Source organism: Bacteroides sp. MSK.20.82, assembly GCF_019052485.1.
Lineage (GTDB): Bacteria > Bacteroidota > Bacteroidia > Bacteroidales > Bacteroidaceae > Bacteroides > Bacteroides thetaiotaomicron.
This window is the reverse complement of record NZ_JAHQUN010000005.1, coordinates 1-230,686: the sequence shown is the minus strand read 5'-3', so window position 1 is coordinate 230,686 and position 230,686 is coordinate 1. Positions and strand designations below refer to the sequence as shown.

Genomic DNA, 230,686 nt, shown 5'->3' with positions numbered 1-230,686 from the left:
GATAGTCCACATCTGAGTGATAGAACCTTCTACTGCATGATATAATGCGCGGGCCTTATTGTGACCATTTACGATAATCATCACTTCTTTAGCAGAAAGCACAGTGCCTACACCAACAGTCAGAGCTGTCTTCGGAACTTTGTTAATATCGTTGTCAAAGAAACGGGAGTTCGCAATGATTGTATCCGTAGTCAGCGTTTTCTGACGGGTACGGGAAGTCAGTGAAGAACCCGGTTCGTTGAATGCGATGTGTCCGTCTGGACCAATGCCACCCATGAAAAGGTCGATGCCACCATAAGACTTAATCTTTTCCTCGTAGCGTGCACATTCTGCATCCAGGTCGGGAGCATTACCGTTCAGGATATTCGTATTTTCCTTTTTGATATCGATATGGCTGAAGAAGTTATTCCACATAAAAGAGTAATAGCTTTCCGGATGTTCTTTCGGCAAGCCTACATATTCATCCATATTAAATGTTACGACGTTCTGGAAAGAAACGATTCCTTTCTTATTTAAATCGATCAAAGCTTTATACATACCCAGAGGTGAAGATCCCGTAGGACAGCCCAATACAAAAGGTTTTTCCGGAGTTGGGTTGGCAGCTTTTATTTTTGCGGCAACGTAATGTGCAGCCCACTGAGATACGGACTGATAGTCCGGCTGAATAATAAGTCTCATAAGTCGATTGTTTTATAGGTTAGTAAATAATTGTTCATTCTTTATTTAGCGGTCTTTTTTCAAGCGGTCCGCCATCGCACGTGCCAGGTTCTCACACTGGGTATAAGTAATATCCTGCATCGCCTGTTTCATCTCTACCGGATCGCCTACCAGTTCGAACTTACTCTTTTCCGCAAATTCAGCCATACGCTTCACAGCAGCTCCTGCCCAGGTGAAGGAACCGAAGTATCCCAAATAACGTCCTTTGAGTTCGCGAACCAGAATCTTAGACAATAACGATTCCACTTCCGGGAATATCTGATTACTGTATGTCGGAGAACCGACAATCAATCCTTTATAACGGAAAATATCTGCAAGGATATAAGAAGGATGACTCTTCGTCACATTGTGCATCACAATATTCCTGATTCCCTGTGCTGAGAGTTCCGCAGCAATAGCTTCCGCCATCTGTTCCGTATTTCCATACATACTGCCATATACGATAACCACACCTTCGTCCGCATCATAACGGCTCAGACGGTCGTAGATACCGATCACCCTGGAAATATTCTCTGTCCATACCGGTCCGTGTGTAGAGCAAATGGTAGTGATAGGCAGTCCTCCCAATTTTTGCAGGGCTTTCTGTACCGGACTACCGTATTTGCCAACGATATTGGAGTAGTAACGCACCATTTCACCCCAGTACTTATCTACATTGATACGGGTATCCAGAAATCCTCCGTCTACAGTGCCAAAGCATCCGAATCCGTCACCGGAGAAAAGGATTCCGTCCGTTTCATCAAATGTCATCATCGTTTCGGGCCAGTGCACCATCGGAGTCATATAGAAACGAAGCATATGCTTGCCTAATGCAAGGAAGTCTCCGTCTTTCACCAGATATTGCTCGCCGGTAACACCGTAGAATCCTTCAATCATACCGAAGGTTTGCTTATTGCCGACAATAATAATATCCGGATAGTGTTGTTTAATCAATCGGATGGAGCCCGAATGATCCGGCTCCATGTGATTTATAATCAAATAGTTAATAGGACGTTCGCCGATTACTTGCTTGATCTTGCGCAAGTAGACTTCAAAATAACAGATATCTACAGTATCCACCAACGCCACCATTTCATCATCAATCAAATAAGAGTTATACGAAACTCCATAGGGCAACGGCCATAACGCCTCAAAACGGTGTTTATTACGGTCATTTACCCCCACATAGTGGACATTTCCTTTAATTCTTGTTTTCTGTTCCATTCTTCAACTTTAATTAATTTCTGCTCACCAGCTATGATCCTCTGAGGACAGAGATTTATTCTGTGGTGAAGTTATCTTCCGCAAAAATAACTCTTTTTTCTGAATCCCTGTACTTCTTACCTTGATAAGCTCCCCTTTCTTTCATTCTTTTTTGCAAACGAGTTACAAATTCATAATTCTTCAGTCCCCAGTCCGGAGCAATCAGTAGTTCCTTGGGAGACTGCGAAACAAAACGTTCCAGTACCAGATCCGGACGGAGATGCTCTACATAGTCAATCACCAGGTCAATATATTCGTCCACTTCCGTAAACAGATGAAAACCTTCCGGATTCTCTTCGTATTCATGCGCCATGCGAGTACCACGAATCAACTGTAACTGATGAATTTTGAGTGTGGACAAAGGAAGCGCGGAAAGGATTCCTGCCTGCTCTACCATTGTATCATGTGTCTCTCTCGGAAGACCGAGGATGACGTGCCCGCCCGTCAGTATGCCACAGGCGGCGGTACGCTGAACAGCCTCTACCGTATCCGCATACGTATGTCCGCGATTGATACGCCGCAATGTCTCATCACTGGCACTCTCAATGCCATATTCCACCATCAGGAATGTATGGCGGTTCAGTTCTTCCAGATACTGAAGCAGTTCTTCCGGCATACAATCCGGACGCGTACCGATCACCAATCCTACTACTCCGTCTACCTGCAACGCCTCTTCATATTTACGTTTCAGTCCTTCCAGTTCTGCATAAGTATTGGTATATGCCTGGAAGTACGCCAGATATTTCATCTCCGGATATTTATGGGCAAAGAAACATTTCCCCTCCTCCAGTTGGGTAGCAATCGACTTTTCCGTCCGGCAATAGTCCGGGTTGAAAGTCTGGTTATTGCAATACGTACAACCGCCCCATCCCTTCGTCCCATCCCGATTGGGACAAGTAAAACCGGCATTTAATGATATTTTCTGCACTTTGTAAGGAAAATGTTTTCGCAGAAAGGTTGGGAAATCATTATATTGTATTTGATAAGACATATCTATTTAATTCATTTGTTATTTGTGTGGCAAACATAAGAAAAAACAGCGAGTTACGGAAAGATGCCCCAAAATATCTTCAATATATTAAAAAAAACATAAAGTGCATAAGATAAATTAATATTTATTGCGAAAGCAGAAACTATTTAGTTAGTTTTGTGTGATTTTAAGCATTGACGGGAGGATACTTGTGAAAGTCTTGTGCAATTATTCCCCAATTATGATTTCATCTCACCATACCCCATGCGACTCTCGTCAATAAACTATCCTCTTTATGTTCTAAAAACAGAATATAAAGAGGATTTTTAGCATAAGCAGGCAGACAAGACAGCGAAAGGGAGGAAAAAATAGGCAAACTTTCGTATTATCCGTTCAATGTAGCGTCCGGGCTTCTTGTTTTCCATTCTTTTACTTATTTTTGTTCTAACAAAAAACACCGATATTATGAAACGCGCCTGGCTCCTTCTTATTTCTCTTTTTAACTTTTGCATATTAGTGGCCCAGCCTACCTATCAGATCAAGCATTATTCCGTCAATGACGGAATGTCACAAGGAATAGTACAGACAATCATACAAGACAAAAAAGGATTCCTATGGTTCGGCACCTGGAACGGGCTGAATAAATTCGACGGATATACATTCAAAAACTATAAGACATCTTACAAAGACGGCTATATTCTGAATACCAACCGGATCAGTCAGATAGCGGAAACGAAATATGGGGATATCTGGTGCCAAGCCTATGACGGACGGGTGTATATGTTCGACAATCAGACAGAGAAGTTCATCGACATTTTAGGTTCAGTAGCAGAAACGATGATAACGAATAATTATGCCGACCATATTTATACCCTTTCCAAAGGAATCTCATGGATCACCTTTCAAAACGAATGTGCCGCCATCCGCATAGATGACCAACTTTGCAAACAGGGGAAAGGAATCACTCTGTACAGTTCCTTCAAACAAAACTTGAAGGGAGACAAGATATATACCGTTTTCGAAGATTCCGAAGGAGATGAATGGATACTGACCAACAAAGGAATCTCGATCATAGGAAAGAAGCAGGTAGACAGCGATTTCCCGTTCCAATACATTAAAGAAGCGGATGGAATTATTTATCTGGTTTCCCAATCGGACAAATTGGCCTCTTACAACTTTAAGACCAGACAATTCAAATTCATAGAGATTCCTTATCATGTTTCGATGATTAACGAAGTCAAGAAGTTTGACTCCAATACACTTTTGCTGGCTACAGACAACGGACTGATTATTTATAAGATAAAAGAAAAAGAATTCCAGTTAATTGATATACGCACATCAACGCAACCTTCCAGCGTCGTACAGTCAGTTTATCAAGACCATTACAAGGAACTATGGATATTCCCCCAAACGACAGGAGTGATCCGTTATAATCCATCCACCGAGGAAATGCAGCATTTGTTCACACCGGCCGACGAAGTGATCAGATATGAACGGAAAAATAAGAATGTGATCTTTGAAGACCGGCAACACACGTTATGGGTTCTCCCCCCGGAAGGGAATCTGTCTTATTATGACCGTGAAAACAAAGAACTGAAACCCATGCTGAAGGACAGCAACAATCCGAAGTCTGTTTTCAGTCCGCTCGTCCGCTTTTACACACTGGACAATCAGGGCAACTGCTGGCTGACCAGTACACGTGGCATTTACAAATTGTCCTTCTTTCCACATACCTATAATCTGGTGCATATTGACAATGGATTCGAGACCCGCGCTTTTTTATGCGACAATGAAAAGAGGCTGTGGGTTTCTTCGAAGGCACAGATGATCAGAGTGTACCAACCGGACGGACAGTTGGAAGGCTATCTGACGCCACAAGGAAAAATAAGCAAAGATAAACAGAGTTTTACAAGCGTATATTGCTTTCTTGAAGACCATGAAGGCAATATCTGGATAGGAACAAAGGAAAACGGCATTTATCTGTTAAAGAAAAAGTCGCCGGATTCCTATTCCGTACAACAATTCACTCATCAACCGAATATGCCATACAGCTTGAGTGGCAACAGTGTATATTCCATTTTTCAAGATAGCCATAAACGTATCTGGATAGGCTGCTATGGCGGAGGAATCAATTTGCTAACCTACAATAAGGACGGTAAGACAGAATTTATACACAGCGATAATGAGTTGAAGAATTACCCGACCGGCTACGCTTCGAAAGTCCGCCACATATCCGAAGCGCCGGGCGGTGTGCTGTTAATAGGAACCACCAACGGATTACTGACTTTCTCCAATCAATTTGAGAGACCGGAAGAAATCAAGTTTTATCGTAATTGTTGCGAGTCAGGAATAAGTACCAGCCTGAGCGGAAATGATGTGATGCATACATACACCGACAAGCAAAAACGAACCTATATAGCCAGCTTTACGGGAGGCATCAGCCAAATCGTATCCAAGAACCTGCTCAGCAACAAGATTGAGTTCAAGACATATACAACGGATGACGGACTGGCTTCGGACTTGGTACAAGCCATGCAGGAAGATCAACAAGGCAACTTATGGATTCTTTCGGAAAATGCCATTTCTAAATTCGACGCTCAAAGAAAGACTTTCGAGAATTACGGGCTTAACTCTCTGCACCAGGAATTTAGCTTCTCAGAAGCGGCACCGGTGATCAACGCTCGAAATCAAATCGTATTCGGTACAGACAAGGGATTCATTGAGATTTCTTCCAAAGAGATGCAGAAAAGTTCCTATGTCCCTCCCATTGTCTTTACCGGTTTGAAAGTGCAGGGACAATCTTCTGTCATCGCCATTGACGATCTGGAAGAATTACGCCTCACCCCCTCTCAGCGTAATGTTACTTTCCAGTTTGCGGCACTCGATTATGTCGATTCCAAAGAAATCCGTTACGCATACCGACTGAAAGGACTGGAAGAAGAGTGGCACGACGGGGACAAGAACCGTTCTGCCAGCTACATCAACTTGCCGAACGGCAAATATAAACTGCAAATCAAATCCACCAACAGCGACGGCGTATGGATGGACAATATTCGCACTTTATCCATCAACGTACTGCCCACTTTCTGGGAGACGGGCTGGGCATGGCTGCTCTACGTTATTCTCTTCGTTCTCTTTACGGGCAGTATCGTATATGTACTTTTTTATATTTATCGGTTGCGCCACCAAGTGGATATCGAGCAACAACTATCCAATATCAAGCTCCGTTTCTTTACTGACATATCTCATGAACTCCGGACACCGCTGACTCTGATCAGCAGCCCGGTCAATGAAGTTCTGGAAAATGAAGACTTATCCGCCACAGCCCGTGAGCACTTGACTGTGGTACAAAAGAATGCCGAACGTATGCTACGTCTCATGAATCAGATTCTGGACTTCCGTAAGATACAGAATCAGAAGATGAAAGTACTGGTGGAGAAGACAGACCTGATTCCACTTCTTGAAAAAGTAATGATCAACTTCCGCTTGATTGCAGAAGAAAAGAAGATTAATTTCCGGTTGGCAAGCGAACTTAAATCAATATATGCATGGATAGACCGCGATAAGTTTGAAAAGATATTCTTTAATCTGATATCCAACGCATTCAAATATACACCGGCTGAGAAGGCGATTACAATAGAAGTGACAAAACAGACAGATAAAGTGACAATCTCTGTGGTGGATGAAGGCATCGGAATTGAACCGACTAAACTGCGTACTTTGTTCCAGCGCTTCGAAACACTGGCACAGCAGAATATGCTCCAACCGTCTTCCGGCATCGGCCTGTCATTGGTAAAAGAAATGGTCGACATGCATCACGGTACAATCAAAGTAACGAGCGAACCAGAAGCAGGAAGCCGTTTCATGGTAACTCTGCCTCTTCAAAAAGAAGTCTTCGAACAAGACAGTCAGGTGGAATTTATTCTGAATGACAGTCAAAGTCCGACTACTCATCCGGACAGCAGCCTCCAGACTGAAAAAAGAGCAGAAGCGGAAGACAAAGAAGATATGGAGAATAATACGGCTCCGGATACGCTTACTATATTGGTGGTTGAGGACAATGAGGAACTGAAAGCTTTCTTAAAAAACATCTTATCAGAGAATTATACTGTTATCACCGCTTCGAACGGAAAAGAAGGATTGCAACACGCAGTTGATAATATCCCCGATCTTATCATCAGTGACGTAATGATGCCGGTTATGGACGGTCTGGAGATGATTCGGCAAATCAAAGAAAACAATAACATCTGCCACATTCCCATTATTGTATTATCGGCAAAAGCCTCTTTGGATGACAGGATTGCCGGACTGGAGCAAGGTATAGATGACTATATCACAAAACCTTTCAGCGCCACATATCTGAAAACACGTATCGCTTCACTGCTCCGCCAACGCAAATCCTTGCAGGAAATCTATATGGCCAAACTGACGGAAGGAAAAGAAATAGCTGTCGCAGAAGCTCTTACCCCATCGCAACCGCAGATTACTCCCTACGACGAGCAATTCATGCAAAAGGTAATGGAGTTCATAGAAGAACAGATGGATAATGCCGAACTGACCATCGACGAATTTGCAGAGCATCTGATGCTCAGCCGCACCATCTTCTATCGGAAACTGAAGTCCATCATCGGACTGACTCCTGTAGACTTCATACGTGAAGTACGCATCAAACGTGCAGCACAGCTAATAGACAGCGGGGAATATAATTTCTCACAGGTAGCCTATATGACCGGTTTCAATGACCCGAAGTATTTCAGTAAATGCTTCAAGAAGGTAGTAGGTATCACGCCTTCCGAATATAAAGAGAAGAATAAATAAAAAAAGAAGCCGACCGTACGCATTCATTAATCACCATAACCGGCTATTTTCTTTCGTAGCACCTAGGTCAGACAATTGTAGCACCCAGGTCAGATAACTGAAGCACCTAGGTAATACATTCGTCTCACCTAGGTGCTACGAAAGAAAAACGACTAAAGACATAAAAGATTTTGGCTAGCAGGATACTTATTTATCCCTATGTTCCAATAAGTTAGCAACAGTTCCGTATCTGTTAATTCCGCTGATTTCCGGAAAGCAGCATTTTTCCGGAATCCTTTTTATATTCTTTCCCGTTAATAATAATGCCTGTAGCATTTTTTATCTGTATGCCCGGAGCCTCAGGATCCTCCACTTTGATATTCTCCATATTCACCTGAGAAGCCTGATTGATTACAATACCTTTCTTGGCATTAGTTACAGTCATGTTTTTGATAAAGATATTCTTAAGAGGCATTTCCGGCAGCCCGTTGAAATATACTGCCCGTTCCGCACCTCTGCAAAGAACATTTGAAATATAAATGTTCCTGAAAACAGGAGTTTCCTCATTCACATCCGGTATCGGAGTTTCCGGAAAGTCATTGACAGCATAATACAAATCCATCGTCAGAGCATCATTGGAAATATCAATCATGTTAATATTATCTATGAAAATGTTCTCCACTACGCCACCACGTCCGCGGGTACTCTTAAACCGCAAACCGACATCTGTGCCCACGAAAGAACAGCCCGATACGTATACATTCCGGACACCACCGGACATTTCACTGCCGATTACAAATCCGCCATGCCCATGCAAAACCGTATTATTCTTAATAATCACATTCTCACAAGGTTCTCCCCGCCTGCGTCCATCCTCATCTTTACCCGATTTCAGACAGATAGCATCATCCCCCGCATCAAAAAAACAATTAGTGACCAGTACGTTTTTACACGACTCCACATCCAGCGCATCGCCATTTTGCGAATACCAGGGATTGAACACCTTCACATCGTTCAAAGTCAAAGATTCGCAGGACAAAGGATGGATACACCAGCCCGGTGAGTTCTTGAAAGTCACCCCTTCCAGCAGAATCCGTTTGCTCTTTACTATACTCAGCATGACAGGGCGCAACCAGCTTTTCATGTAAGTCCACTCTTCATCGGTTATTTCTTTCTGCCCGTTATTTTGTCCGGTCATAAGTACAGAAGCTTTCAAAGCACCCGCATCAGGATACCATACTTTTCCGTTCTCATCCACTTTACCACCCGAACTCACCAGATTTTTCCATTGCCGTTCCGTCATCTTGTCTTTCTTGACCGGACGCCATCTATCTCCTGCCCCATCGAAAACACCATTGCCGGTGATGGCTATATTTTCAGCATTCATTGCCGAAATCGGCGATTGGCAGCGCTTAGTTTCCAGCCCTTCGAAAGAAGTGTCGATAATGGGATATAGAGATGTATCGCTGCTAAATACAATGAGAGCATTCTTCTCGACATATAGATTAACGTTACTCAAAAGTACGACGGGCCCCGTCAACCATAATCCTTCGGGTATGATAACTTTCCCCCCTCCTTTGGAACTTACCGCCTTGATTGCATTGTTTATCGCCTCTGTGTTCAAGGTCACACCATCGCTGAGTGCGCCGAAATCACGGATATTAACCTCATAATCGGGAAAGGAAGGTTGGCTCACTTCAGGCATTGAAAACGGAAGATTCCTGTATACGTCTCCCTGTTCTTTTGTTCCACTTTCCGGATTTGAATAAACCTGATATGATATAAATATCATAACACCTGTCAGCACAACTCTCAAATCCTTTTTCAAAATTCCATTCATCTCTTTTTAATTTATTTTATCGGGTTCCTATTGATAACTACTTACAGAAATATCCATATCTTCATTGATATGTTTTTCCCATTTCACAAGCAAAAGTAATGGAAGTCTACTCCCCCTAAGTTCAATTATTGACAGATTAGGAGTAAAAAATAGTCATTTACCTGTTCGTCTATTAAAATTGTACTCAAACAAAGTATATCTCCGGAAAATAATTCATAAAAAAGCCATAGTAGAAAAGTATTATAAAATTCTTCCTTACTATGGCCCTTAATCTAATCCTGAAAACAGTTTTAATCTATGGTCAGAGTTTCATCATCTTGCCAATCTATAGTTCCGGCAGCACCATTTTGGTCTGTCCAGCCTTTGGTCTGTCCGAGCCAGGAGTTATTGTCCAAAATATCTTTTGACAGACCCATTATATAATAATTAGATCGCCATCCGATCTTAATCCATTCATTGCTGTTGTTCTTATCAGGTTGCACATTGGGCTCCCCGTACTGGAAATTAGACTCCCAAAAATCAGCCACTTCTTTAAGTTGCTTCTGGAAATCGGCAGATTCAGGGTCTGCAAATATATTCTTACGCAGTTCCGACAACACATCTTTACTGCCTGGAGTATATCCATCTTTTACATCCACATATTTAGCTGTACGATATCTTTCGGTCAACGGAGTTACTCCCAGGAATGAACAGGTATTAGTGGTACTCAACTGCATAGCTTCTCCCCGTCCTCCATCATAAAGCATCCAACGCCAAATATCCCAATATCTTTTGCCTTCATATGCCAGTTCGACCTGACGTTCACGCAAACAGGCAGCCAACGCCGATGCCCGGTCAAACACATAAGTATCCAAACCGTAATTATTAGTGGAAGGAATCCCAACCCGCGCACGCAATTTCCCGATTGCCTGTTTACATAAATCAATCTGATTGGTTGCCGCATAACACTCGGCAAGATTCAATTGCAATTCCGCATAACGGAAATCATAGATATGCACTCCCGAAGCTTCGTAGTTGTTGGCAGAAGCAGTATTGAGTCCACTCATCTTACGTACGAATACCGGACTGGTTATATTTACTCCTTCACTATAGGCAAAGCCGCTGGTAGTTGACTCCGAAGTTCGCCAACGATAAGCCCAGACCGTATCATTGGTGACATCTTTATGTCCCCACTTCAAACCATTAAAGGCAAATGTCTGGTAGAAACGCGGATCACGGTTTTCCATAAAGCGCAAACTACCTTCGGTAACCTGATGAGCGGCATCGGGAAGTGTACCGTCAGCCATAGGGAATACATCGATCAACTCAATAGGAGCACCTTTTCCACCGCTTCCTCCTTGAGAACTCAAACGGATATTCTTCTCCCAGCGATTATTCTTGTAACCTAATGACGAGTTGCTTTCCTTAGCCAATAGTCGGACAACTAATGTTTCTCTGTTAGAATGTTCATTATCGTCATCCGCCAATATTTTACTCCAGCTTGCAGCATCCGTCACACCGTCCAATCCACTGGCAGTAATACCGGAAATAGCGTTCTGAGTAGCTTCCAGGGCTTTTTGCCAACGAAGGTTGCCCGGATCATTCCAATTCTTATTAAAGATGGGGCTGGCATAGAATAATAACACACGGCTCTTGTATGCCAATGCTCCGCCACGTGTGAGACGTCCGTAATCGTTTGTTCCCCATTCATCCGGCAGCAAAGCGGCCGCATCGGTCAAGTCTTTCACAATCTGTTCCACACATTGGGTCACAGAGGATCTTGGCAGTCCTGCATCGGTCACCTCAGCATTCAGCACTGTTGTCACAATAGGTACGCAACCATACATACGAACCAAATCAAACAACTGCATGGCACGTAGAAAGAGGGCCTGCCCTTTTGCCTTATCTTTGGTATCCTGCGAAACCGAGGAAGCATCAATGTCACGAAGCAGGATATTGCAGTTACGTATACGCGTATAAGCATTGTTTGTAACACTTGAACCTAGTGCCTTGCCGAAATAACCGGCAAACAAGGGGTCGTAACTTTTACCGCTGGATGCATCTGTCTGTGTTTTTATATCATCAATGGTCGAATATTGCGTACTCGGGTCAATCCGGCTGGTAGACGTGATTCCCCACATCTCATCCGTGAATTCGTTAAAATCCTGCGCATAAGAAGTATACAATCCCAAATACTGAGACGTCGGAGATGTATAGTTTTCAAAACTAGTCTGATATAATCCGGCCAGATACCAGGTGATTTTCGTTTCAGAATTAAAATCATCATAAGCTCCGTAATTATTCATATCCAAAAATGAATCACTGCAACCGGACATAAACATACCGAGGGCTAAAGTTCCTGTATATAAAAAGTTTTTCTTTTTCATCGTTGACACAATTATTAAAATGTAACATTAACACCTAATGACCAAGTTCTTAAAGTAGGATAATCTGTAGAAGAAGCATCATACATATTACGGTAATGGTTAGGGTACGGATTGTACAAATCCCACAAATTATTACCGGTCAGATTCAGACGGACAGCCGACATTTTCAACGGAGCAATCCACTTTTTAGGAAGTGTATAGCTGACAGACAGATTACGTATGTAACAACGGAAGGTACTAATCATCCAGAAATCAGAGTTGGCGATAGCCGAACTGGAAATCAGAGATTCTGTTCCCAAGTTAGGGTATTTACCATTCGGATTGTACATTTCGTCAAACATATCTCCCCAGAAAGAATCCGGCGCCCATATCATTGTACTCTTATTACCACCCATAGAAGCACGGTCTATAAAGCGTACTCCACCCCATGAAGTAGCGATATTGGCACTGATAGCAAGTCCTTTCCAGCTGGCACCCAGTCTTGTCGATACATTATAAGTCTTATTCTTTTCACATAACTTTCCATAATCCTGTTCCAATACAATCTGTCCGTTGGGACCTTGTTGAACTCCATTGACCATTTCGCCCCCTAAATCCTGGTAAGCCAGCATACCCGGACGCAAATCGTCTTTACTTGTCTTATCCAGATATTTAGTTTGTCCGCCTTCGGGAGTATATGATTCCAGATAAGACCAATACCTGTTAATATCATCCTGCGTACGCAAAATTCCGTCACCATTCGAGGTTCCTTTCCATACCTTGAATCCCCATACCGGCAGATAAGTAGACATTCCTTCCTCCCAGCTTGAGCTGGACGGATATTTGTTATAGCGCAAACCCGGCACCCACTCTTTCACTCTACTACCGTTCAGACCGAAATCCATACCGATATTATAGTTCACCTGTCCTACCTTGTCACGCCATGTCAAAGACAACTCGCCGCCATATGTATCAACACGGCCAAAATTTTCTTCAGCATACGAACCACCGGCATACACGGGAATTCCCGGTTGGCTAGCCATAAACTGATTCAAGATGTTATCATTGATATCATAGTAGAAATCGAATACCGCACTTAAACGACCATCAAAAAAACGAGTATCAAAACCAAGATTAAACTTGTCGGAAACATCCCATTTCACATTACGGTTCGGAGATGACTGCGGGATCAGACTGGTACCTGGTTTTCCGCTTTCGGCACCGAACTGCATTCCTTTCAAGTCCATCTTGTACTGTTCTTTCCATTTCCACATTTTGATGTTGTCACGTCCCGTACGTCCCCAGGATGCACGTACCTTCAAAAATTCAAACCAAGGAAGCGAGCGTTTGAACCATGATTCTTCAGACGTGATCCATCCTGCAGAGATACCGGGAAAGAATCCCCAGTAATTCTCCGGAGCAAACTTAGTCGAAGCGTCCGAACGGAAAATAAACTGCAGCATATAGCGGTCAGCATAAGAATATGCCACACGTCCCAAGTAAGAAAGCGAGCCCGATTCACCTTTAAGCGTCACTGTATTGTCGGAAGCCAGAGCTGACTTGCCGTCCGGCCCGACGATGGAGGGACCACCGACTCCCAGATAAGTATCAGAAATGTCATGAGCCAGATCGGCATATTCAATATCACGAGAATCATAGAATGATTCATAACGCTCGATGGAAGCCATAGCCGAAATGCTATGTTGGCCAAACGTACGGTCATAGTTTACGTAAAAGTTCATCTGACGTCTTTCCGCCTGTTTATCTTTAAATGATAATGTACTGTTTTTATCAAAGATAGCCGTTTTAAAGGAACTGCTCGGGATGGTATAAACCAAATGCTGATCGGCAGGCATTCTGCCGCCTACATACGCCAGTTCATAAGGGAAACTAGCCTGCTCGGTTGCTTCACTTGAGTGCGAAGACGAATAAGTGGCACGGAGCGACAAACCTTTCACAAAAGGAACTTCGTAGGTCAATGAGATATCAGCATTCCAGCTGTTGCTTCTGTTCTTACTGAACGAACCACTATTATTCAACGCAAAATAATTCCAGGAAGTGACATAATCTCTATTAAAACTCGGACTACTATATGTATTCTCTATAGGTCCCAACCAATATTCCTGATCTTGCCCGTTCTCATCCGGTAAAGTCACACTCCAAGGCATATGGTTGGGCATATGATGCAAAGCACTATAGTCTGATTTTTCCGTACTTCCACTCATCCCGTACAGTTTAAAGCGAGCCCCTTTTGTATAGATCTGATCGGATTTACCCTCATTACCGGCAACCGTGGCTGATAATTTAATATCATTCGTCAAACGCACATCAACACCGGCACGGTAAGTATAACGCTTATAGCTTTGATCACCCAAATTAGCTCCCTGGTCAAAATAAGTAGCTCCGGCATAATATGTAGCACGTTCACTTCCACCGGTAACATTCAGTGTATGTGTCTGTTGGAAAGCCGATTTCCAACCGGCTTTATCCAGCCAATCATAATTCAGGTTATCCATCTCAGCCAATTCCATATCACTATACAACACGTCGAGGTCATCATAACCACTCGCTTTATTGGAACCTATCGCCAAAGCATTATAGAAACGTCCATAAGCAGAACCTTTCAGCACCTTGGAATGACTAACGGCATCATTCACGGCAAATTTACCTGAATAGGAAATAACAGGTACTCCTTTTTTCCCTCTTTTGGTCTTTACAAGAATTGCACCATTGGCAGCACGAGAACCGTAAATCGCTGCGCTGGCATCACGTAACACAGTTATACTTTCTACTTCTGAAGGGTCCAGCATATTAAACTGCTCCATACTCGGCTGTCCATTCGTTCCTAACTGAATGACATCATCAATAATAATCAAAGGGGTGGAATTACCGCCATCCTTGGATATTCCGGTGAAAGTCCGGTTCTGACGGATATAAACCTCATTGGCATTCGTACCCGGACGGCTGGAGCCTAACTGTACATTCAAGCCATTCACCATTCCCTGCAAGGCTTCCGAAAGATTGGATACCGGAAGATCTTCCAGTTCTTCAGCAGAAATAGTCGATACGGAACCGGTAATGTTTTTCTGTTTCATACTACCGTAACCTACTACGACTACTTCATCAAGTTTCTGGTTATCTTCCTGAAGAATGACTTTCAAAGTATCGCCTTTCGGCAGGATTACTTGTTTCAGATATCCGATATAAGATATTACCACCTTTTTCCCATCCGGCACATTCAGCGAAAAGTGACCGTCAATATCAGTAATAGTACCTGTCGTAGCATCCTGTAACCGTATAGTAGCTCCGATAATCGGCTGGCCACTTTCGTCCACTATCTGTCCTGTAACCTTTCGGGTCTGTGCATTGGCTGACAGCGCAAATGCTACGAAACACAATAGCACGCCTACCTTTTTAATGAATGAAGATCTCTTGAACTTCATAAATACAATGTGTTTATTCATATTATATATATTATTTAATGCGCGGTTCATCGTCTCCATTTTGAAGCACCTACGCTGGAACAACCTGTGAATAACTCGTTCAATTTAAAATTGTTAGTCCCCGGAGCAGTGAACAGAGTGGCAGTTGACATTTTAGAATCACTCAGTCCGAGGCTTCCTTTGCTTGAGGTACGATCATTAGCCTGAAAACTATTAACCGAACTGAAAGGATATACGCCGGTATAATCATCCTGTCCTCCGGACCCCAGTTCATTAAATTTCGGAAGTTTTCCGTCTATTTTCATGGAACCGCCAAATACACAATTTTCAATCTTGACAGCAATACTCGGATCTACCCGGAATAAGAAGGAGTTTTCCATCGGCGCATAACAGAATGTAGTATTTGTAATCGAAATACTCTTTCCGCTGCTACTATTCCGCAAATCTGCAATACCGCAAATATTAGTGATAGTACACTCATCAAAAGAGACATCATTGATGTAATTTCCATTTTTGCCATCAGTCGAAACTATACCCTGATTACCGATTGCGTTAATGGTACATTCTTTGAAAGCAATAGCTCCTACATTTCCTGTAGCCTTTTTTGAACGGACAATAGAACGGAAATTCTCAATATAGCAATTAGTGAAATCAATCGTGTTAATCAGAAAAACATCGGACTCCGGACAAATCACTTGTTTACCACTCAAACTGTTATCAGCAACCTCACTTAATGATTTGGAAGCCCTAAGATTGATGCGTTTAAAAGTAACCTTGTCTACAACTCCGCCTTCTACTATACGGAAAGCGTTATCAAAACTAAATGTCGGATAATCTTCCAACGTTTGCGGAGTAACAAAATGAACTGAATGTGCAAACTCAATAACAGTTTCTCCACTATTCAACACGTACGTCTTACCTGCCGGAAGCACAAAGGTTGTACCTTCTGCCAGAGAGTTCCAGTCAAGTTTATTAAAATAATCAGGATCAAATGCTTCGTTACGCAAATCTATCCGGTTTGCCGTCCCATAATCTTCATCCAGATTTTCGGTTACAGTTGTCTTTACTTCTATGCGTGCCTGATAAGTATCCGAACTCTGTTCATCACCCGAATAAAAACTAACACGATAAGAAGTCTCCGGAGTTAAATCATCTATAATTTTGGAGCCGGCCAGATATTCTTCGGAAGAAACGTTATAAACCTTTATATCTTGAGAATTAACAGTCTCCAGCCCCATCGGAACAGCAGTCAGAGCTGTAATCACAACAGTATCATTAGGCGTCCACGAAATAAGAGCCTGTGTATCTATAGTACGAGCTTCTCCTAACTCTATCGACAAAGGGCGGTAAAGAACACCCGTCACCTCTGTTTCCCAATAACCGGACAGCCTTCCGTTACCTTCACATTTCACCTTAAACTTGTAGTTTTCTTCCCAGTCTAAATCTATCACACAGGAAGAACGGTCACCCGGCACGGTCTCCGTCTTATAAAGTTCTTCCCCTTTATCCACCACCTTATACACCTCGACGATATATTCGGTCGCTCCTTCTACGCTTTTCCAACTAAGATATGCCTTGTTTTGCACTATCTCCATAGCAGTAACCGGTCGTAACAATACTTTTGAGCCGGCATCATCATCGTCCGAACAGCTTGTCATTAGTCCTGAAAAACAACTTAACAGGCACCCTACTGTCATTAATTTCAATAAATTCATAGCATTCTATTTTAATATTAACACTGATTTCACTTCTTAAAGTTGTAGGAAATACTTTCACCTACCAGACTATTAAGATATACTTCCAAAGCTGTATAACCAACCTCTGTTGTCCTGTTACGGTCTTCCGGATTAGCAGGGTCCAAACCAACCTTTTTCTCCCAGGCATCATCCATGCCATCCTGATCCGCATCCGTAATGGTTCCGCTGGTTTTATACGTCAGTCCATCCAGACCTTCAGCCTCATCCGGGCTATTTATTATGCCCGGGATAGCACCACTATTGGCGTCTCCGGCTCCTGTATAAGTACAAAGTCCGCTCTTCACTTCTTTTACAATACGCGCATCTACTTTATCACGGGGAAATGCGCCGGCACCACTTTTATCAGCCAACACAGATTGATAAGCTTTCTCCGCAGATTCATATTGGTCAGATAAAGTGTATGATTCCCAGTCGAACCAATATTGTTCATAATTCTCTTTCCCTGAAGGAATAATGAAAGAAGAAGCTTTCATCTCATCGATAGAATAAGGATAATTACCATCCGTATATACACCTTCCCAATTGTCGGAAGTCAGTTGAGAATTACCCTCCATTACATTACCATGAAAGTACCACTTTGAAACGGCACGCAAAGGTGCCTTATTGGGTTCACGGGCGCTTGATTGCCGGAAGAATTTCAGTTCTTTTACCCGGGCTGTCGTAGCGGGCCCCGGTTTATAATAATTATTCACAAAGTTACATGACCATCCATGATGTTCCGGATCCTGAGACTCGTCCATACCTCCATAAGTAGCCATTTGGCTACCCCAATTATAATTCACATTATTAATATATTCCATATAAACAACGATATCCTGTCCAGGATCCTTCCCCCGTGCGCCATTCATCAATGGTGTCCGGCTATTACAATGAGCAAACAGATTATGGTGATAAGTAGATGAAGTTCCTCCCCACGCACCACCATAAGCACGTGCACCTTTTTTATTGACCGAATAATAAAGCCCCTCGCTGGAAATGCACCATTGCACTGTAGAAAAATGAGTATCAATAAAATCGGTATTCTCTTCACTAGCCCAGCTGAAGGAACAGTGGTCAATTATAAAGTTATTCGCATTTTCCACCCGCAGACAAGCAGCATTATGTTCCTTTCCACTCGCATCTTTTTCACCGACACGAAAACGCATATGCCGAATAATAAAGTTCTCCGAACCACCAAAATTTATTTCATTCTTTATGATACAAACACCATCACCGGGAGCTGTTTGTCCAGCCAGCGTGAAGTTCTTAGCTTTGCAACGGATTTCCGACTTTAATTCTATTTTGCCCGAAACTGCAAAAACAACAGTAGTTGCTTCGTTTTGTGAGCATTGCTGCAATGCCCATCTAAAAGAGCCCTCTCCGTCATCGTTGGTATTGGTCACTATAACGACTTTTCCTCCACGACCTCCCGTAGCATTTTTACCGAAGCCTTCAGCTGTAGGGAAAGCCTTTAATACCTCCGGTCCTTTCGCATAGGGACCTAACTCCATATTAGTAAACCCTTTGACATCGGTACACGCCCCTAAAAATAAAAGACAAGCACAAAAAGGATATTGTACCAGGTAACGTCTGAAAAAGACTGGAGTTACCACAAACGTCATTCTAATAAGCACAGGAAAGCGTTGATACCAGGATTTCCATTTCTTAATAAATGCACAATTTTTCATTCATTTCAATTTAAAGTTAATACATATTACTATCTAATCAATACTTATATTACATGCAAATCAATCGTTGAAAACATGGGGAAAATTGAAACAGGAATTATCTTGTGTTTATTCATTAATATTCCTGATTTATAGTTCTTATTTTTTGTTTCATATGTGCAAAAGAAGTTATATAAAACATAAAGCGAGGGGACTTTTTGAGCGTTTAGGTGCACTATTTTATCACTAAAATATCAGATACGAGATTTTGGGATTAAAATACCAAAAATTCCATATTTTACTTTACATAGTAATTTCGACTAGTCATTTTCAGTATTTGCTTGGATTAGAATAAAAGTGTCCATCAGGCGACTAGCATTCATTACTCTAAATGCTAGCCGCCTGATGGACACTCAAATTTTAGCTGATAACGAACGAAAATGAATCATCCGTTGATCAAATAGCTATTTCTTATAGTCCTAAACGTTCTTTTAATAACCTGTAACCCGAAAGGCTTACCCGAAGTTTAACCCCATTTTTCAATAATAGCTGGTACGTTTCCTTCCCAAACAATTCTACACGGGAGATTTGAGTGACATTGACAATCGTTGAGCGATGGACACGAACAAAGGTATCGGAAGGCAAATGAGTCTCAAAATACTTCATCGTCTGTTCCTTCAGATATTCCCCCGAAGGAGTAATCAGCATAACGTAGTCTCCGCATGCTTGTATGTAGATTAATTCATCCGTTTTAATCAAATGAATTTTCGAACCGTCTTTCACTGTGATACGGTCGATCTGCTCTATCTGCGGTTCTTCCGGCAGGCTAACCGGTTGATGCATTATCAATTCTTTTTCCAGTTCCTGATTCAGTGCATCTTCTTTAGCGACAATCAAACGATACCAAAGAAGAATGGCAACCCAGGTCGGAATGCCAAACAACAAACGAAAAGGGATGGTAGATGCAAAAGTGATATAGGGTATACCGGCTATCCTTGTTACAATATCGTAAACCATAAAGCTGCCGGCTATCCAGATCAGTATTCCTGCCACCAGAGTAATGACTTCCGTCTGAAAGATAGAGACTACTCCGACAACAAACCAGACCAAATAACCTAATGCCATCAACCAACCGATTGTCGCTATTCCGTCTATGACAGCAGGCACATAGTCCGCACCTGTGTATACACTCATTATCATTACCTGAGCTACCACCAGAACCAACGCTACCACCAGTACCGGCACCCAACGATAAGGATAATCTATAATCGGATGTGTTTTCATACGTTAGTCTTTAACTTCCAGTCCGCCAAAAGAAAGCCTTCCCCGAATGACTAATACACTTTCCTTGTTAATATTCCCGTTTTGCCAGCGTTTGTCATCACAACCGCCAAAGAAAGCATTGCACTTAAATACTACTTTCCAGTCAGAAGGGACATATATTTCGATGCCTCCCCAACTGCAATCCAAATCGATGTATGTTTCTCCCGGTGCGATATGAGTATGGCGCAGGTCAATCGTTGTTCCTCCACAAGAGGTACGGACGACTGCTCCTTTAAAAAGTTCATCAAGCACAACATGACGTGCAGCTCCAAAAGTGTTATCAGAACGCAGAAAGCCATCTTCCGATTCACTTTGCTGCTGATTGTTGGCAAAGTTCATGCCCGCATGACCATAATGTCCATGTTTCATCCATTCTCTATGGTCACGAAACATACGCTGTTTATCATTCCATGGTCCTCTGTGTCCGGATTTAAAAAGAAATAAAACTCCGGCTATGATCAAAGCTAAGGGCCAGACCATTGCCTGAGAATTCTCAGGCAGCCATGAAAGACCTCCTAGCAAAAAATAAACACCTACCAATACAAGGATAATTCCACCAACAAAATGACGGCGTATCATCGAATAAATTCCCATTATAATAAAAAGAGAATACCATGATACTATTATACTAAATAATTCAGCAGTAATCCAACCCATATTGCGGGCGAACAACAAAATCCCTGAAAGGATAAATAATGAAGCTACCAAAAGTTTTCCTGAAAAACCTGTAAGAGATGAGAATTTAGATTTCTGTTCCATCGTTTCTATGATTAATGATTGATGGTTCAAAGATACATCATTTCTTTGTGCCCTTACAGGCTTTTCAGATGATTTCCGGTCAGTAAACCGATGAATACCGGATAAAAATCGGTGAATGGAACAGAGTAAAGCGCAATAAATTATGCTCTAATTGAATCTAATAACAAAAAATACAATGTGAAAAACAAATATTGCACACCGACGTCTTTTCTTCCCTATACATTTGCAACCATATAATTAACACAATACGTGAGTACAACCAATATTTTAAAGAACTAATGCCATGAATAAAACTTTTTTAGGAGCTTTTCTTGCATCTGTCTTCATATCATTCACAGCCTGTTCGGAAGAAAATCTCGAACAGGACACAAATCCTCCAACAGAACAGCCGGGAGATTCTACTGATCCGGATGATTCGGGAGAGGATCAGCTGCCGGAGTATCCGACTCCCGACCGTTCGACAGTCGCAGCTTTTCCCGGTGCCGAAGGAGCCGGAAAACTAACTAGCGGTGGAGCCGGAGGAACAGTATATACAGTAACTTCTCTCAAAGATGACGGTTCAGAAGGTACTCTCCGTTGGGCGATAGAGAAGTCGGGCAAAAGGACGATTGTGTTCGCTGTTGGTGGAGTCATCCCTTTAAGCAAACAGCTGCAAATAAAGAATGATGATATAACCATCGCAGGTCAAACAGCTCCCCACCCCGGTATTTGCCTGAAAAATTACACTTTACGTGTCAACGCAAACAATGTCATTATCCGATTTATCCGTTCACGCATGGGGGATGAATGTAAGACGGAAGATGATTCGATGAATGGGTATCAAGATTCTTATCCCGGCAAAAGGAATATTATTATCGACCATTGCTCAATGAGCTGGAGTACGGACGAATGTGCTTCATTTTATGGAAATACCGACTTTACCATGCAATGGTGTATCATCAGCGAGAGTCTGACAAATTCTCTTCATAACAAAGGAGGACATGGATATGGCGGAATATGGGGAGGAAGCCCTGCAACCTTCCACCATAATCTGCTGGCACACCATAGCAACCGCACGCCCCGCCTCTGCGGAAGTCGCTACTCTAACAGAGAAGATATGGAGAAAGCCGATTTATGCAATAATGTAATCTATAATTGGACTGGTGAAGGAGCCTATGCAGGAGAGGGAGGTTCTTATAATATCATGAATAACTACTATAAGCCGGGCCCTGTTAATGCCATAGCGAAAGTACATTGCCGTATTTTCACCGCTTATCTAGATGATGGCAAGAATCAACAGGCAAAAGGAGTATATGGAAAATTTTATATAAACGGGAATTATTTCGAAACACATGAGAAGTTATCTAATTCACAAAAGACAGAATTGGCCAATGCAAATGCAGATAATACCTCCTCAACCGCTTTTTGCGTAAAAAACAACGAAGTTTCAACAAAAGATTTGCTTGTATCTTTACGTTTTCCTATCTTAGATGATTATTCGTTCGTTCAGTCTGCACAAGATGCCTATCAGTCTGTATTACTATACGCTGGTGCTTCCAATCTGCGTGACAAGATTGATAAACGTATTGTAAAAGAAACCCAGGAAGGCACTTTCACATACACAGGCTCAAACGGAGGAACGAACGGACTGATCGATACACAAGCTGATGTGGAAGGATGGAGTGAATACGCATCCACTACCACCGCACAGCAGGATAGTGACAAAGACGGGATACCGGACGAATGGGAAACAGCCAACGGACTGAATCCCAACGACAGTAGTGACGGAAACAAATATAACTTAAGCAAGGAATATACCAACCTTGAAGTCTATCTGAATAGTTTGGTAAATTCCTTATACCCAACCAATAACTAAGTAGCTATGAACAAAAAAATCCTGATAGGGCTATGTGCCTTATTTATGCTCCCTTCTATCCAAGGGAATACAAATACTGACAATTCGTACAAAGAGAATATTACTCCCGACCGTTCAAAAGTTCCAGCCTTCCCGGGTGCCGACGGTGCAGGGAAATATACAACAGGAGGTGCCGGTGGAACAGTATACACTGTAACTTCACTGGCAGATGACGGTTCGGAAGGAACTTTCCGCTGGGCTATCAACAAAAAAGGCCCCCGTACAATCGTTTTCGCAGTCAGCGGCATCATTGAATTGCAGAAGCCTTTAAAACTCAGCAATGGAGATGTGACAATCGCAGGTCAAACAGCTCCCGGAGATGGCATCTGTCTGAAGAACTACACCTTTTCCATTCAAGCAGACAATGTGATTGTCCGCTTTATCCGTTCACGTATGGGAGCGGACATCAAGCAAAAAGGTGACGATGCAATGAACGGTACCAAAGGAAACAGTAACATAATCATAGACCATTGCTCTCTGAGCTGGTGTACGGATGAATGTGCCACTTTCTATGATAACAGTCAATTCACCCTTCAGTGGTGTATCATCAGCGAAAGCCTCGCCAACTCTATTCATGAGAAAGGAGCACATGGCTATGGTGGCATCTGGGGTGGACAAAAAGCATCCTTCCATCATAATCTGCTGGCACATCACACCAATCGTACTCCACGACTCTGCGGCAGCCGTTATACCGGCAAACCGGAAGAAGAAAAGGTGGAATTATTCAATAATGTAATCTACAATTATGGTAGTGACGGGGCTTATGCCGGTGAAGGCGGTTCGTACAACTTTCTCAATAATTACTATAAGCCGGGGCCCTATAGTGCTACCAAAGGTTCATACCGACGCCTGTTCACCGCTTATGCAGACGACGGCAAAAATCAAAATGAGGCAGGGGTACATGGAATCTTCCACTTCAAAGGAAACTTTATGGACGCCACCTGTCCCAGCCTGACTGACAAGCAGAAAGAAGCTCTTTATAAAGTCAATATGGATAATACATTTGGTCTGATCGTCAAGAACGACTTCGCACCGGAAAAGAATTTATTATCCAAAAAAGCATTTGATATAGCAGAGCATACTTCATTGCAACCGGCAAAGAAAGCCTATAAAGATGTACTGCAATTTGCCGGAGCTTCTCACCGCCGCGATGCCGTAGACCAACGAATCGTAGAAGAAACCCGCAAAGGGAATTACACTTATGAAGGGTCTCATGGAAGCACCAACGGAATGGTTGACCAACCGATAGATGTAGGAGGCTGGCCCGAATATAAATCCGAACCGACCCCAACCGACTCCGACGGAGATGGCATACCGGACGAATGGGAGAAAAAGTACAATCTGAATCCGAATGATCCAAGCGACGGCGCACAATATGGTTTGAGTAAAGAATACACCAATCTGGAGGTATATCTGAACGAGCTAGTGAATCATCTGTATCCTGCGGATTCTAAAAAATAAAACTAAAAGCCCGAATAAACAGTTATAAAAGATTAAGACGAGAGTACATTTCCCCATAAATCCTCGTCTTTATCCATTTTATGCCGGAAAAACAAAAAATACTATCGTAAAAACAAATATTACACATCCCACAAGCCCCAAAAACATAATTTTGCACCAGTGAGAACTCTAAGAGTGGACACACTCGAATATTAATAATCTAATATAAAAGAACAAAAGATGCCTAAAGGAATGAAAAACATGCGCACTTTGCTGCTAATGATTTTCGCAGCATTATCGCTCAGCGTATCAGCGCAGACTATTACCTTAAATGGTAATGTGAAAGACACAACCGGAGAACCGATTATCGGTGCTTCCATTGTAGAAAAAGGGAATACTACCAATGGTACAATTACTGACCTGGATGGAAATTTCTCTCTAAAAGTTCCTGCCAACGCCACTGTAGTTATTTCATATATTGGTATGAAAACGCAGGAAATCGCAATCAAAGGAAAAAGCAAGATTGATGTTACACTATCAGATGATGCAAAAGCGTTGGATGAAGTTGTAGTTATCGGTTATGGTACTGCCAAGCGTAAAGACATAACAGGATCAGTAGCATCCGTTAATTCAGAAACTTTAGCAGCCATTCCTGTAGCGTCTGCGACTGAAGCATTGCAAGGAAAAATGGCAGGTGTACAAATTACAACTACAGAGGGCTCTCCTGACGCACAAATGAGTATTCGCGTACGTGGAGGTGGTTCAATCACACAAAGTAACGAACCTCTCTTTATTGTAGACGGATTTCCAGTGGAAAGTATCTCAGATATTCCACCTACAGATATTGAATCAATCGATGTATTGAAAGACGCTTCTTCAACTGCTATCTACGGTGCACGTGGTGCTAATGGTGTAATTATTGTTACTACCAAGAGTGGTAAAGAAGGCAAAGTTAGTGTTAGCTACAATGCTTATTATGCGTGGAAAAAAGTGGCAAAAACATTAGATGTACTTTCCGCAAGCGATTATACCAAATGGCAGTATGAACTGGCTCAACTTACAAATAAGAATGATGATTATATCAAGTATTTTGGTAATTATCAAGACCTTGACATGTATGACAACGTAGCTACCAATGACTGGCAGGATTTAACTTTCGGACGTACCGGACATTCATTTAATCACAATCTAAGCATCAATGGTGGTAGCGATAAGTTCAAATATTCGTTCAGCTACTCTCATATTGATGATAAAGCTATCATGCAAATGTCTGACTATGCACGTGATAACCTCAATTTAAAATTGAATCACAAGCCTCTGAAGAACGTTTCTTTAGATTTTTCAGCACGCTTTTCCAAAACCAAAATCAATGGTGGAGGTTCCAATGATGCCAACAGTTCATTGAACACGGACAAACGCCTGAAATATTCTTTGTTGTATACTCCATATCCTGTACCTGGTATCTCTGATGCACTCAATGCAGACGAAGAAGATGCCAATTCTCTATTGATTAATCCGTTAATCTCCCTAAGAGATAATGACACCCGCAAAGAACGTATCAACTATAACCTTGCCGGCTCTATCACTTGGGAAATAATCAAAGATTTAAAACTAAAAGCAGAAGTTGGTTATGACGATTATCGAAATAATGCAGACCGCTATTATGGTGTGACTACTTACTATGTAAGAAATAACGTAGACGATGAAGATAAGAGTAAACCTGCTATTTCTTTTACTCGTGGTACAAGAACTGCCTTCCGCAGTACAAACACCTTAAGTTATGACTTCAAGAAGTTCTTTAAGAATAACAAAAACCATTTAAACCTATTGGCTGGTCAAGAATATATTGTTACCAGAGAGAGAGAATTAAGAAACGTTGTACATGGCTTCCCGACTGAATATACGGCAGACGACTGCATCAACTATTCCACAAAAGGAAACCCATATGAAGTGACCAATTATGGTTATCCGGATGATGTGTTGTTCTCATTCTTCGGACGTGCAAACTATGACTTTGACAGCAAATACTTGTTTAGCGCCACTTTCCGTGCCGATGGTTCTTCGAAGTTTGCCAAAGGTAACCAATGGGGATTCTTCCCTTCTGCCGCTGTCGCATGGCGTATATCTTCTGAATCATTCATGGAGAATACCAAAAATTGGTTGGATGACCTGAAGCTCCGCTTTAGCTATGGTACAGCCGGAAACAATAATATTCCTTCGGGACAGATCTCTCAATTATATGAGTTAAATAAAACTCCATGGATCAATGGTGTCAATTCCTACATTGCTCCAAGCAAATATATGGCAAACAGCGATCTCACCTGGGAAACAACCATTACAAGAAATGTCGGTTTGGATTTCACTACTTTAGGAGGCAGATTAAGCGGAACAATTGAAGGCTACTGGAATAATACAAAAGACCTGTTAATTATGTTCCCGACATCCGGAACTGGTTATAACTACCAATACCGTAACATGGGCGAGACTGAAAACAAAGGTCTTGAAGCCAGCGTCAACTGGGTAGCCGTTGATAAAAAGAATTTTGGTCTGAGCATTGGAGCCAATATCAGTTTTAATAAAAATAAGATCAAATCTCTCGGTTCTTTACAGAAGCTTACTAACGAACAAGCACAATCTTATTGGGCTTCTACAGAAATAGGTCAGGATTTCTTGCCGGAAGTAGGTGGTTCTGTTGGAAAAATGTATGGTTATGTAAGTGCCGGACGTTATGAAGTTTCCGATTTTGAGAGTTATGATGCAACAACCGATACCTGGACTCTGAAGAAAGACGTCAACAAATCTTCTGCCGTAGGAACTGCGCGCCCAGGTATGATGAAACTAAAAGATTTGGATAACAGTGGAGATGCGAATGGTGAAAAGGATAAAACGATCATTGGCGATGCCAATCCCCTGCATACAGGTGGATTCAACATCAATGCCCGCCTATATGGTTTCGACCTGGCAGCCAACTTTACATGGAGCTATGGTAACGACATCTATAACGCTAATAAGATCGAAACAACTTCTACTTCCAAGTACTTATACAGAAACATGACTTCTGAAATGTCCGCTGCAAAACGTTGGACTAATATTGACGGAAACGGCAATTTGGTAACAGACATGAACCAATTGGCGCAAATGAACGAGAACACCACGATGTGGTCACCTTATATGAGCAAATTCGTATTCTCGGATTGGGCTGTTGAAGACGGTTCATACCTTCGTCTGAGCACTTTGACATTGGGATATACTCTGCCTGCTCATCTAACCAAGAAAGTTGGAATCAATAACCTTCGTTTCTATGTAACGGGATACAATCTGTTCTGTATCACGGGATATAGCGGTTACGATCCGGAAGTTTCTACTTGCCGCAGAAATGGCAGCCAACTGACTCCGGGTGTAGACTATTCAGCATATCCTAAGAGCCGTCAGTTTGTAATCGGTTTGAACCTTAATTTTTAATCAGTAAAACTAGTAAGTAATGAAAAAAATATTATATACAGCATTAGCAGCATCACTATTTGCTTTTTCTTCTTGTGATGACATATTAGATACTTCCAAAAAGTCATCTATGGAAAAGACAGAAGTTTTTTCTAACGAGGCTTTGGTCAATGATGTAGTGATGGGACTGCACCAGTCATTCGGTGAAACAAACTCTTATCGTGGACGTTATATTGCCTACTTCGGAGTCAACAGCGACTGTGAAATCTGGAATAATACGGGGAAGAAAGGAGCTTTCACTGATAAAGAAGGAGCCTTGGTAACATACAATGCCACTACCGATAATCAATACATGAATACGGACAACAACGTTTGGGCCAAACTTTATGAAGCCATAGAACGTGCAAACAGCGCTATAACCGGTATGGACGAGTACAGCGATATGAGTAACGCCAATATGCGCCAGTTTTACGGTGAACTATTGACCTTAAGAGCTTTTATCTATTTCGATCTGATTAAAGCGTTCGGTGATGTCCCTGCCCGTTTTGAGCCCAACACCACAGAAACAATCGACTTGCCTAAGACCGACCGTATGGTTATCATGAGAAGACTGTTGAACGACTTACTTATAGCACAAGACTACGTAGGCTGGCCTAACGAAAACAGCTTTACTAAATCAACAGAACGAGTAAGCCAAACCTTCACCAAAGGATTACGTGCGAGAATTGCATTATTTGCGGCAGGTTACTCACAACATCCGGATGGGATCCGTTACAATACAGAAGATGCAACAGAAAGACAGGAACTATATACAATTGCAAAAAATGAATGTCTGGACATCATCAGCAAAGGCTATAACACATTAGGCACATTTGAAGCTAACTTTAAAGCACTATGTGCTGAAGGAACAATTGCAGGAGCAGAATCTATTTTCGAGATTCCATTTTCGGCATCCCGTGGACGTGTCATCTACACTTGGGGAGTGAAACACGAAAAGAAAGACCAATGGACAAAACTAGCCAAAGGAGGCATAAACGGCCCTATTCCGACTTTGTTTTATGATTATGATGTAGAAGATGTTCGTCGTGATATCACTTGTGTACCTTTTAAATGGACAAGTGACAACGATGGAGACATTGCCTGGAAAGCACCCAATAAATGCTGGGGTGGATGGAGTTTTGGTAAAGTTCGTTTCGAGTGGATGAACCGTGTAGTTGACTCTTCAAATGATGATGGCATGAACTGGCAAGTAATGCGTATGGCTGATATTTATTTAATGGCAGCAGAAGCTATCAATGAACTGGAAGGTCCTAAAGGATCGTCTGATGCAGGAAAATATTTGAAAGCAATTCTCGACCGTTCATACCCGGCCGAAAAAGCAAGTGCTATATTAACGAAGGCAAAAGCCAGTCAGAATGCATTCTTTAACGTAATTGTAGACGAGCGTAAATTTGAATTTGCAGGAGAAGCAATACGCAAAGTCGACCTGATCCGTTGGAATCTTCTAGGAAGTAAAATGAATGAAGCCAAAGAGAAAATGACACGATTATATAACCGTGAAGGTGAATACGCTGATCTTCCTTTGAAAATCTATTATAATGAGGGCTTGGATGGAACAGATGCAACTTCCTACAAAATGTATGGATTAAACCATGGAGATACAGATGAAATAGGACAAACATTAGGCTACTCTAAAAGTAAGGAATGGATTGTACCGAAAGAATCTGCAGACCAGGCTGCTGCTTTGCTGCTTATTGACCAATTGTATGATAACAATCCCGATACCAAGCAATTCTGGCCTATCTGGAAAGTATTTATAGACGGAAGTAACGGTGTGCTAACAAACGATTATGACTATTAATGATGAATGAATTATGAAAAAGAATTATATATATACAGTATTATTTAGCCTGGTTCTGTCTGCCTTTACAGTAAGCTGTTCAGAACCGGATGACGAAGTCACGACGGGAATATTTGACCGATTATTCTCACCGACAAATGTAGAAGCTGTTATCCAGAAAAAGACAAATGTAAAGTTTAAATGGACAGCAGTGACAAATGCCACATCATATACGATCGAGCTTTATGAAAATCAAGATATGACTTTCGAAGGTACTCCGAAAACATATGAAGGGATTACGGACAACACATATACTGTAGAAGGACTATTGGGTGAAACTCAATATACAGCAAGAATCAGAGCCTTGAGTGAAGAGATCAATGAATCAAAATGGTCGGCTGTTTCCTTCATGACAGAAGCAGAGAATATCTTCAATTCTGTGAAAGACGAAAATATAGAAGCACATGCAGTAACGCTTACATGGGATGCTATTGATGCAACGGCAACCAAAATCGTGCTGAGTGCAGATGGAAAAGCAGACATAACATATACTCTGAAAAGTACAGATATAGCCAACAAAAAGGCTTATATAGACGGACTGGAAGAAAGCACATCGTATACAGCCAAGTTATACAATGTAGATAAGCTCCGTGGTACCGTTACATTTAAAACAGCCATTGACTTTCAGGGAAAGACTCCTGTATATGAAGGTGATGATCTTGCTACCGTACTCGAAGGAGCAGCAGATGGTGCAAACATCGTTCTTGTATCCGGTTCGTTTGTTTTGGGAGATTATGCACTAAACAAATCTGTTATCATCAGCGGTTATGACAAGGCAAACATGCCTACCATCTATGGCCGCTTACAACCTGAAGCCGGCGCTTCTTCCATAGAAATCAACAATGTAATTTTCCGTGGTGACACTCCGGGAGCAGAAGAGTTGGTTTCAAACTTCATAGAGTTGCAAGGTGGAGCTAATATTTCAACTTTAACAGTCAGCGGTTGCGAAATCAGAAACTATAAGAATCAGATTCTTTACTGTAATGTAACGGCAACTTTAGGAACAGCCTTGTTTGAGAACTGCTGGGCAGATAATATTACAGGTTCCGGTGGTGACGGCTTCGACCTTCGAGCCAATACGACATTAGGAACATTAACTATCCAAAACTCAACCTTTAGTAATGGTATACGTACCTTCCTACGTTGTAATATGACATCAGCTACTGTAAGTGTAACCAATTGCACTTTCTACAAAGTATGCTCTTATGATGGAGGCAGCAATAATAATGGATTGTTCTTAATGGATAAGGTTTCTACTTCTACAGGCAAATTAACTGTTGAGAAATGTGTATTCTCCCAAATCGGTGTCGGAACATTAGGATACTGGGCAAAGAAGGGAAAGATGAAAGCTCAGGCTAGCTATTCTAAGAATTACTACCATAACAGTGCAAACCTATGGGATGCAACCAATGGACTTTATACAGACCCGTCAGCATGTAATGCTACAGAAATAGACCCTAAATTCACAAATCCTGAAAGTGGAGATTTCACTGTTGGAGCTGAAGATATCAAAGATTCCAAAGCTGGCGACCCTAGATGGATTAAAGAATAAATCTGATAATTAATAAACCCTAAGTGTCTGTTTCAGACACTGTATATAAAAAAATAGCGATGTCCGGATTCGAATATCGCTATCTTTTTATATTCTTCCAAAGAAGTGCATGATTCACTCCCGTCTTGTACATCATTCATCCAATTCTTATACATCTTTTCCTTAAATCTTCTACATCCTTGGAGTGACTCTAGTACATCATCATAACAACTCTTGTACTTCTTTCTATTTACTCTAATACAAATTTATAAAAAAGCCTGCCTGTCAGGCTAACAATGAAAGAATCAGCCACCTACTAAATAAAGTTGAAATCCAGGTATTCAGTTCTTTCAGTTATCTCTGCAAAATCCCTGTCAGAAGGAGATACAGCTGAAAGCAGTAGTCCCCGAAAAGAGATTTCAGCATTCAGCTCTTTCAGTTTCAAAAACAGAGCCTGCATTTGTTCCAATCAGAAGTTCTATTTACTAAAAGTCAAAGGTCTGTTTTACTTAAACAGAGGCTCTATTCATTCATCATATTGCCAACACTGTCTCTATCATTCCCACCTTATTTGTCAGCAAACTTTAGCTCGGAGGTCAGCAAGCCTAAGCCTACACGTCAGCAAGCCTGAGTCGACGGGTCAGCAAGCCTTTGCCCGTACGTCAGTCAGCCTTTGCCTACATATCAACCAGCCTTTGTTCAGAATTTAAGATATACATAGCTTATCGACTATAAAAGCAGAAACTCAAACTATAAACCTGAAAGAACTGAAACCACGCCCCCCCGCTCAGAGCACGTCTACGCAAGGGTACGAAATGGTGCCTTCAGCCGCTATCACCTTCTATCAAGGCTTTTCCGAAGAAAGCTGAAACGGCTGAACGCTATTTATTCAATGAAACTTCTAAGGAGATAAAACAGCAAGAAGCTCCAATTACCGACCGACTTTCTCCCGATACTCTGTCGGAGTCATACCGACCTGCGCCTTAAAACATTTACTGAAATAACGCGGGTCATTGATACCGACCATATAAGAAATCTGAGTCATATTAAACTCTCCCGTTTCAATCAATTGTGCGGCACGCTTGATACGCATTTCCTTTATGAACTCGATAGGGGCCAGTCCCGTAAGCGTTTTTAGTTTCTTGAAGAACACCGAACGACTGACAGCCAGTTCACGAACCAAATCATCCACTACCAATTCCCCGTTATCCATATTCTGCTCCATCAAATCAACCAGTTTATCCATAAATTTACGATCGTTAGGAGACATTTCCGGCATCGCAGGCTCTTCCGCTGCACTACTTACGGGTTCAGCAGATGCATGACCTGCTAAAGTCTCCCCTTGAGCAACCGGAATTTCAGACACCGTCACATGCGTCAGACTATCACGATAGAAATTTTGCAGTTTCTTACGCTGCATCAGCAGGTTCTCCACACGGGCCTGAAGATAAGTCGCACTAAAAGGCTTGGTAATATAATCATCCGCCCCATATTCCAGTCCTTCCAATTTACTTTCTATCGTCGTCTTGGCAGTAAGCAGGATAATAGGAATATGACTGGTCGTCATATCCGCACGAAGTTCACGCGTCATTTCGATACCGTCTTTCTCCGGCATCATGACGTCGCTGATAATAATATCCGGCAGATACTTCAAAGCCTTGCTCCATCCCTCCATACCGTCGGAAGCCTCTACCACCCGATAAGTTGAAGCGAAAATACTGCGCAGGAAGGAACGCAATTCCTGATTATCCTCTACCAGCAACATAAGCTCTTTCGAACTGCTTTCCTCAGCCTCTTCTTTGACAGCAGATACTTCCAGGTCCGGCGCATCTGCGATGGCAGCTTCTGTCTGAAGCGAAGAATTAGCGATATCCACAATACGTTCCATACTCAGCGGAGCAACCGAATCTTCGAGAATAAATTCCACTGAACTATTATAATGCTCTTTGCCCTTCAGAAAGTCCACTTTAAAACAACTTCCCTCACCGAGCCGGCTGTCAACGGAAATCGTAGCCTTGTGCATCTCTACCAGTTCCTTCACCAAAGAAAGACCGATGCCGGAGCTTGCCTGATTGAAAATATTCTTGTCCACCAAGTTCTCAAAGCGCACAAAGAGAGACTTCCGTTTATTTTCGGCAATACCAATCCCCTGATCCTGTACGCCGACAGACACCGTGCCCTCATCTTCACGGATAAAGACGGTGATCATTTTCCCATTAGGAGTATATTTAAACGCATTGGACAGAAGGTTAAACACAATCTTTTCAAACTTATCGGCATCCACCCAAAGATTCAAAGCCTCTTTCTCTGTCTGGAAAAGGAAATCGATGTTGTGTTCTTCCGCCACCGACTCAAAATTATCCATAATCTTGCGGACAAAGGCAACGACATTCAACTGTTGTACCTGCATCTTCATCTTCTTGTTCTGAATCTTACGAAAGTCCAGAATCTGATTGACCAGACGAAGCATACGGTTGGTATTCCGTTCGACCACTACCAACTGTTCCCGTGCATCAGCCGGCAGTTTATCGTTCTTCAGAACTTGTTCCACCGGACCTGCAATCAATGTCAGAGGAGTACGGAGTTCATGGGATATATTCGTAAAGAAGCGCAGCTTGATATCAGAAATCTGTTGTTCTACAGACACCTCATGCTTCAACCGATAAATGGTAAACAGGATATAAACCGCAACAAAAATAATCAGCAGCACAAAGCAGACATACAGCACATACGCCAAAGGCGTCTCCCAGAAAGAAGGGAGAATCGTGATGTTCAAAATGCGCTCATTGTCCACCCACACCCCGTCACTATTGGTAGAACGGACACGGAATATATAATCTCCCTTCGGCAGGTTAGTATAGGTCACGCTTCTTTGCCGGTCAGCAAAAGTCCACTGCTTCTCGAAACCATCGAGAATGTATGCGTACTGTATATTCTGCGGATTCGTATAATCGAGTGCAGCGTACTGAACGGAAAAAATATTCTCATCATGAGAAAGCACTAGTTCCTGTGTATCATCCAAATCGACTTTCAATATGGACTTCTCTCCCGGAATTACATCTTCATTCGCTACCATCAACTTAGAAAAAACTACAGGAGGCACATAGCTACTCTTCCGGATAGAATCCGGAGTGAACATGAATAATCCGTTGCTGGTTCCAAACAACATATCTCCGCCGGATGTGAGCGTAGAAGCCGCTTCACTGAAACGGACACGGAAACTGATACTACGTTCATCGTAATTCTCAAAACGCTCGCCGGAAGGAACAAACTTACAGATTCCATTTTCCGTACTGATCCAGAGATTCTGTTTATGGTCTTCACGGATGGAAAGCAGGACGTCCGAAGAAAGTCCGTCGAGCACCGAGTAGGATTTAAATTCACCGTGACCGTCTTCGCTGATGGAAATCAGTTTGTTCAGTCCCCCTCCGAAAGTAGCCAGATAGAGTTCCTTCTGCTGGGTAGCGATAATCCAATGCACGTCATTATTACTTAGACTCTTCGTATCGTTCGGGACACGCGAGAAGTGGTGGAACTGTATATCTTCCGGCTTTTTGAAATTCTCATCAAAGGCAACGGCGCCTGTGGTAGTACCTACCCAAAGGCGTCCGTTATTATCCGAAGTGATAAAACGTGCTTTGTAACAGACATCAATCGGATATCCTTTCAGATTATTCCGGTGGTTGATAAAGACGGTCTCTCCATGTTCTCCCTGGGAAATATAGTTGATACCGCCTGCAAAAGTAGCCGCCCAGATACGACCATGATGATCTTCATAAACACAATATACATTGTTGTCACTCAGACTGTACATATCGTTGGAGTCGTGCTGATAACGGGTCAGTTTATAAGACATACTTGTGGGAGAAATCTGTTCGGCACGCACCAGACCGTTTCCTTTGGTAGCAATCCAGATAATCCCTTTTGAATCCTGCATAATGAAATAGGCTGTACCCTCCATAGGTGTACCTGTCATCGAAATGGTTCCATTACCTGTCAGATGCCCTATGAATTTCCGGTTCGAGTCGTACAGGCGGATCATTCCGTCCTTCAGTCCGACCCACAAATTCCCCTGTTTATCTTCGCATACCGACCGCACTTCGTTGCTCAAAGATTCATATTCATGCGGAACGGGAGTCAGCATTGAAAACGGTACGTTGCGGAATGTTACTTTCTCCAGTCCTTTGGAGTGGGTACAAAGCCACAAATTCCCCTGTTTATCAGAAAAAGCGGCATGTATCTTGTTAGAAAAGCGCCAGTTGTTACTGCCCAAATCATCATAAAAAGGAACGAGACAGTTCCGGTCACGATCAAAATAGGAGAATCCGCCGCCATAAGGATGTACCCATATATGCCCGTGGATATCTTCATGGATATGGAAAGCGGGACGTGAACGATCGGCGTTACTGTATTCCACCCGCATCTGTTCACGCTTTACCACACCGGTGGCAGGATTAAAATGAACGACGACTCCCGGCTCTTCCTGTTCGAACCAGACCTCTGACGTGCGGTCTACATAAGCCGAAAGAATCGGTTGAGCGGACAATTCCTTGCAGGTCACGGGAGAATAATGCGTATGTTTGTTTGTCTTCAGGTTGCAAAGAAAGAACCCGTCCGAATCTGTTGTCACTACAGTGTTGTCATTGGCCACGGTGTGTATGGAAGTAATGCGGGCTTTCGTCGGAAGTTCGAGCAGACGAAACTCTCCGCCCTGTTTCTGATAACACCAGATTCTCCCCCTGTCAGAAGCAAAGCAGATATCGTCTTCACATTCCCGGACCGCATAAAATGCCTGATTCATGCCGTCTTGTTTCCCTTTCGTCTCCACAAAGAAGTTCACGGGTTGCTGCTCACCGGGGCGTATCATTCCCAAACCGTTATCAGTCAGCAGCCAGTGATTGCCGGCTTTGTCCTGATAGACCTGATAAAAGTGATCGGCAGGAAACAGACCGGACTTCGTTGAATAAATATCTGATTTCGTTGTATAATTCTTCTGAGGAAGCGTGACTACACGGATAGCTCCATCATGCTCTGTTAGCAGCCAGACCGTACCATCGGGCAATACCTGAATAGCGTGAATGTTATATGTACTACCTTCTTCACCTGCTGCCGGAACCTGTTCGAACGTCTCCGTTTTCGGGTCAAAACGGTGGACACGGTTGTCATAAGTCAATAACCACAGAAAGCCGTACCGGTCTTCATACATCCGGTCGGCACGGTTATTGGTCAGACTGATGTAATTGCCCTGACGTGCTTTATAAGTTTTAAAGTTATAGCCATCAAAACGATTGATTCCATCCCATGTGGCAAACCAGAGGTTGTCTTTGTGATCCTGCAACATGCTCATCACCGTGTTTTGAGACAACCCATCCTCGGTAGAATAATGGGTGAAAAAACTGTGTTGTTGTGCCTGCACTACAGGTGCGGTCAGGCACAAAAGAATTAGATATAAGATTCTTTTTATCATTATTACACACATATTGAATGGTGTAAAGATAATGATTTAGCTGAACTTACATCTATATTCGGTGTTTATTTAACAGAATCGTTCTTTAGCGGATTCCAGCCGTCTTCACCAGCCAAAACCGTTTCCATCTCGTAGCCTTTCAGATTCTTCAGTTGACGAGAGAAAGCTGCGCGGGCTTTCGGATTGGCTCCCTCGCCATGACTATCGTATTCGGCATAAAATACGGTTTTCTCCGCTTCTTTCTTTCCCCAGTTGTGCCAGCCTTCCGGAAGGATATGTTTCCCCAGTTCACAACGGATAAATACAGCCTGTGCATACGGACGCCACGGACGAGACAGATATACTTTGGCAACATCCGGATCAGCAGTCAACCGGCAATCATAAAAGACATATCCATACTTTTTGCCTTGATCTGTAGAGGGTGCCGTCACATAACCATCACGTTTGCTATGAATATGACAACGATTGAATACAGCTACAGACCATCCGAAGATAAAGTCAACCGTTCCTTCGATATAGCAATCCTCGTAATATTGACGGCTGTGCTTGCCATACGTATAAAGGGTATCCTGATAACCGAGAAAACGACAATTCTTAAAGAACGCACGGTCGGCAGATACAAAACAGGCAACAGCCTGTCCTACCGGTCCTGCCGAGTTTTCAAAAGTGATGTTCTCCGCATAGAAATCGGGAGCATAAATGTAGCAACTCGACGATCCCGAAGTTCCCATATTCTCACCAAACACATTTTTCTTATTGGCAAAGTCATCATTTGTCAGTACCACACCATCCTCTCCTATCAGAGAGATATTTATTTTGGATTCCGGAATAATAATCTTCTCTTTATAAGTGCCTTTACGGACCAAGATAGTAGTACGCACATTCTTGCGAAAATCGGGTACTGCATTTATCGCTTCCTGCACTGTGAAGAAATCACCTGTTCCGTCTTGTGCCACTACGTAATCATAATAACGGACATATTTTGCCAGTTCCGGTATTTCCTTTGCGATAGCATCTACAGTCAGCCCAGCGATAGTCCGTGCTCCGTACACATTCAAATGAGTATTATCCTCCCGGCCTTTCGGAAAAGCCGGAACTTTCTCAGGTTCGACAAACATAAACAACTTCTTCGATTCTGCGGGGCCCAGTCCCTGCACCAGATCATGGGTAATTTTGTTCATATCGATAAACGCCACTCCCATCTCTTTTGCCACATTACGCGGAGAATCAAGGTAGGCACCGTGCGTATCGTACAAGACGTTTCCTTCTTTCGGCAGTTCCTGTTCACCCGGAGCACGACGGGCATCTGTGGCAATCGAGGCATCTTCCGGCTGTACAAAATTACGACGAACAATGGAGTTGAACAACACAGGAATCCCTCCTTTAGCACGAGTTTCATTGACGAAACGACGGAGATTGTCATCAAAGGTCGTTCCCGGATCAGTATGGCGTGTAGAATCAGCCTTTTCATCATTGTGTCCGAACTGGATAAAGACATAATCTCCCTTCTTTACCTGGGAAATCACTTTTGCCCATCGGCCTTCAGATATGAAACTTTTGGAACTGCGGCCATTGGCGGCATGATTATCAACACGTATATCTTCTGAAAAAAATCCGGGGAGCACCATACACCAGCCGCGTTCGGGATTTCCACCGTACAGATTTTTGTTAGCCATCGTAGAGTCACCTATCGTGAAGATGGTCAATACGGGCTTATCCGCACGAAAGGCGGAGAAAAGGATAAATACTATAAACAGCAATAGCAGTCTGTTTTTCATAATCTTATTTTGTTGGTTCAAAATTAAAGTTCCCTTATGACTTCTATTTAACGTGAATTCGATATAAATTTGAGTAACTCAATTCTCCTCCTTCCAAAAGGAGGGGAAACCATGCGGATTACTCTTATATCGAACTGATGTTATTTATAAGGATACCAATTACTGCATTCCTTAAATATATTCTGCGGAGTATATTGCACCGCTTCTTTATCAGTCAGTTGTTTAGCCCATTTCACACGTCCGGAAGCATCCGCACCTTCACCCGTGTTTTTAAATTCAGCGTAACGGGCAGTCTTTTCGTTTTCCGGATTCTTCCAGTTGTGCCAGCCTTCCGAACGGATATGTCCGCCAAACTCGCAATTAATAAAAGCCGTAGCAGCATAAGGTCTCCAAGGACGTCCCAGATAGACTTTCTTGATACCGGGAGCGGCTGTCAGCTTACAGTTCTTGAAAACATAACCAAACTCCACCTCCTTCGGAGTAGAAGCCGCGGTAATATATGAATCGCGTTTGCTATGCAATTCGCAATATTCAAACAAAGCTGTAGAAGGGCCGAAGATGAAGTCTGTAGTTCCTTCAATATAGCAGTTAGTAAATAACAGGCGGCTACCCTCCGATCCTGTATAAATAGTATCCTGATTTCCCAGAAAACGACAGCCGACAAACATCAGCCTGTCTCCTTCGGTATGGAGCGCAACTGCCTGCCCCAAAGGAGCGGCATTGTTCTCAATGGTCAGATTCTTAAAAGTAATGTCACTTCCTTCTACCTTTACAGTATAAGTGCGGAAAGTGCCCATTTTATTGATATTGGCATGATCATCATACGTGATGATCGTCTTTTCGGCATCTTCACCTACCAGCTGCACGTTCTTCACCCATGAAGGAATCACCAGTTTTTCTTTGTATATACCATTCTTTATAAATATAGTCACCGTATAATCCATAAAAGCACGTACCGCTTCCACGGCTTCCTGAATATCCCGATATTTTCCCGTTCCGTCTCGTGACACGACTATTGTGTCTTGCTTTTGCTGTTGTGCACAGGCCAAAGTTCCTCCTGAACAAAGCAGAAGAAACAACGCCATTCCTTTCAAAATACTCCTTTTCATCGATAGAATTTACTTTTGCAAACGTTCGTATTCCAGACTTGCCATAATAAATGGTCCTACTGCTTTCGGGTCGTTATTACGGATTGTTTCATTTATATAATAGTCATAATCGCCGGAACGATAAACCTTCCCTCCCAGCCCTGCTACCGCACAGGCTTTCGTTATAGTCACCACTCCATCTTTATCCACTTCAATGAAATTTTTCAGAAAACCTTCATAACCAGCCTTTGCTACATCCAGATAAGACGGATCGATATATCCCATACGTACTGCCTTAAACAGGCTGTATATGAACATTGCCGAACAGGATGATTCCAGATAATTACCCTTGTCACCGCTTCTGTCCATCACCTGATACCATCCACCGGTCTCCGGGTCTTGCAGTTTCTTTACCTGAACTGCTACATTATCCAAGATTGCAAGCAACGAATCTCTTCCGGCCTCATGCTTCGGAATAAAATCAAGCACATCTACCAACGCCATCGCATACCAGCCTAATGCACGTCCCCAACAATGTTTTGACTGTCCTGTCACCGGATCGGCCCAGCGCTCCGTGCGACTTACATCACACGCATGACGATAAAGACCATTCTTCGGATCATACGTATGACGGGCACAGGTAATAAACTGATTTATGACGTCTGCATAATCCTGCGGGCGATTATTACGGAAAGCATATTCTGCATAAAAAGGAGCTCCCATATAAAGTCCGTCCAGCCACATCTGATGCGGATATATCTTTTTATGCCAGAATCCTCCGTCTTCATTACGAGGTTGTCCGGCAAACTGGCTATAGAGCAAGTCTAATGCCTTCTTATACTTTTCATCCTTGGTCTGCTCATAGATACGAAACAGGATTTTTCCGGAATTGATACGGTCCAGACTGTAATCGGTCAATTTGTATGCAGTAATACTTCCATCCTCATGCACCATCGTATCTGCATAAGCAATTGCATAATCTCGTATTTTCTTGTCGCCATAAGTATCGTATACATCAAGCATCGCCCCCAATTCCAGTCCGTGGCAATAGTCCCATTTCAGTCTGGGCTGAAAATCAAGCTGCCAGGATTCCGGGCAACGGATCATCTCCGATTCAGTCATCCGCACCGACCAAGGCAGTTTTTCATCCACCTGCTGCGCCGACAGTGAAATGGTGCTTGACATTATTATTACTAATATCAAAAATTTATAAAAAGAGCTTCGTCTCATGGTTTATTGTTTTAAGGATTATACATGCTATTTTTTCATGCTACGAAAGTAGTGTATTTCCTCCAAACAGAGTGGGATTTTTTAGTTAAGAAGGTGTATTTTTTGTTTTTCGTGCACGGAAACGACTAATTTTGTGCACGTAAACGTCAAAAATGTCCATTTTTGATGCATTAACTGATAAATTAAGAGTTTCGTTTTGGAATAAAGCGGAAAAGGTCGTACTTTTGGCACGGTTTACAACTAATACCCTCTGGGGAAACACAGTAATTTATCATTAAAAACAGAGAAAAAATAGAACAGAATGGAAGAAGTATTCAAGTACATTATCGGTCTGGGAGCGGCAGTAATGATGCCGATCATTTTCACAATTTTAGGAGTATGTATCGGTATTAAACTCCCCAAAGCGCTCAAAAGCGGTTTGTTGGTGGGAGTCGGTTTCGTCGGCTTATCTGTAGTCACAGCCTTGTTGACCAGTAGTCTTGGTCCGGCATTAAGTAAAATGGTAGAAATCTACGGATTGGAACTCGGTATTTTCGACATGGGATGGCCTTCGGCAGCAGCAGTTGCCTATAATACCTCGGTCGGCGCTTTCATTATCCCTGTTTGTCTGGGAGTAAACCTGTTAATGCTGCTGACCAAAACAACCCGTACTGTTAATATTGACCTTTGGAACTACTGGCACTTCGCATTTATCGGGGCTATCGTATACTTCGCCTCCGATAGTATTTTCTGGGGATTTTTCGCCGCTATCATTTGCTACATTATAACATTGGTAATGGCAGACATGACTGCTCCTGCTTTTCAGAAGTTCTATGATAAGATGGACGGTATCTCTATCCCGCAGCCTTTCTGCCAGAGCTTCGTTCCGTTCGCGATTGTAATCAACAAGCTTTTAGATAAAATTCCGGGATTCGACAAACTGAATATCGACTCTGAAGGAATGAAGAAGAAATTCGGTCTGATGGGTGAACCGTTATTCCTGGGTATCGTGATTGGTTGCGGTATCGGAGCTTTGGGCTGTGCCAGCTGGAAAGAAGTACTGGACGGCATTCCGGGTATCCTTGGATTGGGTATCAAAATGGGAGCGGTTATGGAGTTGATTCCACGTATCACCAGCCTTTTCATTGAAGGTTTGAAACCTATCTCTGATGCAACCCGCGAATTGATCGCTAAAAAATATAAGAGTAATACAGGCCTGAGCATCGGTATGAGCCCTGCACTTGTCATCGGCCACCCGACAACGCTGGTTGTATCCCTGCTTTTGATCCCGGTTACTATCTTCCTTGCAGTGATCCTTCCGGGTAACCGTTTCTTACCGCTGGCTTCTCTGGCCGGTATGTTCTACCTATTCCCGATGATTCTGCCCATCACCAAAGGTAATGTGGTGAAATCATTCATCATCGGACTGGTAGCATTGATCGTAGGTCTGTACTTCGTAACAGAACTGGCAGGATTCTTCACGATGGCTGCCAAAGACGTATATGCCGCTACGGGTGACCCGACAGTAAATATCCCCGCCGGCTTCGAAGGCGGAGCGCTCGACTTTGCATCCAGCCTCTTCTGCTGGGGTATCTTCCACCTGACTTACAGTCTGAAGATTATCGGTCCTGCCATCCTCGTAGCCCTTGCACTGGGAATGGCAGTCTACAACCGTATCCGCATGAAAAGAAATGATGCGAAAAACGCAGCTAACGATTAAATATAAGTATAATCCAAATAAAGATTCGAAAGATGAAAAAATTAGCAATTGCAATGATGATGGGTATCGCAGCTATGTCTGCTTCTGCCCAGGTAAATTACAAGATGCAGGTGGCTTGCAATCCGCAAGACGTGAAAACGTATAATACAAACCGCCTGCGTAGTAGCTTCCTGATGGAAAAAGTAATGGTTCCTGATCAAATCAACGTAACTTATTCCATGTACGACCGCCTCATCTTCGGTGGTGCCGTACCTGCAACAAAAGAGCTGGTACTTGAAACTATCGATCCGTTGAAAGCTAAGTATTTCCTCGAACGTCGCGAACTGGGTGTTATCAACATTGGCGGCGAAGGTATCGTAACTGTTGACGGCAAGGAATATACGCTGAACTTCAAAGATGCATTGTATGTAGGCAGAGGCAAGCAGAAAGTTACTTTCAAGAGCAAAGATGCCAGCAAACCTGCAAAATTCTATATCAACTCCGCTACTGCCCACAAGGAGTACAAAACTCAGTTGATCACCATCGACGGACGCAAAGGTTCTCTGAAAGCAAATTCTTTCGCGGCAGGAAAGATGGAAGAAAGCAACGACCGCGTTATCAACCAGCTGATTGTTAACAACGTACTTGAAGAAGGTCCTTGCCAACTGCAAATGGGATTGACAGAACTGAAACCGGGTAGTGTATGGAACACCATGCCGGCACATACTCACAGTCGCCGTGTGGAAGCATATTTCTACTTCAACGTGCCGGAAGGCAACTCCATCTGCCACTTCATGGGCGAACCTCAGGAAGAACGCATCGTATGGATGCAGAACGAACAAGCTATCATGTCACCGGAATGGTCTATCCACGCAGCTGCCGGAACCAGCAACTATATGTTCATCTGGGGTATGGCTGGTGAAAATCTTGACTATGGCGACATGGATAAGATTAAATATACAGAAATGCGCTAATCTTTGCGCAGCTCTTTAGCACATATCAAGTGATCCGAAAAACTTCATTCTTTCCTCGAAACGGGGAGAGAATGAAGTTTTCCGGATTTGTCATATTCTTCCCCCAAAGAGACCAAATTGTTACGATAATACATTACTATGTACAAATAATATGTATAATGCAACGAATTATACATGATTTTGACCAATTATTACAAAAAAAATCCAGCTGAAATACCGACCTTTGTCAGCAAATCAAAATCTATTTAAATCCATTATCATGAATGCATTTCAAAAAACAGGCGAAAAAATGACAAACTACAGATGGACGATCTGTGCGATGCTATTTTTTGCTACTACAGTTAACTATCTCGACCGCCAGGTACTATCGCTCACCTGGGATGAATTTATCAAACCGGAATTTCACTGGGATGAATCACACTACGGTACTATCACTTCCGTATTCTCTATTGTTTACGCAATATGTATGCTCTTTGCCGGTCGCTTTGTGGACTGGATGGGAACGAAGAAAGGATTCCTCTGGGCTATCGGCGTATGGTCTGCCGGTGCCTGTCTGCACGCAGTCTGTGGTATTGTAACAGAAGCGCAGGTAGGACTGCACAGTGCTGCCGAACTTGCCGGAGCCACCGGAGACGTGGTGGTAACCATCGCTACTGTCAGTATGTACTGCTTCCTGGCTGCACGCTGTATACTTGCTCTCGGAGAAGCCGGTAACTTCCCCGCCGCTATTAAAGTAACTGCCGAGTACTTCCCGAAGAAAGACCGTGCTTATGCTACTTCCATCTTCAACGCCGGTGCTTCTATCGGTGCCTTGATCGCTCCGCTCACCATTCCTATCCTTGCCAAAGCTTTCGGTTGGGAAATGGCGTTTATCGTTATTGGTGGACTTGGTTTTATCTGGATGGGCTTCTGGGTATTTATGTATGATGCTCCTTCAAAGAGCAAGCACGTAAACAAAGCCGAACTTGAATATATCGAACAAGACCAGAATGAGGCCGGTGCAGGTCCGAAAACAGAGGAGAAAGACGAGAAAAAGATGAGATTCTGGCAATGTTTCAGCTACAAACAAACTTGGGCATTTGTCTTCGGTAAATTTACCACTGACGGTGTATGGTGGTTCTTCCTGTTCTGGACCCCGTCTTACCTGAACTCCCAATTCGGTATCAAAACTTCCGATCCTCTGGGAATGGGACTTATCTTCACGCTTTACGCAATCACGATGTTATCCATCTACGGTGGCAAGCTTCCTACTATCTTCATCAACAAGACCGGCATGAACCCTTATGCGGCACGTATGAAAGCAATGTTGATTTTCGCATTCTTCCCGTTAGTGGTATTGCTGGCACAGCCATTGGGAACATTCTCTCCGTGGTTCCCCGTGATCCTGATCGGTATCGGCGGAGCTGCCCACCAGTCGTGGTCGGCCAATATCTTCTCTACAGTAGGTGATATGTTCCCCCGAACAGCAATTGCAAGTATCACCGGTATCGGTGGTATGGCCGGTGGTATCGGTTCAATGATTCTTCAGAAAGTGGCAGGTAACTTATTTGTATATGCTTCCGGAACGACAATGGTTGACGGCAAAGAAGTGGAAATGACAAAAGAACTGCTGGAACAAGGAGCACAGTTTGTACACCCTGCGATGACATTCATGGGATTCGAAGGAAAACCGGCCGGTTACTTTGTAATCTTCTGTGTATGCGCAGTGGCTTACCTGATCGGTTGGGTTATTATGAAAGCACTGGTTCCTAAATATAAGCCTATCGTATTGGATTAATCCGATATAATTATATAGAATAAAAAACAGGAGGGCACTCAGCATGAGTTTGTCCTCCTGTTTTTTTAACCAATTATTTATTCAAAAAGTTCCAAAAACAAAAAAGCCTCTTCTCACGAAGAAGGCTTTTTAGGTTTACTTATTCTTCATAGCCATCCTGTACTATTTTACAAAATATCTTGCACATTCAAACAATGAAGGATAGTAAACGTTAAGATGAAAAAAAGGGAAGTCTCACGACTTCCACAATTCTTCTAACCTTAAATCTAAATCTCTATGAAAAAAACGTATTGCAAAGATAGGGGTTTGTTCAACAAATAGGTGTTAATGAATTGCATAAAGAGAGAATAAAAACTAACGTCTGCAAAAATTATGCAATATTCCGGAGGCTCTCTATTAATTTTAATAAACTTTTATAGAGTGGATTACGCTCCAACAGCGTCGGCACACCTGTCAGCAGCATCTGTTTTCTTGCACGTGTCAAGGCAACGTTCAGTTTCCGGTCAATCAGAATTCCGTCTTCTTCTGTCAGATTGGAAAGGAATTTCAACTGATACGGATAGTTCACACAGAATGAATAAATAATCACATCGCGTTCACTTCCCTGAAAACGTTCTACAGTGTCAATTAATATCTGATTCAGTTCGGGAATGCCGAGAGCTTCTATTTCCTTCTTGACCAAAGCTATCTGACTACGATATGGAGTAATGATCCCCAATGTGCGGGAGGCATCAAATGCTTCCGAGTGTTCTTTATAGACAGTTGCGGCCAGACGGGCAGCAATCTTTGCTTCCGAATGGTTTGTTTTAGCAGAAGAACCCATCGGTTCGGGCTGCGAAGGATAGAAAGACAGCCGGTTGATATTTCCGGAATCTTCCAGTTGATGCGGCAGTCCGACAGGCAGCAGCCGACCTTCATAGAAAGCTTGATTAGCGAACAGAGCCACTTCGGGGTGCATACGTCCCTGACGGCAGAGCATATCGTAAGTACGATGGGCATCGGTATGCTGACGGGCTGTGCGATACAGTCTTTCAAACAGAGAATCTTTCAAATTCTTCAGTCCGACAGCAGACAGGGCTTCATCGTATACTTCCGATTGTTCCGTATTCTGCAAGACGACAGCCGGAAGTTGCTTATGATCGCCTATCAGGATAAATTTGCCAACGCCCTCTTTTCCGTTTTCTCCTTTGGCACAAAGTATACCCAACAACTGAGGTTCCAGTATCTGAGTAGCCTCATCTACAATAGCCACATCGAAATGCTTCAATCGGAAAAGTTCCGGTTTGCCGGAGATAGACGCTACTGTACCGACTAATATACGACAGCGGTTAATACGTTCGCAAACCTCTGTACGACGCATACAGGTAGCAAGTTCATTCTCTATCAAATGATCCCGATAGTTCTCGTCACATGAAAGCTCGCTTCCCACACGAATAAAATCTACTTCCGGACGAATGGAAGAAAGTGCTTTACAGATTTCATCTACGGCACGGTTAGTGTACGAGAGCAATAAAATTTGGGCTCCTTCCTCTTTATAAAAGGTTTCGACCATCTTCTTCAGTGCACAAGACGTTTTACCGGTTCCCGGAGGCCCTACCAGCAGAAAATAGTCCTTTGCTGCTTTCGCTTTCAAAGCAATACGAGTAAAGTCATCGGCAGCTTCGGCTATCTGCTTATCCAATGCCACATCAAATTGCGGCTCCCGTTGAAAGAGCAGCAAATCACGACGCTCTTTTGTAGCAGACATAAAAGCATAAAGTCCCTGGTACATGCTACGGAAAGTAGTATCCATCGCATCGTGCTCAATAGCATAGAGGCTATCAGACGGAAGTACGGAGGAATTCTGCTGGGTAGCACGCAGACGGATGCAGATTTCATTCTCGTTCAGATAGTCGATATTGCCTTTGAATACCATCTTGTTGGTGACGTTATCCGTATCCGCATTCCGTTCGTAAAGCACGATGGCATCGCCCTGACGGAAGTTAGGAAGGGTGTGCTGCGCATCATCCGCCACCGTTCTCTGAAGTTCTCCGGACGGTACCAGCAACAGGTGGGATTTATGTTCGTCGGCTGCGTGATTCTCTTTAATTCTTAAATCATAGATGATCTCCCCCGATTCGCATTTCTCCGCCAAAGTGGAAAGCCATAAAGAAGCGGCTCCCGTACGTCCCTCATAATCCACATCACCGGACTTGGACGTATAAAGTTCCTTCGTTATAAAATTATAGAGTGCATAGAAGTAGCTTTTCTCTAAAGTGGAGAGAGATTTCAACTTCTCATGGAAATTATCGATAGAAGGGCGCAGATACGTCTCCCAAAAACGTCCCGACAATCCCCGCTCGTTTAGTACCGAGGCTTTTATTTCTTCCAGTTTTTGTGCCGTATATTCCAGGCTGTTCCGCAACTGGATGCCATATTCATCCGCTACAATCCGGTTGCGCAGATCGATCACACGGCGGACCATTGCCCATGAAGGACGGGAAGGATAAAGCAACGGATAGCGTGTATAGAGCAGATAAGCCTTTACCTTCCGGTGATCCATCCCCATCGAATATTGCAGAACTGCCTGATAAAGCAGCATCTGCACCTTATTATTCTCTTTCGGTTCCACTTTTCCGCGAATCGCATATTCGTCAGCCTTTCCCGATTTCATTTCGATGAAAGAAGACATATCGCGCTGCATATAGTCGAGCCGCCCTTGCAGGCCGAGCGCTTCACATATATAAGAAGGTTCGAGCACGGCATCCGTCTTGTCCAGTTCGTAGCCGGCGGCATGAAAAGTATCATTCACCGTCTCACGGATATGATCAAAATGGAGTTTGCAGTCATCAAAGAACTGACGTTCCTTCTCCCGATCACGCAGGTCGGCACAAGCAGCCAGTTCAATCGGATAACGCCGGAAAGCTTTCTGCATACATTTCAGATAATCCACCTCCCCTTCCGCATGTATCCACTCATCGAGGAAAAGGTTGGCTATATTTCCTAAAAGCAACGGGCGTGCATTCTCTATCGGCTGAAGACGGGAAAGGAAATAGTTTGCCGGATGATGTCCATAATCACGGTAACATTCTGCCAATGAACTGATATCAAGCAGATAATCCGGTTCAAGGACAATGAACGAAGGGGTCAGAATTCCTGCTTCGTCAACAGCGACATCCAGCAAGTTGAGTTGTGCATGGCGCCAAAGCAACTGACAGGTTTCCGCAAATTCTTCATTGATCTGAGGAATATTGTAACGGACACGCAACGGTTCGTCAGCTATTTCATCCAAAGGAGTCACATACAGATACTGCTCGTCGGAATACTGGAAACAGACGCGCATCCGCTGCACCTGCTTGTGTGCTGGAGGAGCTACGATATAAGTTGCATCCGTCCGGGGAAGCAAACGATACAGTTCCTGTGGAATATCTTCCTCAAAAAGTTTACGGATGAAGAAAGCCAGCGTTTTCGCATCCCGCAGAAGGTGTTCGCGGGTAGGTTCCTGTTGTCGGTTCAGAATGGCATTGGAGGTCAGTCGGAAGGTATGCAGTCTGTTTTGCTCCGCTACAGAAAGCCCCACTTTGGCCGCTACAAAACTAATTCGTGCGGAAAGATCGGTCATCTGCAGACTACCGTTGTGCATATGTAGGCGGCAAAGCCTTTCCAGCAAGTCGCGCATCTGTTTGTAGCCAATAGTCAGCTGCAAATGATCCGCCTTACAAACGGCTAAAAGGATTTCATAAGATTCTCTTCCTTCATTTTCCATACGACAAAAGGGATATGATAAAAATTACGTGTGTGTGTCAAAAGTCAGCCTCAATTGAGTTACTATCGACTTTTGACACACACTTGGGGAAACGAATGATAAATAATTGGCTTATCAGACTTTTGCCACGCCTTCTTCTTCCTCTTCTTCTTCCAACTCAGGAACTTCCTTCTTATCCTTTATCATCAGAATACTCATTTCATAGAGCAGATAAAGCGGAATAGCCACAACACTCAGTGTGAACGGGTCGCCCGTCGGAGTGATGATAGCGGCAGCTATTACGATAATGACAACTGCATGACGGCGATATTTGCGCAGGAAAGACTTATTGACGACTCCCAGCAAAGACAACAACCAAGTCACCAGCGGAAGTTCAAAAGCCAGTCCCATACAGAGAATCAGCATCATAAAGTTATCGATATACGAATTGAGCGACAGAATGTTCTCGACTTCCGAACTCAGCTGATAGGTAGAGAGGAAACGGAGTGTCAGCGGATATACCATAAAGTATCCCATAAGCACCCCGATAAAGAACATACCGGTTCCTATGGTCAAGGCTTTCCTGACTCCTTTCCGCTCATTCGGATAAAGGGCCGGATTGATAAAACGCCAGACCTCAAAGAAAATATAGGGCATAGCCGTCACTACCGACATCCAGAAAGCTGTCGACATATGTATAAAGAAAGGAGCTGCCAAATTGATATTGACAAGCTTCACCTTAAACTCCTGCGTAAAAAATTCATCAGTCAAATCGAATTTCTGACCGATAAAGCGTAGTAAGTCGTAAAATACAAAATCATTATGGCAAGGCGCCAGTATTACATGGTCGAACAAATAAGGCATCGCTACGAAATAGCCGATTGCCAATACAAACCAGACTCCGATAACACGAAAAAGTACCCGACGCAACTCATCCAAATGATCCCAGAAGGTCATTTCTGCCATTGCTTATTATTTCTTAGCTGAATCTGCCGGTGCGTCGATTTCGTCTTTTGCCTTATTGATTTCTTCTTTTGCCTCGTTCACACCATCTTTAAAGCTCTTTACTCCTTTACCTAAGCCACGCATCAGTTCGGGTATCTTCTTACCACCGAAAAGGAGAAGAATAACAAGAGCAATAATGATCCATTCAGAGCCACTAGGCAAAAAGCCTAATAATAATAAGTTTGTCATATGTTTATTAATTATAGAGGTTTATTAGTTGGTGCAAATATAAAGAAAAACGGCAGACTATAAAAGAAAAACAGGAAACTATAAACGGGAAACGGGAAATAATTTAAGTATACCCGTTATCATTTACCGCCCATTTATCCATCGTTAACCTTTATAGTCTTCCATTCACTATTCTACTACATATAATTCTGTTTTTACCGCCTGCGCTTTAGTCCTGATAGTAGACTCGCTTCACACGGTTCGAGATGCTGGTCAGCACTTCGTAAGGGATCGTCCCCAACTTATCCGAAAGTGTGGTTATCGGCAGGTCGTCACCGAAGATGACAGCTTTGTCCCCTTCCCTGCAATCGATATCCGTCACGTCAATCATACAGACATCCATACAGATATTTCCTACATAGGGAGCTTTCTTGCCATTCACCAGACAGTAAGCATTGCCACGTCCCAGATGGCGGTTCAAGCCATCGGCATACCCGATAGGAATTGCCGCAATGCGGGAAGGACGCGTCAGATGTCCCATCCGGCTATAGCCTACCGTATCTTCTCCGGGCACGTCCCGAATCTGAAGAATCGTAGTCTTAAGCGTACTTACATTATTGATAATCGAATTGTCGATTGGGCTTACCCCATAGAGTCCTATCCCCAGACGCACCATATCAAACTGCGCACCGGGAAAACGTTCGATACCGGCTGTATTGCAGATATGACGCAGAATCTTGTGTGAGAAAGCTTCCTGCAATTCCTGCGAACCTTTCTCGAACAGTTCAATCTGCTGACGGGTGAAGAAGTCGAATTGCGCCGAATCACTTCCCACAAAATGAGAAAATACCGATCGGGGAATAACCGCATTCTGACTTTTCAGACGACGGATCAACAACGGAATTTCATCGACGGAAAAACCAAGACGGTGCATACCCGTATCCAGTTTGACATGAATCGGGAAGTTGGTGATTCCTTCTTTCTCGGCCGCCTTAATCAGTGCGTCGAGCAAATGGAAGTTGTACACTTCCGGTTCGAGTTTATAATCGAACATCGTTTTGAACGATGTCAGTTCGGGGTCCATGATGATAATGGAGGAGGTGATGCCTGCTTTACGCAGTTCGGAGCCTTCGTCGGCAACGGCTACAGCAAGGTAATCTACATGATGCTCCTGCAATGTTTTGGCAATCTCGTATGATCCGGCTCCGTAGGCAGCAGCCTTCACCATACAGATCATTTTCGTCTCCGGATGGCGGAGCATGGAGCGATAGTGATTCAGATTGGCAACCATCGCACCCAAGTTCACTTCCAGAATCGTTTCATGCACTTTCAGTTCCAGCTCTTCCGATACCAGATCAAAGTTGAATACGCGGGAACCTTTTATCAGAATGACTTCCGAATGAAGGGTTTTAAAAATGCCCGATCTTAGCAAGGCGTCTGTATCGGGGAAGAAGTATCGTTCCGGCGTACCTTCGAAGCGAGCGGCACACGAAGAAATCTCCGCTCCTACACCGATCAGCTTGTTGATGCCCCGGCTCTTTATCAGTTGTGCTACCCGACGGTAAAGCGTAGCCGTACTCTGCCCTGTCTCCAAAATATCCGATAAGATAAGTGTCCGTTTCAGTCCTTTCTTTTCCGAACGGCGTACCAGGAAATCCAGTGCTATATCCAGAGAAGCCAAGTCCGAATTGTAGCTATCGTTGATGAGTATACAATTATTCTTGCCTTCTTTTACTTCCAGGCGCATGGCGATCGGTTCGAGCCGTGCCATCCGTTCGGTAATCTGATCGGCAGGAGTCATCAGATAAAGACAGGCTGCCAGGCAGTTCAACGCATTTTCGATGGAAGCATCGTCTATAAAAGGAATACAGAAGATATTATCCATATCCAGATAGCGGTAAGCAATCACAGTATGGTCTTCTTTCTTTGTCACCTTGCTGATATAAAGAGGGCGCTCGATATCCTTGCAGCTCCATGCAATCTCACGGGCTGTCAGCATCGACTTTGCCACACAATTACTGATCAGCTCGTTATCTCCATTATAGATCACCACATCGCAATCTTTAAAGAGTGTCAGCTTCTCCATACATTTCTCCTGCAATGAGAAGAAATTCTCCTGATGGGCACCGCCTATATTAGTCAGAATACCGATAGTCGGTTTAATCATGCGCTTCAAGGCCCCCATCTCCCCCATTTCGGAGATACCGGCTTCGAAAATGCCCAATTCGGCTTCTTCATTCAGTTGCCAGACGGACAAGGGAACGCCGATCTGAGAATTATAACTGCGGGGCGAACGGACAATGCAGCGGTCCGGACTCAATAATTGATGCAACCACTCTTTCACAATGGTCTTTCCATTACTGCCCGTGATACCGATTACCGGAATCTTGAAATTCTCCCGATGAGCCTCGGCCAGCTTCTGCAAAGCCTTCAAAGGATTCGCCACGATCAAGAAATTGGAGAAATCGAGAATGGAGAGTCGAGAGTTGGGAGTAGGCTGCGCACCATCCTGCTGCATAGCATTCTCCATTTTCCATTCTCCATTCTCCATTCTCTTAAAGTCTTCTTCCGTAACCACGAAGTTGCGCACTCCCCGATCATATAATTCGGAGATATAGCGTGCACCATTATTACGTTTGGTGGGCAAAGCAAAGAAAAGGGTTTCTTCCGGAAAGCTCAAAGAGCGGCTATCTGTAAGTAGCCAATCAATCGTCGCTTCATGCTCTCCGACACGGCGTGCACCGATATATTCGGCTATGGATTCAATCGTATATGACATAGTTCTGTTTCTTTTTGAAAGTCTAAGTACGGGTATTTTCCGTTAAGTCGTTCGATTTTTAACACTATTTGTCCTAAAAAGCGTTGATACGCTTCCGACTCCGGATGAAAAGGCTTGTGTGACAAGTCTTTAGTAATATCTTCTATGGCAGTGATCACCTGCTTCGTTTCGGCAGAAAAGAAGGCCTCCGAAAAGCGTTCCCACAAATAACGGACAGCCAACGGAGACGGATGGAGCATGTCATCGGCATAATAACGATAATCACGCAGTTCATCCAAAACGATCTCATAAGAAGGAAAGTAGAACACATGATCCGGGAAGAGCTGTTGCAGGCGGTCGATGGCAAGCAATAAGGTCGATTTACTCAACTGGTTGGCATGCATCCCGTCACGTATATGCCGGATAGGGCTGACCGTGAACAAGACCTTCAAGTGAGAATTGCGCGCCACCATACTGGTTATCAACGAAGTATATTCGTTCACAATCTCATCTACCGAAAGAATCCGGCGGTTGAAGCAGCTCTCCGGCAGTTTATGACAATTGGAGACTACCTGCCTTGTTTCTTTCTGTTCATATACATAGGCAGTGCCGAAAGTCAGCATCAGCCAGTCAAGTTCGTGGACCGAACGGTGGGCCTGCGACAAGCGAGTGTTTATCTTTTCAAGTACTTCCTCCGGCGATGACGCAGAGAACAAACCATGATGCATCGGACTATGCCAGCACTCCTTATATAGGAATAAGTCTTTCTCCTGATACACCTTCCCCTTCAATATCTCCACCAAAGCCGTAGAGACCGACAGCGGATTATAGAGAATCCCGAAAGGATTCATGTCAACGCGAAATTTATTTTCTGCCAGCAACCTGCCCATGTTCTCTGCAAAACAAGACCCCATCAAGAGAATCCATTCCGCATGACTGACAGGCGGCAAGCCCGCCGGTAGTTCTACCTTTGTTTGAAAATCCATATATTCTCCTTCTTTCGATTGTTTCTCTCTTGCAAAAGTACGACAAAGATACGATATTCCGCTTTATTTTAATCGCAAATCTATTCAAGGCTTGACAAATGGCTTTTTATGTTGTATATTTGTAGACCGAAAACAGAAAATCAATGAATAACGGATATAAAAGAATAGAAAACATGGATAAAATACAGTATCATATTACAACAAATACAGCTTATTCCTTCTCATTTTACTAAGGAATAAGACGATTGATATAGCCCAAAGGCTGCAAGCTCTATGAAGTTTGCAGCCTTTTTTGTTGCATTAATTCAATCTTTTTCCTACAAAATCTCATTTTAGAGTTTCTAATAAACGGAAGACACGTCTATAATAAACGATCATCAAATTTATTAATAACGATACGAACGTTTCTGCAAGTTCATGTTCTCTTTTTTCATGCAACTTTTATTTCCCTAATAGAGATGTCATTTGATTAGTAATATTAATCCACATTTCACATAATAAAAAGAAAGTTACAGTTCTTCCGGGAACCCGACGGCACATACTTCAATATACCAACGACCGAATGCCATTCCACCCTCGTACTTCGCTTTAACAATAAGAATTTAGGTAAAAAGAAAGGGCTTCCGCTTTCTTTTTCGTATTTTTGCACCAAATTTTCTCGAATCATGAAGAATGAACCGATATATAACTTGCTAAACTCAATCAACAGCCCCGATGATCTGCGCCGTCTGGAAGTAGACCAACTGCCGGAAGTATGCGATGAATTAAGGCAAGACATTATTAAAGAACTCTCCTGCAATCCGGGGCACTTCGCTGCCAGCCTCGGAACAGTGGAACTGACCGTAGCCCTGCACTACGTCTACAATACACCTTATGACCGTATTGTATGGGACGTGGGACATCAGGCGTACGGCCACAAAATCCTCACAGGACGGCGTGAAGCATTCTCCACCAACCGGAAACTGGGAGGTATTCGCCCCTTCCCTTCTCCCGAAGAGAGCGAATACGATACATTTACCTGCGGACACGCTTCCAATTCGATCTCCGCAGCCCTCGGCATGGCTGTCGCCGCCGCCAAGAAGGGAGACGACCAACGTCATGTGATAGCCATCATCGGAGACGGTTCGATGAGCGGAGGACTGGCTTTTGAAGGATTGAACAATTCTTCTACCACCCCGAACAACCTGCTTATTATCCTGAATGATAACGACATGGCTATCGACCGCAGTGTCGGCGGTATGAAACAATACCTGTTCAACCTGACAACCTCGAACCGCTACAACCAACTGCGTTTCAAGGCTTCCCGCCTGTTGTTCAAGCTCGGCATCCTGAACGATGAACGTCGCAAGGCACTGATCCGCTTCGGCAACAGTCTGAAGTCAATGGCCGCCCAGCAACAGAATATATTCGAAGGAATGAACATCCGCTACTTCGGTCCTATCGATGGCCATGACATAAAGAACCTTTCGAGGGTATTGCGTGACATTAAAGACCTCAAAGGTCCCAAAATACTGCATCTCCACACGATCAAAGGAAAAGGCTTCGCCCCTGCCGAGAAACACGCCACCGAATGGCACGCTCCCGGCAAGTTCGATCCCGTCACCGGAGAGCGTTTCGTAGCCAATACGGAAGGAATGCCTCCCCTGTTCCAAGACGTTTTCGGAAATACACTGGTGGAACTGGCGGAAGCCAATCCAAGGATCGTAGGTGTAACTCCCGCCATGCCTTCCGGCTGTTCGATGAACATCCTCATGTCCAAAATGCCCAAGCGGGCTTTCGACGTAGGTATTGCCGAAGGCCACGCCGTCACCTTCTCCGGAGGAATGGCAAAGGATGGCTTGCAGCCTTTCTGCAACATCTATTCATCGTTCATGCAACGGGCTTATGACAATATTATCCATGATGTGGCTATTCAGAATCTTCCCGTAGTTCTCTGTCTCGACCGTGCCGGACTGGTAGGCGAAGACGGTCCGACACATCACGGTGCGTTCGACATGGCTTATCTGCGTCCGATACCTAATCTGACCATCGCCTCCCCTATGAATGAGCATGAGCTGCGACGACTGATGTACACGGCACAACTGCCGGATAAAGGTCCGTTCGTACTCCGCTATCCGCGTGGCCGTGGCGTATTGGTGGACTGGAAATGCCCGCTTGAAGAAATTCCTGTAGGCAAAGGACGGAAATTGAAGGACGGAAAAGATATAGCTGTCATCAGCATAGGACCTATCGGAAATAAAGCAAGGAGTGCCATCGCCCGTGCCGAGTCCGAATCGGGAAGAAGCATCGCCCACTATGATCTGAGATTCCTCAAACCGCTGGACGAAGAACTGCTGCACGAAGTGGGCCGCACATTCCGCCACATCGTCACCATAGAAGACGGAACGATTCAGGGAGGAATGGGAAGTGCCGTACTTGAATTCATGGCCGACCATGAATATACCCCGACAGTCAAACGCATCGGAATTCCGGATAAATTCGTGCAACACGGCACGGTAGCCGAGTTATATCAGCTCTGCGGAATGGATGAAGACAGCCTGACAAAAGAATTGCTGAAGCAATGTGAACTTCTGCCCGACATGAGCAAAATAAAAGAATTAACTAACTGAAGATGAAGATAATTATCGCAGGTGCCGGAAACGTAGGCACCCACCTGGCTAAATTATTGTCCCGGGAAAAACAGGACATTATCCTGATGGACGATGACGAAGAAAAACTAAGTGCCCTCAGCGCCAACTTCGATTTGTTGACTGTCACGGCTTCTCCTTCTTCCATCTCGGGACTGAAAGAGGTAGGCGTGAAAGAAGCGGACTTGTTCATCGCAGTCACCCCCGACGAAAGCAGGAATATGACTGCCTGTATGCTAGCCACCAATCTGGGTGCCAAAAAGACTGTCGCCCGCATCGACAACTACGAATATCTTCTGCCCAAAAACAAGGAATTCTTCCGGAAACTGGGTGTAGACTCATTGATCTATCCGGAAATGCTTGCTGCCAAAGAAATCGTATCTTCCATGCGTATGAGCTGGGTACGTCAATGGTGGGAATTCTGCGGAGGCGCCTTGATACTGATCGGTACCAAGATGCGCGAAAAAGCGGAAATACTGAATATTCCCCTCCATCAACTGGGTGCACCGGACATCCCTTACCACGTGGTAGCCATCAAACGCGGAACGGAAACCATCATTCCGCGCGGAGACGATGTTATCAAACTGCACGATATTGTTTATTTCACCACTACACGCAAATATATTCCTTATATCCGGAAAATAGCCGGCAAGGAGGATTATGCCGATGTACGCAACGTCATGATCATGGGCGGAAGCCGTATCGCCGTCCGTACCGCTCAGTACGTGCCGGATTATATGCAGGTAAAAATTGTAGATAACGACATCAACCGTTGCAACCGGCTGACTGAATTATTGGACGACAAAACCATGATCATCAACGGCGATGGTCGTGATATGGACCTGCTCATCGAAGAAGGTTTAAAGAATACCGAAGCATTTGTCGCCTTGACGGACAATTCGGAAACGAACATCCTCGCCTGTCTCGCCGCCAAACGTATGGGAGTGGAAAAGACGGTGGCGGAAGTAGAGAATATCGACTATATCGGCATGGCGGAAAGTCTTGATATCGGCACGGTCATCAATAAGAAAATGATTGCCGCCAGCCACATTTATCAGATGATGCTGGATGCCGATGTATCCAATGTCAAATGCCTGACGTTTGCCAACGCCGATGTGGCTGAATTTACCGTACCCGCCGGAGCAAAGATTACTAAAAATTTAATCAAGGATCTGGGATTGCCCAAAGGAACAACCATCGGAGGTATGATTCGCAATGGCGAAGGAGTGCTCGTAACCGGAGATACGCTGATTCGTCCCGGAGACCATGTCGTTGTATTCTGCCTGAGTATGATGATCAAGAAGATTGAGAAGTTCTTTAATTAAGTAATAGGTATTAGGTAATAAGTAATAAGTATTAGGTAATAGGTAATAACCGTAGCTGCTTGTACTTGACATTATATCTGATACTTGGCGCATAATACTTAATACTTAATACCTATTACTTATTACTTAATACCTATTACTTAATACCTATTACTTAAAAAATGATTAATTCGAGGATGATATATCGCATCATGGGGTTTCTGTTACTGATAGAAACGGCTATGTTAATGTGTTGCGGTGGTGTTTCACTATTTTACAAGGAAGATGATTTAAACAGTTTTCTGCTTTCATCAGCTATCACGGCCTTTGTAGGTGTGATTATGCTTGCTATTGGAAGAGGGGCCGAAAAGTCACTCAACCGCCGCGATGGATATGTGATTGTCAGTGTAGCCTGGATTGCTTTCTCCTTTTTTGGAATGTTGCCCTATTATATAGGCGGGTATATTCCAAGTGTCACCGATGCCTTCTTCGAGACAATGTCCGGCTTCAGCAGTACCGGTGCCACCATCATGAATAATATAGAATCGATGCCTCACGGAATCCTTTTCTGGCGGGCAATGACTCAGTGGATCGGCGGTCTGGGAATTGTATTCTTTACGATTGCCGTTCTTCCGATTTTCGGTATGGGAGGTATTCAGGTATTTGCCGCCGAAGCCAGCGGGCCGACTCATGACAAAGTACATCCCCGTATTGGTGTTACCGCCAAATGGATCTGGGGCATCTATGCCGGTATGACGGGGACATTGATTATATTACTGGTATTCGGGGGCATGGGACTTTTCGACAGTATCTGCCACGCTTTCACCACGACCAGTACAGGTGGGTTCTCCACCAAGCAGACAAGTATCGAATATTACCACTCGCCTTACATAGACTATGTAATATCTGTTTTCATGTTCCTCTCGGGAGTCAACTTCACGCTATTATTGCTGATGTTCAATGGGAAAATAAAGAAGTTTATCCATGATGCCGAGCTGAAGTTTTATTTTATGTCTGTTGCCTTTTTCACGGTTTTCATAGCAGTCTGGCTTTATCAGACCAGTTCGATGGGAGCAGAAGAAGCATTCCGGAAATCTCTGTTCCAAGTAATCTCCTTACAGACTTCAACCGGTTTTGCCACTGCCGACTATATGCTCTGGCCTTCCATTCTCTGGGGCTGTCTTCTTATCGTAATGATAATGGGTGCTTGCGCAGGCAGTACGACAGGTGGTATCAAATGTATCCGCATGGTTATCCTCTTCAAAGTTGCCAAAAATGAATTTAAACATATTCTGCATCCCAATGCAGTATTGCCCGTACGGGTGAATAAACAGGTGATCTCCCCCTCTATCCAGTCTACCGTACTGGCATTTACATTTTTGTATGCAATCATCGCCATTATCAGCATTCTTGTCATGATGGGCTTCGGAGTGGGATTTCTCGAATCTATCGGAACGGTCATATCAAGTATAGGAAACATGGGACCGGGACTCGGCACGTGTGGCCCTGCCTTCTCGTGGAGTGAATTGCCTGATACAGCCAAATGGTTGCTCTCCTTTTTGATGCTTCTCGGACGTCTGGAGTTGTTTACGGTATTGCTGCTGTTCAGTTCCGATTTCTGGAAAAGAAATTAAATCAAATATCATACATAAAAAAGGTGCCGACTATTAGCCGGCACCACCATACACCAATTCAAACCTTTCTTATCTAAAGAAATATTATATTTTTCTCAGAACAATCTTTCTTACTACTGGCTTGTTGATTTCGTAGATCTTGGAAATCAGAACATCCATCTCTTGTTCACGTGCGTCGCGAATTTCTTTAAACATCATCTTTGAATAAAGATCCCGACGTCCTTTCAACCACATGTTCTTCTCTACATTTTCATCCATCACTTCAATAGCCTTTCTGTCATTAGCAAACAATAAGCCTTTTTGTTGAAAGAAACCAAACTGGCACCACGCATATTCTCTAAATGTTCTTTCAAGTTCCCAACGATACTCATTGAGGTGCATGATAGTTAATGCCTGCTGGTATTGTGGAGTTTTAGATTCTGCAGCTAAATTTATACCCTTTGCCAAATCTGCAGCATCCCAGGTTCCTATTTCCTGATCGTCAATCAACAGTTTATATTGCCCCTTCAAACCGGTAACTTTCAGCAATTCAGTATTCATCTCTTCCATAAAAGGAACTTCTTTTATAACTTCTGCCTGACTCTTCTTAGAACCCCAGCCTCGTGCAATAGTATCCAAAGGATATGGTAACGCCTCTGCCAGATAATCAAAACTAATATCTTTACCTATTTTCTTAATATTTGAGATGGTACAACCTTCTGCCTTCACTGCTTGCTTCTTATTTGCATTGATTTCCATGTTGGCCACATCTTTACCAGCAAAACCTTGTGCTTTCAAGAAAAGATAAGCCATCACCATATGACCGTCATTGTCCGGATGGATACGATCGTTACCACAAAGAGTAAAACTAGGATCTTTTTGTTGAAGTTCCTGATTTATAGCTACCATAGGCGCATTCCAATCTGTAAATTCCCAACCATTTCTTGCAGCAGATTCTCTTTGATATTCTATAATTCTCTTAATAGTCTCATTTTTTTTCTTAAAGACCGTATTATCCTTTATTTGCGCAGTTTCATCATAAGGAGAAGTTCCCGTCATTACGATACGAGTATGTGGCAATTCCTTGAAACGTTTTTCCATCTGCTGGAAGTTCTTGATGCTTTCCTGATACTTCTGCTCACCAAATTCTTTCGCATTATCACCATTATATTCATAATAACCGGAATCATTCATACCGAAAGTCACCATCAATACAGTAGGATTTTTGCTAAAAATGTCACCATCCAAACGTTTATTCATATCATACGCTGTATCACCACCAATACCTCCATTGAATACACGAATAGGCATATTCGGGAAGCGGGTCATGTAATACAACCAGATAAATGAATGGTAACGACCACCATCCGTAATACTATTTCCTAAAAACACAGCTCTGTCACCTTCCTTAAAAGGTTTCACGGTCTGAGCAAACGCAGTAGTATATGCCATGCAAACTGCTGCAACTAATACTAAAAACTTTTTCATGTTATCAATCTATATTTTACAAATACTGTTAATCTACTATGAGGGATAATTTAATAGTATAAACTAAAAATTTTATCACCATCTACTTTCTTTTTATTTTAAATTCTTCATTTTAAAATAAGAAAACTCTGCCGGTACATCCTTATCTCCATAATGTAGTAATCCCGGACGCTGCACTCTATCCCAACGAATCAAGGATTTACCCTTGAAAGGGGTATTCTGCACAGATTGCCATGTTTTTCCATCCAGACTTTTATAAAAGTGGAATATACACCCCTGTTCAACTTCCAATTTCAAATATATCTCTTTACTTGCAAAAGCTGAATCATAAAGTACTGACTCAATATCGTCTTTCACCACTTTCAAAATAAGTTTATCTCCTTCAATTCCCCAAGCAATCAGGTTTTTATCATCGCCATACAAGGTCAATCCTTTCAGTCCTTTGCCTGTGTTCATTACTTTCGTCTCACAGCTATACTGTGGAGATTGAGGACGTAAACATAATGCTGTACCATATTTATTGTTATTCTTTGGAGTACCGGATAAAAATAACTTTCCTTTCTTTAGCACAGCGTGTATATCTGAATAAGGATAATTCCACGTCCAATCAACTTTCAATTGATTCCCCTTAAAATTATCTTCAAAATCCGAAAGAGGCTCTTGCTTTGTACCGACAAAAGGTATAGGCTGTTCAGCTATAGCCAAATTCCCAGTCTTGAAACGCACCCAATGATTATCCGTCATTTCCATTTCTTGCAAAATCGGTTGACGCCCGATAAAGAAACCATCTCCCTTCAAATAAGCGTGACACATATAAAACATACGACCATCAGATGTTCTCACCACAGTACCATGACCACATGATTTATAATCTCCTTCTCCGCCATGAAGAATGGGGTTTCCAAAATATTTTTCATAAGGTCCACCATAATTCCTTGCACGTGCTACATACACATCATAGTCACTAGAAGGACCACAACATCCATGGGCAGCGTATACTATATAATAGTAGTCGCCTTCTTTAAAATGGTACTGTCCTTCCATACCGATTCCCTTTTCATCTACTAAAAGAGTAAAAGGTTCACCATCCAAATGCAAACCATCAGCGGACAGTTTACATCCTAACAATTCTATCGGACGCGTATCCAAACCATAAGCTTTCCAACTGATATACAACTGCCCGTTATCATCATAAATAAATGCATCGATAGCTTCCTTTCCATACTCTACAATCGGACCATGATCGGTAAATTCATGTAAAGGAGAATCAGACGTAGCTACTCCGATATATGATATCCCGGTACTTTTTTGGCGGGCAGTATAATAACAGTAAACTTTATTATTATGATAAAACAATTCTGGTGCCCAAAATGAATTAGAAGTCCAGGACGGTTGCTTGGTAAAAACATGCCCTACCTGTTTCCAGTTTACCAGATCCTTCGAGGTAAACATTGGATAAAAAGGCGCCCATTCCGAAGAGGTACCCGTAGCATAATATGTATCTTCAATCCGAATGACGGAAGGATCGGGTACATCTCCCCGAATAACAGGATTTGTGAAGTAGTTTTGTTCTTGTGCCACCATTTGCAATGCAAAACAAATACCAAACAAAAAGAGTCCTATCTTTTTCATTGCATTTTATTTCTTAAAAGGATCATACACAGCAACTGCTACACGTGAATCTGCACAACCATAATATAAGTACCATTTCTGATTATGGAATACTAAACCTTCTATAAATACTGTTCCCGCGGGATATTGTCCGCTCTTCTCAAAATCTGATTCCGGAATATAGAATGGTTTATCCAATCGGTCAATCAATTTAGTCGGATCTTTAGCATCGAATAATGCTTGCCCGGCACAATAAGAATTAGCAGTATACAATGTATCACCCTCTGCACCTGACTTATTCTTACCATTATAAAGTAATAAAATACCTTTATCAGTCATGATTGCAGGTGGACCACACTCTGTCAAGTCACTATCAAATTTACCTTTACGAGGAGTAATTACTTTCAGAAAGTCTCCTTTTTCATCAAGCATCGGTTCCCAATTAATCAAATCCGTGGAAGTAGCTACGTTCACAAACTTTTCTCCCCAATACATCCAATATTTTCCATCAATTTTAGCAATCACTTGTTTGCCATCTACCAATTTTGTGACAATAGAAGCAGATTTGGAAAATTCATCAAAAAAACGTCCGCCATATGCTTTTGCAAAAGCCGGACCATATTTTTCCCATATCTGAAGATCACGAGAAGTAGCTACGGCAAGACGGGTCTGCTTACGATTCCATTGTGTATAAAGCATTACATAAAGGCCATCATCTGTCACAGCAACTCGCGGATCTTCACATCCCCCTGGCCATTCCAATTCTTTCTGGTTATCATCTGCCGGATAAAATACAGGAACAGTCATCCGGTTAAAATGCAAACCATCATCAGAATAAGCATACCCTAAGCGAGAAGTGCGTGAACCAATTCCTACCGCCGAATTATCTTCTGCCCGGTAAAGCACAACCACTTTACCATCATAAATTGTAGCAGCCGGATTAAAAGTATCACTAGATTCCCATGCTACCGAATCCTGCCTCATTGGGCAATAAAAAACAGTAGTGGTATCAGGAGAGACAATTGGGTTAATACCTTCCGGACGTTGAAAATCCGCCCATGCCCAATCGGGGAATTCGGATGTTTGCTTCTTCTCTCCACAGGAAGTAATCACTGCTGCAACCATCAGTAAATAAGCTATATGTTGAAATTTTCTTTTCATGATTGTTCTTTATAATAATTCATTAATTAAGGAAAAGATGGTGGAACGACCTTTGCTCCCCACTTCATGTCCGGTTTACCCGAAGTACGGTATTCGATAGTAGCTCCGCTGTTGAGCTGGTCCCAGTCTATCCATGTACTTTCATATGATTTTCCGTTTAGTTTCATGGATTTGATATAGATGTCCTTTTCTGAACCTCCCTTTATCACAATATCACCTTTTTTCAAATGTACCTTGACAGATGAAAAGATTGGAGTATTTACCGTAAATCCCCCCACACCCGGGATTTCCGGATAAAGCCCGATACAAGCAAACACATACCAAGCACCCATTGTGCCCAAATCGTCATTTCCCGGGAGACCGTCTATCTTACTTGAATATTGCTCATTCAACACACGATTAATGATTTCCTGTGTTTTGTATGGACGACCAATCCAATTATATATCCAAGGTATGTGGAAACTCGGCTCATTACCGGAAGCAAACCATGCATCGTTATATCCGGCATCCAAGCGCGTAAAGAATTCATCCAACCGTTTCTCGGCTTTTTCCTTACCACCTATTATTTCTACCAGACCGGCAATATCATAAGGCACCATCCAAAAATAATTCTTATAAGTAGATTCACGAAAGTCTTCACCAAGAGATTTCCACGATCCGTCCGGATTACGTGATTGTAGCCAACCTGTGTCCGAATTATACAAATTCTTCCATGAACGGGCAAAATGAAAATAACGCCAACTGGCAAATTCATCTCCCACTGCATGCAATGCAAACTGTCCGATAGCAAAATCTGCTGAGGTATACTCCAATTGAATAGATGCATTATAATAACCCTTATCCAAATATTGCTTCAATCCCGGGCGAGTCTCCACATCTTGCGACTTAGAACCCGGTTCCTCCGCTCCTTTTCTCATAATCTTAAAGATAGGTTTCGGATCATAATTACGAGCTCCGAAAGCATAGGCATTAGCAATCAGAATAGGAGTCGGATCTCCCTGCATTACCCCTGTTTCAATATTAGCCATCACCCAACGAGGAAAAGAGCCACCGGACTGTTCTGCAAACAATTGATGGGAAACAACAATATCGGAAGCTACCTCCGGATCAAGCATGGATAATAATTGAATTTGTGTACGATACGTATCCCAATTACTAAAAGAAGTATAGTGTTTAGAACGTGACTTATGCACTCTGAAATCCGCTCCCATATATTCCCCATTCACATCGCTACAAACATTCGGGTGAATGAAAGAACGATATAAATGTGTATAGAATTGGGTCGTACGATCGGGATTGGTGCCCTCCACTTCAATCATACCCAAATAATGATTCCATTTTGCCTCCGCCTGATTCTGTATCTTTTGGAAATCCCATTCTGCATTTTCGGCTTTCAAATTTTCACGTGCATTTTCTACTGAAACATAAGAAACTCCAATCTTATATTGAATATTCTTCTTTTTGTTTACATCAAAAGTAAAGTATACACCAGAATACTCACCTTCTGCAAAAGTTGTATTTGGCATCAATTCTTCTCTCTTCCATGTACCGGTTTCAAAAGCATCAGTATCAAACTCTGCTACAAAATAGACTTTATACGGAGTACGGAGCCCACAGAAATTTCCTCCTTCTGCATAACCTTCACACTTATTCGGGGCAGTAATAACAATTGCAGCTTGTTCAATAGGAGTTGCAGAAATACCTCCACCAATGATTATTGTACCATACTGTTGATCTGCCGGATATTCATAACTAGCCATCCCCGTTCGCTCGGTCACTGTCAGTTTTGCCTTGATATCCTCTTGCACCATAGCCTCATAATAACCGGCATGTCCTTTTTCTTCAGATACATTTATACGATAGTTGAGGATGTTATCAGGTGACATTTTCAGTTTTCCCTTCACAGGGAAAGTGGGAAAATTTCCCATATGTTCACAACCACCACCACTCAACTGATTGATAACGAATCCCGACCTTTTGGAAAAATAAGATGGAGTAAATTGTACCATCCCATAAGGATAAGTTGCTCCCGGATAAAGATATCCGGAAGTCAGTCCGGTACCTTTTGTTCCAATCAACGTATTGACTTGATGGACATAGTCACCAGCCACAGCTTGTGTTGTAACCATTCCTTCTAAAACAAGAGAGAATAATAAAATAAATAAGAATTTATGTTTCATTCCGGATGTTCTTTTAGTAGAGTCTATTTCGAATAAGAAACAGGAATACCACTAATAGTACCCTGTTTCGCTATTCGGATAAAATCGATCGTATTATTGAACTTTATTCTTTGATTCTTTATTCTTTAGACAAAGAGAAAGGCGCAGCATACTTCGAAGTACATCTTTCTTTATTAGGCTGGCTTCCCATTTCAAATTTCAAGACTCCTCCTTCTGCTATATCATCATAATGGATATAGTTTTTATCTAAAAGTCTGCCATTCAAAGTAGCTGATTGTATATATAAATTTTCTTTACTATTTTCTGGTGCTTCAATCACAAACTTATTGCCATTTTCCATAGTTATGGTAGCCTTCTTAAATAATGGGCTGCCAATCACATATTCATCTGTACCCGGGCAAACAGCATATATACCCAATGAGCTCAGAATATACCATGAAGACATACCGCCTTGGTCTTCATCACCCGGATATCCTTTTTCTGTTGAATTATATAATCTCTCAACAATCTGACGTACCCAATATTGAGTTTTCCACGGCTGACCTGCATAGCAATACAAATAAGGCATGTGTTGAATCGGTTGATTTCCGTGTGCATATTGTCCCATATTAGCCAACTCCATTTCTTTCATTTCATGAATAACTCCACCATAAGTGCCCGGTTTAATTATGTTAGGAATAGTAAATACAGAATCTATTTTAGTAGTAAACTTTTCATCACTTCCAAACAAGTCAATCAAGCCTTGTACATCATGGAACACTGACCATGTATAATGCCATGCATTTCCTTCACAGAAAGGCCCCCCCCATTCCAGTGGATCGAATGGTTCCTGCCATTTACCATCAACACCCTTTCCACGCATAAATCCGATAGACTTATCAAAGACATTTTTATAGTTGTACATCTGACGGGCAAATACTTCTTGGTAATGTTTATTTCCAACCATTTTAGCAAGTTGATATCCGCAGAAATCATCATATGCATATTCCATAGTTTGTGCACTAGAACCCATTGATTCAGGATAAGGAACATATCCTAACTGGAAATATTCTTTCCAGAATCCACGTCCGTTAGCACCACCCCAAGGACCTTTATTCATTGCTTCATGCGCATAAGCCTTCAGTGCTTTTTCAGGATCAAAATCACGAATTCCTTTTGCCCATGCATCTGCCAGCAATGAAATAGAATGATTTCCTAACATTCCTCCTGTTTCACCCGGGGAAGACCATGAAGGCAACCAGCCGCATTGTTCCTGGGCTGCCAAAAGAGCATTCATATAACGTCCCTGCATTGTTGGATGCAAAATATTTGTCAAAGGGAATTGAGAACGGAATGTATCCCAAAATCCATTATCAGTATACATGTAACCATCATAAATTTTACCATTATATGGGCTATAATAATATGGTTCACCATTTTCTTTGCGTTCATAAAATTTGCGAGAGAATAAATTAGCACGGAAAAGACAAGAGTAGAAAGTCTTCATCTGTTCGTCCGTACATCCTTCAACTACAATTCTATTCAATACTTCATTCCAAGTCTTCTGACCGCGTGCTTTCGTTACTTCCAGATTCTTATCTTTACCGAGTTCTTTATTTAAAGTTATCAGAGCCTGCTCTGCACTTATGTATGAGGAAGCTGCTTTAGCCTGAACCTTCGAGCCTTTTTTAAATTTAATAAATGCACCATATCCTTTACCTGCTCCATCTAATTTCTGTGGAAACACTTCATCCTTTTGGTTTTCCCATACGCCGTAATCTTCGAAAGGTTTATCAAATTGAACAACAAAATAATTACGGAATGATTTTGAATCGTTCACAAAACGTTGATTATTTACCCAACCGGAGATTTGTCTCTTAGCCGGATCAATTTTGATTTCACTCATATCCGTATATCCGTCAAGTACCAAATAAGCATCTCCCGTAGTAGGATAGGAAAAACGTAAATGTACACCACGGGTAGTCGGAGCCATTTCAGTAGTAATGCCATTATCGAATGTTACTTTATAATAATGAGGTTTAGCTATCTCATTATCGTGACTAAACTTGGTAGCACGAGCATCTTGATTTACAACCAGCTCCCCTACCATCGGCATGAAAGAATATACAGCATAATCACTCACCCAAGGACTACATTGATGTGATTGGCTAAAAGCACGAATCTTATCAACAGCATACATATACTTAAATCCATCCCCATTTTTACCTGTTTGCGCAGACCACATATGCATACCATAAGGCATACCTGTAGTAGGATAAGTATTACCGTAGCTCAAACCAAAATTAGAATCGGTACCTTGTAGCGTATTCACATACTGTACCAGATCTTTTAGCTGAGCATTCATCACAGTCGAATACAAAAAGAAGATAATTAAATAAACTAGTTTCTTCATGGTTTATTATTGAATATATTAATTAAATAAAGACTTACTATTTATTGACATAAGTAATACCTTTCCAATCATCAGTACGGAAAGGAGACATTGGCAGATCCGCACCGTTATACATATTGCATATCGGATAATCAGCCCATGCATAACGTACTGCAACCGGGAGGGTAACTTCAGATGAGGAAACAACAACTGTATTTCCTTCGATCACAGCATCTGCCCAATGAAATTTATGGTCTACACCAGCAATGGTAAATCCTTTCGGCATTTCGCCATTCGCCGTCTTCAGACCACCATCAATATGATCAAAGAAGATACGAATTTTATTTCCTTCAATCTTATAAGATTTATATATCGGACCGGAATAAGGAATCTTCTCGCCATAAGTCTGCGCCCGGGCCGCTAATGCCAAGCGTCTACCCACTTCTTGCTTGTTCTTCGGATGAATATCAAACTCCTCACCTATATCAATTGCCACAGCCATACCTGTATTTTGCAAATGTAAAGTCCGAGTTTGAGCTTCTCTCAATTCCGCCCAAGTAGATTCAACAGGAGCTGTTTGTTTCGCTGTAAAACTAGCTAACTGCACCATATAGAAAGGGAAATCATATCCCCAGCGATTTCTCCAATCAGTAATCATCAACGGCATTAAATCACGATACTGAAAAGCCTCTCCCGCATTTGATTCTCCCTGATACCAAATGGCTCCTTTGATAGCATAGGGAATCAGTGGATTAAGCATAGCATTAAATAAGAAAGTAGGAGAATTCGGATTCCATGACATATCAACAGGCATTGGTGCAACCTCTCTCATATCTAAAGAAACCTGATATTTCCAATTACCAGCCAACTGGATAGCTTCTGTATCGGAAAGATGAAGTGAAATACTTTCAGGACTTCCATTGATACCACCAGTACCACCAGTATCCATTACACGTACAGCAATCACCGCTTTTCCCTTCTTCACAAGTTCTTTCGGAATCTTATAGCTTCTAGGTGCCATCCATCCTTCTGTATGTCCTATCTGTATACCATTGAAATAAGTAAAATCATTATCATCAATAACACCTAAATTCAAGATCAAATCTTTTCCTGCCCAACCAGCAGGAATATCAATTGTTTTCCTAAACCAAACAAGCCCACTAAATCCTGGTAAATCTTGTTCTTGCATCAAACCTGGAACTTTCATAGATTTCCATGCCGCATCGTTAAAATCAGGAGCTGCCCATATAGCCTCCCCATTAACACACCCCTTGTCAATTCTTTCAACTTCAGCTTTCCAAGTCTCAACATCTTCTTCAAACTTTTTCTTGCGTCCTTCCTGAGATGCAGGCAAACCGACCAATGCTTCGAGTCTTTTCTTCATACTCGGTATAGTGGATAGTGCCTCATTACTGGTCCATGTTTCTATAATTGTTCCTCCCCAAGATGTATCAATCAATCCTATTGGCACATTACGGTATTTATTCAAATCACGTCCAAAGAAGTAACCTGCTGCAGAAAAGTCCGCTACACTCTTTGATGTACACACTTGCCAACCATTCTCTTTTACTGTAATATTCTCAACAGGTGTAGGACTCATCGCATTTTCTACCAATAAGAAACGAATATTAGGATAATTATTTGCCTCTTCTTTCTCCTGTTCATAGTTCTTCACCTTACCCCAACCTTCTACCTGCATTTCCATGTTGGATTGTCCGGAACATATCCAAACTTCACCAATCATTACATTAGAAAGCTTCACCTTTTTACCATCAGAAATTGTAATATTATAAGGGCCACCCGCTACTGGGGTAGCAACTTTCGTACTCCACTTCCCTTGTGCATCAGCCTGAATAGTATATTTTTTCTGATCCCATGAGGTCGTAATTTCTACTTTCTTATTAGGCTTAGACTCGCCCCATATAGGGGCTTGCGTTTGTTGCTGTAACACCATATTATCCGAAAATATCGGAAGCAATTTCACTTGTGCAGAGAGTGTAGCACTCCCTAATAGAAAGAATAGAGAGATTACAAAATTCTTATTCATATTAACTACTTTTTTATAGTATACAATTTTTCAATTTACTTTATGACGAACAAATATACAATAACCACTAAACTAACTTCTTAAAAAAGTAAAAGAGAATAATGTTTTTATAGCAAACATTATTCTCTTGTTATCTAAACCCTACTTATTTACTAGAAGCCCAACTGAACTCCAAAGTTTATAACACGCTGATTCATATAAGCATCACCAGCTGTATTGGTCTTAATTTCAGGGTCTTGCTGATATTTATCATAACCGGTAAAAGTCAGTAAGTTATAAGCATTTACATAAAAACGGACATTGTCTAAGAACTTAGGTAATGCTGTCTTGGGAAGTTGATAGCCCAAGTCAACAGTCTTCAAACGAATATACCATGCATTAATCAGCCAAAAATCCGAATTATAAGCAGAAGCACTATTTATTGTACCATCTTGCATTGTCAAACGTGGGAACTCAATACTTTCTCCATTTTCATAACGTTCCTGTGTCCAACGCTTTTGGTGAAGTGGCTGGAACTGACTCTTACCAGACTCAATCCCTGTTCCATTGATAGCAAAACTATAATCAAACGATCCTTGGAATAAAACACTGATACTAAACCCTTTCCAACTTCCTCCAATCGTCCATCCTAATGTTGTAGTAGGCAAGTTCGGTTTGCCAATAGCACGTTTATCAAAATCATTGATAGTACCATCACCATTCAAATCTGCATACTTTAAGTCACCTGCCTGCACAGCAATATCAGGTTTAGCCGGAGCGTCCGCAGCACCAGAATTAATCTTTTCAATATCTTCCGGTGTATAATAGCCAATCCAATGATAGCCAAAAGGCTGCCCAATCTGTCTACCCGTTTCTCTCAACCATTCATATTTCTGTTGAGCCTCAGCTTTATAATCGACTCGATTTTTAGCATAACCAAATACAAAATTGGTATTAAAATTGAAGTTACCAAAACGGTCTTGATAACCAATCTGTCCATCAAAACCTTTATTGGTAGTTTCTGCTACATTTTCAGGAGACAAGCCGATACCTAATATGTCCGGAATATCATTTCTGGTAACTAGCTGATCATAACGTTTATCTATAAACCAGTCGAAAGTCAAGGAGAATTTATCAAACAAATTCATATCTACACCAACATTAAACTTTCTCGCTTTCTCCCACGTTACATTTAAATTTCCTAAATCACCTTCTTTGATGCCACTAACACCAAAGTTGTTACCTTCACCAAACGTATAAGAATCACCTGTTTTATATACTTGCCGATACAGATAACGATCGCCGCTTGCTACATCTGACCCTACAAGACCATAGGAAGTTCTAAACTTCAATAACTGCACATTCCTTCCCAACCAATCTACATTCTTGAAAAAGTCTTCTTGAGAGATAGCATAACCTATAGCCAATGCTGGAAAGAATCCGAAATTGTTATCTTTACCAAAACGATCGGTCCCATTATATGCCATGTTCAAATCTACCAAATATTTATTTTTATATTTATAGCCTAGCTGCATCGTATAACCTTCGAAATTATTGGGAACAGCTGCATCCTTTTCATTTGTTGTACTCTGACGATTGTACAAAAACATAACATTTACATCATGTGCATTATTGAAAACATGAGCATATTTCAAAGATGCTTTGATATTCAAATCTTTGATAGCTTTATCTGTACTGTTATATACAAAATACTGCTCATAATCATAGACTCCATTCGGATTGATATTATACAAACCTGTTGCAGAATCGTAATGATAAGTCGGATATCGTGTACGCATCACTGCACGATAATTTTCATCACTACTGGAATATGCCAATTGAAAATCAGCTGCAAGCCCTGGCGTTAAGAAGTCCATCTTCCATGTTGCACCATACAAAATATTATTATCATTACGTCTAGTACGTTTATATCCTTCATTTGCCAACCGTGCGTTCAATGTCGGTTTTCTATCTTGCGTATCATATAAATAAGCAAATGAACCATCCGGATTCAAAAGTGGAGCCGAATAAGGGTGCATTTTAGAGAAATCATAAAGCTCACCTGTTACATTCATATTGTACGGTTCATTGATATCCATGAAGCGTGAAGAAACGTCCAAACGCATATTGAAGTTATCAGTCACATCAAAATCAAGATTAGTGCGATAATTGAAACGACGATAGGAATAATTAGGATTCACACCATCACCAGAATTACCCCCAAAGTCTTTTACCAAGCCATTCTGAGTAAAATATCCCGCAGAAACAAAATATCTCAATTTCTTAGAACCACCTGAGACATCAACATTTATGTTCTCCTGAAATGCCATTTTCTTAAAAATCTCATCATACCAATTGACATCAGGATGCCCATAAGGATCAGTATGATCTCTGAAAGCGATCATATCGTCTTCAGTATACGGGAAATCAGACAAAGTACCATCATTCGTATGTGCTTCCTTTACTAATTGTAAAGATTCGTAAGCGTTCAGAAATTTAGGCGTACGAACTGGGGTTTGCATACCAGTTTCCAAACGTACATTAATTTTCGGTTTACCTTGCTCCCCACGACGAGTCTTTACTACTAATACACCATTAGCACCTTTGATACCATAGATGGCCGTAGTAGAAGCATCCTTCAATATTGATATACTTTCAATTTCGTTGACATTAATTTGAGACAACTGTTCATAAGTATACTGCATGTCATCCACCATAATCAACGGTTTATTACCATCATTATTCAATGAACTGACACCGCGGATAAAGAAGTCTGAAGCATCTTTACCTGGTTGACCAGACTGTTGCTGACTAAAAAAACCCGGCAGCTTTCCTGTCAAAGCATTCTGTACACTACTAGTTGGAACATTACGAATCTCACGTGCCTGTATTCCACTAACTGCACCTGTCAACGTTATACGCTTAGCCTTACCATAACCAACGACAACGACTTCATCCAAATTTGTTTGATCAGGAGCCAATTCTACATTCAGCATTTGCTGACTATTTACTTTAATGCTTTGTTTCTTAAAACCGATATAAGAAAACTCCAATACAGCACCTTTGTTTACATTTAATTGGAAATTACCGTCAATATCGGTAATTGTACCCACTGTTGTACCTTGTATTTTTACATTTACCCCCGGCAACAACTCACCGTCGGCTGAAGAGACAATTCCCTTCAAAACGAACGATTGACCGAACGCCGAGATAAAAAGGCTTATACATACTAATATTAATAATAGTCTTTTCATAATATTACCACTTCGGATTTTGAATCATGTTATCATTCTTAACTACCTCATTATATGGGATCGGATATAAATAGCGTTTCACATCAAACGTCGTACTTAGGACATCCACTTCATTGAAACTCGTAGTATTTCCTTTTACCCTAATCTCCAAACCTTCCAAAGGATTCTTAAATATCTCTTCAGCAATTCTCCATCTGCGAATATCCCAATATCGTTGTTCTTCAAATGCCATTTCAATACGCCGTTCGTTTTGAATCACTTCACGCATCTCTGCCTGTGTCATATTTTTCTTAAGCCCATAAGGAGATTCATCATTACCTGATTCAATACCAGCACGTGCCCGTAATGCAATGATAGCATCGTACACATCCTGAGAAGGAGAAGAAAGGTACTCATTCATTGCCTCTGCATAATTCAACAACATCTCTGCATAACGAAACATAACCCAAAGATGTATTTTATTCCCATATTGAGACTCTTCACCAAATTTACCCATAAACTTACACATATAATAGCCCGTCTTAGAATATTCAGCAGAGTTAGATGGATTATTAACTCCTCCGATTGAAATATCAAGCGTATTATTCAACCAAGATGACCCATGATGCAGTATTGTATAATCCAAACGTGGATCACGGTTTTCATATGGATTACTCTGATTAAGAGTATATTTACTACCTTGTCCAGCAAACATGCCGTCCTTCATAGGGAAAGCGTCTACCAAATTTTGAGTTGGAAGCGTACGTCCTTTACCTAAATTGTCACCAGAAAATCCTAAAGGCCCATTATTGCTTTCTATAGACTTATCTTCCCCCCCCGGACGATAAAAAATGACTTCAGGATTATTAGTTTTATTATAAAAACCTAAAAAGACGTCACGAAAATCCCGATTATCGCCATCAGATGTAGACTGTGTTAAACCATATGCCCCATTACCATTCGGACCGTACTCATCAATAAATGTCTTGGCAGCTTTAGCCGCATCATTCCAACGCTCTCTATCATAAGAAGCATAGCCTATCAATTCATTACCAATCTCAATAGGACGTTCATTAAATAAAGGACTCGCTGCATATAATAGTACTCGAGACTTTAAAGCTAGACAAGCCTCACGAGTAGGAGTATGTGCATATTGTTCAAAATCAGGCATTGGATTGGTACGCAAATCATCTTTAATATCATCTAATTCATCACAAATATACTGTACACATTGCTCAAAAGTATTTCTTGGGATCTCCATATCATCACCCAATATATGTACATCATCACCCATCAAAGGAACACCACCATAGCGTTTCACTAATTCGAAATAGAAATAAGCCCTCAAGAAACGCGCTTCTGCTTTCATTGTAACATTCAATGGTTTGGTTTCTCCCTTTGCGTTCTTATAAGTCAGCATAAAAGGGACAACATCAATATGATTAATCAGAATGTTTGCCTTACGGATTCCTGAATAATACTCTTTCCATCGCATATCCGATTCAACACGTGTACTCGCAGTATACCGTCCCATTGCCAACTTATAAACATCCGGGTCAGAAACATTTATAGATATAGCATCATCAGACGCAGCATCTAAATAATCACTTCCTACACGATTGTGCCCGTTTTGCAACGTGGCATAAATATTATTCATAAACTTTACCGCATTCGTACCAAGAGAATCGGTTTTTGAAAATACAAAATCAATTGATACCAGTTCAACTGGCTCTGGTTCATACCCATCGGTACAGGATACAGCTGTAAACAACAATCCAACTCCGATTAGCGTCAAATATTTATTTCGTATCATAGATATCATAGTATATTAGAATTTAACATTAATACCTGTGCTGATGCAACGTTGTAGCGGATAGTTACCGAAGCTAACTTCGGGATCAACGAGTTCATTAGCAGCTTTTGTGAATAAGTTTTGTCCACTTACGAAAACTTTCACACGTGCTCCACCCAAATAATTACGACAGAATGAATCAGGTAAGTTATATCCTAAACTAACATTTTTCAACCGAATATAATTACCGGAACGTAACCAAAAAGAAGAGCCCCAGCCATTGCCTTGATTATACTTATTACCACCAGCACTCAACCTCGGGAAAGTTGCAGTAGCAGCAGTTTCTGGAGTCCATCGATCCAGCATATTCTCATATGCCTGTCCATAAACTTGTCCTTGAGTTTGAAAACCTTCCAATAAATTCCAATCACTCATTAAAACATCTTTATTGTACACTCCTTGCCAAAACATTGAGAATTCTAATCCACGCCATTCGAAACCTAAATCAATACCAAAATAAGAGAGTGGTTTATCGCCACCAATCATTACCTTATCAAAGTCATTGATAACTCCATCGTTATTCTGATCTTTGTACTTGATATCACCAGGCTGAATATTGTTAAATCCTTCAATTACAGGACTCTTTGTAATTTCGTCTTGAGAAGTGAAAAAACCTTCTGCTACCAAACCGAAGATTGCCCCTTTGGGTTTACCTGTAGTACGCAGATATTCATAAGGCACTTTTTGTTCATCTTTATATAACACTTTACTTTGCTCACAACTCCAGTTAGCAGATGCATAATAATTAAAATCGCCAACGTGATCTTGATAGGTAATTGAGAATTCGCCTCCATACCAACGTTCTTTAGCAATATTTTCATCTGGATAATTCTGGCCAATTAGTTCGATACTTTTTCCACGAGCCTGCAACAAGTCATAATATTTATCATTAAAATAATCAGCAGTTACCTGTAATTTGTTGTTAAACAAAGCTATATCTACACCAATATTCAGTTTATTGCCTTTTTCCCACGTTTGATATAAATTTGCCAGTTTATCTTTTTCTGTAAAACTTCCTGAACTTTGTCCTAAATTAGTCCCCAACCGATAATCATCACCTCCTGAGGAATAAGTCTGATAATACGTATAATACCCAGCATTATTCATACCATTACCTGTCTTACCATACACACCGCGTATCTTTAGTTGATTCAGCCACTCACAGTTTTCCATAAAATTCTCTTTGCTGATATCCCATCCTAAACCGAAAGCGTAAAAGGTTCCCCACCTTCTGCCTGGAGCATAACGATTGTAATAACTTTCACTTAATGCTACCTGTGCAAAATATCGCTCCGCATAATCATAAGAGACATCACCTATAATATTTGATGGATATTCAGGAAGATCCCAGTTAGTAAGAGTATTTCGCGTATCTCCTAGAACACTGGCCTTAAATTTGTGCTTACCAAATTGACGTTCATAATCAACAGCAAGCTGACCATACATCTGCCGATAGGTAGACACAGAACTAAATGAATTTGATTGCGTTTTCTTTTCTCCATACCGAGTATAAACGTCATTGCCATCCTTATCAATAGTATAATCAAAAACTTCGGAAGTTTTTGTTCGTTTCGTAGTCGAACGATTCTGAGAAGTTACACTACCTACCATACGAACAGACAAGCCTTTAACTAACTTACCAAAATCATAGCGCAAATTAATAGCTCCCAATACATCCCGAGCCCCATCTGTTATATAACCAGAGTTAATAGTCTGCGATAACAAATTATTATTGAACGACTGACTACCTCCCCATGATCCATCTGGATTTGTCACAGGATATGCATTACTTGGAGTAGAATAAATTGAACTGAGAATATCATCATACCCATTTCCAGTCCCTCCTGGTTGGGTACCTTCTTCTATACGTCCCATCAAAGTAACTTTTGCTGTCAAATCATCAGTAATATTGATGTTCACTTTAGAAGAAATCATATAACGATCAAATGTCATATTTGTATCGTGAGCATCTCCACCTGGATTTTTAAATAATCCATTTTCACCTACATAGCCTACACTAATAAAATATTGTGCGTACTTGTTACCGCCTGTAGCATTCAAATTATAAGACTGAGTAGTCGAATTTTTGTTCATCAGTTCATCACACCAGTTCACACTTGGATGTGTATACGGACTGGAATGATCACGAAACTTAATAAAGTCATCATAAGAATAAAAGGGATTTTTACCATCATTCAGCAACGCCTCATTCAATAAATAAGCATATTGAGAAGTAGACAGCGGATTTAGTTTTTTCACTGAACTCTGCACACCAAACCGTCCAGTAAATGATAACTGAAATCCCTGTTTGATAGGATCTTTAGTAGTAATTACTAATGCACCACGGGAACTGCGCATCCCCAAAAACATAGATGACAAAGCATCCTTCTGAATTGATACCGATTCAATAGCATCAGGATCGATAGAATATAATTCTCTTTGCACACCATCCACTACCACCACCGGTGCATTGTGGCGTGATAGAACATTAAATTCCGTATTATCACTATATGCCTCTTTACCCAATGTAGGGCTATTAAAGTTAAAGATGGTTCCAGAAGAACTGGATTCAATTTGACTCTTACGTGCACCACGAGTACGTACAATATCTAGTCCTGGTAAACGCCCTTGTAATGAAGGAAGAATAGTAGTTCCCATCAATGAACTAACCTGATCTGTATAAACCGTAGCAGCTGAACCTAAATAGCTTGCTTTATCTTTCGTATCATAAGGTCCATTTATTACATCTGGAAATTTCACGAACTCTTCTGTCAACGTTACTTTAAAAATACGTTCCTGATTTCTTAGCTTGTTCACCTTAATTTCCTTATGTAAAAAACCTGGATGAGAAAAACGAAGCATATCGCCCTTCTTATACTGAAATTCAAAAGTACCATCATCACCTGTCACAGTCTTAAAATCAGTATTCTTCATCGTGATTACAACACCCGAGACAGGATTGCCATATTGATCGATTACCTTACCTGTAATATTAGCCGTTCCTCCTGCTTCTTGAGCCACCGCATTCAAATGTCCCAAGCCAAGTAGTAGCCACATTACAAAACATGTGAAACAGTACCGACTATTTCTTTTATTCAAAATATTACGCATATAATCTTTTTTTAAGGTTAAACTCTATTCACATTGAAATTCGAATACGAAAGGCTCTTTTATTCCTTCTTCTACCTCTTCTCCTTCATTATCTCTACTGTCATCTGACTGGGAAATAGATACTGTTCCATCTTCATTTGTGAAAATATACTCTATACGAGAAATTGTTTCACCGTCCGGAATGTTAAAAAATCCACCAGGCCAAAGAGTTACATTATATCTTGGCAATTTCGTTTCTCTTTTCATTAGTGTTTTCGCACTCTTTTCATTGACTGTATATATCTTTCCTTCTATCGTATAAGCAGTAGCTTCTATATACACATTCTCAGCTTTTATCAATTCATTGGTATTAATATCCCCTTGAAAAGTGAATGTTACATAATCATCTTGTAAAGCAGACAAAGGTTCAATTTGATAATAGTGCGTAGAACAAAAATCAATCACAGTACCTGATCCTTCTACCACTTCAAAGCAATCATCAGCATCCTTAACAGAATAATGAGCCTCGTCTCCTCCAATCCCATCACTAGAGTGATTGATAAAAAAACTTGGTCGGAATTTTAAGTTGCTTTTTCCTGAATTACACTTAATTGTTACTGTATAATGTATTGTTCCATTTACACTAGGATAGTTATCCGATTTAAATGCAATCCATTCCATATCGTTCAAGACATTGCCTCGTACACCATATTTTTTTTTCAATGCCGCTGACCAACTCATACCTTTATAATTTGCAGGCTGTTCAGTATCTGGAATTACTGTCATTTTGTGATCCACTTCCGTTTCATACCTATCTTCTCTGTATGTCACAGTTGCATTCTGACGTACATTCCAACTTCTTGGAGCCAAGAATCCAACAATAAACGTTTCATTGCTTGCATCACCATCGATGTTTATTTCTCCACTAAACGTAAAAGTTGCAATTTCACCAGCCTTAATATAGGCAACCATCTCTCCGGCCTCGTTCTCTTGTTTAACATTTACCTCCTTAATCAAAAAGGAACATCCAAAGACTATTAAGGAAAGTACCAACAAAAAAAAGATTTTTATTCTATGTTTTTTAAAATAATATTTCATAAGCTTTTCTTTTTAAATCATTCTTCTATTTTTTCAAAAGAATAAACATAAGAGTTGCTCGAGCATCCCGGACTAATTGTAAGGGTTATATGGCGTTTCCCTTGTACAATCGGGTAAGTGATTTCAGTTATAGCTTCTCTTTCAGCACCTTCCTCCTGAAAAGTTAAGAAAAAAGGATATGTCAAATTATCAATTCTCCATGTACCATTTTTCTTTACTAAAAAAGGGAGATAGTTTTCAATATTATATGTATTATCTTTATTCATAATCAGACGAAACTGACTAAAGTCCATCACTTCAGATATATCCGTTCCATTGCGTACAACAGTTTTTAATTGCCACTTCCCATCTAACTGCTTTGGTACTTCCATATAAGAATCAGGAGCTATTTCATCTTTAAATGTATTGCAAGCACTCACAGTACCTAATAAGACGAAAAGTAAAACCGTAGTTTGTATTTTAAATCTCATATTTCTTATTTTTAATATAACAATCATTCCTATTCATAATAAGGATTCTGCAACAAATCCGGTGATTTCACAGTCTCTTTATAAGGTATTGGATAAAAATACATCGCTTTACGGAAGGTATGCTGACGAGTATCAATGATTCTTCCTGTCTTCCGCTCACCATTTCTTGTGATTTCAAAACCATGCATCATCCTATTATCTGTATCTTCAGCAATCATCCAACGACGTACATCAAAGAAACGATGTCCTTCAAACGCTAAATCCAACCGACGTTCCAACCGGATAGCTTCTGTCATATCAGCCTGGCTCATATTATTTTTAATTCCATATGTTCCATCCTCGCCAGGCTCTATGCCAGCACACTCACGTATCTTTCTCAATACAATATATGGGCTAATTTCTTGATCTCCTAGTACATCTTTATGATCAGGTCCATAATATTCATTAGCAGCTTCTGCATAATTCAGCAAAATTTCAGTATAACGCATCAATGGTCGTGCTTGCGAACCTCCATAAAGCATTTGATTTGCCATTGAACCGAATTTCAAGAATTTATGTGTATAATACCCTGTCGGAGTCCCTCGATAGATAGCGTCCTGTTGTGTTCCCACAGATATATTAATTTCAGTATCCTGCATATTACTCTTCATTATGCATCCATCATAAGTAACAGTGAACATGAAACGAGGGTCACGTTTGTTAGCAGGATTCGTAGGGTCATAATCTGGACTATCCTTAGTCGGTGTGCCATCTGCCATTGGGAAAAGTTCAGCCAAATCATGATAAACATACCCTCCAATACCATTTCCTCCTGTACTAGGAGGAGCAAACCATCGGTTTGTATCTATACTAGCTCCTGCCTTCTTTTCAAAGATTGTACCGCAATAAACCTCCGTTCCCACTTTTCCATAATAATCAGCAGGTAACAACTGTGCATAATATCCCCATCCCGGATAAGCCTCATTATTCTCATCTTCATTACGAATGTACAAATCATACTGCTTCATCTTTATCACATCAAGGGCAGCATCTACAGCAATTTTCCAACGCTCCTTATCATAAGTAGGATACCCTAACAATTCTTTTGGAAAATCAGCAGGCGCAAAATCACTACCGTTGAATAATTTGCTAGCAGCATACAAACGTACACGTGAAATTAAGGCTTTACAAGCTCCTCGGGTTACACGTCCAAATTTGTTTCCACTTCTTTCAACTGGCAATGTTTCTGCAGCTTTATTAGCTTCATCCACAATATACTCAACGCAATCCGCATAAGAGTTACGCTCCTTGATTGCTTCTTCTACAGTTTCATAAACATCATCACCAATTAAAGCCACACCACCATAATGTCTTAATAGCATTGCATAATACCAAGCACGCAAAAAGCGTGCTTCTGCTTTATACTCTTCCTTTGCCACTTCAGCCATTCGGGATCCATCTGCATATTTAAAAAACACATTTACTCGACGAATATTTCGATATGCAATTCTCCAAACATCGTCCTCAGAAATAGTAACAGGATTGACTGTTCCAGTAGCGAACATTACATCTGTCGTAAGCCCGGTACTAGCTTTATACGCAGCTTCATCACAACTAGTCTGCAATCCTCCATGATCATTATACTGATCTTTATACCGATTATGTTGGATATCAAAACCAATATCCACATAAATCTGGTTTAAGAAATCTGCCGTATAAGTACTATCAGCGAATACGGTTGCCTGATCTAAGTCCGTGGTTTCTGTCTCACCCAGAAAATCATCTGAGCAAGACGAAAAAAGCCACGCACCTACAATAGATAGGAATAAATAAAATAAGCTTTTCATATACATAGAAATAGCGGTTAATAAATTTAATTGATAAACTCTAAAAACGGTAATATTCATTATTATTAGTTCTTTTTAATATGTGTACTATTTTATTGTTATTTATCTAATGACGATTTAAAAATGATATACCACTAAAACAATTACATGTTTTTTATTAATAAATTTACTTGTATGCAGGAAAGCTCAGAACATATTAAAAAAGAAAGTCATTTCTCCCTTTTATGAAGAAATGACTTTCTAAATCAATTTACCAAGATGAATCCGTCAGTAGCTATCAATCATCTTCATCATATATGCTTTCCCAATTGAAAATACGATAAAAATAAGGACGACAAAAGTCAGCACTACCCGGAAAATCAAAATTATCTCCAGCAGTATCAGCATCAGTATTAGTAGAAAATACTAATTCACCTTCTCGTGCAAGTTCTAGATGCAAATTTACTCTAAGCAAATTTTTATAATACTGATTACCTATCTTATCCACAGAATAAGGGACATTAAACAAAATTTTTTGATCTGTAAAAGGTCCATAAGGCGTCTCACCACGATATAGATAAACAGAATGACCATAAGATACAGCTTGTCCTATCATATAGTAGTAATCTCCTTTTTTAAAGATCTGTGGCATACTACATACATAATTATTTTCCATTATAGTAGAGCGAGTTCTCTCCTCTTTCGTCGGATACATCTTTTGCCACATAAAGTTACCACTTAAATCACGTATGTAATACTCCCACTCAGAAGTTAAATCATGAGTAGTGGTGCGAGCAACTAATGGTCTGTTATTCTCTGTTACATAAAGATAAATATGTCCATCTTCATCTTTCCATATAGTAGAACCATAGCCAACATCATCTGTATTGAATTCTTCGTTTTTACTAATTCTTTTAAGATAAGTACTATTACCCGGCTGTCCTTCCAAACTGTAAACAGCTAGACAGGTACCAGTTCGAGTCATTTTACCTTCATGATTATCTATTTCCCCCCACAACATTTGAAGTTCTTTAACTCCATTATTATCAAATATCGTAGCACCACCTATCTGATAGAAATGCTCTTCATCTGTTTCTTCCATAATAGTCTCATCTGGAGCTATGTGTGTATACGCCTGATAATAACCTTCTCCATCAGGATCATTAGTTTGTATATAATCAACTAACCATCTTAAATCATCATCCGTTTCTCCAAGACTACCACCAACAGTCGTTTGGATCATAATACTATTATGTGGGAAATTACAATTACCTCTTGCTCTTGTTTCAGCATCTACAACTCCAAAATAGCTATCATTAAAAGCCCATAGAACATTTCCATCAGACAATGATGTAGATTGCACACCAATTCCACCATTCCATCCTAATGTGCGAGTAAATAGCTTATCATACTTTTTGTCTTTATAAACAAAAACCTCACCACTATGCTGACCTACATTAGGAATTAGCTGTAATTCCCATGCCGAATCTATATTTGGAGGAGTAGTCGTTACATCACTATCCACTATTTCTTCATATGCAGTTTGCGCTGCGTCATAATCGTTGCATGCAACTAACGCCACTGCAACGAAAGTTACATATAGAAGACTATATATATTTCTTGTTTTCATAAGATTTATCATTTATTATCAGCCACTCAATTATTTTCGTTAGCAATAGCCACTGGAGACATCACCTCTTTCATTTCATACCAATCATTCGAGTTATAATTATAACGATAATTCAACGTAAACTCTTTCTTCTCTGGATTATAATATGATGGGGTATCCTCAATATTTAACACTGTAATTCCACTATTTACATTATACCATTTATCTAATGTCACTTTTTGACATTGGATATATTCTCCAGTTGGCAATCCATTACTCCCGATAACAGGAACATCAATCATCTCCTCAGGATGGACCGTAACAACAATCCCTTGTTTACGGAGTTCTTTTCTATCCGATGTAAGTGTAGATCCCGTTAAAATACGAATACCATATTCCGTAACTGGAGCAACTAACTTAGTGGCATTTATTGGTTTATAATCTGGAGCATTATTCTTTTTGTCCAAAGGTTCCCAAGTATCTTTAGCTACTCTCAATCTTGTTCCATTCATAGTATAATAGCTTTTCTCCTTAGTCGTTGCATAATCATTTTTCATAAGTATCTGCATCAATACATTCCTCCTTGCAGAAGAAATCATATAGTCAGAAACAGAAGCTATTCTTAAAGGAAGAAAGTAATTATCTTCAGGTTCCAGCCCATCAATATTTACTTTAATTGGAAATAAAGAATAAGATGAATTTGCATTTGGATATAAATTTATACTCCAATCATCTACTTTATAATGAGTATCTGGTAACTCCAGGACATAGTTTTTGTAATTATCCCCATATCTCTTTTGATTATAGTCCGATAATACAGTTTCATTCCTTTCCAGTTCTACCATCACTTCTTTTTCAATTGGAGTTGTACCACTTGCATAAACAGAAAGGTATCCTATTTCCTCCCCGCCGAAAGCAAATTCTCGTTGGAAAATATTATCTTCTCCACTAACAATATAAATTTCCTTACGATACTGTTCATCCTGATAAAACTCTTGCTCGCAGGATGTGAGAACAGCAGTAGCTGTCACACCTACCATAAGCATCAATTTATTTGTAAAATTTCTATATTTCATAGTTTATACATTTAAAATTTTATTTATCCCAACCAGGATTCTGATCAAGAACAGAAACCTTTCTAATCTCATCCAAATGTAAAGGTAACCATACCATCTTAGGTTTGAAATCACGTTCAATTATTGATTTATACTGAATGACAGTGGGCTGATAGAATCCTTCCCATTCAGCCTGTTCTACATTTAACCCCATTAAAGGTTCCCTTTCTAAATCTTCAACAATTCCCCAGCGTCTAATATCATAATAACGTTGTCCTTCCCAAAATAACTCAATCAAACGTTCACGTTGAACAACTTTATTAAAAGCTTCCACTGTAATCAAATCATCCGCTGTTAATCCCGGAATACCAGCACGATAACGTATCTGATTAAAATAATATTTGATAGCTTCTGTATCACGAGTATAAGTCTGACCATCAATTTCATATGCTTGAGTTAAATTATTCAAGGCTTCTGCATAAGCAAGCAATATTTCTGCATATCGAATAATCGGAAATGACTTATCTTTTTGACGCGCCCCACTACCACTCATAGCATCTTGTGGATTGATATATTTTCGAGAAGTATATCCAGTTATATTATAAACATTATTATTAGAATGATTTTTACCAGAATTAGCTCCATTCCAATAATCAATATTAACATTTTTCTTAGCACTTTCAGTAGTAGATCCCATCGCCCACCAAGCATGTGAGTAACCAATATTCACATAGAAACGTGGTTCACGATTAGTATATGCCAAATATGTTCCTTGGCTGATTTTATAACCTTCAGATAAAACTTTGCCTTCTGTCGTCACACAAGTCTTATCATAAGGACGGGATATATACGGATATGCACTACTAGAATTTTTAATATCACGCCCATCTGCCATATAAAATTGGTCTACTATATGCTGAGGTACACATAAACAAGAAGATCCTCCAAAATTCAATGGGAATACGTAACCCATATGGCTACCAACCTGCGCTGTAGAACTACACCATATGAACTCCGGATTTTGATTAATAGCAAGCTCTCCATTAAACATTTCGGCATAAGAGCGATACGGATCTACGACTTTTTTATCTCCCATCCCTACACCATTTGGAAATTCTGCAGTAGGAACCTCTTGCGGTAGAGTGACTACATATGTACCATAATTCCCTGATTCAGGATGTTCAGCATCAGTAGAAGCAGCAACAGTATATAATTGATATCGTCCTAAATCAATAACCTTCTTCGCAGCCGCAGCAGCAAGTGCCCACTTACGTTCATCATATGATTGAGAAACATAATGATCTCCATCTGTACAACGGGTAAAATCACCAAAAAATCTACGGGCTGCCTCTCCACCGTTATATAATGGGCTAGCAGCTTGTAATCTCACACGAGCAGCTAAAGCTAAGGCAGCTCCTTCTGTAGGAATATATTGATCCATCGAAGTGGTAGCATCAGGTAAGTTTTTAGCAGCTTCATCAAATTCTGAACAAATATAATCCACACATTCGTCATACGTATTACGCGTTCTTGCATAATACTCCGCTTCCTCATTATTACTAACAATTTCATCACCTAACAAAATCATTGGACCATTCTGTTGCAAAATTAAATAATATGCATAAGCTCTTAAGAAACGGCATTTTGCACGAAATTCCATTCTTTCAAAACTATTCATATCACGAACACCATCAATATGTGGCAATATAGTATTCACCTTACGAATCACCTTATAACATTTAGGCCAAATATTGAAATCCCATGTCCAACCGCCCATTGAACTAGAAGTAATCTCATTATTCATTAACTTCGTTCCAGAGAATTGTATAACAACCATACCATTCCAATCACCACAGCTCACAGCCTCGTCTGAACCTGTAACTCCAGGAGTGTTCCCATATTCCCAAATTTTATCGACAACAGGAAGCAGAGCGGCAGCCCCATTAAAATAACGTTCAATATTACGCTTATTTGCATAAATAGAATCTTCTTGAAAGGTATCCTCAAAATAATCATCTATATTCAAATAATTACAAGAAGCAAAAAAGCCGGATACCAATAACAGAACCGATAATATAAAATATTTTTTCATGAACTAATTTCTATTAAGTTTATACATCGTATTAGAAATTCAAATATAGCTGCAATGAATAACGTGCAGGTAAAGGATAAGCCTGTCCACAAGATGTCGCTTGTTCTGGATCGAATATATTTACAGAATCCCATACTGCCAAATTTTCACACATCAACTGAATATTCATGGAATTAATGCCCAAAATACGTTGTAATGCAGGAACTTTTAGATTATATGCCAAGCTCAATTCCTGTAAACGCAAGTAACGGGCATCACCCATCCAAAATGTAGAAGGTTTCGTATTATTCTCATTTTTTCCATAATACAAACGTGGAAAACGAGCATTTGGATTCTCTGTAGCCTGATTTCCTGAATATTCAGCAGAAATCCAACGATTCTCCGGATTATAAGCAATTGTCATTATATTTCCTTTATCCTTCTGATTAAATGGCATGTATCCATCGAAGTTTCTACCATCCGAACCGCCATATAAGAACTTATTACGTCCTGTCCCTTTGAACAAGACATTTAGTGTCCAACTTTTATAACGAAACTCAGCACCAATACCATACATCAACTGTGGTACCCCTGAATAAGCAAATAAAGGAACTTTATCATCATCAGTAATTTTACCATCACCATTTATATCTCGATATTTAATATCACCAGGACGTACCGTACCAAATTGTGTAGGACTCATTTCTACATCTTGTTGATCTTTAAACAATCCCATAGCAACAAATCCACGTTGTACATTATTGGCATAACCATTATTTTCCAAATATGTATAAGGCTTCTTTGTATCTTCCCAATTTAATATCTTATTCTTACTCAAAGTAAAATTACTACGTAATATCACATGTGCATCCTTTCCTATCTGTTGATAGAATTCCATATTTCCATCAGCACCCCAGCTTTTCATACGACCTATATTACCATAAGGCATTTGAATCAAACCTACATAATCAGGAATTTGTTTACGTTCCTGAAAAATACCATCTCGTGTATCCTTAAAATAATCTAAAGTCAAAGTAAATTTATCTTTAAACAAATGCAGATCCATACCAACATCAAATTTCTTTGCTTTTTCCCACATCAAATTATTGGCACCAACTTGTTCTTCTGTTAAGCTACCAGTCCCTCCCCAAGGATTTGAAGCATTTTCTTCTTTTATTAGGGTCAGATAAGGAAAACGTCTAGAACTGATGCGGTCATTACCAACAACACCATAAGAAACGCGAAGCTTGAGAAAATTCAACCAACTTACATTTTCACGTATAAATTCATATGAAGATGGTACCCATGCGAAAGCTCCTGCCGGAAAGAATCCATATTGTTTACCTGGTTCAAAGTTTTCAGATCCATTCAAACCAAAGTTCAAATCCCAAAAATATGTATCTTTAAAACCATATGTAAAACGGCCCGAAAGACTTTGATAACGCTTTGGTATAGCATTCATACTTTTATCTGCACCAGTTTCAGATGTATCTTCTATATAATAAAACAGTAAACCACCTAAACGATGATCGCCAAAGGTACGGTCATAATTAACATTTGCCTCTAAATATAGCTTCCTCCAAACCCAAGCAGCACTGCTATATGTAACGGTTTTCTCATCAGCTATTTTCTCAAAACTCAAGGTTCCATTAGGGTTACGCTCCTTCAAAGCTTCATTTAGTTCTGGCATTTTATAGCGTGCTTCTCCAAATAAACTTTGTGTATCCCATGATCCCTGTACTTTAGCTGATAGCCCTTTAGTAATCATCGACAAATCCTGTGTAATACCTAAAGTAACTAAATTCCTGGTATTCTGTTCTCTAGCATTACCTGTATAATTCAATAGAACATACGGAGATATTTCATCCTTAGTTCCTGCAGCAGGATAATATCCGTTTGAATAGCGTAATGGATAGCTTATTGGAGTAGTCTTTGCCTGTGAACTCCATAGCCAATCTGTCAAACTGACTCCTCTAGAATATTCCCCCATGCTCGGGCGAGTATTCACCGACATATAGCCAGTTGTTCCAATATAGACTTTAGTTGTTTTAGTCAAATCTATATCCAAATTCAAACGATAATTATAAGTATCATAGCCTACACCTTTATTGTATTTACTATCTTTGGATGGATTATAAGCCGCAGATTCTTTCGACATTCCTAAACTTGCAAAATAACGGGCAACACTGCTACCACCTTGAGCACTTACATAATAAGTTTGCTGGAAAGAATTGGGATTTAAAATAACATCTTGCCAGTCAATGTTTGGGTACAGATCCGGATCTAAGCCATATTTTATAATATCCATTTCTGTCTTGTTATAAATAGGAGATAATCCGGTTGCAACAGAAGCTTCATTTGCCATTTCAGCATATTGAGTGGCATTAACATATTCAGGTAAACGTTTTAAATGTGAGATTGTCATATTAGCACGACCACTGATCTTCAATTTGGACTCCAAACCACGCTTCGTCGTTACCAATACTACACCATTTGCACCTCGACTACCATACACCGCTGTAGCCGCAGCATCTTTCAAAACAGAAAAACTTTCAACATCGGCAGCATCTATCTGACTCAAACTACCTTCCAAACCATCAATCAACACTAATGCACCACTATTAGCACCAAACGTACCAATTCCGCGCACCCAAAACTCGGAAATATTTTTGCCCGGTTCACCACTAGATTGAACTCCAATCACACCTGCAACACGACCTGCTAGTGTATTAACTATATTTGTAGCAGGAACCTCTAGTTGCGCTGGATCCATCGTTGTAATTGCACCAGCAACACTGACCTTTCGCTGCGTACCCATACCTACTACAACTACTTCATCAATATTCTCCGTAGCCGGTTTTAAGGTAACTTTAACATTGTCAATTTTATTCGTCAAACGTTGCTCATAGTTTTCATATCCCAAAAAAGACACAACCACTATATCATATATATTTACCTTTAACCGAAATTTACCATCAATATTAGTTGTTATTCCCACACCTGGTTTATCTTTAACATATACATTTGCTCCCGGAACTGGTTCATTAAATTCATCGAAGACTGTACCAGTCAACATAAAGCTTTGCTCTTTCTGTGCATGTACTTGTGCTACAAACGCAAGAAGCAAAGCAAAAATTACAAATATTCGATTCATATTATATTAAATATAAAGTTTCACTAATTATTTATTCGACAGCTAATCGACGAATAGCACGATTCTCTGAGTCGCCGATATACATTACATCGTCGTTATCAATACAAATTCCCAATGGCTTTTTGAATTGAGCATCTTCTGCACTACCATTTACATAACCTGAATTTTGGGGTTTTCCTGCTAATGTAGATACATAACCTGTACTCATTGTTATCTTACGAATACAGTGATTTTCGGTATCAGTCAAAATTATATTACCTTCTGAATCGACACACATCTGTCCAGGTTTATTAAACATAGCTTGTCCTATTGGTCCATCCAAATATCCACTTTTACCTTCTTGACCAGCCCAACATGCACATTCTTTAGTACGTAAATCATATTTATAAATACAATGCTTATCATTATTTGAGAAATAAAAAACATTCTCATCTTGAGGATCGAAAACAAGTCCATAAGCACTACCATCCTTGGTTCCAACCAAATCCCCATTCGTTAGATTCTCTCCTCTAGCATTCTCTACATCAATCCGTACCAGATTTCCACCTAACATTCTTGAATACATTTTTCCATCTGGTCCCATTGTAAAATTACACTTGGCTGCCCATACTCCAAATCCTTCAATATTTGGAAAATTTGGATCATCCCATGAAATAGAACTTATAGCTGTAGTTGGTGCATAATCCGTCTTAGGGTCAAAATAATAAACTTCATGACTATCTCTATTAGCCCAGAATTGATAGACAATATCATCCTTACTGTTATACCCCAAAACAGGAGAGTTAAACAACGCATTAATATCTGACTTTAGAGATATTAATTTATCAGCCTCCTCATTTAACATAAATGCAGCAAACTTTCCATCATTATCTACTAAAAAGAAAACATTTTTATCCTGATCTACACAAATACACCTATCAATATTTGCTCTAAATTGTGCTTCAGATAGTGGTATAGTTCCTGTTGGATTCACCTGTGCCGATGTACTTCCTCCCACTAACGTAGTCACAGTAGTCTGGATATAATAATCAAATGTCTGCTTGTACTCCTCTATTTGTTCATGTACTTGTACTTTAACCACACATTCTGGGTCCTCTATTGTAGATGCACGTTTAGGAGCCAATACCAACATTCTATCATCCTTCACAGAAATGACAGAAGCCTCTTTATCATTGAAAAAGACCTTCACATTTTCCTTACTATCCCCAAAATTCGATCCATTAAGAATAACTTGAGTTGCAAGTTTTCCTTCGGGCGGATAAAAATCAGTCAACACAATCGGCTTATTCGGATCATAGCCCGAAGTTGACTCTTCATCATCTTTACAAGACGAAAAGCAGCAGCCTACAGCCAAGCAGACAAGCCACTGCCATTTAAAACATTTTTGTAATAAGTTTCTCATAGAAAATACCGTTTTTAAGAATTTATATAATAATAATGATCATAATTTTACTTTCGTTATTTTATGTTTCTTTCTCATACTTTTTGCTACTATTAATAGTAAGACGACTAGAATAATACTAACCACTAAGTAATATTCATTTATTTTTTTATATTCTATAACATATAAGAAGAAAAAACGAAAACTATTTCCTGTATTTATCAATGGTCTCTTGTATACCTACAGGAAAACCAAAAAAGTTAGAAGAAATCTTATACATTGAAGGGCAATTATCGTTTTCTAGAGATAAGTCGTTCCATTCTTTCCACAAATCATCAAATGCAGTAATATATTTATCCATCTCTATCCGGTTAAAAGACTTTTTTGTTGTATCTGCCACATAACCGCATAGCATAATCTGCCACGAAACAGCAAAAAGCTCATATTTAATGCGTCCATACGAACAGGAAATACGAATAAAATGATTCAATTCTTCTGAGGGAAAATGTAGTTTTTGAGATATCAGTTCTATTTCCTTCCAAATACGAACAGCTTCTTCCTTTTCTTTCAGATAAGCATTTACTTGATTTCTTTCAATCATACGATCAAAATAACTCTTTTGATATACATCTCCCGTTATGGTGTCATCACGTGTCCAATTAACATAAGTATCTCCCATAGTACTATATTGCCCTTTTATCACTCCATCTTCTGATAATAGGCAAAGTCGACGGAACATCTCCCATTCTGACTCGGGAAGCCCTTTTGCTTTTACAAAATCATATAGTATTTCTTTTTCTGTTTTCAAAGGATTACTAGCCCAATGTGAGATGACATAAGCATTTAATTCGATCCAAAACTCATTCTTGATATAAGGACCTCCCCAGCCACCGCCACGTGACCAAGTCCAAACACCCTTAAATAAGGGATTATCTTTCACTTGGTTTAAACAATACGGCTTCTTTATACCAGGTTTCTTAAATTCTTCAAAACCATCAATTACTCCTTTAGCGATATAATTGGGATGTGCTCCCTTTCCTTCATACTCACGTTGACATTGCACTTCAACTACTTGTTGATGTTTACCAATACCTATACAAGGATTAAAAGGAACACCATATTGTCCTGATTCTTCCAACCAATATTTATCCATTATATTATAATTCATATCAGGATCAGTAATTGTTGATCTCCAAAAATCCGTCATGGTATGCTTGATAGAGAAATAAAGATTTGGATGTGGTTCTATACTGTCTGTAACGGACAAATAATATTTAGGGATCGAATGCAATTGCCCCATATCCCATGTACGATAAAACAACTTCTTATTACGTCTTTCACAAACCTCTTCCCGTAACAAATTAATTAACGTAATATGATCATACATACCATTTTGTACTGGATGATTGCCTACATAATAAGGAGCATCGTGCAGGTAAGTTTCTCCAGTACGAATCACTAATCCATCCAATTGTGGAAACGTTTCAAACATTTCCTTCATCAATTCACGAATACAAAGCTGAGTGTAAGGTTTCGATATATCAAGTTTTCCTTGTTCGTTAGTAAGTTCTGTTCTATGTTTTTCTACCAGCAAAGAAGGAAGTACTAACATATCAAGCATACAGTATACTTGAAGGTCTTCCTTTTTTGCTGCATCATATTTTTTATGTATTATTTCTGCTTTTTCTGCCACCCAACGTCCGGCTTCAGTCGTATCCGGGAATAAAGAAGGATCAAAACTCTTCCAATCAATTCCAAACTGTGCAGCCTCAAACAAGAAAAAAACTTTTGCTCCATATTCATTTTTTTTCAAAAAAGAAGGATCGAGAAACTTCGATTCCGTCATAGCCTCACCCGGATTATGGTGTACCATATCCATTACAACATATTTCTGTCGTACACAACTAGTTAACAATAGATTAACAGCACAACATAATAAAAAAACAAAATAAATATATCGCCTCATGTGTCGTTTTATAGTATGATTTTTCTTCTAGTTAGCAAATGCATTTTCCAATTTAGGAGCTTTTTTACCTGTAATAGCTTTATATATATGCTCCGCCAATATAAGCGAACCGCTCTTATTCAAATGTACATTATCCCATACATAGCAAGTTGAATCAACTTTATGTTCTAATGGGCTATACAGATCTACCAATTTCAGATGAAACTTCCTAGCTACTTTCTTTTGTATCGGATAAATTTCATCTTTTATTATTTCATTACGGATCCCATATAAATTATTACTTGCCGGAATACAACGACATATAATAATTTTTGGTTTAGATCCACACTTCTGAAAAGTGCTGATCATATACTCTAAATCAGTTTCAAATTCATCCTTATATTTCCAGTTCTCCGGCTTGGAATCATTTGTACCAAGTTTAATAATTACAACGTTCGGTTGAAATTTCTGTGCATTGATAAATGCATCGGTACTCATATAAGGATGATCACCTTTTCGCAATAAAGTATGGCCCCACTTTCCAAAATTGCCAACTTCATATTGATTTCCAAGCATACGAGCCAAAGGAGTCGGATAATTGTCAGCCCCTTCAGTTATACTATTGCCAATGCATGCTATTTTAATTTTATCCTGCGCTACACCGCAAACAGGTATAAGCATCAGAAATGCGAAAACTAATATTCGAACTATTTTCGTCATATGATTTTGTATTCTAGTCATTATTTTTCTGTTTTTAACTGAAAACAAAACCTTTTTACCTTTAAAAAACAGTCTACCTATCTTGACCTACGGTATTTTACAAGCTCCCTCCGGCTGTAGTAAGAGCAATGAGGAGCAAATTTTAACCGGAGGATAAACTTGAAAACCAATCAAACACCAATCCTAACCTTTTACCTAAATTAAACCCATAAAAAACAATGTTTATATTAAGAACGAGTAAGCAAGCAAATACCACTAAAAAGAAATAAAAAAATATCTATAAATTTTAATTCATACGATAAAAGGACTTGATCTTCAAAGCCTATTTTGTTAAGAATCACTTTACTTACGCTCAATATTGAGTAAATATTCTAGAAACAAATCGCATAACCTCTGGTAATTCCATCCGCCAATAAGTCCACGAATGACTGCCGTCTTTCATACGAAATTCATGACCAACCTGATGCTGTAACAACGTGTTATGTAAAAGACAGTTCGTTACCGATAAGAAATCATCATCACCACAACTGATATACCAACGAATCCATTTGATACGGTCTAGCTTTTCTTTCGGAGATTTCTCCAAGATAGTTTGTATATCCATTTGCCCGAGAACTTCCGCTTTTTTTTCTTCTGACACCTTCGATAAATCTGATTGACTCTTCATCTGATCGAATGTCCATGCCCCTCCAACAGCACTTAACGGAGCAGCAGCAACAAACATCTCCGGATAATGAAGAGCATAAAACAACGCTCCACCACCTCCCATAGACAAACCGGAGATAGCACGATAACGACTTTCAGCACGCACTCTATACGTTTTCTCGATATGCGGAATCAATTCTTGAAAAAAGAAGTCCTCATAATTATATGTTCCATCCAACAAGTTAAAATAACCTTTATGAACCGTGTCAGCATCTGGCATAACAATAATCATCGGAGCTGATTTACCCTCAGCAATCGCTTTATCTGCAATATACTGAACCTGCCCAAATTGCACCCATCCCGTATAATTATCTCCTAGTCCATGAAGCAAATACAATACCGGATAACTACCATCTCCTTCGTCATAGCCTGCTGGCAAATAAATGGAGTAACTACGTTCCATTCCCAGAATCTTACTTTTTACGGTACGTGTCTCATACACTTTCCCTTGCTGGGCAAAAGCCGTAGCAACCAGACATATCGCTAAAAGCGCTGATAATAAATGTTTTTTCATACGTATCTATTATTTCATGTAAATATAATATTTAAAATTACCTGCTTTTAATTGAATCATTTTCTTTTCTATGCGAATATTCTTCCCATCCATCATACAGGACACAGCCTCATCGGGAATACAGAGTGTAGCAGTAACCCCAACTGGAATATCCACTTGAAGATTCATAATATTATCTGTCAATTCCCAGTCAACAGCAATCACACCATATGGAGTATCTTTTGTCATCTTAGCCCAAGTCACACCTTTCGGTATTTGAGGATCAATAAATACATGTTGATAACCGGGTACCGATTCATCTATTCTAAGTCCCCCTATTGCTTGATAAAACCAGGTTCCGATTCCGTTATAGCAATTATGCACCCTACTCCGTTCACCACTCCAATACTCCCAAGTCGCTGTAGCACCATTATCTATCATATACAGATAACTTGGATAATCACGTTTCTTCAACATTTGATATAAAAAGTCAACTTCCCTGTTACGAATAGCCCACTCTGTCAAAATTGGGACACCTACCAACCCTACAGCAATATGACCTTTGTGCTGCTTTTCAGTATCAGTCATCATCTTTCTTTTCACATCATCGTACAAAGAATCCGGTACAGCTCCTACAAGCATTGGATAACACATATCCAACTGTGAACCTGTAGAATAGATACCTTTACCCGGATGATAAAACTTTTGATGAATCAACTCATTTAGATTCTTCCTGCGCATAGCAAACTTCTCTGCCTCCTCTTTTTCCCCAAGCATCAGAGCTATTTTTTCCATTGTCCCCAAACATTCACTGATAAAACAATTATTTACCAGATCAACAGAAGATTGTGCTCCTGCATCTACTCCTATCGGTGCAAGCCAGTCACCAAGAAACCAATCCCGATATTGAGTATCAGGCCAGCGTTTCAGCAATCCATCCACCGTATATTTATCCACATATGAGAACCATTCTTTCATTTTCGGATAATAGTTCTTTATTAATCTCGGATCATTGTAATTCACATACGTTCGCCATGGCGCCTGTACAATAAATCCACACCAATACGGACCACCGCCACCTGCACCGGGATTAGGACCTACATGGGCCAGACTTCCCCCTTCGCGCATTGAATCTCCCCATGTTTGTATCCAGTTTGTGAAAGTCGGTGCTACGTCATACATTGTTTGCAAACTCATTGTAGACGAATTTCCATCGCCACCATAGCCTGCCCGCTCCAAATGCGGACAGTCGACCATATATCCGCTAAATGTCAGACACTTCATAGTATATTGAATCATATTATGAATGGCGTTCAAGTCAGCATCCGAACATTCGAAAGTCGCAGTCTGCCGATAATCGCCATAAATCTGGAGAGATTTTATCCATTCAGTTTTCGGTCTTGCCGGAAGGTTGGAGATACGGACATAACGATAAGCATGATGATTGAATTTATTCCTAAAATATTCTCCCCTCCGTCCACCTGCAATATAGACATCACTTTCACCTTGTTTGTCAAATTCTCCTTCTTTAGTCAGGTTATCGCTATATTCCATCGTGACCTCATGTCCCGCAGATAACATCGGCATCTTCATTTCAAACCATCCGGTCTGTATTCTTCCCATATCTACCAACCAGGTATCTTCACTAAGTTTCCTGATAGAAACAGGTTGCAACGTTTGATGTATCTTGTTAGCTTCACACATTTGAGGTGAAACAATGTGTCTTGGTACATTTACTTCCACCACAGGATACCATTTCATTTTATCTAGAGAATAAGTTGAAAAATCTGTCGGCACTATTCTCCCATCCACCCTTTCACCACCAAATTGTAAAGCACACCAATTACCTGTATCCGAATAGCCACTTTCTCGTCCCCTCCAAGAAGTGTCAGTTGCAGTCAATACTTCCCATTTTCCATTTCTCAGCATATTCAGTTCCGCTTTTACCAACGGACCGTCATAAGCAGCACCAAAAGTAGTTTTCTTATACCACCCTTGTCCAAGCCATATCAGCAGGTCATTCTCTCCTTCTTTCAAATAAGAAGATACGTCATAAGTGACCATTAACGAACGTTTATTCAGTTGAGAGACTGCAGGGGTAAGAACATTCTCCGTAACCTTCTTTCCATTGACATATACTTCATGATATCCCAGCGAATTCACATACAGAAAAGTCGTTGCCAGTTCACCTATTTGCACTTTTTTACGAAGTAAAGGAGCACAAACCTTACCTCCTTCCGGTGATGAACCGATATAGACACCGTGTATCTGTTCCTTATTCAAAAGACCAACAGAAAAACGCGCCACCGGACTCCATTGGGAAACATGCCTTTTCCGATCCCAGGCACGTACCCTCCAGTAGCATAAAGAACGCGAAGCCAAAGGTAAGCCTTGATAAGGCACCATCACAGAAACATCAGACTTCAACTTTCCCGATTTCCATAAGTCAGCCTTCCCCCCAATTAATAGAAGACTATCTGACGCTACCTGAATTTCGTAAAAAGCTTGTCCATCCACCACCCCATCTCCTTTCAACTTCCAACTCAAATGGGGAGTAACGTTGTCAATCCCTAAAGGATCAACCATATTCTCACATTTTAACTCCACTAAAGAAAAAGAGACCTTGTTTTCTTTCCCATGTACAATCTTTGGCAAACACCAAAGACAACACATTATTCCTATGCCTAGTAACAGTTTTTTATTCTTCATAAATAAGTTTCTGCGAATATTACAGCTATGAATCATCACCCCAACACTCTTACAATGGATAATGCATTACTCAACCTATCTTTGTCAACTTGACTTTATGAGTAGTCGGCTTATTCATTTTATAAATTGTATCAACGATGGTCTTCATATATCTACTCCATACTTCGCGTATCTCTGGATACATCGCTTTGGTATACCACTCATAACTCATCCTCAGAAAACCATCTTTAGGTAAATACTCCCTAAGTTTATTTATAGCCTTCTCGTTATCAGCAAACAGCAGACCTTCCTTTTTCAAGAACGAATATTCTGTCCACAAATATTCTCTGAAACGTTTTTCTACTTCAAAACGTTCTTCATTCAGATACATGATTTTCATGGCTTGCTGGTATTGGGGTGTATTGGGATAATCGGCCAGATTGATACCATCTTCCAACTGTCCAGATGAAACATTATCGATAAACAATCCATCTATTGTCAGCCGATAATGTCCTTTTTCTAAATTAGTCACCTGCAAACGCTCTTGATTAAATTCCTTCATAAACGGTATTAAATCCATAGCATCACGTTGTGACCTTTTATTTCCCCAACCATGTCTTGGAATAGAATCCAAAGGATAAGGAAGTGAATTTGCCAAATAATCAAAACTTAAACCACCAGCTTCTTTCTTTAGTTTGGAGACCTTACAATTCCTATGACTTAATAGATTCCTGTTATTTGCATCAATTGAAATATCCGAAACTTCGACTCCAGCCAGTCCCTGCGCCTTTAAAAATAAATAAGCCATCACCATCTGTCCATCATTATCAGGATGGATTCTATCTACTCTACAAAAAGTGAATGTCGAATCTTTCTTTTGCTCTTCCAGACTTATTTGTACCATCGGCTGATTAAAATCCACAAATCCCCATCCATTTTTCTTAGCCGCCTTACGCTGGGCATCAATTATCTTTAAAATAGCATCATTTTTATGAAGAAAAAGTAAACTGTTCAATTTCGTAGTTTCATCATAAGGTGATCCACCTATCAGCACTTTGGTGATTTTATTCTCTGCCAGCAAGCGCTTCTCTATTTCCCGAAAACTTTCCAAAGATTTTTCAATCCGTTGCTCCGACAACTCCTTAGCATTCTCTTTCCAGAAAATATCATACCCTGTGTCATTCATACCAAAAGTCAGAGTTACATAAGTCGGTTTCCTGTCAAAAACATCGTAGTCCAACCGATCTTTAATATCCCATGCACTCTCACCGCCAATTCCGGCATTCATTATTGTAATCGGTTTATTTGGAAAACGAGTCATATAATATAACCACACAAACGAATGATAATGTCCACCATGGGTTATACTATTTCCAACAAAGACTACCCGTTCTCCTTTTTTAAAGGGTGGAATTGATTGTGCGTACAAGCTATTAGAATAAACACAGATTAGAAATAGCAGGAAAAAGACCTTTACGTTTATTTTACTATTCATTTGATTATACACTTTATTACAAATTTAATTATTTATCTTTCAAAACATTCTCTTTTCCAACTTTGAATAAAAAAGAATCTTATTAAAAAAGACGATTCAAGTTTGCTTAACCACTAAAATAAATGTTTAATTTTTCAAGTAACTCCCACTAAGAAAAAAACAGTTTTTTATTGTCACTTGTCACTTTTTAAAGATAAACGACTATCAATCAAGCAAGTAATGGTGATAATAGCAGGTGATAATAAGGGTGATAATAGAATTTTATAAGTTTCTATTGTCACCCCTATCCCACTACAAATCAAGTATGCTCACTTATTTATTCAACCCTAAATCCTTATTTTCTTCATTCTGTTCATACACAGGACTATTTATCATGGTACAAATAAAACAAATGTCGGTAACATTAATATATGAAGAAGGCAAGACTAATAAACTTTGTCAGTAACATTTCCTTGTTTCACGTACGTGAAGCGTTCGGTCTACGTACGTGAGCTTATGGGCTCACGTATGTGAAGCGATAGGACCACGTATGTGAAACGAACTGTTGTTAGTTCCAAAAGATATTAAGCAAGTACACATAATAGATTAATAAACTGTTCATTGTCTATTAAATCAAGCAGGTTATTCAAGAAAGAAAGTTCACTTTCTACTCCTCCTGAATATATCAGGCACAATATAGAGGGAAATTAAAAAAAACACCAGAAGACAGGACAGGTAATGTCTTCTGGTGTTCAAATTAAAAAGGTGACCCTTAGTTTTCTACGTATATCATATATCCAACTTCTTTTGTTCAGCCTTACCATATTGTTTTAGCAAAACACTGACTCCTCCTTTCAGCATTTCCGGTTCCGCCTCAACAGAAATAGTCCGTTCTTCACCCGGCATCAAAGTTATATAATTATCAGACATGATAACAGGAAGGATTCTTTCTTGTGTAGCCGTATTCACCAATCTTATCCGGTTAGCACAAGCAACAGTTTTCGAATGATTCTTTACCGACAATTTCATCTTCCCTTCGGATAACATTGACTTATCAACTAATTTGCACGACAGTTCTGCTTCCGGCAATGTATTCAAAGCTGTATAGTCAAGATCTGTCACGCCGTTTCTCCAATAGAAATTATCTGAAATCAAATTACCATTTGCGTCAGTCAGTTCTAACCGGATGAAATGGAGCGGAGTCAGTTCCTCAACATTCTTTTGTTTCTTACCATATATTTCAAATTCATACAGTGAATATCCAAAGTCTGTGGCACGGCTAACTCCTGCCATTTTCACATAGCGTGCAGTAACCGGAGAAAGTTTTATCTCATCTGTACTGCCTTGTCCATCTTTGTTTGTATAGACTGTTTTCCATTTCCTCGCATCATTCGACACTTGGATCTCGTACTCTTTGGCACGTGCCGTTTCCCATTTCAACACAACATGCTCTATTTTTTCTTTCTTACCCAAGTCAACATAAATCCATTGAGAGTCACTCGCATCACTTTCCCAACGACTGCCTGCCCCTCCGTCAGCTACTAAAGAAGCCGATCTGGATGGTGATGATGAAGAAGCTATCACATTCTTGCCAAAAGCCAAATTGTACGGATTGAAGTTTAACGTGAACGCTTCTGCAATGTTACTTGCCGGTACATCCATCTGTTTTGTACGTCCATATGCCGCAACCTCTTTTCCGTTCAGGTTGTAGATGGTCGCTTTGGCATAAGCACCTTTCAAGTCTTTGGTAGTAGTATTTACAGCTTTTATACTGTTATTAGATGAGTTCCACTGAAGATGAAGATGTTCGCAAGCCTTCTTTGCTCCCCAATAAGCTCCGGTAGGATCATAATAATAATCGTACGTCTGCCACACGAATGATGGATATGCCGGGTGACTCATCCAGATCAAAAGCCCTGCCGCATCATTCCACATCTTATCATTCCATGCTTCATACATCCCTTTCATTACTTCAATATTCAGCAACTGAGCTTTCTCACAGAACTCTTCCAGACTCGAAGATTCTCCGAATTGCGTATTCACTGATTTCTTATAATTGATAGGATTGGCATTGTACGCTTCTTTGCCGAAGAAGTGCTTATTCCAAACGTTATCATCATCATCTTTCAATTGTTCATCAGTAGGCAGAGGCCACCATGACTCCTGAGGAATAAACAATTTCACACTTTCAAATGTCGGGAAAGTAGCCGTTCCTATTTCAGTACGCATACCATAACCATGATCTATACCATACGGATAAGCAGGTTTATTGAATGCCAGATTACTGCCCGAAGTCTCAAAATGGTGCTTAGGGGGCTGATTTCCCCACCATCCGCTTCCGGATAAACCATCTTGATTGGAACAAGATTTATACATTCGATCGTTTTTATCTTCCTGAGCTATCATTTCACGCAAATAATTATCCAAATCGGGTGCCGGATGTGTTTCATTAGCACCACACCAGATAGCTATAGAAGGATGATTCCTTAAACGTCTCACTTTATCAAGAGCATTTGCTTTGAATGCTTCCGGCTCAGCTACATCATTATAAGCGACATACAGCCAAAAATCATTCCACACCATGATTCCATACTTATCGCAATAATCATAGAATTCATCATCAGTCACACAACCTGTCCACAAACGGATCATGTTGTAGTTCATATCTTTATGCAACTTGATTTTCGTTTCGTACTCTTTGCCATGACAACGAAGCAAATACTCGCTCATACCCCAGTTTCCACCTTTCAGATAAATCTTCTGCCCATTGATAAAGAATGTAAGGACCGGGTAATTCACTACGTTGTTGATCATCTTATACTCATACTTCTTGATACCAAAAGTAATATCCTTTTCATCCGATATTTTTCCATCTACCGAACAAGTCAGTTTACAGGTATAAAGATTCGGTTCTCCATAGCCGTTAGGCCACCAAAGTTTCGGGTTACGAATGACTAATGCAGCAAAATCGCTCTTATCCACCGACAACTGTACTGTTTCTTTTCCTTCCACCCGAATGTTCTTGGAGAAAGTAATATTTCCCGGCTGAATAACACCGGAAACTTCCACTTCTTTCGGAGCAGAAGAAACGTTCTTGATTCCTGTAGAGAAAGATAGTTCTGCTTGTTGCAAAGTCGGCAATTCCGAGCGAATCCACGGATCTTCCATCACAGCATCACCTGTAATAGCCAGATAAGCATTTCCTGTAATTCCGGCAAGACGTCCCGGCACATACGGCATCCAATCCCAACCGGCACCTGCCAGATAGCTGGGACTACAAGCAACACCATACGGATCTTTTCCTTTACGAGTCTTTTTCTGATCAGGATCAGTAATCAGAACCGCAACCGCATTCTTTCCTGATCTCTTAATCAGATGTGTCACATCAAATTTAGAACGCAACATATGTCCGCTCACATCTTTAGTGGATGTCTTCGTTCCCGATATTTTTTCTCCATTAAAATAGAAATCTGCGAAACGGTTGGTATTATCAAAATGAAGCCAAACACGCTTACCTGCTGAATAAGATGCCGGAAGTTCAAACTCCGTACGATACCAGAAAGGACGGTTATAAAACGTCTCATCTACTTTATATATATTATCAGCGTAATTAGGATCGGGAACGATTCCAGCTTCAACATATGCTGTAAAAACAGCTCCGGGAACTACGCCTTTTACATAGTCCGGCATTTTAAAACCGGGGGTAGAGATTTGTTCTCCCCCTATATTATTCAAATCTGCCTGCGGTTTGACTTCCCATACTATCTTAGGATTGGAACTGTTCAGTGACATGGTAGAAGTCTGAGCATGCCCTATTCCATTCAGTACAAACAAACTTGATGCTAGTAAAAGAAGTCTAAACTTATTCATCATAATATTCAGTTATTTAAATGTTAGATAAAACACCCCATTCTGTATTGGGCTTATCGCCCATAAATAATTCCAATGTTCCTCCTGCTGCGATTTCAGCAAAGTCAAGGTAACATTTATTGTACTCCTTGCCATTCAGCAAAGCTTTTTGTATATATAGATTATTTGTGTTGTTGTTGTGAGCAATAATTGTAAATACTTTCCCTTGATGATATTTTGAGTCCAGATTAAATTCTACCTTGTCAAAAACAGGACTGGTTATTTCCATGCGGGTGTTACCGGGACAGGAAGGATGAATGCCGGAAGCAGCCAATATATACCAGGCCGACATCTGTCCTACATCTTCATTGCCCACAATCCCTTCTACTTTGTTCGCATAAGCATTTTTACAAATATATCGTGTCCACTTCTGTGTATACCAAGGTACATCCAACTGATTAAAAAGGAAAGGAACAAAATGTACCGGTTCATTAGCATGATTATAATAATCATTCCATAACATATCAGAAGGAGTGTGGTCAAATAAATTAGTCAGATTAGCTATAACCTCTTCCTTGCCTCCCATCAGTTCAACCATTCCCGGAACATCGTGCGGCACAAACCAGCCTTGCTGATACGCATTCGACTCAATGCAACCATACCATTCTTCGGTCAGTGCATTCTCCGGCCATGCTTTCCATGATCCATCTGCATTTCGGGGACGGAACCAGCCTTTTTCCGCATCAAACATGTTACGATAGGCTTTCCCTTTTTCATAAAAGCGCTTTGCATCTTCTTCTTTCCCCAACGCCTTTGCCAATTGAGCCACGCACCAGTCTGCATAGGCATATTCCAGCGTATATGAAATACTCAACGGTTCAGGAGTATATCCCAACGAATCATTCCCAAACTTAGCTGACGTGTTGACTGCATATTGATATGCTTTTTCTACATCATACGTGCGAATTCCTTTCATATAAGCATCTGCCAGCACCGACAGTGCAGGATTACCTATCATACAGCCAGAATAAGAATTCAGAAGTTCCCAACGTTCATAATATTCCCGTCTGCTCTGATCTGCCATCGTTATCAGCGAATTCAACGCATCACTCACCAAACGCGGATTAATCATCGCCTGTAAAGGGAACTGGCTACGGAAAACATCCCAACCACTAAATATAGTACGCTTGGTAAATGTACCGTCCTGTTCATGTACCTTTTTATCTCCGCCAATATATCGCCCATCAACATCTGTATAGATTCGAGGGTCAATCATCGTATGATATAATGATGTATAAAAAACAGTTTTTTCGTCATCAGTTCCACCGGATATCCGTATACGGCTAAGTTCTTTATTCCACAAATCACTCGCTTCCTGTTTTACTTGAGCAAAGTTTTTAGAAGCAATCTCCTGTTTAAAGTTATTAGCTGCTCCTTCCATATCGACAAAGGAAATGCCTACTTTCATCTCAACCTGTTCTCCCTCTTTTGTGGGAAATTCTGTGAAGAAGCCAAGGTGCTTTCCTTCCAGTTCTTTCTTATCTTTAATGACCGGAGCTTGTGATATACGTGTCAGATAGGGAATACTTACCACTTCATCACGCTTCCGAACCCATTCATCGGGAATATCCGCACTCCAAAAGCCATAATTACTCAATGGTTTACTAAATTGTGCATAATAATAAACTGTGTAATCGGAATTTCCCTCACCATTTCCCCATCCACCACCATCAGGTGTACACTTCATCCAGCCTTGAATGGTATAATCATCCAATACTTTCACATATTGCGAAGTAGAAGTCCCCCCCACTCTACGTGCCAGGTCTATCTGAATACGAGATTGTTCATTCGAAGGAAAAGTAAATTGCAATATTCCACAATGAGGTGTCGCACTGCTCTCTACTTTAATCTTATAATCAGTCAGTTCTACCGAATAATATCCCGCTTTAGCTGTTTCGGTAGCTTTATCATAAGAAGAACGATACCCTTTTATACTACCATCTTCTTTACCCGCTATTTTTTGCAGTTCGCCCGTTGTAGGCATCACCAGGAAATTTCCTAAATCCCCAAACCAGCCCACTCCACTCATCTGAGTAAAGGCAAAGCCTTCAATGGTTTTGTGTTCATCACTATAACCGGAACTATTATCACCTCCGGTTATAGTATTGGGACTTACTTGTACCATACCGTAAGGAGTAGTAGCGCCAGGAAATGTCTTACCTAATCCATGATAAACACCGGCAGCTCCTACACTGGTACTAGCTCCTATAAAAGGATTTACATAATCAGTCGGAATTAAATCTTCTGTTACTACTCCTGCTGAAGAACAAGCAGTCAGCCACAAAAAAGAGCAAGCTATTAAAATATTAGCGCTAGCTTTATACATAAAAATATTACAGTTTACTATTATTAGAATATGTTCAATTCAAGTTCAAAGCAAATGTCTTTAGACCGAAACGAGGCATAGAAATACTAATTTCAGATTTTCCGGTACGTGTTTTTATTGTCTTTCTATCTATAACTCTACCATTCAGATCTACTTCTTCTATACTAGACAGCGGCATATCAAAAGTAATATTATGCTGCTTCCTGTCACCTTCCGCATTAAACAATCGCAAGATTATTTTTCCATCTTTTATATTGGCTGCACTCACCTGATAACCGGTATTTTTTAAGTCTACCAGTGACCTTGACTCCAATTTTGCAAATGAATGATAGGAACATAACAATGGTTCATTCCAACAATCGCTCTTCGTGGCTATAGCAGCCTTGTCCCATTTGCCACGATGAGGAACAATAGCATATTTCATTTTCAACGGTCCCGTGATCTTATAGTCAGGTCCCCAAAGCCCATTACCAGAATATTGGGCAGTCAGTCCTAACGGATAATCTTTTCCGTGTGAATAGGAAGTAGTATGGTCTGCGAATAAAGCCAATGCATAATCTCCTTCCTGTTCTGCCAAATCAACCCAATGAAGAATAATGTTATGCTTAATCTGATCCCAACTATTGAAAAAAGTATCATCTAACTTACTTTCACAAACATCAAACGGCGCATTTTTATAAATACGAGGAGAATGAAGATTTACAGGGAAAAGTACACTTAACTTAAATCTGTCATCACAATAAGCTCTGCGATTATCCCGCCAACTATTTTCTTTATATTCTCCAATACCTACATTTTTCTTCCAATTAATAGTAAGGTCAAAATCGATACGCTTCTCCCCTTGAGCAATGCTTATAATCTGTACAAAAGGATGTGAAGCTATTTTCCCTTCCAGTTTTACCTTTGTCTCTTGTATATTACTTCGCAAAACCGTCAGCTTAGCCGGAGCTTCTGTAGAAGAGCGAAACTTGCCTTCGTCATAAAAATAGCCTCTCAATTCACCTATAGAATATTCACCCGATTGTTTGGCAAATTCTTTGTTTTCTTCTTTTTTTGCTACAAGGCTTTTAATAATTCCTCCCTTCGACAAGTCAAAAACAATTTTATACATATCATTTTCAACCACATATTCTCCTTCATTTATAATCTTTTCGCTTCCTGAAACCGTTCTTTTACCTGTCTTTACTTGTTTAATACGATATGTGGAGTAACCAAAGGGAGGAACATCTGCTTCAAACAACAATCTTATTTTTCCACCTTCTTTTCCTATTGAATAATCAACTTTTTTATTTCTATAATCATTGACTTCCAAATCAAAGTCTGCATATTCCTGAGGGAGTTCAACAGTTACCAGTTCTTTTCTTTTTGTTCCCAATGTATTATAAACACGTACAAATCCCTGGGCTTTTTCAGTATTAATAGTATCGTTATCAAAACTGAATATAGAAGCAGCTGTAATTTTATCAGCCACAGTATTTGTCTCATCTGTCCATCGCTTTATTTGATCCGCCCAGGTTCCAAATTTATTTAGGCCATTGTAAGGTACGATCCAAGAATCATGATGTTGCGCAAGCATCAAAGTACGCCATGCTTCATCCAAATCTTCCTGAACACAAGTGTACCCATTGGCAAGATGAGCAATAACAGACATCTTCTCTGCTATTATTATTTTATTCTCAGAAGTACGTACTTCTTGAGCAATTCTCTGCAACACTTGGCTTCCCCACATTAAGTTTACACGCATATCTTCCTGCGAGAAATGCCAGTCATCATTCGTTTTACCAATGGAAATATTTTCAAAATAATCTTTCCACGTCACATAAACTGAATTACTTTTTGTATTCTTTCCACTTCCTAACCATGGACCATTTTTCCATCCGGCATCTTGGAAACACATTCCCACAGGATGTTCAATCCCTGCATCACGACAAGCATTCAGATAAGATTCTTCATTACACCAAGCAGTTGTCTGCCAAGTAGAATTCTCTTCCAATTTCTCGCAAGCATAGCGAGGAACAGTAAGAATGGGAGTTCCATCCGGGCCTACCCAATTGACCAATTCGCCGCCATAAGCGTTAGTGTATCCTCCCCAACAAGTATTCGGGCATTTGAGTACGGCATACTTAAAACCAAATAACTTCAATATCTGAGGCAAACAACTTGTGAAACAGGGTTCTTCCACAGAATAAGTGGTAAAAGTCACTCCCGGAAAATGTTTATTTATCTTAGCAATACCATATTGAAACTGACGTATAATGCTTTCGCCCGATATATTATAACAATAAGGCTGAGCATAAGTAGGATTTGTAAACTCTACCTGCTTAGTTACTACTACGTTTTTTAATTGTCGATAGGCTCCGGGAGTCTGTATTTGCACCGTATCCCATGTTTCAGGCTCTATTTCCAGACAAATTCGCCAATCCGGATGCTTGGATAACTGGTCGACAATAAACTGAGTTTTCCACTTCACCGGATAATGCCCGTATATCCCTCCATGATATCCATCAACAAAATAAGCTTGTTGCGAATGAGCATGCGTACATATAAAGACGACTAGTAATATGATGTTATTAAGTCTATTCATGGTATTTTTAAGCCTTTTTATTTTCGCTATTCTCTATCCGACTCATAAATTCAGATAGTTTTTGCTTAGCAAGTTCTTTATCATCTTTAGGGAACGACCAATCCACAAGAGCAACAACACTCTGATACTCAATAAATTCCTCGCGCATTTCCCCATTATTCTTCACATTCAGAAGGAAGACTTCCTTTTCTTCTGAAGTCAATTCACCTGCAAAATATTTATTTAAATTAGTTCCCATTATTCGTTCCTTTTTACAAAAGAACGATTATCCCAGTAAATACCCCTAAAAAAATATCAATAAAATTATTAAAACTCATGCTGCAAGGCAAATATTTAGTTTTACCCTTAACTTTTTGAGTGCTATCCCCATCTGACATTCTACAGTATTTACTGAAATACCCAAACGTTCTGAGATTTCTCTATATTTTAACCCTTCGACACGACTTAATAAAAATATGTCACGACATTTTCGAGGCAGACTATTGATTGCGTTACGAACGAGCATTTCCGTTTCATTTCCTTCCGAGATATCAGACACATCAAACCTATTTAAAGATTGTAATTTCAAGGACATTTCTATTTCGAAAGAGGTTTGGACTGATTCAATATATTTCTGTTCAAACATTTTATGTTTCAAATGATCCAAGCATCTATTCTTTATTAATCTGAAAAGATACGCGTTCATATTTTCAATGCGATCCATAGAATCACGTTTCGCCCATAAGTCGGTAAACACATCTTGTGTTATGTTTTCTGCATCCTCTTCCAGTATTACAAATTCTTTTGCAAACCGAACCAGTTTTGAATAATAAGTAAGATACAATTCTGAAAAATCCATAGCTGTGTTTCTTTAGATTAGTATTCAGTTATCAAAAATCTTGTGATGCAAATATAGAGATGAAAAAAGCCTACTCCTTATTGGAAGTAGGCTATAAAGTAGACGTTTTTGAACATCTTTTCTAGATAATACATTAGTATTCAACGCATTAACAAACAACCATTTTAAGGTTTTGGTAAACCAAATAGAATCATTTTTGGGACAAAGAACCAAGCTTTTTCACCTCTTCTTCGAAGATATTTCCATCCAATAAAGACATTCTCTTCACTTTACTCTTATAATTATAGATCGTTTGTACCGAGTAATGCAAAAAAACAGCAATTTGCGAAACATCTGTAATCCCCATTCGCATCAAAGCAAAAATACGCAATTCTGTATTCAACTGGTCTTTATCCAGTTTATAATAATCTTCCGGTTTCAACAATGAATTAAACTCTTCGACAAAATTAGGATACAATTTTAAGAACGCCTTATCAAAATTGGTATATAATCCTTCCAATTCTTTTTCGAAAGGACGAGAAGAAGATTTGTATAAATCATCAACTTGTCCGGTTTTTATTTTTCGATTTACATTTTTCCTATATTCATCCAGTTTATTAATGTAAACGGCACACTGGTTCATGAAATAGCCTACATATCTTTCTTTTATTAAATTAGCCTCATCCAAATTCTTGTTCAATGCAACTAACTCTTCATTCATAACATTGAGATTCTTCTTTGCACGGGAAACAATCTTAGTCTGTTTATAAGTAAAATACAAAGTGATAGCAAGAGCCACAACAAACAAACTAGTGAGCAAAATATAAAAACGAAGATTCTGCTTTTGCTTTTCCAGCCTATATAAATAAGTATTTTCTATAATAGGATGAATACGAGCTATTACCGTATTCTTAAAACGGGAATTATAGAAGATAGCATCACTCAGTGCTACTTTAATATAATTATAAGATCTATCGATATCTCCTTTATGGTATAAATTCACGGCTAAAGTCAACAAAGCCTCATTTTCTTTCACTGCCAGTTTTATATCGGTCATAGCAGCTAATATAAGATACTTTTCTTCCAATTCATGCTCTCCGACCAGCCGATATGCTCTTGATAGCCCCATAGACATCATTGCAAACCCATGAGTTCCTGGTTTTTCCTTTTGATAAATTTTAGTCAGTATCTTAAGTGCTTCTTTTGTATTGCCCTGATCCTGAAGCTTTATAGCTCTTTCTTTCGAATATTCTTCCGATGCATCATACAAGATACTCATAACTGTATCTCGATACGCTTCTTTTTCAACCAAATATTCACTGGCAAACCGAGCATCATCTGTATATTTAATCAAATTTTCATAATACCGAATACGATTCCAACAATACAAAGCCTGTAAATGACTAGGTAAATCCGAACAATTGATTGATTTGAAAATATCATTAGCTTGAATAAACAACCCCGATAAGGAATAAACAAAAGCCAGTTGCAGCCTTCCTTCCAGCAAATAGGTTTTATTATCCAGTTTCTTAGCGATCTCAATATTCTCATTAATGTACTGTTCCGCAGAATCGCAGACAAACGTTTCGTATTGATGGAGAATCTCGGAATTCAGACGATACATATCGTCCAAGGTCTTTTGTTCCTTCTTTTTTGCTTTCAGCTCTTTGATAGTAGCTTCCTTCTTTTCTGTATACACAAGACGCTCAGAAATCACTTTATCTAAAACTTTCAATAGAGAATCATTCTCGTTATTTGCATAAAGATTCAACAAAGACCCCAGTAGGATTGTTATAAAGCAAAGTGTGTGTTTCATATCAATGTGTTATATACAATTTGCAAAAAAATGAATTTTCTTTGGGTAATTCGTCAAAAAGAACGTAAATCGTTCTTTTTATTACATCTTTTAACCAAATAAGAACGGATATATACCATAAAAGAAGAAGATTCTCCAGAGTAGCACTGAAATAAAAACGGACTTGAAATAAAGCAAGTTAAAAAATACTTTTTTGTAACCCCGACTTTGCAAAAAACATGAATATTAATCCTATATTTGCAGCCGTTAAAAGAGAAAGATGAAACAAAGCTTAAAATACGGACTATTTCTGGTACTTGCTTTGCTGATCCATGTTGTTTCCAATGAAGCAATGGAAGATAACTGCAGAGTATCCCCCCCGACATATCGCCAGGAGAAGTGCTACGTATCTCAGGATCATCCTGTTCATAATGCTCTTGAACGTCTTCATTATTTCTATTCTACCCAGTCTTGTGATATGAGTCATGCGGATGTTGCACACATCCCTACAGATAAAAGCGTGCAATTGCTGATTACTTATTTCCGTGAATACAAAAGCCAGCAAAACACGTCTCAGACTCATTCACTCCATATTCCCAAGTACTTTTACGATCCTATTACATATTATATATATGGTTTAAGGAAGATCGTCATTTAGACGGTACAATCCATTATCTTATTCGTCAATTCATTACAGTTGGTTTCATCCGGGTGTGGAGAAACTAATTGTTTATTTCTATATAATATTCAATCTAAACAGCTATTGAAATTATGAATTTTACATTTTTAGTTGTTGTTTTACTGACAGCGCTCGCTTTTGTCGGTGTAGTAATAGCCCTTTCACGAGCTATTTCACCACGTTCGTACAATGTACAAAAGTTTGAAGCTTATGAATGTGGTATACCAACGCGTGGTAAATCATGGATGCAGTTCCGTGTAGGTTACTACCTGTTTGCCATCCTGTTCCTGATGTTCGACGTGGAAACAGCTTTTCTGTTCCCTTGGGCAGTAGTAATGCATGACATGGGACCTCAGGGGCTCGTTAGTATTCTCTTCTTCTTTATTATTTTGGTTCTGGGCCTTGCTTATGCCTGGAGGAAAGGAGCTTTGGAATGGAAATAACCAAAAAACCGAAAATAAAATCAATTCCGTATGATGAGTTCATCGACAATGAGTCATTGGAAAAGTTGGTCAAGGAACTTAATGCCGGAGGAGCGAACGTTTTTCTTGGGGTTCTGGACGACCTTGTCAACTGGGGACGCAGCAATTCACTGTGGCCGCTTACTTTCGCAACCAGCTGTTGCGGCATCGAATTCATGGCACTGGGTGCCGCGCGTTATGATATGGCCCGCTTCGGGTTCGAAGTAGCACGTGCCAGTCCGCGCCAAGCTGATATGATCATGGTCTGCGGAACAATCACCAACAAGATGGCACCGGTACTGAAACGTTTGTACGATCAGATGCCCGATCCGAAATATGTAGTTGCCGTAGGCGGATGTGCTGTCAGCGGAGGGCCTTTCAAGAAGTCTTATCATGTGCTGAATGGAGTAGATAAGATTCTTCCGGTCGATGTATATATCCCCGGATGTCCGCCCCGCCCGGAAGCTTTCTATTACGGCATGATGCAACTACAACGCAAAGTGAAAATAGAGAAATTCTTTGGTGGAACGAACAGAAAAGAGAAGAAACCGGAATTTATGAAATGAAGAATGAGGAACGAAGAATTATGCAAGAAATACAATTTATAGTCCCTGCAGCGTTACACGACGAAATGCTGCGCTTGCGAAATGAAAAACAGATGGACTTCCTTGAAAGCCTCACTGGTATGGACTGGGGAGTAGCAGACGAAAAAGACGCACCGGAGAAACTCCGTGGTTTAGGCGTTGTCTACCATCTGGAATCGACTGTTACGGGAGAACGGATAGCACTGAAAACAGCCGTTACCGACCGTGAACGACCGGAAATTCCGTCAGTCAGCGATATATGGAAAATAGCCGACTTCTACGAACGTGAAGTGTTCGACTACTATGGCATTGTTTTCGTAGGGCATCCCGATATGCGCCGCCTTTACTTACGTAATGACTGGGTAGGATACCCCATGCGTAAAGATAATGATCCGGAGAAAGATAATCCGCTTTGTATGACTAACGAAGAGACGTTCGATACAACACAGGAAATAGAACTTAATCCGGACGGAACGATTAAAAACAGAGAAATGAAACTCTTTGGAGAAGAAGAGTATGTAGTCAACATTGGCCCGCAACACCCTGCAACTCACGGTGTAATGCGCTTCCGCGTTTCTCTTGAAGGTGAAATTATTCGTAAGATCGATGCTAACTGCGGTTATATCCATCGGGGTATCGAGAAAATGAACGAGAGTCTTACATATCCGCAGACATTGGCATTGACTGACCGCCTCGACTATCTGGGCGCACATCAGAACCGTCACGCTTTGTGTATGTGCATCGAGAAAGCGATGGGCATCGAAGTGAGTGACCGTGTCAAATACATTCGTACAATTATGGATGAGCTGCAACGTATCGACTCTCACTTACTGTTCTACTCCGCCCTCGCCATGGACCTTGGAGCACTGACTGCTTTCTTCTACGGATTCCGTGACCGTGAAAAAATTCTCGATATTTTTGAAGAGACTTGCGGCGGACGTCTGATCATGAACTACAATACCATCGGCGGTGTACAGGCCGACCTTCATCCTAACTTCGTCAAGCGGGTAAAAGAATTTATCCCTTATATGAGAGGTATCATTCACGAATACCACGACATATTTACCGGCAACATTATCGCTCAGAGCCGTATGAAGGGCGTCGGAGTGTTAAGCCGTGAAGATGCAATCTCATTCGGTTGCACCGGGGGTACAGGCCGTGCTTCGGGCTGGGCTTGCGATGTACGTAAGCGGATACCGTACGGTGTATATGACAAGGTAGACTTCCAGGAAATTGTTTATACGGAAGGAGACTGTTTCGCCCGTTATCTGGTACGTATGGACGAAATCATGGAGAGTCTGAAGATTATAGAGCAGTTGATAGACAACATTCCCGAAGGCCCGTATCAGGAAAAGATGAAACCGATCATCCGCGTTCCCGAAGGCAGTTATTATGCCGCCGTAGAAGGAAGCCGCGGAGAATTCGGAGTCTTTCTCGAAAGTCAGGGTGACAAGATGCCTTATCGCCTGCACTATCGTGCTACGGGATTGCCACTTGTTGCTGCAATCGACACGATTTGCCGCGGAGCGAAAATTGCCGACTTGATTGCCATCGGAGGAACACTGGACTATGTAGTTCCGGACATCGACCGATAAACAAGAGATAAACAAGTATTAAGTATAAGGTATTAAGTATTAACCGACTATACAATACGCTATATGCCGCATGGAATTAATACTTAATACTTAAAACCTAATAATTAAAAAATATATGTTCGACTTTAGTATAGTAACAAACTGGATACATGAGCTGCTGCTCTCCGTTATGCCGGAGGGATGGGCCATCTTTATAGAGTGCGTAGCTGTCGGCGTGTGCATCGTTGCGCTATATGCTATTCTGGCTATCGTACTGATTTACATGGAACGTAAAGTCTGTGGTTTCTTCCAGTGCCGCCTCGGTCCGAACCGTGTCGGTAAATGGGGTTCTATTCAAGTGGTATGCGACGTACTCAAGATGCTGACCAAGGAGATTTTCACTCCAAAGGATGCCGACCGCTTCCTCTACAATCTGGCTCCATTCATGGTAATTATTGCCTCGTTCCTCACTTTCGCTTGTATTCCTTTTAATAAAGGAGCGGAAATTCTGAATTTTAATGTGGGCGTATTCTTCCTGCTGGCAGCTTCCAGCATCGGTGTGGTAGGTATTCTGCTTGCCGGTTGGGGTAGTAACAACAAGTTTTCGCTGATCGGTGCCATGCGAAGCGGCGCACAGATCATCAGTTATGAGTTGTCAGTGGGTATGAGCATCATGACGATGGTCGTACTGATGGGCACCATGCAGTTCTCCGAAATCGTAGAAGGACAGGCTGACGGATGGTTTATCTTCAAAGGACATATTCCTGCCGTTATCGCTTTCATCATCTATCTCATTGCCGGAAATGCAGAATGTAACCGTGGCCCGTTCGACCTTCCCGAAGCGGAAAGTGAATTGACGGCCGGATATCATACGGAATATTCCGGTATGCACTTCGGTTTCTTTTATCTGGCGGAATATCTGAATCTGTTTATCGTAGCCAGCGTGGCCGCTACCATCTTTTTGGGAGGCTGGATGCCATTGCATATCGTCGGCTTGGACGGATTCAACGCTGTTATGGACTATATTCCCGGCTTCATCTGGTTCTTTGCCAAGGCATTCTTCGTTGTATTCCTTTTAATGTGGATCAAATGGACTTTCCCACGCCTGCGTATCGACCAGATTCTGAATCTGGAATGGAAATATCTGGTTCCTATTTCTATGGTAAACCTATTATTAATGGCATGTTGTGTTGCCTTTGGCTTCCACTTCTAAAATAAGAATTATGGAATATAAAGATCAAAAATATACGTACTTGGGAGGACTGATACATGGTATCAGCACTCTGGCAACGGGTATGAAAACCAGTATCAAGGTATACTTCCGCAAAAAAGTAACCGAACAGTATCCTGAAAACCGGAAAGAGCTGAAAATGTTCGACCGGTTCCGTGGTACACTGGCAATGCCCCACAATGAGAATAACGAACACCGCTGTGTAGCCTGCGGATTGTGTCAGATAGCTTGTCCGAACGATACAATCACCGTAACCAGCGAAACGATCGAGACTGAAGACGGCAAGAAGAAGAAAATCCTGGCAAAATATGAATATGACCTCGGAGCTTGTATGTTCTGCCAACTGTGTGTCAACGCTTGTCCGCATGATGCCATCACGTTCGACCAGAACTTCGAACATGCCGTCTTTGACCGGACGAAGCTTGTCCTGCAACTGAATCATACCGGTAGTAAAGTAATTGAAAAGAAAAAAGAAGTTTAGATATGGGATCAACACTTGAAACAGTAGTATTCTACTTTTTGGCAGCATTTATTATTGCAATGTCCATCATGACGGTGACTACCCAACGTATTGTCCGCTCAGCCACCTATCTGCTCTTCGTGCTCTTCGGCACGGCTGGCATCTATTTCCTGCTGGGTTACACCTTTCTGGGGTCTGTCCAGATTATGGTTTATGCCGGTGGTATCGTCGTCCTTTATGTATTCTCCATCCTGCTGACCAGTGGAGAAGGTGACCGCGCCGAGAAACTGAAACGAAGCAGGTTTCTGGCAGGACTCTTTACGATGGTTGCCGGTTTAGCGATTATCTTGTTTATCACCCTGAAGCATAACTTCCTGCAAACGACCAACCTGGTTCCGCTGGAAATAAACATCCACACCATTGGTAATGCTTTATTAAGCAGTGACAAATATGGTTATATATTGCCTTTCGAAGCAATCAGTATTTTATTGCTGGCTTGTATCATCGGTGGTATCATGATCGCCCGAAAAAGATAAATAAGTAAGTATTAACTATTAAGTATCAGGTATTAGGCTGCGCAATGAACCGCAAGGAATTAATACTTATTACTTAAAACCTAATAATTTCAGATATGATACACATGGAATATTATCTGGTAGTTTCTACCATCATGATGTTTGCAGGAATCTATGGGTTCTTTACCCGCCGTAATACGCTGGCTATCCTGATTTCTGTAGAGTTAATGCTGAACGCCACGGACATCAACTTCGCCGTGTTCAACCGTTTTCTCTTTCCGGGAGGCATGGAAGGCTATTTCTTTGCACTCTTTTCCATCGCCATTTCGGCTGCGGAAACGGCTATAGCTATCGCCATCATGATTAACATTTACCGCAACCTCCGAAGCATTCAAGTCCGCAATCTGGACGATCTGAAGTGGTAGTGCCAAAGCGGCACGACCCAATTTCCATTCGGATGGATATCGTGATAAATATGAACAATAATAAAACAAGTAATTAAAATAAACTGTATGGAACTAACAATTCTAATACTCCTTCTTCCCTTCCTCTCCTTCCTCATTCTGGGAATCGGAGGAAAATGGATGTCTCATCGGACAGCGGGTGCTATCGGTACGCTGATACTGGGAGCAGTAGCAGTACTATCGTACGTTACGGCTTTCCAATATTTCTCCGCCCCTCGTTTGGAAGACGGAACATTTGCCACATTGATACCTTATAATTTTACGTGGCTTCCTTTCACCGAGACTTTACGATTTGATCTGGGCATTCTGCTAGATCCTATATCCGTGATGATGCTGATTGTCATTTCTACCGTGTCACTGATGGTGCATATCTACTCCTTCGGCTACATGAAAGGTGAGACGGGCTTTCAACGTTATTACGCTTTCCTGTCCCTGTTTACGATGTCTATGCTGGGACTGGTTGTTGCCACAAACATTTTCCAGATGTATCTTTTCTGGGAACTGGTGGGTGTCAGTTCTTATCTGCTGATCGGTTTTTACTATACAAAGCCTGCTGCCATTGCCGCTTCCAAGAAAGCGTTCATTGTCACCCGCTTTGCAGACTTAGGCTTCCTTATCGGTATTCTGATTTACGGATACTACGGTGGCACATTCGGCTTCACACCGGATACGGTATCATTGATCAGTGGCGGCGCTTCCATGCTTCCATTGGCTTTGGGACTGATGTTTATCGGTGGCGCCGGAAAGAGTGCCATGTTCCCGTTGCATATCTGGCTGCCCGATGCCATGGAAGGTCCTACTCCTGTCAGTGCCTTGATCCATGCGGCTACGATGGTAGTTGCCGGCGTTTATCTGGTAGCGCGTATGTTCCCGCTTTTCATTGCTTATGCACCGGACACCTTACATATGATTGCCTGGGTAGGTGCTTTCACCGCCTTTTATGCAGCAAGCGTGGCTTGCGTACAATCGGATATCAAACGTGTGCTGGCCTTCTCGACCATTTCACAGATTGGTTTTATGATGGTAGCACTGGGCGTTTGTACTTCTATGGACCCGCACCACGGAGGACTGGGATATATGGCTTCCATGTTCCACCTCTTCACACACGCCATGTTTAAGGCATTACTCTTCTTGGGTGCCGGCAGCATTATCCATGCAGTACATTCCAACGAAATGTCAGCCATGGGAGGACTACGCAAATACATGCCTATTACTCACTGGACATTCCTGATTGCCTGTCTCGCCATTGCCGGTATTCCTCCGTTCTCCGGTTTCTTCTCAAAAGATGAGATTTTGGCTGCCTGCTTCCAATATAGCCCTGCAATGGGTTGGGTGATGACAGTAATCGCCGCAATGACCGCCTTCTATATGTTCCGCCTCTACTACGGCATCTTCTGGGGGGCCGAGCCGCCCCGGGCAAGCTCCCATTCGGATCATAGCACACCGCACGGAAACTTGGAAGCGGCACCTTGTCGCCCGCATGAGAGTCCGTTGGCTATGACTTTTCCGTTGATATTTCTGGCGGTTGTTACCTGCCTTGCAGGATTCATTCCTTTCGGACATTTTATCAGTTCGAATGGAGAGTCTTACTCTATTCACCTCGATCTGTCGGTAGCTGTCACAAGCGTTGTAATTGCGATTATTTCTATCGGGATTGCCACATGGATGTATAAGAATGCCAAACAGCCTGTTGCCAATGCACTTGCCAAACGGTTCAATGGATTGTGGACAGCTGCTTATCATCGTTTTTATATTGATGATATATACCAGTTTATTACGCATAAGATCATCTTCCGTTGCATTTCGACTCCTATCGCATGGTTCGACCGTCATGTAGTGGATGGATTCTTTAATTTCCTGGCATGGGCTACGAATACGACAAGCGACGAGATACGTGGTTTTCAAAGCGGTCAGGTACAGCAATACGCATACGTGTTCCTTTGCGGAGCGCTGGCGCTTATCCTGCTGTTAGTTCTATAGCAAGTATTAACTATCAGGTATTAGATATTAAGCTGCGCAACAAGTCGCTGCGAATTAATACTTAAAACTTAATAATTCAATTATGAATTTTTTATCAATCTTCGTACTCATCCCCTTACTGATGCTTGCCGGACTTTGGGCAGCACGGGGAATCAAAGCGATTCGGGGGGTTATGGTTACCGGCGCATCGGCACTTCTGATTGCCTCCGTCGTACTTACCTTTATGTATTTGGGAGAACGCAGTGCCGGCAACACGGCAGAAATGCTATTCCGTGCGGATACACTCTGGTATGCACCGCTTCACATCTCCTACTCGGTAGGCGTTGACGGTATTTCGGTAGCCATGTTGTTATTGTCTGCCGTTATTGTATTCACAGGTACTTTCGCCTCCTGGCGTCTGCAGCCTCTGACAAAAGAATATTTCCTTTGGTTCACACTGTTGTCTATGGGAGTCTTCGGATTCTTTATATCCATCGACTTATTCACCATGTTCATGTTCTACGAAATCGCGCTGATTCCTATGTACCTGCTGATCGGTGTATGGGGTTCGGGACGTAAAGAATATGCAGCCATGAAGCTGACCCTTATGCTGATGGGCGGTTCCGCTTTCCTGCTGATCGGTATTCTCGGAATCTATTTCGGTTCGGGAGCTACCACCATGAACCTGCTGGAAATAGCACAGCTACATAATATTCCTTTTGCACAGCAATGTATCTGGTTCCCGCTTACCTTCCTCGGGTTCGGTGTGCTGGGTGCTCTTTTCCCGTTCCACACATGGAGTCCCGATGGTCACGCTTCCGCCCCGACAGCTGTATCCATGCTTCACGCCGGAGTACTGATGAAACTGGGAGGTTACGGATGTTTCCGTATCGCCATGTATCTGATGCCGGAAGCCGCTAACGAACTTTCATGGATATTCCTGATACTGACAGGTATCTCCGTTGTTTACGGAGCATTCTCCGCTTGCGTACAGACAGACTTGAAATACATCAACGCTTACTCTTCCGTTTCTCACTGCGGACTGGTACTTTTCGCCATTCTGATGCTGAATCAGACTGCTGCGACAGGAGCCATTCTTCAGATGCTTTCCCACGGATTGATGACAGCCTTGTTCTTTGCCCTGATCGGTATGATTTATGGACGTACACACACACGTGATGTCCGCGAGCTTACCGGATTAATGAAAGTAATGCCGTTCCTCAGCGTATGTTATGTGATTGCCGGTCTTGCCAATCTCGGTTTGCCGGGATTAAGCGGGTTCATTGCCGAAATGACTATCTTCGTAGGTTCTTTCCAGAACAACGACGTATTCCACCGTACACTGACCATTATCGCTTGTTCATCCATCGTGATCACGGCAGTCTATATCCTGCGTCTGGTAGGCAAGATTCTGTACGGTACCTGCACCAACAAACATCATCTTGCGCTGACAGACGCAACCTGGGATGAACGGGTAGCTGTTATCTGCCTCATCGTTTGTGTAGCCGGACTGGGTATGGCTCCTTTCTGGGTAAGCCACATGATTGGTGAAAGTGTACTCCCTGTAGTCTCACAACTCATCCCATAACCTTTATTTTTTAATCTTTAATTCTTAATTTATAAAGATGGATTATTCACAATTTCTACATATGCGGGAAGAACTGTCGCTCGTAGCAGTTTTACTATTGCTGTTCCTTGCCGATCTCTTCATGAGTCCGGACGCACACAAACAAAAAGGGACGAGACCCGTTTTGAACACCATGCTGCCAGTTATCCTGATGGCCATCCATACAGCGATCAATCTGGTTCCAGGCACAGCTGCCGACATTTTTGGCGGTATGTATCACTATGTACCCATGCACACGGTTGTCAAATCAATCCTGAACATAGGCACGCTGATTGTTTTCCTGATGGCACACGAATGGATGAAACGCGACGATACTTCATTCAAGCAAGGTGAGTTCTATGTACTTACACTCTCCACCCTGTTCGGTATGTATCTCATGATTTCCGCCGGACACTTCCTGATGTTCTTCATCGGACTGGAGACAGCTTCCATCCCGATGGCAGCCTTGATCGCTTTCGACAAATACCGCCATAACTCCGCTGAAGCCGGTGCCAAGTATATCCTTACCGCACTTTTCTCCAGCGCACTGTTACTGTTTGGTCTGTCAATGATTTACGGTTCCGCAGGAACACTGTATTTCGATGATCTTCCTGCTCATATCGATGGAAATCCGTTGCAAATCATGGCTTTTGTATTCTTCTTTACCGGTATGGCGTTCAAGCTCTCTCTGGTTCCGTTCCATTTATGGACGGCAGACGTTTACGAAGGTGCACCGAGTACGGTTACCGCCTATCTGAGTGTTATCTCCAAAGGTTCGGCAGCATTTGTGCTGATGGCAATTCTGATCAAAGTATTCGCACCGATGATACATGACTGGCAAGAAGTACTTTACTGGGTGACTATCGCTTCTATCACCATCGCCAATATATTCGCTATCCGCCAGCAGAATCTGAAGCGTCTGATGGCGTTCTCCAGTATTTCGCAGGCAGGATATATCATGCTGGGTGTAATCGGAGGAACGGCACAGGGAATGACCGCCATGGTATATTACATACTTGTATATGCCGCTGCCAATCTCGGAGTATTTGCCGTCATCACTATCATAGCATTACGCAGTCAGAAGTTTACCCTCGAAGATTATGCGGGACTCTACAAAACGAACCCGAAAATGGCTTTTCTGATGACTATTTCGCTGTTCTCACTGGCAGGTATTCCTCCGTTTGCCGGATTCTTCTCGAAGTTCTTTATTTTCATGGCAGCTTTCGAAGCGGGCTTCCACTTGCTGGTATTCATTGCACTGGTTAATACCGTGATTTCATTGTACTACTATCTGCTGATTGTAAAAGCAATGTATATCATGCCTTCCGATAACCCGATTCCGACTTTCCGCAGCGACCGCTGTACAAAGTGGGGACTGGCGCTCTGCACACTGGGCATCATCGGACTGGGTATTGCAAGTATCGTATATCAGTCTATCGATAAACTATCATTCGGAATATAAGAAACCGACTCTTTGGGGCTGACTTTTTAGTCAGCCCCATCATTCTTGTCTATTCTTCCGACATCACCACAAAACAGGGAAGGCTAAACCAAAAACGCGAACCCTTTCCCGGTTCGGATTCCACCCCTATCTTTCCGCCCATTTGTTCCACAATACTTTGGCAGATGGAGAGCCCCAGGCCCGTGCCGTGTACAAAGGAGTTCAACTTCACAAAACGTTCAAAAATATGTGCCTGACTCTCTGCGTCAATACCAACTCCCGTATCTTGTACATAGAACTCCAGTTCTTCTCCTTTCTGCTTATATCCCACACGGATACTTCCCTCCGAGGTAAACTTAATCGCATTGTTCACAAAATTGGAGATTACCTGGTGCAGTCGGTTACGGTCACTAATAATGCGGCATTCCGCAAGATGCGGATCGAACATCAGTTCGACATTCTCCTTCACCTTCATTTGCATGGAGCGGACAATATCTTCACAGAGCATATTCACGTCTACATCTCCGTTGGTAAACTCAAATGTACCCGCTTCAATCTTAGACAGGTCGAGTATATCCGAAATCAGTTGTAAAAGCAGGTCATTGTTCTCCTTCACAATCTGAATATACTCCCGTCGTTCCTCTATATTTTCCGTATCGACGAGCAAGTCGGAGAAGCCGACGATGGCATTCAGAGGAGTACGTATTTCGTGGCTCATGTTAGCAAGGAAAGCACTTTTGAGACGGTCCATCATTTCGGCTTTGTCACGTGCCAGGATCAATTCTTTCTCCGTCTCCTTCAGTTCGGTAATATCATAGTTGATACCGATGATTTCCACTTCGTTTTCCTCCGGATTGTATGTCGTAACGACTACATTCATACGTATCCAGTTCCATTCATTCTTCTTGCCGGGACGGTAGATTCGCATTTCTCCCTGAAAGTGCTTCCGGTTTCCTTTTCTGACCTCCCGATAGAAATCAAAAATACGTTCACGGTCTTCGGGATGCATATTACGATAGACTCCCACCACGTCCGCCAATGGAGTATCCTCTTCTTCACCTAAATTTTTATACCATTGTTTAATGGCATATCCCTTCCGGTTCAGCAGATTCAACTTGGCATATCCCACCTTTGCATAATCCGATATGAGCAGGAAGAAATTCTCAAAATCACGAATACGGTTCATCGCATCAATCTGCTCCGTATTATCAATGCTAATCAGGATATAGCCGTTAAAGTTTCCTTCGTTATCATAGAGCTTGCTGACTTTCGTATATATATCTATCGTATCCCGACGATCGGGGTGATAATAACCTTCTGCCCGTTCAAAAGAGTAATTCAGACGGAAGTCTACCAAATCTTCATCCCGCACACGGTCACGGATATGCTGCGGTACGTTCGGATTCTCAAAGAAGTTGACTCCTATCACATCCTGTTTATTTTCTACACCGAATATTTCCAGATCCTTATTATTCAGGTCAATCAGGAATCCATCCTTATCATAGATTTCCACTCCTGCCGGGATATTGGCAAAGATACTCTTAAAAAGCTTCTCACTACGGTCCAGTGCCCTATTGGTCTTCACGGCCTCCGTGGAATCTGTAAACAGACCTACCACTTCATCTTTTTCCGGAGAATAAACTATCCAATGGGTATAAAGCTCTGTCTGCGGGAAAAAGATATCCTTTTCCCTGTATGAATTGTTATCCAGCACTTCTTTCAGAAAGAGGAGCTGTGAAGAAAAATCCGGATATATTTCAGAGGCCAAGACTCCTATATACGTTTCGGCAGGTCGGGCAAAGAAGCGGGAACAGGCCTTGTTGACATCCGTTATCTTATAATCAAGAAGCTGACCGTTTTCATCACGGACGACAGACATCCGTATATAACCTAACGGCATAAAATGGAACAGATTGCTTAAAAAAGACTGTTCGCGGACAACACGATCTTTGGCCTTGCGCAATTCGATGCAAATACTGATGATATTCGCCAATGAAGAGAACCATTGAAAATCCTCATTGCTCCATTCACGATACGATTCGACCAGATCTATACCCATAAATCCCCATACACGGTCACCTGCCATCAAAGGAGCGACCATCAACGAACAAATACCTTGAGCGTCAAGGAATTTATATTCATTCTCCGCTTCTTCGGGCAACTGTTTCAAGGAAGTCAGTATGATGGGTTTGCCAGATAGAATCTGCTCACACCACCATCGGGTTTCATTAACCGGAATGGACTGCTGCTTGTTTTTCTCTTTGGAAACACCTTCCGAAACGACTTCATACGTGCAACTATGATGCGTATAGTCTTCGTTATACTCAAAGATATACACACGACCGCCTTGATAGAGGCTCAGCACGTCATTCAATATCTCCATAATACAAGAATCTACATCGTCATCATGGAGGAAGCGAAGCAAAGACTGTGATATATAGTTTTGCCGGCGTAACAGGTCGTTTACACGCCGGAGGGTATTTTTCTGTTCCACTTCTTTAGGCGCCTCAACACGCTGGATGACGCCAAAAGATTTGTCACCTCCATTGGTTCCGGTACCTTTCTCACGAAGAGCCAGACGGGTATGCAGCCAAACTTCACCATTTTTTAAACAGATGGGAAAGGTTTGTTCATAAAAGTCTTTATGGATATTTGCATTGGCCCGAAATTCCTGTACTATCTGTTCGCGGTAATCCTCACGTATCAAATTCTGGAAATCCATGAAAGAGATGGTATCTCCTTCCAGTCCCAAAAGATCACAAAGAAAATCAGAGCAGACATAATGCCCAGCCAAAAAGTCCGCTTCCCACCATCCTATCTGAGCCAAAGAAGACATTTTACAGTATCGCTCGTAGTTTGTTTGCATAAGTGATTGATCGTATAATAATGAATAGCAAATATACGAAAAAGAAAATCAGCGAAACATATAATATCTGAAATAATTCATAATAGAAGAGAGAGGATAGTAGCAGGGATAGCCAGGGAGGTAAAAGCGTAATAAACGCATCTCATTATTATATGATTTGGCACGGATTACGCGGATTACACGGTTTTAGTAAATCATAACCGTGCAATTCGTGCAATCCGTGCCCGAAAAGTAATACCTACTGTGAAAAAGAACCGTTGGCTACTTCATCAGAATGCTGATAAATTATAGCCTGTCCAGCCGAACAGAGAAGCGTCTGCACCTGTATTGTCTGCCGATTCGACAAATGTATTCAGTTCGCCGTTCTGCTTCAATCCTGTGAGACTTAATGTACTTGTGATGTTAATGCTGGATTCTATGTTTCCTGCACCTTTGCTGTCTTTCATATCAACCAGGTCGATAGCACCACCCGTACCCTTAACCAATGCATTGGTGATGGTAGCTTTTGCTCCGCGACGAATCTTGATTACATCCTGCATACGGTCTACGTTATCGGCAGTGTTGGCAGCATTATTCACGATAGTCATGTTTTCCACCTTAAAGTCAGACTGACGCAGGTGATCCGGATACAGACCGTCCATGTTACCGTCGGCTTCGATGCCGCGGGGATCGGCTTCCGTACTTGTGTAGTCGCTTTCCCAAACGCCATAGCAGTTCTTCAACGTACCGCAATAGCCTTGTGTGAAGTCGAACATATCGTCATCCGGATTAACAGCCAGCAGATTGGTCACATTTACTGTTCCACCAAAGAACTCGATTGCATCATCGGCACTTTCCAGTACGTAGATATTTTCAATCTTTGTTCCGTTGCCGACACCGTTCAAGGTCAGTCCGTTGTGTTCGATGTCTGCTGTGGAACGTGCACCTGCATAGCAGATTTTCACGTAAGTCAATGAACCGGAGTTGTCATCAGCTGCGCTGCCGCCGTATTTATAGTCATTGTTGATTTCCGTCAGTGCCGTATCGCTCTTGTCGGTCTTTGAACCGGAAATAGGTGCTTTACCATTGATGATCACGCCACCCCAATATCCAGATACCGGGCTGGTGGTATTTGCCGTAAAGACGATTGGTTTATCGGCCGTACCATCGGCATAGAGTTTACCTCCCTGCGCTACCAGCAGGTAACTGCTGAAACCTTCACGCGCCTTGATGGTAGTTCCGGCAGGGATATTCAGGCGACCGCCGTCGGCGATGATAACCGTTCCGTTCAGAATGTATTCTTTGGCATCCAGTGTCTGTTCACCGGTCAGTGTACCGGACAGGATATTTTCGCCTACCACGATAGAGCTACCTGTTCCTCCGCCATTTCCACCGTTACCGTTTCCATTGTCATCTCCGTCACTATCACTACTACACGCAGTGAATGTCAGTGCAGTTGCCATAGCGGCAAATGTCATAAAGTTTACAAACAATCTTTTCATTTTGCTTTAATAATTAGTTAAATAATCTTATTTCATTATCCGGTTTAAAATGTGCACGACACTCCCAGACTGATATTTATTCCTTTTTTATAATCGCTGAGTACTACCTTCTCTCCGCTTTCGTTGGCTTTGCGGCTCAACTTATAAGAGGGATTCAGCAGATTGCGGGCTTTCAGCGTAAGTGAGACATACTTGTTGAGTTTGGCTTGCGAAACGAAGTCAAGCGTCATCATTCCCTGCTCCATGATGTCTTGGTAGCCTTGCGTACCGATGGTATAAATCTTATCGCTGACATAGTTGAGTACCAATGTATTAATGAAGCTATGATTTCCTTTCGTGAAGTTGTGGGACAAGTCGAAATTGGCGATCCAGGGAGCGGCCCCTTCCAGTTGCGATCCGGTGGTAACCGTTGCCAGAGGCATTTTCGCATTTGTATAGATGTACGATCCGTTCAAGCCGAAAGAGAGCTTGTTCATTCCGTTTGCCGCACTGCTTAGCGGACGGACAAACAGATTCTTACGTACTTCTACTTCCACTCCGGCTACTGTTGCCTTATCGGCTATATTTTCATACGAAAGGTATCCTCCGGCACTTGCCACTTCAATGCGTGAGATCGGATTCTTGATGAGTTTATAAAAAGCTGTCAGAGAGATCAGTTCAGTGGGGGTAGGATTAAAGTCCCATTTCAAATCGACGTTATAGTTGTCCGAAGGCTTCAGGTTTGCATTTCCCTGACTGTTGAAATTCACACCTACGTAGCGATAAGGAGAAATTTCCTTAGCTTGCGGCAGCGTATATGTTTTGCTCGCTCCGAGACGCAAGGAGTGTTTTTCACTCAGATTGTATTTCAGATTCAGACTCGGGAGAAAGAAATCCTTTTGAATCGTGTTGCTTCCTTCCGATCCGCCTTTATTCACATTGTAGTCTACCTGAATATCCACATTGTCATACTTCATTCCTACATTTACAATCCAACGGGGAGTAAACTGGTAGGTGGCTTCCGCATAAGCGGAATGGATATTCTTGGTGACCGAATACTTATCAATGTTCTTCTGAACGGCAAACCGTCCGGAAGAGAGATTCTGCTGATTATAATAATCGTCGAGTGAGAAATTATCCAATGAGGGGATGGAAGAAGCGTGTCCTACTGTGAGGTTGTATTCAGTCGCCTTGAAATTGTCGTCTACAAATCGGCCTGTATAGCCCAAGCGTATATTAGAGATTTCTTCTACGTTATCTTTCAGACGGTAGATGAGTCCTGCCTTTACGTTGATGTCATCTTCGTCCAAAGTGGAGAAATACCGTTGCTGGGAGTTGCCTCTGAGTAAGGTATATCCTTCTTCCGCTTTGGTTATGTTGTTAATTCGGCGGTCGGGTTCATTGCCTTTCACGATATTATAAGAAGCACCGGCATCCAGACTCAATGTTTTGGTCAGTCCCCAGTTAGTCATCAGCTGGTTAACGATTAGTAAGTTGTCATTCGCTTGCTGGCGACGGGTAAATCCCTGATTATCATAATCGTCACTGAAGATGGAGTTTTTACCGGTATAGTCTCCTACGGATTGCACATTGGCATGAATCATCATGAAGTTATAACTCATGTGGTGACGGTTCTGCATATCATAATCCACATTGGCCAGTGCCAGTTGGCTGATATTCTCAGTGTACTTCTTGCCTGTCATATCTTTGTAGATCGTACCGCTCGTCGTTGTGTTGCGGATAGTTTCATCCGTAAATTGATAATCAGTGGTATGTCCGGCAGTGAGAAAGAAAGAGAGCGGATTCCTGTCTTTTCCTATATGAAACCGCTTTCCGCCGGAAATGCTATAACTCCGGTTTATCTGCAAGCTCTGCTTGGAGGGGTCCAGCTTATTCTTGAATCCCCAGTTGTTCTCATCGGCGGGTTCTGTTGTAGTGGCGAAGCCCAGAAGGTTTACTCCGTCCTGTTTCAGAAAGTCGGCTGTCACAGTCTGCGTGTTCAGTCCTCCGGAAAGGCCGATATTCAGGTTTCCGCTGCCAATCAGTTCTTTGGAAACAATGTCGATTGTCGCACCGCCGACATCACTGATACCTCCTGCATTAAATGCCTTATTGACGCCAACAGACTGGATAATATCCGTGCCGAAGAAGTCGAGAGAGATATTCTTATATTCCGGATCTTCCGAAGGAACGGCAAATCCGTTAAAGGTAGTCGCATTATAGCGGTCGCCCAGTCCACGGACGAAAACATTCTTCACTCCATCCTGTTTGGAGACTCCCGCCACTTTGGTTACAGCCCCTTCCGCATCGGAAACACCTTTGCGTGAAAGCTCTTTGACGCTGACAGCCTGCACGGCAATGACCGCCTTCTGCTGTTCGAGCAATAACATATTCTCATTTTCACGATTCTTCTTTGCTACCACCACAACGTCCGAAAGTTCGTGCGCATCTGTCTCCAACTCCAGATTCAGAATCGCCAGTTTTCCGTTTTCTACACGGACCTTACGACGTACTTCCGTTTTATATCCTACATATTTAATCTCTATATCATACAAACCTTCCAAAACACCGGTACTGTTCAATTCAAAATTACCGTCCATATCGGTCACGGCTCCGGCAGGAGTTCCTACCAACCGTATCGTTGCTCCAATCAAAGGCTCTTTGGAAAGTTTATCTTTCACAGCACCTTTAATCTTAATATTGGCAGCCAATGCGGGAAGAACACACAACAAACAAAAGAAGGCTGCAACTGAAAATCTTAAAAGAAATAGTTTTTTCATCGAACTTCGCTCTACGTTTTTATTACGTCGGCAAAGGTAGACCCAAGAGATTACAATATGAATACGAATCAGATACAATGGTTTGAAATAGCCGTTTCAGGTTTGTTACATCGTGTTACAAACTTGTTATCAATGACTTACCACACTGTTTCAATCCGCTTACCAATGAGGTTTAGTCCTCTTCTACGTAAGATTTAATCCGCATATCAAAAGAATTTATCTCCCGTCATGCACAGAATTAATCGTCTGACTATAGTTAAACTTGCGTCTGACAGTTGTTGTTTTTTCGTCTGACAGTTGTCAGACGAAAAAACAACAACTGTCAGACGATTAGTTTTGTACCTAACGGAGAATAGATGTCACCCCCCCCGAAGAATAAATCTTAGGAAACAAGACTCTAAATTCAACACGATTCTAAGCTAATTATTAGTCAGCCCTAATAGAGAAACAGACTAGTAAAGTATGCGAGGAGACAGAGAAATTAGATCAGTTTCTTTTTCTTCCGGTAGTTCTCGCGAAACTCCTTCGGAGAACAATCTTTTTTCTTCTTAAAGATACGATTAAAATTAGACAGGTTATTGAATCCGCACTCATAACAGATTTCTGCGATAGACATCGTAGAATCTACCAGCAACCGCGAAGCGAATCCCAGTCGGATATCAATAATATAATCGGAAAGGTTCTTCCCCGTACGCAACTTAAAGAAACGGCTGAATGACACATCAGTCATCCCGACCATGCTTGCCAACTGTCCCAATCGGATTTCTTCCTGATAATGGAGATTGATATATTCCTGCACCTTCTGTACCCGGCGGCTATCGGAATGAACATCAATCTTGGCAAAAGAAGAACTGGACAGTGTCCGGGCCTCTTCCTCAAAGAGAGAAAGTTCATACAGGATCGTCATAAACTTGATCACCGCATAGAACCCTTGTTTCTCGGAAGCAAGCGTATCCAGCAACGGATATATCTTAAGTATGGCGGACATCGGGAAACAAAGTCCTTTCTGAGCTTTATCCAGCATCCGGCGGATAGAGTCGAACTGGTTCTTATTGATAAAGCTCTTGAAGAACAGGTCGGAAGAGAATTGGATGGTGATCTCCCGTATCTCTTTGGAGCGGCATTCATTCTGTTCCCATACGTGTTCCAAGTCTTTGCCCGTAATCAGAACCAGATCATAATCTCCTATCACTTCGGAGGAATCTCCCACTACACGCCTGACTCCGGCGGCCTTTTCCGTAAAGTTCAGTTCAAATTCAGAATGGTTATGAATCGGATAGGTAAACTCCGTCTTATAACGTTCTGCAATATAGAAACAGTCTTTGTCGGACAAAGGTGTAATTTCACGGATAATCTGATTGGGTATAGGTGTGTTCATAATCAATAATGGTTAACAGTATGTATCGTTCTTAAAATATATAGTATTCTATCTTTTAAATCAGTGTTCTATCTTCACTCCTATCCGTCGCAGGTCTTCACCCGACGGATTCTGAAAGACGCGCAGGCCGAACTCCGGAATGATGGCAAGTACATGGTCGAACACGTCTGCCTGTATGCCTTCGTAAGCAACCCATACTTTGTTGGCAGAAAAGAAATAAAGTTCCAGCGGAATGCCGGTTTCTGTAGGCTGAAGCTGGCGTACCATACAGGTCATATCCTGATTAACAGTGGGCAGGCTTCGCAAATAATTGGTCAGATAGGCACGAAAAACTCCCAGATTGGTCTGCCTCCGCCCGTTCACCAACACGGAATTATCAATATCATGCTCCTTATTATATTCTTCTACCACTTTCTCCGTTTCATCTACGTAATTTGCCAGCAACTGTATCTTGCGATATTTTTCCAGCATTTCGGGAGTACAAAAGCGCACGCTTGTCATATCGATATTAATGGAACGCTTCACCCGGCGTCCGCCGGACTCCTGCATTCCCTGCCAGTTCTGAAAAGAATCGCTGATCAGCAGGTAAGGAGGAATGGTCGTAATCGTATTATCGAAATTACGCACCTTCACGGTATTCAGCGTTACTTCTATCACTGTGCCGTCCGCACCATATTTCGGCATGGTGATCCAGTCGCCCACCTTCAGCATATTGTTGGCAGAAAGCTGAATACCGGATACAAATCCCATGATACTATCTTTGAAAACCAACATCAGAATAGCGGCAGACGCTCCCAATCCGGTCAGCAAGACCATCGGGCTCTGATTGATCAGAATGCTTATAATAATAATGGCTCCTATAAAGAAAAGAATCACTTGCGCCGTCTGCAAAAGTCCTTTCAACGGTTTGTCCCGATACTGCTCCCGCTCACTGTAGACTTGATAGACAGCCGTAAACAAAGCGCTGATGAAACGAAGAAAAACAGCAATGATATATATCAGACAGAGACGCCGCAGAAAATCGAGCAAATCAGAATCCGCATGCTCGGGGAATGCGATAGGAATGGCGATATAAATCAGGATAGGCGCTACCATCCGGCTGACATTCACCATCACTTTATGGTTGAATACAATGTCGTCCCAGGTAGCTTTGGTCTGCTTCACCAACTTGGCTACCACCCGTAAAATGATTTTACGGCAGATTATGTTAGCCAACAAGGCTATTCCGATAATAAACAGCAATACGATCAGATTATCTATTTTGTCCGCCCATACTTCATCCACACCTGCCGAGAGCAACGTACGGTTGACCTCCTGCATCACGACATTGCCAACATTCTCCGTATCTCCATTTGCCAATGCCACACTCACTGTATCAATCACTTCTTTCATAAAATAGTATCTCTTTTAGTTTATTCCCTTATTAGTTAGTTCCCTTTTATTCATTCTCCTTTGGCCAGATATTCCTGAATGTCCTGCCTCAGCCAGTCGTAGTGGAAGAGTCGCTTATAGGCGACGTTCTTCTTCAACATGATTTCGACATTCACCTGGCTGTTCTGATAACAAGTCAATTCATTCCTGAATTGTTCATTATGTTCCGCCAGTCGTTTGATTTCCTGTTCCCGTTCCCGGCGCAGGGCGGTACAGACGGGAATCAGAAGTTTCATCACGACATTATCCATCACGTGATGTCCCTGCATATATAAATAGGTGGTTTCGGGGACGAGTCCCAGTTCCTTTAATTCCGACCGCAATCCGTTCACTTGGTTGACAGAACCGGGGAAGCGTTTTTTCAGTTCAGCAAGTTTCTGATTAACTCGGTGTTGCAGTGCTTCCAGACTGTGTTCCGGATGTTTCAGACTGATCTCCCTCAAGGCAGTATAAGTATGGAAGTCGTACATCGGGAAAGTATACGTATCCCGTTGACGATAAAACCACACGTTCCACAGGAAAAGCGGGTATACGATTTCCGAATACCGTTTCAGATAAGCGTTGAAATCCAGTATAAAACGGTCGTTCAATGTGGCCTGCACACATACTTCGTGAAGACTTTCGGCAAAGCAGTGATAGTTTTCGATAGCGTATGTGTAGGTTTGGAATATGTACTTGTTCCGGTTGATCTTTCGGGAAGTGTTCGTGGCTCCCTGCAACAGGAAATCATAGTCACTGTCGACACAGGCAATCAGACTTCTGCCCAGTTCGGCGGTATTCAGCGTGTTCATGAGTACCATCTTCTTCCCCTTTGCCAATGAGGTGGCCGAAGGGAGCATCACTTGAAAATAATGCTCGTCATCTTCAAACTCTTCGAGTAATGTGCGCCAGAAAGCAACATCATCATAGCTCTCTACGTAAGCAATGATGCGCCGGCGAGCCTTTTTGGAATACAGCTTGTGGGCAGCATTGAAGTAAGAAGAAGTCAGATTATCGCGTAGTGAAGTTGCCATGTAGAAGTTGTCATTAACAATTAATAGTCGGGGGGAGTCTGAATCCGTCCGCTTCGGTGGAAATATCGCTCACCTCTGTCACTGCATCCAGCCAGCCCTCCATGATGACGGCAGGCGAATGGGTGGTCAGAATGATTTGCACATTGGGATTCAGTTCTCGGATCATTGAAATCAGTTTCTGTTGCCATTCGATGTGCAGGGAGGCTTCCGGTTCGTCCATGAAAAGGACACAGTGGCTGTTGTCCTGCACGAGCACTGTCAGCAGAATCACGAGCATTTGCTTTTCACCGGACGAGAGTTTGTATGGAAACAGCAATTCTCCGTCCTGATAGAAGGCTATGTCATTCCGACGGCGGTCTATCTTTTTGCGGGTGTAGCTGAAAAGTTCGTCAATCATATCCTGAAAACGACGTTTGGCAAGGGAGAGGGTGGCGGCTTTGCTGCGCTGTTCCTCGTCATTGCTGGAAAGCATTTCGATCATCTTATTGCCTATATTGACCTGATAATCGAGATAGCGGCGCTGCAACAGATACAGTTGCCAGTCCAGTTCGGACTTCACGTTCTTGTCTGCCATGCGTGCCGTGAAGTCACCCATAATCAAGGGGCGGTCGTAGCTGCGGATCACATCGTATGGGATATAAGTCGCTGCGGGATTATCAAAGAAGAGGTGTACTCCGTTCTTTGCGTCGCTTTTCATTTCACCGGAGAGCTGTATGTCGCCGGAAAGCTGTTCGAGGTATCCCACCGAACGGTTCAGAATAGTGGTCTTTCCCACTCCGTTGATGCCGGAAAGGATATTCACATCCGGACGCAAATCCCATTGTATATTAAAGCGGGCCCAGAGTCCTTTGATCTCGATCCGCCGGATATAGTCTGCCTGTTGTTCCATAATATTCAATTTTAATCAAGGCAAATATAAACAAATCATGCGACAAATTGGTTACCTTTGCAGCAGTTTTCAATAAAGGTAACAATTAAAAGGTATACACAGACTTATGGGCAATAACAAGAATCTGCACGGACATCTGTTTGCACTCACGGCAAACGTTATGTGGGGACTGATGTCTCCTATCGGCAAATCGGCACTTCAAGAGTTTTCAGCTATCTCCGTCACCACGTTTCGTATGGTAGGTGCGGCAGCGGCATTCTGGATACTTTCCATCTTCTGCAAACAGGAGCATGTGGACCACCGCGATATGCTGAAGATTTTCTTTGCTTCCCTCTTTGCTCTGGTTTTCAATCAGGGGATATTTATCTTCGGGCTTTCGATGACTTCGCCTATCGATGCTTCTATCGTAACGACTACTCTGCCGATAGTTACCATGATTGTGGCAGCCATCTATCTGAAAGAGCCGATTACGAACAAGAAAGTACTGGGTATTTTCGTGGGAGCTATGGGAGCGCTTATCCTTATTATGAGCAGTCAGGCAGCGAGTAGTGGTAACGGAAGTCTGATCGGCGACTTGCTTTGTCTGGTTGCGCAAATCAGTTTCTCCATCTATCTGACGGTGTTCAAGGGGCTGTCTCAGCGATATTCGGCAGTAACCATCAATAAATGGATGTTTATCTATGCTTCGATGTGTTATATTCCTTTCTCTTATCAAGATATTTCGGTCATTCAATGGACCAGCATTCCAATGGTTGCCATTTTGCAGGTATTGTATGTCGTACTGGGAGGAAGTTTCCTTGCTTATCTCTGCATCATGACAGCTCAGAAGTTACTTCGCCCTACAGTGGTAAGTATGTATAACTATATGCAGCCGATTGTGGCTACGATTGCAGCAATCCTCATGGGAATCGGGAGCTTCGGCTGGGAAAAAGGAATCGCCATTACACTTGTGTTTCTGGGTGTGTATATTGTGACGCAGAGTAAGTCTAAGGCGGATTTTGAGAAGGCGGGAAAGGAGTTGTAGGAGTTCCCTCATTCCGATTAAAATAAAGAAAAGCATCAATGGGGATGTGTCGAAACCCTCATAAATTTAGAAGGGGGGACACATTCCCATTGATACTTTTCTTCTATAGATTCAGCTATCTTTAGTTAGCCAGAATCGTTATCTCCGCACCGGACGCAAAATCCTGTCCATTCTGTTCGCTTAAAGCCGTGAAACGGATATAACGTGCCTTCACCGGTTTGTCAAACAAGACTCTCTTTTCTTTGGAGTCCCTTGCGAACGTTCCTTTATTAACAGGCTCTCCCCATTCTTTTCCATCCATGCTGACCTGAATAGAGTAATCCTTGATATTACCGTTTCCTCCATTCTGTCGTGGCAGGTAAGTAAAGCCTTTGATTTCCTTGACTTCACCGGCATCCAGATCTACCCAATGCGGGTATTTGGCAACTGTCACCGAATACATGGTATGCCAGATGGTATTCGGATCACCATCAGTCAGATGAGAAGCATCGCCTTCACCCGATTCCTGACTACTGGCGTATACGACTTGCGTCTGAATGCTTTCTATTTTCTCAAACTTCATCGTGCTGCTGATATCCTTACTATCCTTATACCATGCCTTGATCGTACCTCCGTTACGCATAGGGACAGGCTCTGTGTATTCCTGCACTTTCTTACTTCCGTCAATGCTATAACAAATGACAGCATCTTTCTTTGCCGAAGTCAATTCGACCATTCCGGCAGGGGTACGTGTGATAGACAGAGGAAGATCTCCCGCAGGGGCAACATTGGCAACGACACTCAGTTCCTTACCGGCAGGACGAATGATGAAGCCCATGCTGTGCTGATTGGCAAACACACGGTCGTGTACGAGAGGACCTCCCTGGCCACAACTGTTACCACCCAGACCGGTCACTGCACAATCCAAATGCAGATAGGTATCGCCTGCCTTCGGCAACTGATAAGGATGGGAAGCCAAAATCAAGTCGAGAGCCGAGTACTGAAGTGCCGAAGCCGAAAGACGGTCGGTAGCTACGAAGACAACTCCATTCCCTGCCTGATTGGTCAATGCACACCAGCGAACATCTTCGTGATTGCCCATATCCTGAGGTTTTGGGAAGTTTACGAACTCACCTGCTACGCTATTCGTATACTGTTCGATAAACTGTCCGCTCTTACGGTCGGCATAGTTATCTATCGGTCCGCGTCCATAGTAAGTGAAGTTACTGTATTGTTGTGGAACTTTCATCACATAACCCAAACGTGGCAGAACCAAACTTGAACGATTGGAAGTAATGCTGGACTGCAATTCGATAGAACCGTCCGGATACACTGTCCATATCTGGTTAGTGACAAATTTAAAGTCATTGCTACCGAATTTTCTGTCGGTCAGTTCTTCGATGCTATTCTTACCGGAGCTTGTACCACCCTTAATGCGTGCGGCATTCGGTGCCTGAGATTCTACCGTAAAACTCAATACCAAAGTGCCATTGCCTTTATTCAGTACTTTATATTCAGTTGCTTTATGAATCAGATTGTGCAAACCATGTTCGAACCAGGGGGCATAGAACCAGTTATCATTGTTTGTAAAAGCACGGAGAGCATCGAGCTTCGGACCGTTGCCATCGGCGATAACAGTCTCGTTGCCATACTTCAGACTGTAGATACTTCCGGTTTGCGGGTCAAATATGGCTTCAAAGTCAGCTCCCTTTATAAGGATGCGCTTCGTATCCTTGTCCAGTACGAATCCATCCTGTTTTGCTGCACCGGCAGTTACTTCACTGATGGACGGGCGGTCTGTAGCCTCCTTTATCAAAATCTGTTCTTCTGCCATCGGAAAGCCTTTGGCAGCCCAAGGTCTTTGATCTTTCAGTATAAACTGTAGTTTCATAAAGTACTCAGCATCTTTCTTAAGAGAGGCATGATCATACGGCAGAGTGATCTGTGCACGTTGGCGTGGAGCTATATTGATATCCATCGGTTTACCGGTCATTATCGGTTTACCGTCTTCATAAAGCGAATATACCAACTGGTAATCTTCCGCCAAGTTCTTAAAGTAGTACTTATTGAAGATCTCAAATACCCCCTTTTCTGTATCTATTGCCTTTACGCCGATGTGCTGATATACCTTTTTCACTTCATAGTACTGAGGCTTCGGTTCAAGGTCACCAAACACGATGCCGTTCATTACAAACTGACCATCATTGGGAGTATCGCCAAAGTCTCCACCGTAAGCCAGATAACGGACACCTGTCTTCGGGTCATAATTGTACATAGACTGGTCTACCCAATCCCAAATGGCACCTCCACAGAAGAAATTGGTCGACTCCATAGCTTCCCAGTAATCTATCAGATTACCGCAGGCATTCCCCATTGAATGGGCATATTCGGATATATGGAACGGATACTTGATATCATATTTCCCCTGCACGGCCCCACGTACCCAGCCGATAGACGGATATTGGTTGGAACCCATATCTACAATGTCATTATTACGCTCATATTGCACAGGACGGGAAGTATCAAACTTCTTCAAAGCATCATAAGCCGCCACAAAGTTCTTGCCCGGTCCGGCTTCATTGCCCAACGACCAGATAACGATAGAAGGATTGTTGACATTGGCACGCACCATTTCCATCACACGTGCCACGTGCGCATTTTTCCATTCCACCGGATGAGAGAGGGAGGCAGCACCATAATAATATTCGTGCGATTCTATATTCGCCTCATCTTCGAGATAAATACCGTATTTATTGCACAGGAAATACCAATACGGATCATCCGGATAATGTGAATTACGTACATGATTGATGTTGGCACGCTTCATCAACATAATCTCTTTCTCCATCATCTCACGGGTAATGGCGTGCCCTACTCCCGGATTGGATTCATGTCGGTTCACCCCTTTCAGTTTGACCGTCTTTCCGTTCACATAATAATAACGTCCGGCAAGTCCGAATTCATCTTCGGAAGCAGGAGTATCCTTAATCTCCACTTTGCGGAAACCGACAATGGTGGAAACCATTTCAACGGTTCTGTTCTTCTTATCCTTCAATTCGGCTACCAACGTGTAGCGATACGGAAATTCAGCCGACCACTTATTAGGAGCCTTTACCTTAAGAACAGTCTGAACACTACCGGTTTCATTCGGAGCGATTTTGTCGATCACAGGAGATAAGAATCCATCTACCAAGGTATTCTCATCAGAATACAGTTTGTTGGCATATAAAGAGTAATATACCTTGTAGTCTTTGATGGCTTTCTTATCCAGATTACGGATTTCGGCATTGACAGTCAGAGAACCGTCCGTATAAGTCGCATCCAAATCGGGTGTGGCAACCAAGTCACGGAAATGAACTTTGGGAACCGAGTACAAGGCAACCGTACGGAAGATGCCCGGCAGACGGAACATATCCTGCGCTTCGAGGAAGGAACCGTCCGAACTACGATACACTTCGGCGGCTACGGTGTTCTTGCCTTTCTGTAAATAGGGAGTGATATTGAAATTAGCGGTATTACGCGAATTCTTGGAAAAACCTACGTACTGACCGTTGATCCACAGATAGAAGAATGAATCGACACCATCGAAGCTGATAAAGACTTCGCGTCCGTCCCAGTCCTGCGGGATTTCGAAATCACGGCGGAAGGAACCTACTTCGTTCCGATCCTTGTAAGTAGTCCAGTTGGCAGGAGGAGTACGCATCACGCCTCCGCGCCAGTCATCCACCTTCACGCTGTGCTGGAAGATTACCGGTTGGTTGACGTAGATAGGCGTTCCGTACTTCTGGCTTCCGTCCTTTTGAATGCCATAAATATTCCAGCTTGAAGGCACGGGAATCGCATCCCATGAGCTGACATCATACTCAGTCTGATAGAAATCTTTGGGGCGGGAGTCGGGGTCGGGTGCCCAGTGAAACTTCCAGTCACCGTCAAGTGACTGCCAATACTTACTGTTTTCCGGCAATACCTTGCGGGCATTATCCAAATGCTGGAACGGAAAGAAATAAGCATGCGGCTGCTCTTTGTTGAGCGCCAAGTTTTCGGGAGATTCCCACTCTTTTCCTGTAGGAGCATTCACCGAACCATAGGTGAATCCTTCTAACGGTTGGTCTGCAAAGCTCTGTATTGACAAACTACAACACAAAAGCCCGGTTAATAAGGTTTTGTTCATTAGGTGTAAAGTTAACAATTGGTTATTAATTAGGGTATAGTTATCGGGGGTAAATGTTCGGTCGTTTTAATCCATCACTGTTTCTGCTTTATCATCGTTTTAATTCGTCAAAATAGGTATCCAGCAGGCTCTTAGCAGCGATAAACGAAGTAAGATTTCCCTGCAGCACTTGTTGTTCCTTCTCCTGAAGCATCGCTTCAATCCGAGGATTGTGATAGAAGCTATCACGGAGCTGTTCATTGATCGTTTCGTACATCCAGTACTTGCTCTGTTCATTACGGCGATAGTCAAAATAACCGTTCTTCTTCACGAAGTCGATATATTCATACACCATATCCCAGATTTCCTTCACGCCGATATTATAAAAACCGGAGTAAGTCAGCACCTTCGGAATCCATCCCGATTCGGGAGCCGGAAACAGATGCAGCGCATTACGGAACTGACTGGCAGCCAACTTGGCAGGTTCCAGATTATCTCCGTCGGCTTTGTTGATGACAATACCGTCCGCCATCTCCATGATTCCTCGTTTGATGCCTTGCAATTCATCTCCCGTACCTGCCAACTGAATCAGCAGGAAGAAATCCACCATAGAATGAACAGCCGTTTCGCTCTGTCCCACTCCGACGGTTTCCACAAAGATTTTATCGAATCCGGCAGCCTCACAGAGCACAATCGTTTCACGGGTCTTCCGGGCAACTCCTCCCAACGAACCAGCTGAGGGGCTGGGGCGGATAAACGATTGGGGATGTACGGAAAGTTGTTCCATACGTGTCTTGTCTCCCAGGATACTGCCTTTACTGCGCTCACTGCTCGGGTCGATAGCCAGCACCGCCAACTTACCGCCTTTTTCGAGCACATGCAGACCGAATACGTCAATCGAGGTACTCTTTCCCGCACCGGGCACTCCACTGATACCTACACGGATGGAATTGCCGGAATAAGGCAGACACTTCTCGATCACTTCCTGGGCGACAGCCTGATGTTCGGGCTTCACGCTCTCTACCAGTGTCACAGCCTGACTGAGAATAGTGACATCGCCTTTCACAATACCTTCTACAAATTCCGCTACCGAAAGCTGACGCTTTTTGGGCTTACGTTTCAAATAAGGATTCACGGATGAGGGCTGTTCGATGCCTTTATTGACAACGAGTCCTTTATATTCTTCGTTATTTTCAGGATGTTCCATGATAATAAGAGTTAGCGTTTGATATTTATTTCAACTTTCGGACGCAACGGGTCGTTTGTAATCATCAAGATACGTAAATGATGTTTCTTATTACCTACATCCCGCTTGTGGATCGTCACTTTCAACTTAGTCATTCCGTCCGGCGGAATGACCGTCTTTTTCAGTCTTACTCCTACAGAAGAGTTGAATACCTGTAGCTTACTGATGACTAACGAGGTCTTGCCCGCATTAGCAATCAATATATCATGGCTGACTTTATTCTTCTTGATCAACGGAATACTCAGGTCAATATTCGTCTCCGAGATGTGGATGGAAGGAGCATTCAAAGAATCTTTCTCCGTCATACGCGAGAAATCGGGAAGAAGAATGGCCGAAACGGGTATCTCATTGTCTTCACTCACTTTATCACCGGAGAAACGGGACAGGTAGACAGAGGTCTGTGTCAGTCCGAAGTCCTGTAGCTGGCTGGCATCCAGTGTCAGCTTGATCGTTCCTTTTTTACCTTTCAGCAGTACTTTAGGTTCCGCTTCCATCTTCAGATAAGGAGGCAGGTGCATCAACACCGGTTCGTACGGACGGTCGGAAAGATTGGCAATGCTGAACGTCATGGACGGTTGCTGTCCGCGATAGACATCGGGGAAGGAGAACTCGTCACGGTCAATGCGGATATTGCCGATGGCATACGGAAGAAGTTTTGAATAATCTTTGATTTCCTGCACTACCTCACCGGTGAATTTCAGATAAACCAGATTCGGAGTGGCATTGCTGTATATGCCTATCGACTTGTCAAAACGTCCCAGCGCTTTCGCGTCAAAAGAGGCTTTCACAGTTCCTTTGGCACCCGGAGCAATGGGTTCCTTTGTCCAGTCGGCTACGGCACAGGCGCAGGAAGTCGTGACATTGGTCAGCACCAACGGTTCGTTTCCGGTATTGGTGATGGTATATTCTACTGTTACCGGCTTTTTCCATTCTATTTGTCCAAAGTTGTGCGTCTCCTTGTTAGAGGAAATACGGGGTTGGGCAACAGCCGCCAAAGTGACAGTAAGCAGAGTAAATATCAATAGTAAAGTACGTTTCATGTGATATATTTTATTTTGGTCCACAAATGTAGGAGTTTTAGATGAGTTTTTCATCACAGATTACATAGATTAACACCGTTTGAGAAAATACTTTACCCTGTGACAACTCCTGCAACGCGGTATTCATCAACAAAAAGTTCCCCACCGATGAAGGCAGCCTTCATCGGTGGGGAACACCTTCCTCATCGGTGGCGAGTCCCCTGCTCACCGGTGGGGAAGAAATCTTCTCCGCACGTTATTTAATAATAATTGTCATCGAAGCCGAATGCGAAGCGTATTCCGGCGCATAGGCGCATTGCATGGTTGCCAAACCTGTCTCATAGGTTCCCGCTCTGCTGATACGATAGCTATGCTCCAACACATACACTCCTTTTCCTAAATGGTCAAAGAAGAAATTGGTAGAAGCATCCTTGATGTCTACGTAATAGCCGATTCCATTACTCCAGTTGTAACCGGATACACTGCCGATCGGTTCGAAGCAGGCGCCCCGCTGGTCTTTCAACTGTACGAAGTCCATCGGACGGTCTGCACGAATGCTCAAACGGGAAACTACTTTATCGCCTACCTGAAGAGCGGTCTTTTCTGTAATAGGCTGTAGTTGAGGAGCATTGTTTACCATACGTTCCACATACAGTTGCTTTTGCACATTCAGTTCTCCTCCCTGTTGTCTCACATCCTTGATGGGTGATTCATATTCCGCGTAAACGGCTCCCCACGCGATGCCCGGATTTCTCTTTTCGACTTCTATCTTACGGGCGTCCACTACATTCTTCTGTGTAAACGAGCGTTTGATATAGCCCAGTCCCGGTACGGTAGTCTTGCTTGGAGAGACAGTTTCCAGCACCTCTTTTGCAATGACAATACGCACGTCTCCCTGATTGTCGAGCAGGTTTACGCCTTTCATCAGTAAGGCATAGACAGCATCGGCAGTAGCTACCGGAGAATTCCACTGTTGGGTCTGTTTCTGTTTGAGCAGCCAGAGTTTCATTTCTTCTACGGTATCGTTATTTCCGCCTGTCAGTTCCAGTGCTTCCATTACGTCTACATGAGCCTGCATTTTCATTCCGCCCCAGGAATAGGGATTTTCATTGAAGGCAAAGAACATTCCCTGTTCGTCCGTCTTCGTCAGATGTTCTTTCAGTGAAGCGATGAATTCCTGAGCTTCTTTCTTCCGTCCGGCCTTATCCAGAATGATAGCGGCAATCGCTTTCGTATCCATCGAAGCGGTCGGAAGCATTTCGCCTATCTTGGACAGATAATAAGTATAGGCGGCTTTATTGGAAGCCGGAACTTGTTCGCCGGACAGAGCGATCAGATATAGATATTGCAAGATACTTCCGGAAATCCCTGTAAACTTCACCCCGTCTTTCTGTGCTTTGAGAATTTCTCTATATTCCTTCAGAGCTTCCTGATGGAGATAGGTAAAGGCATTCTTCTGCAAGGCAAGCGCCGTGCCGCTTGGTTGCTCACCTGTCATCATAGCCAGGCGGGCATTCAATTCGGCAATGTAGGTAGTGACGTAACGGCTACCGGTCATACCTTTATACCACGACCATGCTCCGCTTGAATTCTGCAACTCCTGTAATCTTGTCAATGCGGCAATGTTGTTGCTACGGATATTGTTCAGATCGAACAGAGTGGCGATACGTTCTTTCTGCTGTTCTTCCGTTTGCGCTTCGAGTACCCACGGAGATTCGGATAACAGGATATTCTTCACTTCCTGGTTCTTTTGCAGGTTGCTCAGGAAGGTTTCTTTGGTTCCCCCCTGTAGCTTCCAGCTATCGAATACGGCTTTAATACGTGGCTGGCTGTTCATGATGTAGGAAGCCAGTGTATTTGCGTAGTAAGCGGTAGCCCACGAAATGGCATTATTATTTCCCGGAAGGCTCAATGAAGGCAATGCCTGAATAGCATACCAGGCAGGATTTCCGGTAAATTCAACGGTTAGTTTACGGTCGGTTGCCGTCTTACTATGATGATTGAACAGGCTGTCGAGAGAGAAAGTACGTGTTTCTTCTCCACGGACAGGCATCGGAAGCGTTTCTACCAGATGCTCTTTATTACTAAGCACGGGAAGTAGCTGCTGTTCACCATCACTGAAGGTACCGCTGTCGGCTATCATCCGGCATCCCAGTATCTCGTATTTATCACTCACGGTAAACATGAAACTGACGCCGATTGTCTTTCCGGCCTCTACAGTAAACTTCTGTTTTTGTGTGCTGATTACCTTTTCCGTCATCGGATCAAAGAGAATCATGCTCACCGTACCGGCCTGCGGCTTTCCAGTCATGTTGGAAATGGAGGCGGCAACAGATGTCTTATCTCCGACACGTACGAAACGAGGTAGATTAGGAGTCAGCATAAATTCTTTGCTTGTAGTGGCTTCACCGTCCAGTGTGCCCATCAGCATACCTTTGGTATGAGAGTAACCGCGGAAGTTCCAGCGGGTCAGACTTTCGGGCATAGTGAAGGAGAAGGAAACTTCGCCTTGTTCATTGGTACGAAGTTGTGGGTAGAAGAAGGCTGTTTCCGCAAGGTTCGTACGCAAATCGGCGGGAGCTTCGGGAAGAGTTTCTTCTTCGGATGCGCCGTCCAGCTTGCCTGCCTCTACTGACACTAACTCTGATTCAAATACCGCATCCTCAGCAACACTTCCAGCCAAAGCAGGTACATATTTTGCTTCCGCCTTGCTTCTCGAAACGCCCCGTATCATCATACTGCCCGTCATTGAGGCCTGCTTTTGCACGCCATATCCTCTGACCATCACTCCCGGCACCATTCCATTCAACGCCTGGTCCATCGACATCGTTCCCTGCGTCACAAAATAGTCATATTCCATTGTCGGTACTTTGAAGTATTTATTATTCCACCAGTAATTGAACGAATTATTACCGAAATATCCGCCCATCCAACTAGAATAAGGGATGATCTGATTATAGAATACACTGAAATTCTGTTTTCTATTCCATATCTTATCCAGCGAAGCATCGTACATAGTTGCTAGCATTTCTGCCTCGGCAGCCTGTCCCTGCGGTGTCTTAATAGTCAGTTTCCATTCTTCTTTCTGTCCGGGACGCAGCTTATCACGGAATACTTCCCATTTCATGGTCAATGTCTTGTCCGGCAGACGCTTTTTCAGCCTTGCCTGTTCCTGATAGACTTGTCCGTCTCTTACCATACAGAAACTTACCAGTACTCCGTCACCATAGCTTTCCTGATATGGATATTTAAAATGTACAATTGTGTCGGACAGATTCATAGTCTTGCTTTCCAGCAACTTATTACCGGAGAATACATTCATCATCACATAAGCATCTTTTTTCGAAGTTCCGAAGCAGAACACGGCCGGATGCGTTGCATCAAATTCCGTATTTGCCTCATAGAACCAAACGGTCGTTTCTACCGGCGGACGGTTATCTTCGCGGGAGAAAAGAATGGTGTTGGCCTCAGCCGTCACTTCTTTGCCCTGTCCATCTTTTACGACTGCTTTCAACACATACGGTCCGGAAGGAAGGTTTCCCCACTCAATCGTCATTTCTTCGTTGGAAGTAAATGTACCTGTTGCAGCCGGATTCTCGTCCAGTTGCTTGAAGTCCGCATCTTTCGCCTGATAGAGGGAGAATGTACCTTTTACTTCAACAGGCTGCCCATTCAGATTCTGTACCTTAAATACAGTGTTAAACGGTTGATTCTTACAGGTCTTCTCTTTTAATTCTGTTTGTAGAATCAGTGAACGGTTACCTGCTGCTATCACATCTGTAGACGACTGTGTTTCACCTGCTACATTGGTTGCAGTAGCCTCTATCGAGTAGCGGTAATAGATTCTGGTATTATTCTTATAGGCGTTATTTTCTTCCAAAAAAACCGGAATCGTAAATTCCCCGTCCTCATTGGCAATTACCTCACCGGAAGCAATCTGCGTACTTTCCGCCAGTCTCCAAAGATCGACAACAGAACGCTTCACTGTATATTTTACCGGAAGGTCTTGCAGCAACACACCGCTATAAGACTGTATCTTACCTTTCACCTCTACCTTATCGCCCAATTGATAACTGCCCTGTTGCTTGTCGAAAGTAATATCAAACGTCGGACGTTTATAGTCCTCCACGCGAATATTCGTTCTTCCCTCGCCGGCTTTCAACGAAAACATCCCATTCAGACAAGCGGATGGCAATGCAAAATCGACAGTAAACGAGCCGAATTCATTGGTACGAACCGCTTTCTGTCCAACTTCCTGATTATTTGCATCCATCAAAACAACAGTATAGTCCTTGTTCGGAAGTACATCTGCCGTATCAGATTTCTGTACATAGGCAATTCCTTTCACATATACGGTCTGACCGGGACGGTACAAAGAACGGTCCGTCAACAAAGTCATTCCTTCGGAGACCTTGTTTTCATCTCCGTAATATCCATAACTTCCACCGTAAATGCTTTGAAACGGCATACCGGTATCGATACCTTTAGCAGCTTTCAAATATCTGTATTCGGATTTCCAGGGGAAGACAACTTTGCCATCTGCCCCAGTTATATATTCCTGCAATACTTTTTCGTCATTCGTATAAAGAGTTATTTTCGCATTCGGTATAGGGTGTCCCGTTTGTCCGTCCAGCGTCACTACCTCATATTGATTTCCCGGTAAACGGCAGGTCAATACTTTGAAACGTGTCACATTGAATTTGCTTTCACTGTCTCTCTTGGCACGAATATCCGGAACGATACGCATTACATATTGTCCGACTTCCGGCGCTTTAAAGGTAAATACCGTATCCTGCGTCCGGTAGTCTTCGGGACGAAGAACTGCAAAGTGCTGCTCCTTTATCAACTTCTTTGCCTGATAAAGACGAAGTGTAAATCCATCCAGATTCTTGTGCGAAGCTCTTATTTCGATTTCCTCACCAGGGAAAGCTGTTGCAGCCGCAGTTACATTCAGAAACGGTGACAGGATATCTTCGCGCAAATTCTTCAGAGCGTTAATTCTACGATAACCGGGGTATAAACGGATGGCCTCATCACAAAGCTGCAAAGCTGACGTTTGCTGTTCTTTTTCAATCGCATAGCGAGCCTGGGCCAAATAAACTTCAGCACAAATACTCTCTGATTTAAATCTGCTTTTCAGTTCATTCAGTGCAGTAACGTAGGTATCTTCTGTTAATCCCGACAATCCTTTCTTCAGTCCGAAAGGCCGGATGTTTCTATCTGAATCACGTCTCCACTCTAAATAGCTGAGCGCTGTCAACACATAGCCTTCTTTCAAACCGGATGCTTTATAAGCAGCAATCATATTTCCATAAATTGCTATAATATCCTGTTTCACCGAAGATTCTTTTTCAGCAGACGAATCTTCCGAAATATCTTCCACCGGAGTGGCACGATCCAATCCCGCTACCTGCTGTAAAGCTACAATACTGCGGGTAGCCAGCAGATGATACATATCATGATGATAGTATTCACTTGTTTCGCCCAACTCAACAAAAGGAATATAAGTACGTGAAGATGTGTTAAGCAATAGTACGGAATCCGCCATTGCTTCCCTTACGTTTGTTCTCACTTTCTCTACAAACATGTTTGCTGTCCACTCCCTCATATCTGCCGAAGGAGCTTCACCTACAATCTCTGCCCGTTGCCGGAGTTGCCATTGATTGTTAAAAGCATACATTGAATAAATCTCGGCTATCAGCGAATGTAATACAGCTCGGTCCATGGGTTGGTCAGTTTGCTTTGCCCACAGTTCCAAACCATTCAGGTTCGTATACAGGCTATCTGGGGTCAGCATATCCCGGTATCTCATCCGCCACATATACGCTTTCAGCATTTGTGGAGAGTTCTTATCTTTCTCCCCTTTCTGATAAATCTCGCCAGTCAGTTTTATCACAGTCTCAGGCAGGCTCTTCTTTTCTGCCTGCTCCACTTGTTTCCATAATTTGTCGTAAGTTTGTGCCTGCACTGCCGGAATCACTCCCAGACATAACAGCACCAGCATACAAATCTGCCTTATTTTCATAATCTTTCCAGTTTAAGTTTGATATATATCTGTATAAATAACAAAGTAAGGAATAAAAGTTTAAAGATTTATTCTTTTTCAATTAATTTTCAATAATTGTCTTATTTCATCTGATACCAAATTTGAAAAAGAGACAGCAATGTTCGATTTTTAAGATTATATTAGAAATTCAGTTAATCAAAAAATAATGAACCAGCAAATAATTCGCATAAATAAGTGTAATAATATGCAGAAACATAGACTAATATTACATAAAGGTACGTGAAATATGCATCTTTTCTTACCAACAAAACCTTCGTTGGTTTAAAACCAACGGGATGTTCCTTTTAAACCAACGACTCTTTCCTCACCGAGGAACTTATTTATCACCGGCAAAAAAGTAATAAAAGAGGCATAGGGAGGCTATTTTTCTCTAGTTTATCGACAATAACAAACATGATAACAATAGCATAATGAATCATCAAATTTCAATAAAGTTACCAAATAACCAGTTTAAGATCAAGACAGCTTCAATTTAATCACAAAACCATCCAATTCATAAAAAGAGTAAATATCATAGTTACAAATGCCGAAGCTTTTTCATTCTATATTTATATGATGTTGGCATTAGCGCCTTCCTGACTGTTTAAATATTCCCTTTTTAAGAAGGTCATTTTTTCACCATGAGACCGATATATACACAAATAGAAATAAAACAGGTGAGGAGCTAAAAGAATGTATCGTAATATGGGAAGAAAACAAGAGTATATTATGTGAAAAGAAATACGAAAATAAAAATGGAAGAAAACAACAATATACTTTTTGATCTTTGATTTTCCCCTATTTAGTTCTATCTTTGTCTATGTTTCATATAAAAATGTAATTTAGATGGACGAGAGATTCAGACGATACCCGATAGGAATACAGAATTTCGAAGATTTGCGAAATAATGGTTATGTGTACGTTGATAAAACGGAGTTAATTTACCGTTTGACAAACACAAATAAGGTTTATTTTTTAAGCCGTCCCCGACGATTCGGGAAAAGTCTGCTAGTATCTACACTCGAAGCTTATTTTTCCGGAAAGAAAGACTTGTTCAACGGATTGGCAATGGAAACTCTGGAAAAAGAATGGGCTGTTTATCCGGTGCTACATATTGATTTCAGTGTGAGTAAATATATGACTGCCGAAGCGTTATCAGCCGTCATTAATTACCAGTTACTGCAATGGGAAAAATTATATGGACGCGAAGAAGGAGAAACGACTTTCAGCCTTCGTTTAAAGGGAATCATACAACGCGCATATACACAGACCGGCAAACCAGTTGTGATACTTGTAGATGAATATGATGCTCCCATGCTGGACAGTAATAACAATACGGAATTGCAAATAGAAATTCGTGATATTATGCGCGATTTCTTCAGCCCTTTGAAAGCGCAAGGCCAATATATCCGTTTCCTTTTTATCACAGGTATCAGCAAATTCAGTCAAATGAGTATCTTTAGCGAACTGAACAACTTGCAAAATATCAGTATGTGGGATGAATATAGCGCTATATGCGGCATTACCGAACAAGAGGTACACACACTGCAAATCGATATCGAACAGATGGCTCAAGCCAATAACGAAACATATGAAGAAGCTTGTACTCATCTGAAACAACAATATGACGGATATCATTTTAGTGAAAATAGCGAGGATATTTATAATCCATTCAGTCTGTTCAATGCTTTCGCACAAAAAAAGTATTCCAATTTTTGGTTTTCTACCGGTACTCCCACTTTTTTGATAGATCTCCTACAAGAAAGTAACTTTGATATCCGTGAGTTGGATGACACTACTGCTACAGCAGAACAATTTGATGCTCCCACTAATAGAATTACCGACCCTCTTCCAGTACTTTATCAAAGCGGCTATCTCACTATTAAAGGATATGACCCGAGTTTTCAGCTCTATACCCTAGCTTACCCCAACAAGGAAGTCAGGAAAGGATTTCTCGAATCTCTCATGCCTGCTTATGTACATTTGCCCGCACGAGAGAATACATTTTATATAGTATCATTTATTAAAGACTTACGTGCCGGAAATTTGGATGGATGCCTGGAAAGACTAAAGTCCTTCTTCGCTTCTATCCCTAATAAGTTAAATAATAAAGAAGAGAAACATTACCAAACCATCTTCTATCTATTTTTCAGGCTGATGGGGCAATATATAGATGTGGAAGTAGATACAGCTATCGGAAGGGCTGACGCCATTGTAAAATTACAAGATACCCTTTATGTCTTTGAATTTAAAGTGGACGGTACACCGGAAGAAGCATTGGCGCAGATTAATAGTAAGGAGTATGCCATTCCCTATCAGGTGGGAGACTGGAAAATAATAAAAGTGGGAGTAAACTTTGATAGTGCGACAAGAACTATCGGAACATGGAAAACAGAAAGATAAAGAACGCGGATTAACCACTATACAGCCTAAATGACAGAATAAAAAGTGGGGATAACGTTTTCAATAACGCATCCCCACTCAAGCTTAGTTAATGTACTGAATCTCATTTTTCAATTCTGTACCCCCATGAAAGCATTTCGTTGCGACCTACTTCACTGAGGATTTTTCTAATTAATGAACTCATTTTCTTTGCCATAATCTTTAAACCTTTAAAATTACTAATACCTGAAAACTAAAAAACTTAAATCTTCTCTTTGGGGAGTATGCCAAGTGTTGAGTATCCCCAAACATGTACATCGGCATTGCCGATCTTTCTAAACAATCTTTCTAACTTTTTCATTTTGTTATCCTCCTAATTACATGTTTTATAACACAAAAATACGACCATTGTTTATAGATTGAGCCGAAAAAGGAAAGAAATTTATGTTTTATAGCATATCAATTGATTTGCATCAATTAATTTATTTGTTATAAAGCAGAATTATAATTTCAATGGCAGCAAATATGACAAAAAGGCACGGAAGATAATCTTCCATGCCTTTTTACTATATGATACCTATTATATAAATAGGAAAAGAATCCTTATTTCGTCGGAGTCTGTGCTAATGTAGCCACCAGGAAGTCATAGAACTTCTGTACGGTAGGAATCAAAGCTCTTTCATCCGGTGAGTGCGGCGAACGCAATGTCGGACCAAATGAAATCATATCCAACCCCGGAATGATAGCACCGATAATACCACATTCCAAACCTGCATGAATTACTTTCACTGCGGGTTCTACTCCAAACTGCTGTTTATAAGATTCCTTCATCGCATGCAAAATAGGTGATTCAACGTTCGGCTGCCATCCTGAATAGCCGCCAGTCATTTCTACCTTCATGCCTGCCATAGAGAAGCAAGACTCAAGACTGGTAGTCAGATACTCTTTCATACTATCGCTGGAGCTACGGGCCAGAATCTTAATCTCAGCCTTACCACCGCCAATCGTAATGATAGCCAGATTAGAAGATGTTTCCACCGTATCGGGAACGGTCGGAATCATACGGGTCACACCATTCTGACAAGCAAAGATGGCATCAATCAGATTATCCTGAATTTCTTCGGGCACTTCACCGGCAGGAAGTTCCACACGTTCTGCCGTAAAGCTGATCGGAGTTTCGATTGCAGAGAACTCTTCATTGAACAAGTCTTCGCAATATTTCACCAAGCCCAGCAGTTCCTCTTCGTTTTCAGCAGGAATGGCAAGTACCGCACATGCCTCACGAGGAATCGCATTGCGCATATTACCACCGTCCCAGCTTACCAGGCGGGCTTCATAGCTGGCAACCGCTTCACGCACGAAACGTACCAACAGCTTATTGGCATTGGCGCGCCCTTCATTGATTTCCAATCCAGAGTGTCCACCACGCAAACCTTTCAGACTTACTTTAACAGCGACGTCGCCTTCTTCGGGAGCTACTTCCTTATATTCCAGCGTAGCAGTCACATCCATACCGCCGGCACAACCGATATACAGTTCGCCTTCGTCCTCAGAGTCAAGATTCAGCAGGATTTCTCCGTTTACCGTACCCGGTTTCAAGCCGAATGCACCGTACATTCCGGTTTCTTCATCTTTAGTGATCAATGCTTCCAGCGGACCGTGTTTCAGATCATTCGCTTCCAGTACAGCCATGATAGCAGCTACACCCAGTCCGTTATCAGCACCCAGCGTAGTACCTTTGGCTTTTACCCAGTCACCGTCTATATAAGTTTCGATAGGATCTTTTTCAAAATCATGAACCGTATCATTATTCTTCTGAGGAACCATATCCATGTGTGCCTGAAGAATTACACCTTTCCGGTTTTCCATGCCCGGAGTTGCCGGTTTACGGATAATCACATTACCCGCTTCGTCTACGAAAGATTCCAGTCCCAAGCCTTTTCCGAAGTTAATCAGAAATTCAGTCACTTTCTCCATGTGTCCGGACGGACGGGGAATCTGAGTCAACGAATAAAAATGCTTCCACACATTCTGTGGAGCTAAAGAAAGAATAGTACTCATAACAAATCTATTTTTATTAAGTGATTACTTTCGCTGTCTATTGGTAAACGGCAAATCCGCCAAACCATATACACCCAACAAAACTACCAAAAAAGTTTGAATACCATGCACAATTAGAGCAAATATTCCGGCATCCGTCACATTTACTCCGTAAAGCATCATCATCTCCATGATAGCAAAATGCCACGGTCCTGCCCCGTTGGGAGTCGGTACAATAACAGCAAACGTACCGCCGACAAACATTACCAGTGCCGCAAGAATGCCCAAATGAGCAGTGAATGCAAAACAATAGAACGTAAAATAGAAATGAAAAAAATAACAAGCCCAGATGGCCAATGTATAAAATATGAACAAAGGAATATTGCGTACTCCTTTCAAAGACATGATTCCTTCCCAAATATTCAACACAAAGCCTTTCACCCGTTCATAGAAAAACAGCGTTTTCCTTAAATAATAAAGAAGCACCACCACCCCGATAAAACAAAACAAGACGATATAAAACCATACCGAAGTCAAAAGATAAGCAAAAGAAGGTATCTTGGTCCCCGTATTTTCAAGGAAAGTGACAAACACCGGCATTTGCAGCAATACAGTAATGCCGGTAATCAGAAAAATGGTCAATGTATCTACCAGTCGCTCCGTCACCACTGTCCCCAGCGATTTGGCAAACGAGACATTATCATACTTCGCCAACACCCCGCAACGACTCACCTCCCCTATCCGGGGAACGACCAAGCTGGCGGCATAAGAAATAAAGATGGCATTCACACAGTCGCTTCTTCTGGGGAAAGCATCCAGCGGCTCCAGCGTCTGCCGCCACCGCCACCCGCGAAATACCTGAGCAAGCACCCCGAACAAGAGCGAAAAAAGCATCCACCACCAGTTCGTACCATGCCGTAATACCTCGCCGACCCTGCTGAAATCAAAGTCGCGATAAACCCAGTATAGAATAAAGCCGCCTAAAACAATCGGTAATATCAGCTTCAGCGTCTTTTTTAGTAGTTTCTTCATCCTTAATTCTTCATTCTTCATTTAAAAGAATTACCTTTGTCGGCTGCAAAAGTAATTATTTAGTTGGTAAATGAAATTAGTAAAGCCTAAAAAGTTTCTCGGACAGCACTTTCTGAAAGATCTGAAAGTAGCGCAGGATATTGCCGATACAGTCGACACCTTCCCCGAACTGCCTGTATTGGAGGTAGGACCGGGTATGGGAGTATTGACCCAGTTTCTGGTAAAAAAAGACCGGTTGGTAAAAGTCGTTGAAGTAGACTACGAATCGGTTGCCTATCTCCGTGAAGCCTATCCGTCACTGGAAGATCACATTATCGAAGACGATTTTCTGAAAATGAACCTTCACCGGTTGTTCGACGGAAAGCCTTTCGTACTGACCGGTAATTACCCGTACAACATCTCCAGCCAGATATTTTTCAAGATGCTGGAAAACAAGGACATCATCCCTTGCTGTACCGGAATGATACAGAAAGAAGTAGCCGAACGTATCGCTGCCGGACCGGGCAGCAAAACCTACGGCATCCTGAGCGTACTGATACAGGCATGGTATAAAGTAGAATATCTCTTTACCGTCAGCGAACATGTTTTCAACCCGCCCCCAAAAGTGAAAAGCGCCGTCATCCGCATGACCCGCAATGATACCAAGGAACTGGGATGCGACGAAAAACTGTTCAAACAAGTGGTGAAGACCACCTTCAACCAACGGCGCAAAACATTACGCAACTCTATCAAGCCGATTTTAGGCAAAGACTGTCCGCTGACGGAGGATGCATTATTTAACAAGCGCCCGGAACAACTGTCGGTGGAAGAATTCATCAGTCTGACCAACCAGGTGGAAGAAGCGCTGAAAACAGCCACCGCATCCGGTAACTGACCGATAGTGAGCGAAACCCGTAATTTGTAAAACGTTTAATCGTAAACAAAAAGATGAACGAGGAATACATTGACAACGTAAAACACCTTATCGAGCAAAAAGATGCCGATAAGGTTAAAGAACTTCTTGTCGACCTTCATCCCGCCGACATCGCTGAATTGTGTGATGACCTGAACCCGGAAGAAGCCCGGTTTGTCTACCGCCTGCTCAACAATGAAACCGCGGCCGACGTACTCGTCGAAATGGATGAGGACGTTCGTAAAGAGTTCCTCGAAATGATCCCTTCGGAAACAATCGCCAAGCGCTTTGTGGACTACATGGACACGGATGATGCCGTAGACCTGATGCGTGACCTCGACGAAGACAAGCAGGAAGAAATTCTTTCGCACATCGAAGACATCGAACAGGCAGGAGACATCGTGGACCTCTTGAAATATGACGAAAACACCGCCGGTGGTCTGATGGGCACCGAAATGGTAGTCGTGAACGAGAACTGGAGTATGCCCGAATGTCTGAAGGAAATGCGTCAGCAAGCCGAAGAACTGGACGAAATATATTATGTATATGTCATTGACGACGATGAACGCCTGAGGGGAATCTTCCCGCTCAAGAAGATGATCACCTCCCCTTCTGTCTCCAAAGTGAAACACGTGATGCAGAAAGACCCGATCTCCGTACACGTAGACACTTCCATCGATGAAGTGGCGCAAACCATCGAAAAGTATGACCTTGTTGCCATCCCCGTGGTGGATAGCATCGGCCGACTGATAGGACAGATCACCGTCGACGACGTCATGGACGAAGTTCGTGAACAGTCGGAACGTGATTACCAGTTGGCATCCGGTCTTTCGCAGGACGTAGAAACCGATGACAACGTACTAAGACAGACCACAGCCCGACTGCCTTGGCTACTGATCGGCATGATCGGAGGTATCGGAAACTCCATGATATTGGGAAATTTCGACGCAACCTTTGCCGCACACCCCGAAATGGCATTATACATTCCGCTGATTGGCGGTACGGGAGGAAACGTCGGTACACAGTCTTCCGCTATCATCGTACAAGGGCTTGCCAACAGTTCGCTGGACGCCAAAAACACTTTCAAGCAAGTGACCAAGGAAGCGGTAGTAGCCTTAATCAATGCTACCATCATCTCCCTGCTGGTATATACCTACAACTTTATCCGGTTCGGTGCGACGGCTACGGTTACTTATTCCGTATCCATCAGCCTGTTTGCCGTTGTGATGTTCGCCTCCATCTTCGGCACACTGGTCCCGATGACACTGGAGAAACTAAAAATAGATCCCGCCATCGCAACAGGTCCGTTTATAGCCATCACAAATGACATAATCGGTATGATGCTGTACATGGGAATTACTGTTTTATTATCATAAAAATGCGATAATCAAAAAAAAATAAGCAAAAGAGTATGAAGTAATCGTTTTATTTCATTATTTTGTGACCCAAAACTAATATACAATGATGGACGCTCATGACACTAATCTTCCCTTGAACCAAGGGGAGTTAGAAGAAGAAAAGAAAACAGTTGAGGTTTCTGAAGCCATTACAGAGACTCCGACTGAAGAAGGTACCGAAAAAGTTACTGAAGAAGTTACTGCCGAAGTTCAGACTGAAGCAGCACCTAAACCTGCCACAAAGGAAGACGTACTGAACCGATTGAAAGAGCTTGCGCAAGACTCGGAAAACGCAAACAAGCAGGAAATTGACAATCTAAAACAATCATTCTACAAGTTACACAACGCCGAGTTAGAAGCTGCTAAAAAGCAATTTATCGACAACGGAGGCGTTGCCGAAGACTTCACTCCGAAGGATGATCCGACAGAAGAGGAATTCAAACGCCTCATGGGATCGATCAAAGAGAAAAGAAGTCAACTTGTAGCCGAACAGGAACGTCAGAAAGAAGAAAATCTGCAAGTCAAGCTTTCCATTATCGAAGAACTTAAAGAACTGGTAGAATCGGGTGATGATGCCAACAAATCTTATACGGAGTTCAAAAAGCTGCAACAGCAATGGAACGAAACCAAACTGGTTCCGCAGGGCAAGGTGAATGAACTTTGGAAGAATTACCAACTGTACGTAGAGAAATTCTATGATCTGCTGAAACTGAACAACGAATTTCGTGAATACGACTTCAAAAAGAATCTGGAGATCAAGACTCATCTTTGCGAAGCAGCCGAAAAGCTTGCTGACGAAGAAGATGTAGTTTCCGCTTTCCACCAACTTCAGAAGCTGCATCAGGAATTTCGTGATACGGGTCCGGTAGCTAAAGAACTGCGTGACGAAATCTGGAACCGTTTCAAGGCTGCTTCTACGGCTGTAAACCGCCGTCACCAGCAACATTTCGAAGCGCTGAAAGAATCGGAACAGCACAATCTGGATCAAAAAACTGTCATTTGCGAAATTGTAGAAGCAATTGAATATGATGAACTGAAAACATTCTCGGCTTGGGAGAACAAGACGCAGGAAGTGATTGCTCTGCAAAACAAATGGAAGACAATCGGATTCGCTCCCCAAAAGATGAATGTGAAGATCTTCGAACGCTTCCGTCATGCCTGCGATGACTTCTTCAAAAAGAAAGGAGAATTCTTCAAGGCTCTGAAAGAAGGAATGAACGAGAATCTGGAAAAGAAGAAAGCACTTTGCGAAAAGGCAGAAGCACTGAAGGACAGCACCGACTGGAAAGCAACTGCTGATGCGCTGACCAAATTGCAGAAAGAGTGGAAAACAATCGGTCCGGTAGCCAAGAAATACTCGGATGCCGTATGGAAACGTTTCATCACTGCTTGTGACTATTTCTTCGACCAGAAAAACAAGGCTACTTCTTCACAACGTTCTGTAGAAATAGAGAACATGGAGAAGAAGAAAGCGTTGATTGAAAAATTAGCTTCAATCGATGAAAACATGGATACTGACGAAGCCAGCACTTTGGTACGCGAACTGATGAAGGAGTGGAATACCATCGGTCATGTTCCGTTCAAGGAGAAAGACAAATTGTATAAGCAATATCATGGCTTGATCGATCAACTGTTCGACCGTTTCAACATCAGTGCATCCAACAAGAAATTAAGCAATTTCCGTTCAAACATCAGCAATATCCAAGGAGGAGGCTCTCAGTCTTTATATAGAGAACGGGAAAAACTGGTACGTATTTATGAGAATATGAAGAATGAACTTCAGACTTATGAAAATAACTTGGGATTCCTTACTTCTTCTTCCAAGAAAGGTAGCAGCCTGCTGACTGAACTGAATCGAAAAGTGGATAAACTGAAAGCTGACCTTGAACTGGTATTACAGAAAATCAAGGTTATCGATGAATCATTGAAAGCGGAAGAATAAATATTCCCGAAACAAAGGATAAATCCTCTAATATAAAAGCCAACTAACCCATTATGGATTTAGTTGGCTTTTTTATTGAAGCTTTCATTATATTCTCACTGCACTGAGAAAAAATACTCATGCCTTTGAGAAAATTTTCTCATTGCATTGAGAATTTTTTCTCAGTGTGGTGAGAATTTTTTCTCAAAGGCATGAGAACTCTTTGAGAATATAGCAACCTTTATCACGCTGTGTACTATCCAAATAGCAACTAAATATTTTCTCCCTTACACCCGTAATTAAACGACTGCCAAAATGCTTTATATTTAAAAAGTGAGTTTTTCGCCCGTCTAACCGAAGCATTCAACCAATTAAAAGGAATAGAGGAACAATTCAACTAAGTTCTGGTAGAACTTAGCATAAAAAACAGTCTGTTAATCCGCTCGTATCTACATTAACGTATCTAGCTAAGCAATAGATTTACCATCTTTTTTGCTAAAAATCAACGATTCGTGCGCAAATATACTAATTAGTTCGAAAAAGCCATACTATTTAGCAATAATATTTCAGATTAAAATTACAAATAAGTTTCTTACTAATTCTCATTTAATCAATCAACGGGTAGAAACTGAGTCGTAATTTCCTTATTACGCCTTTATAAAGCCCAACATTATCCATTGAATATCAACAATATACATTTCATTCTCTCTTATCATCTACTATATTATAGTTCTACCAGAACTAAGACATAGAACCTATTATTTTTTTGACTTTAAATCAGCATAGTTCAGCACGCAAATAAAAGTTTTAACTTCTAATTTTAATGCCTATGAGAAAGAAATAAGTATTCCAAATCCAAGAGTACCCACAAGTACTTCAACTTGTTTTTACCCTTTTTACCTTTAATAAAACTAATGTTAATTTATGAAAAAATGCTTTGAATTAACACCATGCTTGCTGGCATTCTTATGCATTACCAGCTGCGTAGAAGATGTTGATAACGAACGTTCTAAGGGAATGTTCTCAGCATCACAAAGTGGATTCTCCACCATTGAAGTTTATGATTTAGGCCCTCTCAACAAGATTGATTTATCCATTGCCAAGGCAGGATTAGAAGATACCGGAGGAACAGTTACTTTTTCAGTAGAACAATCCCTGTTGGATTCTCTGAATAATGCGGACGGCACTTCCTATCAATTACTACCTTCCGAATGCTATACGATTGAAAATGCAACCTATTCCGTCTCTCCTGGCGGAGACAGGCGTGTAACAGGAGGCAGTCTGGTGTATGATCCTCACAAAATCTACAACCTGTGCGGCTTTGATGAACTTAAATACGTTCTTCCATTACGGGTATCCTCTACAGGGACTCCTATGAACTCCGACCGGACGGCAACGCTTTACGGATTTATCGTTAAAGAAGCCATCGTCAGACTTGCATCTACCGGAGGAGACTTCGTCGTTGAAGGAGGAACGACTACTTCACCAATGAATCTCGACACAGAGATAAGCTTTGAGAACGAATGGGATCTGACGACCTCGTTTGCAACCAAAGGAGCAGACTATGTGGACAACTACAATTCGGCAAATTCGACCTATTACATACCTTTACCTTCCGACTTCTACACTCTTCCCGATGTCACTATCGCCAAGGGAAAGACAACGGGAGGCTCTGCTATTAGCCTGCTGGGTGAAACACTTCCCCCCGGAAATTATCTTCTTCCGGTTTCACTTGGCGGACTTAGCGGACAAGGAGACGCCAGCATCAACATAGACAAGGAAACGGTAGCCAACTATTTCGTAATCAAACAAGGCGGCCCTATTAACCGTGACCACTGGACAGTGACTGCCAACACGGAAGAAAAGACAGGCGAAGTTTCAGCCGCTTACCCCCACAACGGTCAGACGATATCTTTGATTGACGGAGAGATAAACACTTTCTGGCATAGTAAATGGCAGGGAGGCGAAGTAGCTCCACCATATGAAATAATACTCGACATGGGCAAAGAAAACAGTGTCAGCCAATTAGGACTCATCGCCAGACAAAATGCACTTACTTCTATGAATCTTGAGATTTATGCAGGAGATGACGGTGAAACATGGAACCTGATTGGAAAATACTTCTTTGACGGTAGCATAAAAACAGAGCAAATGGTCCCCGTAAAAGCATGTGACGCACGCTGGATACGTCTTTACATCCCCACTCTGGGCAGTGGTTCGTCTGTAGGACATCTGGCAGAAATATATGTATACGGCACGGACAAGTAACCTTAATTATTTTCTAATTCTTACTTAAAAGAAACATTTATGAATAAGATATTAAAAGTAATGTGTTTCATTCTGTTTGCCTTATTTGCAGGAATAGACACAATTTATGCACAAGGACAAAGTCCGACAGGACTCGTAGTCGATGAAAACGGGCAGCCGATGATCGGAGTGCAGATAAAAATCGAAGGAACCACAGTCGGCGCCATCACTGACGTAGATGGTAATTTCACCATCAAAGCCCAAAAAGGCAATATACTTCTTTTCTCTTATGTGGGTTACGAACAGCAAAAAATCACTTATAAAGGAGAAAAGGTATTAGCAATCAAAATGCTTCCGAGCACAGAGATGCTGGAGGACGTGGTTGTTATCGGCTACGGAAAACAAAAGAAGAACAGCGTAGTGAGTTCCATCAACGCCATCGGCCCCAAAGAGTTGTCCGTTTCTTCCAGCCGTAATATGACCAATAATCTGGCAGGGCAAGTACCGGGATTGATCGCAGTACAACGTTCCGGAGAACCGGGATACGACAATGCCGACTTTTGGATTCGGGGACAAAGTTCTTTCAAAGGAGGTACCAATCCGCTTGTATTAGTCGACGGTGTCCCCCGGCAAATGCAGGATATTGAAGCAGATGAAATTGAATCATTTACCTTACTGAAAGATGCTGCCGCCACGGCCGTTTACGGAGCCGAAGGCGCAAACGGAGTTATCTTGATTACTTCCAAACGAGGAAATTCACAGAAACCTAAAATCTCTTTCCGAGCTGAAGGAACTATTCTCGAGCCAACACGCCTGCCGACTTTCATGAACTCAGTAGAAACGTTGAACCTATACAACGAAGCATTGAACAACGAAGGAACCGCCAGCATACGCACAGACGAAGAGATAGCCAAATACGGTCCCGGAGCCGACCGTGATTTATATCCAGACACCGACTGGTTGGGTACCATGTTAAGAAACCATACCTACAATATGCGGTATACCCTAAACGTAAGAGGAGGAACTGAACGTGCCCGTTACTTCGTATCCGGCGCCTTCTATCAGGAAAATGGTATATTCAAGGATTTCGGCAATGACTATGATAACAATATCGGATTGAAGCGCTACAATCTGCGCAGCAACATTGACTTTGACGCAACTAAAACCACAACAGTAAAAGTAGACCTCAGCGGACAATATCTGCAAACCAACTATCCGGGAACAGGAACCAGCACTATTTTTACTACCATGTGCCGTACTCCGTCTTATATCATGCCGGCAGTTTATTCCGACGGGACTGTGGCCGGACATCCCCGTCCGTCAGGCAACCGTTCTAACCCGTACAACCAGCTTGTTAACTCAGGATACGCCAAAGAATGGAGAACTTCCATCCAGTCGAAAGTGGAAGTAGACCAGAAGCTGGACTTCCTGACCAAGGGATTGACATGGAAAGGACTTATCAGCTTTGACGCAGACATGTCATATATCGCCAAACGTACCAAAACACCGACACAATATCTAGCCACAGGACGCGACGAAAATGGCAAACTGTTATATAAGACTGTAGTAGAAGGCAGCGATGTACTATCAGAAAACCTGAGTAACAGTTCAAACAAGAAGATTTACTTTGAAACAGCCTTCAATTACAACCGTACATTTGCAGAGAAACACGATGTAGGGGCCATGTTCCTATACATGCAAAAAGAAACACAGTATCACAATAACGCTTTACCTTATAGAAAGCAAGGTTTGGTAGGTCGTGTAACTTATGGATATGACGGACGCTATTTCTTAGAAGGTAACTTCGGCTACACCGGTTCGGAAACCTTTGCAAAAGGCTATCGCTTCGGTTTCTTCCCCGCCATGGGTTTGGCATGGTATATCAGCAATGAACATTATTATCCGGAAGCCTTGAAAAAGGTAGTAAGCAAATTGAAATTAAGATTCTCCATCGGTCGTACCGGTAACGACGATACCGGCGGCAACCGCTTCTTATATCGTGGAACCATGAAACAGGATAATAGCGGCTATAATATCGGATTCAGCAACAGCGGCGCATTAGGCGGAGTAGGCAATGGAATTACCGAAGCCCAGTTCGAATCACCGTTTCTTTCCTGGGAAATCGAAGACAAACGCAACTTCGGTATCGACTTGGGGTTATTCGACAACCGCATTGACCTGCAAGTGGACTACTTCAACAACAAACGTAAGGACATCCTATTGCAACGTAATACCGTTTCCAATGTGACAGGCTTCCAGCAAATGCCATGGCAAAACTTCGGTATCGTGAAAAACCAAGGTGTGGATGCAAGTCTGAATCTCAATTATAAAGTAGGTGAAGTTAACCTGAGCGCACGCGGTAACTTTACATTTGCACGCAACGAAATCCTCGAATATGATCAGGTACCACAAGTTTATCCGTGGCTCGAAAAGAAAGGAACTCGCCTCAACTCATGGAAACTATACATTGCTGACGGACTTTATACCGCCGACGACTTCAACATAACAGGTGAAGGTCTGAACCGCCAGTATGAACTGAAACCGGGAGTTGTATCCGGTCTGTCAAGCGGAGTACGTCCGGGAGATATCAAATACAAAGACCTGAACGGAGACGGTAAGATCGACAGCAATGACCAGATGGAAGATGTAGGAAATCCTTCCGTTCCGGAAATAGTTTATGGCTTCGGCCTCAATGCCGAATGGAAAGGAGCCTATGTCGGTATCTTCTTCCAAGGTTCAGGAAATACATCGACCGTATTAGGAGCCAGCTCGAACGGAGCATTTTTCCCGTTCCAATGGGGAGTCGAAGAGTCTGCCGTACGATCAGAAGTAGCCAACAGATGGACGGAACAGAACCCAAGCCAAAATGTAATGTTCCCCCGCATGCACTCTACCAATTATGACAACAATACAGCTGCCAGCACTTGGTGGCTGCGCAATGCCAGTTTCCTGCGACTGAAAAATATTGAAGTCGGTTACAACTTCAAGGAGAAAACACTGAAAAAAATCGGTATACAAGCTTTGCGTGTTTATCTGCAAGGAAACAATCTTTGTGTATGGGATGATATCAAAATGTGGGACCCGGAACTTGGAAACACCAACGGCGGCTTCTCATATCCACTGAGCCGGACTTTCACATTCGGTCTTGACTTTACTTTCTAATAATACATATAATACATTATATATATGAAGACATTGAAAAAACTATCAATCATAGTGGCCGTAGGACTAAGCACGATATTCTTTTCGGGTTGCAGCGATTATCTGGATGTATCGGACGACCTGGCGGCAGAATTAAGCATGGAAGAAGTATTCAATAATACCGGTTATGCCCGTCGCTTCCACCGATATATATATTCCGGAATTCCGGATGTATCAAACATTATTATAACCAGTTCTTATGCAGCCTTGACGGGATTGGATAATCCCTGGCCGGCAGTTTCCGACGAGTTAAAAAGTGCACAAAATAATGTCAAGACAATTCCGACAGTAGGTTACCATGCCGGATCGGCGGATTTATCGCGCTGGAGTCTTTACAAACAAATCCGTCAGGCAAACGAATTTCTGGCATACTCGCATACGATCCCACAGCAAGGTGACGTTACGGATTACATTGACGAAGACGAATTGGCAAGATTGAAAAACGAAGCTCGTTTCCTACGTGCTTACTATCACTACTTGTTATTTGAATTGTATGGTCCTATCCCCATTATGACAGAAATATCGGAACCGTCCGCAAGTGATCTGGACTATTACCGGAACTCTGTCGACGAAGTAGTGCAATTCATCGATTCCGAACTCAATGAATGCTACAATGAACTGCCTGAAAAGGAAGTGAACGATGACGGGACTCCAAACGAGAACCGAAGCGCAGCACCTACCAAAGGGGCAGCATTGGCTATTCTGGCAAAACTCCACGTGTATGCCGCAAGCCCCTTACTTAACGGAGGATATTCGGAAGCAATCGCATTGAGGGATAATCAGGACAAACAACTGTTTCCTGCGAAAGATGACAAAAAATGGCAAACTGCCTTAAACGCGTTGCAGCGCTTCATTGATTATGCAAAAACTCACTATCACCTTTATAAAGAAAAAGATAAAGATGGAGAGTTGAATGCAGAAGAATCTCTATACCAACTCTTTCAGGTAAGTTTGAACAACCCGGAAGCTATCTGGCAAACCAGCAAGAATTCATGGGGCGATGTAGGTGGAGAAGGAAGAGAACGCAGATGCACTCCACGTGCGATATATAGCGGATTCGGTTGTGTAGGTGTATTGCAGGAAGCCATTGACGATTTCTACATGAATGACGGCAAGAGTATTCACGAGTCAGGACTTTATTCAGAAGAAGGCATTGGCGAAGACGGCATTCCTAATATGTATAAGAATCGCGAACCACGTTTTTATCAGGCCATAACTTACTCCGGCAAGACATGGCAAAAAACAACGAAACAGATTTATTTCTATAAAGGCAGCGGAGACGATAACTCCAAAGCGGATATGAGCTACTCCGGCTATCTGCTTTACAAGGGAATGAACCGTGATCTTTTAAACCAAGGAAGTAATGCCAAATCAAAATACAGAGCAGGAATGTTGTTCCGTCTCGCCGACTTCTATTTATTATATGCCGAAGCGTTGAACCATGTAAATCCTTCGGATGAACGTATCATTGCACATATCGACAGTGTCCGCTACCGAGCAGGTATCCCTTTACTAAAGGACATCAAGCCTGAAATAAAAGGCAACCAAGCCTTACAGGAAGAAGCCATCCGCAAAGAACGCCGGATCGAACTATTCGCCGAAGGACAACGCTATTTCGACGTCCGTCGCTGGATGTGTGCCGATGAAGAAGGATATAAGCAAGGCGGACCGGTACATGGTATGAATATGAATGCCGATAACCTGGAGGACTTTATGGAGCGTACCGCATTTGAAACCCGTATTTTTGAAAGACGCATGTACCTCTATCCTATCCCGTTAAACGAGATTCAGAAGTCGAACAAACTTGTTCAGAATCCGGGTTGGTAGCAGCCAAATGTCATAACACAGACACAATAGGTATCCCATCATAGATGCAGAAAAACATCACCTAAACGGTGCTGATGTAAAAAGAGTTTTCCATTCATTTTGGAAGACTCTTTTTTTTGAGCCTTACCAGCTATGAAAGTATACCGCAAAAAGCAAAAATCCCGCTAAAACTTTCATTTTAGCGGGATTTTCGTATTCATCATTGACGTTGATCTTGTTGGGCTACCTGGATTCGAACCAGGAATGACAGGACCAGAATCTGTAGTGTTACCATTACACCATAGCCCAATGATTTTCGTTTGCGGGTGCAAAGATACAAATAATTTGGGAATTGCAAACATTTCTGCTATTTTTTTTGCAAAAACTCTCATTTTGCTCCTTCAAGTAGAAGCATCTCCCCTAAAAAACACAAAAATTAAGTCATAACTTTCTTGTATCCAATAAATCACCGTATATTTGTCAAAAATATCACGTTTATAATCAGAAACAAAGGGTAATCCTTTTTTGTTATAAACCAAAAGAGAACATGAATTATTAATTTCAATTACAGGAATGAACGATACGAAAATATTAATTGAAAAAATTAAAGAGGGAATTCAGGAAAAAAAAGGTAAAAACATCATTATTGCTGATTTAACCAGTATAGAAGATACCATCTGCAAATATTTCGTTATATGCCAGGGGAACTCCCCTAGTCAGGTAAATGCTATTGTAGACTCTGTCAAGGAGTTTGCCCGTAAAGGTGCAGACAGCAAACCGACCGCAATCGACGGACTTCGAAATGCAGAATGGGTGGCAATGGATTATTCCGATGTACTTGTACATGTCTTTCTGCCGGAAGTAAGATCCTTCTATAATCTTGAACATCTGTGGGCTGACGCCAAACTTACTCAAATCCCCGATTTAGACTAATCCACAATTATGGACAACAATAATACTAACAACAATAACAATAAGCCTAATAATAAGGTGAATATGCCCAAGTTCAATCTGAACTGGCTATATATGATTATTGCCCTCATGCTTCTCGGCCTTTGGTGGAGCAGCGATTCAAGAGGAAGCGGAAGTAAAGTCGTTCCTTACAGCGACTTCCAGAAGTATGTCACTAACGGCTACATCAGCAAAGTACTGGGCTCTGAGAAAACTCTCGAAGCTCATGTCAAACCGAATGCCGTAGGTGCAATATTCGGTGCGGACTCCACCAAAGTAGGAAGAAACCCAATTATTACCAGTAACCCTCCTTCTAAGGACAGGCTGGATAAATTTCTGCAGGACGAAAAAGCAGCCGGTCATTTTGACGGAATAGCAGATTACCCTGCCGATTCGGATATTTTCCCGGCAATCCTGATTAATATTCTTCCGCTGGTTTTATTAATCGCCCTGTGGATATTCTTCATGCGTCGTATGAGCGGCGGTGGCGGCGGTGGTGCCGGCGGTGTATTCAATGTAGGAAAATCCAAAGCCCAGCTTTTCGAAAAGGGAGGCTCCATCAAGATTACATTCAAGGACGTAGCCGGCCTGGCGGAAGCCAAACAGGAGGTAGAAGAAATCGTAGAGTTTCTGAAAGAACCTCAGAAGTATACTGACCTAGGAGGTAAGATTCCCAAAGGCGCATTGCTCGTAGGCCCTCCGGGAACCGGTAAGACATTGCTTGCGAAGGCTGTTGCCGGTGAAGCAAACGTTCCGTTCTTCTCACTGGCAGGTTCTGACTTCGTAGAAATGTTTGTCGGTGTAGGTGCTTCCCGCGTACGTGACCTGTTCAAGCAAGCTAAAGAAAAAGCTCCTTGTATTGTCTTTATCGACGAAATTGACGCGGTAGGCCGTGCTCGTGGCAAAAACCCTGCAATGGGTGGAAATGATGAGCGTGAAAACACCCTGAATCAGTTGCTGACTGAAATGGACGGCTTCGGCTCCAACAGTGGTGTGATTATCCTTGCCGCTACCAACCGTGTGGACGTACTTGACAAGGCATTGCTTCGTGCCGGACGTTTCGACCGTCAGATACACGTAGACCTGCCCGACCTTAACGAACGTAAAGAAGTATTCGGCGTACACCTGCGTCCGATCAAGATAGACGATACAGTAGATGTAGATTTGCTAGCACGTCAGACTCCGGGATTCTCCGGTGCGGACATTGCGAATGTCTGCAATGAAGCTGCCTTGATCGCAGCCCGTCACGGAAAGAAATTTGTAGGCAAGCAGGATTTTCTGGATGCGGTAGACCGTATCATCGGTGGTCTGGAAAAGAAGACCAAGATTACCACAGAAGCGGAAAGACGCTCGATTGCCTTGCATGAAGCAGGACACGCCTCTATCTCGTGGTTGCTGGAATATGCAAATCCATTGATCAAGGTAACGATTGTTCCCCGCGGACGTGCATTGGGTGCTGCCTGGTATCTGCCGGAAGAACGTCAGATCACTACCAAAGAGCAAATGCTTGACGAAATGTGCGCTACCCTCGGAGGACGTGCAGCCGAAGACCTGTTTATCGGGCGCATCTCTACCGGTGCTATGAACGACCTCGAAAGAGTTACGAAACAAGCATACGGCATGATTGCTTATTTAGGTATGAGTGACAAACTACCCAACTTATGCTATTATAATAATGAGGAATATTCTTTCAACCGCCCGTATAGCGAAAAGACAGCCGAACTCATCGATGAAGAAGTGAAACGGATGGTGAACGAGCAATATGAACGTGCCAAGAAGATTTTGTCCGAACATATGGAAGGACACAATGAACTGGCTCAGTTACTGATCGACAAAGAAGTGATCTTTGCCGAAGACGTTGAACGTATTTTCGGTAAACGCCCGTGGGCATCCCGCTCGGAAGAAATCATGGCTGCCAAAGAAAGCCAGGATGCTGCCAGAGCGGAAAGAGAACTTGCCGAGAAACTGAAAGCAGAAGAACAAGAAATCAAAGAAGAGGAAGCTAAAAATTCTGCTCAGGAAGAAGCAACTACAGAAACGAAAATCACTGCGGAAGGAAAAAAAGTAACCGTAGAAGGAAAAGTTACTATAGAAGCAAAATCCAATGAGAAAGAACAAACTACCGAATCTAAATAATTAAAACACGAAGATTTTGATTAGTAATTTTATAAAACGGGCCATTACGGGTATACTCTTTGTCGCCATTCTGGTGGGATGTATACTCTATAATTCTTTCAGCTTCGGCATTCTGTTCATGGCGATCAGTGCACTGACGATCTATGAATTCGGACAGTTAATCAACAGCCGTGCAGAAGGAGTCAACGTAAACAAAACCATTATCATGCTGGGAGGAGCTTACCTGTTCCTCGCAGTGATGGGATTCTGTATCGACGCAGCCGACTCCAAGATTTTCATTCCTTATTTGCTGTTGCTGCTCTATTTGATGATCAGCGAATTGTATCTGAAAAAGGCAAGTTCAATGCTTAACTGGGCATATTCCATGCTCAGCCAGCTTTATATAGGCCTGCCGTTTGCCTTGCTTAATGTCTTGGCGTTTCATACTGATCCGGAATATAGCAGCGTAAGCTACAATCCGATTCTGCCATTGTCCATCTTTATATTCCTTTGGCTGAGTGATACAGGTGCATATTGCGTCGGTTCATTAATTGGCAAACACCGCTTGTTTGAACGTATCTCTCCTAAAAAATCATGGGAAGGTTCCATCGGCGGCGGAGTAGTAGCTATCGGAGCTTCTTTTGTCTTGGCACATTACTTCACGATTATGTCGATGTGGGAATGGGCAGGTCTCGCTTTAGTCGTTGTCGTTTTCGGAACATGGGGCGACCTGACAGAATCATTACTGAAACGCCAGCTGCACGTTAAAGATTCAGGGACCATTCTTCCGGGACACGGAGGGATGCTCGACCGTTTCGACAGTGCTTTGATGGCTATACCGGCAGCAGTCTTTTATCTGTATGCACTAACTTGGTTTTAATAACAGAATAAATAAAATAAAAGGTCGGAAGCCGCTTTGAAGCACTTCCGACCTTTTTTTTTCACACACAGTGTTCGTCAAGGTTTAGGTTTAGTTATTTATAAAAGTTTTGCTATTTAACAAAAGAAGTAGAATGCACATCTTTCGCTTTTTCCGGAACGCCTACCGGATGATCCAAATCAAGAACGATCACTCTTCCTTCTCCATTTTCTTTTGAATTAATAGTCACCTTAAATCCTTTAAATTCTGTTTCAGCTGCATCTTTTGCCGTTGGATAGAACTCTTCCAGATTATAAGAAACTCGTCCCCATCCCCGGTATCCAGTTACATCATCATACGTATTGTAACGTAATTCCAGATGTATATACCCATCTTCATCCACATTCAAAGCTTCCGGTGTTTCCGGAGCTTCCGGTTCTATCTTATTCTGTACAAGACTGATGCGGTGCTTTTCAGAACGAGGCAAATACTGATGGAAGATGATATTCAAAAACTTTCCTCCCAGCCACATATCTCCTTGATAAATCACGATAGGATCATTACCGAATTCCTCTTCATTTTCAGCCGTCATATCTTCCACCTCTTTTGTCAACACTTCCTGAATTCCTTCAATCTTTACCTGAGCACCCTTATCCGTATCAGCCAAAGGATTGAAAAAAGCAACTACTCGTTCACCGTCTACCGGTTTGTACCAAGGAATAGAACTGGCCACCGGATCAATCATACCCCAACGATCACCTTCCAGATAATAACCACCGCCACCGGTGGCACGAACTGTAGCCCAATCCCATCCTATGTCTCCAATTGAGTACCCATCGTCGTCACATGATTGCAGCGCAGGTACCAATGCGAGCAATAACATTACTAAAAGCCAATTAAATTTTTTCATATTTGTTCCTCTCTTTTTAATTCTTCTGCTATATAAATAAAAAAGCCGGGCATTTACTGCACCGGCTTTACGTTTATTCAGAAAAAGAAAGTTATTTTTTCAACAGTTCAAGCATTTTGCGAGCGGCATGCTGGGGAGCACCTGCAGGTCCCAACCGATCTGCCATATACTCATATTCGGCAAGCATACGATTCTTATACTCCTGATCTTCAATCAGTTTCTTTAGTTCATTCTGCATATTTCCGACTGTCATTGTATCTGCAACCAACTCCTTTACGACCTCACGGTCTGCAATCAGATTGACCAGTGAAATAAATTTCACTTTCAATATATGACGACGCAAAAACGAAACCACTTTTCCAATCGGTGTATAGTAACAAACCACCTGAGGAACACGGAACAAGGCTGTCTCAAGAGTCGCCGTACCCGAAGTGGCCAAAGCCACCTCCGCATGTTGTAGCAAACGATAGGTCTGGGCAAAGATTATTTTCACTTTAGCCTGCCCTACATATTGCTTGTAATACTCCGGAGCGATGCCGGGAGCACCGGCCAGTACCAGTTGATAATCGGGAAAAGCAGAAGCCGCCTTCAGCATATCCGGCAGATTATCCTTGATCTCCTGTTTCCGGCTTCCCGCCAATAGTGCGATTATCGGTTTATCCTCCAGGTTATTATCCGCCAAGAATGCTTCCGGATTTTTGGGATGAGCTTTCTGATAGGCAGTCACTTCATCTACCGTAGGATTTCCTACATAATGTATAGGATAGCGGTGTTTCAAAGTATAAAACTCCACTTCAAAAGGAAGAATGGAGAAAAGTTCATCCACATCACGTTTGATATTCTTTATGCGGTACTCCTTCCATGCCCATATCTTCGGAGAAATATAATAGAAGACAGGAATCTGCGTCTCGAAATGCACAAACTTAGCTATGTTAAGATTGAAACCGGGATAATCGACCAAGATCACCACATCGGGATTCCACGCCACAATATCTTCCTTGCAACGTTTCATATTTGCAAAAATCGTACGCAAATGAAGCAGTACTGGAATAAATCCCATATACGCCAGCTCTTTATAATGCTTCACCATCGTTCCTCCGACGGCAGCCATCAAATCTCCACCGAAAAAGCGGAAATCGGCCTGAGGATCTTCCGCCTTGAGGGCAGTCATCAAATGGGACGCATGCAAGTCTCCGGAAGCTTCACCGACAATCAGATAGTACTTCATGGGAATTTTGAATTAGGAGTTTTGATATTTGAAATCAGCACAATGCGTATGTCAGAATTCCAGTTGCTGACAATAGCCATTCAGTTCATCTATAAAGCCGTAAGCAGTCATATCGACTGTCGTTGGCGTGATAGCCACATATCCGTTTTCCAGCGCCCAATGATCATTGTTCTCATTTTCAAGTTCATGATCGGTGAATGAACCGGTCAGCCAAAAGTAATTATGGTCATCAAGACGGGGACAAGTTACCCATTCATTCACCCAGCATCCCTTTGCCTGTTCACAAACCTTCACTCCTTTGAGGTCGGGAGTATCGGGAAAGTTCACATTAAGACAAGTCAACGGGGGCAGTCCTTTTTCCAATATCATGGCAGCTATCTTGCGTATATAAGGACCCGAAGGTTCAAAATCAGCATCGGGCTGATGATTGCACAGAGAAAAACCAATCGAAGGAATTCCCTTCAGACAGCCTTCAATCACTACTCCCATCGTTCCTGAATAATGCACGTTAATAGCGGAATTATCTCCATGATTGATACCGCCTACGATCAGGTCAGGCTTCCGGTCGAGCACTGAGCCCAATGCCAGCTTGATACAATCGGTCGGCGTTCCTGTACATTTATATACAGTCAGTCCCACTTCTCTTTTGACCAGTTGATAATGAACCGGATGAGTCACCGTCAATGCACTGCCGCTGCCGGAGCGCGGAGAGTCGGGTGCCATTACAACAATTTCCCCCAACGGACGAAGGAACTTCACCAGTTCACTAATACCTTTAGCCATAACACCATCGTCATTCGAAACGAGGATCAACGGCTTCTTACTTTCCATATATTCAATCCTTTCCTTTTTAATGTTCGCACAAAAGTAGCAAAAAGTAACCGTACTGCCAACCGCTTATCTCCGAATATCATATTAATCACATCGCTATCTGACGAATATACACCCGTTTACAAATCTTAATCTTCTGCAAGCGAGTAAAAAAAGAAATAGATATCCAATATAAATATGTATATTTGCAAGCTCAAACAGAGAAAGTATGATGATAAAATCAACCAGGTTTCGGAACTGTTTCGTCCGGCAGTTATTAACAAAACCGGTGACTTATCAACAGAAAATGCAAAGTTTCTCTTTTTTCGTAGGCGCTCTAAGGAATTATCACTTATTTCGCTGCCAATAAATTTAGAGTATATGGGAAAAATAATTGCTTTGGCTAATCAAAAAGGGGGTGTAGGAAAGACCACGACTACGATTAATCTCGCAGCGTCACTTGCTACACTTGAAAAGAAAGTACTCGTGGTAGATGCAGACCCGCAAGCAAATGCCTCTTCCGGCCTGGGAGTGGACATCAAGCAGTCGGAATGCACTATCTATGAATGCATTATTGACAGAGCCAATGTACAGGACGCTATTCTTGACACAGAAATCGACTCTTTGAAAGTGATCTCTTCGCACATCAATCTTGTAGGAGCAGAGATTGAAATGCTGAACCTCCCAAACCGCGAAAAGATACTGAAAGAAGTGCTCACACCCTTGAAGAAAGAATATGACTATATTCTGATAGATTGTTCTCCTTCACTCGGACTGATTACCATCAATGCCCTGACGGCAGCCGACTCCGTGATCATCCCCGTGCAAGCTGAGTATTTTGCTCTCGAAGGCATCAGCAAACTGCTGAATACGATTAAAATCATCAAGTCGAAACTGAATCCCGCTCTGGAAATCGAAGGTTTCCTGCTGACGATGTATGACTCACGTCTGCGTCAGGCAAACCAGATTTACGACGAAGTGAAAAGACACTTCCAGGAATTAGTTTTCAACAGCGTGATCCAGCGAAATGTGAAACTGAGCGAGGCTCCCAGCTACGGTATCCCGACCATTCTTTATGATGCGGACTCTACCGGTGCCAAAAACCATCTCGCCCTTGCCAAAGAGATTATCAACAGAAATAAATAACCGAAGAAGATATGGCAACACAAAAAAGAAATGCATTAGGACGCGGACTTGACGCCCTGCTCTCAATGGATGATGTGAAAACCGAAGGTTCTTCTTCCATTAGTGAAATAGAGTTGGCGAAGATTACCGTCAACCCCAATCAGCCACGCCGCGAATTCGATCAAACGGCATTGCAGGAACTGGCTGATTCCATTGCGGAAATCGGTATCATACAGCCTATCACTCTACGCAAGCTCTCGGACGATGAGTATCAGATCATCGCGGGAGAGCGTCGTTACCGTGCTTCACAAAAAGCAGGACTGAAAACCATCCCTGCCTACATCCGCACTGCCGACGACGAAAACATGATGGAAATGGCGCTGATTGAAAACATACAGCGTGAAGACCTGAATGCGGTAGAAATAGCATTGGCTTATCAACATCTGCTGGACCAGTATGAACTGACACAGGAACGCCTGAGCGAACGTATCGGCAAGAACCGGACCACTATCGCCAACTACCTGCGTCTGCTGAAACTGCCGGCTCCTATACAGATGGCTCTACAAAACAAACAGCTAGATATGGGACATGCACGTGCATTGATTTCATTAGGCGACCCCAAACTTCAAGTAAAAATATTCGAAGAGATACAGGAACACGGATACTCCGTCCGCAAAGTAGAAGAGATTGTCAAATCGCTGAGCGAAGGAGAAGCTGTGAAAAGCGGCACACGGAAAATCACTCCGAAACGCAGCAAACTACCGGAAGAGTTTAATTTACTAAAGCAACAACTCACGGGATTTTTCAACACCAAGGTACAACTGACTTGCTCCGAAAAGGGGAAAGGAAAAATCAGTATTCCTTTCAGCAACGAGGAGGAACTGGAACGTATCATGGAAATCTTCGATACGCTAAAAAAGTAGATGACAAGAAAAAGTAAGAAATATCAGTTACCCATCATCACCCTGCTTCTCTGTTTTCTACAGGTGGCAGGGATTGATGTGTATGCACAAGAACCTGTGACTCCGGTACAGAAAGACAGTATTATTCAGAGCCGGGAAGCACCGAAAGCACGTGCACGAAGGCACCGGGATCCTGCTCAGGTGATGGATTCGTTGAAAAAGGATTCAATCAAAATATTGCATCCGGAACGCCTGCAAGCAACCGACAGTCTGTCTGCTGTCAAAATACAGATAGCCGACAGTCTTGACGCAGCCAATAAAAAAGAACTGAAGAAGATAGAACAGCCGGCACCTATTGTAGTGAAAACCGACACAGTACCTCCTGTGCAGGATCTCAACAAGAAACTGTTCATTCCCAACCCGACCAAAGCAACATGGCTTGCAGTCGTATTCCCTGGCGGAGGACAGATTTACAACCGTAAATACTGGAAACTACCTATTATATATGGAGGGTTTGCAGGATGTGCGTATGCCCTCAGCTGGAACGGGAAAATGTATAAAGACTATTCACAGGCCTATCTGGACATCATGGACAGTAATCCAAACACCAAGAGCTATGAAGATTTGCTGCCACCGAACGCCCAGTATAATGAAGAGCAACTGAAAAACACCTTGAAACGAAGAAAGGACTCGTTCCGTCGTTTTCGGGACCTTAGTATATTTGCATTTATCGGAGTATACCTTATCTCCATCATCGATGCCTATGTCGATGCGGAATTATCGAACTTCGACATTTCACCTGACTTGAGTATGAAGCTGGAGCCAACTGTCATCGACAATAACAGCCAGTTCCGCTCCAACAGTTACAAGAATAAGTCAGTGGGACTGCAATGCGTACTACGATTTTAAAAACACAATTTAGATTGAACTTATAATTAAAGCATGAAGAAATTAGAAAACTATTGTTCGATTATTTTCCTTTTCCTGTTGGCAACCACACAGGTAAAAGCTCAAAGTGTAGATGTAGTTATTCGTGAAAACGGAACCGAACGCAAAGAAAGCATCGATCTTCCAAAGAGTATGACTTACCCGCTCGACAGTCTGCTGAACGACTGGAAAGCTAAAAACTATATTGATTTAGGCAAAGATTGCAGTACGGCGGAAGTGAATCCTTTATTCAGTGATTCTGTCTACATTGACCGCCTTTCACGTATTCCGGCTGTCATGGAAATGCCTTATAATGACATTGTACGCAAATTCATCGATATGTACGCGGGTCGCCTGCGCAATCAGGTTTCATTCATGCTGAGCGCCTGCAATTTCTATATGCCTATTTTCGAAGAAGCACTGGACGCTTACGGACTTCCTTTGGAACTGAAGTACCTGCCGATTATCGAATCTGCACTGAATCCTTCGGCTGTGTCACGTGCCGGTGCTTCTGGACTGTGGCAATTCATGATTGGAACAGGAAAGATTTACGGTCTTGAATCCAATAGTCTGATAGACGAACGCCGCGACCCGATCAAAGCAACCTGGGCTGCCGCCCGTTACTTGAAAGAGATGTACGATATTTATGGAGACTGGAATCTGGTTATAGCAGCCTATAACTGTGGCCCAGGTACTATCAACAAGGCAATCCGCCGCGCCGGAGGCGAAACGGATTACTGGAAAATCTATAACCTGCTGCCTAAAGAGACACGCGGATATGTACCTGCTTTCATCGCAGCCAACTACGTGATGACATACTATTGCGACCACAACATCTGTCCGATGGAAACAAACATTCCGGCAAGCACAGATACGGTGCAAGTCACTAAAAACCTTCATTTCGAGCAGATTGCCGAACTTTGCAATGTTCCGCTGGAGGAAGTGAAAAGCCTGAATCCCCAATACAAGAAACAAGTGATTCCCGGCACGACCAAACCTTGTACATTACGTTTACCACAAAGTGCCATCAGTACGTTTATTGACAAGCAAGATACAATCTACGCACACCGTGCCGACGAGCTATTCCGCAACCGCAAAACCGTTGCAGTGAAAGAAGTTACTCCAACCACCCGCAGACAGACAAGCGCTGTTGCCGGTAAAGGAAAATTAACTTATTATAAGATAAAAAGTGGAGACACTCTTTCATCGATTGCCGAAAAGCTAGGCGTACGTGTCAAAGATATACAGCAGTGGAACGGTATGTCGAACACCAGAATCGCAGCAGGAAAACAATTGAAAATCTACAAATAAATGACTTCCCGCTTGCTTCATTCGGAAATTTGCTTATTTTTGCAAAAATAAGCGAATGAAAGGATAACGAATATGGATAATATAACCCCCAAAGAAATAGCAGATGAAGAGATGATCAATCAGGCGTTCCAGGAACTTCTGAATGATTATCTCCATACTAAACATCGCAAACGAGTTGAAATCATCACAAAAGCTTTCAACTTCGCTAATCAGGCACACAAAGGAATCAAACGCCGATCCGGCGAACCTTATATCATGCACCCGATTGCCGTTGCACAAATAGTATGTAACGAAATTGGTCTTGGTTCTACTTCTATCTGTGCGGCACTGCTGCACGACGTAGTAGAAGACACTGATTACACGGTAGAAGACATCGAAAATATCTTTGGACCGAAGATTGCCCAGATTGTAGACGGACTGACCAAAATCTCCGGAGGGATCTTCGGTGACCGTGCTTCGGCACAGGCAGAGAACTTCAAGAAGTTACTGCTCACCATGTCGAACGATATCCGAGTTATCCTGATCAAAATAGCCGACCGCTTGCACAATATGCGCACGCTGGGTTCCATGCTGCCCAACAAGCAATATAAGATAGCAGGAGAAACTCTCTACATCTATGCCCCGTTAGCCAACCGCCTAGGTCTGTACAAGATAAAAACAGAGCTTGAAAACCTCAGCTTCAAATATGAACACCCCGAAGAATATGCCGAAATAGAAGAAAAGCTGAATGCTACCGCTGCCGAACGCGACAAAGTATTCAACGACTTCACAGCTCCGATCCGCACCCAGCTGGATAAGATGGGGCTGAAATACCGGATTTTGGCACGTGTGAAATCGATCTACTCCATCTGGAACAAGATGCAGACCAAACACGTCCCGTTCGAGGAGATTTATGACTTGCTCGCTGTCCGCATCATCTTCGAACCACGCAACGTGGAAGAAGAGCTCAACGACTGTTTCGACATCTATGTCTCCATTTCCAAGATATACAAGCCTCATCCCGACCGCCTACGCGACTGGGTAAGCCACCCGAAGGCGAATGGTTACCAAGCATTGCACGTCACCCTGATGGGAAACAACGGACAATGGATCGAGGTACAGATTCGCAGCGAACGGATGAACGATGTTGCAGAACAAGGCTTTGCCGCCCACTGGAAATATAAAGAAGGAGGAGGCAGCGAAGACGAAGGTGAACTGGAGAAATGGCTGAAAACCATTAAAGAGATACTGGATGATCCGCAACCGGACGCAATCGACTTTTTGGATACGATCAAACTGAACCTGTTTGCTTCCGAAATCTTCGTGTTCACTCCGAAGGGAGAGTTAAAGACAATGCCACAAAACTCTACGGCACTGGATTTTGCCTTCTCACTGCACACAGATATCGGTAGCCATTGTATCGGCGCCAAGGTCAATCATAAACTGGTGCCGCTAAGCCATAAACTGCAAAGTGGAGATCAGGTTGAAATATTGACCTCCAAATCCCAACGTGTACAACCGCAATGGGAGGTATTTGCAACGACCGCCCGTGCTCGTGCCAAGATCGCAGCGATTCTTCGCAAAGAACGGAAAGCGAATCAGAAAATTGGCGAAGAGCTACTCAACGAGTTTCTGAAGAAGGAAGAAATACGTCCGGAAGAAGCTGTCATCGAGAAGTTGCGTAAATTTCACAACTTCAAGAATGAAGAAGAGTTACTGGCCGCTATCGGCAGCAAAGCCATTACTTTGGGAGAAGCGGACAAGAACGAGCTGAGAGAAAAGCAAACCAGCAACTGGAAGAAATACCTGACGTTCTCCTTCGGGAACAGCAACAAGGAAAAACCGGAAGAGAAAGAACCGCAGGAAAAAGAAAAGATCAATCCGAAAGAGATTCTTAAACTGACCGAAGAAAGCCTGCAAAAGAAATACATCATGGCCGAATGTTGTCATCCGATTCCCGGTGATGATGTTTTGGGTTACGTTGATGAAAACGACCGCATTATTATTCATAAACGCCAGTGCCCTGTTGCTGCCAAGCTGAAAAGCAGCTATGGTAACCGTATATTAGCGACCGAATGGGATACTCACAAAGAACTTTCTTTCCTCGTATATATCTATTTAAGAGGTATTGACAGCATGGGACTTCTGAATGAAGTGACTCAGGTCATTTCCAGACAGCTCAACGTGAACATCCGTAAACTTGCCATTGAAACGAATGACGGGATATTCGAAGGAAAGATTCAGCTATGGGTACACGATGTGGAAGATGTAAAGACAATCTGTAATAATCTGAAGAAGATTCAAAACATCAAACAGGTGAACCGGGTGGAGGAATAATTTATCGTCCGTCCAGTTCTTTCTTGATAGCCAGAAGCTCTTCCTTAATACCTTTCAGACGGTTCACAATTTCGTAATTGCGAACCGTGGCTTCCTTATTATCCTTCAACCGTTGACGGGCACCGGGAAGCGTCAGACCTTTCTCCTTCACCAGATGATAGATCAGACCAATCGTTTCCACATCCTCCTTTCGATACTGACGTATCCCCCTCCCCGTTGTCCTGGGAGAAATCTGCGGGAACTCCTTCTCCCAAAAACGAAGCAAGGATGCATTGACTCCAAACATATCGGCCACTTCGGCTATGGAGTAATATAATTTTAGTTCTTTGTCCGTATTCAGCATAGAAATCGTTGTTTTAAGAGATTAATCGAACACTTTACCGTGATTGGCGGCCAGTTGAATCATCTTCTCATAATCTTCCGCACTCAAGTCCATGAAGTAATAGTTGACAGGATTCACAACCTTTCCCTTCACGTGTACCTCATAGTGAAGATGAGGACCGGTGCTCTTACCTGTACTTCCCACTTTTCCAATCACCTCGCCACGCACCACCTTTTTCCCAACTTTCGTGTTATAGCTCTGTAAGTGAGCGTACCGAGTCAGATAACCGAAGCCATGATCAATCTCAATCGTATTGCCATATCCGGTTTCCCATCCTACTTTTACCACTGTACCGTCACCGGTCGCATAGACATCCGTTCCCGGATGAGCGGAGAAGTCCATTCCCGAATGAAACTTCGTCGTACCGTAAATCGGATCAATACGTGTTCCGTATCCGGAAGCAGTCTTGCGAAGGTCTTTATTGGAGATAGGCTGGATAGCCGGAATACATTTCAGCATTTCATCATGATTCTTACACATATCCACCACGTCATCGAAAGATTTGGACTGGATATAAAGTTGTTTGGACAGTACATCCAGCTTTTGGGTCGTATTTACCACCAGCTTGGAGTTTGCCAGATCCATCAGCTCCTCATACCGGTTCGTACCTCCAAAACCTGCCTGACGGATAGCCGGCGAAACAGGATCAGCTTGCAGAATCACCCGATACAGGTTATCGTCACGCTGCTGAATATCCTGCAGCACCCCCATCGCATCATCCAGACGGCGGGAAAGTACATTATATTGCGCCAAAAGACGGCTATTTTCGATTCGCAGCTCCTTCTCCGAAGGCGATCCGAACACTAGAAGCAAGACGATGAAGCATCCGGCTCCAAGTCCCATACCGATAAAAAGCCGGCGCAGAATGCTAAGTGCACGCTGCCGTACGGTAGGATAAATTCGGTCATAAGTCTGCGTCCTTGGATTGTAGATGTAGTAAACTTTGCGCATCTTTTTGGAAATATTTCGCTTGTTAATACGGCAAAAGTAATAAAAACAAGCTATCTTTGCACAGTTTTTTGAGAATATTAACCTCAACAATAGATATATAGAAGAATATGTTGACTGCAAAAGAGATCAGAGATTCATTCAAGAATTTCTTTGAGACGAAAGGACACCACATTGTTCCCTCGGCTCCGATGGTGATAAAAGATGACCCTACCCTGATGTTTACCAACGCAGGGATGAACCAGTTTAAAGATATTATTTTGGGTAACCACCCGGCCAAATACCACAGAGTCGCGGACTCTCAGAAATGTCTGCGTGTAAGCGGAAAGCATAATGACCTGGAAGAAGTGGGACACGATACGTACCACCACACCATGTTCGAAATGCTGGGCAACTGGTCATTCGGTGACTACTTCAAGAAAGAAGCCATCAACTGGGCATGGGAATATCTGGTAGAAGTATTGAAACTGAATCCGGAACACCTGTACGCCACTGTATTCGAAGGAAGCCCCGAAGAAGGACTGAGCCGTGACGACGAAGCCGCTTCTTACTGGGAACAGTATCTGCCGAAAGATCACATCATCAACGGCAACAAGCACGACAACTTCTGGGAAATGGGTGATACAGGCCCTTGCGGACCTTGTTCGGAAATCCACATCGACCTCCGTCCGGCAGAAGAACGTGCCAAAATCTCCGGCCGTGATCTCGTCAACCACGATCATCCCCAAGTGATTGAAATATGGAACCTTGTGTTCATGCAATATAACCGTAAAGCTGACGGCAGCCTCGAACCACTTCCTGCAAAGGTTATCGATACAGGTATGGGATTCGAACGCCTCTGTATGGCTTTGCAGGGCAAGACTTCCAACTACGATACAGACGTATTCCAGCCGATGCTGAAAGCGATTGCAGCAATGTCAGGCACAGAGTACGGAAAAGACAAACAGCAGGACATCGCCATGCGTGTAATCGCTGACCACATCCGTACGATTGCTTTCTCCATTACGGACGGTCAGCTGCCTTCCAATGCCAAGGCAGGTTATGTAATCCGCCGTATCCTCCGCCGCGCCGTTCGCTACGGATATACTTTCCTCGGACAGAAACAGTCATTCATGTACAAGCTGCTTCCGGTGTTGATCGACAACATGGGAGACGCTTATCCGGAACTGATCGCACAGAAAGGTCTGATCGAAAAAGTAATCAAGGAAGAAGAAGAAGCCTTCCTTCGCACGCTGGAAACAGGCATCCGTCTGCTGGATAAAACAATGGAAGATACAAAGGCCGCCGGAAAGACAGAAATCAGCGGTAAAGATGCCTTTACCTTATATGATACTTTCGGTTTTCCGTTAGACCTGACAGAACTGATTCTTCGCGAAAATGGAATGACAGTCAACATCGAAGAGTTCAACGCGGAAATGCAACAGCAGAAACAGCGTGCACGTAACGCTGCCGCCATCGAAACCGGTGACTGGGTGACTCTGAGAGAAGGAACAACCGAATTCGTAGGTTACGACTATACTGAATACGAAGCATCTATTCTCCGCTATCGTCAGATCAAGCAGAAAAACCAGACACTGTATCAGATCGTACTTGACTGTACTCCGTTCTATGCAGAAAGCGGTGGTCAGGTAGGCGACACCGGTGTATTGGTCAGCGAATTCGAGACCATCGAAGTGATTGACACCAAGAAAGAGAACAATCTACCGATACATATTACCAAAAAGTTGCCGGAACATCCGGAAGCTCCGATGATGGCTTGTGTAGACACCGACAAACGGGCAGCCTGCGCAGCCAATCACTCGGCAACTCACCTGCTGGACTCTGCCCTGCGTGAAGTACTGGGTGAGCATATCGAACAGAAAGGTTCGTTAGTAACACCAGATTCACTGCGTTTCGACTTCTCTCACTTCCAGAAGGTGACCGACGAAGAAATCCGCCAGGTAGAACACCTGGTGAATGCCAAGATTCGTGCCAACATACCTTTGAAGGAATACCGCAACATTCCTATCGAGGAAGCGAAAGAGCTGGGAGCTATCGCCCTCTTCGGTGAAAAGTACGGTGAAAGAGTACGTGTCATCCAGTTCGGTTCTTCTATCGAATTCTGTGGAGGTATCCACGTAGCCGCAACCGGAAATATCGGTATGGTGAAGATCATTTCCGAAAGCTCTGTTGCAGCCGGTGTACGCCGTATCGAAGCATATACGGGAGCCCGTGTGGAAGAAATGCTGGATACCATCCAGGATACGATCAGTGAATTGAAATCGCTCTTCAACAACGCACCCGACCTGGGTATTGCCATCCGCAAGTATATTGAGGAAAACGCAGGACTGAAAAAGCAGGTAGAAGACTACATGAAAGAGAAAGAAGCCTCGCTGAAAGAAAGACTGCTGAAGAATATACAGGAAATTCACGGTATCAAGGTAATCAAGTTCTGTGCTCCGTTGCCGGCGGAAGTGGTGAAGAATATCGCCTTCCAGCTTCGCGGTGAAATCACAGAAAACCTATTCTTTGTGGCCGGAAGCCTCGACAACGGCAAGCCTATGCTGACCGTCATGCTAAGTGACAATCTGGTGGCCGGTGGCTTGAAAGCAGGCAACCTGGTGAAAGAAGCAGCCAAACTGATTCAAGGCGGCGGAGGCGGTCAACCTCACTTCGCTACTGCCGGAGGCAAGAATACAGACGGACTGAATGCCGCTATCGAAAAGGTACTGGAACTCGCAGGTATCTAAAAAAGCAGTAACATACATCCAATACAAGAACCGTGTCTTAAAGTCACCCGCACTTTAAGGCACGGTTTTTTATTTCAGATTCCAGTGTCAACAGCAACTAATCAGCCTCCTGCCAAAAATATTCGTGATATAAACTCAATTATCACAACTTTTTCCTACCTTTGTAAACAGATTAATTATTTTTCTTATCCTTCAAATAATAAAATAAGTAATCACCAATACCCGTACACCGATGAAAACACCTATTTACCTACTTCTAATCGTTTGCATTTTTGCATCCTGCAACACCAAACAGACAAAAGCTGAAATTGATTACACATCGTATGTAAATCCTTTTATTGGCACCGATTTCACAGGAAACACTTATCCCGGCGCACAAGCCCCCTTCGGTATGGTGCAGCTCAGCCCGGACAACGGACTTCCGGGATGGGACCGCATCTCCGGCTATTTTTATCCGGACAGCACCATCGCCGGCTTCAGCCATACCCACCTTTCGGGAACAGGTGCAGGCGACTTGTACGACATCTCTTTCATGCCGGTCACACTGCCCTACAAAGAGGCAGAAGCGCCGCTGGGCATCTACTCCAAGTTTTCTCACGATGAAGAGAGTGCCTATGCAGGCTACTATCAAGTACGTCTGAAAGACTACCATATCAATGTGGAACTGACCGCAACCGAACGTTGTGGCATCCAGCGATACACCTTCCCCAAAGCCGAAGCCGCCATCTTCCTGAATCTGAAGAAAGCCATGAACTGGGACTTCACAAACGATTCGCACATCGAAGTAGTGGACTCTGTGACGATTCAAGGATACCGTTACTCCGACGGCTGGGCACGCGACCAGCGAATCTACTTCCGCACCCGCTTCTCCAAGCCTTTCGACAAGGTGAAACTGGATACGACTGCCATTATCAAAGACAAGCAACACATCGGTACGGCTGTCATCGCACGTTTTGACTTCCATACCGAAGAAGGAGAACAGATTCTCGTCAATACCGCCATTTCCGGCGTCAGCATGGAAGGCGCAGCCAAGAACCTGCAAGCCGAAGTGCCCGAAAATGACTTCGACAAGTATCTGGCAGAAACAAAAGCAAACTGGAACCGCCAACTGGGAAAGATCGAAGTCGAGAGTAACAATCAAGACGATAAAGTAAACTTTTATACAGCTCTGTACCACTCGATGATCGCGCCTACGATTTACAGTGACGTAGACGGAGCCTATTACGGTCCCGACAAAAAAGTACATCAGAGTGACGGCTGGGTGAATTACAGCACTTTCTCCCTTTGGGATACCTACCGTGCCGCCCATCCCCTTTTCACATATACCGAGCCGGAACGTGTCAACGACATGGTAAAATCCTTCATCGCCTTCTTTGAACAGAACGGACGCCTGCCCGTATGGAACTTCTACGGGAGTGAAACCGATATGATGATCGGCTATCATGCCGTTCCCGTGATTGTAGACGCTTATCTGAAAGGTATAGGCAACTTTGATGCGGAGAAAGCACTGGCCGCCTGCGTAGCTACCGCCAACTTGGATAACTACCGGGGCATCGGGCTATACAAGCAATTAGGCTATATTCCTTACAATGTGACAGATCATTACAATGCCGAAAATTGGTCACTGTCCAAAACACTGGAATATGCATTTGACGATTACTGCATCGCTGAGATGGCGAACAAGATGGGTAAGAAGGAGATAGCGGACGAATTCTACAAACGTTCTCATAACTACAAGAATGTTTACAACCCGGCCACTTCGTTCATGCAGCCGCGTGACGATAAAGGAAACTTTATCAAAGACTTCAAAGCCGACGAATACACTCCGCATATCTGCGAAAGTAACGGCTGGCAATACTTTTGGTCCGTGCAGCATGACATAGACGGTCTGATTGATCTCACAGGAGGCACAAGCCGCTTTGCAGAGAAACTGGACAGTATGTTTACCTACCATCCGGCAGCCGACGAAGAACTTCCCATCTTCAGCACGGGAATGATCGGACAATATGCTCACGGCAATGAACCGAGCCATCACGTAATCTATCTCTTCAATGCCGTAGGACAACAAAACCTGACACAGAAATACGTTGCCAAAGTAATGAACGAGCTTTACAAGAACGAGCCTGCCGGTCTTTGCGGAAACGAAGACTGCGGACAAATGTCTGCCTGGTACGTATTCAGCGCAATGGGATTCTATCCTGTCAATCCGGTCAGCGGAAAGTATGAAATCGGTACTCCCCTGTTCCCGGAGATGAAGTTGCATCTGGCTAACGGAAAGACATTTACAGTACTTGCCCCCAAAGTGAGCAAAGAGAATATTTACATTCAATCTATCAAAGTAGACGGTCAACCGTACAACAAGACCTACCTTACCCATGAACAGATTATGAGCGGTGCCACCGTCGAATTTGAAATGGGGAATACTCCCTTAGTGGAAGTCGAATTTGAAGAACAAACCCAGTAGGTCCACCTAAACTAATCTATCGGAAAAATGGATGAAAACTTCGACTTAACCTACAAAGCTCTATTCCGCAGGTACTACCCCAGCCTGATATTCTATGCCACCCGACTGGTAGGAGAAGAAGAGGCGGAGGATGTAGTGCAGGACGTGTTCGTAGAGCTTTGGAAACGAAAAGACAGCATAGAGATAGGAGAGCAGATTCAGGCTTTCCTCTATCGTGCTGTCTATACACGTGCCCTTAACGTATTGAAACATCGTAATGTAGAAGATGGCTATTGCGCCGCCATGGAAGAGATAAACCGGAGGCGTGCAGAGTTTTATCAGCCGGACAACAACGAAGTGATCCGCAAGATCGAAGACCGGGAATTGCGGAAAGAGATTCACGATGCAATCAATGAGCTTCCGGACAAGTGCAAAGAAGTTTTCAAGCTCAGCTATCTGCACGACATGAAAAATAAGGAGATAGCCGATGTACTGGGAGTTTCACTCCGCACGGTAGAGGCACATATGTATAAGGCATTGAAGTTCCTGCGAAATCGTCTCGGACATCTTTGGTTCATTCTCCTCTTATTTTTATTGGATTAAAGATAAGTGTTTTTGGGTTTTCAATTGTATTACTTATATGAAGGAAAAGAAAATGAGAAATCTGAGCGAAGAAATAATAAACAAATATCTGACTGGTCAGTGTTCTGAAGAAGAGCTGATCAAGGTGAATGCCTGGATCAGCGAATCGGACGAAAATGCCCGCCAGTTGTTCCGCATGGAAGAAATTTATCATCTGGGTAAATTCGACCATTATGCCGATGAACAGAGAATGGCTAATGCGGAAAAAAGGCTTTATAAACAACTGTCTCAAGAGAAAAAGAAGAAAGATAAAGTACTGCATATGCATCGCTGGATGAGGTATGCGGCCATCCTTGCCGTCGCTTTACTAATGGGCGGAGGAGCCGGATATTGGTTCTACAACCGACCGGAGCATCAGATGCTGGTAGCCGTTGCCAATGAAGGCATCGTGAAAGAAGTTGTCTTGCCGGACGGGACGAAAGTCTGGCTGAACAATGCCGCCATGCTGAAGTACCCGCGCGAATTCTCCGAAAAAGAACGTAATGTGTATCTAGACGGAGAAGCCTATTTCGAAGTAACCAAAAACCGCCATAAACCATTCACGGTAGAAAGCGACGCTATGCGCGTACGTGTACTGGGAACCACTTTCAACTTCAAGTGCGACAAACGTTGCCGGATAGCCGAAGCGACCTTGATCGAAGGAGAAATCGAAGTGAAAGGCAACAAGGACGAAGGACAAATTGTCCTCGCCCCCGGTCAGCGTGCCGAACTGAACAGAAACAGCGGACGGCTGACGGTGAAACAGGTCGATGCGAAACTGGATGCTGTATGGCGTGACAATCTGATACCATTCAATAAAGCAAACATATTTACCATCACCAAAGCACTGGAACGCTTCTACGACGTGAAAATCATTCTGTCTCCTGACATTCGGTCGGACAAAACATATTCGGGTGTATTGAAGAAAAAATCAACCATCGAATCGGTATTGAAATCCTTGCAGAATTCCATACCTATTGAATATAAAATCGTAGGAAACAACATCTTTATCTCTTCAGATAAAAAATGAGTCCTGTGTTAAACTTAAACTAATAAACGACATGAAATTAAAGACACTTCTGATAGGATGTTACGGAGGATTTATAATGCTCAACTCCTGCACAGAGTCCCCCAGTGTAAAAGATTATAGTGCTTATGTCAATCCTTTCATAGGCACCGGCGGACATGGACATACTTTCCCTGGAGCCGTAGTTCCGCACGGTATGATCCAGCCCAGTCCGGACACCCGGATCGACGGCTGGGACGCTTGCTCCGGTTATTATTACGACGACAACACGATCAACGGTTTTTCGCATACCCACGTCAGCGGTACAGGCTGTTGTGACTACGGAGATGTATTACTGATGCCGATTGTCGGCAAACCGCAGTATCTGACAACTGATCCGGAAAGCCAGAAACTGGCTTACGCCTCTGCTTTCTCGCACGAGAATGAGACTGCGGAACCCGGATATTACTCCGTCTTCCTCGACACCTATCAGGTAAAAGCGGAAATCACAGCTACCAAACGCGGCGCCATCCACCGCTACACTTTCCCCGAAAGCACAGAATCCGGATTTATCATCGATCTGGACTACAGCCTGCAACGGCAGACCAACTACGAGATGGAAATCGAAGTTATCAGTGACACGGAAATCTGCGGACATAAGAAGACGACTTACTGGGCTTTCGACCAGTATATTAACTTCTACGCCAAGTTTTCCAAACCGTTCGCATATACCCTCATCACCGACTCTGTCACAATGGAGAACGGCAAACGCCTGCCTGTATGCAAAGCCGTACTGCACTTTAATACAAAGAAAGACGAAGAAGTACTGGTAAAAGTGGGTGTATCCGCTGTCGATATCGCTGGCGCACGCAAGAATGTGGAATCCGAAATTCCCGAATGGGACTTCGACAAGGTACGAAAAGATGCCCGCACCGCCTGGAATAATTATCTGTCTAAAATAGACATCACCACTTCCGATAAAGAAGATAAAACCATTTTCTATACCGCTCTGTATCATACGGCCATCAGCCCGAACCTGTTTACGGATGCGGACGGACGCTATCTCGGCATGGATCTCGAAGTACATCAGGGAGATACCATTAATCCGCTGTATACTGTCTTCTCCCTGTGGGATACTTTCCGTGCACTGCACCCGCTGATGACGATCATCGACCCGAATCTGAACAATCAGTTCATCAATTCACTGATCAGGAAACATCAGGAAGGCGGAATATACCCGATGTGGGATCTGGCTTCCAACTACACTGGAACGATGATCGGATATCATGCGGTCCCCGTTATCGTGGATGCCTATATGAAAGGTTACCGCAATTTTGATGCTCACGAAGCATATAAAGCCAGTCTACGGGCAGCCGAATATGACACTACAGGTATCAAATGCCCCGATCTGGTGCTGCCGCATCTGATGCCCAAAGCGAAGTATTATAAAAACGCCATCGGCTACATCCCCTGCGACCGCGAAAATGAATCTGTAGCCAAAGCGCTGGAATATGCCTACGACGACTGGTGTATCTCCATCTTTGCCGAAGCAATGAACGACTTCGAAAACAAAGCAAAGTATGAACGTTTCGCCAAAGCCTACGAGTTCTATTTCGACAAATCGACCCGCTTCATGCGCGGACTGGATTCGAATGGCGAATGGCGCACCCCATTCAACCCGCGTGCCTCCACTCACCGTAGCGATGACTATTGCGAAGGAACCGCCTGGCAGTGGACCTGGTTTGTTCCGCACGATGTGGAAGGACTTGTAAAACTGATGGGAGGCGAGGAGGCTTTTGTAGAAAAGCTGGATTCGCTGTTTACAGTCGATTCGAGTCTGGACGGAGAAACCACCTCGGCTGATATCAGCGGACTGATCGGTCAGTATGCACATGGCAATGAGCCGAGTCATCACGTGATTCATCTGTACAACTATGTGAATCGTCCGTGGAGAACGCAGGAATTAGTGGACAGTGTCTACCGGAGCCAGTATGCCAACAACGTCGACGGGTTGTCCGGCAATGAAGACTGCGGACAGATGTCGGCATGGTACATACTCAACTCGATGGGATTCTATCAGGTATGCCCGGGCAAACCGGTGTATTCTATCGGACGTCCGGCTTTCGACAAAGCTGTGATCAATCTCCCCAATGAAAAGACATTCAGCATCGTGGTGAAGAACAACTCCAAAAGCAACAAATATATCGAAAGCGTATTGCTGAACGGCAAAGCTCTGGACACGCCATTCTTCGGACATCAGGACATTGTAGCAGGCGGAATCATGGAGATCAAAATGACTGACCATCCTACACAATGGGGAAGTAACAACTCTTCTCAATAATCATATAAAAACCATTACTTATCATGAAAAGACTCTTATTGATAGCTTGTGTACTTAGTTGTACGCTATTGTCCCAAGCCAAAGACTGGACGCAGTATGTCAATCCGCTGATGGGTTCCCAGTCTACTTTTGAGTTATCAACAGGTAATACTTATCCGGCTATTGCCCGTCCCTGGGGTATGAACTTCTGGACTCCACAGACAGGCAAAATGGGAGACGGATGGCAATATACCTATACCGCCAACAAAATCCGCGGGTTCAAACAGACACACCAGCCCAGTCCGTGGATCAATGATTATGGTCAGTTCTCGATTATGCCGATAGTGGGCCAACCGTTGTTTGACGAAGAGAAACGGGCAAGCTGGTTTGCACATAAAGGAGAAGTGGCAACTCCTTACTACTACAAAGTATACCTGGCAGAACACGATATAGTCACCGAAATGACACCGACGGAACGTGCCGTGCTTTTTCGTTTCACTTTCCCGGAGAATGATCATTCTTATGTGGTCGTAGATGCCTTCGACAAAGGTTCTTACATCAAGATTCTTCCGGAAGAGAATAAGATAATCGGTTATACGACACGCAACAGCGGTGGTGTTCCTGAAAACTTCAAGAACTACTTTATCATCGAGTTCGACAAACCTTTCACCTATAAGGCTACGGTAGAAAACGGAAATCTGCAAGAGAACGTAGCGGAACAGATGACCGACCATGCCGGAGCGATCATCGGATTCAAAACCCGCAAAGGGGAACAGGTGAATGCACGTATCGCCTCTTCTTTTATCAGCTTTGAGCAGGCTGCTGCTAATATGAACGAACTGGGCAAAGATAACATAGAACAACTCGCCCAAAAAGGAAAAGATGCCTGGAATCAAGTACTGGGTAAAATAGAAGTAGAAGGCGGTAATCTGGATCAGTACCGTACATTCTACTCCTGCCTGTATCGTTCGCTGCTATTCCCGCGCAAGTTCTATGAACTGGATGCAAACGGCCAGCCCATCCATTACAGTCCGTATAACGGGCAGGTACTTACGGGATATATGTTTACCGATACCGGTTTCTGGGATACATTCCGCTGCCTCTTTCCGCTGCTGAATCTGATGTACCCGTCGGTCAACAAAGAGATGCAGGAAGGATTAATCAACACGTATAAGGAAAGCGGTTTCTTCCCCGAATGGGCAAGTCCGGGACACAGAGGTTGTATGGTTGGAAATAACTCCGCATCAATCCTTGTGGACGCTTATATGAAGGGAGTAAAAGTCGATGATATCAAAACGCTGTATGAAGGACTGATTCACGGAACGGAGAATGTACATCCGGAGGTTTCTTCCACCGGACGATTGGGATACGAGTACTATAATAAACTGGGATACGTACCCTACGATGTGAAAATCAACGAGAACGCCGCCCGTACTTTGGAATATGCATACGATGACTGGTGTATCTACCGGTTGGCAAAAGAGCTGAAACGTCCCAAGAAAGAAATCAACCTGTTTGCCAAACGTGCCATGAATTACAAGAATCTTTTCGATAAAGAATCCAAGCTGATGCGTGGTCGCAACGAAGACGGTACATTCCAGTCTCCTTTCTCACCGCTGAAATGGGGAGATGCCTTTACGGAAGGAAATAGCTGGCATTATACCTGGTCTGTCTTCCACGATCCGCAAGGTCTTATTGACCTGATGGGCGGGAAAGAGATGTTTGTTACCATGATGGATTCCGTATTTGCCGTACCGCCCATTTTTGATGACAGCTATTACGGACAGGTAATTCACGAAATTCGTGAAATGACTGTGATGAATATGGGCAACTACGCGCATGGAAATCAACCGATCCAGCACATGATTTACCTCTATGACTATGCGGGACAACCGTGGAAGGCTCAATACTGGTTACGTCAGGTAATGGACAGAATGTACACGCCCGGACCGGACGGTTACTGCGGAGACGAAGACAACGGACAAACTTCTGCCTGGTATGTGTTCTCTGCGCTGGGTTTCTACCCTGTTTGCCCTGGAACGGACGAATATGTGATGGGAACTCCTCTGTTCAAAAAGGCTACTCTTCACTTCGAGAACGGCAATAGTCTTGTTATCGACGCGCCCAATAACAGCACGGAAAATTTCTATATTGATTCCATGAACTTCAATGGTGCTGATCATACCAAGAATTATCTGCGTCACGAAGATTTGTTCAAGGGAGGTACTATCAAAGTAGACATGAGTAATCGGCCGAATCTGAACAGAGGAACCAAAGAAGAGGATATGCCTTATTCTTTTTCCAAAGAACAGTAGTTAGTTCATCGATTAAATTCACGTTCCTATATTAGGCCCTTTTTCTTCCGGTTTTCTGACTTTCTCTCTGTTCTGAAAGACTTTATCCGGATAATGGCAAAAAAAACGATAGCCTGAAAGTAAACTTCTTTACTTTCAGGCTATTTTTCAGTTAGTATTCACTACTTTTGCCGGACAAACAACTATAAATCATGGAAGAAGAAATTGACTTTACCAAAGTCCCCTATCAGTACGCAATGTGCCTCAATCGGGAATGTTCAAAAGCAAACACTTGCTTAAGACTACTTACAGCACAAAGCGTACCGGAAAAGATTGAATACTGGGTTATTATCAGTCCCAAACATCTCGCTGCCCAACAAGGGAATTGTCCTTATTATCGTTCTAATGTCAAAGTACGTTATGCTAAGGGATTCATCAGAATGTTAGAAGACTTGCCTTATAAGCAAATGCAAACTGTCATATCACATTTAATGAGCTATTTTGGTCGCAGAACTTACTACCGCATCCGCAAAGGCGAACGCCTCCTTACCCCCTCCGAGCAACAAAGAATATTAAATATCCTCAAGAATTGCGGAGCAACTCATCTACAAAACTTTGATGCATACGTTGAAGATTATGACTGGTGATCGGCAGTAACACGAAGTGATACTACTGTTACGCTCAGAAGACACAACTGTCACCATTTGGTGGCACGGCTGTGCCAAGCCGTTGGCACAACAATGACACCGTAGTGGCACAACTGTGCCAAGCCCTTGGCACAAGGGTTCCCTTACGAGGAGACAGGGAGGGACATAGTAGCTTATACAAGAAAAGAGCCAGGCTTTCAGAATGAAGCCTGGCTCTAAAATTAACTAATCTGCTAATGACTAGACTTTACTGAGCGTTGTAGATATAAACTTCAGTTACATCAATATATGAACCAAAGCCTTCCAATAATTCAACCTTTACATAACGAGCTGTTATAGAAGAGAAGAATTGGAAATAATGATTACCCACACGAGGAACTTCCAACACTCCCTGTGGAGTCCAGTTTTCATTATCCAATGAAGTTGAAATACGTACTTTCTTAGAAGCATACGTATAATAATAATCCATACCCAAAGCATTAAAAGTCTGTGCTGATTTCATATCAATAACAAACCAGAATGGATTATAACTATATACATCTGATCCATAGCTTCCTCCATTACCATCAATCAAATAACTAGCTCTACCGGAGACACCAGAAGGAATCTCCGCACTCCAACCTGCTTTCGACAATTCAGTCCAGTTACTACCTATAACAGACAAATATTTAAAGTTTCTAAGTACTTTATCCACATTAAAGGTTAAGAAGTTCTCCTTACTATTAACCTTCACAACGGGGTCTTCACTTTCTGCTGATGCAGTAACAACAAGAGTGTGAGATTCTTCTCCAGCTGTTGTCAGCAAGAAATCATCAGTAATAGTCCAGGTAACCTCTGCTGATTCTAACTCTCCGGCAGCTATGGTAATTTCAGCAGGAGTTACAGTGATATTCTTCATGAACTGTTCATCCAATCCCGTAGTGGCAAGTTTCACTTTTACGTCTTTTCTTGCCGGCTTATCCAACTTCATCTTGAAAGTATAGGATATAGGATCAGGATTTACAATCGCTCCTTGAGAAAAAGCACGTTCAAATGCAACGTTATTACCGCTCTCACCAACCACAGAGCATGAAGCTGTATATGCCTCCTTCTCTATTACAACTTTAGATTCTATTGGTTCAGTTCCTATCTTATATCCTTCCACACTGGCTTTCACCCCTAATTCATAAGTAGTCGCATCATAATTGGATGCTGCAAAACTAAAATCTTCATCCTTCAAAGTCACAGTGACAGAAGCATCTGTTGAACCGGCAGGAAGAACTACTTTAGTGGCACTGATCTCTACATTTTCTTTTGGGATATTAGTATTTATAATATCAAAAGTCACTGTAGCATCTTCCGGTGATGCAGCAAAATGGAATGTATAAGTTCTAGTGACAGGGCCATCTAATTCCAATGTACCATCAGATTTGTAAACCGCAGTCAACGTCGCTTTAGACGCTCCTTCCGCATCGTCAATCGTTATAGCAGGCTGATTCACCGGATATTTAACCAAATCCACCACCTCATCATCCTGACATCCAGCAAAAGTAACGAATGATCCTATTGCCAGAGATAAAAAGAGTTTATAATGTGCTTTCATATTCTTGTTTTTTATTTGTTCCTATTTTATTTAAAGATCATCCGGATATTTATATGGCGTCGGATCATTCTTCTTGTAGAATATAGTCGGTGCTGCTACATTGGACCCGTACAATACTTCGCCACCACCTTGAAGACGGCTGAAAACACTACCATATTTAGCCGGACTTGGAGCAAATCCCATAAACCATCCATACCCTCCATCTATCATACTTTGAGCTTTAGAGGCAGATAAACTACCGCCACCACCTAAGTTGAATTCCATTGAAATACCGGAGCATTGTTTCTTTGTCATTTGTCCGATAGGATATGCAGCACTACCATAGTTGGCTACCACAATATCTATCCATTCTTTTGCATCTACCCCGTCGACAGTAGCTACACCATACATCTGTCCCCAATCAAATACAGTAACCAGTTTATCCGGCATTGCCTGTTTGGTTTCATAACACAGACGAGCTGCAGCAGCCGTACTTGGATTAGTAAGAGACGGATTGCTCAAATCAGGACTGTTTGAATACTCATCGTCATAATTTACTCCATCCAAGTTATATGCCTTACAATACTGAGCAACTTCGCGGGCAAAGTCTTTAGCACCTTGTTCGGAAAGCTGTGCCAAGCCTGTAATGTCATGGTTACCAAGCAGTCCTAACAATACTTTCACACCACGTCTACGCAGTGGCTGAAGAAGAGTTTCATTATTATCCAACAGATACTGTACATTCGGGTTACATTGTACACGAGGACGTCCTGCTTCAGCATCATAGTTGATATTAGCAGCAAACAGTACAACAACATCCCAAAGAAGTTTTCCATTCTCTAATTGGAAAGAAAGAGTATTCAGCGGATTTACGTCATTTACTTCAAAGAACAAATAACCTTGCATTACACCTTCTCCTTTATATGCATCACCGGCATTTCGCATATCTTTCACCAGATAAATACAATGTTTCGCATCTTCATCTTTAATAGTGATATCACTACTCTGATCACTGATAGCTACCGGAATAGCATATGTTTTATCTTCCTGCAGACCTTCTCCTGCCCGAATAGTCATCTCTACCTCCGCTGATTTAGTATTAGCGTTCACTGTAAGTATTCCTTCGTTAGCAAAGGTAACCAAGTCCTGCGGATACAATGCAAAATCTGTATTATGCGCCTTATTATACGTTTCCAAATAAGCAGCATCAATTTTCACTTTTGCCGATGTAGCTGTATTAGGTGTCTTGCTCAACCCCATTTTTACTGTAGTAGCATAAGTCTCACCGTGCAATTCGACAACCTTAGAAACTAAGTTCGACTTTCCATCACGCAGATATGCATTATTTTCATAAATGCCACTGTAGGCCGACTCATCAATATTCTTTCCGACCTCAAGATCATCAGCACAAGAGGTCAAGAATGCAGTACTGCTCACAATCATGGCAGCGAACAAACCCGAAGTTATATATTTCATATTCATAATGAATTCTTGAATAAAAGATTAAACCAACAATTAATTTATCTTAGGAATCTCTACTTTTACCCAAGTAGGATCGCCCGAACCTGTAATATCATTACCATGTCCAGTCTGGTCGGTAATAACATTTCCAGCACCTTCATTAAACTTCCAGTAAGCAACCAGTCCTTCACTGGCAGGATCTACTTCATAAGGATTAGTGGCAATTTGCTCTGCCGTTCTTTGCACTGACCACACGCGGACTTCTGAAATATCTCCCGGCAACCAACGAGTATCATCCCAAGCGCGACCAATATAACAACCACTGCTCAAAGATACATTACCTGAAGCTGCTTCGTCTTTATAAACAGGCACACCATCTTTATAATAGATTCGTTCTTTTGTTGTATTATCATAAACAATGGCAATGTGTACCCACTCATTAACCGGTAAACCCGGAACAACATTCGGACCTGGGAAATTACCACCGGGAGCTACTACCTGAACTTGATCACGTGGACGGTCAGCATCACCAATACGTACAAGGAATTTACCTTCAATACCGAAAACAGAACTCAGGGCATTATCACGTCCTGCTACCCAGTCTTCACTACGAACCAAAGCTTCAATAGTAACAGTAGAAAGACTATTCACACTGCTCTTCCAGTTAATTGGGAAATAGATTTCTTTGATATTTGCCACTACATTAATAAGGGCAGCACCCTTAAATATGAAATAAGCAGTACGGGCACTTTCGAGTACATCAATATTGGATGCATCTAGAATGGTGACGGGCAATACATATCGTTTTGACTTATCCAATTCGTTGGTATTCTTAAAGTCAATCACAATATTATCACTGGAAATATCCCCTGCCTTAATAGTAGCAGTTTTTGTTGGTATATTATAAAAATATGAATCCAGTGCAGTTGCGTTATCATTGTAAATCAAATTATATGCTGCTGTCATAGCGGGAGCCGCATCAAAGCTTATTTGAATATCTTGTTCTGCCGGCGATGCTATACGATAGCTAAGTTCACGGGTAGCCTCAGTTATACTGGGCTTAATCAGCAAATCATCACAAACAGGAGCCGAGCTAACATAGAGTTTATTGTCATAATGATGCTCTTCATTGATATCTTCATTCTTACAACCACTCACTGTGACTGTTGTAAGAGCCAAAAGCGCAAAACAATATTTATAGAGTTTCATTTCTATTCTTATTTATTAGGATTCATAATACGAATAACTTCACGCACATATCCATAAGTATTGTTATAATAATCATTATGGACATTCATAATAAAGATTCCTTTCCGGGTGTAATTAGGAGATGCTTCAACCATCCACTGGGCTGCTCCCGGAGCTGCTACTAGTTTATTGCCTTTTTCATCCACTGTACTCCAGTAACCCTTCACTTTATCCTTATCGTGAGCCTGCGGCAATTCGACACAAACGATAAAACGATCAGCAGGAACAGGATTCACTCCTCCTTCTGTACCGCCTACTGCATCTATACCCGCCTGAATAGCCAAATATGCTTTTAAAGCAAGATCATCAGCATTGGTAGAAGAAGCAGTTTTCAACATGATGTAGTCAAACTTGCTTAACATATCCATATTCTCCGGCACTAAATATTGTACATTTCCGTAGAATACCAGAGTCTTGTCATCATGATTGCCTTGCCAGTTCATCACCTCGCCAAAAAACTTCTGTTGACGGTCATTATATTCTTTCAGAGCTGCCTCCGGAAGGCTCACCAGCGAACGCCCTGTATAATCAGCAATAACACCATCAAAGTTATATTTGTCACAGAGTGCCAACATCTCATTGGTGCGTTCACCGATATACTGAAGAGCATCCTCTTCTGTCAACTCCGGTTCGGCTTTTACTTTCTCCTTCCAGGCATTTTCAATGCTGGAATAATCAATACTGTAAACCGTACGAGTTCCTTTCTCGCGTATTTTGACCATTTCTGCCTGTACTTCGGGACTTACTTCCGGATTATTCAGACAAATGAAATCAACGCTGTCAGGTACGACGGTCAGACGTTCAGCCTGCTTGCCGGGAGATCCCTTAGGGTTCTCGAAAGAAACAAAAGTGACCTTATGTTCTTCAGACTTATATCTGTTCAAATCCTTCAGATAGTCAGCATACAACTGAGGATTCTGCTCTTCAAATGTAGGAGTATTCAATTGGAGACTTTCCACATCTGTCCAATCACTACATGAAGTTATTGTCAGAGCTGATGCCAGAAACAGCAGAGCAGACAATCTATATTTCAGGTTATTTTTCATATATACTTTCCTTTAAGTTTAATATTATTTTTTAGAAGCCCACCATACATCTGTAGCCATGTTATCTGCACCGTGCAAGTAGTTGGCAATCGCATATTCTACATTTGCTTTATTGCTGACAAACTCATCCAACGGATAAGGCATACGACGCGCCCCTTTCTCTGAATCAACGACACCACCGCTCTTATTTTCTTTCACCGGGATCAGTTTCGGATATCCGGTACGGCGGAAGTCTGCCCAAGCTTCATTACCCAATTGCCAGTTGGCAATCCACTTCTGCACGATAATGCGTTCTTGCTTCTCTTCTTTGTCAGCACTATCATTCCATTTAATAGTGATATTGGACAAAGCATTCTGATAAGTGTTCGTACCTGCCGGGTCTGTATATGCAGTCGGTTTGTTTACATCATCTTTCAGATAGTCTTCCACACCGTCTGCACCCCATTGCTCAAATGACAGACGGATACCTTGATTATAGAATGATTCTGCTGTACCACCCATGCTGAAGTTAAAAACAGCTTGCCCTTCAGCACGTAAGAAAGCTACTTCGGCTGCATTCATCCAATAAAGCGGAGATGTAGGAGCAATGTTCACCCCAGAGTATTTATGTCCGGTTGTCTTCAGTTCGGGAATGACAATACCACGACGCATTCCTACATAGTCCTGTCCTGCCCATTCGGATTTTGTGAAGAACTTTTCACGTCTGTTATCCTTGTAACCATTCATATAGCAGATGATATCGGCAGCAGCATGCGTATCACCACCAGTCAAACAGGGTACGCCGCCATGATCGGAAGTCTGTACCTGATTGTAGCGGGTAGCTACATAAATAGGATTTTGTGAAGTCTCAAAGTAGTTCCATGTTGCATTGTCCGCATTCGATTCGATGACACCTCCGTTTGCAGGATTCACAGCTTCTTCAGCCATCTGTTGAGCTTTCACCGGATTAGCATAAGCTATACGGATAGCAAGACGCAACTTCAGTGAGTTGGCAAATCTGATCCACTTCTTTACATCACCTTTATATATATAGTCGGCTGTAGGAACGAGCTGTTCGTTAGAATTCTCATTGAGTGTGGCAATAGCTGCATTCAACTCATCGAAGAATGTATTATATGTCACTTCCTGAGAATCATAAGGAGTAGCAATTTCACCATTCGCACCTATCTGAGAATAAGGTATCGGACCGAAAGCATCAGTTACACGATGCATAGCTGCCACCTTTATCACTTGTGCAATGGCATAAGGAACCGGATCATTCGTATTTTGTGATACAAGTTTCACTTGGGTCAGATTAGAATATAATGTCGGAATAATCTTATCACTTTTCAGAAACACACGGCTCCAGTCGTCTTTCGGATTGAAGTTTGAAATGGTTTCTGTAAAACCGGCATTAGAATCGGCAAAATATCCGCCTAAAGGTCCGCCCAACAAGCAGTCTGTGAACTGAGCTGTATTTACATCCGGTGATACCACGCAACCGGCCAGGTTATTCATGGCAGATCCCAAAGCATATCCATCCGCTGACAAATCAGGAGCTTCATATGGGTTGGAATTGATATTCTCATAGTTACCGATACACGAGGACAGGGCAACGGTAAGAGATCCAAATACTAATTTATTTATTATATTTTTCATACCTATCTTGATTTATTTAGAATTTAAAGCTCAGATTAAAGCCAATATTACGCAATGAAGGCATCATAAAGTAGTCAATTCCCTGATAGAAGTTATCAGTAGATGCCACGCTTTCAGGATCGAAAGGAGCCTTGTTGTAGATCATCCAAAGATTACGTCCGATCAATGAAACTTTGATATCACACACATTGCCCAGCCATTTTCTCGGAATAGTATAACCGATAGAAGCTTCCTGCAAACGAATATTAGTAGCGGAATAAATGTAATACTGAGGAACAGCCGTACCACCAGCTACTACTGAATACCAGCCTTCCGGATTTACACGGTCGTTTCCATTTACCGATACATAACCTTTGTCACGTGCAGCAGCAGATGCTTCAGAAACTCCGAAGTTATCAAGAACAGCTTGTGTACGTGAGAATACAACTCCACCCAGACGAGCTGATACAAGGAATGCCACATTAATGTTTTTCCAACTGAAATTGTTACGCCATGCCAAGTTTCCTTTCGGCAATACACTACCTAATTTGATGTAATTATTAGCTTCCAGACTCTCTGTTACAACACTGTTGTTCTCATCGATATAAACAGCTCCATTGGCATCTCTCTTCAAATCCATCAAGGAGTAAATGTCACCCATGCTTCCACCTTCTTTCAGGATGAAACGGGTACTACCCAGACCACCCATATTCAGAGAAGAAATAGAGAATTTCTCGCGAGTGATAGGATTGATGGCATTATCAGCTAAGGTAAGAATCTTATTCTTGTTCATTGAATAAGTAACTCCTGTATTCCAAGTAAAATCTTTCCATGTATTATTGTAATTCAACGCTAACTCAAGACCTTGATTGCGAACTGCACCTGTCTGAATGTAGATACGAGCATATTCACCTACCGGCAACTCAGGATTGAATGTCTGATTCATTGTCTTGGCGTTATAATAAGTCACATCCAGTTCGAAGTTCTTAAGAAAACGCATATTCATACCTACTTCAAAAGAATTGGTACGTTCCGGTTTCAAGTCATATACCGGGAAGTCAGTCAGGTTACTCCACTGACCGATACTGGTATTCCATGCGAACAAAGGATTAGCTATATATCTTTCGAATGCTGTACCTACAGAAGCAAAAGAACCGCGTATCTTCCAGTAAGACAGATAGTCCTTATTCAATTTAGGCATCAATTCAGATAACACTACAGACATACCTACCGAAGGGTAGAAGAATGATTTATTGACAGAGTTACGGCCTGCCAACTGTGAAGGCCAGTCATTACGACCTGTCAATGTCAGATAATAAGTACTTTGGTAGCCAACTTCGGCAGATGCATAGATAGACTGAGTCTGTTCACGCCATCCTGACTGCATTTTGCTTGTCTTGGTCGTACTCAGGTTTTGAATATAGAAACCGTTTGTCAATCCGGCTTTTTCACCAGCAAACGTTTTTGAATCATCAGCAATAGGTCCGCGTACAGCCATTTCATCATATCGCATATCAGTAAACGATCCACCCATATTAGCTTGTAAAGACCATTTTTCACCGAATGTTTTGTTCACACTTACCAGGAAGTCTGCATACAACTGCTTTTCGTAGCTTCTGGAAATGCCATAAAGACCACGATCAGACAACTCTGTCAGCTGAGTATTTGTACTGGCATAAGCCTTTTCCGTATAATCATTGTTAGAATTATCCAGGCGGACACGTCCGGAAACATTTAACCAGTCAAGAATCTGATAATTCAGACTTGCACCTAACATATAGCGGTCTTTCTTATTTTCACGCAAGTTACGGTAGTTCACCCAATAAGGATTCTGCATAGTCATATTACCATCACCTGTCGGCCAGTACTGAGTATAGATCTTACGTGCAACGTCATAGCGTTCGTACATTTTAATATCTTCCCAGTCATTACCACGAGGGAACAGATAAGCTCCTACCAACGGATTGTTGTAAGTACCCTGATTCACCATATTGCGGTCTTTCTGCAAAATGTAGCTGGCATTTACATCCAATGTCATCTTATCATCAAGAAATGAAGTAGTATTGCGTACGTTGAAATTATAACGGTCATATTTGTTGTTAGGAACGATACCTTTTGAATTAACCGCTGCAGCGGAAGCATAAGTCTGGTTCTTTTCCGAACCGGTAGAGAATGATACGCTTTCTGTACCTATAACACCAGTCTGAAAATAATCATCACGAGGATTATATCCAAAATATCTGGCTTCTGTCAGTTTAGGGCCCCAGCTACGACTGGAGTTATCATCTTTCACGCCACCAATACCTGTACCATAACGTGTCTGGAAACGAGGCATTACCAAAGGAGCATTAAACTCAACATTACTATTCACTGTGATATTCACACGACCTTCTTTTCCTTTTTTAGTAGTAATGATAATCGCACCATTGGCAGCATCAGAACCGTAAAGTGCAGCTGCTGCCGCACCAGTCAACACAGACATTGATTCAATATCTTCCGGGTTAATGTCGGCAATCGGCTCAGTATTTCCTTTAGAAGAAAACTCTGTCCCATTCACTTTATTTGCATTGGAGTACATCGGAACCCCATCTACTACATACAATGCATTGGAAGACTGCATGATAGATTTTGTACCACGCATCACTACTTTAGATACACCGCCCACTCCGGATGAAGAAGCATTGATATTAACACCTGCCACTTTACCACTCAATGAGTTAATAAAGTTAGGATCTTTATTGGTAGTCACTGCATCAGCATTTACCTGCTGTACATTGTAAGACAGCGCTTTTTCTGAGCGTTTGATTCCCAATGCCGTAACTACGACTTCATCCAAGACTTGAGCATCTTCCTTTAAAGTGATATTAATAGCAGTCTTTCCTGCTACAGCCCTCTCCAAAGTTTGATATCCAACATACGAAAATTGCAAAACTGCATTTGAACCTGTAACGACTAATGTATAATTACCATCAAAATCAGTAATAGTACCATTAGTTGTTCCTTTTTCCAATACAGAAACGCCAATCAAAGGTTCGTTATTAGCATCTACCACCTTACCTGTTACTTTCTGTTGTTGTTGAGTCGACTTTGTCGAAGAAGATGCATTTGCTTTCGACAAATAAACAACATTGTCATCAATTTTATAAACGACATTTTTCCCTTTCAAAGCCTTATCCAGTACTTCTACCAAAGAAACATCTTTAACATTCAATGACTCTATTCGCATTGAAGCCAAATTGTCATCATAAAAAAATTGATACTTGGATTGAGACTGGATTTGCTTAATCACAGTTCCTAAAGAAGAATTGGAGATCCTAATTGTTAACTGTGCTATTGCAGATTGTGCCGGAAGGGCGAATAGCATCAAGATCAACAATGCCCGAAAAATCTTCGAGCCTCTACACGAGTCATTGATTCTCATACACTTGAATTTAAGATTAAACATTAGTTTTTATATAAATATTAGAATCGATATTCCATTTATTATTTTCGATTCACATTTATATAACAACCCATACCTTGAAAAACACTTAGAGGTTTTTGAAAAAAAATAAATATAATCTCATATTTATTTTTTCACAACGAGTATCTCCCCATTCATCTAGACTGGGAATCAATTATTTACGAAGAAAAAAAAAAGAAATCTTTTATAAAATTTGTTCTTTGGGATAATTCACCAGATACAATGTCTTCGTGGCGCGAGTAAATGCCGTATACAACCAGCGAAAATAATCCGGAGTCAAATATTCATCCGTCATATATCCCTGATCAAGAAAAACATTCTGCCATTGCCCACCTTGTGCTTTATGACAAGTTACCGCATAAGCATATTTCACCTGCAACGCATTGTAGTGTGGATCTGCTTTCATCTTTTTCATCCGGTCCCGCTTGTTAGATATATCTGCGTAATCTTCAAGTATGGTATAAAATAATCTGTCATTATCTACTTTTGGCAATGCGGGAGAATCAGAGTGAAGAGTATCCAGCAGCAAATTGGCATCCAGTTCAAAATCATTCTGGTCAGGAAACCTGAGAGTCACTTCCGCAAAGCGAAAACCATACATCGCACGCGTCTTACGGACACGACGCACGACTGCTATTTCTCCATTGGCAATGAAGTCCATTTCCTTATATTGCTCTGTCCAATAATAATTATTTTTGGCTATCATCAACATATCTCCCGTATTCAGTTCATCTTCCCGCCAAAGGATCTGTGCACGTATTCCGTTATTATATAGGTTCGCGCGTTTATTAGAACGACAGATCACAATCGTCTCATCCATGCCGTCATGATCATAACAACTAGTGATGGCATCAATCAATTCCGTACCCGGCACCATCTTTATATCTGGAAAACCTGTTATCTTTATTTTAGGTAAAGAGTAGCAATTATCTTCCGCTATCAGCTGACGCAATTGAGTCGCATTCCACAAAATGCCCGATTCCTGTATCTGACGAACCACTTGCGTCAAGTCAACTTCCCGCACTTCCAATCCATATCCCTTTAATGCATCTGCAAAAAGTGCCGGACTCAACTCCTCACCTACCGGAGGAAGCTGCGCAGTATCTCCCATCAACAAAAGACGGCACCCCTGACCGGAATAAACAAACTGTATCAGGTCGTCCAATAATCTTCCCGTCCCAAACATACTGCCCGACAATCCTTCATTGGAAATCATTGAAGCTTCGTCGACTATAAACAAAGTATTCGTAGCAAGATTGTCATTTATTGAAAAATTACTGGTTTCATTAGAAAACGACTGCTGCCGGTATATTTTCTTATGAATTGTAAAAGCCGGGTGACCGGCATAGGATGAAAAAACTTTTGCAGCACGACCAGTAGGAGCCAGTAACACAGCCTTTTGCTGTAACTGATCCATCGTCTTTACCAATGCCCCTACCAAAGATGTTTTACCAGTACCGGCATAGCCTCTGAGGATAAATACTTCATCCGCCAGTGTGGAAAGCAGAAACTCTGAAAGAGATTTTACAGCTATTTCCTGCTCAAAAGTTGGTTGATAAGGAAAATTTTCCTTAATTTGCCTTTCTAAATAGTTATTTATCATTTTTGTACGAGAAAAAAGTTCCCGGAACTATCGTATTTAAATTTATTTATTCTATTTTTGCGATGCGAATATAACAACTAAAAACATAATTTATCATGAAAACAGTATTTAATATTGTATTAGTACTCTGTGCTGCTGCATTAATCTACATTTGCTATAGCAGTATTATGGGTCCTATCAATTTTGAAAAAGCGAAAAAGGAAAGAGAGCAGGCTGTCATTGCCCGTTTGATCGACATCCGTAAAGCACAACAGGAATACCGTTCGCTTCATCACGGAATGTACACAGAACATTTTGACACACTGATTGATTTCGTTAAAAATCAAAAATTACCTTTCGTTATGAAAGTAGGTCAGCTGACAGACGACCAATTGGAAAGCGGCTTGACTGAGAAGAAAGCAATGGCAATCATCAACAAAGCTAAAAAAACAGGCAAGTATGATGAAGTTAAGAAAAACGGACTTGAAAACTTTAAGCGTGACACCATGTGGGTAGCTGTAATGGACACCATCTATCCAAAAGGTTTCAATGCAGATTCAATGAAGTACATTCCTTATGGCAACGGTGCTATCTTTGAAATGAATGTTAAAAACGACACAGCTAAATCAGGTGCTCCTGTATACTTGTTTGAAGTGAAAGCTCCATATGAAACTTACTTGGGCGGACTTGACAGACAAGAAATTATCAATTTGAAAGACCTTAATGAAAAACTGGGCAGATACTCAGGTTTGATGGTAGGTTCTATTGACAATCCTAACAATGGTGCTGGTAACTGGGAATAATGATTGATTTTACAAAATCAAAACAATATACTTTATCCATCCGTCTTAGTACGGATGGATTTTCTTTTTCTATCTACAATCCGATTAACGACAATTCGCAGTCGCTGTTCGAAAAAGAGGTAGACACCTCTCTGTCTCTGACAGCCAATCTTAAAAACGTTTTCCACGAATCGGACTTTTTAAGCTACTCCTACAAACGGGTGAACATCATGATAGCCAGCAAACGCTTTACCATGATACCATTGGAACTGTTTGAGGAAGAACAGGCAGAGCTTTTATTCTATCACAATCATCAGAAACGGGAGAATGAAATAGTGATGTACAATATTCTGAAAAAGAATAATGTAGTCGTAATCTTCGGCATAGACAAAAGCACCTATACATTCTTAAATGAACAATATCCCGAAGCCCGCTTCTACTCTCAGTCTACCCCGCTCATCGAGTATTTTTCTATCAAAAGCAGACTGGGGAATAGTAAGAAAATGTATGCTTCAGTACGCAAAGATGCCATTGACATTTACTGTTTCGAACGGGGGCAGCTACTTTTGGCCAACTCTTTCGAGTGCATGCAAACCGAAGATCGTATCTACTATCTATTATATGTCTGGAAGCAACTGGAATTTAATCAGGAACGGGATGAACTACATCTGACAGGCACTCTGTCGGACAAAGAGACATTGATGAACGAACTGAAAAAATTCATTCTGCAGGTATTCATTATGAATCCTGCCAACAATATTGACATGCAAGCCTTATTAACATGCGAGTAATCAGCGGTATTTATAAACGAAGAAGATTTGATGTACCACGTACATTCAAAGCACGCCCTACAACAGATTTCGCCAAGGAGAATCTGTTCAATGTACTTAATAATTATATTGATTTCGAAGAAAGAGTAACTGCACTTGACTTGTTTGCAGGCACGGGCAGTATCAGTATCGAACTGGTATCCCGAGGCTGCGACCGTGTGATCAGTGTGGAAAAAGATCCGGCTCATCACTCGTTTATCTGCAAAATAATGAAAGAAGTACAAACTGACAAATGTCTGCCTATCCGTGGCGATGTATTTAAGTTTATCAACAGCGGACGAGAGCAGTTTGATTTTATCTTTGCCGACCCTCCTTACGCTTTAAAGGAGCTGGAATCGATACCGGAACTAATATTCAAAAATAATCTGCTCAAAGAAGGAGGTTTGTTTGTATTGGAGCATGGTAAGCAAAATAACTTTGAAGATCATCCGCATTTCATAGAAAGAAGAGTCTATGGAAGTGTGAATTTCTCGCTTTTCAGATAAGATAAAAGTATATCAGATAAAGGAAGCATCCTTTTTAAAGCAGCGGAGCCAACAAACGAACGACAGACTCTGCTGCCCTCCTCCTCCACGAACGTTTCACCCAGTTTTTCAGAAAGATCTGTGTACTTTCCCGCTGATCCTGAAGGAATATCTCCTTCATTTCAAGAGCCGTTTCCACATCATACATAAAGGCATTTACTTCAAAATTATGCTCAAAACTACGGAAGTCAACATTGGTAGACCCTACTGTAGAGAGCATATCATCAGAAACCATCAGTTTGGAGTGCAGAAACCCTTTCTTATAAAAATAGACTTTGACACCTGCCTGCATCACATCTGCCAGGTAAGAATGCGATCCCAAATGAGTGATTCGGTTGTCGGCACGTTCCGGCAACATCAAACGCACATCTACTCCTGCCAGTGCAGCTGTCTGCATAGCGGCAAGTACTTGCTCTGTCGGCAGGAAATAAGGGGTTTGCATATAGAAATACTTCTTCGCTCCATTGATCGCCATAGTCAGTCCCTGCATGATTTCTTTCCAGGGGCCAATGGGTTCACTGGTAACCACCTGCACTAATGAACTTCCACAAGATTCTATCTTTGGGAAATAACGTGAAGCTGTAATCAATGTACGGTCAACGAAATACCAGTCGAGCAAAAAGGCCGTTTGCAGACCATGCACAGCCTTTCCTTCTATCAGAATATGGGTGTCACGCCAAATTCCCCATGAGAAACCACGCATATAACGTTCTGCCAGGTTCATACCTCCCACAAAGCCGATACGTCCGTCTATCACGACTATTTTTCTGTGGTTACGATAATTGACCCTGCTTGTAAACAAAGGGAAGCGTACTTTCAAGAAACTCCTGACTTCAATACCTGCATTACGCATTTCCTCGAAAAAGCGGTTAGGTACATGCCAGCACCCCACATCATCATAAATTACTCTTACTTCAACCCCCTGAGATGCTTTTTCGATTAGTACATCCCTTACCAAACGTCCTATAGCATCATCTTCAAAGATATAGTATTCTATATGAATGTGTTGTTTCGCCTTTTGGAGCTCACGAAGCAATGATTGCAATTTGGTATAGCCTTCCGTATAGACAGCAATACGGTTTCCCTCAAATGGAAAAGCTTGATTGGTATGCTGGAAAAGTTGGATAAGGCGGGCATATTCTTCAGGTACATCCGAACAGTCTTGCGCCATGTATTCCGCCATAGGTTTCTTCAAAAGGCGGTCATAACTTTTTTGACCGATGATACGTTCCCGACGCTGACTCCGACCAAAGAAGAAATAAAAAACAAGACCGACAATTGGGAGGAAAAGTAATATGAGTATCCATGCCATAGTCTTCACCGGATTCCGGTTATCAAGAATGATAACGACAATCGTACTGATAATGGCTCCAAAATAAACGATATCAAAAGCAACCGTAGCTATCTGGCTAACTAGTATGTTCCAGTCAATCATAGGATACTCCTTTTTTATATGGATACTGAACAACAAATATAAAGCAAATTATCGGATAAACAAAAAAGTCCCGATAGCAAGTCATGTTAGTCATGTTCATTGCCATCGGGACTTTCCCGTTTTTATTCAGAGCTAGTCACAATTTAGAAACGCATAGGTCTGCCACCGCCGCCAAAGCCATGTCCTCCTCTAGGTCCACCACCCGGTCCACGTCGATTTGGTGACTTTCCACCCAACGTATTAAAGCGATATACAAAATGTACCATGAAATAACTTCCTAAAGTATTATATTCAGTATCACTCATCATTGTTTCGCTAATCGAACGCGACAAACTACTTTGTTGTTTTAAGATATCATATATTTTAAAACGAATTGTACCCGAATTATTCTTTAAGAAATTCTTCGAAATTTGTGCATTCCACATTACTTCGTTATTATTTAGCCCACCTGTATATCCATCTTTAAATCGACAATTAACATCTGTGGAAATCGAGACTTGCCAAGGAAGGTTTACATTGGTATTACCTCCAATATAGTAGTCGAATGTTTCTCGATTACTATTTTCTTGTTTACTGTTTCTGACCAAATTATAATTAACTGAACCACTTAAGGATATATCAAAAACTTCACTACGATAACTACTGGTAAACCGTTCTCCTAATCCTAAATTATGCGTTGTACTTAGTTCCTGATCTGCATTTTTAGAACTTCCGACACTCGTATAACTTACAGCATCACTAAATCGTGCATTTGTATTAGATGAAATTGTAAATTTCTTGTTCTTCAACGGTGTATTGAATGAGAAAAATCCTCTTGCTTGCCAGTTACCATTTACATTTTCTTTCTTATAAACCCGAGCACCCGTCTGAGGATCATATGTCATTCTATTTGCTACAGAATTCAATGTACTTGTATAATACAAATTAGCAGAATAGCTACGCATAGATTCCGGTACAAACTTTCTATAATCGAGAGTAAAATTATTATTAAATGATGGTTTCAAATTCGGATTACCATATCTTAGGTTCATCGGGTCGGTTATATCAATCACCTCCTGCAGGTCCTCAATGTTAGGTGTACTGCTTCTTCCACGATAACGGAACATTAATACATGTTGTTTATTAAACATATAACGGAACATTACTGAAGGAGCCCAATTCAAAACATTCTGTTCTGGAAGATTCTTCTTATAATTCGGACCAATTGTCGTTTTACTTAAGGATGACTGAGGAGTCACCCCCACTCCTACACTATACATCATCTTAGGGTGAATACCACGTACAGAAACATCAGCAGTATGAGTATCATAGAAATTCTCCACACGTGTACTTAGTTCATTATCATACCCACGCTCTATATATTCAGGATACGGATAGTAGTTAATACTATCATACACTAATGATTGTGATAACTGTTTGCGATGAGCAAATTCATAACGCAACTGCAAAAAGTGATTTTTAAATACAGGTTCTGTATAAGAAGCTGATACACTCCAGTTACGACTATCACTATTTCTGTCTGTATAGCGCGAAATATCAGAAATACTATCCTTTTCGAAGAATTCAGTCTTTGAATCAGAATAAGAATCGGACTCGCTGTCACTATATCCGAAACGTGCACCCAAAGACAAGTTTCGTCCTTTATTGTTCAATCTTCGAAAAGCCATCAAGCTACCATTAAAAGATGCATTATGACTTTTAGAAGAAGAAGCTGCCTCTTTTTCATTAACAGGACTATGCGAGTTATTTTCCGTCTTTGACCAAGAACGACTGCTAGATTCTGTTTGTGAATAACTACCGTTAGGACGGAAAATAATCGTAGTCAATGTGTCAGGTCTCCACTCCAAACGGAAATCAACGCGAAAATCATGACGATTACGATTTGAAAAGTTCTCACTTTGAGCAAAAGAAGATGTTTCCCCCAAAAATGTTTCTGAAGAGGTTTTGCGACGAGCGTCATTATCAGAATGTCCATATTGTACATTCCCCCCGATCTGCAACTTTTTAGTATCCTTAGCGAAGTTGACTCCCAACGATTGTGCAGTTGTAATACCTGAACCAGCATTACCTCCACCTAGTCCTTGTCCGGCATCACCAAATTCAGAAAATCCTTTATTATTAGTATTATTTGCAGAACCTATAATTGAAAGACTGGCATCATCTTTAAAGCGGCTGATCATTACTCCCCCTTCATACCGATCCTGGCTACCATACCCTGCAATAAGATTTCCAATCCATCCTTTTTTCATACCTTTCTTAACGGTCAAATCCAAGACGGGCTCTTCATCTCCATCATCAATTCCTGTGATACGTGCCATATCACTTTTTTTATCATAAGCCTTTACTTTCTCAATCATATTAGCAGGTAAGTTCTTCATAGAGACTTTCGGGTCATCAGAAAAAAATTCCTTTCCATCAACCATTATCTTTTTTATTTCCTTACCATTTATAGTAATTTTACCTTCATCACTCACTTCAGCTCCTGGAATTTTTTTCACAAGATCTTCTAACATTGAACCTTCCGGTACAGGGTAAGCCGCTGCAGAATACTCTGTAGTATCAGCTTTTACAGTAACAGGAGGAGCTTCCGCCGTAATCACAGCCTCGCTCAGCATCACTGCATCAGGGTCCAGAGAGATTGTCCCCATTTTCTTTTCAGTCACATTATTGGATAATTGTACAGGAACGAATTTCGTACGGAAACCGATGTAAGAAACCTTCAACAAATATTTCCCCGCTTTCACTTTAGGGAGCGTAAACCACCCCTTATTACTACTTGCTATACCGGCTGCATAAGCGCTATCCGGCAACGATAACAATTGAATAGTTGCCTGTGCAGCTGGCTCTTTAGAGTCAGATTCGACAACACGCCCCGAAACGGTAATCACCTTATTCTGTGCAAAAATAGAGAAGGTGCATAACAGTGTAAGCACCCACCAAACTGATAATCTTTTCATTTACCTTAATTACGATTAGTAGAGTAATAACAATGTCTTTTTGACAAATAGAATCGTAAAAGGTTTAATTTAATAGAAAATTATCTTTTGAAGAATCGATCAACAAGCGCTTTTTTAAGACCAAACTCCAAACAAAGCACATTAAAGATTAAAAAGGTGAGAAAAGAAGAAGTGTCCACATTGATCACATCTCCTTGCAGAACACGCCACAACATACCACCGAAAACAAACAGAAAAGTCAGAAAGACTGCATTCCGGACTGCCGCATTACGAATCTGTTCCGTCTCGCGGCTTTCATTCTTGCTTAAGGCAAAGATGATCAGCAAGCATCCTGCCATCATCAACAGCTTCGTACATTCCTTATAAAATAGCAGGTTATGGTCGGTTATCAACCCTTGCATTAGCAAAATCGGAAGAAGAAACAAAGCTACTAACAACACCACATATCCCAAAGGACGGCAAAATACAGGAAACAATGCTTTCATAATTGAACGTTTTAACGAGACAAAAGTAAGTAAAAAAAGATATTTTATATACATTTGCACCAAGAAAAAGCAAAAGAATCATGAGTAAACAAGAAGTCATTCTCTGCGAAAGCTTGGAAACAAGCCTCGGTCGTGCCATTGAAAGGTGTCCGCATGACAAGTTATTCATCCTCACAGACGAACATACCCAGCGTCTTTGTCTGCCCTCATTGAAAGAGGTATCGTTTCTGAAAGACGCAGTCGAAATCTGTATCGGAGCCGAAGATGTGCATAAGACACTGGAGACTCTGGCCTCCGTATGGATGGCACTGAGTCAGCAAGGGGCTACACGTCACTCATTGCTCATCAACCTTGGTGGGGGCATGGTAACAGATTTGGGAGGCTTTGCCGCCGCTACCTTCAAACGGGGGATTTCTTATATCAATATACCCACTACACTGTTGGCTATGGTCGACGCATCCGTCGGCGGTAAGACAGGTATCAACTTCAACGGACTGAAAAACGAGATAGGCTCGTTTGCTCCGGCAGACAGTGTGCTGATTGAAACTGAATTCCTGCGCAGCCTCGATGCACAGAATTTCTTCTCCGGTTATGCTGAAATGTTAAAGCACGGATTAATCAGCAATACCGCACACTGGGTCGAATTACTGGATTTCAATACCAATAACATTGATTATGCATATCTCAAAAATATGGTGGGACGATCGGTACAGGTGAAGGAAGACATTGTGGAGCAAGACCCCTTCGAGCGTGGCATCCGTAAAGCACTGAATCTGGGACATACAGCAGGACATGCCTTCGAAAGTCTGGCATTGGCTGAGAATCGCCCCGTGCTGCATGGCTATGCCGTAGCATGGGGAATCGTATGCGAGCTTTACCTGTCACACCTCAAAGTCGGCTTTCCGAAAGACAAGATGCGACAGACCATCCAATTCATCAAAGAGAATTATGGTTCATTCGCATTCGACTGTAAGCAGTACGAACAACTCTACGCATTTATGCAACATGATAAGAAAAATACCTCAGGAACGGTCAATTTCACTTTACTGAAAGAGATCGGAGATATTTGCATCAACCAGACAGCTGATAAAGACACCATTTTTGAAATGCTTGACTTCTATCGCGAATGTATGGGAGTCTGATCTTGAAACTTATTATAATAATGAAGGAGAATGGGATTCCCTAAAAGGTTTCCCATTTCTTCTTTCCCTTTCCCATTCTCCTCTCCCCACATATGCCTTTATTCCCCACAGGCATCTTCTATATTATCCTAAGTTACTCATCCGGTATTGGGACAATGACATTCCGGTATGTTTCCTGAAGAAACGTCCCAAAGACGACTGATTGGCAAAATTTGTTTTCACGGCAATTTCCTGAATATTCATATTCGTATTCTTCAGCAAAGCCTTTATTTCGAGTACGATGTATTCTACAATCCAGTCTTTGGCAGATTTGCCGCTCACTTCCTTGATCACCATCGTCAGGTATTTGGATGTGATACACAACTTATCAGCATAGAAAGCAACATCCTTATTCTCCTTGAAGTGCTTCATTATCAACCCAAAGAATTTATTAGCCAGTTCCTCTTTACGAGTATCTTTTCGGGTAGTCATCAGAGATGCCTCCTTTTCATAAGCATTAAACAATTCCAAATATAAGTATCTTAATAAATGAATAATCAGCTCACGCCTGTATATATCATTAGACGTCACTTTATCCTTTACCATTCCAAAGAAATTCATCAACCGCCGGGTATCATTTTCGGTCTGAGGATACCAATAATGGGTCCTCATATAGAAAAAGAAATGCGGTGAAAAGCGAGGCACACCGCTCAGCGCATCGCTGAACATTGTAGGCGACACCACCAACGTAGTAGTCAGAAAATCATCACTGGCCTCGGTGAACGAAACGAATTGTCCCGGCAACAGAATAATCAATTCCTGCGGCTGTATCCAATGCGAATCATCATATACATTAAGCTTGGCCTTTCCGCTGAAGCAATACACGACCAAAGCAGACTGAATATTAGAAGGATAAACGCTTAGGGGAAGATACTTCAAATTCTGAAAATACTTAAAATCATCACCTAAGACATAAGCTTCTAACGTTTCTCTATTTTTATTATACACATTTACCCCCTCATTAAATAAAACTAAATACAAAAATATACTATCCTAAACTACTCTCATGTCTCGTATGCCGATATGGTTTCATTTTAAAGAAGTTACGCACTATCTATTCACTTAATTTTATAAACAAAACCCTGTTATGTTAGTTTGCAACCACCTATATTATTTAGAATTATTATGGACTAAAGGACTTTTTATTCCGCAAACGGAAACTTATCCTAAAATCAGCTAATGGAAAAAAACAGGCTATTTATTTGCTATTTAAAAATAAAGCACTACTTTTGCAACCGCAATTCGGGATGTAGCTCAGCCCGGTAGAGTACGCGTCTGGGGGGCGTGTGGTCGCAAGTTCGAATCTTGTCATCCCGACTACCGACAAAGCATTGATAATCGATGGGTTATTGATGCTTTTTTTATTGAAACGAGAATGAAAGAAGACCCGAAACATATTCACATCAGCGAATACAACTATCCACTACCGGATGAACGAATCGCCAAATTTCCTTTAGCAGTACGAGACCAGTCAAAACTGTTGGTATATCGCCACGGTGAAGTAAGCGAAGATGTCTTCACATCCTTGCCGAACTATCTTCCGAAAGGAAGCCTGATGGTATTCAACAACACGAAGGTGATTCAGGCACGCCTCCACTTCCGCAAAGAAACGGGGGCGCTGATCGAGGTCTTCTGTCTGGAACCGATTCAGCCCAACGATTATGTATTGAACTTCCAGCAGACGGAACACGCTGCCTGGCTCTGCATGATCGGCAACCTGAAGAAATGGAAAGACGGAGCACTGAAACGGGAGATGACGGTAAAAGGCTTCCCGATCACTCTGACCGCTACCCGTGGAGAATGCAGGGGCACCAGCCACTGGATCGATTTCTCCTGGAACAATCCGGAAGTAACCTTTGCCGATATCCTCGAAGTGTTCGGAGAACTGCCGATTCCCCCATATCTGAACCGGGATACGGAAGAGAGCGATAAAGAAACTTATCAGACCGTTTATTCCAAAATAAAAGGCTCGGTAGCCGCACCGACAGCCGGACTGCACTTCACTCCCCGTGTACTGGAAGCATTGCAGGAAAAAGGCATTGATCTGGAAGAACTGACACTTCATGTAGGCGCAGGAACCTTCAAGCCCGTGAAAAGCGAAGAGATAGAAGGACATGAGATGCATACGGAGTATATCTCCGTCAATCGGGCTACGATCAAAAAGCTGATCGATCATGACGGTTGCGCTGTTGCTGTAGGCACCACTTCGGTGCGTACGCTCGAAAGCCTGTATCACATCGGAGTAACATTGGCAGAAAATCCCGATGCTACGGAAGAAGAACTGCACGTCAAGCAATGGCAGCCATACGAAAAGTATGATCAAATTCCGCCTGTAGTCGCACTGCAAAAGATTTTAGGTTACCTCGACAGGAACGGGCTGGAAGCCCTTCACAGCAGTACGCAGATTATCATAGCTCCGGGATATCAGTATAAGATAGTGAAAGCGATGGTGACCAACTTTCACCAGCCGCAAAGTACGCTGTTACTTTTGGTTTCCGCCTTCGTGAAGGAAAACTGGCGCACAATTTATGATTATGCGCTGGCGCACGATTTCCGTTTTCTGAGCTATGGAGATTCTTCTCTGCTGATACCGTAAACCAAAAAATAAAAACAACTATGCCAAGCGATAATAATCAAGAAATGTTTCCCATCGTAGACGAACAGGGAAACATCACCGGAGCCGCCACACGCGGAGAATGCCATAGCGGAAGCAAGCTCCTTCATCCTGTCATCCATCTTCACGTTTTCAATTCGAAAGGAGATTTATATCTGCAGAAACGTCCGGAATGGAAAGACATCCAGCCCGGAAAATGGGACACAGCCGTTGGCGGACATATTGACTTGGGCGAAAGTGTAGAAATCGCACTCAAACGGGAAGTCCGCGAAGAACTAGGCATCACGGACTTTACTCCCGAACTGCTAACCAGCTATGTATTCGAATCGGATCGTGAGAAAGAACTTGTCTTTGTTCACAAAACTGTTTATGACGGTGAACTGCACCCCAGTGACGAACTGGACGGCGGACGATTCTGGACCATCGAAGAAATAGAAGAAAACCTCGGAAAAGGTATTTTCACCCCCAACTTCGAAGGGGAATTAAAGAAAGTATCCCTTATTCCGTCTCTTTTCCCTGCTCCTACTCCTGCTCTATCCAAGTAACGATTTTCTCCGAGAGCGGACTCTCTTTGGGGGCCACAAAGCCGACCCAGTTTCCGTTCTCGTCAATCATAAACTTCTGAAAATTCCACTGGACGGGCGCATCTTCTTTGCCGTTCAGTTTCTTTTCCGTCAGCCATTGGTAGAGTGGCGCCATGTTTTTGCCCTTGACGGAAATCTTGGCCATCATCGGGAAAGTAACGTCATATTTTAAGGAACAGAACTGAGCGATCTCTTCATTGCTTCCCGGTTCCTGTCCCATAAAGTTGTTGGCAGGAAAGCCGATGATTACAAAATTCTTATCCTTATATTTATCATATAGCTCTTGCAGTTTGGCATACTGTGGCGTCAGTCCGCATTTAGAGGCTACATTTACTACCAGCACTTTCTTTCCTTTCAGGGAAGAAAGCGGAAATTCCTTACCATCAATCGTGGTCACATTGAAGTCGTAGAAAGACTTATTCTGCGCTTCCAGAGAGATTGCACATACCATTGTTATAACCATTAAGATGAATGACTTCATACTGAATATATATTTAGTTTGTTATATAATAAACGAGGTTATGCAAAGAAATGTTCTGCCGCAGCATGAGATTGCTTGTTTCTTCGTATCCATGCCGAATGGCTCAACAACAATTCAGTTATACGCTAAATTGTCAGTCCATATAAATCAAGCATCAGTATCATATGGGGCAAGCGTTGGTTTCCTCGGAGGAAACGCCAGTTCCCTTTAAAAGGAACGGTCGTTTCCATTATAAGGAACGATCGTTCCCTCACCGGGAAACGACAGTTTCCATTACAGGAAATAATAGGAAACTATAAACCATTGAATTCTAGCCATATAGAGTTCTATCGATAATGTTATAGAGTTTATGTTCATGTCCAAACATGTTTTGAGTCAAATGATAGTCAATAGTATCTTAAATCTCCTCCTTCGGGAAGGAGGAGTACCCGTAGGGGGAGGTGGTAGGTGAATACGTAATCCTATCATTTACAAAGAAATAGGAGCAAACATTATTTCTCCTACCACCTCGGTCTGCGACCACTCCTCCTTCCCGAAGGAGGAGAATAGAGATGGAATCGACTTTTTAGTCTCCCCCCCAATGGAGATACTGCTGTTTGATTCATTTTTCATTCGATTTAGTAATGCTCAATGGTTCGTCTCACCTGATGTAGTGCCCGGCTTCAACTCTTTGCGGTGACAATAAAAAACTAAGTTCCGCCTATTATCACCCTATTGTCACCTCTTATTATCACCCTTACCATTCTAATTTGCAACGTATTAAGTCGCAAAAGTGACAAGTGACAATAAAAACGCTGCATAAAACGTTGTGGCGAATAACCAAAGGACGTTCAAACTCCTTGATTCGACAAACAACAGCCCTTCACGTTCAGACCTTGATTTCGTCATTTCACCCGTCAATCTTTCCGCTTCATCTTTTCCCGATAATCACGGATAAGGATAGTCCGTAACTTTGTAACATGAAACAATAACACTGTAAAATCATGTTTAAAGCTATCGTACGTTTTTCGATCAGGAAAAAACTATTCGTAGGGTTAACCACCCTCTTCCTGTTTATCGGGGGAATCTATGCCATGCTGACGCTCCCCATTGACGCCGTGCCGGACATAACCAACAATCAGGTGCAGATTGTAACCGTATCTCCTACGCTTGCGCCGCAGGAAGTGGAGCAGCTCATCACCATGCCCATCGAAATAGCGATGAGCAACATCATGAATGTAGAAGATATCCGTTCCGTCAGTCGCTTCGGGCTATCAGTGGTAACGGTCGTCTTCAAGGAAGACGTGCCCACACTCGATGCCCGCCAGCTGATCAACGAGCAGATACAAACCGTATCCGGCGAAATCTCCCCCGAACTGGGAACACCGGAAATGATGCCGATCACCACCGGACTGGGCGAAATCTACCAATACATATTGAAAGTAGCTCCGGGATACGAAGAGAAATATGACGCTATGGAACTCCGTACCATTCAGGACTGGATGGTGAAACGCCAGTTATCGGGCATACCGGGCATCGTGGAAATAAATAGTTTCGGAGGTTATCTGAAACAATACGAAGTGGCGGTAGATCCCGACGCCCTGTTTTCACTGAACATCACCATCGGCGAAGTGTTCGAAGCACTGAGCAGCAACAACCAGAACACGGGCGGAAGCTACATCGAGAAAGCAAGGAGTGCTTATTACATCCGTTCGGAAGGGATGATCACGCGCATCAAAGACATCGAACAGATCGTGGTAGCCAACCGGAACGGGATTCCCGTACACATCAGTGACGTAGGCACTGTCCGCTTCGGCGCACCCAAACGTTTCGGTGCGATGACGATGGACGGAAAGGGCGAATGCGTAGGCGGAATTGCCATGATGCTGAAAGGCGCCAACGCCAATGTAGTGACGCAGGAACTGGAAAAGCGGGTGGAAAAGATACAGCACTTATTGCCCGAAGGCATCAGCATCGAACCGTATCTGAACCGTTCGGAACTGGTCAACCGGAACATCTCCACCGTCGTCAACAACCTTATTGAAGGAGCCATCATCGTCTTCCTCGTACTTATTATCTTTCTGGGCAACGTCCGTGCCGGGCTGATTGTAGCTTCGGTCATCCCGCTGGCTATGCTTTTCGCATTCATCATGATGCGTCTTTTCAACGTGACCGCCAATCTGATGAGCCTCGGCGCCATCGACTTCGGTATTGTGGTAGATGGTTCCATTGTCATACTGGAAGGTATCCTGGCACACATCTACAGCAAGCAGTTCCGCGGACGGACACTGACCCGCAAAGAGATGGACGAAGAAGTGGAAAAAGGCGCTTCCGGTGTAGTCCGCTCGGCTACATTCGCCGTACTGATTATTCTCATCGTGTTCTTCCCGATACTGACTCTGAACGGAATCGAAGGAAAATACTTCACTCCAATGGCCAAAACCCTGGTGTTCTGCATCATCGGCGCCTTAATCCTGTCACTGACATACGTCCCTATGATGGCGTCGCTCTTCCTGAAACATGCCATCGTAGTGAAGCCGACACTTGCCGACCGATTCTTCGAGCAGCTGAACAAACTCTACCAGCGTTGCCTGCATGCCTGCCTGCATCACAAAGCACGCACCGTAGTCATTGCTTTTGCCGCACTGATCGGCTCCCTCTTCCTCTTCACCCGTCTGGGTGCCGAGTTCATCCCGACACTGGACGAAGGCGACTTCGCCATGCAGATGACCTTACCCGCCGGCAGTTCGCTTTCGGAAAGTATCAAACTCTCCGAAGAAGCGGAAAAGACATTGATGGATCAGTTTCCCGAAATCAAGCACGTAGTGGCGAAGATCGGTACGGCAGAAGTCCCCACCGACCCGATGGCAGTGGAAGACGCCGACGTGATGATCATCATGAAACCTTTCAAGGAATGGACCAGCGCAACGAGCCGTGCGGAAATGGTAGAGAAGATGAAAGAAGCGCTCGAACCCCTCTCGGAACGTGCCGAGTTTAACTTCTCGCAGCCGATACAGCTCCGGTTCAACGAACTGATGACAGGTGCGAAAGCCGATATTGCAGTCAAGTTATACGGCGAAGACACGCACGAACTTTATCAGAGGGCAAAGGAAGCCGCCACGTATGTAGAGAAAGTGCCGGGGGCAGCAGACGTCATCGTAGAGCAGACGATGGGATTGCCTCAGCTGGTTGTCAAATACAACCGCGGCAAGATAGCCCGTTACGGCATCAATATCGAAGAACTCAACACGATTATCCGGACAGCCTATGCCGGAGAAGCCAGCGGTGTGGTTTTCGAAAACGAACGGAAGTTCGACCTTGTCGTACGTCTGGATCAGGAGAAAGTGGCAGACTTAAATCTGGACAAGCTCTTTGTGCGTACTTCCGAAGGCATTCAGATTCCGGTCGGCGAGGTGGCAAGCATCGAACTTGTCAGCGGTCCGTTGCAGATCAACCGCGACGCTACCAAACGCCGCATCGTGATTGGTGTGAACGTACGCGACGCGGACATTCAGCAAGTAGTGGCCAACATCCAGAAGACACTGGACAAGAACATCAAACTGCAACCGGGATACTACTTCGAATACGGCGGTCAGTTTGAGAACCTGCAAAACGCCATCAATACGCTGATGATCGTCATTCCGGTAGCACTGATGCTGATTCTGCTGATCTTGTTTTTCGCTTTCAAGAACATTACTTATACATTGATGGTATTCTCCACCGTCCCGCTGTCACTTATCGGAGGTATCGTAGCCCTCTGGCTGCGCGGACTCCCGTTCAGCATCTCGGCAGGAGTCGGTTTCATCGCCTTGTTCGGTGTGGCTGTACTGAACGGTATCCTGATGGTGAACCATTTCAACGAACTTCGTAAACGAAATAAATATGCTATGACTACCAACCGAATCCTCACTCTGGGCACCCCGCATCTGCTGCGTCCCGTATTCCTCACCGGACTGGTCGCCTCGCTGGGATTTGTCCCGATGGCAATCGCCACTTCCGCCGGTTCCGAAGTACAACGCCCGCTGGCTACGGTCGTCATCGGCGGACTGATTATCTCTACCGTGCTGACTTTGCTTATCATTCCGGTATTCTACAAGATTGTCAACTCATTTGCTGTATGGAGACGTCCCGGAAGCAAGTTTCATCTGCCGTTCTTCGTCATCCTGCCGTTATTGCTACTGATTCCTTCTTTCGCCTCAGCGCAGCAACCGGAAGCGGTCAGTCTGGAACAGGCCATCGAGATAGCCAAACAAAATCATCCGAGACTGAAAATAGCCGCCAACGCCATCCGTCAGGCAAAAGCCACTCGCGGAGAGATTGTCGAGGCAGCTCCCACCTCATTCAGTTACTCATGGGGACAACTCAACGGAGAAAACAAGCAAGACAAGGAACTTGCCTTCGAACAGAGCCTCGGTTCGCTGCTGACTCCGTTTTACAAGAATGCACTGGTCAGCCGACAGGTAAAGACAAGTACTTATTATCGCCGGATGGTGGAAAAAGAAGTGATAGCGGAAGTAAAACGGGCATGGGCTTACTATCAATATGCCGCTAACCTCTGCTCCATGTACCGTGATCAGGACAAGATGGCGGAAGAGTTGAAACGTATCGGCGAAATACGTTATCAACAAGGAGAAATCACCCTGCTCGAAAAGAACATGATGACGACTACCGCCGCCGACCTGCACAACCGCTGGTATCAGGCACAGGAAGAGGAAAAGACGGCACTGGCACGTTTCCAGTGGTGCTGTTATGCCGACAGCCCGATTGTGCCGGCAGATTCGACCTTATCTCTCTTTTATACCACCCTTTCGGACGGTAATCTGTCCGAAGCGCATACCGGATACTTCCGGAGTCAGGCGGAAGAAGCGAAAGCAATGCTTCATGTAGAACGCAGCCACTTCTTTCCGGAGATCAGCATAGGATATACCCGTCAGGACATTCTTCCCTTGAAGAATCTGAATGCATGGATGGTGGGAGTCTCCTTCCCCGTTTACTTCCTGCCCCAGAAAAGCAAGGTGAAGCAAGCCAGACTGGCTGCCGCTTCGGCACAGATTCAGGCGGATGCCAACATCCGCGAACTTCGCAATAAGGTGATGGAACTGGAAGCCTCCCTCCGACGATACAACGAGAGCCTGCGCTATTATACTACTTCAGCTCTCAAAGAAGCGGAAGAACTGACCAAAGCCGCCAACCTGCAACTGCAACAGAGCGAAACGGGCATTGCCGAATACATACAGTCCGTGACGACGGCACGGGACATCCGGCGAGGGTATATCGAAACCGTTTATCAGTATAACATTGCCGCTCTGGAACATGAATTGTTTGAATAAGTGGAGAGTGGAGAGTTTTAATGAACAGTTTTCCTGTTAATATAGAAGATTATTTTGCAAGAGTACTTAATATAAAAAAGTTATGAGAAAGATATTTTACCTCATCCTTCTGCTCGCCTTAGTAGCTTGCAAGGGACAACAACAAACGGTGGATTCAGAGTCTGTGGCGGACCCTGCAACAGAAAGCGTGAATCCGGAAATGGGAAAAAACAATGGTCAAAGCGACGCCGATGCCACTGCACAGCCCGAAGTGGATGCAATCACTTCCGCCACTTCCCGCCCCAATCAGGTTTCGTTCAACGGCCGGATCGTCCTTCCGCCCCAACGGCAGGCAACCGTCGCACTGACTATCGGCGGAGTGATCAAAAACACTTCCTTACTCCCCGGACAACACGTTACCAAGAATTCTGTAATCGCCACTTTGGAGAATCCGGAGTTTATCACCCTCCAACAGACTTATCTGGACAGCCACGCACAAACAGAATATCTGCGTATGGAATACGAACGGCAAAAGAATCTCTCTGCCGAACAAGCGGCTTCGCAGAAGAAGTTCCAACAAAGCAAAGCGGATTATCTTTCGATGAAAAGCCGTCAGGATGCTGCCGCCGCACAACTTTCGCTTTTGGGCGTGAATCCGGAAACACTGCTTCGGGATGGCATCCAGCCGCTTCTGGAAGTAAAAGCTCCTATCAGCGGATATGTGGTCAATGTAGCTATGAACATGGGAAAGTACATCAATCCGGGAGAAGCTCTCTGCGAAGTGATTGATAAAAGCGCACCGATGCTTTGCCTGACTACCTACGAAAAAGACCTTGCAGATATGCAAACAGGCAGTCCCGTACAATTCCGTGTCAACGGCATGGGTACACAGACGTTCAACGGCACGGTCATCTCCATCGGACAAAAAGTGGACGAAGTGAACCGCTCACTCGAAGTATACGCTTCCATCAAGGAGACGAATCCGCAGTTCCGACCGGGGATGTACGTCACGGCACATATCCAAAAACAATAATCTGCCGTGCAGCGACAGCCATTCATCATGCATAATTCGTAATTAACCATTATCTTTGCAACATGGTATTGAAAGCTATCAATAAAGATAAGTATTTCCTGTCCACGGTCATCATCTCGCTGATGGTGGCTGTGCTCATTCATTTTCCGGAATCGGTCTCTCTCTTCGACCGTTTCGAAAGCCATTCGCTTTTCCCGGGGATGAAGTTTATGGATGTGGCAAATGAGATTCTGTTTACCTTCGTTTCGTTACTCATACTTTTTGCCATCAATACGCGCTTGTTCCATTTCAACCAGGCGTCCATTAAAATAACGGCTGCAAAGATTCTGCTTTCCTTCATCCTGACATGGATACTCAGCAATCTGCTGGGACAAGTGTTTGTCTTCCTGCACCGGACATTCGACATTCCCGCCATCGATGCGATGGTACACCATTACCTCCATCCGTTGCGAGACTTCATCATGGCCTGCCTCGTCACCAGCAGTTGCTGCATCATCTACCTTGTCCGCCGCCAGCAACTGGTATTGATTGAGAACGAACAGTTACAGGCGGAAAACATCCGCAACCAGTATGAAGTATTGAAGAATCAGCTCAATCCGCACATGTTGTTCAACTCACTGAATACGCTGCGTTCACTGGTGCGAGAAAATCAGGACAAGGCACAGGATTATATTCAGGAACTCTCACGGGTACTGAGGTATACGCTACAAAGCAACGAATCGCAAAGCGTCAGCCTGCGGGAAGAGATGGAATTCGCTTCTGCTTACATCTTCCTGCTGAAAATGCGCTTTGAGAATAATCTGCAATTTGATATACAGATAGGGAAATCTTTCGAAGACTACCGTCTTCCTCCGATGGCAGTACAAGTACTGATAGAGAATGCCGTGAAACACAATGAAATCAGCGACCGCAAACCGCTGACTATCCATATTTCGACCGACAGCGAAGGTTATCTGTCCGTCAGCAACGACATCCAGCCCAAATGGACCGCTACTCCCGGAACCGGCATCGGACTTGCCAATCTCGCCAAGCGCTACCGGCTATTATTCAAACAGGACATACAGATCACAGAGGACAAAGAATTCACCGTCTGCATTCCTCTCATTGATGAAGTACAATGAAGTAAGAACAATGAACCATGAAAACAGTTATTATTGAAGATGAAAAGGCAGCCGTACGCAATCTGACTTCACTGCTCAACGAAGTGAAACCGGAAGCTGAAATCATTGCCATACTGGACAGCATCAATTCCACCATCGAATGGTTCGGCATCCACCCGATGCCGGAACTCGTTTTTATGGATATTCATCTGGCAGACGGTTCTGCCTTCGAAATATTCGATCATATCAGCATCACCTGCCCCATTATCTTCACCACGGCTTACGACGAATATGCCCTGCGTGCCTTCAAAGTGAACAGTATCGACTATCTGCTGAAACCTATCGGCAAGGAGGACATCGAACATGCGTTTGAGAAATTGGACAACTTGCAGGATGCCATCCCCGAAAACGGAAGCAAGCGGGAAAATAAGGAAGAGGAACTGCTTCATCTCATTCACTCGCTGAAAAAGCAGGAGAACTACAAGACACATTTCCTCATACCGATGAAAGGCGATAAGCTGCTTCCTGTCTCAATCGACATGATTCAACTGTTCTACATCAAAGATTGTCAGGTAAAAGCTGTCTTAACGGACGGGATGGAATACAATTTTTCTCTTACGCTGGATGAATTGGTCGATTGTTTAAATCCTAGTCTCTTCTTCAGAGTCAACCGGCAGTTTCTGATTTCAAGGGAGGCGATAAAGGATATTGATTTATGGTTCAACAGCCGGTTGTCCATTAATCTGCGTCACTCCAGAATGACAGAGAAGATATTGGTAAGCAAAGCACGGGTAGCGGAATTTAAGGAATGGTTTTCGAGCAAAAAGTAAAACAAGCGGGACTATATTGAAATCCCGCTTATATGCATTCGTTCTTTATAAGTATCGGATATCAGTTCTAAAAAAAGGATGAAGCCCAGCCTCATCCTTTCCATTTTTATCTTAATACCTAACCTTATTAAAACCCAATTGATGATTTATACTTCATCGTCTTCTCCGGTAAAGAAATCGAAGGAGGTACAGCCTCATCGGACACCGCCCGTTTGTAATTCGGCTTGCCGCTCATCACAAAACGAAGTTTCACTCCATCACGGATATCATCATACGTCAGGTAGGACTTATCGTACTTTTTACCGTTGACATAAAGCTCCTTCACGTACAGGTTCTTCGGCGACCAGTTGTCCGCTGTCATTTCAATGTTTTTTCCATTACTCATCCGGACCGTAATAGCCTCTGCGCATGGCGAACCGATATTATAAATATTGCTGGACGGAGCCACCGGATAGAAACCGATGCAGTTGAACATATACCACGCAGACATCTGTCCGCAATCATCGTTACCACTCAATGCATCCGGTGTATTTCCGTAGAAACGGTCGACGATGGTACGTATCCACTTCTGACATTTCCACGGTTCTTTCAGGTAGTTGTAGAGGTAAGCGACATGATGACAAGGCTCATTTCCATGCCAATAGGCTCCGATACGTCCCTGTATATCATGTGCTCCGGGGATATCATCCGGCAGTTCTACCGTAAAAAGCTCATCCAGGCGTTTGCGGAACAGTTCCTTGCCGGCCTCGTTGATATATCCCTGCACATCTTGTGGAACATACCAGGTATATTGCATCGTGAATCCTTCCGTTATATCACCCCAGCCATGTACCGATCCCGGACCCTGATAGGCAACCGGAGTAAACGGAGTGCGCCAGTCACCTTTGCTGTCGCGTCCGCGCATATATTTCGTTTCGGGGTCAATCAAGGTCTGATAAGACAAAGCACGGTTGAGGAAATAATGATAATCGTCTTCTTTGCCTAATTTCTTGGCTGCCTGTGCGATGCAATAATCATCATAAGCATATTCCAGTGTCTTTGACACTGACTCCGCTTCCTTATCGAATGGTACATAGCCCATTTCACGATATTCCGGAAGGCAATCGTAGTTCGAATTCATCGCTGTGGTTTTCATCGCTTCGTATGCACGCTCGTAATCAAAGCCTTTCACTTCTTTCACGATCATATCCGCCAATACGGATACGGCGTGATAACCAATCATACACCAGGTTTCGTTGCCGTAGAAAGACCAGATAGGAAGCATCTTCTCCACACTCTTGTCGTAATGAGCCAACATAGAATTTGCAATGTCCGCATTCACCTCCTGCTGAACCAAGTTAAACCAGGGATGCAAAGCCCGATAGGTATCCCAAAGGGAGAACACCGTATAGTTCGTGAATCCTTCCGCTTTTTCTATGTTCTTGTCTAGTCCGCGGAACTGCCCGTCCGAATCCTGAAAGATAAACGGATGCAGAGCGGCATGATAGGCGGAAGTATAAAACGTTTCCTTTGTCTTTCGGTCAGCAGTCAACGTATATTTTCCAAGTTCCTTTTCCCAAAGGGCTTCCCCTTTCGCCCTTAACTCGTTGAAAGTTAATCCGTCGAGTTCCTTCATATTATTCCGGGCACCGTCTGTGCTGACTGCGGAGATGGCTGTTTTCACCGTCACTTCCTCCCCTGCTTTTGTATCAAAGGAGATACAAGCCATCAGATTCTTTCCCCAGGCTTCGTAAGAGCTGCGGAATCGGGAAGTGTTATAAATAACCGGCTTTTTGTCTTGTACAAAGCGCAGTCCGGTCAACTTCTTTGAGAAAGTAGCCGTGAAGTACACATGACGTTCCGGTCCCCACCCTTTCACCAGTTTGTATCCGGTGATAGTCGAATCATTAATCATTCGCAGATTCGACCATTCGCAGGATTGCCAGAGCGTATGGTTCATATCAATCATGATGAACGCATTGTCCGACTCCGGATAAGTAAAACGGAACATACCGCTACGCACACCGGAAGTCATTTCGGCTTTGACTCCATAGTCTGCCAGTTCCACAGCATAATAATTGGGGGACGCCCACTCCTTATCATGTGAGTAACGCGAACGATAGCCTTGATCGGGATCTTCATGAGTACCGGGTTCCAGTTTCATTTCTCCCGTTCCGGGGATAAACAGAAAGTCGCCCAAGTCCGGAATACCTGTTCCGCTCAAGTGCGTCAAACTGAATCCCATCAATGTCAGATGATTGTATTTGTATCCGGAAGCTGCATCATAGAAGCGGCTGTCCGTATCGGGGCTTATCTGGATTCCCCCGAAAGGAATCTGTGCACCGGGATAAACATTTCCATAACCATCCGTACCGACAAACGGGTTCACGTAGTCCGTCAGCTTTTCAGTTTGAGCCATGCCCGGCAAGATACTCACCAGACACGACCAAACCAAAAACAACCTTTTTCTACCAACTTTATTAACCATATCCAATCGTATATTACACCTGTATATCACCTACGGCAACCTGATATTCATGCCATAGTTCATCTATGCTATATTCCGTTCCCAAGATATGCTTGATAGCTCCGTCAAACGACCAGGGAATCACCTCCAGTGTGCTGCGGTTAAACTTACGCAGGAATTCAGGATCTTTATTGTCGCGCAACCAGACGAAGAAATAACCTGCTGTCCGATAACCGTCCATGTAGTTTCCTCCTTTCGGACGGGCATTCGGTCCGTCGAATCCGCCGTTGGCTACACGTACGGCATCTGCCATTCCTTCAATAAATGCCCAGAATACACGATTGGTTCCGTAAGAGCCGATGCCTTGCGGTTCCAGCTGATAGGCGTGTGTCAGTTCGTGCAACAGTACCCCACGCGTTTCGAAGAACAGCTTTGCCGTATCGTTTTCCGCAAATGATTTCTCGATATGCCGTGTGCTGTAGAAGATAGTAACGTCTCCATTACCACCGCCTTTGGCAGAAATTCCTTCGATGTCTTCCAGTGTATAATGTATCTTGTTCACCGGAGTTATGCTGTCTTCCGGTGAGTTATAAAGAGTAGCCAATACAGTGCGTGCCTGCTCTTTGATATAAGACTCCGCATCCGGAATGATCCGGTGATAAATGTCTGAACCTTTTGTTTCCGAAGCTTTATCTTCGAACAAGACAGTTCCTACATTGTAGCTTTTCCATACGTCCGGTTTTGCTTCAGCTTGCTTCTTCGCACTTGCCGCACAAGCTCCCATGCCCACAATCAGGGCAATTGCATATACCAAATGTCTCTTTTTCATATTCTTTTCTTGATTATTTATTGATGCTGTTAATTGATTCCATTAGTTAATGAATAAGGTTTGTCCTGCGCCGATACTCCACGACGTTTGTTGGGCGATGCCGACATTTTAAATTCCAATACGCCTCCTTTCAGGATATCCTCGTGTGTGATGTACATTTTATCATAAGACTCGCCGTTCAGTTTCAGTGACTGTACATAACGCTTCTTGTCGCTGACGCCCGGCGCTTTGATTTCCAGTGTCTTTCCGTTGGGAAGTGTCAGCTTCAGATAGGGCAGATAGGGAGCACCAAGGACATACTGGTCTGTACCCGGACAAACCGGATAGAAGCCCATCACAGAGAAAAGATACCATGCCGACATCTGTCCGCAATCATCATTTCCACCCAGTCCGTTGATGTCATTCTTATACATCTTGTTCAGGATTTCACGCAGCCAGTACTGTGTTTTCCACGGTTGGGAGGTCCATGCGTACAAATAAGGTACATGATGGCTCGGTTCATTGCCATGTACGTATCCACCTACCAGGCATTCTTCCGTAATATCCTCATTATGTTCATAGTACTTCTCCGGCAGATGCATGGAGAAGAGTTCGTCCAGTTTCTGTACGAATGTCTTTTCTCCTCCCATCAGGTCGATCATACCAAACACATCATGCGGTACATGGAAGGAGAAGTTCCATGAATTACCTTCGATAAAGCCTTCGCCGTAAGTTTGCAACACATCGAACTCTTTTTTGAATGTGCCGTCACTGTAGCGGGGACGGGCAAAACCGATGCTTGTATCATAGATGTTACGATAGTTGAGAGCACGTTTGCGGTAAGTATCCGCTATCTCTTTATTACCGGCTTTCAAGGCTGTCTGATAAATAGTCCAGTCGTCGTATGCATATTCCAACGTAGAGGAAGCTGCCGTACCACTCTTGTCCAGCGGGATATATCCCAGCTTCATATAATCGGCTACACCTTCATAGTAAGGTACCGTAGATGTGCTAACCATCGCCGATAATGCCTCATCCACATTTGAAAAAACTCCTTTGGTTATTGCATCCGCCAGCACAGACACAGCATGATAACCGCTCATACACCAGTTCTCATTTCCCATCAGGCTCCATATCGGCAACATGCCATGCACGCTCTGCTGTTCATGTTTGATCATTGATTCCACCATATCCGCATTGCGTTCCGGTTTCACCAGGTTAAGGAACGGATGTTCCGCGCGATATGTATCCCAAAGTGAGAATATAGTATAGTTAGTGAATCCTTTCGCCTGATGTATGTTATGATCCAGACCACGATAGGAACCGTCTACGTCCATATACACGGACGGATTAATCATGGTATGATAAAGCGAAGTGTAGAACATCGCCTTCTGATCCGGTGTACCTTCTATTTCGAAATGATCCAGTTCATTGTTCCAGTCTGTCCGTGCAGCTTCCGCCAACTGTTCGAAGCTCTTTCCGGAAGCCTCGGCACGCAGGTTCTTTACAGCGCCTTCCGTGCTGACTGCCGACAAGGCTACCTTTACAACCAGTTCGGGATCTTTGGCCGTTTCGAAGTTAAAGTAAGCCACGATCTTTCGACCAGTGATTTCCGGGAAATTCTTCTCCAGCTTGAAACGACGCCAAAAGCCATTGTACAATACCTTTTCCTTATCCTTATATCCGTAATCCTTGATCGGCTGTGACAAGGAAATGGCAAAATAGGTATAATTCGTACGTGCCCATCCGTTGGTGATGCGGTATCCTGTCAGCAATGTATCGTTTTCCACCCGCAGGTTTGCCCACAATACTTTGCCGTCATAATTATAGATACCATGCACCAGGTCCAGGATCAGATGACCGTCTTTTCCTTTCGGGAAGGTATATTTATGTACACCCGTCCGTTGAGTAGCTGTCAGTTGCGCTTTAATGCCATAGTCGTCCAGCATCACTTCGTAGTATCCGGGTGTCGCTTTCTCTGTGGCATGATCGAAGCGCGAACGGTAACCCTCTTCCGGATGGTCCGCCCGTCCGGGATTCAATTTTACATCGCCGACAGCAGGCATCAGCAATATATCTCCCAGGTCGGAATGTCCCGTGCCGCTGAGGTGGGTGTGACTGAAACCTACGATGGTTTTATCCCGATACTGGTAACCGGCACAATATTCATACGCATTCTTCTGATAAGCTCCATTCACATTATGTGGAATTGTGTCTGTGTCCGGACTCAGCTGTACCCATCCGAAAGGGGTGCAAGCACCGGGAAAAGTATGCCCCATACCATTGGTTCCGATAATCGGATTAACGTAATCTACCGGTTGCTGAGCTACGGCGGACAAGGTTACCGCCGCCATAGTCATCATCAATACTTTCTTTTTCATCTTATTCATACCTGCTTACTTGTTATCACGAGAGAAGGAATAGGGGAAGTCGGATTCGTTAATACCTCTTCCTTTATTCGGTTTATTATCCATATCAAATACCAGACGTCCGCCTTTCAGCAAGTCGAAATGATTCAGATAATTCTTTGTATAGTTCTTACCGTTATAGTTCAGCGAACGGATGTAACGATTGGCATCACTATTTTTAGGAGCGGAGATTTCCAGTTTCTTGCCGTTCTCCAGTGTGATCGTCGCTTTCTTGAAATAAGGAGCACCCATCACATATTCATTGCTGCCCGGACATACCGGATAGAAGCCTAAAGCGGTAAACACATACCAGGCAGAAGTCTGTCCGTTATCCTCATCACCACAATAACCGTCGGGAGTGGCAAAGTAGAGGCGGTTCATCACTTCACGCAGCCAGTACTGTGCTTTCCAGGGCTCGCCTGCATAGTTATACAAGTAAATCATGTGCTGGATAGGCTGGTTGCCGTGCGCATAGTTACCCATATTGGCAATTTCCATTTCACGGATTTCATGAATCACACCTCCGTAGTAGCTATCATCAAATATCGGTGGAAGGTTGAACACAGAATCGAGCATACTGACAAACATCTTTCTGCCGCCCATCAAATCGGCCAGTCCCTGTACATCATGAAATACAGACCACGTATAGTGCCAGCTGTTTCCTTCGGTAAAGGCATCCCCCCACTTGAACGGATTAAAAGGAGTCTGGAAGGTGCCATCGGCGTTCTTGCCACGCATCAGTTTTGTTTCAGGGTCGAACAGGTTGCGGTAGTTCTGGCTTCTGCTCTTATAGAGTTCCAGTTCTTCTGCCGGACGCCCTAGCTTTTCACCCATTCGGTAGATGCACCAGTCATCGTATGCATACTCTAATGTACGCGCCGCATTCTCGTTAATCTTTACATCGTAAGGCACATAACCCAGTTTATTATAATATTCGTATCCACGGCGCCCTGTTGTAGAAACTCTCGGATGTACACTGTTGGCTCCTTTGAGCAAACCTTCATACATTTTCTCCGCATCCGCTTTGGTCACATTCTTCATAAAAGCATCTGCCACTACGGAAGCCGAATTGTTTCCGACCATACAGCCACGATGTCCCGGACTCGCCCATTCGGGGAAGAATCCGCTTTCAAGATATGTATTCAACAGTCCTTCCTGCATCTTCTCTCCCATTGAAGGATATATCAAATTGACAAACGGGAACAGGCAACGGAACGTATCCCAGAAACCGGTATCGGTAAACATATATCCCGGACGGATTTCACCGTTATAAGGGCTGTAATGTACCGTTTCACCCTTCGCATTCACTTCGTGGAACATACGGGGGAATAATACCGAACGATACAGACAAGAATAGAAGGTACGCATCCGGTTCTCATCATCGTCTTCGACTTTGATACGTCCCAGTACGTCATTCCAAGCTTTACGTCCGGCTTCCTTGGTCTGTTCGAATGTCTTGTTTCCGATTTCTTTCAGATTCAGTTCCGCCTGTTCGGGGCTGATGAATGAGGAAGCCACTTTGGCATGCACCTGCTCTCCTTTCTTTGTCGAAAAACCGATGGCAGCACCTACGTGATTGGATTGCAGTTCAAGATGCGTCTCTACCAAATGGTAGTCCGCCCATACTTTATTAAATGTAAAAGGCTTGTCGAACTCTATCACAAAGTAGTTCCTGAAATTCTGCGGAACACCGCCACTGTTACGTGTCGTATAACCTACAATCTTATTTTCTTCAGGAATCACCTTCACATACGAACCACGGTCGAAAGCATCTACTACCACATAAGCATCGGACGCTTCGGGGAAAGTAAAACGGAAATACGCACAACGCTCCGTCGGGGCAATCTCCGTTGTCATGTTATACTCTGACAGATAAACACTGTAATAATAAGGAGTTGCTTTCTCTGCCTTATGCGAAAACCAGGAAGCACGGCTGTCCTGATCAATCTTCAGCTGTTTGGTCATCGGCATAATGGAGAACTGTCCGTAGTCATTGATCCAGGGACTGGGCTGGTGGGTCTGCTTGAAACCTCTGATTTTGTCAGAAGCATACGTGTAAGCCCAACCGTCCCCCATCTTTCCGGTCTGCGGCATCCAAAAGTTCATCCCCCAAGGCAGTGCAATGGCAGGATAGGTGTTTCCGTTGGAGAGCGAAATCTTGGAGTCGGTTCCCATCAGGGGATTCACGTAATCCACCGGCTGCTTTTGCGCAAAGATAGAGGAGACTCCCAACAATAGAGTCATTGTGATAGACAGTAGTTTCTGTTTATTCATGATATAAGAGTTAAACTATTAATATTAGATTAGCGAGTGTTATTATTCACGTTACAAATTAACGCAATAGAAAATTAATAACTATACTCTAACGTGACAAAAAGCACGTCCGGGCGAGAATGTCAGAGTAGAGAACTAGGAGTCAAACAGAGCACAAATTAAATTACTAATAATCAAATAATTGCCCATAAGAAAATACAAATAGAGTACAAACAAAAACAAAAGCAAGAAAGTAATCGAGATGAGGGCGTAATCTGAACTCTGTCCCCAAACAATTATCTTTGTATTATGGATAGAA

General features: G+C 42.6%; 138 protein-coding genes and 2 tRNA genes (1 of these 140 cut by a window edge). 57 read left to right on the top strand and 83 right to left on the bottom strand.

All coding sequences use genetic code 11. The features are described 5' to 3' along the window. The 3 genes in view from nagB to KTR07_RS07885 are tightly spaced (at most 55 nt apart) and all read right to left on the bottom strand, a layout consistent with a single transcriptional unit that may run on beyond the window. Positions 1–678: the 5' portion of a glucosamine-6-phosphate deaminase gene (gene nagB / locus KTR07_RS07895; protein ID WP_008761009.1), read on the bottom strand. The gene continues 135 nt to the left of window position 1, outside the view; only the first 678 of its 813 coding nucleotides appear in the window; it begins with the start codon at positions 676–678; the stop codon falls past the left edge of the window. Positions 679–723: 45 nt separating this feature from the next. Then, positions 724–1,920 (bottom strand): FprA family A-type flavoprotein, encoded by a 1,197-nt coding sequence (locus tag KTR07_RS07890; RefSeq protein ID WP_008764349.1) that lies wholly within the window; start codon positions 1,918–1,920, stop codon positions 724–726. 55 nt (positions 1,921–1,975) lie between these two features. Continuing rightward, positions 1,976–2,950 carry a TIGR01212 family radical SAM protein gene (locus KTR07_RS07885; protein ID WP_062695680.1) on the bottom strand — a complete coding sequence of 325 codons (975 nt, stop codon included), beginning with the start codon at positions 2,948–2,950 and terminating at the stop codon, positions 1,976–1,978. Between the two features lie 444 nt (positions 2,951–3,394). Here KTR07_RS07885 and KTR07_RS07880 point away from each other — a divergent pair, with 444 nt between their 5' ends. After that, positions 3,395–7,747, top strand: a complete 4,353-nt coding sequence (locus KTR07_RS07880) for a hybrid sensor histidine kinase/response regulator transcription factor (protein WP_117981322.1) — start codon at positions 3,395–3,397, stop codon at positions 7,745–7,747. A gap of 232 nt (positions 7,748–7,979) precedes the next feature. Here the strand turns inward: KTR07_RS07880 and KTR07_RS07875 are convergent, their stop codons facing one another. The 7 genes from KTR07_RS07875 to KTR07_RS07845 all read right to left on the bottom strand — a co-directional run bounded on the left by KTR07_RS07875 (position 7,980) and on the right by KTR07_RS07845 (position 20,839). Continuing rightward, the gene (locus KTR07_RS07875; protein ID WP_113748803.1) at positions 7,980–9,566 is read right to left on the bottom strand and encodes a glycoside hydrolase family 28 protein; all 1,587 of its coding nucleotides are present in this window, start codon (positions 9,564–9,566) and stop codon (positions 7,980–7,982) included. A gap of 290 nt (positions 9,567–9,856) precedes the next feature. Further along, a complete protein-coding gene (locus KTR07_RS07870; protein WP_055229639.1) occupies positions 9,857–11,932 on the bottom strand; it encodes a RagB/SusD family nutrient uptake outer membrane protein in 2,076 nt (691 codons plus the stop codon). A gap of 14 nt (positions 11,933–11,946) precedes the next feature. Then, entirely contained in the window at positions 11,947–15,354 is a 3,408-nt protein-coding gene (locus KTR07_RS07865) for a TonB-dependent receptor (protein ID WP_181590422.1), read from the bottom strand. 47 nt (positions 15,355–15,401) lie between these two features. Further along, entirely contained in the window at positions 15,402–17,069 is a 1,668-nt protein-coding gene (locus tag KTR07_RS07860; protein WP_048694803.1) for a fibronectin type III domain-containing protein, read from the bottom strand. A 29-nt stretch (positions 17,070–17,098) separates the two neighbouring features. Next, the gene (locus KTR07_RS07855) at positions 17,099–18,778 is read right to left on the bottom strand and encodes a polysaccharide lyase family 1 protein (protein WP_072066249.1); all 1,680 of its coding nucleotides are present in this window, start codon (positions 18,776–18,778) and stop codon (positions 17,099–17,101) included. A gap of 450 nt (positions 18,779–19,228) precedes the next feature. Next, on the bottom strand, positions 19,229–20,041 hold the full coding sequence (locus KTR07_RS07850; protein ID WP_008761000.1) for a LytTR family DNA-binding domain-containing protein: 813 nt from the start codon (positions 20,039–20,041) through the stop codon (positions 19,229–19,231). A gap of 3 nt (positions 20,042–20,044) precedes the next feature. Further along, entirely contained in the window at positions 20,045–20,839 is a 795-nt protein-coding gene (locus KTR07_RS07845; RefSeq protein ID WP_072066248.1) for a LiaI-LiaF-like domain-containing protein, read from the bottom strand. Positions 20,840–21,122: 283 nt separating this feature from the next. On the opposite strand from KTR07_RS07845, the gene KTR07_RS07840 reads away from it, so the two are divergent. The 5 genes from KTR07_RS07840 (at position 21,123) to KTR07_RS07820 (ending at position 31,066) form a co-directional block, all read left to right on the top strand. After that, positions 21,123–22,694: a polysaccharide lyase family 1 protein gene (locus tag KTR07_RS07840; protein WP_117981321.1), complete on the top strand. Its 1,572-nt coding sequence runs from the start codon at positions 21,123–21,125 to the stop codon at positions 22,692–22,694. Positions 22,695–22,700: 6 nt separating this feature from the next. Continuing rightward, positions 22,701–24,194, top strand: coding sequence for a pectate lyase (locus KTR07_RS07835; RefSeq protein WP_072066246.1), 1,494 nt, complete (start codon positions 22,701–22,703; stop codon positions 24,192–24,194). A gap of 219 nt (positions 24,195–24,413) precedes the next feature. Further along, complete coding sequence (locus KTR07_RS07830) at positions 24,414–27,635, top strand: TonB-dependent receptor (protein WP_008764337.1); 3,222 nt, start codon at positions 24,414–24,416, stop codon at positions 27,633–27,635. Positions 27,636–27,654: 19 nt separating this feature from the next. Continuing rightward, positions 27,655–29,475, top strand: a complete 1,821-nt coding sequence (locus KTR07_RS07825; protein ID WP_117977757.1) for a RagB/SusD family nutrient uptake outer membrane protein — start codon at positions 27,655–27,657, stop codon at positions 29,473–29,475. Positions 29,476–29,488: 13 nt separating this feature from the next. After that, entirely contained in the window at positions 29,489–31,066 is a 1,578-nt protein-coding gene (locus KTR07_RS07820; RefSeq protein ID WP_117977756.1) for a DUF5123 domain-containing protein, read from the top strand. 910 nt (positions 31,067–31,976) lie between these two features. Here the strand turns inward: KTR07_RS07820 and KTR07_RS07815 are convergent. The 4 genes from KTR07_RS07815 to KTR07_RS07800 form a co-directional block, all read right to left on the bottom strand. Further along, positions 31,977–36,512, bottom strand: a complete 4,536-nt coding sequence (locus KTR07_RS07815; RefSeq protein WP_117981320.1) for a two-component regulator propeller domain-containing protein — start codon at positions 36,510–36,512, stop codon at positions 31,977–31,979. A 65-nt stretch (positions 36,513–36,577) separates the two neighbouring features. After that, a complete protein-coding gene (locus KTR07_RS07810; protein WP_048694816.1) occupies positions 36,578–38,290 on the bottom strand; it encodes a pectinesterase family protein in 1,713 nt (570 codons plus the stop codon). A gap of 140 nt (positions 38,291–38,430) precedes the next feature. Further along, entirely contained in the window at positions 38,431–39,399 is a 969-nt protein-coding gene (locus KTR07_RS07805; protein WP_011109103.1) for a pectinesterase family protein, read from the bottom strand. 9 nt (positions 39,400–39,408) lie between these two features. Next, positions 39,409–40,608, bottom strand: coding sequence for a glycoside hydrolase family 88 protein (locus tag KTR07_RS07800; RefSeq protein WP_008760990.1), 1,200 nt, complete (start codon positions 40,606–40,608; stop codon positions 39,409–39,411). Between the two features lie 301 nt (positions 40,609–40,909). Here KTR07_RS07800 and KTR07_RS07795 point away from each other — a divergent pair, with 301 nt between their 5' ends. The 3 genes from KTR07_RS07795 (at position 40,910) to KTR07_RS07785 (ending at position 45,037) form a co-directional block, all read left to right on the top strand. Beyond that, complete coding sequence (locus tag KTR07_RS07795) at positions 40,910–42,307, top strand: PTS galactitol transporter subunit IIC (RefSeq protein WP_011109102.1); 1,398 nt, start codon at positions 40,910–40,912, stop codon at positions 42,305–42,307. Between the two features lie 32 nt (positions 42,308–42,339). Further along, positions 42,340–43,260: a 5-dehydro-4-deoxy-D-glucuronate isomerase gene (gene kduI, locus KTR07_RS07790; protein ID WP_011109101.1), complete on the top strand. Its 921-nt coding sequence runs from the start codon at positions 42,340–42,342 to the stop codon at positions 43,258–43,260. 259 nt (positions 43,261–43,519) lie between these two features. Further along, positions 43,520–45,037: an MFS transporter gene (locus tag KTR07_RS07785; protein WP_008764329.1), complete on the top strand. Its 1,518-nt coding sequence runs from the start codon at positions 43,520–43,522 to the stop codon at positions 45,035–45,037. A gap of 370 nt (positions 45,038–45,407) precedes the next feature. Here KTR07_RS07785 and KTR07_RS07780 read toward each other — a convergent pair whose 3' ends face one another. From KTR07_RS07780 to KTR07_RS07760, 5 genes are all read right to left on the bottom strand, one after another. Further along, positions 45,408–48,782, bottom strand: a complete 3,375-nt coding sequence (locus KTR07_RS07780; protein WP_117981319.1) for an ATP-binding protein — start codon at positions 48,780–48,782, stop codon at positions 45,408–45,410. A gap of 114 nt (positions 48,783–48,896) precedes the next feature. Then, complete coding sequence (tatC, locus tag KTR07_RS07775; protein WP_008760986.1) at positions 48,897–49,727, bottom strand: twin-arginine translocase subunit TatC; 831 nt, start codon at positions 49,725–49,727, stop codon at positions 48,897–48,899. 6 nt (positions 49,728–49,733) lie between these two features. Beyond that, entirely contained in the window at positions 49,734–49,955 is a 222-nt protein-coding gene (locus KTR07_RS07770) for a twin-arginine translocase TatA/TatE family subunit (RefSeq protein WP_008760985.1), read from the bottom strand. Positions 49,956–50,163: 208 nt separating this feature from the next. Then, positions 50,164–52,713, bottom strand: coding sequence for a bifunctional UDP-N-acetylmuramoyl-tripeptide:D-alanyl-D-alanine ligase/alanine racemase (locus KTR07_RS07765; protein WP_008760984.1), 2,550 nt, complete (start codon positions 52,711–52,713; stop codon positions 50,164–50,166). Next, positions 52,689–53,678 (bottom strand): GSCFA domain-containing protein, encoded by a 990-nt coding sequence (locus KTR07_RS07760; RefSeq protein ID WP_117981318.1) that lies wholly within the window; start codon positions 53,676–53,678, stop codon positions 52,689–52,691. Before KTR07_RS07760 ends, KTR07_RS07765 begins: the two co-directional genes overlap by 25 nt. A 665-nt stretch (positions 53,679–54,343) precedes the next feature. On the opposite strand from KTR07_RS07760, the gene dxs reads away from it, so the two are divergent. From dxs to KTR07_RS07745, 3 genes are all read left to right on the top strand, one after another. Continuing rightward, positions 54,344–56,287, top strand: a complete 1,944-nt coding sequence (gene dxs / locus KTR07_RS07755) for a 1-deoxy-D-xylulose-5-phosphate synthase (RefSeq protein WP_008764325.1) — start codon at positions 54,344–54,346, stop codon at positions 56,285–56,287. Between the two features lie 2 nt (positions 56,288–56,289). After that, on the top strand, positions 56,290–57,630 hold the full coding sequence (gene trkA / locus KTR07_RS07750) for a Trk system potassium transporter TrkA (RefSeq protein WP_008764324.1): 1,341 nt from the start codon (positions 56,290–56,292) through the stop codon (positions 57,628–57,630). Positions 57,631–57,791: 161 nt separating this feature from the next. After that, complete coding sequence (locus KTR07_RS07745) at positions 57,792–59,243, top strand: TrkH family potassium uptake protein (protein WP_081030118.1); 1,452 nt, start codon at positions 57,792–57,794, stop codon at positions 59,241–59,243. Between the two features lie 84 nt (positions 59,244–59,327). On the opposite strand, the gene KTR07_RS07740 is transcribed toward KTR07_RS07745, so the two are convergent. From KTR07_RS07740 to KTR07_RS07605, 28 genes are all read right to left on the bottom strand, one after another. Then, positions 59,328–60,710 carry an SGNH/GDSL hydrolase family protein gene (locus KTR07_RS07740; protein WP_008760980.1) on the bottom strand — a complete coding sequence of 461 codons (1,383 nt, stop codon included), beginning with the start codon at positions 60,708–60,710 and terminating at the stop codon, positions 59,328–59,330. A 93-nt stretch (positions 60,711–60,803) separates the two neighbouring features. Beyond that, the gene (locus tag KTR07_RS07735) at positions 60,804–62,342 is read right to left on the bottom strand and encodes a family 43 glycosylhydrolase (RefSeq protein ID WP_117981317.1); all 1,539 of its coding nucleotides are present in this window, start codon (positions 62,340–62,342) and stop codon (positions 60,804–60,806) included. Positions 62,343–62,348: 6 nt separating this feature from the next. Beyond that, positions 62,349–63,482 (bottom strand): glycoside hydrolase family 130 protein, encoded by a 1,134-nt coding sequence (locus tag KTR07_RS07730; protein WP_117981316.1) that lies wholly within the window; start codon positions 63,480–63,482, stop codon positions 62,349–62,351. Between the two features lie 26 nt (positions 63,483–63,508). Continuing rightward, complete coding sequence (locus tag KTR07_RS07725; protein WP_022470723.1) at positions 63,509–65,662, bottom strand: GH92 family glycosyl hydrolase; 2,154 nt, start codon at positions 65,660–65,662, stop codon at positions 63,509–63,511. Positions 65,663–65,780: 118 nt separating this feature from the next. Next, on the bottom strand, positions 65,781–68,054 hold the full coding sequence (locus KTR07_RS07720; RefSeq protein WP_008764319.1) for a GH92 family glycosyl hydrolase: 2,274 nt from the start codon (positions 68,052–68,054) through the stop codon (positions 65,781–65,783). 37 nt (positions 68,055–68,091) lie between these two features. Beyond that, positions 68,092–70,080 (bottom strand): sialate O-acetylesterase, encoded by a 1,989-nt coding sequence (locus tag KTR07_RS07715; protein ID WP_008760975.1) that lies wholly within the window; start codon positions 70,078–70,080, stop codon positions 68,092–68,094. A 152-nt stretch (positions 70,081–70,232) separates the two neighbouring features. Then, positions 70,233–73,313, bottom strand: coding sequence for a TonB-dependent receptor (locus tag KTR07_RS07710; RefSeq protein WP_008760974.1), 3,081 nt, complete (start codon positions 73,311–73,313; stop codon positions 70,233–70,235). Positions 73,314–73,317: 4 nt separating this feature from the next. Then, the gene (locus KTR07_RS07705) at positions 73,318–75,114 is read right to left on the bottom strand and encodes a RagB/SusD family nutrient uptake outer membrane protein (protein ID WP_008764317.1); all 1,797 of its coding nucleotides are present in this window, start codon (positions 75,112–75,114) and stop codon (positions 73,318–73,320) included. A gap of 6 nt (positions 75,115–75,120) precedes the next feature. Continuing rightward, entirely contained in the window at positions 75,121–78,255 is a 3,135-nt protein-coding gene (locus tag KTR07_RS07700; RefSeq protein ID WP_008764316.1) for a SusC/RagA family TonB-linked outer membrane protein, read from the bottom strand. A gap of 24 nt (positions 78,256–78,279) precedes the next feature. Further along, a complete protein-coding gene (locus tag KTR07_RS07695) occupies positions 78,280–79,332 on the bottom strand; it encodes a DUF4961 domain-containing protein (RefSeq protein WP_008760969.1) in 1,053 nt (350 codons plus the stop codon). Between the two features lie 17 nt (positions 79,333–79,349). After that, positions 79,350–79,802: a DUF5004 domain-containing protein gene (locus tag KTR07_RS07690; RefSeq protein ID WP_008760968.1), complete on the bottom strand. Its 453-nt coding sequence runs from the start codon at positions 79,800–79,802 to the stop codon at positions 79,350–79,352. Between the two features lie 29 nt (positions 79,803–79,831). Beyond that, positions 79,832–81,688, bottom strand: coding sequence for a RagB/SusD family nutrient uptake outer membrane protein (locus tag KTR07_RS07685; RefSeq protein WP_117981314.1), 1,857 nt, complete (start codon positions 81,686–81,688; stop codon positions 79,832–79,834). Between the two features lie 217 nt (positions 81,689–81,905). Beyond that, positions 81,906–83,237: a DUF5005 domain-containing protein gene (locus KTR07_RS07680; protein WP_008764314.1), complete on the bottom strand. Its 1,332-nt coding sequence runs from the start codon at positions 83,235–83,237 to the stop codon at positions 81,906–81,908. Positions 83,238–83,263: 26 nt separating this feature from the next. Further along, the gene (locus KTR07_RS07675) at positions 83,264–84,292 is read right to left on the bottom strand and encodes a BT_3044 domain-containing protein (protein ID WP_008764313.1); all 1,029 of its coding nucleotides are present in this window, start codon (positions 84,290–84,292) and stop codon (positions 83,264–83,266) included. A 19-nt stretch (positions 84,293–84,311) separates the two neighbouring features. Further along, positions 84,312–86,363, bottom strand: coding sequence for a RagB/SusD family nutrient uptake outer membrane protein (locus KTR07_RS07670; RefSeq protein WP_008764312.1), 2,052 nt, complete (start codon positions 86,361–86,363; stop codon positions 84,312–84,314). Between the two features lie 31 nt (positions 86,364–86,394). Then, positions 86,395–89,496, bottom strand: a complete 3,102-nt coding sequence (locus tag KTR07_RS07665) for a TonB-dependent receptor (RefSeq protein ID WP_008760963.1) — start codon at positions 89,494–89,496, stop codon at positions 86,395–86,397. 31 nt (positions 89,497–89,527) lie between these two features. Then, positions 89,528–90,898, bottom strand: a complete 1,371-nt coding sequence (locus KTR07_RS07660) for an IPT/TIG domain-containing protein (protein ID WP_008760962.1) — start codon at positions 90,896–90,898, stop codon at positions 89,528–89,530. 184 nt (positions 90,899–91,082) lie between these two features. Further along, positions 91,083–92,843, bottom strand: coding sequence for a hypothetical protein (locus KTR07_RS07655; RefSeq protein WP_048695098.1), 1,761 nt, complete (start codon positions 92,841–92,843; stop codon positions 91,083–91,085). 27 nt (positions 92,844–92,870) lie between these two features. Beyond that, positions 92,871–93,563: a GDSL-type esterase/lipase family protein gene (locus KTR07_RS07650; protein WP_011109094.1), complete on the bottom strand. Its 693-nt coding sequence runs from the start codon at positions 93,561–93,563 to the stop codon at positions 92,871–92,873. A gap of 331 nt (positions 93,564–93,894) precedes the next feature. Continuing rightward, the gene (locus KTR07_RS07645; protein ID WP_117981313.1) at positions 93,895–94,761 is read right to left on the bottom strand and encodes an esterase family protein; all 867 of its coding nucleotides are present in this window, start codon (positions 94,759–94,761) and stop codon (positions 93,895–93,897) included. 9 nt (positions 94,762–94,770) lie between these two features. Then, entirely contained in the window at positions 94,771–97,449 is a 2,679-nt protein-coding gene (locus KTR07_RS07640; protein ID WP_117981312.1) for a glycoside hydrolase family 78 protein, read from the bottom strand. A 70-nt stretch (positions 97,450–97,519) separates the two neighbouring features. Continuing rightward, positions 97,520–98,923 carry an SGNH/GDSL hydrolase family protein gene (locus tag KTR07_RS07635; RefSeq protein WP_217315306.1) on the bottom strand — a complete coding sequence of 468 codons (1,404 nt, stop codon included), beginning with the start codon at positions 98,921–98,923 and terminating at the stop codon, positions 97,520–97,522. A gap of 768 nt (positions 98,924–99,691) precedes the next feature. Continuing rightward, positions 99,692–102,775, bottom strand: coding sequence for a discoidin domain-containing protein (locus tag KTR07_RS07630; protein WP_117981310.1), 3,084 nt, complete (start codon positions 102,773–102,775; stop codon positions 99,692–99,694). Between the two features lie 13 nt (positions 102,776–102,788). Beyond that, positions 102,789–105,137 carry a GH92 family glycosyl hydrolase gene (locus KTR07_RS07625; protein WP_055298754.1) on the bottom strand — a complete coding sequence of 783 codons (2,349 nt, stop codon included), beginning with the start codon at positions 105,135–105,137 and terminating at the stop codon, positions 102,789–102,791. A gap of 34 nt (positions 105,138–105,171) precedes the next feature. Continuing rightward, positions 105,172–107,721, bottom strand: a complete 2,550-nt coding sequence (locus tag KTR07_RS07620) for a glycoside hydrolase family 38 C-terminal domain-containing protein (RefSeq protein ID WP_008760956.1) — start codon at positions 107,719–107,721, stop codon at positions 105,172–105,174. A gap of 7 nt (positions 107,722–107,728) precedes the next feature. After that, a complete protein-coding gene (locus KTR07_RS07615) occupies positions 107,729–107,959 on the bottom strand; it encodes a hypothetical protein (RefSeq protein ID WP_008760955.1) in 231 nt (76 codons plus the stop codon). 75 nt (positions 107,960–108,034) lie between these two features. Then, on the bottom strand, positions 108,035–108,559 hold the full coding sequence (locus KTR07_RS07610; RefSeq protein WP_008760954.1) for an RNA polymerase sigma-70 factor: 525 nt from the start codon (positions 108,557–108,559) through the stop codon (positions 108,035–108,037). Positions 108,560–108,749: 190 nt separating this feature from the next. After that, positions 108,750–110,354, bottom strand: a complete 1,605-nt coding sequence (locus KTR07_RS07605; protein WP_016269509.1) for a DUF6377 domain-containing protein — start codon at positions 110,352–110,354, stop codon at positions 108,750–108,752. 259 nt (positions 110,355–110,613) lie between these two features. Here KTR07_RS07605 and KTR07_RS07600 point away from each other — a divergent pair, with 259 nt between their 5' ends. From KTR07_RS07600 to KTR07_RS07550, 11 genes are all read left to right on the top strand, one after another. Further along, a complete protein-coding gene (locus KTR07_RS07600) occupies positions 110,614–110,991 on the top strand; it encodes a hypothetical protein (protein WP_008760953.1) in 378 nt (125 codons plus the stop codon). Positions 110,992–111,104: 113 nt separating this feature from the next. Next, positions 111,105–111,455 (top strand): NADH-quinone oxidoreductase subunit A, encoded by a 351-nt coding sequence (locus tag KTR07_RS07595; protein ID WP_008760952.1) that lies wholly within the window; start codon positions 111,105–111,107, stop codon positions 111,453–111,455. Further along, positions 111,446–112,039, top strand: coding sequence for an NADH-quinone oxidoreductase subunit B (locus KTR07_RS07590; RefSeq protein ID WP_008760951.1), 594 nt, complete (start codon positions 111,446–111,448; stop codon positions 112,037–112,039). Before KTR07_RS07595 ends, KTR07_RS07590 begins: the two co-directional genes overlap by 10 nt. A gap of 20 nt (positions 112,040–112,059) precedes the next feature. Further along, a complete protein-coding gene (locus tag KTR07_RS07585) occupies positions 112,060–113,652 on the top strand; it encodes an NADH-quinone oxidoreductase subunit D (RefSeq protein WP_048695113.1) in 1,593 nt (530 codons plus the stop codon). A 115-nt stretch (positions 113,653–113,767) separates the two neighbouring features. Beyond that, positions 113,768–114,844: an NADH-quinone oxidoreductase subunit NuoH gene (nuoH, locus tag KTR07_RS07580; RefSeq protein ID WP_113748814.1), complete on the top strand. Its 1,077-nt coding sequence runs from the start codon at positions 113,768–113,770 to the stop codon at positions 114,842–114,844. Between the two features lie 10 nt (positions 114,845–114,854). Then, positions 114,855–115,343: a 4Fe-4S binding protein gene (locus KTR07_RS07575; protein WP_008760948.1), complete on the top strand. Its 489-nt coding sequence runs from the start codon at positions 114,855–114,857 to the stop codon at positions 115,341–115,343. A gap of 2 nt (positions 115,344–115,345) precedes the next feature. Then, on the top strand, positions 115,346–115,858 hold the full coding sequence (locus KTR07_RS07570) for an NADH-quinone oxidoreductase subunit J (RefSeq protein ID WP_008764300.1): 513 nt from the start codon (positions 115,346–115,348) through the stop codon (positions 115,856–115,858). 95 nt (positions 115,859–115,953) lie between these two features. After that, entirely contained in the window at positions 115,954–116,262 is a 309-nt protein-coding gene (nuoK, locus tag KTR07_RS07565) for an NADH-quinone oxidoreductase subunit NuoK (RefSeq protein ID WP_007764713.1), read from the top strand. Positions 116,263–116,349: 87 nt separating this feature from the next. Next, positions 116,350–118,281 carry an NADH-quinone oxidoreductase subunit L gene (gene nuoL / locus KTR07_RS07560; protein WP_113748816.1) on the top strand — a complete coding sequence of 644 codons (1,932 nt, stop codon included), beginning with the start codon at positions 116,350–116,352 and terminating at the stop codon, positions 118,279–118,281. 82 nt (positions 118,282–118,363) lie between these two features. Further along, entirely contained in the window at positions 118,364–119,848 is a 1,485-nt protein-coding gene (locus tag KTR07_RS07555) for a NuoM family protein (protein ID WP_008764298.1), read from the top strand. 37 nt (positions 119,849–119,885) lie between these two features. Continuing rightward, on the top strand, positions 119,886–121,328 hold the full coding sequence (locus tag KTR07_RS07550; protein ID WP_113748817.1) for an NADH-quinone oxidoreductase subunit N: 1,443 nt from the start codon (positions 119,886–119,888) through the stop codon (positions 121,326–121,328). A gap of 49 nt (positions 121,329–121,377) precedes the next feature. On the opposite strand, the gene KTR07_RS07545 is transcribed toward KTR07_RS07550, so the two are convergent. The 7 genes from KTR07_RS07545 to KTR07_RS07515 all read right to left on the bottom strand — a co-directional run bounded on the left by KTR07_RS07545 (position 121,378) and on the right by KTR07_RS07515 (position 133,124). Further along, complete coding sequence (locus tag KTR07_RS07545; protein ID WP_008764296.1) at positions 121,378–124,173, bottom strand: ATP-binding protein; 2,796 nt, start codon at positions 124,171–124,173, stop codon at positions 121,378–121,380. Between the two features lie 269 nt (positions 124,174–124,442). After that, a complete protein-coding gene (locus tag KTR07_RS07540) occupies positions 124,443–125,654 on the bottom strand; it encodes a hypothetical protein (RefSeq protein ID WP_008764295.1) in 1,212 nt (403 codons plus the stop codon). A 44-nt stretch (positions 125,655–125,698) separates the two neighbouring features. Further along, positions 125,699–128,413: a TonB-dependent receptor gene (locus KTR07_RS07535; RefSeq protein ID WP_117981309.1), complete on the bottom strand. Its 2,715-nt coding sequence runs from the start codon at positions 128,411–128,413 to the stop codon at positions 125,699–125,701. A gap of 481 nt (positions 128,414–128,894) precedes the next feature. Beyond that, on the bottom strand, positions 128,895–129,791 hold the full coding sequence (locus KTR07_RS07530) for an AraC family transcriptional regulator (protein ID WP_008760939.1): 897 nt from the start codon (positions 129,789–129,791) through the stop codon (positions 128,895–128,897). 60 nt (positions 129,792–129,851) lie between these two features. Beyond that, a complete protein-coding gene (locus tag KTR07_RS07525; RefSeq protein ID WP_008760938.1) occupies positions 129,852–131,183 on the bottom strand; it encodes a mechanosensitive ion channel family protein in 1,332 nt (443 codons plus the stop codon). A gap of 50 nt (positions 131,184–131,233) precedes the next feature. Then, positions 131,234–132,235 (bottom strand): DUF4435 domain-containing protein, encoded by a 1,002-nt coding sequence (locus tag KTR07_RS07520; RefSeq protein ID WP_008760937.1) that lies wholly within the window; start codon positions 132,233–132,235, stop codon positions 131,234–131,236. A gap of 13 nt (positions 132,236–132,248) precedes the next feature. Beyond that, a complete protein-coding gene (locus KTR07_RS07515; RefSeq protein ID WP_008764293.1) occupies positions 132,249–133,124 on the bottom strand; it encodes an AAA family ATPase in 876 nt (291 codons plus the stop codon). 106 nt (positions 133,125–133,230) lie between these two features. Here KTR07_RS07515 and KTR07_RS07510 point away from each other — a divergent pair, with 106 nt between their 5' ends. After that, positions 133,231–134,148, top strand: coding sequence for a DMT family transporter (locus KTR07_RS07510; RefSeq protein ID WP_008764292.1), 918 nt, complete (start codon positions 133,231–133,233; stop codon positions 134,146–134,148). 121 nt (positions 134,149–134,269) lie between these two features. Here the strand turns inward: KTR07_RS07510 and KTR07_RS07505 are convergent, their stop codons facing one another. The 4 genes from KTR07_RS07505 to KTR07_RS07490 form a co-directional block, all read right to left on the bottom strand. Continuing rightward, complete coding sequence (locus tag KTR07_RS07505; protein ID WP_113748818.1) at positions 134,270–138,298, bottom strand: glycoside hydrolase family 2 TIM barrel-domain containing protein; 4,029 nt, start codon at positions 138,296–138,298, stop codon at positions 134,270–134,272. A 91-nt stretch (positions 138,299–138,389) separates the two neighbouring features. Beyond that, positions 138,390–139,484: a methylmalonyl Co-A mutase-associated GTPase MeaB gene (meaB, locus tag KTR07_RS07500; protein WP_008760933.1), complete on the bottom strand. Its 1,095-nt coding sequence runs from the start codon at positions 139,482–139,484 to the stop codon at positions 138,390–138,392. A gap of 11 nt (positions 139,485–139,495) precedes the next feature. Next, the gene (locus tag KTR07_RS07495) at positions 139,496–140,563 is read right to left on the bottom strand and encodes a DUF1573 domain-containing protein (RefSeq protein WP_165938022.1); all 1,068 of its coding nucleotides are present in this window, start codon (positions 140,561–140,563) and stop codon (positions 139,496–139,498) included. A 235-nt stretch (positions 140,564–140,798) separates the two neighbouring features. Further along, positions 140,799–146,567 carry an alpha-2-macroglobulin family protein gene (locus KTR07_RS07490; protein ID WP_165938021.1) on the bottom strand — a complete coding sequence of 1,923 codons (5,769 nt, stop codon included), beginning with the start codon at positions 146,565–146,567 and terminating at the stop codon, positions 140,799–140,801. Between the two features lie 867 nt (positions 146,568–147,434). On the opposite strand from KTR07_RS07490, the gene KTR07_RS07485 reads away from it, so the two are divergent. Then, entirely contained in the window at positions 147,435–148,991 is a 1,557-nt protein-coding gene (locus tag KTR07_RS07485; protein ID WP_008764287.1) for an ATP-binding protein, read from the top strand. Positions 148,992–149,573: 582 nt separating this feature from the next. Here KTR07_RS07485 and KTR07_RS07480 read toward each other — a convergent pair. Next, positions 149,574–151,031, bottom strand: a complete 1,458-nt coding sequence (locus KTR07_RS07480) for an aminoacyl-histidine dipeptidase (protein WP_008764285.1) — start codon at positions 151,029–151,031, stop codon at positions 149,574–149,576. A 24-nt stretch (positions 151,032–151,055) separates the two neighbouring features. Then, positions 151,056–152,042: a lysylphosphatidylglycerol synthase transmembrane domain-containing protein gene (locus KTR07_RS07475; protein ID WP_117981307.1), complete on the bottom strand. Its 987-nt coding sequence runs from the start codon at positions 152,040–152,042 to the stop codon at positions 151,056–151,058. Between the two features lie 70 nt (positions 152,043–152,112). On the opposite strand from KTR07_RS07475, the gene rsmA reads away from it, so the two are divergent. From rsmA to KTR07_RS07445, 6 genes are all read left to right on the top strand, one after another. Next, positions 152,113–152,916 carry a 16S rRNA (adenine(1518)-N(6)/adenine(1519)-N(6))-dimethyltransferase RsmA gene (rsmA, locus tag KTR07_RS07470; protein WP_008760928.1) on the top strand — a complete coding sequence of 268 codons (804 nt, stop codon included), beginning with the start codon at positions 152,113–152,115 and terminating at the stop codon, positions 152,914–152,916. A 53-nt stretch (positions 152,917–152,969) separates the two neighbouring features. After that, the gene (gene mgtE / locus KTR07_RS07465) at positions 152,970–154,310 is read left to right on the top strand and encodes a magnesium transporter (RefSeq protein WP_008760927.1); all 1,341 of its coding nucleotides are present in this window, start codon (positions 152,970–152,972) and stop codon (positions 154,308–154,310) included. A gap of 85 nt (positions 154,311–154,395) precedes the next feature. Continuing rightward, positions 154,396–156,273 (top strand): DUF349 domain-containing protein, encoded by a 1,878-nt coding sequence (locus KTR07_RS07460; protein WP_072066369.1) that lies wholly within the window; start codon positions 154,396–154,398, stop codon positions 156,271–156,273. A gap of 903 nt (positions 156,274–157,176) precedes the next feature. Continuing rightward, a complete protein-coding gene (locus KTR07_RS07455; protein WP_117981306.1) occupies positions 157,177–158,520 on the top strand; it encodes a BT_3987 domain-containing protein in 1,344 nt (447 codons plus the stop codon). 39 nt (positions 158,521–158,559) lie between these two features. Next, the gene (locus KTR07_RS07450; protein ID WP_117981305.1) at positions 158,560–161,661 is read left to right on the top strand and encodes a TonB-dependent receptor; all 3,102 of its coding nucleotides are present in this window, start codon (positions 158,560–158,562) and stop codon (positions 161,659–161,661) included. Between the two features lie 24 nt (positions 161,662–161,685). Then, positions 161,686–163,527 carry a RagB/SusD family nutrient uptake outer membrane protein gene (locus KTR07_RS07445; protein ID WP_117981304.1) on the top strand — a complete coding sequence of 614 codons (1,842 nt, stop codon included), beginning with the start codon at positions 161,686–161,688 and terminating at the stop codon, positions 163,525–163,527. A 217-nt stretch (positions 163,528–163,744) separates the two neighbouring features. On the opposite strand, the gene KTR07_RS07440 is transcribed toward KTR07_RS07445, so the two are convergent. Next, positions 163,745–163,815, bottom strand: a tRNA-Gln gene (locus KTR07_RS07440). 264 nt (positions 163,816–164,079) lie between these two features. Here KTR07_RS07440 and rsfS point away from each other — a divergent pair. From rsfS to KTR07_RS07425, 3 genes are read left to right on the top strand one after another with little or no spacing between them, the layout of a single operon-like run. Beyond that, the gene (gene rsfS, locus KTR07_RS07435) at positions 164,080–164,439 is read left to right on the top strand and encodes a ribosome silencing factor (RefSeq protein WP_008764242.1); all 360 of its coding nucleotides are present in this window, start codon (positions 164,080–164,082) and stop codon (positions 164,437–164,439) included. 9 nt (positions 164,440–164,448) lie between these two features. Next, the gene (gene ftsH / locus KTR07_RS07430) at positions 164,449–166,593 is read left to right on the top strand and encodes an ATP-dependent zinc metalloprotease FtsH (RefSeq protein WP_062695721.1); all 2,145 of its coding nucleotides are present in this window, start codon (positions 164,449–164,451) and stop codon (positions 166,591–166,593) included. A gap of 16 nt (positions 166,594–166,609) precedes the next feature. After that, positions 166,610–167,452 carry a phosphatidate cytidylyltransferase gene (locus KTR07_RS07425; protein ID WP_008764240.1) on the top strand — a complete coding sequence of 281 codons (843 nt, stop codon included), beginning with the start codon at positions 166,610–166,612 and terminating at the stop codon, positions 167,450–167,452. A gap of 112 nt (positions 167,453–167,564) precedes the next feature. Here KTR07_RS07425 and KTR07_RS07420 read toward each other — a convergent pair whose 3' ends face one another. The 3 genes from KTR07_RS07420 to surE form a co-directional block, all read right to left on the bottom strand. Continuing rightward, positions 167,565–168,341 (bottom strand): NigD-like protein, encoded by a 777-nt coding sequence (locus tag KTR07_RS07420; RefSeq protein ID WP_008764239.1) that lies wholly within the window; start codon positions 168,339–168,341, stop codon positions 167,565–167,567. A gap of 91 nt (positions 168,342–168,432) precedes the next feature. Next, on the bottom strand, positions 168,433–169,569 hold the full coding sequence (gene lpxB, locus KTR07_RS07415; protein WP_113748828.1) for a lipid-A-disaccharide synthase: 1,137 nt from the start codon (positions 169,567–169,569) through the stop codon (positions 168,433–168,435). A gap of 51 nt (positions 169,570–169,620) precedes the next feature. Then, positions 169,621–170,400: a 5'/3'-nucleotidase SurE gene (gene surE / locus KTR07_RS07410; protein WP_008760918.1), complete on the bottom strand. Its 780-nt coding sequence runs from the start codon at positions 170,398–170,400 to the stop codon at positions 169,621–169,623. 360 nt (positions 170,401–170,760) lie between these two features. Between surE and KTR07_RS07405 the strand changes: the two genes are divergently transcribed. From KTR07_RS07405 to KTR07_RS07385, 5 genes are all read left to right on the top strand, one after another. Continuing rightward, positions 170,761–171,525, top strand: a complete 765-nt coding sequence (locus tag KTR07_RS07405) for a ParA family protein (protein WP_016269488.1) — start codon at positions 170,761–170,763, stop codon at positions 171,523–171,525. 11 nt (positions 171,526–171,536) lie between these two features. Next, a complete protein-coding gene (locus KTR07_RS07400) occupies positions 171,537–172,427 on the top strand; it encodes a ParB/RepB/Spo0J family partition protein (protein WP_008760916.1) in 891 nt (296 codons plus the stop codon). Continuing rightward, positions 172,428–173,315 carry a DUF5683 domain-containing protein gene (locus KTR07_RS07395; protein WP_008764236.1) on the top strand — a complete coding sequence of 296 codons (888 nt, stop codon included), beginning with the start codon at positions 172,428–172,430 and terminating at the stop codon, positions 173,313–173,315. A gap of 33 nt (positions 173,316–173,348) precedes the next feature. Next, a complete protein-coding gene (locus tag KTR07_RS07390; protein ID WP_048695033.1) occupies positions 173,349–174,644 on the top strand; it encodes a lytic transglycosylase domain-containing protein in 1,296 nt (431 codons plus the stop codon). Between the two features lie 72 nt (positions 174,645–174,716). Further along, positions 174,717–176,960 (top strand): bifunctional (p)ppGpp synthetase/guanosine-3',5'-bis(diphosphate) 3'-pyrophosphohydrolase, encoded by a 2,244-nt coding sequence (locus KTR07_RS07385; protein ID WP_008760913.1) that lies wholly within the window; start codon positions 174,717–174,719, stop codon positions 176,958–176,960. 1 nt (position 176,961) lies between these two features. Here the strand turns inward: KTR07_RS07385 and KTR07_RS07380 are convergent, their stop codons facing one another. Further along, positions 176,962–177,303 carry a MerR family transcriptional regulator gene (locus KTR07_RS07380; RefSeq protein WP_008760912.1) on the bottom strand — a complete coding sequence of 114 codons (342 nt, stop codon included), beginning with the start codon at positions 177,301–177,303 and terminating at the stop codon, positions 176,962–176,964. Positions 177,304–177,324: 21 nt separating this feature from the next. Further along, positions 177,325–178,293, bottom strand: a complete 969-nt coding sequence (locus KTR07_RS07375; protein WP_008760911.1) for a M23 family metallopeptidase — start codon at positions 178,291–178,293, stop codon at positions 177,325–177,327. Positions 178,294–178,400: 107 nt separating this feature from the next. Between KTR07_RS07375 and alaS the strand changes: the two genes are divergently transcribed. The 7 genes from alaS to KTR07_RS07340 all read left to right on the top strand — a co-directional run bounded on the left by alaS (position 178,401) and on the right by KTR07_RS07340 (position 190,350). Next, complete coding sequence (gene alaS / locus KTR07_RS07370) at positions 178,401–181,019, top strand: alanine--tRNA ligase (RefSeq protein WP_048695027.1); 2,619 nt, start codon at positions 178,401–178,403, stop codon at positions 181,017–181,019. Positions 181,020–181,251: 232 nt separating this feature from the next. Beyond that, entirely contained in the window at positions 181,252–183,483 is a 2,232-nt protein-coding gene (locus KTR07_RS07365) for a GH92 family glycosyl hydrolase (RefSeq protein ID WP_048695024.1), read from the top strand. A gap of 27 nt (positions 183,484–183,510) precedes the next feature. Next, positions 183,511–184,065 (top strand): RNA polymerase sigma-70 factor, encoded by a 555-nt coding sequence (locus KTR07_RS07360; RefSeq protein ID WP_008760908.1) that lies wholly within the window; start codon positions 183,511–183,513, stop codon positions 184,063–184,065. Between the two features lie 37 nt (positions 184,066–184,102). Further along, complete coding sequence (locus tag KTR07_RS07355) at positions 184,103–185,113, top strand: FecR family protein (protein ID WP_032814424.1); 1,011 nt, start codon at positions 184,103–184,105, stop codon at positions 185,111–185,113. Positions 185,114–185,144: 31 nt separating this feature from the next. Beyond that, positions 185,145–187,430: a GH92 family glycosyl hydrolase gene (locus tag KTR07_RS07350; RefSeq protein WP_048695020.1), complete on the top strand. Its 2,286-nt coding sequence runs from the start codon at positions 185,145–185,147 to the stop codon at positions 187,428–187,430. A gap of 23 nt (positions 187,431–187,453) precedes the next feature. Beyond that, entirely contained in the window at positions 187,454–189,724 is a 2,271-nt protein-coding gene (locus tag KTR07_RS07345; RefSeq protein ID WP_048695017.1) for a GH92 family glycosyl hydrolase, read from the top strand. Positions 189,725–189,915: 191 nt separating this feature from the next. After that, positions 189,916–190,350: a DUF6078 family protein gene (locus KTR07_RS07340; protein WP_008760904.1), complete on the top strand. Its 435-nt coding sequence runs from the start codon at positions 189,916–189,918 to the stop codon at positions 190,348–190,350. Positions 190,351–190,597: 247 nt separating this feature from the next. Here the strand turns inward: KTR07_RS07340 and KTR07_RS07335 are convergent, their stop codons facing one another. The 7 genes from KTR07_RS07335 to KTR07_RS07305 form a co-directional block, all read right to left on the bottom strand. Then, the gene (locus tag KTR07_RS07335) at positions 190,598–191,932 is read right to left on the bottom strand and encodes a DUF4989 domain-containing protein (protein WP_048695013.1); all 1,335 of its coding nucleotides are present in this window, start codon (positions 191,930–191,932) and stop codon (positions 190,598–190,600) included. A 30-nt stretch (positions 191,933–191,962) separates the two neighbouring features. Beyond that, positions 191,963–193,393, bottom strand: coding sequence for a BT_3987 domain-containing protein (locus KTR07_RS07330; protein WP_008760902.1), 1,431 nt, complete (start codon positions 193,391–193,393; stop codon positions 191,963–191,965). Between the two features lie 33 nt (positions 193,394–193,426). Next, entirely contained in the window at positions 193,427–194,581 is a 1,155-nt protein-coding gene (locus KTR07_RS07325) for a DUF1735 and LamG domain-containing protein (RefSeq protein WP_008764225.1), read from the bottom strand. 8 nt (positions 194,582–194,589) lie between these two features. Then, a complete protein-coding gene (locus KTR07_RS07320) occupies positions 194,590–195,666 on the bottom strand; it encodes a glycoside hydrolase family 18 (protein WP_117981300.1) in 1,077 nt (358 codons plus the stop codon). 24 nt (positions 195,667–195,690) lie between these two features. Further along, on the bottom strand, positions 195,691–197,304 hold the full coding sequence (locus KTR07_RS07315; RefSeq protein WP_008760899.1) for a RagB/SusD family nutrient uptake outer membrane protein: 1,614 nt from the start codon (positions 197,302–197,304) through the stop codon (positions 195,691–195,693). A gap of 16 nt (positions 197,305–197,320) precedes the next feature. Beyond that, entirely contained in the window at positions 197,321–200,704 is a 3,384-nt protein-coding gene (locus KTR07_RS07310) for a SusC/RagA family TonB-linked outer membrane protein (protein WP_032814420.1), read from the bottom strand. A gap of 226 nt (positions 200,705–200,930) precedes the next feature. Beyond that, a complete protein-coding gene (locus KTR07_RS07305) occupies positions 200,931–202,349 on the bottom strand; it encodes an ATP-dependent RecD-like DNA helicase (RefSeq protein WP_113748832.1) in 1,419 nt (472 codons plus the stop codon). A gap of 95 nt (positions 202,350–202,444) precedes the next feature. Between KTR07_RS07305 and KTR07_RS07300 the strand changes: the two genes are divergently transcribed. The 3 genes from KTR07_RS07300 to KTR07_RS07290 are packed head-to-tail and all read left to right on the top strand — an operon-like array spanning position 202,445 to position 204,425. Continuing rightward, entirely contained in the window at positions 202,445–203,131 is a 687-nt protein-coding gene (locus tag KTR07_RS07300) for a hypothetical protein (RefSeq protein WP_008760896.1), read from the top strand. Then, positions 203,131–203,901: a DUF3822 family protein gene (locus KTR07_RS07295; RefSeq protein WP_008760895.1), complete on the top strand. Its 771-nt coding sequence runs from the start codon at positions 203,131–203,133 to the stop codon at positions 203,899–203,901. Before KTR07_RS07300 ends, KTR07_RS07295 begins: the two co-directional genes overlap by 1 nt. Then, entirely contained in the window at positions 203,892–204,425 is a 534-nt protein-coding gene (locus KTR07_RS07290; RefSeq protein WP_117981299.1) for an RsmD family RNA methyltransferase, read from the top strand. The genes KTR07_RS07295 and KTR07_RS07290 overlap by 10 nt, the downstream gene beginning before the upstream one ends. 34 nt (positions 204,426–204,459) lie before the next feature. Here the strand turns inward: KTR07_RS07290 and cls are convergent, their stop codons facing one another. From cls to KTR07_RS07275, 3 genes are all read right to left on the bottom strand, one after another. After that, the gene (gene cls, locus KTR07_RS07285; RefSeq protein WP_008764220.1) at positions 204,460–205,899 is read right to left on the bottom strand and encodes a cardiolipin synthase; all 1,440 of its coding nucleotides are present in this window, start codon (positions 205,897–205,899) and stop codon (positions 204,460–204,462) included. Positions 205,900–206,042: 143 nt separating this feature from the next. Beyond that, positions 206,043–208,856 carry a TonB-dependent receptor gene (locus tag KTR07_RS07280; protein ID WP_117981298.1) on the bottom strand — a complete coding sequence of 938 codons (2,814 nt, stop codon included), beginning with the start codon at positions 208,854–208,856 and terminating at the stop codon, positions 206,043–206,045. A gap of 80 nt (positions 208,857–208,936) precedes the next feature. Beyond that, entirely contained in the window at positions 208,937–209,341 is a 405-nt protein-coding gene (locus KTR07_RS07275) for a hypothetical protein (RefSeq protein WP_008764219.1), read from the bottom strand. 80 nt (positions 209,342–209,421) lie between these two features. Here KTR07_RS07275 and aroB point away from each other — a divergent pair, with 80 nt between their 5' ends. Then, positions 209,422–210,483: a 3-dehydroquinate synthase gene (aroB, locus tag KTR07_RS07270; RefSeq protein ID WP_008760891.1), complete on the top strand. Its 1,062-nt coding sequence runs from the start codon at positions 209,422–209,424 to the stop codon at positions 210,481–210,483. Positions 210,484–210,606: 123 nt separating this feature from the next. Here aroB and KTR07_RS07265 read toward each other — a convergent pair whose 3' ends face one another. Beyond that, on the bottom strand, positions 210,607–211,470 hold the full coding sequence (locus KTR07_RS07265) for an AraC family transcriptional regulator (protein WP_008760890.1): 864 nt from the start codon (positions 211,468–211,470) through the stop codon (positions 210,607–210,609). A 295-nt stretch (positions 211,471–211,765) separates the two neighbouring features. Here KTR07_RS07265 and KTR07_RS07260 point away from each other — a divergent pair. The 3 genes from KTR07_RS07260 to KTR07_RS07250 all read left to right on the top strand — a co-directional run bounded on the left by KTR07_RS07260 (position 211,766) and on the right by KTR07_RS07250 (position 213,681). Next, positions 211,766–211,839, top strand: a tRNA-Pro gene (locus KTR07_RS07260). Positions 211,840–211,897: 58 nt separating this feature from the next. Next, positions 211,898–213,118, top strand: a complete 1,221-nt coding sequence (locus tag KTR07_RS07255) for an S-adenosylmethionine:tRNA ribosyltransferase-isomerase (protein WP_113748833.1) — start codon at positions 211,898–211,900, stop codon at positions 213,116–213,118. A gap of 20 nt (positions 213,119–213,138) precedes the next feature. Beyond that, positions 213,139–213,681 (top strand): NUDIX domain-containing protein, encoded by a 543-nt coding sequence (locus KTR07_RS07250; protein WP_008760888.1) that lies wholly within the window; start codon positions 213,139–213,141, stop codon positions 213,679–213,681. Here the strand turns inward: KTR07_RS07250 and KTR07_RS07245 are convergent. Further along, a complete protein-coding gene (locus tag KTR07_RS07245; protein WP_016269479.1) occupies positions 213,659–214,201 on the bottom strand; it encodes a glutathione peroxidase in 543 nt (180 codons plus the stop codon). The two genes, KTR07_RS07250 and KTR07_RS07245, sit on opposite strands and share 23 nt — an antisense overlap. Before the next feature lie 468 nt (positions 214,202–214,669). Beyond that, a complete protein-coding gene (locus tag KTR07_RS07240; protein ID WP_181590423.1) occupies positions 214,670–214,813 on the bottom strand; it encodes a hypothetical protein in 144 nt (47 codons plus the stop codon). A 371-nt stretch (positions 214,814–215,184) separates the two neighbouring features. Here KTR07_RS07240 and KTR07_RS07235 point away from each other — a divergent pair, with 371 nt between their 5' ends. The 4 genes from KTR07_RS07235 (at position 215,185) to KTR07_RS07220 (ending at position 222,452) form a co-directional block, all read left to right on the top strand. After that, positions 215,185–219,510: a CusA/CzcA family heavy metal efflux RND transporter gene (locus KTR07_RS07235; protein ID WP_117577820.1), complete on the top strand. Its 4,326-nt coding sequence runs from the start codon at positions 215,185–215,187 to the stop codon at positions 219,508–219,510. Positions 219,511–219,592: 82 nt separating this feature from the next. Further along, positions 219,593–220,522, top strand: a complete 930-nt coding sequence (locus tag KTR07_RS07230) for an efflux RND transporter periplasmic adaptor subunit (protein WP_113748835.1) — start codon at positions 219,593–219,595, stop codon at positions 220,520–220,522. A gap of 62 nt (positions 220,523–220,584) precedes the next feature. Then, on the top strand, positions 220,585–221,643 hold the full coding sequence (locus tag KTR07_RS07225; RefSeq protein WP_011109044.1) for a sensor histidine kinase: 1,059 nt from the start codon (positions 220,585–220,587) through the stop codon (positions 221,641–221,643). A 17-nt stretch (positions 221,644–221,660) separates the two neighbouring features. Beyond that, positions 221,661–222,452: a LytTR family DNA-binding domain-containing protein gene (locus tag KTR07_RS07220; protein ID WP_011109043.1), complete on the top strand. Its 792-nt coding sequence runs from the start codon at positions 221,661–221,663 to the stop codon at positions 222,450–222,452. A 127-nt stretch (positions 222,453–222,579) separates the two neighbouring features. Here the strand turns inward: KTR07_RS07220 and KTR07_RS07215 are convergent, their stop codons facing one another. The 4 genes from KTR07_RS07215 to KTR07_RS07200 are packed head-to-tail and all read right to left on the bottom strand — an operon-like array spanning position 222,580 to position 230,388. Then, positions 222,580–224,919 (bottom strand): GH92 family glycosyl hydrolase, encoded by a 2,340-nt coding sequence (locus tag KTR07_RS07215; protein WP_061474357.1) that lies wholly within the window; start codon positions 224,917–224,919, stop codon positions 222,580–222,582. A 13-nt stretch (positions 224,920–224,932) separates the two neighbouring features. Next, a complete protein-coding gene (locus KTR07_RS07210; RefSeq protein WP_008764203.1) occupies positions 224,933–225,727 on the bottom strand; it encodes a basic secretory family protein in 795 nt (264 codons plus the stop codon). A gap of 29 nt (positions 225,728–225,756) precedes the next feature. After that, the gene (locus KTR07_RS07205; RefSeq protein ID WP_008760882.1) at positions 225,757–228,096 is read right to left on the bottom strand and encodes a GH92 family glycosyl hydrolase; all 2,340 of its coding nucleotides are present in this window, start codon (positions 228,094–228,096) and stop codon (positions 225,757–225,759) included. A 6-nt stretch (positions 228,097–228,102) separates the two neighbouring features. After that, positions 228,103–230,388 carry a GH92 family glycosyl hydrolase gene (locus KTR07_RS07200; protein WP_008760881.1) on the bottom strand — a complete coding sequence of 762 codons (2,286 nt, stop codon included), beginning with the start codon at positions 230,386–230,388 and terminating at the stop codon, positions 228,103–228,105. Positions 230,389–230,686 lie beyond the last annotated feature (298 nt).

What these genes read in the sequence shown, in the direction of transcription:
- KTR07_RS07225 (WP_011109044.1), top strand. Translation starts at nt 220,585, where the DNA reads ATGGTATTGAAAGCTATCAATAAAGATAAGTATTTCCTGTCCACGGTC.
- KTR07_RS07630 (WP_117981310.1), bottom strand. Translation starts at nt 102,775, where the DNA reads ATGATGAATAAGTTTAGACTTCTTTTACTAGCATCAAGTTTGTTTGTA.
- KTR07_RS07710 (WP_008760974.1), bottom strand. Translation starts at nt 73,313, where the DNA reads ATGAAAAGACTATTATTAATATTAGTATGTATAAGCCTTTTTATCTCG.
- KTR07_RS07655 (WP_048695098.1), bottom strand. Translation starts at nt 92,843, where the DNA reads ATGAGGCGATATATTTATTTTGTTTTTTTATTATGTTGTGCTGTTAAT.
- KTR07_RS07455 (WP_117981306.1), top strand. Translation starts at nt 157,177, where the DNA reads ATGAAAAAATGCTTTGAATTAACACCATGCTTGCTGGCATTCTTATGC.
- ftsH (WP_062695721.1), top strand. Translation starts at nt 164,449, where the DNA reads ATGGACAACAATAATACTAACAACAATAACAATAAGCCTAATAATAAG.
- KTR07_RS07885 (WP_062695680.1), bottom strand. Translation starts at nt 2,950, where the DNA reads ATGTCTTATCAAATACAATATAATGATTTCCCAACCTTTCTGCGAAAA.
- KTR07_RS07515 (WP_008764293.1), bottom strand. Translation starts at nt 133,124, where the DNA reads ATGGAACAACAGGCAGACTATATCCGGCGGATCGAGATCAAAGGACTC.
- KTR07_RS07705 (WP_008764317.1), bottom strand. Translation starts at nt 75,114, where the DNA reads ATGATATCTATGATACGAAATAAATATTTGACGCTAATCGGAGTTGGA.
- KTR07_RS07830 (WP_008764337.1), top strand. Translation starts at nt 24,414, where the DNA reads ATGCCTAAAGGAATGAAAAACATGCGCACTTTGCTGCTAATGATTTTC.
- KTR07_RS07350 (WP_048695020.1), top strand. Translation starts at nt 185,145, where the DNA reads ATGAAATTAAAGACACTTCTGATAGGATGTTACGGAGGATTTATAATG.
- KTR07_RS07205 (WP_008760882.1), bottom strand. Translation starts at nt 228,096, where the DNA reads ATGAATAAGATGAAAAAGAAAGTATTGATGATGACTATGGCGGCGGTA.
- KTR07_RS07815 (WP_117981320.1), bottom strand. Translation starts at nt 36,512, where the DNA reads ATGATAAAAAGAATCTTATATCTAATTCTTTTGTGCCTGACCGCACCT.
- KTR07_RS07445 (WP_117981304.1), top strand. Translation starts at nt 161,686, where the DNA reads ATGAAGACATTGAAAAAACTATCAATCATAGTGGCCGTAGGACTAAGC.
- KTR07_RS07210 (WP_008764203.1), bottom strand. Translation starts at nt 225,727, where the DNA reads ATGAAAAAGAGACATTTGGTATATGCAATTGCCCTGATTGTGGGCATG.
- KTR07_RS07490 (WP_165938021.1), bottom strand. Translation starts at nt 146,567, where the DNA reads ATGAAAATAAGGCAGATTTGTATGCTGGTGCTGTTATGTCTGGGAGTG.
- mgtE (WP_008760927.1), top strand. Translation starts at nt 152,970, where the DNA reads ATGAACGAGGAATACATTGACAACGTAAAACACCTTATCGAGCAAAAA.
- KTR07_RS07215 (WP_061474357.1), bottom strand. Translation starts at nt 224,919, where the DNA reads ATGGTTAATAAAGTTGGTAGAAAAAGGTTGTTTTTGGTTTGGTCGTGT.
- KTR07_RS07845 (WP_072066248.1), bottom strand. Translation starts at nt 20,839, where the DNA reads ATGGAACAGAAATCTAAATTCTCATCTCTTACAGGTTTTTCAGGAAAA.
- KTR07_RS07330 (WP_008760902.1), bottom strand. Translation starts at nt 193,393, where the DNA reads ATGAATATGAAATATATAACTTCGGGTTTGTTCGCTGCCATGATTGTG.
- meaB (WP_008760933.1), bottom strand. Translation starts at nt 139,484, where the DNA reads ATGGAACATCCTGAAAATAACGAAGAATATAAAGGACTCGTTGTCAAT.
- KTR07_RS07385 (WP_008760913.1), top strand. Translation starts at nt 174,717, where the DNA reads ATGGATAATATAACCCCCAAAGAAATAGCAGATGAAGAGATGATCAAT.
- KTR07_RS07290 (WP_117981299.1), top strand. Translation starts at nt 203,892, where the DNA reads ATGCGAGTAATCAGCGGTATTTATAAACGAAGAAGATTTGATGTACCA.
- KTR07_RS07660 (WP_008760962.1), bottom strand. Translation starts at nt 90,898, where the DNA reads ATGAGAAACTTATTACAAAAATGTTTTAAATGGCAGTGGCTTGTCTGC.
- alaS (WP_048695027.1), top strand. Translation starts at nt 178,401, where the DNA reads ATGTTGACTGCAAAAGAGATCAGAGATTCATTCAAGAATTTCTTTGAG.
- KTR07_RS07880 (WP_117981322.1), top strand. Translation starts at nt 3,395, where the DNA reads ATGAAACGCGCCTGGCTCCTTCTTATTTCTCTTTTTAACTTTTGCATA.
- KTR07_RS07770 (WP_008760985.1), bottom strand. Translation starts at nt 49,955, where the DNA reads ATGACAAACTTATTATTATTAGGCTTTTTGCCTAGTGGCTCTGAATGG.
- KTR07_RS07505 (WP_113748818.1), bottom strand. Translation starts at nt 138,298, where the DNA reads ATGAACAAAACCTTATTAACCGGGCTTTTGTGTTGTAGTTTGTCAATA.
- dxs (WP_008764325.1), top strand. Translation starts at nt 54,344, where the DNA reads ATGAAGAATGAACCGATATATAACTTGCTAAACTCAATCAACAGCCCC.
- KTR07_RS07555 (WP_008764298.1), top strand. Translation starts at nt 118,364, where the DNA reads ATGAATTTTTTATCAATCTTCGTACTCATCCCCTTACTGATGCTTGCC.
- trkA (WP_008764324.1), top strand. Translation starts at nt 56,290, where the DNA reads ATGAAGATAATTATCGCAGGTGCCGGAAACGTAGGCACCCACCTGGCT.
- KTR07_RS07380 (WP_008760912.1), bottom strand. Translation starts at nt 177,303, where the DNA reads ATGCTGAATACGGACAAAGAACTAAAATTATATTACTCCATAGCCGAA.
- KTR07_RS07825 (WP_117977757.1), top strand. Translation starts at nt 27,655, where the DNA reads ATGAAAAAAATATTATATACAGCATTAGCAGCATCACTATTTGCTTTT.
- KTR07_RS07315 (WP_008760899.1), bottom strand. Translation starts at nt 197,304, where the DNA reads ATGAAAAATATAATAAATAAATTAGTATTTGGATCTCTTACCGTTGCC.
- KTR07_RS07740 (WP_008760980.1), bottom strand. Translation starts at nt 60,710, where the DNA reads ATGAAAAAGTTTTTAGTATTAGTTGCAGCAGTTTGCATGGCATATACT.
- KTR07_RS07510 (WP_008764292.1), top strand. Translation starts at nt 133,231, where the DNA reads ATGGGCAATAACAAGAATCTGCACGGACATCTGTTTGCACTCACGGCA.
- KTR07_RS07405 (WP_016269488.1), top strand. Translation starts at nt 170,761, where the DNA reads ATGGGAAAAATAATTGCTTTGGCTAATCAAAAAGGGGGTGTAGGAAAG.
- surE (WP_008760918.1), bottom strand. Translation starts at nt 170,400, where the DNA reads ATGGAAAGTAAGAAGCCGTTGATCCTCGTTTCGAATGACGATGGTGTT.
- KTR07_RS07220 (WP_011109043.1), top strand. Translation starts at nt 221,661, where the DNA reads ATGAAAACAGTTATTATTGAAGATGAAAAGGCAGCCGTACGCAATCTG.
- KTR07_RS07360 (WP_008760908.1), top strand. Translation starts at nt 183,511, where the DNA reads ATGGATGAAAACTTCGACTTAACCTACAAAGCTCTATTCCGCAGGTAC.
- KTR07_RS07325 (WP_008764225.1), bottom strand. Translation starts at nt 194,581, where the DNA reads ATGAAACTCTATAAATATTGTTTTGCGCTTTTGGCTCTTACAACAGTC.
- KTR07_RS07695 (WP_008760969.1), bottom strand. Translation starts at nt 79,332, where the DNA reads ATGAAATATTATTTTAAAAAACATAGAATAAAAATCTTTTTTTTGTTG.
- KTR07_RS07335 (WP_048695013.1), bottom strand. Translation starts at nt 191,932, where the DNA reads ATGAAAGCACATTATAAACTCTTTTTATCTCTGGCAATAGGATCATTC.
- KTR07_RS07590 (WP_008760951.1), top strand. Translation starts at nt 111,446, where the DNA reads ATGGAAATAACCAAAAAACCGAAAATAAAATCAATTCCGTATGATGAG.
- KTR07_RS07670 (WP_008764312.1), bottom strand. Translation starts at nt 86,363, where the DNA reads ATGAAAAAATATTTTATATTATCGGTTCTGTTATTGGTATCCGGCTTT.
- KTR07_RS07545 (WP_008764296.1), bottom strand. Translation starts at nt 124,173, where the DNA reads ATGCAAACAAACTACGAGCGATACTGTAAAATGTCTTCTTTGGCTCAG.
- KTR07_RS07890 (WP_008764349.1), bottom strand. Translation starts at nt 1,920, where the DNA reads ATGGAACAGAAAACAAGAATTAAAGGAAATGTCCACTATGTGGGGGTA.
- KTR07_RS07450 (WP_117981305.1), top strand. Translation starts at nt 158,560, where the DNA reads ATGAATAAGATATTAAAAGTAATGTGTTTCATTCTGTTTGCCTTATTT.
- KTR07_RS07550 (WP_113748817.1), top strand. Translation starts at nt 119,886, where the DNA reads ATGGATTATTCACAATTTCTACATATGCGGGAAGAACTGTCGCTCGTA.
- KTR07_RS07530 (WP_008760939.1), bottom strand. Translation starts at nt 129,791, where the DNA reads ATGAACACACCTATACCCAATCAGATTATCCGTGAAATTACACCTTTG.
- KTR07_RS07390 (WP_048695033.1), top strand. Translation starts at nt 173,349, where the DNA reads ATGAAGAAATTAGAAAACTATTGTTCGATTATTTTCCTTTTCCTGTTG.
- KTR07_RS07635 (WP_217315306.1), bottom strand. Translation starts at nt 98,923, where the DNA reads ATGAATAGTAAAATAAACGTAAAGGTCTTTTTCCTGCTATTTCTAATC.
- KTR07_RS07535 (WP_117981309.1), bottom strand. Translation starts at nt 128,413, where the DNA reads ATGAAAAAACTATTTCTTTTAAGATTTTCAGTTGCAGCCTTCTTTTGT.
- KTR07_RS07675 (WP_008764313.1), bottom strand. Translation starts at nt 84,292, where the DNA reads ATGAAATATAGAAATTTTACAAATAAATTGATGCTTATGGTAGGTGTG.
- KTR07_RS07235 (WP_117577820.1), top strand. Translation starts at nt 215,185, where the DNA reads ATGTTTAAAGCTATCGTACGTTTTTCGATCAGGAAAAAACTATTCGTA.
- KTR07_RS07795 (WP_011109102.1), top strand. Translation starts at nt 40,910, where the DNA reads ATGGAAGAAGTATTCAAGTACATTATCGGTCTGGGAGCGGCAGTAATG.
- KTR07_RS07835 (WP_072066246.1), top strand. Translation starts at nt 22,701, where the DNA reads ATGAACAAAAAAATCCTGATAGGGCTATGTGCCTTATTTATGCTCCCT.
- KTR07_RS07855 (WP_072066249.1), bottom strand. Translation starts at nt 18,778, where the DNA reads ATGAAAAATTGTGCATTTATTAAGAAATGGAAATCCTGGTATCAACGC.
- KTR07_RS07485 (WP_008764287.1), top strand. Translation starts at nt 147,435, where the DNA reads ATGGACGAGAGATTCAGACGATACCCGATAGGAATACAGAATTTCGAA.
- rsfS (WP_008764242.1), top strand. Translation starts at nt 164,080, where the DNA reads ATGAACGATACGAAAATATTAATTGAAAAAATTAAAGAGGGAATTCAG.
- KTR07_RS07600 (WP_008760953.1), top strand. Translation starts at nt 110,614, where the DNA reads ATGAAACAAAGCTTAAAATACGGACTATTTCTGGTACTTGCTTTGCTG.
- aroB (WP_008760891.1), top strand. Translation starts at nt 209,422, where the DNA reads ATGAGTAAACAAGAAGTCATTCTCTGCGAAAGCTTGGAAACAAGCCTC.
- cls (WP_008764220.1), bottom strand. Translation starts at nt 205,899, where the DNA reads ATGATTGACTGGAACATACTAGTTAGCCAGATAGCTACGGTTGCTTTT.
- KTR07_RS07245 (WP_016269479.1), bottom strand. Translation starts at nt 214,201, where the DNA reads ATGAAGTCATTCATCTTAATGGTTATAACAATGGTATGTGCAATCTCT.
- rsmA (WP_008760928.1), top strand. Translation starts at nt 152,113, where the DNA reads ATGAAATTAGTAAAGCCTAAAAAGTTTCTCGGACAGCACTTTCTGAAA.
- KTR07_RS07200 (WP_008760881.1), bottom strand. Translation starts at nt 230,388, where the DNA reads ATGAATAAACAGAAACTACTGTCTATCACAATGACTCTATTGTTGGGA.
- KTR07_RS07840 (WP_117981321.1), top strand. Translation starts at nt 21,123, where the DNA reads ATGAATAAAACTTTTTTAGGAGCTTTTCTTGCATCTGTCTTCATATCA.
- KTR07_RS07730 (WP_117981316.1), bottom strand. Translation starts at nt 63,482, where the DNA reads ATGAAAAGAAAATTTCAACATATAGCTTATTTACTGATGGTTGCAGCA.
- KTR07_RS07605 (WP_016269509.1), bottom strand. Translation starts at nt 110,354, where the DNA reads ATGAAACACACACTTTGCTTTATAACAATCCTACTGGGGTCTTTGTTG.
- KTR07_RS07355 (WP_032814424.1), top strand. Translation starts at nt 184,103, where the DNA reads ATGAAGGAAAAGAAAATGAGAAATCTGAGCGAAGAAATAATAAACAAA.
- KTR07_RS07375 (WP_008760911.1), bottom strand. Translation starts at nt 178,293, where the DNA reads ATGCGCAAAGTTTACTACATCTACAATCCAAGGACGCAGACTTATGAC.
- KTR07_RS07365 (WP_048695024.1), top strand. Translation starts at nt 181,252, where the DNA reads ATGAAAACACCTATTTACCTACTTCTAATCGTTTGCATTTTTGCATCC.
- KTR07_RS07420 (WP_008764239.1), bottom strand. Translation starts at nt 168,341, where the DNA reads ATGAAAAAATTTAATTGGCTTTTAGTAATGTTATTGCTCGCATTGGTA.
- KTR07_RS07865 (WP_181590422.1), bottom strand. Translation starts at nt 15,354, where the DNA reads ATGAAGTTCAAGAGATCTTCATTCATTAAAAAGGTAGGCGTGCTATTG.
- KTR07_RS07645 (WP_117981313.1), bottom strand. Translation starts at nt 94,761, where the DNA reads ATGAAAAAACATTTATTATCAGCGCTTTTAGCGATATGTCTGGTTGCT.
- KTR07_RS07240 (WP_181590423.1), bottom strand. Translation starts at nt 214,813, where the DNA reads ATGAAAAATGAATCAAACAGCAGTATCTCCATTGGGGGGGAGACTAAA.
- KTR07_RS07585 (WP_048695113.1), top strand. Translation starts at nt 112,060, where the DNA reads ATGCAAGAAATACAATTTATAGTCCCTGCAGCGTTACACGACGAAATG.
- KTR07_RS07275 (WP_008764219.1), bottom strand. Translation starts at nt 209,341, where the DNA reads ATGAAAGCATTGTTTCCTGTATTTTGCCGTCCTTTGGGATATGTGGTG.
- KTR07_RS07820 (WP_117977756.1), top strand. Translation starts at nt 29,489, where the DNA reads ATGAAAAAGAATTATATATATACAGTATTATTTAGCCTGGTTCTGTCT.
- KTR07_RS07715 (WP_008760975.1), bottom strand. Translation starts at nt 70,080, where the DNA reads ATGAATAAGAATTTTGTAATCTCTCTATTCTTTCTATTAGGGAGTGCT.
- KTR07_RS07320 (WP_117981300.1), bottom strand. Translation starts at nt 195,666, where the DNA reads ATGAAAAATAACCTGAAATATAGATTGTCTGCTCTGCTGTTTCTGGCA.
- KTR07_RS07870 (WP_055229639.1), bottom strand. Translation starts at nt 11,932, where the DNA reads ATGAAAAAGAAAAACTTTTTATATACAGGAACTTTAGCCCTCGGTATG.
- KTR07_RS07525 (WP_008760938.1), bottom strand. Translation starts at nt 131,183, where the DNA reads ATGAAAGAAGTGATTGATACAGTGAGTGTGGCATTGGCAAATGGAGAT.
- KTR07_RS07785 (WP_008764329.1), top strand. Translation starts at nt 43,520, where the DNA reads ATGAATGCATTTCAAAAAACAGGCGAAAAAATGACAAACTACAGATGG.
- KTR07_RS07780 (WP_117981319.1), bottom strand. Translation starts at nt 48,782, where the DNA reads ATGGAAAATGAAGGAAGAGAATCTTATGAAATCCTTTTAGCCGTTTGT.
- nuoL (WP_113748816.1), top strand. Translation starts at nt 116,350, where the DNA reads ATGGAACTAACAATTCTAATACTCCTTCTTCCCTTCCTCTCCTTCCTC.
- KTR07_RS07475 (WP_117981307.1), bottom strand. Translation starts at nt 152,042, where the DNA reads ATGAAGAAACTACTAAAAAAGACGCTGAAGCTGATATTACCGATTGTT.
- KTR07_RS07310 (WP_032814420.1), bottom strand. Translation starts at nt 200,704, where the DNA reads ATGAGAATCAATGACTCGTGTAGAGGCTCGAAGATTTTTCGGGCATTG.
- KTR07_RS07650 (WP_011109094.1), bottom strand. Translation starts at nt 93,563, where the DNA reads ATGACTAGAATACAAAATCATATGACGAAAATAGTTCGAATATTAGTT.
- KTR07_RS07745 (WP_081030118.1), top strand. Translation starts at nt 57,792, where the DNA reads ATGATTAATTCGAGGATGATATATCGCATCATGGGGTTTCTGTTACTG.
- KTR07_RS07725 (WP_022470723.1), bottom strand. Translation starts at nt 65,662, where the DNA reads ATGAAACATAAATTCTTATTTATTTTATTATTCTCTCTTGTTTTAGAA.
- KTR07_RS07665 (WP_008760963.1), bottom strand. Translation starts at nt 89,496, where the DNA reads ATGAATCGAATATTTGTAATTTTTGCTTTGCTTCTTGCGTTTGTAGCA.
- KTR07_RS07305 (WP_113748832.1), bottom strand. Translation starts at nt 202,349, where the DNA reads ATGATAAATAACTATTTAGAAAGGCAAATTAAGGAAAATTTTCCTTAT.
- KTR07_RS07520 (WP_008760937.1), bottom strand. Translation starts at nt 132,235, where the DNA reads ATGGCAACTTCACTACGCGATAATCTGACTTCTTCTTACTTCAATGCT.
- KTR07_RS07800 (WP_008760990.1), bottom strand. Translation starts at nt 40,608, where the DNA reads ATGAGACGAAGCTCTTTTTATAAATTTTTGATATTAGTAATAATAATG.
- tatC (WP_008760986.1), bottom strand. Translation starts at nt 49,727, where the DNA reads ATGGCAGAAATGACCTTCTGGGATCATTTGGATGAGTTGCGTCGGGTA.
- KTR07_RS07340 (WP_008760904.1), top strand. Translation starts at nt 189,916, where the DNA reads ATGGAAGAAGAAATTGACTTTACCAAAGTCCCCTATCAGTACGCAATG.
- KTR07_RS07850 (WP_008761000.1), bottom strand. Translation starts at nt 20,041, where the DNA reads ATGAAAACACATCCGATTATAGATTATCCTTATCGTTGGGTGCCGGTA.
- KTR07_RS07610 (WP_008760954.1), bottom strand. Translation starts at nt 108,559, where the DNA reads ATGGATTTTTCAGAATTGTATCTTACTTATTATTCAAAACTGGTTCGG.
- KTR07_RS07720 (WP_008764319.1), bottom strand. Translation starts at nt 68,054, where the DNA reads ATGAAGAAACTAGTTTATTTAATTATCTTCTTTTTGTATTCGACTGTG.
- KTR07_RS07570 (WP_008764300.1), top strand. Translation starts at nt 115,346, where the DNA reads ATGGGATCAACACTTGAAACAGTAGTATTCTACTTTTTGGCAGCATTT.
- KTR07_RS07595 (WP_008760952.1), top strand. Translation starts at nt 111,105, where the DNA reads ATGAATTTTACATTTTTAGTTGTTGTTTTACTGACAGCGCTCGCTTTT.
- KTR07_RS07875 (WP_113748803.1), bottom strand. Translation starts at nt 9,566, where the DNA reads ATGAATGGAATTTTGAAAAAGGATTTGAGAGTTGTGCTGACAGGTGTT.
- KTR07_RS07810 (WP_048694816.1), bottom strand. Translation starts at nt 38,290, where the DNA reads ATGAAAAACAGACTGCTATTGCTGTTTATAGTATTTATCCTTTTCTCC.
- KTR07_RS07805 (WP_011109103.1), bottom strand. Translation starts at nt 39,399, where the DNA reads ATGAAAAGGAGTATTTTGAAAGGAATGGCGTTGTTTCTTCTGCTTTGT.
- KTR07_RS07300 (WP_008760896.1), top strand. Translation starts at nt 202,445, where the DNA reads ATGAAAACAGTATTTAATATTGTATTAGTACTCTGTGCTGCTGCATTA.
- KTR07_RS07625 (WP_055298754.1), bottom strand. Translation starts at nt 105,137, where the DNA reads ATGTATAAAGCTAGCGCTAATATTTTAATAGCTTGCTCTTTTTTGTGG.
- KTR07_RS07540 (WP_008764295.1), bottom strand. Translation starts at nt 125,654, where the DNA reads ATGAAAAGATTGTTTGTAAACTTTATGACATTTGCCGCTATGGCAACT.
- KTR07_RS07250 (WP_008760888.1), top strand. Translation starts at nt 213,139, where the DNA reads ATGCCAAGCGATAATAATCAAGAAATGTTTCCCATCGTAGACGAACAG.
- KTR07_RS07860 (WP_048694803.1), bottom strand. Translation starts at nt 17,069, where the DNA reads ATGAATTTATTGAAATTAATGACAGTAGGGTGCCTGTTAAGTTGTTTT.
- KTR07_RS07230 (WP_113748835.1), top strand. Translation starts at nt 219,593, where the DNA reads ATGAGAAAGATATTTTACCTCATCCTTCTGCTCGCCTTAGTAGCTTGC.
- KTR07_RS07690 (WP_008760968.1), bottom strand. Translation starts at nt 79,802, where the DNA reads ATGAGATTTAAAATACAAACTACGGTTTTACTTTTCGTCTTATTAGGT.
- KTR07_RS07575 (WP_008760948.1), top strand. Translation starts at nt 114,855, where the DNA reads ATGGAATATAAAGATCAAAAATATACGTACTTGGGAGGACTGATACAT.
- nuoH (WP_113748814.1), top strand. Translation starts at nt 113,768, where the DNA reads ATGTTCGACTTTAGTATAGTAACAAACTGGATACATGAGCTGCTGCTC.
- KTR07_RS07280 (WP_117981298.1), bottom strand. Translation starts at nt 208,856, where the DNA reads ATGAAAAGATTATCAGTTTGGTGGGTGCTTACACTGTTATGCACCTTC.
- KTR07_RS07480 (WP_008764285.1), bottom strand. Translation starts at nt 151,031, where the DNA reads ATGAGTACTATTCTTTCTTTAGCTCCACAGAATGTGTGGAAGCATTTT.
- KTR07_RS07680 (WP_008764314.1), bottom strand. Translation starts at nt 83,237, where the DNA reads ATGAAAACAAGAAATATATATAGTCTTCTATATGTAACTTTCGTTGCA.
- KTR07_RS07620 (WP_008760956.1), bottom strand. Translation starts at nt 107,721, where the DNA reads ATGAATAGACTTAATAACATCATATTACTAGTCGTCTTTATATGTACG.
- KTR07_RS07395 (WP_008764236.1), top strand. Translation starts at nt 172,428, where the DNA reads ATGACAAGAAAAAGTAAGAAATATCAGTTACCCATCATCACCCTGCTT.
- KTR07_RS07460 (WP_072066369.1), top strand. Translation starts at nt 154,396, where the DNA reads ATGATGGACGCTCATGACACTAATCTTCCCTTGAACCAAGGGGAGTTA.
- KTR07_RS07255 (WP_113748833.1), top strand. Translation starts at nt 211,898, where the DNA reads ATGAAAGAAGACCCGAAACATATTCACATCAGCGAATACAACTATCCA.
- KTR07_RS07765 (WP_008760984.1), bottom strand. Translation starts at nt 52,713, where the DNA reads ATGTCATATACGATTGAATCCATAGCCGAATATATCGGTGCACGCCGT.
- KTR07_RS07400 (WP_008760916.1), top strand. Translation starts at nt 171,537, where the DNA reads ATGGCAACACAAAAAAGAAATGCATTAGGACGCGGACTTGACGCCCTG.
- KTR07_RS07345 (WP_048695017.1), top strand. Translation starts at nt 187,454, where the DNA reads ATGAAAAGACTCTTATTGATAGCTTGTGTACTTAGTTGTACGCTATTG.
- nuoK (WP_007764713.1), top strand. Translation starts at nt 115,954, where the DNA reads ATGATACACATGGAATATTATCTGGTAGTTTCTACCATCATGATGTTT.
- KTR07_RS07685 (WP_117981314.1), bottom strand. Translation starts at nt 81,688, where the DNA reads ATGAATATTACCGTTTTTAGAGTTTATCAATTAAATTTATTAACCGCT.
- KTR07_RS07760 (WP_117981318.1), bottom strand. Translation starts at nt 53,678, where the DNA reads ATGGATTTTCAAACAAAGGTAGAACTACCGGCGGGCTTGCCGCCTGTC.
- KTR07_RS07495 (WP_165938022.1), bottom strand. Translation starts at nt 140,563, where the DNA reads ATGAAACGTACTTTACTATTGATATTTACTCTGCTTACTGTCACTTTG.
- KTR07_RS07295 (WP_008760895.1), top strand. Translation starts at nt 203,131, where the DNA reads ATGATTGATTTTACAAAATCAAAACAATATACTTTATCCATCCGTCTT.
- lpxB (WP_113748828.1), bottom strand. Translation starts at nt 169,569, where the DNA reads ATGAAGTACTATCTGATTGTCGGTGAAGCTTCCGGAGACTTGCATGCG.
- KTR07_RS07640 (WP_117981312.1), bottom strand. Translation starts at nt 97,449, where the DNA reads ATGAAGAATAAAAAACTGTTACTAGGCATAGGAATAATGTGTTGTCTT.
- KTR07_RS07735 (WP_117981317.1), bottom strand. Translation starts at nt 62,342, where the DNA reads ATGAAAAAGATAGGACTCTTTTTGTTTGGTATTTGTTTTGCATTGCAA.
- KTR07_RS07615 (WP_008760955.1), bottom strand. Translation starts at nt 107,959, where the DNA reads ATGGGAACTAATTTAAATAAATATTTTGCAGGTGAATTGACTTCAGAA.
- KTR07_RS07700 (WP_008764316.1), bottom strand. Translation starts at nt 78,255, where the DNA reads ATGCGTAATATTTTGAATAAAAGAAATAGTCGGTACTGTTTCACATGT.
- kduI (WP_011109101.1), top strand. Translation starts at nt 42,340, where the DNA reads ATGAAAAAATTAGCAATTGCAATGATGATGGGTATCGCAGCTATGTCT.